Here is a 225,526-nt window from a genome sequence, read left to right on the forward strand (position 1 = left end):
GCACGGCTTCCGCTACCTGCACACCACCCACCCATTCGGCCGCAACGTGGTCGGCGGCGATCCGGAACGCATCTACCGCTTCGCGATCCGCAACCGCCCGGCGAGCTGGTTGCGCAAGCGCATCGCCCAGAGCTACACCCCCCTGATCGCGCCGCTGTTCAATGGCTTCAAGGCGCGGCAGAAGAAGATGGTGCCGGGGCCGTGAGCCTCGCGCAGCCCTGCCGCGTGAACGAAAAACGCCCCGGCATTGCGGGGCGTTTCTGTTTGGGCGAATGCGCAGCTGCCTCAGGCGGCGGCTTCACGGACCGCCGCGGACAGGCGGTCCAGCGTGTCCTGCATCAGCGTTGCATCATCGGCCTCGACCGTGACACGCACCACCGGCTCGGTACCGGACGGGCGCAGGAACGCACGGCCACGGCCGGCCACCGACTGCTGCGCGTCGGCCAGCGCGGCCTGCACACTGTCGGCCTGCACCGTTGCCTTGGCCGAGACATTGCCCAGCCGCACGTTGACCGTCTTCTGCGGCACCCGCACCAGTCCCTTCAATGCCTGGCGCAGGGTCTGCCCGCTGTTGCGCAACGCCACCAGCACCTGCAGCGCACTGACGATGCCGTCACCGGTGGTGGCCCGATCCAGGCACAGCAGGTGGCCGGAGGCTTCACCGCCGAGCACCCCACCGCCTTCGATCAGCGCCTGGTGCACATAGCGATCACCGACGTTGCTGCGCACGAACGGAATCTGCAGATCGGCGAAGGCCTTCTCCACGCCGTAGTTGCTCATCAGCGTGCCGACCACCGGGCCGCGCAGGCGGCCTTCGGCTTTCCATGCGCGGGCCAGGATATACAGCAGGTCATCGCCGTCGACCGGGTTGCCCTGGTCGTCGGCCATCAGCACGCGGTCGCCGTCGCCGTCGAAGGCAATGCCGAGATCAGCGCGGGTTTCGCGGACCTTGGCCGCGAGATTGTCGATATGGGTGGAGCCCACGCCGGCGTTGATGTTGACGCCGTTGGGCTCGGCGCCAATGCCGATCACCTCGGCACCCAGCTCGCGGAACAGCAGCGGTGCGATCTGGTAGGTGGCGCCGTGCGCGCAGTCCAGCACCAGGCGTACGCCACGCAGGTCGAACGCGCGCGGCACGCTGGCCTTGCAGAACTCGATGTAGCGGCCGACCGCCTCGCGGCCACGCGATGCCTTGCCCAGCTTCTCCGATTCGACGGTGGTGAACGGAACGTCCAGCGCCGCTTCGAGGGCAAGCTCGGTGGCATCGTCGAGCTTCTCGCCCTGGGCGGAGAAGAACTTGATGCCGTTGTCGTAGTGCGGGTTGTGCGAGGCGCTGATGACGATGCCGGCATCCACGCCCAGCGTACGGGTCAGGAACGCCACCGCCGGAGTCGGCATCGGCCCCAGCAGCTGCACGTCGGCACCGGCGGCCACCAGGCCGGCTTCCAGTGCCGCCTCGAACATGTAGCCGGAAATGCGGGTGTCCTTGCCGATCACCACAATCGGCCGGCGCCCGTCCTGGCCGCGCTGGGCGACCAGTACACGGCCCAGGGCGTTGCCCAGGCGCAGCACGAAGTCGGCCGAGATCACGCCCTGGCCGACCCGGCCACGGATGCCATCAGTACCGAAGTACTTGCGGCCTCCCATCATGCCACCTCCGGCGCCGGCTGACGGCCCAGCATCGCCAGCAGGTCGGACAGGCGGTCACGCAGCTCGCGGCGGTCGCAGATCTGGTCGATGGCACCGTGCTCCAGCAGGAACTCCGAGCGCTGGAAGCCTTCCGGCAGCTTCTCGCGCACGGTCTGCTCGATCACGCGCGGGCCGGCGAAGCCGATCAGCGCCTGCGGTTCGGCGATATTGATGTCGCCCAGCATCGCAAAGGAGGCCGAGACACCACCGGTGGTCGGATGGGTCAGCACCGAGATGTACGGCAGCCCGGCTTCACGCAGCTTGCCCAGCGCGGCCGAGGTCTTGGCCATCTGCATCAGCGAGAACAGGCCTTCCTGCATGCGTGCGCCACCGCTCTGCGAGAAGCACACGTAGGGCGCACCGATCTCGACCGCGGTTTCTGCGGCCAGTGCGAAACGCTCGCCGACCACCGAGCCCATCGAGCCGCCCATGAAGGCGAAGTCGAAGGACGATGCCACCAGCGCACGGCCCTTGAGCAGGCCGCGCATGGCGATCAGCGCGTCGTACTCGCCGGTGTTCTTCTGCGCGATCTTGATGCGCTCGCTGTACTTCTTCTGGTCCTTGAACTTGAGCAGGTCGGTCGGCCCCAGGCGCGCACCGATCTCGGTGGTGCTGTCGGCGTCGAACAGGGCGGCCAGGCGCGCGCGCGCGCGGATCGCCATGTGATGGCCGCACTTCGGGCAGACTTCCAGGTTCTCTTCCAGTTCCGGACGGTACAACGCGCTGCCGCAGTTGCTGCACTTTTCCCACAGGCCCTCGGGGACACTGCGCTTCTTGCTGGGGGTGTTGTCGGTGCGGATGCCGGACGGCATCAACTTGCTGAGCCAACTCATGCGGGAGGACACTTCCGTTCAGGGCGGCCCAGGGGCCGCAAAGGCGGACAGTCTAGCTCCGCTTTCCCCGCCCGTGCACCCCCTTTCCAGCCGCGGGGCAGCCGGAAAAAACCATGCTGGGACGTACGTTTAGGTGCTGGGCGGTACCCGCCGCTGGCCGGCAGCCCTTGCACGCGAGCCATCAGGAGGAGGCCGGCCAGCGGCCGGCAGTCCTGTTACGCGTCCAGCGCCTGCCGCAGCGGGGCGAGGAAGGCCCGGGCGCGCTGCACCGCGTCTTCCGCCGAACCCGCTTCTGCCAGCGCCGCCACCAGCGCGCTTCCGACCACCACGCCATCGGCCTGGCGGGCCATGGCCGCGGCACTGGCGGCATCCTTGATACCGAAGCCCGCCACCACCGGCACCGATGCGCGCGCGCGCAACGCCTGCAGTCGGGTACTGGCGGCATCGCTGTCCAGGCGCTCGGACGCGCCGGTGACACCGGCAAAGCTGACGTAGTAGAGATAGCCACGGGCCAGCGCCAGCAGCTTGTCGGCTCGCGCCTCGCTGGTGGTCGGCGACGCCAGCAGGACCAGCGCAAGGCCGGCTGCGTCGAACGCCTGCTGGGCGTCGCCCGCTTCTTCCGGCGGCAGATCGACCAGCAGCACGCCGTCCACGCCGGCGTCGACGGCGGCCTTGGCGAAGGCCGCGTAGCCATGGATCTCCACCGGGTTGAGGTAGCCCATCAGCACCACGGGGGTCTGCGCATCGCGTTCGCGGAACTGCGCCACGGCCTGCAGGACGTAGCGGCTGCCGGCGCCGCGCGCCAGCGCGCGCTCGGAGCTGCGCTGGATGGTCGGGCCATCGGCCATCGGGTCGGAAAACGGCACGCCCAGTTCGATCACGTCGGCGCCGGCCTCGACCAGTGCGTGCATGACCGGCACGGTCGCCTCCAGCGAGGGATCACCGGCGGTGACGAAGGGAATCAGCGCCTTGCGCTGCTGTTCGCGCAGACGCAGGAAACAGGCATCGAGTCGGGATACGGGCATTTCAGGCACATCCTTCAATCAGTTCAATCGCATCGCTGGTTCCCCAGTACATCCGGGTGACCTTCCCTTCAAACAGTTCCAGGCGGATGCCCAGGTCCGAACCCGGGTCCTGCCAGGTGAGGTACTCGCCCTGGTCACCGTCGTAGGCATGCGGGCTGGATACCGGCGGCTTCGGGAACTGTGCCATGGCCTGGGCACGGGTCATGCCGATGCGCAGGCCGAATGGACCGGGCTGTTCAACCGGCAGCTCCGGGTCGTCGCCCGGCTTCAGATCAAAACGGACCACGCGGTCGTCGTCGGTCATCATCGACACGCCCGGCGGCAACCCCCTGCCGTCGTAGTACTCGCAGTCGCCTTCGAAGAACTCTTTCGCGCCCTGTGCCTTCCAGGGCCCCAGTGACTTCAGGTCCCCCATGTGCTGGCCGACCAGCACTTCGCCGGCATGGTCCAGTGCCACCGAGGCGACGGCGGGGGCGTTGTCGCCGTTGCTCTCTTCCGCAGACGGCGGATCGACGATCGGCGTACGCGCCATCGGGTCGAGGTCATCGTTGGCGGCCGGCTGCTGTGCGGGCTGCGCGGTGGCTTTGGCAGCCGGCGCAAGCACTGGCGGTTCCGGCGGCTGGCACGCGGCCAGGCCCAGCACCAGCAGAAGCACCCCGCTGTTCCGCAGCAGCGCGCTCACAGCACCAGCCCTTCGCGCGCGGCGATGGTGTGCACGTCCTTGTCGCCACGGCCGGACAGGTTGCACAGCACGATCTGGTCACGCGGACGCTCACGCGCCAGCTTGATCGCCTGTGCCAGTGCGTGGCTGGACTCCAGTGCCGGCAGGATACCCTCGGTATGCGCCAGCAGGTGGAAGGCCTGCAGCGCTTCTTCATCGGTGATGCCGAGGTAGCGCGCACGGCCGGTATCGGCCAGGAAAGCATGCTCCGGGCCGACGCCCGGATAGTCCAGGCCGGCCGACACCGAGTGGGTCTCGATGATCTGGCCGTCGTCGTCGCACAGCACATAGGTGCGGTTGCCATGCAGCACGCCCGGCCGACCGGCGGCGATCGATGCGGCGTGGCGGCCGGTGCCGATGCCGTCGCCGGCGGCTTCGGCGCCGACGATCTCGACCTGGCGATCGTTGAGGAAGGCGTGGAACAGGCCGATGGCGTTGCTGCCGCCGCCGACGCAGGCGGTGATCGCATCGGGCAGGCGGCCATACTCGGCCAGCATCTGCTCGCGCGCCTCGCGGCCAACGATGGCGTTGAAGTCACGGACCATGCGCGGATACGGATCCGGGCCGGCCACGGTGCCGATGATGTAGAAGGTGTCCTGCACGTTGGTCACCCAGTCGCGCATCGCTTCGTTGAGCGCGTCCTTCAGGGTGGCCGAGCCGGAGGTGACCGGCACCACCGTCGCGCCCAGCAGCTTCATTCGGTAGACGTTGATCTTCTGCCGCTCGATGTCGGTGGCGCCCATGTACACCACGCATTCCAGGCCCAGGCGGGCGGCAACGGTGGCACTGGCAACACCGTGCTGGCCGGCACCGGTCTCGGCGATGATGCGCTTCTTGCCCATCCGCGCGGCCAGCAGCGCCTGGCCGATGGTGTTGTTGATCTTGTGCGCGCCGGTGTGGTTCAGGTCTTCACGCTTGAGCAGGATCTGCGCGCCGCCGACATGGTCGCTCAGGCGCTGGGCATGGTAGATCGGGCTCGGCCGGCCCACGTAATGGGCCAGGTCGCGGTCGTAGGCAGCCTGGAATGCCGGGTCCTGACGGGCCTGGTCATACGCCTGGGCCAGTTCCTGCAGCGGACCCACCAGGGTTTCGGCAACAAAGCTGCCGCCGTAGCGGCCGAAATGGCCCTGGGCATCCGGGAAGGCGTGGTAGTCGGCAATGGGGGAGGCAGACATGGAAGCGACCGCTGGTTCGAGACAGGTGGATACTCTAGCGCACGGGTCTTGACCGGAAAATGGATATTATCTGGCGCATATCGTCAGGAAATCTCACATGAGCCGTTCCCTGCTGCCGCCGCTCAATGCGCTGCGTGCGTTCGAGGCCACCGCCCGTCTCGGCGGCGTTGGCCGCGCCGCACACGACCTGCATGTCACCCACGGTGCGGTCAGCCGCCAGCTGAAGCTGCTGGAAGACCATCTCGGCCTGGCGCTGTTCCAGCGTGCCGGTCGCGGCCTGCGCCTGACCGCTGCGGGCACGCGGCTGCAGGCAGCGTGCAGCGAGGCCTTCGGCGGCATCGAAGACTGCGTGCGCGAACTGCGGCGGCCGGCGGCGGCCCCGGCGCTGGTACTGGGCTGTAGCGGCAGCGTGCTGGCGCGCTGGATGATCCCGCGCCTGCCTGCGCTGCAGGCCGCCCTGCCCGGCGTGCGCCTGCAATGGTCAGCGCTGGATGGCAGCTTCACCGAGGCACAGGCGGCACTGGATGCGGTATTGCTGCTGGCGCAGGGGCCGTGGCCCCGCGGCTGGCAGGTGCGTGAGCTGGCCCCGGAACGGGTCGGCGTGGTGGTGGCCCCCTCGCATCCGGCCGCGCAGCGACTGCGGCATGTACCGCCCTCGGCGCTGCTGCAGGAAACGCTGCTGCACACCAGCTCACGGCCGCAGGCGTGGCCGGCGTGGGCGCAGGCGCACGCTCTGGACCCCGCGAAGCTGCAGCTGGGTACGGCCTTCGAGCATCTGTACTACCTGCTGGAGGCAGCGGTGGCCGGGCTGGGCCCGGCGATCGCACCCGAGCCACTGGTGGCCGAGGACCTGGCCGCCGGGCGACTGGTCGCGCCGTGGGGGTTTGCCGCCACCGGTGGTTTCTGGGTGCTGGCGCGACCGGACGGACCACCTGATGCGCGCGTGGATGCGCTCGCCGACTGGCTGGGCCAGCAACTCCGCTGACAACAAAAAGGGGACGGAGGGAATTAAGTCGCAAGTGGCACAAACGACTTAATTCCCTCCGTCCCCTTTTTTCAGCTGGCGGTCGGTGTGGCCAGGCGCTGCTGCAGGTCTTCGCGCAGGCGCGACAGCTCGACTTCGGCCTGCTGCCGCTGCTGCATCCCTTCGCGATGGATGCTGCGCACTTCTTCCACCGTGGCGATCAGCTGGTCGTGCACATGGCGCAGCGTGGCCACGTCGATCACGCCGCGCTGGTTGCTGCGCGCGGTATCCACCGAGGCCTGGCGCAGCAGGTCGGCATTGCGGCGCATCAGTTCGTTGGTGGCGTCATCGATGGCCGTGGACAGTTCGACCGCAGCCTTCTGTTCGCCCAGCGAGAGCTGGATGGCGAACTGGCGCTTCCACGACGGAATGGTGATGTCGCGGACGGTGTTGAACTTCTCGATCAGCTGCAGAGCGTTGGCCTGGATCAGGCGGATCATCGGCAGCGACTGATCGGCGGCGTGCTGCATCAGCTGCAGGTCGGACACGCGCTTCTCGATCAACCGGATCGCATTGTCGATCTCGCCCTGGCGGATGCGCTGCTGGGGGTCCTCGCTGGCCTGCCCGGCCAGCTGTTCGGCCTGCAGTTCGGCCAGCCGCTGCTTGCCCGCTGCCGCATACAGGCCGAGCGCACGACGTTCTTCGCGGACGATATCGTGCATGCGGTCGAACTCGCCCACGCGCTTGCCCATCAACGCCTGCTGCACGCCGACGTCGGCCAGCAGCTGTTCGATCTGCGCGTTGGTGTCGCTGAACTTCTGCACCAGCTCGCCCTTGGAGGCGCGCATGCGGTCGATCAGGCCACCGATCACCGGCACCTTCGAACGCTGGGCGAAGCCATCCAGCTTCAGGCTGCGCGCGATGCGCACCACCTCGCCCAGCTTCTCGCCACTGGCATCCAGGTCACGATTGCGCACCTGGTCCAGCAACTGGCTGGAGAACGCGGCGGTGCGCGTGGCCGCCTCGCGGCCGAACACCTGCAGGTTGCCCGGGCGCAGATCGTCCAGTTCCAGACGGATCTCGGCGATGCGCGGTAGATCCTCGCGGACCAGCCCAAGCGCCTGCAGTGCACCTTCGTCGAGCGCAGTGGCGGTGGTCGTGCCGGGTACGAGGGCACCGGGGGTCTGGCTGTCCTGGGTCATCGGGCAGTCTCCTTGCAGTTGGGTAAGCGGCAGCGGCGGCCGGCTCAAGGCAGTCTAGCCTGAGCCGCGGCCACCTCGTCATCGATCTGTGCGTGCAACGTGGCAGCCTTGCCAGCCAACGCAGCGCCCGCAGCGGCCTGGCCCGCCACTGCAGCCTGCCGCCAGGCCGGCAGCAGCACGTCATGGATGCGCGCGAAGCGTTGCAGCAGCATGTTGTCCTGGTCCTGCAGCAGCTGCCATTGACCGGCTTCCAGGCGGCGCAGCGAGGCCAGCCGGCGAAGATGGTCCAGCCGATGCGACAGCGCGGCCTGACCGGCGCTATCCAGCGTCGTCAGCCGCGACGCAGCCAGTTCGGCCCAGCCGTCCAGCGCCGCGGCCGCCGCGGAATGCTCAACGATGGCCATGGCCCGCAGCTGCATGTGCTGCTGCAGGTGCTGGGCCTGCTCACGCGCCTGCAGGGCCAGTACGCCCAGCTGCGACTGCAGCGCGTGCCCTTCTGCTTCGCGAGCGACATCGCGCCCCAGCAGCCGTCCCCACCAGCCTTCCTGCTGCCGGATCTGCGCCGGGTTGCCGGCCTGCAGAGCCAGCGCGATGCGCGCAAGCGCAGCCACCAGGCGCTCGCCCGCATCCGGTGGCAACGGCGCTTCGCGCCGCGCCAGCGCCTGCAGCAACGGCGCACCATAGTCGGCCAGCGCAGCGACATCGACCGTATCCGGCAGCATCGGTGGCGGCAGTGGCACGCGCGTGGTCACGGCAGCGGCGGCGGCTTCGGCGTGGATGCCGGCATGCCATCGCCGTCTTCCGGTGGCAATGACTCGCCGTAGAAGTGGCGCATCAGCGCCTCATCCAGCGCCCGCTCCTCCGGCGTCGCGGCGCGGCGCACGCGCGCGCGCTGCGCCACCACAGCGCTCGGCGTGCCCCGCTCGACCTGCTGTCGCGCCCAGCCGGCGAACGCGGCCAGGGTCTGCGACACCTGCACCTGCTGCGCCTGCGATGCCGCCAGCAGCTCCACCAGCGGCGCCAGGCCCGCCTGCAGGTCTTCGGCCAGGGGCGTGGCCGGCACGCTGGGGGCTGCCACGACCGGCGCCGGCGCGGCGGCGGGACGCGCCTCTGAAAGGCGATGCAGGGCCTCCAGCAGCGCCGGCCACGGCGCCGGGGCCGCAACGGGGATCGCTTCTGGCGCGGGCGGTGGCAGCTGCAGCGCGGTGGCGATATCGGCCAGCTGCGCCACCACGCGCCCGCCGACATCGCTGTCGTCGGCACCCATGGCCTTGTTGCGCAGGAAGTCGCGCTTGATCTGCGCCCAGCGCTGCGCCTGCGTGTCATCCAGTACGCCGCGCAGTTCGGCCAGCTTCAACAGGTTCTCTTCGGCGCCGGTGGTCAGCAGCTGCGCCTCGCCCAGGTAGTGGTCGGAGATCAACTGCTGCAGTTCGTCCTCGTTCATCACCGGGGAGATCTTCTCGGCCAGCTTGTTCATGTTGCGGTAGCTGCCCTGCAGGCGGAACGGCGGCTCGGTGCGGTAGCGGTCGTCCTGTGCGGCGCTGGCGATGTACTGCTGGTTGACCCGGTAGACCACGTCGCGCACACGCAGCATGCGCTGCAGGGTGGCGGTGATCTCGTTGATCTCCGCGCTGCTGTAGGCGTGGCCGAGGCTGTTGGTCGAGACCTCCTTGCCCATCGCGCGGTCGACCAGCACATACAGGTCGGCCATGTCGCGCGTGGCCAGCGGCGCCAGCACCGGATTGGAGGTCAGGCTGTTCTCGATGTAGCTGAGGGTGAAGGCGGCCTCCATGCCACCGAGCACGTCACCGAGGTTGTAGATGTCGGCACGGTTGGCCAGCATGTCCGGAATCTTGAACACCTCGCCGGACTCGGTGTACGGGTTGCCGGCCATCACCACGCAGAACTTCTTGCCGCGCATGTCGTAGGTGCGTGTGCGACCGCGCCACACACCCTCGATACGGCGGGTGCCATCGCACAGCGAGATGAACTTCTGCAGGAACTCGGGATGGGTGTGCTGGATGTCGTCCACATACAGCATGGTGTTGTTGCCCATTTCCAGCGCCAGGTTGAGCTTCTCCAGCTCCTGCCGCGAGGTCGCGTCCGGTGCCTGGGCCGGGTCCAGCGAGCGCACCTCGTGGCCCAGCGCCGGGCCGTTGATCTTCATGAAGACCAGGCCCAGCCGGTGCGCCACGTATTCCATCAGCGTGGTCTTGCCATAGCCCGGGGGCGAAATCATCATCAGCAGGCCCATCAGATCGCTGCGCTTGTTCTCGCCGACCGTGCCCATCTGCTTGGCCAGGTTGTCACCGATCACGCCCAGGTAGACATCGTTGATCAACTTGTTGCGTACGAACGAGGACAGCGGCCGCGCCTTGAACTCGGAAAGCCGCAGGGTCTCGCGCTCGCGACCGATGATGCCCTGGCGCAGCGCCTGGTAGGCATGGAACGCTGGCACGAAATGACGCAGGTGCTGCTGCAGGCGCGCCAGGAAATCATCCAGCGATACCACCAGCGTGCCATTGCTGATGCGTGCGTGTTCACCCAGCAGGCCATTGACCTCCGCCTGCAGTGCGGCATCGCTGGTACGGGTGCGCAACTGGCGCTGCACCAGCAGCAACGCGGCGGCTTCGTCGACATAGCCGGCATGCTGGGCATGCGCCGGCATCCGCGCCACTGCGCGCAGCCACTGCCCAGCCAATGACCAACGCGTAGCCAGTGGATCCTGGCCGCGCTGCAGGGCACGCTCGACCGCCTCACGCTGCCGCGCCTGCTCCAGCTGCTGGGCCAATGCCTCCAGCAGCGCCACCGCGTGGCGGCTGCTGCTGAACACCGGATCGCCCGCCGCGAGTTCTTCGCCCAGATAGGCGGATGCAGCCTCCGCGGCATCGGCATCGAACGGCAACGCGTGGGACTGCGCATACGCCAGCAGCGTCTCGGCCATTTCTGTGCGCAACGCCAGACGCCCTTCGTCGGACCCCAGCAGGCGTGCCAGCGCCTCGGCGCCCACCTGCCGCGCCGGCCATTGCGCCACCGCTTCGCGCCGCTGCTCGGCGGCCCAGAACAGCAACGCCAGCGCACGCACCCGCGGTGCATGGCGCAGGCTGCCGGCCGCCTGCTGCAAAGGCAGTAGCGCACGCAGGATCAGTGCCGCATCGTGGTCATGGATGCCGCGCTCGTAGCCCTCGCGATAGCGTGGTGCGGCAAACGCACGCACGCGCTGATCCAGCGCTTCCGGGTTCGCGACGTCGTGCTGCAGCGCAGCCAGATCGAGGCCGTCGCGCCCCTCCTGCGCGGCCAGCAGCAGGCTGCCGGCCAGGTACTCGCCGCGATACAGCGTGGGCGATTCCGAGTCGAGGGTGACCGGCCAGAACGGCTTGAGTGCGTCCAGCTCCGGGTCGTGCAGGGTCTCCAGGAAGTCGGTGCCGGTCAGATGGATGGCCAACGTATCGCCACGCGGCAACAGGGTCAGGTCCAGTGCCTGCGTATTGACGCTGAAGCGATGGCGCGGGCCCAGCCGCACCACGTTGCCGCCGGCTTCGTACAGGTCACTGCGGTCGCGCAGCTGGCGCACCGCCTGGTCACGCACGCCCTTCAGCCGCGCCTCGATGTCGTCGGCCTTGACGTTGTCGTGCAGCGTGCGCAGGCGCTCGGCCAGCTCACGCAGCTTGAGGATCAGCGGATCGCCGGCAAAGAACGCGTTGAGCTCATCGGCGGTGGCGAAGCGCTCGGTGCGCCTGGCCAGGCCGTCGAGGATCCGATTGGCCGCATCCAGTACCGAACGCGCCTTGCGCTGGCGGTCATCCAGCAAGGCCTGCTTGTGCGTTTCGAAGGCCTCGACCAGCTCTTCGCGCTTGCTCAGGATGTCGCCGAGGAACTGCTCGTGTTCGCCGAACTGGCTCTCCAGTTCTTCCAGCTGGACCAGCAGGCGCGACAACTGCTCGTCGGCACGTTCGGGGTCGGTGGCCAGCGCCAGCGCGCTGGTGATCGACTGCGAGAACAGCGCGAACTGGGCGGCGAACTGCGCCACGGCCTCGGCCGAACCGAGTGACCTGCGGCGCTGGTCAGCACGCGCGCGCGCCTGGTTGAGGCGACCGTACAGCACCGAGATCGACTCGACCACGCGGGTGCGGGCAGTGGCATCGTCCACCTTCAGGCCGGCCATCAGCTCGGACAGCATGTCCAGGTCGGACGCCATGCCACGCAGGCCTTCCAACTGCTCGTCCAGCTGGCGCGCCGTCTGTGCTTGCTGCGCGGCATCGTCCAGCGCCTGCAGGCGCGTGGCCAGCGGCGCCAGCGCCTCCTCGCCGGCGAGGAAGTCACCGGTGGCGGCGCCAACACGGTCCTGTGCCTCCACCAGTTCGACGGTCATCGTCTCGATGCGCGCGGTGTCGATGTAGCGCAGCTCGCGGAGGGTCAGCAGCCGCCCGCGCAATGCGGTGATCGCGTTGAGGGCCTCGACGAAGGCCTGCACCTCGCTCCAGTTCTGCGGTTGCAGCCGGCCCAGCAGCGCCTTGTGCGCGGCCTCTGCCTCGACCATCGCCTGCGCTGACTGCTGGCGGATCGACTGCACCTTCTCGTACTCGTCCAGCACCGATTCGCCGGTGGCGCTGATCTGCCGCAGCAGCGCCTCGGCGCCATCGCAGGCCTCGTCGCCCAGCCAGTGGTGCGCATCGAACAGGCGCCGGGTATCGGCCACCAGTCGCTGGTAGCGCTGTACCGACACGTCCTGGCCTTCAATCTCGCGCGCCAGGTTGAACAGGTTGGAGATGCCGCGCACCAGCTCGGCGTTGCCGATGCGGCCCATGAAGGTGTTGCCGGGCGGTCGGCTGGCGGCAAACTCGTCACTGCTGAACGGCGTCTGCCAGACCTGCATCGGATGGATGCGGGTCGGTTCGCTGCCCTCGGCATGGAACAGCACCATGCGCCCGTCCTGCATCAAGGCGTAGCCATGGCCGAACACCGGGTTCTGCAGCACGCGCTGGATGGTGTTGTAGACGAACAGCGCCGAGCGCCCGCCTTCGCGCTCGTAGAAGATGTACAGCACGTCCTCGCCGTTTGGCGAACGGATGCTGCGCTTGAACTGCATGCCGGCCATCGAGGCATCAAATGCCTTGTGCTCGCCGCCCTGCAGGTAATAGCCACCCGGGAAGATCACGCCATGGTCTTCGGGCAGCTGCACGCAGGCCTGCACGATCGCATCATTGCGCACGATGCCGCCGGTCAGCGTGTTGTAGATCAGGCCGCGCCATTCGGTCTCGCGGTACGGCAGCACCTTCAGCAATACCAGCGAGCCGACCCGGGCGAACTCGAACTGGGCGTCGTCCAGCGACTGCGTGCTGTCCTCCACGGGTTCACTGTAGATGCCCTGTCCGGTTTCGGTGTTGTTTTCGACCTTGATGGTGAGGTCGCCACCGGTGGTCTCAACGAACAGGGTGTCGAGGATGTTCAGGTGCGAGTGGCGGCCGTTGACCGCGAGGTCGCGGGTCGCCCGGGTCCATTCGAAGTCGAACGGCGGCGGCAGTGCGATATCGCGCTCACCGCGCGCATCCAGGTAAGTCAGCTCGCCCTCGCGCGACAGCGCCCAGCGGAACACGCGCACGTCGCTGCTGCGCTCGCCGATCTGGAACGAGGCCAGCAGCTTGTCGCCGACCACGATCAGCTGCAGCAGGCGCGCGTGCTTGTAGTAGGCATACAGCTCGTTGAAATCGTGCACGAAGCCGGGCTGGTCGAGAAAGCTGCCCTTCAGCTCCAAGGCAGCGACGTCGTAGCCATCGCTGCCCTGCACCAGCCGGTACAGGCCGAACACATCCTCGATGCGGGTCTGGGTCTTCAACCCGATGAACACGTTGTAGCCGAACAGCAGGCGGTCCGGGCCCACCTGCACGATGTCACGGCCGACGCAGTTGTTGTCGCTGCGGATGCGGAAGCGCCCGACCACCTCCAGGCGGCTGTCGCCGAACTCGGCCAGGCGCTGGCGGTTGAGTGTTTCGGCCAGGCCCTGCAGGCGCTGGCCCTGCTCGGCCAGGCGGCGGCGCAGGACTTCGTAGGCGCCGCCCTGGGCGACAGCCTGGTCGACGGTGCTGCCGCCGGCCTCCGGCGCAGTGGATTCGGCGGACGGATGGGTTTCAGACATCAGCAGGTTTCCGGCTCACGGGCGGACGGCCGCGGTTGCGGCCGGCGCGGGCGGGCGATGGCGGCGGCCATCGCCCGATGCATCAACGGGCGCTGTCGACCACGGTAGCCGACACGGTCGGTACCGCTTCAGCATCCTCGGCGATCTGGCGCGGCGCCGGTTCGGCCACGGCCACGCCCAGGTAGCGCTGCATCAGCTCCTGCACGATCGGGCTCTTGCCGGCGAAGCCTTCGATCGACTTGCCCAGCGACACCGCCTTGACCAGGTTCTCGAACATGCCGCCGTCGCCGCCGACCAGGTCGATATCGGCGTTGCGCAACGCGCTGGCGATGACATTGGCGTTCTCGCGCGAGACTTCCTTGCCGGCTTCGATCGAGGCCAGCGCCTGCTTCAGGCTGTTGTCCAGCATCATGCGGAACTCTTCATGGCCACGTGCCTGGTCACTCAGCGAGGCGATGGCTTCGAACTTGCGCACCAGGCCCTCGGCCTCGGCCAGCAGCTTCTTCTGCACCACGCCGGCTTCGGCATTGCCCAGCGACTCGGTGGCGGTGGCACGGGCCAGGCCCATCTTTTCCTCACCCTGCGCCTGCGCCTGCAGGGTCTCGGCCAGAACGCGGGCTTCGTTGCTGCCCTGCTTCAGGCTGGCTTCGGCCTTGGCTTCGATCACGCGCGCTTCGGCAATGCCGACCTTCTCGATGGCCAGCGCCGAAGCTTCACGCACCTGCGCTTCGGCCAGGCCCGGCGCTGCCTGTTCGGCACGCAGAGCATCGGCCAACAGGCGCTTGGCTTCGGCCTGCTTGCCGGCCGCTTCATGCTCGGCCTGGGCCAGCGTGGTCAGTTCCACCGCGCGATGCTTTGAAGCGGTCTCGCGCGCCTGCGCTTCCTTGACTTCGCGCACCAGCGCTTCCTGCGCCTTGGCCTCGGCTTCCAGGATCAGCACCTGCTTCTGGCGGTCGGCCTCGGAGACTTCGCGCACTTCCTTGATGCGCTCCTCTTCCTGCGCCACGGTCTTGTCGATGGAGATGCGTTCACGGGTGATGTTGGCCACGTCCATCTTGCCCTGCTCGACCACCTTGTCACGCTCCACGCCCTGCAGCTGCACTTCACGATCGGTGGTGACCTGCTCCAGCTGGCGTGCGCGCTCCACGCGCTCGGCCTCGATGGCCACGGCACGCTGGCGGTTCTGCTCGGCCACTTCCACTTCGCGCAGGCGGTTCTGGTCGCGGATCTCGATCAGCTGCTGCGCTTCGATGCGGGCGTTCTCGGACAGCTGGCGCTGCTCCTCCTGCACCTTGGCGGTCTCGGCCTCCTCGCGTGCGCGGATGGTCTCGATCTCACGCTTCTGCCGCGCTTCGGCTTCGGCCTGCTGGCGTTCCAGGGCCAGCAGCGCTTCGCGCGCTTCCACGTTCTTCTTGGTGATGGCGAGCTTCTCGTTCTGCTCCAGCTCGTTGGTCACCACGTTCTGCGCGGCGGTCAATTCGGTGATCTTGCGGATGCCCTGCGCATCGAGAATGTTGAACTGGTCCAGCAGCGATTTCGGGGTCTGCTCCAGGTAGTCGATCGCCACGTCCTCAAGGACATAGCCGTTCAGATCATTGCCGATCACCGCGATGATCTCGTCGCGGAACTCCTGGCGCTTCTCGAACAGTTCGGTGAAGTCGAACTTCTTGCCGACCGTCTTCAGCGCTTCGGAGAACTTGGCGTTGAACAGCTCGTCGACGGCATGCTTGTCCGATGCACGGTCGGCACCGATGGCCTTGGCCACCCGCAGCACGTCGGCCTGGGTCTCGTTGACCCGCAGGTAGAACGCCACGGCGATATCGGCACGCATGTTGTCGCGGCAGATCAGGCCTTCCTTGCCGCGGCGGTCGATCTGCAGCGTGATCAGGCTGATCCGCATCAGCTCGGCGCGGTACAGCACCGGGATGATCAGCGCACCGGTGAAGTGCACCTTGGGCGTGGAGCTCATGTCGTTGACGATCAGGGCCACGCCCTGGTCGACCTTGCGGTAGAAGGCCTTGAACAGGCCGGCCAGGCCGAGCAGTGCGACCAGCAGCACGGCTACGCCGATCAGGAAGGGGGCCATGGTTGCCAACGTCATCAGTGATTCTCCTTGTTGCCCGGAAGCAGGTTGTCCTGGAAGTCGAGGGCGACCGCGTCGGCGCGGACCACCCGGTAATGGTGTTGATCAGCCACGTGTTCGACCAGCACGATGCGCTCGCCACGCTGCAGTTCGATCTCGCTGCGCACCTGCAGCACCAGTCCGGCGCCGCCATCGTCGAAGGTGGCGTGACCGCTGCGGGCATCCACCTTCGGCGAGGCAACCACGCCGGTACGCCCCAGCAGCGAGGCCTGCGCCACCGGGCGCAGGCGCAGCAGGAACCTGCGGACGGGGCGCAGCAGCAGCGCGGTGAACGGCACCGCCGGCAACGGCGCCAGAAGGGCCACGACCGCACCGATGGCCCAGCGCAGCAGGTCCGGCAGCGGCAACAGCACGAACAGATGGACGAAATGGGTGACGATCCAGGCGAAGAAACCCAGCAGCGTCACCACAAGCATGAGGGGAACCCCACCCAGGCCCCAGCGCGCCAGCAGCGCGGACAGTCCCTGCAGCTCATGTGGGTCGCCATGCAGTGCCCCATCGGCGCCGGCATCGCCAAACCCGTCGTCGACCAGGCCGAAGGCCGCCAGTGCCCAATACAGCACCGCCACCGCCAGCACGATGCTGTACGGCAGGGTCGGGAAACCGAACACGACGGTGAGGAACTCCTGCATCGCTTGCCTTCCTGGGCTGTGGGCGGCGGCCACCCGTTCGGGACGCGCCGGACGCGCCCCGTCGATCCCCGCGCCGGCCCTCATGGCAGGCGCGCTTGGGACCATCCTATGTGAAGAATGCGTGCAGGCTCAAATCCAGGTCCAGATCACGGCAAATAGTGACGACAATCACTCAAGAACCGTGCAATCGGCGCGGCGCACTTCCTCGACGAAGGTGCGCATCTTATCGCCGTCCTTGATGCCCGGCTCCAGTTCGATGCCACTGGAGACATCCACGCCCCACGGCAGGGTACCCAGCACCGCGTCGTAGACGTTTTCCGGGTTCAGGCCACCGGCCAGCAGGAACGGGCGATGCAGGCCGGTCGGAATGCGGCCCCAATCGAAGGCCACGCCGGTGCCGCCACCGCCGCCCGGCGCGTGGCTGTCGAACAGGAAGCCGGCGGCGCTGGGATAGCGCAGCTGCAGGGTGCGGGCGTTGATCTCTTCACGGCCGCCCATGGCGATCGCCTTCAGGTACGGCATGTTGAAGCTGCGGCAGAAGCTCTCGTCTTCCTCGCCGTGGAACTGCAGCAGGGTCGGTCGTACCGTGCGCAGCACCTCGCGCACTTCTTCCTTGCTGTTGTTGCGGAACAGCGCCACCACGTCGACCATGGGCGCGATCGCCTGGCGCATCGCGCGTGCCTCGGCCGGAGCGACCCGGCGGCTGCTTTCACGGGCAAAGATGAAACCCACCGCGTCCACGCCCAGCTCACCGGCCAGGCGGACGTCGCCGGCCCGGGTCATGCCACAGAACTTGATGCGTGTGCGGTAGTAGGAACGGCTCATAGCGTGACCTCGGCGGGCAGGTGCCAGTTGTCGGGGTACAGGGGCCCAAGGAACACCAGGCCCTGCGGCGGTGCGGTGGGACCGGCTACGGTGCGATCGCGCCCGGCCAGCAGTTCGGCGATCCATTCCACCGGCTTCTCGCCACTGCCCACCAGGATCAGCGATCCGACGATATTGCGGACCATGTGATGAAGGAATGCATTGCCCTGCACGGCGACCTCGATCACCTCGCCCTGGCGGCTGACCTGCAGTGACTGCAGCTCACGCCGGGCGTGCAGCGCCTGGCACTGCACCGAACGGAACGCGCTGAAGTCGTTCTCACCGAGCAGGGCCTGGCCGGCGGCGTGCATCAGGGTCTCGTCCAGCGCGCGGCGCTCCCAGCTCAAGGTCTGCCGGTCCAGCGCGGGCCGCACTTCGCGGTTGAGCAGGCGGTAGCGGTAGCGGCGTGCGCGCGCGGAGAAACGCGCGTGGAAATCCTCGGCCACCGGCACGCACCAGCGCACTGCGATCGAGCGCGGCAGGCGGGTGGTAGTGCCCAGCATCCACGCGCGCGGATCGCGCAGCACGTCGGTATCGAAATGCACGACCTGGCACTGGCCGTGCACGCCGGCATCGGTGCGGCCAGCACAGACCACCTGCAGCGGCGCATCGGCCACCGACGACAGGGCCTGCTCAAGGCTGGCCTGCACGCTCGGGCCACCCTCGCCCAGGTTCTGCCAGCCCCTGAAATCGCTGCCGTCGTACTCGACGCCAAGCGCGTAACGCATGTGCTACCTCAGATGTTGCGGGAGGGGCGGCGCTCAGGCCGGATCGCGTTCGGACCACACCGCCAGTTCGTTGCCACCAGGCTCGACGAACTGGAAACGGCTGCCGCCGGGGAAGGAAAACACCGGCCGCACGATCTCACCGCCAGCGTCAAGCACCGCCGCTTCGATCGGTGCCAGCTGGTCAGCGTACAGCACCAGCAGCGGGGCACCGGCATCGCTGGCACGCAGCGGCTGGCCGCGGAAGAAGCCGCCCTGCAGGCGGCCGTCGTCGAACGCGGTGTAGTCGCTGCCATAGTCTACGAACGACCAGCCGAACGCCTTCTCGAAGAAGGCGCGGCTGGCTGCAGGATCCGTGGAAGCGAATTCAACGTAGTCGATGCGGCGCTCGCGGCTCATGGCGCGGTCCTTGTCGGTAGGGTCGATCACGGCAGGCGGGCCAGCAGTTCGCGGGCCTGGGCCTGGCAGTGCAGGTCGCCGCCCTCGGCCACTTCCTGCAGCAACGTACGCGCGGTCTGGGCATCGCCCAGGTCGAGGTAGGCGATGGCCAGCTCAAGGCGTTCCTGCCCGGCGCGCAGCGCCCAGCCGGCATCGCCGGCCGGCGCCGCAGTACCGTCTTCATGCGGCGCAGCGGCCAGCGCGTCGTGCGGTGCTGCGCCTGAAGCCTCGCCGTCAGGGTGCTCTGCCGGCAGGTCGAACACGCCGCGGAACTGCGGCTGCTGTTCGGCATGCAGCGCGTAGTCCGGCACTGCCACCTCGCCGGGGGCCGCCTGCGCGAGCGGCTCATCCTGCGCGGCGGCGGCCGGCGCGGAATCCTCCTGCGTGGCCACCGGCTCGTCCCAGCGCGGCAGGTCGGTCACTGCCTCGGGCAGCTCCATCACTTCGTCATCGCGCAGCGTCTGCGCCTGCCAGTCAGCCTGGGCGGCGACGTCGGCGACCGGTTCGGCAGCCACGTCATCCTGCCCCCCGGTTTCGCTCGCCCAAGCCGGCATCGCCGGCTCCTGGCGGCCCGCTTCGGGCACCGCCGACGACCACGAGGACTGCTCGGCCAGCGTATCCAGCGCCGCGCCCGCCGGTACCGCAGCGGTCAGGCCGGCGGCATCGTCTTCGTCGCGCAGCGGCGGCAGCGGCGACGGCTTGCGACGACGCAGCAGCCAGGCTGCACCGGCCGCCAGCAGCAGCACCGGCAGCCCCAGCCAGTACCACGGCGTTGCCGCATCGCGGGTATCCGGTGCCTGCGCCAGTCGCTGCTGCGCGGCGGCCAGGTCGTTGTCCTTCATCGCGATCAGCGACTGCTGCTGTTCCTTGAGTTTTTCCAGGTCGGCGACGCGCTGCTTCAGCTCGCCAATCTCGGCATCGCGGGTCGCGATGTCCTCGCGTGCCTGGCGCAGTTGTTCGTTGCCCAGCATGTCACCCTCGCTGCCGGCTCCAGTGCCGGTGGTTGTGCCCGCGCGCGCGGCGTCGGAAGCCAGCGCCGGAGCGATTTCAAGTCGTGCCCCATTGGCCGCGGCCGGGGAAGAAGCTTTCGTGGTTGCCGCCGCGGCCATCGGGGCGACGGTACCCGCCGGTTGCGGCACGGTGCGCGCCTGCCGCCACTGCGCTGCATGCTCGCGCACCAGCGCTGCGGCCTCGGCGGCATCGACCGCCGCCAGTGCATCGCTGCCGGGCATGCGCAGTACGGCGCCTTGCTTGAGCAGGTTGACGTTGCCGCGGATGAAGGCCTCCGGGTTGGCCCGCAGCAGGGCGATCATCGCGCGGTCGCGGCTGACCTGGTTGCCGCGGGCCACCGCGCTGGCGATCTGCGACAGGGTCTGCCCACGCTGGACGATGACGCTGCCATCGGCTGCCTGCGCGGCAGCGGGTGCAGCCCCTGCACGCGGGCGAGCCGATGCAGGTGCCGGCGCTGCCGCAGTGGACGGCGCAGGTGCGCTTGCGCTCTCCGCAGCGGCCGGTGCCGGTGCAACGTCACGGACGATGGTGTTGGAGAGGGTACCGGCCGGCGCGACGATTTCCGGTTCGGCCACCGCCAGTGCGCTCGAGGGCGCATCAACCAGTGCCGAGTATTCGCGCACCAGGCGGCCCTGGCCCCAGTCGGCCTCGATCAGGAAGCTCAGCGACGGGGTTTCGACCGGCGTCTGCGAGGTCACCCGCACCACCGCCCTGCCCTGCGCATTGCGGGTCAGTTCGAACTGCAGCTCGCTGACCAGCCCGGCCGGCCGCTGCAGGCCGACGCGTTCGAAGGTGACCGCAGAGGCCAGCGCGACGCGCAGGTTCTCCAGTTCGGATGGATCGGCCGAGACTACCGGGATTTCGGCCAGCAGGGGCTGGCCCGGCTTGGACAGGACACGGATGTCACCCAAGCCCAGGGCAAGCGCCGAACTGCTGGCCAGGGCCAGCAGCGCGGTGGAAAGATAGAGGAGCGGGCGCTTCGCGCCCCTGGCCCGTTTATTCATGGGCGACACTATAAAGCGTGCGGACCGGGGTCCGCACCCACCGAGGGGACCTTCGGTAGCGCCGGCCGCTGGCCAGCAGACACGCACGTCCACACATCACGGCAATGCCGGCCAGCGGCCGGCACTACCGGTGAGGCAACCGCTGTGATCAGCGCTGCTCGGCGGCGACCAGCTCGGCCAGCTGCACGGCGTTCAGGGCAGCGCCCTTGCGCACGTTGTCCGACACGATCCACAGGTTCAGGCCACGCGGGTGCGACAGGTCCTCGCGGATGCGGCCGACGTACACCGCGTCCGTGCCCGAGGCGTGGGTGACCGGGGTTGGGTAACCACCGGCCTCGTGACGATCCACCACTTCGATGCCCGGCGACTGCTCCAGCAGCGCGCGCGCTTCAGCGACGGTGACCTTGTCGCGGGTCTCGATCGCCACCGACTCGGAGTGGCCGTAGAACACCGGCACGCGCACCGCGGTCGGGTTCACCAGGATGCTGTCGTCACCGAGGATCTTGCGGGTCTCCCAGATCAGCTTCATCTCTTCCTTGGTGAAGCCATTGTCCTGGAAGTCATCGATGTGCGGGATCAGGTTGAAGGCGATCTGCACCGGGAAGCGCTGCGGATCGATCTCCTGGAAGCTGAGCAGCTGGCCGGTCTGCTTCCCCAGTTCCTCCATCGCCGAGCGGCCACCGCCGGACACCGACTGGTAGGTGGACACATTGATGCGCTCGATGCCGTACTTGCGGTGCAGCGGCGCCAGCGCCACCAGCATCTGCATGGTCGAGCAGTTCGGGTTGGCGATGATGCCGCGCGGACGGTTGGCGACCTGTTCCGGGTTGACCTCGGACACCACCAGCGGCACGTCATCGTCGTAACGGAAGGCCGAGGAGTTGTCGATCACCACCGCACCGGCGGCGGCGAACTTCGGTGCGTATTCCTTGGACACGCTGCCGCCAGCCGAGAACAGCGCGATCTCGACACCGGTCGGATCGAAGGTGGCCAGGTCCTGGACCTTGACCTTCTGGCCGTTGAATTCGATCTCGCCACCGGCCGAACGCTCGGAGGCGAGGACGCTCAGGCTACCGACCGGGAAATCACGCTCGGCCAGGATCGACAACATGGTCTCGCCAACGGCGCCGGTGGCACCGACGACGGCGACGTGGAAACTGCGCTGTGCATTGCTCATGGGGAACTCTCACGAAAACGGGAATGGGGAAAAACACGCACGACAGCTGGGTTCGGGGAACCTCCTCAAGCGGAGCGCGCGGAGGTTCCCTATCGTTTCCCGGTTTTTTTGCCCAGCGTCACGCGCGCGGCCATCGCCGCGTCAGCGTTGATCGCGCTCGGCATGCGCGACGGGCCGCCGTCCAGGCCGAGCCCGGCAGCCAGATTATCCACAGCCAGCTGTACCATCGCCGTGCGCGTAGCCAGCGAAGCGCTGCCGATATGCGGAGTGAGCACCACGTTGCGCAGCGCCAGCAGCTCCGGGCGCACCTTCGGCTCGCCCTCGTACACATCCAGGCCGGCGGCAGCCAGGTGGCCGTTGGCCAGCGCTTCGGCCAGCGCCAGTTCGTCGACGATGCCGCCGCGGGCGATGTTCACCAGGGTTGCCGTCGGCTTCATCTTCCCCAGCGCAGCCGCATCGATGATGTGATGCGAGGCCGGCGTGTAGGGCAGCACCGTTACCAGATGGTCGGACTGTGCCAGCAGCGTATCCAGGTCCACGTAGGTCGCGCTGAGCGACGCCTCGGTATCGGCCGGCAACCGTGAACGGTTGTGGTACAGCACCTTCATGCCGAAACCGTGCGCGCCGCGGCGGGCGATGCCCTGGCCGATGCGGCCCATGCCAAGAATGCCCAGCGTGCTGCCATGGACATCCGCGCCCAGCATGGTCTGGAACGACCACTGCTGCCACTGCCCTTCACGCAGCCAGCGCTCGGACTCAGTGATCCGGCGCGCGGTTGCCATCAGCAGCGCGAAACCGAGATCGGCGGTGGTTTCGGTCAACACGTCCGGCGTGTTGCTGGCCAGGATGCCGGCCGCGCTGAGCGCGTCGACATCCAGGTTGTTGTAGCCGACGCCGACATTGGCGATCACCTTCAGCTGCGTGGCATCGGCTACCTGGGCCGCACCGATGCGCTCGTTGAGGGTGATGATCGCGCCGTCGGCGCTGGCCAGCTGTGCGGCGATCTGGTCCGGCGACCAGGCGGTGACGGTGTCGGTGCTGCGCAGCTGCACGCGATCGCGCAGCGGCGCGATGGCCGCCTCGATCAGCGGCTGGCTCACCCACACGGTCGGCCGCGTGTCAGCCATCGATCTGCCCGGGAATGCGCGGGGTGATCGTGCCGACATCGCCGCACTGCGCGCGATGACGCAGCGCCTGGTCCATCAGCACCAGCGCCACCATCGCCTCGGCGATGGGCGTGGCGCGGATGCCGACGCAGGGATCGTGGCGGCCGGTGGTGACCACCTCGACCACGTTGCCGGCCGTATCCAGCGACGGGCCCGGCAGGCGCAGGCTGGACGTCGGCTTCAGGGCGATCGACGCGACGACCGGCTGACCGGTGGAGATGCCACCGAGGATGCCGCCGGCATGGTTGCTGGCGAAGCCCTGCGGCGTCAGCAGGTCACGGTGCTCGGTGCCCTTCTGCGCGGCGCTGGCGAATCCGTCGCCGATCTCCACGCCCTTCACCGCATTGATGCTCATCAGCGCAGCGGCCAGTTCGCCGTCAAGCTTGCCGTAGATCGGCTCGCCCCAGCCCGGCGGCACGTTGTCGGCGACCACGTCCACGCGCGCACCGACCGAGTCGCCAGACTTGCGCAGCGCATCCATGTACGCCTCCAGCTCCGGCACCTGTGCGGCGTGCGGCCAGAAGAACGGATTGTCTTCCACCGCCGACCAGTCGAAACCGGCCGGGGTGATGTCGCCCAGCTGCGACAGGTAGCCACGCACGGTAACGCCGAAACGCTCGGCCAGCCACTTCTTGGCGACCACGCCGGCGGCCACGCGCATGGTGGTCTCGCGTGCCGAGGAACGGCCACCGCCACGCGGATCGCGGATGCCGTACTTGTGCCAGTAACTGTAGTCGGCATGGCCCGGGCGGAACTGCTGGCCGATATTGGCGTAATCCTTGCTGCGCTGGTCGGTGTTGCGGATCAGCAGCGCGATCGGGGTGCCGGTGGTCAGGCCCTCGTATACGCCGGACAGGATCTCGACCTCGTCGGCCTCGCGCCGCGCGGAAGTGTGCCGGCTCTTGCCAGTCGCACGGCGCTGCAGGTCGTGGGCGAATTCGGCCGCGTCCAGCGCCAGCCCCGGAGGGCAGCCATCAATCACGCAGCCTATGGCCGGCCCGTGCGACTCGCCGAACGTGGTGACGGTGAACAGCTTGCCGAACGAATTGGAGCTCACGGGCGCTGCGCCGCCAGTTCGGTGATGCGTGCGCTGTGGGCGATCAGCTCGCGGCATTCGACCGCGAAGATGCCCATCTGGCCGACCTTGAACTCGATCCAGGAAAAATCGACTTCCGGCAGCAGCTTGACCAGATGCTGTTCGGACTCACCCACTTCACAGATCAGCAGACCGTCTTCGCTCAGGTGCAGCGGGGCATCGCGCAGGATCTTCAGCACCAGGTCCAGGCCATCGTCACCGGCACGCAGGCCCATTTCCGGCTCGTAGGAATACTCCTGCGGGAGGGCATCAGTCTCGTCGTTGGTGACGTACGGCGGGTTGGTGACGATCAGGTCGTAGTGGCGGCCGGTCAGGCCATTGAACAGGTCCGACTTGATCAGGGTGACGTTGTGCGCCTGCAGGCGCTCCTTGTTCTCCTCGGCCAGCGACAGTGCGTCGTCACTCAGGTCGACGCCGTCCACTTCCCAGTTCGGGTAGTAGTGGCCCATGGCGATGGCGATGCAGCCCGAACCGGTGCAAAGATCCAGCGCGCGGCTGACATCGCGGCCGGCCAGCCACGGTTCGAAACCACATTCGATCAGTTCGGCGATCGGCGAGCGCGGCACCAGCGCGCGCGTGTCACTCTTGAAGCTCAGGCCGGCGAACCAGGCCTCACCGGTCAGGTAGGCAGCGGGGATGCGTTCGTCGATGCGACGCTGGAACAGTTCCAGCACGCGCAGCTTTTCGGCCCGCAGCAGGCGTGCCTGGCCGTAGGCCGGGCCGAGGTCGTGCGGCAGGTGCAGGCTGTGCAGCACCAGCTGGGTCGCCTCGTCCAGCGCATTGTCGTAGCTGTGCCCGAAGGTCAGCCCGGCTTCGTTGAAACGGCTGGTGCCGTAGCGGATCAGATCGATGATCGTGTGGAGTTCGGCGGCCGTTTCAGCGGTCATGGCGGTACTGCGCGCAAAGTGGCCCCCGATTATAGGGGCTGGCGCCCGCGGCAGCATCCGTTGCGGCGGAAACGATCGGGCCGCAGCCGGTATGATGGAGCCCATTTCGCGTGGGAGCCCCCATGTTCAATCGCAATGCCGGCATCATCCTGCTGATCGCCCTGGCGGCGGGGCTTGGCCTGCTCGCCGCCCAGCACGTGTTCGCGCCGAAGCCGCCGGCCAACGCCCCGGCCACCGAAGCGATCACCCTGTACCCGCAGCCGCGTGAACTGCCCGACTTCAACCTGGCCCAGTCCGACGGCACCCGCCTGATCCCGGGCGAACTGAAGGGCCACTGGACCCTGGTGTTCCTGGGCTTCACCTTCTGCCCGGACGTCTGCCCGACCACCCTGGCCGAGCTGGCCGGCGCGCAGAACCAGTGGGAGGCCCTGCCCGATGGCCTGCGCCCGCGCGTGCTGTTCATCTCGGTCGACCCGGACCGCGACAGCGCCACCCGCCTGGGCGAGTACGTGCACGGCTTCCACAAGGACACCCTGGCCGCCACCGCCGATATCCCCTCGCTGGAGCGCTTCGCCACCTCGCTGGGTTTCGTGTTCCAGAAAGTGCCGGGCAAGCATTTCGAAGAAAACCCCGAGGATTACACCGTCGAGCATTCGGCCAGCCTGGCCGTGCTCGACCCGCAGGGCCGCCTTGCCGGCCTGGTGCGCCCCCCGTTCAATGCGCCGGCGATCGCCCGCGACCTGCAGAAGCTGACCGAGAAAACCGCCCCATGAGCCTCACCACCGCCCTGACGTACGCCCTGCCCCATCGCCTGCTGTCCTCGATGGCACGCTCGCTGGCGTACTCGGACGATCCGCGCGTGTCGCGCTGGCTGATCGACACCGTCACCCGCAAGTTCAACGTCAACCTGGACGAAGCGGCCAACCCGGACCCGCGCAGCTATGCCACCTTCAACCAGTTCTTCACGCGTGCGCTGAAGCCGGGCGCGCGCGTGGCCGATGCCGATCCGCGCAGCCTGGTGATGCCGGCCGACGGCCGCATCAGCCAGCTGGGGAAGATCGAGGCCGGCCGCATCTTCCAGGCCAAGGGCCAGTCGTTCACCGCCGCCGAGCTGCTGGGCAGCGACGAGGATGCCAAGCCGTACAACGACGGTCTGTACGCCACCGTGTACCTGTCGCCGCGCGACTACCACCGCGTGCACATGCCGTGGACCGGCACCCTGCGTGAAACCGTGCACGTGCCAGGACGCCTGTTCAGTGTCGGTCCTGCGGCCGTCAACGGGGTGCCGCGCCTGTTCGCCCGCAACGAGCGCCTGGTCTGCCACTTCGACACCAGCTTCGGCCCGATGGTCAGCGTGATGGTCGGCGCGCTGCTGGTATCCGGCGTGGAAACCGTGTGGAGCGGCGAGGAGATCCCGGCCTACGGCGATCGCATCACCCGCAAGGACTACCGCGGCCAGGGCATCAAGCTGGAGCGGTTCGCCGAGATGGCACGCTTCAATTACGGCTCGACCGTGGTGGTGCTGCTGCCGCCGGGCGTAGCCGAATTCGCCCCGCAGCTGGGCGCCGAGAGCCCTGTGCAGCTGGGCCAGGCCCTGGCAAAGCTGCGCTGACAAAAAAGGGGACGGAGGGGATCAAGTCGTTCATGCATAAACGACTTGATCCCCTCCGTCCCCTTTTCCACAACGGGATGCCGGCCAGCGGCCGGCACTACCGGTACGCGCGTTACTGCAGGACCGGTGCTGGGCCGACGTCCATGCCGTCGTAGTCTTCCACGCCGTGCTCCGCCGCCAGCGCCGCGAATTCCTGGTTGCGGCGGTCCAGCGAGGCTTCGTCGTGGATTTCCACCCGCTCCACGTGCAGCACGTGGAACGAGGCGTCGCCCTCTTCCGGTTCCTGCTCGAACAGTTCCACGAACGTGTAGCCCTGCGCCTGCAGGTGCTGGGCCAGCGCCTGCAGCGGCTCGGCACTGGCGTGGACGAAGAAATACCCCCACAGCAACGGGCCGTTGATGTCCCAGTCGGTGTTCTCGCGGAGGTTGGCGAACAGGTTGCGGGTGGCTTCGAGGTCCATACGGATTCCAGTGGTCTTGGGAATTACTTGTCGCAGCCCTGCAGCTTCAGCGTCTGGCCGTGGCGCAGGCTGTAGGCCGGTGCCTTCAGGCCGTTGGCGCGGGCCAGGGTCGGCAGGTCGCACTGGAACTTCGCCGCGATGGCGCCCAGGGTCTCGCCCTTGCCCACCTTGTGGCTGCGCACCGGCTTCGGCCGGGCGGCCGGCGCCGGGCGCGGTGCCGCCACTGCAGCCACCGGTGCGGTCGGCACACTGGTGGATGCAGCCGCGTCGGCCACCGGCACCACACCACCCACCGCCACGCTGCCGGTATAGCTCGCCGCGGTCGGGCGCTTGATCGCCGCGTTGAGATCAGCGGTGATCAGCGTGCGGGCGAGGTCGGCACGCGGACCACTGACACAGTTGCGCTGGTACAGGCCGGCGATGCGGGTGGTGGCGTTGATCAGCGTACCGGCCGGAATCCAGCCATCGGCCTCATAGCGCGGGTTGAGGTTGCGCAGCGCACGCATGTAGCCATCGCGGGTACCGTGGCTGCCCAGGCAGATGGTCAATTCATAGATGGTGGTGGACTTGGCCAGCCGCAGCGTGGCCGGCTGCGCGCTGATCTTCGGGAACTCCACGCCGTACTGCTGCGGGTGCAGGAAGATCCAGGCCGCGGCAATCACCATCGGCACGTAGTCCTTGGTCTCGCCCGGGAACTGGTTGTAGACACTGTCGGTCCAGAAGCTCTGGCCGGCGCTCTGCTTGAACACGCGCGCGGCACGGCCTTCGCCACCGTTGTAGGCGGCCACCGACATTTCCACGTTGTTGTTCAGTTCGCGAAGGCGCTCGTTGAGGTAGCTGGCGCTGGCTTCAGCGGCGCTGCGCGCGTCGAAGCGGGTATCGAAGCCGGTGCCGTCCGGGCCCAGGCCGAAACGGCGGCCGGTGGCCGGCATGAACTGCATCAGGCCGGCGGCGCCGGCGCGCGAGGAAGCATGCACACGGCCGTTGGATTCCTTGGCCATGATCCCGAACAGCAGCGCCTCGGGCAGGCCGCGCTTTTCCCACTCCGGCCACATCACCGCGCGCAGGTTCTGGTAATTCTCGTAGCTGGTCAGCAGCGCCGGTCGCATGTCGGTCAGCCAGCGACGGATGCCGGCCTGCACCGCCGGGTTGTACTCGACCATGCTGTCGAAGGCGTGCCGTTTGTCGTTCAACAGCGCGGCAGCGCGCGCGGCCTCGGGCACGTCGGCGGTGAGCGGCCCGATGTGGTCCGGGTCGGCTTCCAGGCGATCACCGCCCTCGTCGGCCACGTCATCGCTGGCGGCGGCATCGGCGTCGTGCTTGAGCAGCCGCTTGTAGCTGGCCAGCAGGGTCCCCATCTGGCAGCCCTTCTGCTTCACGCAGTCGTTGAGGACATCTTCCATGTCCTCCAGCGCGGCATCGGCCTCGTTGCTGCCCTTGGGATCGGCATTGGCGACCAGCAGCAGGGCGTCGCCGTAGCGCTTCTCGGCGGCGGTCATGCGCTGCTGCAGCGCATCCACCTTCACCTTGTCCCGGGCCGAAACCCGCTGTGCGTGGGCGTCGGGCGCCAGGGAAACCAGGCCGGCCAGGGCCAGCAGCGGCCAACCGCGGGAAATCAGGACAGGAACGGGCATTGATGGCACTGTGTGCAAAACAGGCAGGCAGAGTAGCGGCGCCGCCAAGGTCCGGGCAAGCCGACCTTCGGACCGTCACTGCCGGCGGTTAACATTGGGCTATTCATCACAAGGGCTGGACAATGGATCCGATTCTGCTCGGCAAAGGTATTACCGACGATATTGCCGTCACCCTGCTGCCGAAACTCGGCAACCGCCACGGTCTGGTGGCCGGCGCCACCGGTACCGGCAAGACCGTGACCCTGATGACCCTGGCCGAGGGCTTCTCGCGACGGGGCGTGCCGGTGTTCCTGGCCGATGTGAAGGGCGATGTCTCCGGCCTGGCCGTGCCCGGCACCGGCGCAGAAAACCTGCTCCAGCGTGCCGCCGAGATCGGCGTGGCCGACTATGCGCCGGCCGCCAGCCCCACCATCTTCTGGGACCTGTACGGCAAACTGGGCCACCCGGTGCGCACCACGGTCAGCGAGATGGGCCCGACCCTGCTGTCGCGCATCCTCGAATTGAACGACACCCAGGCCGGGGTACTCGACATCGTATTCAAGCTGGCCGACGACCGCGGCCTGCTGCTGCTGGACATGGACGACCTGCGCGCCCTGCTCGGCCTGGTTGCCGAGGAGCGCAAGGACATTTCCACCGAGTACGGCCTGGTCAGTGCGCAGTCGATCGCGGCGATCCAGCGTTCGGTGCTGCGCCTGGCGCAGGACGGTGGCGAGAATTTCTTCGGCGAACCGGCACTTGAACTGGCCGACATCATGCGGGTCAACCACGACGGCCGCGGCATGATCGGCATCCTCGCCGCCGACCAGCTGGTGCTCAAGCCCAAGCTCTATTCCACCTTCCTGCTGTGGCTGCTGTCGGAACTGTTCGAGCAGCTGCCGGAAGTGGGCGACCTGGACAAGCCGAAGCTGGTCTTCATCTTCGACGAGGCGCACCTGCTGTTCGATGATGCACCGCCGTCGCTGGTGCAGCGCATCGAGCAGGTGGTGCGCCTGATCCGTTCCAAGGGCGTGGGCGTGTACTTCTGCTCGCAGTTCCCCGACGACGTGCCGGGCAATATTCTCGGCCAGCTGGGCAATCGCGTTCAGCACGCACTGCGTGCGTTCACCCCGCGCGACCAGAAGGCGGTGAAAACCGCGGCCGAGACGTTCGTGCCGAATCCGAAGCTGGACGTGGCCAAGGTGCTGAGCCAGCTCGGCACCGGTGAGGCACTGGTATCCACGCTGCAGGACAAGGGCGTGCCGATGCCCGTGCAGCAGACGTTGATCGCGCCGCCGCGCTGCCGGATGGGACCGATCACCGAGGCCGAGCGTGCACAGGTACGCGCCGGCAGCCCGGTCGGCAGCCGCTACGACACCGCGATCAACCGCGAATCGGCCGCCGAACTGCTGGCCCAGCGCGCGCAGAAGAGCATCGAGCAGGCACAGGCGCCGGCCGCGCGCAGCCGCGAGCAGGACGAAGCTCAGGAAGGTGGTTTCGGCCAGGCCATCAAGGATGCGATCTTCGGCACCAAGCGCCGCCAGGGCATGATCGAAACCATGGCCAAGCAGACCACGCGCACTGTCGGCACCAAGCTGGGCAACCAGATCGTGCGCGGCATCCTCGGTGGCATCTTCGGCGGCAAGCGCTAGATGCCCCTGCTGGGGTCAGAGCCCTTTCCGCTGGAAAGGGATCTGACCCTGCTCTCTCATTCGTCATCCAGAAAAGAAGTCGTATTGCATGTCCCGTTGGCGTCCCCCCGCAGAGAAAAGCACCGCCCTGATCACCGCTTCCGGGCATGCGCGACTGAAGGCCGAACTGGATGAGCTATGGCGCGTGCGCCGTCCGGAGGTGGTGAAAGCGCTCGCCGCCGCTGCCGCAGAAGGCGACCGTTCCGAGAACGCCGAGTACACCTACCGCAAGAAGCAACTGGGCGAGATCGACCGCCGCGTGCGCTACCTGACCAAGCGGCTGGAATCGCTGCGCGTGGTCGATACCACGCCGACCGATCCGCTGGCAGTGTTCTTCGGCGCGTGGGTGGAACTGGAGAACGTGGACAGCGGCGACACCAGCCGCTACCGCATTGTCGGCCCGGATGAGACCGATGCGGGCCTGGGCTGGATCAGCATCGATTCCCCCCTGGCGCGTGCGCTGCTGAAGAAGCGGCTGGATGATGAGTTCTCGGTGGAGCTGCCCGGCGGGCAGTTCACCTTTGCAGTGATCGGCGTGGAGTACGAGCCTGTGTAGCGTCGAGCCATGCCCGACCTCGCCGCCGTTGTAGAGCCGAGCCCATGCTCGGCTGATGGGCAACGCAGCCGAGCATGGGCTCGGCTCTACAACGGTGGCGGGTACGTGCGCCCTGCACGCAGCGGGCGGAAATAGTCGGCATTGCGGTAGAAGGCGGAATCCTGCACGTCGTGCCAGCCTGGGATTCCAGCCAACGGCAGCGGACGCAGCTGCAGCGGATCGGTCACTGCCCTGCCCTCGGCAATGGCCGCAGTCATCACGTCAACGCAGGCAGCATCGGCATCACCCTGCACCACCACGCACTTGCCGACCAGCAATCGCCCCGGCAGCAGGGCCTGTTCCATCAGCGCATGCCCGAATACCACAGTGATGGCGATGTCACCGCTCTGCCAGTTCACCGGGTCAAACAACGCGGGCCAGTCGTGTGCGTCCCAGGCAGCCAGCAGTGAGTCATCGCGCACACGCACGATCACGCCGGTTTCGTCGAACTGGGTCAAGGCGGCCTGCGCGCGGTTGCGCTGGCCGGGTGGCATCGCCTCGATATGCAGGCACTGCCGCACGTTGAGCGCTCGCTTCAGCTGCGGCTGTGAGGCCCACACCAGCGCATTGAACAGGTCGTGCCAGTTGCCGGCACGGGTGGCGATGCGTCCCTGCGCGATACGCACTTCGTAGTGCAGGCCATCGGCCAGCAGCGCGGCGTCCTGTTCAACCAGGCGCTTGCCAGGCACGGCCAGGCGTGCATCGAGCGCCGCGATGGACGGCCATGCGATGCCGTCCAGCAGGTCACGGAAGTCCTGAAGCCCGGCAAACAGCGGGTGCTCGAACCGCCGTGCAGCTACCGCCGCACGTGGCGGCGGTACGAAGCGCCGTGAACCACCGCCGTTGCCGGTGGCGGCCGTCGCTGCGATCACAGCACCTTGAGGTCGAACGCCGGACGGGGGGCGGCCGCCAGCGCGTCACCGTACAGGTCATGCTCGTCGCTCTCGGTGATCTCCACCTCGACGAATTCGCCCACGCGCAGCGGCACCTGGTCGGCATTCTGGATGTGCACCAGGCCGTCGATCTCCGGGGCATCGGCCTTGGAGCGGGCCACGGCGATGTCGCCTTCGATGGCGTCGACCAGGCACTGCTGCACGGTGCCGATCTTGGCTTCCAGGCGCGCGGCGGAAATCTGCGCCTGCTTCTCCATGAAACGGGCCAGGCGTTCCTGCTTCACCTCTTCCGGCACGGCGTCAGGCAGGTCGTTGGCGGTGGCACCCTCGACCGGCGAGTAGGCGAACGCACCGACGCGATCCAGCTGCGCTTCGTCAAGGAACGACAGCAGTTCCTCGAACTCGGCTTCGGTCTCGCCCGGGAAGCCGACGATGAAGGTCGAACGCACAGTGATGTCCGGCGCGATACGGCGCCAGTTCTGCACGCGCTCCAGTGTCTTCTCCACCGCGCCGGGGCGCTTCATCAGGCGCAGGATGCGCGGGCTGGCGTGCTGGAACGGGATATCCAGGTACGGCAGGATGCGGTTCTCGGCCATCAGCGGCACCACTTCGTCCACGTGCGGATACGGGTAGACGTAGTGCATGCGCACCCACGCATCCAGCTCCGACAGGCCTTCGCACAGCGCCTTCAAACGGGTCTGGTAGGCCTTGTCGCGCCACATCTTTTCGGCGTACTTCACGTCCACGCCGTAGGCCGAGGTGTCCTGCGAAACCACCAGCAGCTCGCGCACGCCGCCACGCACCAGGCGCTCGGCTTCACGCAGCACCTCGTCGACCGGGCGCGAAACCAGCTTGCCGCGCATCGACGGAATGATGCAGAAGCTGCATTTGTGGTTGCAGCCCTCGGAAATCTTCAGGTACGCGTAGTGCCGCGGGGTCAGCTTGATACCGTAGTCGGGCACCAGGTCCACGAACGGATCGTGCTTGGGCGGCAGTGCTTCATGCACCGCTTCCATCACGCTCTGGTAATCCTGCGGGCCGGACACCGCCAGCACGTTGGGGTACGCCTCGCGGATCTGCTCCGGGCGCTTGCCCAGGCAACCGGTGACGATCACCTTGCCGTTCTGGTTCATCGCCTCGCCGATCGCGTCCAGCGACTCGGTCACCGCAGAATCGATGAAGCCACAGGTGTTGACCACCACCACGTCGGCCGAATCGTAGGACGGGACGATGTCGTAGCCTTCCGAGCGGAGCTGGGTGAGGATGCGCTCGGAATCGACGAGGGCCTTCGGGCAGCCAAGGCTGACGAAGCCGACTTTGGGGTTCAGCTGGGACATGGAAATCGCGGGACTCTGGGGGCCTGGGCCCCTGCCGCCATGGCAGGGGTTCCTGGGGGCCGGGGCCTGAAAGGGCGCCAGTATACCGGGGTTGGCGGCCGCGCTCTGAATGCCCAGCCGACCGATACGGCACAGCCACTGACGCCGCGCTAACCGGCGCAGCACCGACAATGCAGTTCTCTTTCCAGCAACGAGGAAGATGACGATGGCCGAGTGGATCACCCTGGATACGCATCACGGCCCGGTACGGGCCTGGCAGGCCCTGCCGGAAGGCACCGCGCGCGGCGGCCTGGTGGTGGTGCAGGAAATCTTCGGCGCCAATCCGCATATCCGCAGCGTGGCCGAGCGCTTCGCGGCGGAAGGCTATGCGGTGCTGGCGCCCTCGTTCTTTGACCTGCTCGATGGCCCCGACGCCGATCCGGACGCGCTGCCCTACGACGCCGATGGCGTGAAGCAGGGCCTGGAACGGGTCGGCGCGCTGGGCATGGAGCGGGCACTGGAAGTGGTCCGCGCGGCGGCCACCCGGCTGGCCCCTTACGGCAAGGTGGGCACCGTCGGCTACTGCTGGGGCGGCACGGTGGCGATGCTGTCCGCAGTGCGCCTGGGGCTGCCGTCGGTCAGCTACTACGGCGCCCGCAACGTCCAGTTCCTCGATGAGACACCCAAGGCGCCGGTGATCTTCCATTTCGGCGCCCAGGACCGCAGCATCCCACCGGAAGCCGTGCAGGCCCACCGCGAGAAGCTGCCGCAGATGGCCACCTACGTCTATCCGGCCGATCATGCCTTCAACCGGGAGGTCGGACATGCGTATGATCCAGACAGCGCCGCCCTGGCGCTGCAACGCACCCTGGACTTCTTCTCGGAGCATCTTGGATGAGCGAATTCGAACTCGATTCACGCCTGGCCGCCGATAGCGTGCTGGTGGCGGAAGGACCGTTGTCGCAAGTGCGGCTGATGAACGACGAACGATTCCCCTGGCTGGTGCTGGTACCGCGCCTGGCCGGGGTCACCGAGTGGATCGAGCTGGACGGCGAGCAGCAGGACAAGCTCCGCACCGAGCTCAACCGCGCCTGCAAGGCCCTGAAGGGCTCCGACGGGGTGGAAAAGATCAACATCGGGGCGCTGGGCAATATCGTGCGCCAGCTGCATTTCCATGTGATCGGCCGCCACGACGGTGATCCGGCCTGGCCGGGCCCGGTCTGGGGCAGCGGCCCGGCGCACCGCTACGAGCCGGCGGCGCTGGACCAGCATGTCGCCTACTGGAAGGAACGGCTAGGATATCCGGCCCTGTCCTGAGCCTTCGCCGACCCGATGCGATTCAACCTCGTTGCCGCCGTCCTGCTGATCCTGATCGGCCTGTTCATGCTCGCCAGCAATCTCGGCTGGACGCACCTGAACCTGTCCAAGCTGCTGCTGACCTGGTGGCCGGTGGCCCTGGTGGGTGTCGGCATCGCGATGCTGTTCGGTCGCGGCAAATAAGGAAGGCGGCGCATTGCGCCGCCTTCCTTCATGTGGAGCCGGGCCATGCTCGGCTGCCCTGCATTGAAGCCGAGCATGGCTCGGCTCTACAGATCGCCTGCAATCTTCAGGTCCGCGGCAGGGTCACGCCGGTCTGGCCCTGGTACTTGCCGCCACGGTCGCGGTACGACGTCTCGCAGATGTCATCGGCGGCCGCCTGGAAGAACAGCATCTGCGCCACGCCTTCGTTGGCGTAGATGCGCGCCGGCAGCGGCGTGGTGTTGCTGAATTCCAGGGTGACGTGGCCTTCCCATTCCGGCTCCAGCGGCGTCACGTTGACGATGATGCCGCAGCGCGCGTAGGTGCTCTTGCCCAGGCACACCACCAGGGTATCGCGCGGAATGCGGAAGTATTCCACGGTACGCGCCAGCGCGAAGCTGTTCGGCGGGATGATGCACTCATCGCCGACGATATCCACGAAGCTGCCCGGATCGAAGTGCTTGGGATCGACGATCGTCGAGTTGATGTTGGTGAACACCTTGAACTCGCGCGAGCAGCGCACGTCATAGCCATAGCTGGACGTGCCGTAGCTGACGATGCGCTGGCCGTTGGCCTGCTTGACCTGCCCGGCCTCGAACGGCTCGATCATGCCGTGCTGCTCGGACATGCGGCGGATCCAACGGTCACTCTTGATACTCATGCTTTGTCCTGGGGGGTACGAGGGGGCGCGAGGATTCTAGCAGGGGGCCGGCCTGCGCCGGCGGCCCCTGCTCCGGCACTTACAGCAGCGAGGACAGGATCGGGATCGAGGCCCGCGGGCGCTTGCCGACTTCCTCGATCAGGCGCTGCGCGGCATGGCGGTAGGCCTGGGCCGGTGCCGAATCCGGCTGGGCCACGGTGATCGGCGTGCCTGCATCGCCCTGCTCGCGGATGCCGATCTGCAGCGGCAGCGACCCCAGCAGCGGCACGCCGTACTGCGCGGCCATGCGCTCGCCGCCACCCTCGCCGAACAGGTGCTCGATGTGCCCGCAGCTGCTGCACGTGTGCACGGCCATGTTCTCGACGATGCCCAGCACCGGCACCTCGACCTTCTCGAACATCTTCAGCGCCTTCTTCGCATCCAGCGTGGCGATGTCCTGCGGCGTGGTGACGATCACTGCACCGGCCAGCGGAATCTTCTGGGTCAGGGTCAGCTGGATGTCACCCGTGCCGGGCGGCAGGTCGATCAGCAGGAAATCCAGGTCGTCCCACAGGGTATCGTTGAACAGCTGGGTCATCGCCGAGGTGGCCATCGGGCCGCGCCAGATCATCGGGGTGTCTTCTTCGATCAGGTAGCCGATCGACATGGTGTCCACGCCGAACGCACGCAGAGGCTCGATGCTCTTGTTGTCCGGGCTTTCCGGGCGGCCGGACAGCCCCAGCATGGCCGGCACGCTGGGGCCGTAGATGTCGGCGTCGAGCACGCCCACCCGCGCACCGAGCTGCTGCAGCGCCACGGCCAGGTTCACCGAGGTGGTGGACTTGCCGACGCCGCCCTTGCCCGAACCGACCGCGATGACATTGCGGATGCGGGCATGCGGCGTAAGTCCCTTCTGGACCTGGCTGGCATGGGGACGGCGGGGAGAACTGTTCACAACGAGCACCGGCGGAGTCAGGGGGATAACCCGACATCATACAAGCTGGACGTAACCTGACTGAAATTCAGGATTGCGACGGATTCGTGCACAGATTGTTAAGTTCATGTTACGTTCGATCAGCACTGTTTTGAGCTGCGGAGCCCGTTGTTCCGGCCCGCGCGATGGCGCATGCGCAGTGCCGTTTTTGTTTTTTGCTCTCCATTGGAACTACATGAAACACGTCAGCAATACCGCACGTCGCAACACGCTCGCCGTCGCCCTGATTTCCGCTCTGATGGCCGCCTCCCCGGCAATGGCCCAGGACAAGGCGACCAACCTGGACAAGATCACCGTCACCGGTTCGCTGATCCCGCAGACCCAGGTCGAAACCCAGACCCCGGTGATGTCCATCACCGCCGAAGACATCCAGACCCGCGGCTTCAGCAGTGTTGCTGAAGTGCTGCAGCAGTCATCGCTGACCACCGGCGGCCTGCAGGGTGGCCAGACCTCGGGTGCGTTCACCCAGGGCGCCGAAGCCGCCGGCATGTTCGGCCTGAATCCGGGCTACACCAAGTACCTGATCAACGGCCGCCCGATGCTCTCGTATCCGGCGCTGTACAACGGCAGCGAGTCGTTCAACAACATCAGCGGCATTCCGATCGACATCGTCGAGCGCATCGAAGTCCTGCCGGGCGGCCAGTCGTCGCTGTATGGCTCGGACGCGATCGCCGGCGTGGTCAACATCATCCTGAAGGAACGCATGGACGGCGGCACGATGTCGATCCGTGGCGGCACCTACACCGAAGGTGGTGGCAGCAACATCCGCTTCAGCGCCGCCAAGGGCTTCAACGCGTTCGACGACCGCTTCCACGCCCTGGTCAACGTGCAGATCGAAAACGGCAGCCCGATCTGGGGCTACCAGCGTGACATCACCAAGCAGAACAACCCGGTCGGTTACACCGCGCAGCTGCCGTCGAACGACTTTGCTGTCATCGGCAACGCCGACAACAAGCTGTACATGATGGACCCGACCCGCTGCGCCAACGTGGCAGGCCTGTACGACGGCACCACCACCGTCGGCAAGCGTGCATCGGGCGAATCGTGCGGCTCGGTGTACAGCGCCGGCTACAAGACCCTGAAGAACGGCAAGAACAGCGGCCAGTTCTACTCGTCGATGACCTTCGACGTGAACGACAACTTCCAGCTGTTCGCCGACGTGCTGTACAGCAAGGAAAAGACCGAATTCACCTCCGGCTCCAGCGCCCTGTGGTGGGGCACCAAGTCGGTGATGGGCGGCTTCTACGACCAGGGCCTGGGCAAGGTCGTGAACCTGCAGCGCGCCTTCGCGCCGGAAGAAATCGGCCCGGGCCACTACAACAACATCCTGAACTCCGATGAGAGCCGTTCCTACCAGGTCACCCTGGGCGGCAAGGGCATGGTCGGCGACTGGGACTACAGCGCCAGCTTCACCCGCGGCGAATACCGTCTGGACCAGAACCGCTTCGCGCGCTGGAAGGACAAGATCGAAGGCTTCTTCGGCGACACCGTGCTGGGCCCGCGCCTGGGCACCACTGCTGATGGCTTCGGCATCTACAACCCGAACTACACCGCCTTCTACTCGCCGATCACCCCGGACCAGTTCGCCAGCTTCACCGGCTATGGCACCCACCGCAGCAAGACCTGGCAGAACCTGGGTCGCGTGCAGGTGACCAACGGTTCGCTGTTCTCCCTGCCGGGTGGCGACGCCGGCCTGGCCGTCGTGCTGGAAGGCGGCAGCGAGGGTTGGGATTACTCGCCCGACCAGGCCTTCGTCGATGGCAACGCGTGGGGCGCCAGCGCCGTGGCCGGTGCCGGCCACCGCAGCAACTACGCGGTGACCAGCGAACTGCGCATGCCGGTATTCGAGTCGCTGACCATCAGCGCCTCGGGCCGCTATGACGCCTTCAAGATCGCCGACAAGACCGTCGACAAGGCCACCTACAGCATCGGCCTGGAATACCGTCCGGTGGAAAGCCTGCTGCTGCGCGGCAAGTACGGCACGGCGTTCCGCGCGCCGACCCTGTCCGATGCCTTCCAGGGCATGAGCGGCTCGTTCGCCTCCGGCCAGAACGACTACTACCGCTGCAGCCAGATGGGTTACGCGCTGCGTGACGAAGCCTGCTCGTTCTACAAGACCACCTCGGTGTACAGCGAAAAGTCCGGCAACCCGGACCTGAAGCCGATCACCGCCGACGTGTGGAGCGCAGGCGTGGTGTGGGCCCCGGTGAGCAACTTCTCGCTGTCGGTCGACTACTACAACTGGAAGATCAAGAACGAGGTCAAGACCCTGAGCACCGACCAGCTGCTGCTGGCCGAGTACCAGTGCCACAACGGCCTGCCGAACAACACCTCGGCCAGCTGCCAGAACGTGACCGACTGGGTGACCCGCGACGCCGGTGGCAACCTGACCCGCGTTTACACCCCGAAGCTCAACGTGGCCAGCCAGAACCTGGAAGCGGTGACCGTCGGTGCCAAGTACCAGCAGGACCTGGGCCGCTTCGGTTCGCTGATGTTCTCCGGCAACTACACCAACATGCTCAAGCGTGAAGTGGTGGCCCTGCCGGGTGCGCAGAAGCTGGACCTGCTGAGCGATCCGTACAACATGTGGTACTACGACAACTTCGCCAAGGTACGCGGCGACGTGTCGGTGGGCTGGGCCATCTCCAAGTTCACCACCACCGTGTACGCCAACTACGTCGGCAGCACCCCGAACTACCTGGCCTACACCGGCCGCAGCTACGACTACGTCCACTCCTCCGGCGCCAAGGCCGGCAAGTGGGGCTCGTACACCACGTACAACATGAGCCTGAACTACCAGGCACAGGACGATCTGACCCTGTCGCTGATGGTCAACAACGTGTTCAACAAGCTGCCGGAAGGCCAGCGCTACAACTACCCGGGCAACGAATCGACCCCGTTCAACGACGGCTTCTACAGCGTCTACGGCCGTCAGATCTCGGCCCAGGTCAAGTACGACTTCTAATCCCGTCGTATTCCGGACCGCGTGTCTGGACCAGGCCCCGCTTCGGCGGGGCCTTTTTTTTGCACCACTGCGCCCCCCCTCCCGTCCGGCCTGTAGCAGAAAGTGTGATCCACAGCGCACAAACATCCAGGTTCCCGGCAGCGCTGATCCAAGGCAATGCATTGATCTACAAGGCATATCCGCAATGCTGACATGCTCCCTTGCACGCCGCCATCTTTTGAAACATGCCAAAACAAATCGCCTTATCCATTGATTCTGAAGCGTTTTTTCATCCCCCAACGGCACATTGATGTGACAGGCCTGTGTTGGCAGCGTTAACGACGTGTTACGGTCGACCTGAATGGAGTCACACTGAACGAATTGTTAATGCGCAGGGAATGCGCCGCCAAGACATTGCTCACTACGGGGATCCACCATGTCTCGCCAACGTTCCACGCTCTCGCGCCACCCTCTGACCCTCGCCCTGCTCGGCACCCTCCTGGCCTCCGGCACCGCCCTGGCCCAGGACGGCAATGCGCCGACCCAGCTTGATCGTGTGACCGTCACCGGGTCGCTGATTCCGCAGACCGAGATCGAGAACCACACGCCCGTCCTGACCGTCACCGCCGAGGATATCCAGACCCGCGGTTTCACCAGCGTCGCCGATGTCCTGCAGCAGTCCTCGCTGTCCACGGGCGGCCTGCAGGGTGGCCAGACCTCCGCATCCTTCACCCAGGGCGCCGAAGCGGCGGGCATGTTCGGCCTCAGCCCGGGCTATACCAAGTACCTGATCAACGGCCGCCCGATGCTCTCGTATCCGGCGCTGTACAACGGCGGCGATACCTTCAACAACATCAGCGGCATCCCGATCGACATCGTCGAGCGCATCGAGATCCTGCCGGGTGGCCAGTCGTCGCTGTACGGCTCGGACGCGATCGCCGGCGTGGTCAACATCATCCTCAAGGAGCGCATGGATGGCGGTGTGCTCAATGTGCGCGGCGGTGCCTACAGCGAAGGTGGCGGCAACAGCTTCCGCTTCAGCGGCGCACGCGGTTTCAACTCCAAGGATGACCGCTTCCATGCACTTGTCAACGTGCAGTACGAGAAGACCAGCCCGATCTGGGGTTACCAGCGCGACCTGACCAAGGTCAACAACCCCGACGGTTACAGCCCGCAGTACGTCTCCAACGATTTCCTGGTGCTGCTGCCGGCCGCCAACAACCGCTACGCGATGATGGACCCGAACCGGTGCGCCAACGTGGCGGGCCAGTTCGACGGCACCACCGTGCTCGGTACCCGTCCGACCGGCCAGGCCTGCGGCTCGGTCTACGGCACCGGGTACAAGACCATCAAGAACGGCAAGGAAAGCGGGCAGATCTACAGCTCGGCCACCTTCGACGTGAACGACAATTTCCAGCTGTTCGGCGACGCGCTGTACAGCCTGGAGGAGGTCAAGTACGCCACCGGCTCCGGCTACACCTGGTGGGGCACCTCCTCGGGCTGGGGCCGCTTCTACGACCAGGCCAGCGGCCAGTACATGAACCTGCAGCGCGTGTTCGCGCCGGAGGACATCGGCGGCGGCGGTTACCGCGACATCATGAACACCGACCGCAACAAGGCCTACCAGGTCACCCTCGGCGGCCGCGGCACCGCAGGCAACTGGGACTACAGCCTCAGCTTCACCCGTGGCGAGTACAAGCTGACCGAGCGCAATTTCGTGCGCTGGAACGACCCGATCAACGACTACTTCGAGCAGCGCGTGCTGGGCCCGGTGCTGGGTACCACCAGCACCGGCTACAACATCTACAGCCCGAACTGGGAAGCGTTCTACGCACCGCTGCCCGCCGGTGACTTCCAGAGCTTCACCGGCTACAGCTACAGCGAAAGCCGCACCTGGCAGAACCTGGCCCGCGCCCAGGTCACCAATGGCTCGCTGTTCAAGCTGCCGGGTGGCGATGCTGGCTTCGCCGTGGTCCTGGAAGGCGGCAGTGAAGGCTGGGATTACACGCCCGACCCGGGCCTGATGGACGGCAGCGTGTGGGGGACCACCGCCGTATCCGGTGCCGGCCATCGCAGCAACTACGCGGTGACCACCGAACTGCGCATGCCGCTGCTGGAAACGCTGACCGTCACCGGCTCCGGCCGCTATGACGCCTTCAAGATCGGCAGCAACACCGTGGACAAGGCCACCTACAGCGTCGGCATCGAGTTCCGCCCGATCGAAAGCCTGTTGTTCCGTGGCAAGTACGGTACGGCGTTCCGCGCACCGACCCTGTCCGATGCCTTCCAGGGTCGCAGCGGTTACTACGCCAACGGCTCCACCGACTACTACCGCTGCGGCCAGCTGGGCTACGACCCGGCCAACACCACCGGCTGCCCGTACGACAGCGTCTCGGTGTTCGGCACCCGCTCGGGCAACCCCGACTTGGAGCCGATCACCGCCGACGTCTGGAATGCAGGCGTCGTGTGGGCACCGATCAACAACCTGTCGCTGTCGGTCGACTACTACAACTGGAAGATCAAGAACGAGGTCGATACGCTCAGCTCCGACCAGCTGCTGCTGGCCGAGTACTACTGCCGCAACGGCCAGTCCAACAACACCTCGGCCAGCTGCCAGAACGTCGATGACTGGATCACCCGTGATGCATCGGGCGTGCTCGACGAGATCTACACGCCGAAGATGAACGTCGCCCGCCAGAACCTGGAAGCACTGACCGCCAGCTTCAAGTACGTGCAGGACATCGGTCGCTTCGGTTCGCTGCAGTTCTCGGCCAACTACACCGACATGCTCAAGCGCAAGCTGCAGCCGCAGCCGGGTGACGAGTTCCTGGACCTGCTGCACGACCCGTATGCGATGTGGGTGTATGACTCGTACGCCAAGGTACGCGCGGACGGCTCGATCGGCTGGGCCAAGGACAACTGGACCACCACCCTGTATGCCAACTACATCGGCAAGACGCCGAACTACATGGCTTACGTGGGCAACGGCTATGACTACGTCCACAGCTCCGGCTACAAGGCAGGCAAGTGGGGTTCCTACACCACCTACAACCTGAGCGTGAACTACCGCGCGATGGAAAACCTGACCCTGTCGCTGATGGTCAACAACGTGTTCAACAAGATGCCGGACAACCAGCGCTACAGCTTCGCCGGCACCAGCGGCCAGCCGTACAACAACTACCTGTACAACGCCTACGGGCGCGCGATCTACGTGCAGGCCAAGTACGCGTTCGGCGTGAAGTAATCCCGCAACCGCAGCAACGGAAAAGCCCCGCCATGGCGGGGCTTTTTCGTGTCCGGCCTGAGCGGATGGAAGAACAGGCCCTGGTGGAACAGGGCCTGCCGTCCGGTCCGCCCGCTCAGCGGAAGCTGTAGCGGAGGCTGGCCATGTAGCGGCGACCCAGCGCGTCCAGTACGTACGGGAACGGACCGATGTCGTCGGACAGGTTCAGCACCGACAGGTTCAGGCGCGCATTGTCGGTCAGGTGGTAGCTGACATTGGCATCCCAGGTCGTCCAGCTGTCGCGCTTGAAGTACTGCCGGCTTTCCGGAGTTGCGGTCAGGCTGAACTGCGAGCCGCTCGTGTAGTTGGACGTCACGCCATAGCTCCACTTGCCGATGGCATGCTGTGCCGTCCAGCGGAACTGGCGCTTGGGCTCATCGAACGTACCCACGCGCTCCACGAACGGCACATCCGCGTTGGCGGCCTGGCCACGGTTCTTCGGCATGTAGCCGTAGAAGCCCAGTGCCACCTGGCCGAACCGGCCCATGTCCCAGTTGTAGTCCACCTCGGCCGTCCAGCCGCGGAACATCAGCACCGGGCCATTGCCGTACTCGGTGCGGATATCGGTGGCCGCACCCGTCAACGGATTGCGCGTGACCAGGCTGCAGAAGCGGTTGGCGTTGGGCACGTCGGACGCATTGAAATCCGGGTTGTCGAAGCAGCCGGTGATGATGTCGGTCGGGCTCAGGCTGGTGATCACATCGGTGATCTTGATGTCATACCAATCGGCGGCGACGCGCAGGCCCTTCGCCCAGTCCGGTGCGAACACGATGCCTGCTGTCCAGGATTTGGCCTTCTCGTTCTTCAGGCCGGTATAGCCGTTGACCGAGCCGAGGGTGTTGGTCGGCGACGCCTGGAAGGTCGCCGGGTCCGCGCCCGGGTAGGCCTGGAAGAAGGCCTCGCAGTTGCGGCGGCGAATCGCGGGATTGGTGCCGCCGTTGATGGCCGACACCGAGCAGACTTCCGGGATGTTGTAGTACGCCGGCTGCAGCGAGGTATAGAGCTCGGCAATCGACGGGGCACGCAGCGACTGGGTCTTGCTGCCGCGCAGCTGGATTCCCGCGAACGGCTCGTACTGGATGCCATAGGTGTACGCGTTGAAGCCACCAGCCACCGAGTTGACCACGCGGCGGCCCTTCAGGGTCACGTCCAGGCGATGCAGGCCAGGCAGATCCCAGTCGGGGTTGAACAGCGGTGCCAGGAACTCGGCGAAGATTTCATTGGTGTGATAGTCGCCCTTGGCGCCCTGGATCGGCACCGAACGGCCCTGCCCCAGGCGCTGGTACTCGCTCGGGGTGAACGAGCCTTCTTCGCGGCGATGCTCCACGCCTGCGGCGAAGGAGAACTCGCCGCCCGGCAGGTCGAACAGGCCACCGGTCACCGACGCGTTGAACACGGTCTGGCGCGTCCGCGCCTTGGCCAGGGTCGGCGTCGACACATAGGCCAGTGCTTCAGGCGATGCCTGGTTCTCGCCGAACAGATTCAGTGGACGGCAGTTCGGATCCGCAGTGGTGCCGCGGGCGGATGCATCACAGACAATGTTGCCGCTGGCATCGCGCTTCACGTTGAGCGCATTGATGAAGTTCTGCTGGATCAGGCCGGTGCCCTTGTAGTCGAAGTCGCCTCGGCCGTGGGTCACACTGGTTTCCCAGTTGAAGCGGCGCTCGCCGATATCGAAGAAGCCGTCCAGGCCGAGCACGATGCGGCTGAGGCGCGTATCGGTACTGGCGTTGTTCATGCTCAGGTCGCGCGAAGAGCGCGACAGGCGGAACGAGGTGATGCCGTTCTCGGCCAGGATGCGACGGGACTCCGCGCTGAGGAACGGATTGTTCGCGCTGAACAGCATCGCGCCACTCTGGTCGCCACTGCCATCGGGGTTTGCGGCACCGAAACCGGCAGCGTTGTAGACGTTCTGGTCCAGCGTCTCGCGCGCGGTGGCGCTGTAGTGCGACAGTTCGAAGAAGCCGCGCACGTTGTCGTTGAAGTCGAAGCTGCCGGTCGAATAGACCGTACGGCGTTCGAGGTCGGCGATCAGTGGGACGGTCTCGTTGAGGTTGAGGCCATCGCCACCGGACGCGTTGCCGCTGGGATAGGAGATGCCCGGATCGTAGGCAACCAGATCGCCCTTGTCGTTGAAGTGCCAGAGCTTGTTGTTCGGACCAAAGCCGTTCAGTTCACCCGTGGCATTGCGCTGGTAGCTGCGCCGCACCTGGATGTCCGACGGCATGATCAGGCCACCGAAGGTCATGCTGGAGATGCGCCGGTTGCGGATCCAGACCTGGTCGGCGATGCCGTCGGCCGGCCCGGTGTTGAACGGGATGCTGGGGTCGATGCGACCGTCATTGCCCGGCGTGCGCCACGGTTGGAAGCGCGCCACGTTGGCTGCCGTCGGATTGGTCTGCAGGCTGTAGCCGTTGCGGTAGAAGTCGCGCTGGAGCGCGTTCACGCCTTCGCTGTTGTCCAGTTCGGCAGCAATGGTGAAGTGGCCACGTCCGTCGGCGAAACCGCTGCCGAAGATCGCAGACCAGGAGTAGCGGTCGTTGTCGTTCTTGGTGGTCCTGCCAAAACCCAGCTCGACCTCGGCACCCTCGAACTTGTCACGCAGGATGATGTTGTTCACGCCTGAGATGGCATCGGAACCATACGTGGGTGCACCACCGATGCTCAGGCTTTCCACGCGCTCGACCATCACGGTCGGAATCGCGTTCATGTCGACCTGGATGCCCGAGCCGCCGCCGGCGCCGAATACGGTTGGCGGAGCCGAGGTCACGAAGCGGCGACCGTTGACCAGGGTCAGCAGGCGGTTGCTGCCCAGGCCGAAGCGACTGGCGAAGTTCACGCCCGCACCGAAGCCGGCCTGGTCACCGCGTGAGGACACGCCGGCAGACACACCGGGAATCTTGGTCAACGCATCGATCAGGTTGGTGTGTCCGTACGCATCGATATCCTGGCGGGACACCACAGCGGCTGGTTCCAGGGTGTCATAGCCGGCGCGGTAGATGTGCGAGCCCGTTACCGTGATGCGGTCCAGCTGGGTGGCCGCGGCTTCATTGGAAGCCTTCTTCGCGCTCTCAGCGGTGTCCTTTGCAGTTTCTCCCTCCTGCGCGAAGGCAGGCAGGGCGACGGCAAGCAGAATGGCCGAGGTGAGCGCGAGACTCAACGGATTACGGGGTAGTGGGCGAGTCTTCTGCATGTCTCTCTCTCTGAAAAAGTGAGGGCACAAAAAGCTCTGCATCGGCAAGGCAGAGGAAATGTAGTCAGCAACTGTTCACGTGCCGATAACGGAATTCATACACATAAAGACACGAAACGGCAACATTCAGCAAAAGTTCAATTTGATCTGACACGTAGAGAAATGGAGCATGAGCGCGTAAACCTGCGCCGGCATTGTTCAAAGAATCATTTCAAATCAAAGGCTTGAGCCGACATTACGCCCCGTCTGTCGCGGCCATGGCGCTCGTGTCCAAGGCCCTGGACACGTCATGCCCCGGCAGGCGCGCAACCCGTACCTGCAGGCAACCGCGAGCACGCGTTCATCATAAATTCACCCGCAGGGCAGGCATACGGGCAGCCCTCGCTCGGCGCTGCGGCGACGCCCGATGTGCCTTCCTGGGACGCCTCCTGGCGCGTGCACGCCCCTTGCGCGGGGACATGACCTTCGACACCCTTGCAGGTCTGGCCGGCGGCGTATCGTTCGGCCCACGGTCGCACCCGCGGCCACTCCCTGACTCACTCGGCCCGGAGGCCATTCAAGTGACCCGTACTCCCAAGATCGTGCTGCTGACCCTGGCCGTTTCGGCCGCGCTGGTCGGCTGCGGCAAGACTGAAACCCCGGCCAACGACGCCGCCGCCTCCGCCCCGGCCACCGCCGAAGCCACCACCTATAAGCTGGACGAGAGCAAGCTGCCGGCCTACAACGCCTTCCAGCCGAGCGACCTGGACACCACCAAGGACGCCTGCACCGCCTTTGGCGACTACGTCAACAGCAAGTGGCTGGCCGCCAATGAAATCCCGGGCGACCGCACCAGCTGGGGCGCGTTCACCATCCTCGACGAGCGCTCGGTGGCCGTGCAGCACCAGCTGGCCGAACAGGTCGCGCAGGTCAAGAACCCGAACCACATCGAGAAGATCGTCGGCGACCTGTGGGCGACCGGCATGGACGAAGCGAAGATCAACGCGCAGGGCATCGAGCCGCTGAAGGCCGACTTGGCGGCGATCGACGGCCTGCAGGACAAGGCGGCGATCGCCAACTACCTGCGCACCAGCGCCGCCAAGGGTGACAACGTCCTGTTCGGCTTCGGCGCCGAAGCGGACTTCAAGAACTCGGCCATGAACATGGCCTACGCCAGCCAGGGCGGCCTGGGCCTGCCGGATACCACCTATTACACCGATGCCAAGAACGCCGACAAGCTGAAGGCCTACCAGGCGCACGTCGCCAAGGTGCTGGAGCTGTCCGGCGTCGCCGCGGCCGACGCGGCCAAGCAGGCCGAGGACGTGGTCAAGTTCGAAACCCGCCTGGCCAAGGCCTCCAAGTCGCGCGTCGAGCTGTCGCGCAACGTCGAGCTGTACTACAACCCGGTCACCCTGGCCGACGCCGACAAGCTGACCCCGAACTTCAGCTGGACCGAGTTCTTCAAGTCGCAGGGCGTGGCCGCACCGGAGAAGTTCTCGCTGGCCATGCCGGCTTTCCATGAGGAAGTGAGCAAGGCGCTGGGCGATACCGACCCGTCGGTGTGGCGCGCCTACCTGCGCTTCCACACCGTGGACAGTGCCTCGCCGTACCTGGCTGACGCCTTCGTGCAGGAGAACTACGAGTTCTACGGCAAGACCCTCAACGGCCAGAAGGAACAGAAGCCGCGCTGGAAGCGCGTGCTGGGCACCATCGAGAATGATGCCGGTGAAGCCTTCGGCCAGCTGTACGTGAAGGTTGCCTTCTCGCCGGAAGCCAAGGCGAAGATGGAAGAACTGGTGAAGAACCTGGCCGCCGCGCTGAAGGACCGCATCCAGGGCCTGAGCTGGATGAGCGAGGAAACCAAGGCCAAGGCCATCGCCAAGTGGGAGACCTTCACCCCGAAGATCGGTTACCCGGACAAGTGGCGCGACTGGTCGGGCCTGCAGACCCAGCGCGACAGCTTCCTGGGCAACGTGCGCGCGGCCAACGAGTTCAACTACAAGTTCAACCTGTCCAAGATCGGCAAGCCGGTGGACAAGACCGAGTGGGGCATGACCCCGCAGACCGTCAACGCCTACTACAACCCGCTGCAGAACGAGATCGTATTCCCGGCCGCCATCCTGCAGCCGCCGTTCTTCGATCCGAAGGCCGACGATGCGCTGAACTACGGCGGCATCGGTGCGGTGATCGGCCATGAAATGACCCACGGTTACGACGACCAGGGTGCACGCTTCGGGCCGACCGGCAACATGGAAGACTGGTGGACCCCGGCCGACAAGAAGAACTTCGAAGGCCTCACCGGCAAGCTGGTCAAGCAGTTCGACCAGTACAAGGTCGACGGCCAGGCGGTGAACGGCCACCTGACCCTGGGCGAGAACATCGCCGACCTGGGTGGCCTGGCCACCGCCTACGACGCCCTGCAGAAGGCCTCCGCCGGCAAGGAAGATGCAAAGGTCGATGGCTTTACCCGCGACCAGCGCTTCTTCTTCAACTGGGCCACCGTGTGGCGCACCAAGTACACCCCGGAAAACGCCAAGGTCCGCCTGGCCACCGACCCGCACGCCCCGGCGCAGTTCCGCGCCATGGGTGCGCCGTCGAACCTGCCGACCTTCGCCGCCGCGTTCCAGTGCAAGGCCGGTTCGCCGATGGCCCGCAGCGGCGAGCAGCAGGTGGTGATCTGGTAACCCACGGCTGACGTTGCGGCGTACCTGCAGAGGCCCGGGAATTCCCGGGCCTTTGTTGTTCACAGCGCCCGTCATCCACGCATGGCCCACGCCGTTGGTAGATGCCGACCTTGGTCGGCGCACGGCTCGGCGGAGCCACCGTGATGCGTGCATGCCGCGCCCATGCCCGGCTTGCTATAGTGCGCGCGCCCTCAATCCATCACGGATTCGTTCCACATGCCCAACTTCCGTCCGCTTGCCATCGCCCTGGGCATCAGCCTGGCGACTCTGGTCCCGACCCACGATGCGTTTGCCGCCGCCAAGAAGAAGGCCGCACGCGCCCCGGCCGTCAGCGCCCAGTGCAGCGACTTCTACGACGCCACCAATGCAGGCTGGCTGAAGGCCAACCCGGTGCCGCAGACCGGTGCCACTACCGCGCTCGGCCAGCTGGTCGACCGCAGCCGCCAGCAGCAGCGCGACCTGCTCGACGCCGCGATGAAGTCGCCGCAGGGCAATGTGCAGAAGCTGCTGGGTGACTTCTGGGCCAGTGGCCTTGACGAAGCCGCCGTGGAGGCGGACGGTTCCAATCCGATCGCCCCGCTGCTGACCCGCATCAACGCCATCAAGAAGGCCAAGGATGTGCCGGCGTCGATCGCCGCGCTGCACCAGGTGGGCATCCCGGTCGCCTTCAACTTCGGCCCCGACGTCGACCTGAAGGCACTGGACCGCCACATCGGTTACTTCATGCAGGGCGGCATGGGCCTGCCGGATCCTGCGTTCTATACCCGCACCGACGCCGACACCGTGGCGCTGATGGGCCGCTACCGCAACTACGTCAAGCAGATCCTGGCGCTGACCGGCACCCCGGCGGCCAAGCTGGATGCCGAATCACAGGCGGTGATCGCGCTGGAGACCGAGCTGGCGCGCAACGCGCAGTCGCTGGCCGGCATCAACAACCCGTTCAACAACTACGCGCCGATCTCCACCAAGGAGCTCAACAGCCGCTACCGCAATCTGCAGCTGGACGCTTTCCTGAAGGCACAGGGCGTGGATGACGACCTGGTCTCGCTGGCCGATCCGGGGCTGTTCAAGCAGCTCGATGGCATGGTCACCAAGCTCAAGCCGGACCAGTGGAAAGCCTACCTGCGCTGGCGCGTGGGCGATTCGATGGCGCCGTACCTGTCCAAGGCCTACCGCGACGCCGAGTTCGAATTCCGCGGCCGTGTGCTGCGTGGCCAGACCCTGCCGCCGCAGCGCTGGGAATCCGTGCTGGATGCAATCAATGTGGCCGCCGGCCCGATGGTCGGCCGCGAGTACGCCGCCCGCTACCTGTCGGCCGAAGATCGTCGCCAGGCCGCATGGATCGTCGACAAGGTGCGCGAAGTACAGATCGAGGCGGTAAAGAACAGCAGCTGGATGAGTGCCGAAGCCAAGACCGAAGCGCAGGCCAAGCTGGCTGCGCTGAAGATCGAGATCGGCACTCCACTGCGCGACCTGGACTACAGCGTGCAGCCGATGGGGCGCGGCTCGTTTGGTGGCAACATGCTGATTGCATCGACCTGGCGCCACCGCGAGGAAATGAAGCGCATCGGCAAGGGCAATGCCGACCGCCGCTGGGACGTGCTGCCGCAGCAGCCGTCGCTGGCCTACGACCTGGCGCAGAACCGCCTGATCGTCACCGCCGCGATCCTGCAGGGCCCGGTGTTCAACGCCAAGGCCGACGCCGCCGACAAGTTCGGCAGCTTCGGGGGCCTGGTCGGCCACGAGCTGACCCGTGCGATCGATGCCAAGGGCGCTCTGGTCGATGCCAAGGGTGAGCTGCGCAGCTGGTGGACCCCGGCCGACAAGACCGCCTGGACCCTGCTCGGCAATCGCGTGGCCGCGCAGTACAGCGCCTACGACTTCCCGGGCGTGAAGGGTGCCAAGGTCAACGGCACGCTCACCCAGGAAGAAAACCTGGCCGACATCGCCGGCCTGGAACTGGCATGGGCGGCGTATGCCGCGCAGGAGCCGAAGGCCAAGCAGGCACAGCAGCAGGGCTTCTTCCGCGCCTGGTCGACGCTGTGGGCACAGCAGCTGTCGCCGAACGAGGCCGCGCGCCGCCTGACTGCCGACATCCGCGCACCGGGCCTGTGGCGCAGCAACGGCACGCTGGCCAACCTGCCGGCGTTCGGTGCCACCTTCAGTTGCAAGGCCGGGCAGCCGATGCAGCGCAGCGAAGCCGACCAGATCAAGGTCTGGCGCTGAGCCCGCGGCCGCACTGTTAGTACAAAGGGCGCCTTCGGGCGCTCTTTTTTTGCGGGTGCAGCACGATCCCGGGTTAACACTGCGCGTGCTATCGCTGCGGCTTCGTCCAACGTGGAGCCGGACATGGCACACAAGAACACGATCTGTATCTGGTACGACAACGGCGCGCTCGAGGCCGCCACCTTCTATGCCAACACCTTTCCCGACAGCGCGGTGACCGCTGTCCACCACGCCCCGGGCGACTACCCGGACGGCAGGGAGGGCAACATACTGACCGTCGAATTCACGGTCTGCGGCATCCCCTGCGTCGGCCTCAACGGCGGCACCGCGTTCAAGCACAGCGAAGCCTTCTCCTTCCAGATCCAGACCGAGGACCAGGCCGAGACTGACCGCTTGTGGGACGCCATCGTCAGCAACGGCGGGCAGGAGAGCCAGTGCGGTTGGTGCAGGGACCGATGGGGCGTTTCCTGGCAGATCAGCCCACGCATGCTGATCGAAGCGGTGACCAGCCAGGACAAGGCACTGGCCAAGCGCGCCTTCAACGCGATGATGCCGATGAAGAAGATCGACATCGCCACCATCGAAGCGGCAATCAAAAAAGGGGACGGAGGGGATTAAGTCGTTTCTTCCCCCCTGTGCGCAGATGCGGATTGCGACTTAATTCCCTCCGTCCCCTTTTTCCGAGGTGCTGATGTCCTGGGATGCGATCATCATCGGTGGCGGCCACAACGGCCTGGTCTGCGCGGCCTATCTCGCACGCGCTGGCAAGAAGGTGCTGGTGCTGGAACGTCGTGGCGTTCTCGGCGGCGCGGCAGTCACCGAGGAATTCCACCCCGGGTTCCGCAACTCGGTGGCGTCCTACACGGTGTCATTGCTGCAGCCGAAGGTGATCGACGACCTGCAGCTGCATGCGCATGGGCTGCGCATCGTCAATCGCCCGGCCAACAACTTCCTGCCATTGCCGGACGGCCGCTACCTGCTGTCCGCACCGGGCCGCACCCAGGCCGAGGTCGCGAAGTTCTCCGAGCGGGATGCGCAGCGGCTACCCGAATACGAAGCGCGCCTGGAGATCTTCGCCGATGTGCTGCGCGCGTGGGCCCTGCGCACGCCACCGGATGCCGGCGTTGCGGGTGGTTGGCGCGCGTTGCCTGCGCTGTGGCAGATGGGTCGTCTTGGTCGTGAACTGGCCACGCTGGATGCCTCGCTGCGGCAGGAGCTGCTGGACCTGTTCACGCTGTCGGCAGCCGAGTATCTGGATCGCTGGTTCGAAAGCGAACCGATCAAGGCGCTGTTCGGCTTCGATGGCATCGTCGGCAACTACGCAAGCCCCTATACACCGGGCAGTGCCTACGTACTGCTGCACCACGTGTTCGGCCAGTGCAATGGCATGAAAGGTGCGTGGGGCCATGCGATCGGTGGCATGGGCGCGATCAGCCAGGCCATCGCCACTGCCGCGCGGGAGGCCGGGGCTGAGCTGCGCGTGGATGCCGGTGTGCAACGCCTGCTGATCGAGCAGGGTCGTGTCGTGGGCGTGGCGCTGGCCAACGGCGAAATCCTGCGCGCACGCGCGATGATCGCCAACGTCAATCCAAAGCTGCTGTACGAGCAGATGCTGGCACCGGAGCAGGTACCGGACGCAACGCGCGAACGCATGGCGAACTGGCGCTGCGGTTCGGGCACGTTCCGGATGAATGTCGCGCTGTCGCAGCTGCCGGACTTCCGCGCTCTGCCCGGTCCCGGCGATCACCTCAGCGCCGGGATCATCATGGCCCCCAGCCTGGATTACATGGACCGTGCCTGGCTGGATGCGCGTCGCAATGGCTGGTCACGCGAACCGATCGTGGAAATGCTCATTCCCAGCACGCTGGACGATTCGCTGGCGCCGCCCGGGCAGCATGTGGCCAGCCTGTTCTGCCAGCACGTGGCGCCCGTGCTGCCCGGTGGGCGTCACTGGGATGATCATCGTGAAACGGTGGCCGATCTGATGATCGCCACCGTTGAACGGTATGCGCCGGGTTTCGCTGGCAGCGTACTGGGCCGCCAGGTGCTGTCACCGCTGGATCTGGAGCGCACCTTCGGCTTGATCGGCGGCGACATCTTCCACGGAGCGCTCAGTGCCAACCAGTTGTTCTCGGCACGGCCGATGGTTGGCCAGGCTGGCTATCGTGGTGCCCTGCCCGGCCTGTATCTGTGCGGGTCGGGAACACATCCCGGGGGCGGCGTGACCGGCGCGCCAGGTCACAATGCGGCGCAGGTGGTGTTGCAGGATCTGTAGAGGCGTGCCGACCAATGGTCGGCGCCCACAGCGTCAAATGATCCCATGCAAAGCGTGCCAACCAAGGTTGGCACCTACCCGCGTGGGAGAAGGCGTGCCGACCAACGGTCGGCACCTACAGCGTCAAATGATCCTTTGGATCATTTGACGCTGCGCAGATGGTTCGGGCGCTTCGGTGGGCCGGGCGGTCGGCGCTTGTTGAACGGCGGCTGCCCTCGCCAGTAGCGGATCAGCAACCAGCCGAACAGCATGCCGCCGAGGTGCGCGAAGTGGGCCACGCCCGGCTGCCAGCCGGTCATGCCCAGCACCAGTTCGCCCACGCCGAACAGGATCACGAAGGTGCGCGCCTTCATCGGGATCGGTGGGAACAGCAGCATCACCCGCTGGTTCGGGAACAGCATGCCGTAGGCCAGCAGCAGGCCGAACACGCCGCCAGAGGCACCCAGCACCGTGGCCGGGTTCTCCAGCAGCGTACCCACCAGCAGCTGGCAGACACCGGCACCGGCCACGCAGACCAGGTAGTACAGCAGGAAGCGCTTCTCGCCCCAGGTCTGCTCCAGTGGCGCACCGAACATGAAGACCGCCAGCATGTTGAAGAACAGGTGGCCGAAGCTGCCATGCAGGAAGCCATAGGTCAGCAGCTGCCACGGCTGGAAGTTGCCGCCCGGCGAGAACGCATCGAAGCCTTGCTGCAGCGGTTGCAGCATGAACGGCTCGAAGGTCTGCATGCCAAGCAGGAACGGCTGCTGCAGCAGGAACAGGATCGCGTTGGCGATCAGCAGGGCCTTGGTGACGGTTGGCAGACGCGGGAACATGGGAGCACCGGCATGGAACGGCCTCCATCATAGCCGCAGCACCGCGCCTTGTTGGCGACCGGCAGGTCCGGCCTGTTCAGTCGCCAGCGATGCTCAGCCCGGGCCCCAAACGGCAGCATCCAGCACAACCGCCGGATCGGTCGTGGGCATCCGCACCCGGCCGTTCTCAACCACCACGCCCTCGGCACGCAGCCGCTGCGACTGCTCGCGACAGCCCGCCGACCCTTCTTCCATGGCGATGCGCCCATCCGAGCGCAGCACGCGGTGCCAGGGCAGGTCCGGGTCGTCGTTCTGGCCCAGGATGCGCGCGGTCAGGCGCGCACGCCCGGGCAGGCCCGCGCGCATCGCCACCTGGCCGTAGCCCATCACCTGCCCCGCCGGGATCGCGCGGATCACCGCCAGAATGCGCGCACGCGCCTGCTCCGGCGTCAGCGCCGCAGGCGGGTCACCAGCAGAACGCCGATCAGCACCAGCACGGTGCCGGCGATCTGTGCCGGCCCCATCGGTTCGTCGAGCAGCCATAGGCTCATCACGATGGTGGAAACAGGGCCCAGCATACCGACCTGCGCGGCCAGCGACGAACCCACGCGCTGCACCGCCAGCATGATCGCCAGCACCGGCAGCACCGTGCACACGGTGGCGTTGACCAGCGACAACCACTGTACCGGTGCCGGTGCCTGCCACAGCAGTGGCAGCGGATGGGTCACCGCGAAGTGCAGCAGCACCAGCACGCTGGCCACGCAGCTGGCGTAGGCGGTCAGCCGCACCGCGCCGATGCGTGCCACCACCTGCCCGCTGCCGAACAGGTACAGCGCGTAGCTGAGCGCACTGCCCAGCACCAGCAGGCTGCCGACGATGATCTGCCCACCTTCGCGCTGCAGATCGTGGCCAAAGGCCAGCAGCACGCCCAGATAGCTCAGCACCAGCGCGCCGATCTGCCAGCGGCCCGGCCGCTGCCGTGCCAGCAGCACGTTGATCAGCAGCACCAGGGTCGGGTTCAAGTAAAGAATCAGCCGCTCCAGGGTCACGCTGATGTACTGCAGGCCCTGGAAATCGAGCAGGCTGGACAGGTAGTAGCCGGTGAAGCCCAGCCACAGCACGCGGGCGCGGTCGGCCCAGGACAGCGGCTCTGCCCGGCGCGCAGCCCACAGTGCCATCAGCACGAACAGCGGCAGCGCCATCAGCATGCGCAGGGCGAGCAGCGAGGTGGCATCGACGCCATGACGCAGGCCGAGCTTGACAATGATGGCCTTGCCGGAGGCGGCGATGGCGCCGATCGCGGCCAGGCCGATACCCCCCAGCGCGATGCGCGGGGAAGCCGTAGCGATGCGGGAAGCGGGAGTGGACATCAGGACGACGGCGGGCCGCGCAGAGCGGCCCGGTAAGGCGTGGGGGCGACCATTGTCGCACGGGCGCCCCCGGTGCTCTGTAGAGCCGAGCCTGCGCTCGGCTTCGCCAAGCCTGGGCGAAAAGGAGCCGAGCGTGGGCTCGGCTCTACAACTGCGGGCTCAGCGCATCAGCACCACTTCCTCGGCCGAGGTCGGGTGGATCGCCACGGTGTCGTCGAACTGGGCCTTGGTCGCGCCCATCTTCACCGCCACCGCGAAGCCCTGCAGGATCTCGTCGGCCGCTTCGCCCAGCAGGTGGATACCCACCACGCGCTCCTCCGGGCCCGCGCACACCATCTTGAACAGGCTGCGCTGGGTGCCGTTGGCCAGCGCCTGCAGCATCGGGCGGAAACGGCTGTGGTAAACGCTCACCTGGTCAAAACGCGCGCGCGCTTCTTCTTCGCTCATGCCCACTGCACCCAGCGGCGGGTGCGAGAAGACCACGCTGGCCACGTTCTCGTAATCCATCTTCGATTGCGGACGTCCACCGAACAGGCGGTCCATCAGCCGCCGTGAAGCGGCCACCGCCACCGGCGTCAGGCCGACCTTGCCAGCGATGTCGCCCACCGCGTGCACGCTCGGCACAGAGGTGGTCTGCCATTCGTCCACCTCCACCTGCTGGTGCTCGCCGATGCCGATGCCCAGCTCTTCCAGGCCCAGGTCGCGACTGTTGCCACGGCGGCCGGTGGCGAAGAACACTGCATCGAACACGCTGTCGAGCGGGCCATCATGACCGAACGCACGGACGCGTTCGCCATCGCGCTGCAGTTCGCGCAGGCGATAGCCGAAATGGATGCGCACGCCCTGCTGCTTCAGGTTCTCGGCCAGCTGATCGGTCAGCTCGTAATCGAAGCGATCCAGCAGCCGCTGGCCGCGCACCAGCAGGCTGACCTTGCTGCCCAGTGCCTGCAGCAGGCCGGCCAGCTCCACCGCGATGTAACCGCCACCGATGATCGCCACCTCGGCCGGTGCCGCACGCAGATCGAAGAAGTCATCGGAAACCAGGCCCAGTTCAGCGCCGGGAATATCCGGGCGCAGCGGATGCGCGCCGGTGGCGATCAGGATGTGCTCGGCGCTGTAATGCACGCCGTCACTGCAGGCCACGGTATGCGCATCGAGCAGACGGCCGCGCGCAGGGATGCGCACCACGCCGGTTTCATCCAGGCGCTTGCGGTAGCTGGTGTGGATGTTGGTGATGTAGGCCTGGCGATGGATCACCAGCTCCTTCCACGACAGCGCCGGGCGTGCCTCGACATCGAAGCCCATCGCATTGGCCAGGCCGATGCGCTCGTGCAGGTCGGCCGCCAGCCACATCGCCTTCTTCGGCACGCAACCAACGTTGACACAGGTTCCGCCCAGTTCGCCCGGTTCCAGCATCGCCACGCGCTTGCCATGCTGTGCTGCGCGGATGGCGCCGGCCAGGCCGGCGGAGCCGCCGCCAAGGACGATCAGGTCGTAATCATAAGGTGCAGTGCTCATCGGAATCGCTCGGGTCGGTAAGGGGCAGGATCGATCGCTGGCGTGCGGCCGCAGACGAGATCGGCGATCAGCTGGCCGGTGCCGGCGCTCATGCTGATGCCGAGCATGCCATGCCCCGCTGCAAGCCAGACGTGAGGATGCGCGGGCGCACGGCCGATCGGCACAGCGCATACGTGCCCATCGCTCACCCCTGCTCCGTGCTGCGCCGCATCGATGGCCACTGCCGATAGGTCATCGCACGCCATATCCACTCGATCGGGCCGAAGCGGAAATGGCGCAGCCACAGGTGCGAGAAGACCACCTGCGCGGCAAACAGCAGCAGTGCGAACAACAGCTGCACGCTGCGCGGCATCGTCTCGAACCTGCCCAGGCCATACTGGTAGAAGGTCCAGGTACACAGCAGCGACTGGCCAAGATAGTGGGTCAGCGCCATGCGCCCGACCGGTGCCAGCCAGGCCAACCGCGCACGCCAATGCACGATCCACGCGAGGTAACCCAGGCACATCGGCAGGCCACCGATCGTCACCAGCGCCATCGCCGCCGTCGCCGGCAGGCCGTAGGCACCCGGCGCCAGATAGGGCTTCCAGGCAACACCCAGCAGCGTGACCACAAGGCCCAGCGGCAGTGCCCCCCAACGCAGCACCGCGTACAGCCGCGGAAAGCGCTCCGGCGTCGCCAACGCGCCGCTGCCGGCGAACCAGCTGCCGATCAGGAACATGCCCAGCACTTCCGGGCCGGTGATCAGCAGCGCGCCCATCGAGGTGCCGAACTCGCTCAGGCGCTGCACAGTGGCCTGCGCCCAGCTGCCCTGCCCGTACACCTGCCGCTGCAGGTCGATGCTCTGCTGCGCCTCGGCAAGCATGCCCCGCACCTCTTCGGTCGAAGCCATCGACACCATCGCGCCCACCAGCAGCATCAGCGCAACGCCGCCCAGATAGACGGTCACGCCCATCCACGGCAGCCAGCTGCGCGGCGCCTCCCGGCAGGCCAGCAACGGCAACGAGACCAACGCGTACATCACCAGGATGTCGCCGGACCAGACCAGCAGCGCGTGGCACAGGCCGATCAGCAGCAAGCCAGCGCTGCGGCGCAGATAGAACGGGGTGAAGTCGCGCCCGGCGGCCTCAGCGCGCTGCGCCATCACCGCGAAGCCGGCGCCGAACAGCAGCGAGAACAGGGTGAAGAACTTGCCCTGCACGAACACGTACACAAAGGCATCGGCCCAGTAGTCGATGCCCTGCCAATGCACGTCGATGCCGGTGAAGGCCAGGTCCAGCGGTCCGCTGAAGGCCTCGATGTTCATCAGCAGGATGCCCAGCAGCGCGGCACCGCGCAGCACGTCCAGCACGGCGATGCGTTCGCCGGAAGCGACCGGCTGCAGGGAAGGAGAAGCGGCGTTCACGGGGCGTCCGTCAGGCAGGTCCGCCATTATGCCGCCGGCCCGTACGCCATGGATGGCCGCGCCGTGTTCCAGAAGCGCAACGGCCCGCCGAAGCGGGCCGCTGCGTCCATCACGATCGCGCTGCGATCAGTGCTGGTGACCACCGTCGCCGTGGACGTGGCCGTGGTCGATCTCTTCCTTGCCGGCTTCGCGCACGTCGACGATCTCGACGTCGAAGTGCAGGTCCTTGCCGGCCATCGGGTGGTTCAGGTCGACGTCGACGACGCTCATGCCGACCTTCTGCACGGTCACCGCACGCGGGCCGAAGTTGGTCTGCAGCACGACCTGCTGGCCCGGGGCCAGCTTGGTGTTGCCGAAGTGCTTCTTCGGCACGCGCTGGGACAGGCCTTCACGACGCTCGCCGTAGGCATCGGCCGCCTTGACGTCGACGTTGAAGGTCGCGCCGGCTTCCTTGTCCATCATGGCGTTTTCCAGGCCCGGGATGATGTTGCCGTGGCCGATCAGGATCGCCAGCGGCTCGCCGCGGTCCTTGGACGACTCGATCGGCTCCTGGCCGACTTCGGAAACGGTGTAGTGGAAGCGGACAACGCGGTCTTTTTCGATCTTCATGCGCAACTCTGTCTGGATCTGCCGGAGGCAGGCGGGTTGGGGCGGGTTGTCGCCCGGCGGGGACGCCGCCATCATGACGGCCAATCCAAGGTGGCGCATTATCCGGAGATCATGCACATCACGCCAGTTTCGTCCGGCCCGCGCCGGTTTCTCGCCCCGGCCCTGCTGCTGGCCCTGCCCGTGTTGATGACCGCCTGTGGAGGCGGCAAGGCCACCCGCCCGGCGCCGCCGCCGCCGACGGCGAACTGGCCGAAGACCGTGCCGGACAACCCCGAGGCCGCCAACTCGGTGCTGATGCGGGCCATCAGCCTGGTCGGCACGCCCTACCGCTATGGCGGCAATACCCCGGATTCGGGCTTCGACTGCAGCGGCCTGGTCGCCTATGTCTATCGGGAAATGCTGGACCTGCGACTGCCGCGCACCTCGCGCGACCTGGCCGCGGTACAGGGCCCGAAGATCGATCCGCAGCGCCTGGCCACCGGCGATCTGGTGTTCTTCGGCAGCCGAGGCAGCGTCACCCATGTCGGCATCTATGTAGGTGAGGGGCGTTTCGTGCACGCGCCGAGTACCGGCGGAACGGTACGCCTCGACTCGCTCAGCGGCCCCTATTGGAAAGACCACTACACGGGGGCGAAACGCGTCCTTCGCTAAAATGAACAGGCGATATGTTCAAAACTGTGACGGAAATCACTACCGCAATAACGTTTTACTAACGGAATTTTTAACTTATCGGCGCTTTTACAGGGCATGATGCCCCATCGTTTTTTTCCTGTGACCGACGCGTGACGACTGACGACCTGAAAAGCGAAGGCCAGACTTCCGTATCTTCACGCAGTGCCCGCCCGTTGTTGCTTGGCCTGGCACTGTGCCTGACCAGCCTTCCGGCCTGGTCGCAGACCGCTCCGAACCGTTCCGATGTGCCCCCGGCCCCGGTGGCCGAGAGCGCCGCCCGACCGGCCGCCAAGGCCGAGGCTGCCGCTCCGCAGCGCAGCCGCGTCGATGCCGCCGCCAGCGCCACGCTGGCCGCCCTGCTGCCGCACCTGGCCGCCAACGACACCATTCCGCTGATGGACCGCTCGGCCGTGGTGGCCGGCGACCTCAGCCGCCTGCTCGCCAATTACGACACCAGCAGCGCCGCCAATGGCAGCGTTGTCGGTACCGCCGCCGACAACGGCAAGGTGCAGTCGCTGCTGCGCCGCGCGATGACCCTGCTGGGCACCCCGTACCGTTGGGGTGGCAGCAACCCGGACAGCGGTTTCGACTGCAGCGGCCTGGTCGGTTATGTGTTCCGTTCGGCCCTGGGCATCGAGCTGCCGCGCGTCTCGCGCGAGATGGCCCACGATGACAACGCCGAACTGATCAACGACCGCACCGCGCTGGCCGCAGGTGACCTGGTGTTCTTCGGCCGCAAGGGCCGCGTCGACCACGTCGGCATCTATGTCGGCGACGGCCGCTTCCTGCACGCACCGAGCTCCGGCAAGGACGTCCGCGTGGACACCCTGCTCAGTGGCTACTGGGGCAACAAGTTCATGCAGGCCCGCCGGGTCGACCTCTGACCCGCTGGCGCTACGGCGCCGCCTGAAAGACAAAAAGCCGCTGCCCCGCAGCGGCTTTTTTGTTTGCGCCCCCGGTAGGTGCCGACCTTGGTCGGCATCGCGCCGCCTGCCCTGGTGGGTGCCGACCGTTGGTCGGCACTGCCTCCATCCACGCATGGCGTGGATCTACCAGGACCCGCCTTGGCCGCCACCGCGCCAACCAGCTCCCAAACAAAAGGCCCGCCGGGTCAGGGCGGGCCTTTCATCTCCACGCAACCTTAGGCGCGTGGCGGTGTCGGGTCAGGATCGTCCACGCCCACATTGCTGGACGGATTGTCATACACCGCCTGGTCGAGCAACCCGGTCTCCTTGGCCACGAGCACCGGCACCAGCATCTGGCCGGTCACATTCGTCATCGTGCGCATCATGTCCAGGATGCGGTCGATGGCATACAGGTAGCCGATGGTCTCCAGCGGCAGATTGGCTGCGCTCAGCACCACCGTGGCCATGATCACCGCAGTACCCGGCACGCCGGCGGTGCCGAAGCTGCCCAGCACCGAGGCGATCAGCACCACCACGTACTGCTCCGGGGTCAGCGGCACGCCGCTGTACTGCGAAATGAACACCGCGCACAGCGCCGGATAGATCGCGCCGCAGCCGTCCATCTTGATGCTGGCGCCCAGCGGCACCGCGAACGAACCGTAGTCCTTGTTCACGCCCAGGTTGTGGGTGATCGAACGCAGCGCCACCGGCATCGCAGCGAAGCTGGACGAGCTGACGAACGCAACCTGCATGCCCGGTGCGGCGCCACGGAAGAACTTCAGCGGGTTCAGGCCGTGCGCCAGCAGCAGCGCGCTGTAGACCACCACGATGTGCAGCGCACAGGCCACGTACAACGCCAGCACGAAATGGCCCAGCGGCAGCAGCTTCTCGAACCCATAGCTGCCGACCAGGCCTGCGATCAGGCCGAAGGTGCCGATCGGGGTGACTTCCAGCACGAAGCGGGTCACCTGGATCATGATGTCGCTCATCTGGCCAACCAGCTTGCGCGCCTCGGTCACCTTCTCGCCCAGCTTGACGATGGCAAAGCCCACCAGGCCGGCGAAGAAGATCACCGGCAGGATCGAGCCGCGACCCGCAGCCAGCACGGTCTCACCGGCCGCGTTGACCTTGGTGCCGATGCCGGACAGCGCATAGAAGACATTGGCAGGCACCACGTCCAGCAGCACCTGCACCACGCTGGGCACTTCGCGCGGCACGTAGTTGCTGGCCATCGACAACTGCAGGCCACCCGCGCCGGGCTGCAGCACCGTACCCACGGCCAGGCCGACACACACTGCCAGCGCAGCGGTAATCACGAACCACAGGAAGGTGCGCCCACTGAGCGCGGCCACGGACTTCTGCCCGTGCAGCGACGAGATCGCGTTGATGACCGCGAAGAACACCAGTGGCACGGCGATCATCTTGATCAGGGTGACGTACAGCTCGCCGAGCGGGCCGAACCACGTTTCCGCGGCGGGGCCGAGCGCCCAGCCGGCCAGCGCGCCGAGCACGAAGCCACCGACCACGCGCTGCCAGAACGGAATCCGCAGCCAGGCAGAGACCAGCGTCATAGGCAATCCAGAGGGAAGGAAGGGATGCTGGCACGATAGCCCAAGGCAGCCCGCAGAACGACCGCCCGGCCGGCAAATCAGTGTGTCATCGGCGTGCCTTGCTGGGGCGGGCATAATGAATGTCCCGTTACAGTTTGTGAGATCCCAGCGTCCATGCGTCGTTCCGTCTCCCTGTTGGCCGCCTGCGCCACCACCCTTCTGCTGGGCGCCTGCGCCAGCTCCGCCCCCGCGTCCGCCCCGGCCGGCCTGAAGGTCACCGTCGATCCCGTCGCCCATCCGGCCGGCGAGACCCCGCAGTGGTGGTACCGCAGCGGGGCCGCCCAGGCTGCGGCCAATGGTGCGATGTCCGGCAAGGCCAAGAACGTCATCCTGTTCCTCGGTGACGGCATGAGCCTGACCACCGTGGCCGCCTCGCGCATCTACGAGGGCCAGCGCAAGGGCGGCTCCGGCGAGGAGAACCTGCTGTCCTGGGAACGCTTCCCGGCCACGGCGTTCAGCAAGACCTACAACACCGATTCGCAGACGCCTGATTCGGCCGGCACCATGACCGCCATCACCACCGGCGTGAAGACCCACATGGGCGCGATCGGCGTCAGTGCCGGAAGCCGCACCGACTGTGCCGACAGCCTGTCCAAGGGCCTGCTGACCTGGCTGCAGCTGGCCGACAGCGCCGGCCTGGCCACCGGCGTGGTCTCCACCGCACGCCTGACCCATGCCACCCCGGCTGCCACCTACGCGCACTCGCCCGAGCGCAACTGGGAAAACGACACCGACCTGACTGAAGCGGCCAAGGCGGCCGGCTGCAAGGACATCGCCCAGCAGCTGCTGTCGACCTCGCGCTATGGGCGCGGCCCGCTTGTCGCCCTTGGTGGCGGCCGTGGTGAGTTCACCACCGTGGAAGAGCGCGACCCGGAATACGACGACAAGGTCGGCCAGCGCCTGGACGGCCGCAGCCTGGTCCAGGAATGGCAGCAGGCGCATCCGCAGGGTGCCTATGTCTGGAACAGCAAGCAGCTGGCCGCGGCCGCCAATGCGCCGGCCATCCTTGGCCTGTTCGAACCGGACCACATGCGCTACGAGTACGAGCGCCCGCAGGATCCGGGCGGTGAGCCGAGCCTGGCCGAACTGACCGCAGCGGCGATCAAGAACCTTTCAAGGCACCCGGAAGGCTACGTACTGATGATCGAAGGCGCGCGCATCGACCACGCCAACCACAGCGGCAATGCCTACCGTGCACTGACCGAGACCGTGGCGCTGTCCGATGCGGTGCGCGTGGCCAACGAGCTGACCTCGGCCGACGACACCCTGATCATCGTCACCGCCGACCACTCGCACACGCTGAACTTCGTCGGCTACCCGGCACGCGGCAACCCGATCCTGGGCAAGGTGAAGGACAAGGGCGGTGAAGACGGCGCCGGCAAGCTGGACTACGCCCTGGACGGTACCGGCCAGCCGTACACCACGCTGAGCTACGCCAACGGCCCAGGCCACACCGGCAGCAGCAACCAGCAGCCGGCCGGGCCGAAGCGCTACCCGCACAACCCAAGCAGCTTCGAACCGGCCAACGGTCGCCCGAACCTGCGCGAGGTCGACACCGAGCATCCGGACTACATGCAGGAAGCGCTGGTGCCGATGAAGTCCGAATCGCATGGTGGTGAGGACGTCGGCATCTGGGCACGTGGCCCGGGCAGCAAGGCGATCCGCGGCACGCTGGAACAGAACGCGATCTACCACATGATCGTGCAGGCCACCCCAGCCCTGCGCGAGCGCCTGTGCCAGGCCGGCACCTGCGATGACAAGGGCGTCCCTGTGCAGTTGCCGGCACCGACGGCCTTCGAACGCAAGGCCGAGGCCAAGTGATCGCGCGGCAGGCCCGCCCTGCCCCTGCCAGCGGCCGCTTTGCGCGGTCGCTGGCAATGCTTGGCGTGCTGGTCAGTGCCAATGCACAGGCACAGGCACCGGCATGCAAGCTGCTGACCGACGAACACGGGTTGTGGCCGCTCCCCAACTGCGAGGTGGTCGATCACCGGCTGAAGATCAGCGCCGATACGCTGAAGGACCTGAACTACGACGACCACGGCCTGGCCGTGGTGTATGCCGACCAGGGCTTCCACTACGTCGACCGCACGGGCCACAGCCTGCCGGTGCTTACCTGGGACAACGGCCCGGAAACGCCGCAGGAAGGCCTGCTGCGCGGCCGCGTCGGCAATCGCGTGAGCTACTTCGATCTGGAATTCCGCCAGGTGGTGCCGGGCACCTTCGATTTCGCCTGGCCGTTCCAGGATGGCGTGGCCGAGGTCTGCAACGGGTGCCGGCGTGGCATGCCGGATGCCGATGGCCACACGCCGATGGAAGGCGGAGAGCGGTTCCGCATCGACCGCGCGGGCCGCCGGGTGAAGTAGGGTTTCGGCAGGGCTGCGCCCTGCACCTGCCGAAGCCGAAGCCCAAGCCCAAGCCGAAGCCAAATCAAGATCAAAAGCGGCTCTGGTTTTCTGTGAGTTGGGCGGGGCGGTGTGGCTGGTCAGGACACGCCGTAAACCCGTCCTTGGGGGCTCGATGGCGCCATCCATGGCGCCAACGGTCCTGCCCACCCACACCGCCCCACCCCCGACAGATTTCCGGTGACGGTTGGACCGTCCACGCCATGCATGGATCAGATCTGTCAGATATCGAATTGAATCCGGGGGTCAGATCCGACAGTTCGCAGGAAACTGTCGAAGGCGGGGTGGGTCCGGTTGCGGGGGCGTGAGCCGCATGGATGCGGCGACCGAGCTTACATGGACGTACTTGCAGCGTCCCCCGCAACCGGACCCACCCCGCCATCCCTCAGCAGACCAGCTGTTGCTGTTGCTGTTGCTGTTGCTGTTGCTGTTGCTGTTGCTGTTGCTCTGGCTCGTAGCAGGTGCAGGGCGCAGCCCTGCCAAGCAAACCCCACCCTATACTTGCCGCCGTGACTGCCTTCCCTGCCCTCGTTCCGCTGGATGCGCCGCTGCTGGTGGGTTACAGCGGCGGTGTCGACTCGACCGTGCTGCTGCACTGGCTGTGGCGCTGCGCACAGGCCTCCGGCACGGCGCTGCGTGCGGTGCACGTACACCATGGCCTGCAGGCCGATGCGGACGCCTGGGTGCTGCATTGCCAGCAGCAATGCGCGGCACTGGGCATTGAACTGGCCGTGCATCACGTGCAGGTCGACAAGCGCGCGGGCCTCGGCCTTGAAGGCGCGGCGCGGCAGGCACGACGTGCAGCGTTCGCCGCCGAACTGCGCGACGGCGAAACACTGGCACTGGCGCAGCACCAGGACGACCAGGCCGAGACCTTCCTGCTGCGGGCCCTGCGCGGATCCGGCGTCGATGGCCTTGCCGCGATGTCCGCACACAGCCGCCTTGGCGAACAGCCTCTATGGCGGCCGCTGCTGGCGGTGCCACGCAGCGCACTGCTCGACTACGCGCGGCAGCACGCGCTGCGCTGGATCGAAGACCCCAGCAATGGCCACGACCACGCCGATCGCAACTTCCTGCGCCTGCAGGTGCTGCCGTTGCTGCGCCAGCGCTGGCCGCATGCGGCTGCGGCATTGGCGGGCAGCGCAATGCACTGCGGGCAGACCCGTGCTCTGCTGGACGAGGAAGACGCCGAGCTGATCGCGCACCTGGAAGTGGCACCACGCGTGCTGTCGCTGCAGTTGCTGCGTCAGGTGTCACCGGGACGCGCCGCGCGCGTGCTGCGCGCCTGGGTGATCGGCCATGGTGCCGCCCCACTGCCGGCCACGGTACTGCAGCAGGGTCTGCACGAACTGCTGCCGGCCAGCAACGATCGCCAGGCGCGGCTGCGCTGGCACGAGCATGCCATCCAGCAATGGCGCGATCACGCCTATCTGCTGCCCGCGCAGCTGCCATCGCTGCCCTGCGGATGGCAGGCCGAATGGGATGGGCGTGCCCCCCTGCCGCTGCCCGATGGTGGCCAATTGCGCCTGCAGGGCGCCGTGGCCTTCGAACGCCCGCTTCAGGTCCGTGCACGCGTGGGTGGCGAGCGCATCGTGCTGCCCGGCCGCCCGCATTCGCATGCGCTGAAGGACTGCCTGCAACGCGAGCACTTGGCCCCCTGGCGGCGGGCCCAGCTGCCGCTGATCTTCGATGGGCCCCAGCTGCTTGCCGCCGCCGACGTGGTCATCGCAGCTCCCCTGCAGGCCTGGTTGCAGGCCCACGACGCGCAGCTGCAGTGGCGTCCCGGCGGCTGGTGAATTGACCCCCGCGCGCAGCCCGTCCACACTTGCCGCATGGCCAAGAAGTCCCCCGAAAACGCCTCCCCGGTCGCCCAGTTCGAGCAGTCGCTCGAATCGCTGGAACAGCTGGTGGAGCAGATGGAAACCGGCGAGCTGAGCCTGGAAGCCTCGCTCAGTGCTTACGAACGCGGCGTCGGTCTGTACCGCCAGTGCCAGCAGGCGCTGGAACAGGCCGAACTGCGCGTGCGCCTGCTCAGCGATCCGGCGCAGCCGGAAGCATCCGAACCTTTCGATCCGCCCAGCCATGACGGCTGAGGTTCTGTTCGCGCGCTGGCGCGACCGTATCGAAAGCCAGCTCGACGCTGCCCTGCCCTCGCCTGCCGAAGCACCGCAGCGCCTGCACCAGGCCATGCGCTATTCGGTGCTGGGCGGTGGCAAGCGCATGCGCCCGCTGCTGGTGTATGCCAGCGGGCACCTGTTCGGCGCGCAGCCTGAAAGCCTTGACGCAGCGGCGATGGCCGTCGAGCTCATCCACGCCTATTCGCTGGTGCACGACGACCTGCCGGCCATGGACGATGACGCGCTGCGCCGCGGCAAGCCGACCACCCACATCGCCTTCGACGAAGCCACCGCGATCCTGGCCGGCGACGCCCTGCAGACCCGTGCCTTCGGCCTGCTGGCCGATGCGCCACTGCCCGCCACGCTGCGCGTGGCCTGCCTGCAGACCCTGGCCCACGCCTCCGGTGCCTCCGGCATGTGCGGCGGCCAGGCGCTGGACATCGATGCCACCGGCCAGCAGCAGACGCTGGCGGCACTGACCCGCATGCACGCGCTGAAAACCGGCGCGCTGATCCGTGCAGCGGTGCGCATGGGAGCGCTGTGCGGCCAGGCCCACGAACCACAGCTGGCCCAGCTGGACGGCTTCGCCGACGCGCTCGGCCTGGCCTTCCAGGTCCGCGATGACATCCTCGATGTCGAAGCCAGTTCCGAACAGCTGGGCAAGACCGCCGGCAAGGACCAGGCGCAGGACAAGAGCACCTTCCCCGCGCTGCTCGGCATGGACGGTGCGAAGGCGCAGCTGCGCGAACTGGCCGCACGCATGCAGGCTACGTTGGCCGGCCATGGCGAAGAGGCCGACGCGCTGCGCGCGCTGGCCACGCTGGCGGTGGAACGCGATCACTGATCGCTGGCGTGATGCTGCCGCCAAACAGGAACGCCCGGCAATGCCGGGCGTTCCTGTTTGCGCGTGCGGCCGGAATTACTTGATCAGGCGCAGCGCGAACGGGTAGCGGTAGGCTTCGCCGTTGTTGGCCTTCACGGCGGCGATGATGCAGAACACCAGGTTCAGGATGCCGACGATCGGCGCCAGGATGCCGCCGATGATCACGATGGTCAGCACGATGCAGATCAGCATCGCGATGGTGATGGTGATCTGGAAGTTCAGCGCTTCCTTGGCCTGGTCTGTCACGAAGGACTTGCTGGCGTCATCCTTGTTGATCAGCCAGATGATCAGCGGGCCGATGAACCAGGTGAAGATGCCCAGCAGGTGCGCGGCCAGCGCCATGGTGCGCTGGTCGGCCGGGGCATTGGTGGTTGCCGGCGGCGGCGGGACGTTATCGAATTCACTCACGACAAAACTCCTTTTCATTGGGTGGTCTTGACCCACCAGCACCAAGCCGGTTGCGTCAGGCGGGCATAGCTTACGCCATCGACGCCATCAATCATTACCGGCAATGGTCATCCGCCCCAGCAGGATCGAGCCGGTCCGGATGTGCGAGCGCGGGTCGACGTCGCTGCCGACCGCCTCGATGCTGCTGAACATCTCGCGCAGGTTGCCGGCGATGGTGACGCCGTCCACCGGGTACTGGATCTCGCCGTTCTCGACACGGAAGCCGCCGGCGCCGCGCGAATAGTCGCCGGTCACCCCGTTCACACCCTGCCCCATCAGCTCGGTCACCAGCAGGCCGTCACCCATCTGTCGGGCGATCTCTTCGAGCGAGCCGGCATTGGCCGCCAGCTGCAGGTTGTGCACACCGCCAGCATTGGCGGTGGTCTGCAGGCCCAGCTTGCGCGCCGAATAGCTGCCCAGCACATAGCGCTGCAGCACGCCGTCACGGACCAGCGCCGAAGCACGGGTGGCCACGCCGTCGCCGTCGAAGGCGGCCGAGCGCAGGCCGCGGCGCAGGTGCGGCAGTTCGTCAATCTGCATCCACTCCGGGAACAGGCGCTGGCCGACGCTGTCCAGCAGGAAACTGGCCTGGCGGTACAACGCGCCGCCGGACACTGCCGACAGCAGGTGGCCGACCAGGCTGCGCGCCACTTCCGGGGCGAACAGCACCGGCATGCTGCCAGTGGCCAACGAACGCGGCTGCAGGCGGGCCACGGTGCGCTCGGCGGCGCGGCGGCCGACCAGACCCACGTCTTCCAGGTCCCCCTGTGCCAGCGCGCTGGTATACCAGCCATCGCGCTGCATGCCGTCGCCCTGCCCGGCGATCAGCGCGCAGCCGACCGAATGGTGGGTGCCTCGCTCACGACCGAAGAAGCCATGCGAATTGGCGTACACCGACAGGCTCTGCATGCTCGATACGGAAGCGCCATCGGAATTGCGGATCTGCGCATCGGCCTCGCGGCCAGCGGCCTCGCAGGCCAGGGCCAGGTCCACCGCCTCATCGGCCTGCAGCGCCCACGGGTGCCAGCCATCCAGGTCCGGGAAGTCGGTGGCCATCAGCGCGGCCTCGGCCAGGCCGGCGGCCGGGTCATCCTCGGTATGCCGGGCAATCGCGCAGGCCTGCTCGACCGTAGCGGCCAGGCTGGCCTCGTTCAGGTCGCCAGTGCTGGCACTGCCCTTGCGCTGCCCGAAATAGACGGTCACGGCGATGCCACGGTCACGGGTGGACTGCACAGTCTCGACCTCGCCGAGGCGGACATTGACCTCCAGGCCCCGATCCTCGCTGCAGCTGACCTCGGCCTGGCTGGCGCCCAGCGCGCGGGCGCGGTCGAGCAGCTGCTGGGAGAGGTCGGCCAGCCGTTCCAGCCGGGCCAGGCTGTCGTCGCCGACGGCCACTTCAGGGGCGATCACGTTCAATGCTTTATCCTGTACGGGTTGGGCCCGGCATCACGCCGGGCGACTTTTTTTGAAATCAGGTAGGGACGATGCGCGGACGCGACGAAGAAACCGGTGAATTCCACGACAAGAGCCGCAGCCAGAACCGGCGCGATGCACTCGACGTGCTGGCCCTGGGTGAGAAGCTGGTGTCGCTGACCCCGGCCCAGCTGGCGCGCCTGCCGATTCCGGAAGACCTGCTGCCGCACATTGCCGAGTGCAAGCGCATCACCGCCCACATCGCCCACAAGCGCCAACTGGCGTTCCTGGCCAAGCACATGCGCCGCGAAGAAGAGGCCACGCTGGATGCGATCCGCGATGCGCTGGACGCCAACAGCGAAACCGGCCGCCGCGAAGTGGCGATGATGCACCGCGTGGAAGACTGGCGCGACCGCCTGCTGGCCGAGGGTGACAAGGCACTGGCCGCTCTGCTCGATGACTATCCGCAGGCCGACCGCCAGCAGCTGCGCACGCTGGTACGCAACGCGCAGGCCGAGAAGGCCAGGAACAAGCCGCCGCGCGCTTACCGCGAGATCTTCCAGGTGCTGCGCGGCCTGATGCTGCCGGCCGCGCTGGGCCTGAAGGCCGGCGCCGAAGACACCGACCACATCGGGACCGGCGAAGCCGACGAGGACTGAGTCCGCGTCGGCCCGGGCGGTTGCTGTGGCCATCGCCACGCTCAGGCCTGGGTACCGCCGACGGTGATGCCCTCGATCAACAGCGAGGGCTGGCCGACCCCCACGGGCACGCTCTGCCCGTCCTTGCCGCAGATGCCCACGCCCTCGTCCAGGGCCAGGTCATTGCCGACCATGCGCACCTTCTGCATGGTTTCCGGGCCGTTGCCGATCAGGGTCGCGCCCTTAACCGGCGTGGTGATGCGGCCGTCCTCGATCAGGTAGGCCTCGGTGGCCGAGAACACGTACTTGCCACTGGTGATGTCGACCTGGCCACCGCCGAAGTTGACCGCGTACAGGCCCTTCTTCACCGAACGGATCATCTCCTGCGGATCGTGCTCGCCGGCGCGCATGTAGGTGTTGGTCATGCGTGGCATGGTCAGGTGCGCGAACGATTCGCGGCGCCCGTTGCCGGTCGGGGCCATGCCCATCAGCCGCGCATTGAGGCTGTCCTGCATGTAGCCGACCAGGATGCCGTCCTCGATCAGCGTGGTGCACTGGCTGGGGTGGCCTTCATCGTCGATGTTCAACGAACCGCGGCGGCCGTCGAGGGTGCCGTCGTCGACGATGGTCACCCCCGGTGCCGCCACACGCTCGCCGATGCGGCCGGCGTAGACGCTGGTGCCCTTGCGGTTGAAGTCGCCTTCCAGGCCGTGGCCGACCGCTTCGTGCAGCAGCACGCCCGGCCAACCCGGGCCGAGCACCACCGGCATCATGCCGGCCGGCGCCGGCACTGCTTCCAGGTTCACCAGCGCCTGGCGCAGCGCTTCCTGGGCGAGGGCTTCGGGGCGGCCGCTGGCAAACAGGTCTTCGTAGCCATAACGGCCACCGCCACCGGCATAGCCGGACTCGCGACGGCCGTTGTGCTCGACGATCACCTGCACATTCAGGCGTACCAGCGGACGCACATCGGCCGCCAGCACACCGTCGCTGCGGGCGATCAGCACCGTATCGACGCCGCCGGACAGGCTCACCATCACCTGCCTCACGCGCGGGTCGGCGGCACGCAGGTAACCATCCAGGCGCTTGAGCACCTCGACCTTGGCTTCGTTGCCGATACCATCGATCGGGTCCAGCGCCGGGTACAGTGCGCGCGCATTGCCGCGCAGCAGCGATCGCCCGGACTGCGCACCGCCCTCACGCGAGATCGCGCGCGCCGACTGCGCCGCCGCCAGCAGCGCGTCGGCATGGATGTCATCGGAGTACGCAAATCCGGTCTTCTCGCCGGAAATCGCACGTACGCCCACCCCCTGCTCGATGGAATGGGCACCGTCCTTGACGATGCCGTCTTCCACGCTCCAGCTCTCGCGGCGGGCGTGCTGGAAATAAAGGTCGCCGAAGTCGACACCGGGGCCGAGCAACTGGCCGAAGGTGCGCTCAAGGCCAGCGGTATCCAGGCCGCCGGGGCGAAGCAGGCGGTCTTGGGCAAGCGTCAGGGCGATATCAGTCATGGTTTCGATCTGGGGGTGCGGGGGCGCTCAGGCAAGCCCCGTGAACAGGGAACCGCGCTCAGCGCGAGCGCGGCAGGTCGGTGACGGTCGGCGGAATGGCCGGTGCAGACGCCGGCACGGGCGGTGATGGGGTCTTGTCGCGGCTGCGCTCGATCACTTCCACCTTCGGTTCCTTCCATGGACCGGTCACCTTGTAGGTTCGGGCGCCAATCTCGCCCAGCGGCTTGGACAATACCGCATTGGTGGCCGCGCCCAGCGCGGCCCCCACCGGGCCGCCGGCCACCGCACCGACCACGGTCAGCAGGTTGCCCGCGCGCGGGTTGACGTCGATGGTCTGGTCGAACCGCTGGTTGCGCAGGTCAGCCTGGCCACGGATGGTGATGTTGGCCGCCGGGCCTTCGATCAGCACCTTGTCGGTGCGCGCCATGCCCTGGCCGAACTGCATGCTGCCGTCGATCTGGTTGAACGCGAAGCCCTTGGAGAAAAAGTCGCGGAAGTCGAACATCAGGCGCCGCGGCAGCTGCGCGACGCTGAGCAGGCCCAGCACGCGGCCGGCGCCTGGCTCCAGCTCCAGCAGCTGGCCATTGCGCGCGTGCAGGTCGAGACTGCCCTGCAGGTTGCCCAGCTGGAAGTCCGACGGGCCTCCGCTCCACGAGGCCTGCAACTGCGCCTGGCCGGAACCGCCGCGCAACTGGCCGCCGTAATCAAGATTCTGCATCAACCCACCCAGATCCTCGCTGCGCACCTGTGCGGTCAACTCGGTTCGGGCACCACCGGTCCGGCCCAGCCAGCGACCGCTGATGTCGATCTCCTGGTCCGGCGCACGGAAACGCAGCGCATCCACGTTCAGGCCATTGGCCAACGGTCGCGTGCGCAGCACCGCCTGGCCCAGCACCACCTTGCCGAACTTCAGGTCGGCAATGTCCAGCGCGAACGGCGGCAGCTTGGCCGGGTCCATGTCGTTGGCACCGGCCTGTACCCGCGCCGGTGCAACCGGCGCGCCCGGTGCCGCCGGCAGTGACTGCCAGTGCACGCGGTCAAGCTGGCCACTGATCGTGCCACCGTCCGCATTGGGGACAGTCAGGCGTCCGGCCAGCGACGGGCCGTCCAGCCGCACATCCAGTGCCTGTGAGCCCGGGTGCAGCTGCAGCCGGGTCTGCTCGAACACGCCGCCGATCAGCTTCAACTGGCCAACCTGCACGTCCACCGCTCGCAGCGGCATCGCATCGTCGTCCCCGCCACCCCGCGCCAGGCCGATCCACTCCAGCGCATCCAGCGTCGCGCTGCGGCCATTGACCGTCAGCCCGCTCGGCGGCGGCTCACGATCAACATGATCACTGCCCAGCGTGACCTGCACGCCGGTCTGGTTGTTGTGGCTGCGTGCGGCCAGGGCCAGGCGCTGGCCGAAGGCCACATCGATGCGGCCGGCGCCCATCGGCAACTGCGCGGCCACCGTGGTCGCCAGCGCTTCGGCGGCCGGCTTGTCCAGCGGTGCCGGCAGGTCCAGCCGGGTGCCGACCAGGTCCGAACTCAACCGCAGTTCACTCGGCGGCGCGGGCGCCCCCGGGGCCACCTTGGGCAGGTTGACCGCGATGGTCCACGCTGAAGTGCCGGTGATGTAGGGCTTGAGCCAGGTCATTTCCGGTGCGCGGTCGATCAGTACGCCCGCATCAAGATGCGCCGTCAGCTGCGATTCGAAAGCCCGCGTGCTGTCGTGCACGTAGCCACCAGCGCGCAGGCTCAGGCGGCCATCCTGGCCGAGGTGGCGCACCGCCAGTTCCTCAGCGCCGAAGCCGCCATTGCTGTAGCGCGCCTGCCCTCGCATGTTGTCGAAGGCCAGCTGGAAGCGCTTGTCGACCAGCTTCACGCCGGTCAGGTCGACCGTCCCCTGCAGATGACCACCGCCTTCATCGTGGTGCAGCGGCTGCAGCAGATCGAAAGTCACATGCGCCGGACCACTGGCGACCAGGTTGTCCAGCGTATCGCCGTAATCCTTGTGCAACGGGCTCTGGCGCAGCATCGCCAGCAGCTTGCCGGCCTCGCTCGGCGCGTCGGCACGTACGTACAACGGCTGGTGCCCGAAGTCCGGAATGCCCGCTTCGAATTTCTGTACCGCCACGCCGGCAAGATCACCCCGTCCACGCATGTCGAAGCCAGGGCCGATGAAGGCGATGTCGGCGTCGACCTGGCTCATCAGCGGCCAGTCGTGCTGGAAGCGGATGTCGCCATTGGTGATGTGGCCGGTGGCCTCGAAGCGGCCATCATTGTTGTCGAACGGCCAGTCGTCCAGGTCACCGGTGACCAGGCCGACACCCCCACGCACCTGGCCGCCGGCCAGTGCCATGTCCAGCCAGTCGGTGGCGCCCTTGCTCATCTTGGAGTGGATCCAGAAGCGCTTGGCCGCCGTCATCGGCACGTCGTCCAGCTTCGCGGCCAGCTGCAGCCACGGCCGCGTACCGTCGCCCTGGAACCAGACGCCGCCGCGCACGTCGGCCGCGTAGTCGGTGCCTTCCACGCGCATGGCCGGCGTTCCGATCCGCCAACCGCCGCCCTCGTCGCGCCACCCCACGACCTGTCCGGCCAGATGCAGGTCATGCCGCACGCCAAAGCCGGTCGGCCAATCGAACTGCAGCTGCCGTTGCGGCTGCAGCTGCAGGCTGAAGCCATCGGCGTCGCCTTCAAAGCGCCCGCCCAGGCCGCGCAGGCCGGGCGAGTTGCCCACGCTGGCGAAACCCAGCGACTGCAGTTCACCCTGCGCCCACAGGGGGCCATCGTGTTCGCCCGACAGCTGCAACGCGCGCACGTCCAGCTGCGGCCTGGACAGGAACAGCCAGCGACGCAGGCCCGGCTCAAGGCGATCACTCAGAGCCAGCGCACGCAGTGCGATGCCGGCCTGCACCGCACCGGCGTTCACCCGCAGCTGCTTGCCGATCTGCAGCTGCAGGCCATCGAGCTGCTGTGCGCCATCTTCGGTCTTCAGGCGCAGGCGCGGCACCTGCAACGCCCAGCCATCGGCCTGGCGCTGCCAGCGCAGGCGGGCCTGCAGCCGCTGCAGCTGCAGCTGCGGCGCTGCCACGCCGGGCATCGGTGCACCGTCGACGCGCACGTCCCGCAGGTCCGAATCGGTGGTCAGCGCGACCGGCGCGAAATCACGCAGGGTCAGCCACAGGTTCAGCTCGCCCTTGCCCTCGCGCAGGCGCACGCCGCCGGCCGCCAGCAAGGGCGACCAGGCATGGAAATCGACCGGGTCGGCGCCGAGCCAGGCCTGGCCGTTGCCACGCGCACGGTCCACGTCCAGTACCGCGGTCAGCGGCAGCGCTTGTGCATCGGCCCAGGCGCGTACACCCACGCGCAGGCGATCACCATTGACCCGCATGCGCAGGTCGATGCGCGGCAGCGTGGTGTCGATGCCGATCCCCGGCGCGTGCACGCCCAGGCGGCCGCCGATCACCTGCAGCTCGCCGAGCCGGCGCAACGCATCCAGCGGATCCCCCCCGTTGTCGGATTGCGGCAACCCGCGCACCGACCAGCGTCCGTCTTCGCCCTGCTGCAGGTCCAGGGCCAGGCCACGCAGGCGCAATTCGGTCAGCGAGCGCCCGGGCAGCAGCCCGCTGTACATCGATACCAGCACCTCGGCCTCGCCGATCGCCAGGCCCTGCCCGGCACCGATGCGCAGGCCCTTCAGCTGCAGCAGCGGGCCACGACGGGTCCAGGTCGTCTGCAGCTGGTCAAAACGCACCGGCTGGCCAGCCCGCTCGCTCAGCCAGGCGGCGATCCTGTCGGGATGACGCTCGGCCAGCGGCAGCAGTTGGCTGAAGGTGCCCACCAGCAGTGCAAGCCCGACCAGGCCCACCGCACAGGCGGCAATGAAATGACGGCGGATCCTTCGCAGTCGCAGGCGCGGCGGCGCGCTCATCGGCCACCGCCGGCCTGCAGCCGGCGAGGATCAGAGCAGAACGACATCGAATTGCTCCTGCAGGTACTGCTCGTCCGCCTGGAAGCGGATGCTCTTGCCGAGGAACTCTTCCAGCTCGGCCACCGCCGAGGATTCCTCATCGGTGATGCGCGCGACCACCTTGGTCGATGCGATCACCAGCAGGCGCGCGGCATCGAACTGGCGCACGGCACGGGTGATCTCGCGGAAGATCTCGTAGGTCACCGTCTCGGTGGTCTTGATGCTGCCGCGGCCGCTGCACTGCGGGCAGGTTTCCGACAGCTGGCGCTCCAGGCTTTCGACCGTGCGCTTGCGGGTCATCTCCACCAGGCCCAGCGGCGAGAAGTCGTACACCGTGGTCTTGGCATGGTCGCGGGCCAGCGCCTTTTCCAGCGTGCGCAGCACCTGACGGCGATGCTCTGCATCATCCATATCGATGAAGTCGATAATGATGATGCCGCCCAGGTTGCGCAGCCGCAGCTGACGCGCCACTGCCTGCGCCGCTTCCAGGTTGGTGCGGAACACCGTCTCTTCCAGGTTGCGCTGGCCGAGGAACGAGCCGGTATTGACGTCGATGGTGGTCATCGCCTCGGTCTGGTCGATCACCAGGTAGCCACCGGATTTGAGCGGCACCTGCTTGTCCAGCGCGCGGCCGATCTCGTCTTCCACGCCGAACATGTCGAAGATCGGGCGGTCGCCGGAATACAGCTCCAGCTTTTCGGCCAGCACCGGCATGTACTTGGCGACGAAGGCCTGCAGCTGGCCGAAGGTCTCCTTCGAGTCCACCTTCACCTTGTCCACGTCCTTGCGGATCAGGTCGCGCACGGACCGCAGCGGCAGGCTCAGGTCTTCATAGATGATGCTGCACGACGGTGCTTCGCGGCCGCGGCGCTCGACCACGTTCCACACGCGCGACAGGTAGGCGATGTCCTCGGCGATGGCCTCGGCCGGCTGCCCTTCGGCGTTGGTCCGCACGATGTAACCGTAGCCACCATGCTGTGCCGACAGTTCGGTCACCAGCGCCTTCAGGCGGGCGCGCTCGGTTTCGTCCTCGATGCGCGCCGACACGCCCACTACCTTGGACTGCGGCAGCAGCACCATGTAGCGCGAGGGAATGCTGATCTGCGTGGTCAGGCGGGCGCCCTTGGTGCCGATCGGGTCCTTCACCACCTGCACCACGATGTCCTGGCCGTCACGCAGCAGCTCGACGATCGGCACGCTGGCCGGCGGCGGCAGGGTGGTGTTCTCGGTGTCGGCGCTGGCCACCGGTGCCGGGCGCACCACGTCGTTGGCGTGCAGGAACGCGGCGCGCTCCAGGCCGACTTCGACGAAGGCGGCCTGCATGCCGGGCATGACCCGCTGCACCTTGCCCTTGTAGATGTTGCCGACCACGCCACGGCGCCAACCGCGCTCGATGTGCAGTTCCTGCAGCATGCCGTTTTCGATCACCGCGACCCGGGTCTCGCGCGGGGTCACATTGACCAGGATTTCCTCAGACATCGGCAGCCTCCCTGGCGGCATCGGCAGTGGGGACCGGCACGCCACAGCGCGCCAGCAGACGATCGGTATGCAGCAGCGGCAGCCCCATCACGCCGGAGTAGCTGCCGGAAAGATGTTCGATCCAGCGTTCGGCCCCGCCCTGGATGGCGTAGGCACCGGCCTTGTCCAGCGGCTCGCCGGTGGCGACATAGGCGGCGATGTCGGCGGCGTCGATCGGGGCGAAGGTCACCTCGGAAATGACCAGCTCGCTGTCCAGGCCGCCCGCACCGACCACCACCACGGCGGTCATCACCTGGTGGGTGCGCCCGGCCAGCCGCGCCAGCATCGCCCGCGCGTCAGCGGCATCGACCGGCTTGCCGAAGACCTCGCCATCCAGCACGACCTCGGTATCCGAACCAAGCACCCGCGCCTGCGGGTCGTCGGCCAGCACCCGGGCCAACCCGGCGCGCGCCTTGTCGGCGGCGACCCGGCATACATACTGTTCGGCGCTTTCAGTGGCCGCGCGCTGCTCGACGACCTCCAGTTCAAGGGCCTGGAAGGGGCGTCCGAGTCGGGCCAGCAGCTGGTTGCGTCGGGGGGAGCGGGAAGCAAGATAGAGCATCGGCACAGCATAACCTGAGGCCGCCACCTGAATCGTCGGCAACCCGTTACGGAACGCGTACAACCCCGATCAGGCTCACAGCGCGTTCATCGCTACGACACCACCCTCACCGGCACAACAAGGAGATCCCATGCGCCTGACCGCCACCCCGCTGCTGCTTGCCCTGTCCCTCGCCCTTGGAACCTCGATGACTGCTCATGCCGCTCCGTCGTCGCCGTCGATCGCCGCCGCGGCCGAAGGCACCCTGCTGAACATCTCGGCCAATGCCGAGGCCACCCGCGTGCCGGACGTCGCCACCCTGTCGGCCGGTGTGGTCACCCAGGCAGCCGACGGCAACAGCGCCATGCGCCAGAACGCCCAGCAGATGGACAAGGTGCTGGCCGCGATCAAGGCCGCCGGCATCGCCGAGCGCGACGTGCAGACCAGCGGCGTCAGCCTCAACCCGCAGTACCGCTATGCCGACAATGAGGCACCGAAGATCACCGGCTACCAGGCCAGCAACACGGTCAGCCTGAAGGTCCGCGACATCGCCAAGCTCGGCAAGGTGCTCGACGCGCTGGCCGCGCAGGGTGCCAACCAGATCAACGGTCCGCAGTTTGAGATCGACCAGCCCGAACCGGTCTATGACGAAGCCCGCCTGGCCGCCCTGAAGAAGGCCCAGGCCCGCGCCCAGACCTATGCCAGGTCGCTGGGCCTGCAGGTGCGCCGCATCGTCAGCATTTCCGAGAACAGCAACGGCGGTTTCCGCCCGATGCCGATGATGCGCACCATGGCCGCCGGCGCGGCGATGGACAAGGCCACCCCGGTCGCACCGGGTGAATCGACCGTCTCGGTCAACCTGGACGTGGTGTTCGAACTGGGCCGCTGATCGCGCCCGGCACGGCCGACCCAGGCGGGTCCCGCAGGGGCCCGCCTTTTTCGTCTATTCCGGCGGCGTTGGCTGAAGGCCAGCCCAACGCGCATGCCCCTGCCTCTAGGCAGTGGCCGCCATGCCGCGCTACTGATGAACTGCCAGCCGCGTGCGGCAACCCCGCCACGGACCCTGGTGCGTTGAGGACTTCGTCACTGGCATGGAGGTGGATCATGGTTCGTACCTATCCCGTTGCATCCCCGCACTTCGACCCCGCCCGCGTCGCCGCCTGGAGTGCAGCGATCGCCCTGCACCTGCTGGCCTTCCTGTTGCTGCTCATCCCTGCGACCTACCAGGCCGTGCAGGCCCCGCGTGAAAAGACTCCGGTGCGGCTGATCGAGAAGATCCCGCCACCGCCGACGCCGCCGGCTCCGGTCCCGCCAAAAGAGATCGTCCAGGTGGTACCGAAGCCCCGGACGCAGCCGGTGGTACCGCCACTGCCCGCACCCACCGCGACCGTGGAAGAGACCCAGGGCATCGCATTGCCGGCCGCCGAACCGGCTCCGCCGCAGCTGGCGCCCAGCATCGACACTTCCACCCCGTTGGCCGGCGCCCAGCTGCAGTACCGCAGCGCTCCGCCGCCGACCTATCCGATCCAGTCCCTGCGCAACCACGAACAGGGCACGGTGCTGTTGCGGGTGGAAGTGGACACCCGTGGCCAGCCGGTCGCGGTCAGCGTCGAGCGCAGCAGCGGCTCGCGCAACCTGGACCAGGCCGCCCGCCAGCAGGTGCTCAAGCACTGGCGCTTCGAGCCTGCCCAGCGTGACGGCGTGGCGGTTCCGGCCATCGGCATGGTGCCGGTGCAGTTCTCGCTGCCGGACTGAGCGTCCCACCGGCCCGGCCTTGCGCCGGGCCGGCCACTGCCCGGCAAATGCGGACATGCCAGGGGCAAGCGTTACTGATTAAGCAAAAATTCACGACTTCGTCACCTGCTGGAAACCTAGATTGGCGCGTCCCGGTATCGATCCGGCGACAGCCCTCAACGCTACGGTTTTCCAGTTAGGAGAGAAGCTGTGAAACACCCGATCCAACGGCCCGCCAGCCGCCGCCGCACCACCCTGGCATCGTCCATCACCCACATCCTCACCGGCGGCGCCCTGCTGCTGGCCGGCGCCGTCGCTTCCTCCTCCGCCTTCGCGCAGGAAAAAGCCACCAACCTCGACCGCATCACGGTCACCGGCTCCAACATCCCCCGCACCAACACCGAGACGCCGTCCCCGGTGCAGGTGGTGAGCCGCCAGGAGATCGACCGCAGTGGCAAGGCCACGCTGGCCGAGTACCTGCAGACGATCACCGCCGATGGCGCCGGCTCCATTCCCAAGACCTTCGGCAACGGCTTCGCCGGTGGCGGCGCCGGCATCTCGCTGCGCGGCCTCGGTGCGGGCTCGACGCTGGTGCTGTTGAATGGCCGCCGCATGGCGACCTACGGCCTGGCCGACGACGGCCAGAAGGTGTTCACCGACCTCAGCACCATTCCGCTCGATGCCGTCGAGCGCGTGGAAGTGCTCAAGGACGGCGCATCGGCGATCTACGGCTCCGATGCCATCGCCGGCGTGGTGAACATCATTCTGCGCAGCGACTTCGAAGGTGCGATCCTGCGTGCGTCCTACGGCCTGTCCGGTGACAGCGACGGCGATACCAAGAAGGCCACCCTGACCGCCGGTACCGGCGACCTGTCCAAGGATGGCTGGAACGCATTCTTCAGCCTGGATGTCGGCAAGTCCGACGCGATCAAGATCAGCGACCGCAAGAACCGCAAGTGGATCGGTACCGGCGACACACGCCAGTGGGGCTATGACGCTACCGACGCACAGTTCCTCGGCGGCGCCTACCTCAGCGGCCGTACCAACGGCGGCGTCGGCCCGAACGGCTCGGTGTTCAACAATGATGCGCCGTCGCCGCATCTGGTCGCCCTGCCGGGCTGCGCCAACCTGAGCTCCATTCCGGGCCAGACCGAGGCCTCTTCGGCGGCCCAGGGCTGCCTGTGGGATCCGGCCCAGCAGTTCCGTGACCTGACCCCCGAAGAGAAGTACATCAACGTATTCGGCCGTGCGACCTTCGCCTTCGGTGAAGGCGGCGAGGTCTACACCGAGATCGGCTACTCGAAGAAGGAAACCATCTTCAGCAATACCCCGTCGGGTGTTTCCGGCGGCTGGGGCTTCCCCGGCGGCCCGAAGAACGCCAGCAGCGGTGACGGCGCGACGATGCTCTATGCCGGCCATCCGGACAACCCGCTGCCGTATGCGGCGCGCCTGCGCTACAGCGCGTGGGACGTCGGCCCGCGCGTGACCAACAATACCAACGAGTTCAACCGCTTCCTGGTCGGCGTCAAGGGCAACTGGGGCGACTGGAGCTATGACACCGCCTACCTGCATTCGGGCACCGACCTGGTCAACAAGCGCACCGGCTTCCTGCGTTACAGCTCGGTGCTGTGCGCGCTGGGCAATCCGAACTGCGCCGGTGGTACCTGGCGCATCGGCGACAACGCCAACCTGAACTCGCAGGCACTGTACGACTACATCTCGCCGACCATCAGCGCGCGTGCCAAGTCGAGCCTGGACATGTTCGACTTCACCGTGTCGCGCAGCCTGGCCGACCTCAAGGGGGGGCCGCTGGGCCTGGCGATCGGTACCGAGTGGCGCAAGACCAGCAACAGCCTGACCCCGCAGACCTACACCGACCAGGGTGACATCATCGGCCTGGGCTATTCGGCCTACGACGGCACCCAGAACGTGTACGCCGGCTACGTCGAACTGTCGGCACCAGTGCTGGAACAGCTGGAACTGTCCGGCGCCGTGCGTTACGACAAGTACGAAAGCGGTGAAGGCAAGGCCACGCCGAAGCTGGGCGTGAAGTGGACCCCGGCCGACTGGATCGCACTGCGCGCCAGCTACGCCGAAGGCTTCCGTGCGCCGAACCCGGCCGAGAACGGTGACGGTGGCCTGGCCGCTTTCTCCAACGCACGTGATCCGGTGCGTTGCGCCATCGATGCCGACGAGTGCACACCGCGCTCGATCGCGATCATCACCCGCCCGAACAAGGACCTGAAGCCGGAAGAGTCCAAGAGCTACTCGGTGGGCCTGGTGCTGCAGCCGACCTCGACCACCTCGATGACCGTCGATGCCTGGCAGATCAAGCGCACCAACGAGATCGTGCAGGGCAACACCGCAGCGGCCATTCTGGCCGGCAACGTGCTGCGTGACTCCAACAACATCGGTGGCGTGCCCAACTCGGGCAGCATCCTGGCCGTCAACACCGGCTACGTGAACGCCAGTTCGTCGCGAGTCCGCGGTATCGACACCGATATCCGCCAGACCTTCGATATCGGCCCGGGCCAGCTCGAACTGGACCTGCAGTGGAGCCACATCCTGAAGTTCGAGCGCACCGAAGGCGATGAGACCGTCGACTATGCCGGCACGCACGGCAACTGCGACGTGACCAACTGCATCGGTACGCCGAAGGACAAGATCAACTTCGGCACCACCTGGAAGCAGGGTGCGTGGAGCGTGAGCGGTGTTGCCAACTACATCAGCAAGATGGACAACACCGACAAGCGTGGCGGCGACTACCAGGCGTTCTACGAGGATGGCACGCCGGTGACGAAGATCTCTTCGTTCACCACCTTCGACCTGTCCGGCCGCTGGAACATCACCGACGCCTTCGAGCTCAATGCCTCGGTGGCCAACGTGTTCGACCGCATCGCACCGCTCGATCCGACCACCTACGGCGGCGTGAACTACAACCCGATGCACTTCTCCGGTGCACTGGGCCGTTACTTCACCGTGGGCGCCAAGTACACGTTCAAGTAATCCTGCAGCAGCGTCACCTGCAAAGGCCCGGGCCAACACCCGGGCTTTTGCTTTTTCAATGCCACCCGGCACTGTGGAGCCAGCGTCAGCCGAACAACCATAGCCAGACCATCAAGCAGATCAGCAGAACCGCGGCGGCGGTGAGGCCCCAGAAGCAACATTGGTACAGACGCCGTTCGGCGACCTCCGAATTGAGATCATCACGAGCGGACTGCAGCCCCTTCTGCAACGTCACCTTCTCCTTCCTCAGATCAGCAGCGACCCTCTGTACGCCGGCAAGCAGCTCCTCGCTCTGCTTCAGCTGGGCAGCTAGCCTGCCGTGGCTCTCTTCCAGTGCAAGACTGCGTGCACTCGCCCCTGCCACCTCGGACTGCAGCAGGGCTTCCCGCTCGCTCAACACCTGCAGTTCCTCTTGCTGGCTGCGCACCAGCGCCTCCAGATAATCGTTGCTGCTGGGATTGCTGAGGACCATCGCCTGCAGGAATCCACGCTCGCTTTCCAGCAAGCGCTTGATCCTGTCGAGGTATCGAGCTTCCTCCACATCACTGGTTTCGTCCTCGGGAATGGTGTAGCCGTAGATCGGCACCCTGCCGATATCCACTTCGATCACTGCAATGCCCAGTTGCCGGAGGCCATCCTGTTTTGCAGCATCCACAGCATGTGATCGCCTGACCTCAAGCAGGAACTTCCCGTCCCACTTGGAACCCAGATCATCTTCGCTGGTGAACTCGACATACAGATCTGCCCGATAATCCCCCCTTCCCGGCACCTGCCACTCCTGCTCCACCCGGGAGATCGAGATTCTCGATTCACGCCAGCGACGAGGCCCTTTTCCGGTAGGAAGCGAAAGAACCAGCTGCACATGGTCCAGCCGACTGAAAGCCTCCTTGAACAACAGATGCTGCAGCGATTCGCCTCCCGCTGCCGCTCCGCCCTTCACGCCGTCGATATATGCGAAGTACCACGACCGCCCCTTCATCACGTGCTTCACTGGGCGACGATGACCTGCACGATGCGTTGAGAAATAGCGATCTCCCGTGGGTTCTCCACCATAATCCCTGTTGCGACGGTGGCCCACGGCCTGCGCCGTAACGTACTCGGTTCCATCGGGAGTGAGAAAGGCCCGCGATTTGGTCATGGGGTGCGCGCTCATAAAGGGAAGCCCACTATGCCAACCTTCCATCGCACTCGATGAGATGGATAAGATCGATGACGCGAATGCAACTGCTGCCCCCCCGGCCGAAAGGCCGATGGGATGACCGCAAGGGAACCAAAGCATGCCCTCGTCCAACCAACGTCTCGGCCTGCCCGCGTTGACTGCACTGGTAGTCGGCTCGATGGTCGGCGCCGGCATCTTCTCATTGCCGCAGAACGTTGCCCGCAGTGCCGGCCCGGCCGCCGCGATGATCGGCTGGGCGCTGAGCGGTGCGGGCATGCTGATGCTGGCCTTCGTGTTCCAGGCCCTGGCCAACCGCCGTCCGGACCTGGACACCGGCATCTACGCATATGCACGCGAAGGCTTCGGCAACTACATCGGCTTCTCCGCGGCGTGGGGCTACTGGGTCGCTTCGGTACTGGGCAATGCCAGCTTCTTCGTGCTGATCTTCAGCGGCCTGGGCCATTTCATGCCGGTGTTCGGCGAAGGCAACACGCCAGCCGCCGTGGCCGCTTCGTCCGTACTGTTGTGGACCGTCCACCTGCTGGTGCTGCGCGGCCTGCGCACGGCAGCCATCGTCAACGGCCTGGTGACGGTGGCCAAGCTGCTGCCCATCGCACTGTTCCTGGTGCTGGCCGCCGGCGCGTTCCGCATGGAGGTGTTCCGCGCCGACTTCTTCGGCACGCCTGCGCTCGGCGACCTCGGCCAGCAACTGCGCGGCATGATGCTGGTCACCGTGTGGGTGTTCATCGGCATCGAAGGCGCCAGCATCTATTCGCGGCGTGCCGCGCGCCGTGCCGACGTCGGCCGTGCCACGGTGATAGGTTTCCTGGGGGTCTGGCTGCTGCTGGTCCTGGTCAGCCTGCTGTCGATGGGCGTGCTGTCGCAGGCCGAACTGGCCGGGCTGCCCAACCCGTCGATGGCCTACGTGCTGCGCGCCATCGTCGGCGAATGGGGCGCGACGGTGATCATCGCCGGTTCGATCATTTCGGTGCTGGGCGCGCTGCTGGCCTGGGTGCTGCTGTGTGCCGAAGTGCTGTATGCCGCCGCTGGCGACGGCACGATGCCCGCCTTCCTGGGACGCGAGAATGCGCGTGGCGTGCCGGCCAATGCGTTGTGGTTGAGCAACGGGCTGATCCAGCTGTTCCTGCTGCTGGTGCTGTTCAATGCGGGCAGCTACACCGGCCTGGTGCTGCTGGCCGCATCGATGAGCCTGGTGCCCTACTTCCTGTCCACCGCGTTCGGCGTGCAACTGGCCTGGCGCGGGCAGTCCTACGCGGGTGAGCCACGCGTGCGCTGGCGCGATTTCGTGGTCGCGCTGCTGGCCAGCGCCTACGCGCTGTGGCTGGTGTATGCCGGCGGCCTGAACAACCTGCTGCTGTCGGTGCTGCTGTACGTGCCCGGCGTTGTTCTGTTTGCGCAGACCCGGCGCCAGCGCGGCGAGCCGGTTTTCACGCACTGGGAGTGGGCGCTGTTCGGCGCGATCCTGGCAGTAGCAATCGCCACGCTGGCAGCGTTCTGGAAGGGCCGGATCACGCTGTAGCGGCGAGCGCGTGCCCGGCTTGGAGGATGCAGCCGAGCATGGGTTCGCCGCCACAACACGGCAAAAAAAAACCTGCATCTCGCGATGCAGGTTTCTCAAGGTGGCGCCCGAAGTTGGACTCGAACCAACGACCCCCTGATTAACAGTCAAGTGCTCTAACCGGCTGAGCTATTCGGGCAGACGACTAGTATAACCACTCTTCACGCGCGATGGTAGGGGTGATTGGCAATCATTGCGGCAGCCCGATACAGCTGCTCGGCCACCACCAGACGCACCAGCATGTGCGGCAGCGTCAGCGGTCCGATCGACCACTTTTCGTCGGCCAGCGCAGAGACCTCTGGCGAATGCCCTTCCGGGCCACCGATCAGGAACGCCAGGTCCCGGCCCTGCCCGCGCCAATGCTCCAGGCGTTGCGCCAGCTGCTCGGAACTCAACTGCCGCCCCGGCACGTCCAGTGCCACCACGTAAGCGTTCTTCGGTAGAGCGGCGATGACCCGCTTGCCTTCATCCTCGGTGGCACGGCGCGGATCGCGCCCCTTGCCGCGCAGGCCGGGTTCGATTTCCACCAGCTCGAACGGCAGCCAATGCGACAGCCGCTTCTGGTATTCGGCGAACCCCTGCGCGACCCAGCTGGGCGCGCGTTCACCGGTGGCGATCAGGCGGGCTTTCATCAATGGTCCTCCAAAACGTCGACGGCGCCATCGGCGCCGTCGAAGGGATGCATCAACGTGCGGCTCAGGCCACTTCGTCGTCGCTGGACGGCGGCTGGTCGCCGACGGTCCACAGGCGCTCGAGCGCGTAGAACTCACGCACGCGCGGCAGCATCACGTGGACGATCACGTCGCCCAGATCGACCAGCACCCATTCGGCTTCGCGCTCGCCTTCAACGCCCAGCGGCATCACGTCGATGTTCTTGGCGAAGCGCACGACTTCATCGGCAATCGACTTGACGTGGCGGGTCGAGGTGCCCGAAACGACGATCATGTAGTCGGCAACGCTGGACCGGCCGCGCACGTCGATCTCGACCAGGTCCTTGGCCTTCAGGTCTTCGGTGGCTTGGCGGACGCTGGCCAGCAGTTCCGGCACGGACGGCGGCGGGCTGGGCAGATCGACCTTGATGGTCTGGGGCTGGGTCTGGTTGCTCAAAGTGGATCGACTCGATAAACGTGGGGGCGATTATACGGGGATGGCGCGGCCGCGCCATTCACGCCGTGGCCGGGCGGTACAGCCCGTGTGCAGCGACATAGTCGGCCACGGCCGGGGGCAGCAGTGCGCGCCAGGGACCGCCAGCGGCAATCTGCGAGCGCACGGCGCTGGCAGATTCCCCGCGTAGTGGGTGGTGCAGGCGCAGGATGCGCCCGGCCGGGCTGGCGAACAGGGCCTGCTCATTGTCGGCCCAGCGCCCTTGCAGGGCACGCCCCAGCTCGCCATCGATCGACGCCTGCAACGGACTGCCCGGCCGTTCGGCCACCACGAAGTGGGCCAGATCGAACAGGGCCTCCCATTCGTGCCATCCGGACAGCCCCAGCAGGCTGTCGGCGCCCACCAGCCAGGCCAGCGGCCGGCTCGGGCCCAGCTCGCCACGCAGCTCGCGCAGGGTGTCGACGGTGTACGACGGGCGACCGGGGCAGCGGGTGGCACGATCCAGTTCGCGACGGTCCAGCAGCAGCCCCGGCTCGTCGCCGATGGCCAGCGACAACATCGTGCAGCGCTGCTCAGCGGTGGCGCCGGGCACCGCGCGGTGCGGCGGATCGGCGGCCGGCAGCATGCGCACGGCGACCTGCAGTTCATCACGGGCCGCACGCGCGATCGCCAGGTGCCCGAGGTGCACCGGATCGAAGGTGCCCCCGTAGTAGATCCGCAGGCTCATCACTCAGGCCCGCGCCAGCAGGCGCACGGCACGCGGTTCGGCCACGGCCACCAGCAGGCGTTCCAGCGCCAGCCAGGCGTCGCCGTCAGCGCGCCCCTTGGCAATGCGGTCGACCAGCCCCGCCTCGGCCACAAAGCGCTCCCAGCGCTTGCCTTCCGGGTGCCGCTGCAGCGCGCGCTTGTAAGGCGCCTGCCGCGATTCCCAGATGCCGCGCGATTTCATTTCAGCGGCCAGGTTGCCACCACGCGCCTGCACGCGGGCCAGGCCTGCGCCCGCCAGCAGTTCGCGGATCACGATCGGCATCAATGCGGCCACCGCCTCCCCTTCACCGCGCAGGCCGGCCAGCATGCGCAGCACCGCCGGCGGCTGGCCGGAGAACGTCGCCTCCACCAACCGGAACACGTCGTAGCGGGCAGCGTCAGCCACCAGCGACTCCATCCGTTCCACATCCAACGGCTGGCCGTCGGCCAATAGCGCCAGCTTGTCGATTTCCTGGGCGGCGGCCAGCAGATTGCCCTCCATCCGCTCAGCCAGGCGCTGCACGGCAGCCGGGTCGGCACGCAGGCCCTTGCCGCGCAGGCGGCGCTCGATCCAGTCCGGCAGTTCGTGCGGCTTGATCGCCCATGCCACCGACAGCACGCCGATGCGGCTGACCGCCTCGGCCCACTTGCCCTGGTGGGCCTTGCTCCATTCATTGGCGGTGATCATCAACACCACGTCCGGCGCCGGGTTGGCGCAGAACTGGCTGATGACCTCGGCGCCCTCCTTGCCCGGCTTGCCGCTGGGCAGGCGCACCTCGACCAGGCGGCGGGCGCTGAACAGGCTTGGCGCATTGAAGCTGGCGTCAAGCTGGTTCCAGTCGAAATCACGCCCGTCGGCATCGAACACTTCGCGTTCGCCGATGCCCGAGGCGCGCGCACGCGCGCGGATGGCATCTGCGGCCTCCAGTACGCGCAGTGTTTCCGGGCCTGCGATCAGGTACACCGGCGCCAACGCGGTGTCAGCGCCCTGGCTGGCCAGCTGCTCCGGACGCAGTTCCATCGTCGCTGCCGCTCAGTGCTTGACGGCGGCGGCAGGCTCTGCCGGCACCGCGCCCTCGATCGGCTTGGCCTTCGGCGCGGACAGGCTGCCCCCCTTCTCGATCTCGGCGCGGACCACGCTGTCGATACGGCGGATGATCGAGGCGGACATTTCCCGGCGCAGCTCCGTGGCCAGGATTTCGCGTTCGGTGGTGGTACCGGTGGCGTCGGTCGGCGGCGACACGTAGTCGCGCGACAGTTCGATCACCTGCTGCGGCACCAGTTCGCTGCCATCCTCGCGGCGGAAGATGAAGATCACCGCATAGCGCAGGCTGTACTCCTGCGCACGACCCTGCGAGTCGATGGCGATCGGGAGGTCACCCCAGCGCTCGGACAACACCTGCAGCTGGGTACTGGGTTCCTTGCTGTCCTCATCGGCCAGCCTGGCACCAGAGGCCAGCAGGCTGCGATTGAGCAGCTTGACCAGTTCACTGTACGGGGCGGTGGATACCACCTTCACCGGGGCGGTGTCGGTCGGCAGCATCAGCTTGTTGCGCAGATGGAAGCCGCAGCCGGCGAGGCCGAGGACAAGAACGAGGGCAAGCAGGATTCGGGTCATGGAGACAGTCTGGCGGAGCCGGGCGATCACGGCAACACACAGCGTGCCCGAAGCCGCGTGAATGCAGGGCCATCAAGCACCCGGCCCTGCTTCTGGAAAGGCATCGGCCACCGCGCGGGTGGCCGGTGCGAGGTACATCAGGCGGCGACGATGTTCACGATCTTGCCCGGGACGATGATGATCTTGCGCACCGTCAGGCCTTCCATGAACCTGGCCGCGTTGGGCTCGGCCAGCGCCAGCGCCTCGACCTGCTCGCGCGCGGCATCGGCCGCCACCTCGATGGTGCCGCGCAGCTTGCCGTTGACCTGCACCGCCAGGGTCAGGGCATCGCGTACCAGCGCACTGCTGTCGGCCTGCGGGAACGGCTGGTCTTCCAGCAGCGTCTCGCCATGGCCCAGCACCTGCCAGAGGGCGTGGCTGGCATGCGGCGTGATCGGGTTCAGCAGCAGCACGACGGCCTGCAGCGCTTCCTGGCGCACCGCGCGGCCCTGCTCGCTGTCGTCCTCGAACCTGGCCAGCGCGTTCATCAGCTCCATCACCGCTGCGATGGCGGTATTGAAGCTGTGGCGGCGACCGTAGTCGTCACCGACCTTGCCGATGGTTTCATGGGTCTTGCGGCGCAGCGCCTTCTGGTTGGCATCCAGTGCTGCAACGTCCAGCGCCGGGGCGGCACCGTCGGCAGCATGCTTCTGCACCTGGGCCCACAGGCGGCGCAGGAAGCGCGCCATGCCGTCCACGCCGGCCTCGTTCCACTCCAGCGACTGCTCCGGCGGCGCGGCGAACATCGAGAACAGGCGCACGGTGTCGGCGCCGTACTTGCCGACCATCGCCTGCGGGTCCACGCCGTTGTTCTTCGACTTGGACATCTTCTCGGTGCCACCGACCACCACCGGCTGGCCGTCGGCAATCAGGGTGGCGCCGGTGATGCGGCCGCGCTCGTCACGCTGCACTTCCACATCGGCCGGGTTGATCCAGTCCTTCGAACCGTCCGGATTCGGGCGGTAGTAGGTCTCGGCGATCACCATGCCCTGGCACAGCAGGTTGCGCGCCGGCTCGTTGCTGTCCACCATCCGCGCGTCGCGCAGCAGCTTGTGGTAGAAGCGGAAATACATCAGGTGCAGGATCGCGTGCTCGATGCCACCGATGTACTGATCGACCGGCAGCCAGTAGTTGCCGCGCTTGTCGACAGCGTCACGGGCACCCGGCGAGGTGTAGCGGGCGTAGTACCAGCTCGACTCCATGAAGGTGTCGAAGGTGTCGGTCTCGCGCTCGGCGGCGCCACCGCATTCCGGGCAGGTGGTCTTGCGCCATTCCGGGTCGGTCTTGATCGGCGAACCGGTCCCGGAGAACGCCACGTCCTCCGGCAGTACCACCGGCAGCTGCTCCTCCGGCACCGGCACCGCACCGCACTTGTCGCAGTAGATCACCGGAATCGGGCAGCCCCAGTAGCGCTGGCGGCTCACGCCCCAGTCGCGCAGGCGGTAGTTGACGCGGCGCTGGCCCTGGGCCTTGCGCTCGAAACGTTCGGCCAGGGCTTCGAAGGCCCCCTGGAAATCCAGGCCGTCGAACTCGGCCGAGTTCACCAGCTCGAACGCACGGCTCTTGTCGCTGTACCAGTCCTGCCAGCGGCTACCGTCCCAGTTGCGCTCTTCGTCGGTGCGCGCATCCTTCAGCGCGATCACCTGCTTGATCGGCAGGCCGTACTTGTTGGCCACTTCGTTGTCGCGCTGGTCATGGCCCGGAACGGCCATCACCGCGCCGGTGCCGTAGCCCATCAGCACGAAGTTGGCGACCCACACCGGCACCGGCTCGCCGGTGACAGGATGCAGCGCGCGCAGGCCGGTATCCATGCCGCGCTTTTCCTGGGTTTCCAGTTCAGCCTCGGATACACCGCCCTGCTTCAGGTCGGCCAGCATCGCGGCCAGTTCCGGGTTGTTCTTCGCTGCGTGCAGCGCCAGCGGGTGTTCGGCGGCGATCGACACGAAGGTCACGCCCATCACCGTGTCCGGGCGGGTGGTGAACACGCGCAGCGGATCCAGCACGCCACCATCGACGTCGCGCACGTCGAACTGGATTTCCAGGCCCTCCGAGCGGCCGATCCAGTTGCGTTGCATGGTCTTGACCGATTCCGGCCAGCCATCCAGCTCGTCCAGGCCATCCAGCAGTTCCTGGGCGTAGTCGGTGATGCGCAGGAACCACTGCGGGATCTCACGCTTCTCCACCAGCGCACCGGAGCGCCAGCCGCGGCCGTCGATGACCTGCTCGTTGGCCAGCACGGTCTGGTCGACCGGGTCCCAGTTCACCACCGCGTTGCGGCGATAGGCCAGGCCCTTGCGCATCAGGCGGGTGAACATGCGCTGCTCGTGGACGTAATAGTCCGGACGGCAGGTGGCGAACTCGCGCGACCAGTCGATGGCATAGCCCAGCGATTTCAGCTGGCTGCGCATGTGGTCGATGTTCTTGTAGGTCCACGCTGCCGGCGCGGTCTTGTTCTTGATCGCGGCGTTTTCCGCCGGCAGGCCGAACGCGTCCCAGCCCATCGGCTGCAGCACGTTGTGGCCGGTCATGCGCTTGTAGCGGCTGATCACGTCGCCAATCGTGTAATTGCGCACGTGGCCCATATGCAGCGCACCGGACGGGTACGGAAGCATCGACAGGCAGTAGTACTTCGGCTTGTCCGAGGTCTCGTCGACCTCGAAGGCACGGGTGGCGTCCCAGTACTGCTGGGCGGCGGATTCAACCTGCTGCGGGTCGTAGGCGTTGGTTTCAGCGCTGGTCATGGAACACGCGGATGCGGCGGCAAAGCGGTACAGCGTACCGCAGTGCGGCAAACGTCTCCAATCCTGCCTGCTTGGGGGTGGGCGCCGCGATGCCCCGGGAGCCGTCTCAGCGTTGGCGCGACAGCGGCAGTGCGGCGGCCAGCCAGGCCACCCAGCAGGCGAACGCCAGCCGTTGTGCCAGCGGCGCCGGCAGGACGCCCTGCAGGGCAAACGCGGCCACCGCAGCCAGCACGCCGCAGCCCAGGGCCAAGGCGCCCAGGGCGCGGCCATGCGCCTGACGCAGCTGTGTCGTGCCCAGCAACAGGGTTCCGGCGACGAAGCCCAGCACCCAGATCATCCAGGCACTGGCATGCAGCTGGCTGGCGGGCCCATGCAGATCGTCCACGTCCAGCGGCAGCAAGCCCATCGCGGCAAAGCCCAGGCCAGCCAGCAGCAGCATCTGGCTGCCGACCCTCGGTGCCCAGCCGGCAGTGGCGGGCAGGCTGCGGCGCAGGCGCTCAGCCACCACCGCAGCGAGCACGCCGGGCAGCACGAAGCCAAGCAGATTGAACGCCAGCGCATGCGGTACGCCCCGCGCCCCCAGCAGCGCCACCGGGTGGCGGGCCTGTGCATAGCCCTCCAGGCCGGCACCGAAGCCAGACACAGCCAGGACGAACACGACTGCAGCAAGCAGTCCCAACCAACGATCAAGCCGGACCATGGACATTGCGCGCAGTCACCCGGAAAAGAATGGATCAGCGCATTGTCGCGGCAGTGACGCAGTGCGCCAAGCGCGCGGCCGAGGCCGGGTGCTTCCGGCGCACCTCGGCCAGCACGCCGGTCAGCTCCGGAAAGCGGGTGATCCACGGGCTGTGCTGCGTGCCACGCCCCCGAGGCCGTCGCGCGCGATGTGACGGCAGGGTTGAGACGGACATCGATCGTCACCATAGAATCGGTCTCCAGATGCCAAGCGATGCTTTCCCCATGACCGAGACGACCTACGTATTCGACGCCACCACTGCGACCTTCGAGGCCGAAGTCCTGCAGAAGTCGCTGCAGACGCCGGTGCTGGTTGACTTCTGGGCCACCTGGTGCGGGCCGTGCAAGACCCTGGGCCCGATGCTGGAAAAGCTGGCTGCCGAGTACAACGGTGCGTTCGAGCTGGCCAAGGTCGATGTCGACAAGGAACAGCAGATCGCTGCGGCCTTCCAGATCCGCTCGGTGCCGACCGTGTTCCTGGTCAAGGGCGGCCAGCTGGTGGACGGCTTCCCCGGCGCCATTCCGGAAGGCCAGCTGCGTGAGTTCCTGGCCCAGCACGGCATCGTACCGGCCGATGTGGGCGATGCTGCCCCCGAAGATGACGCCCCGCTGGATCCGCAGGCGCAGGTCGATGTGCTGCGTGCGCAGATCGCCGCCGAGCCGGACAAGGATGAACTGAAGCTCGACCTGGCCCTGGCCCTGCTGCAGATCGGTGGCGTGGACGAGGCACGCACCCTGATCGACGGCTTGCCCGCCAATCTGGCTACCGACGACCGCGCCGTGCGTGCCCGCGCCCGCCTGGCCTTCGCCGCCGCGCTGAAAGATGCCCCGGCCGCCGAGGTGCTGGAGGCACGCATCGCCGCTGACGGCAAGGACCTCAAGGCCCGCCACCTGCGTGGCGTGCAACTGCTGCTCGGCGGTCATGACGAGGCCGCGCTGGCCCAGTTCCTGGAAATGCTGCGGATCGACCGCGGATTCGAGGAAGGCCTGCCGCGCAAGGCCCTGATCGACGCCTTCAATGTGATCTCCGACGAGGACCTGGTCGGCCAGTACCGCCGCAGGATGGCGTCGCTGCTGTTCTGAACGGGAACCCGCTCCGTTCAGAATTCCTGCACTGAACGCGGGCAATAATGCCCGCGCTGGTGGCCACGCGGTCGCCACGATCCGTTCGGGGGGATGAGGTCGGGGCCATGGGGTCTTGCAGCTGCACCCCCGCATTGCCGGGATTGCAAACTGTGACCGTCGTCCGCTCTCTGTCGTTCGCCATGCATTTAACGGGCGCTCTGCTCTGCGCCCTCTTCCTGATGCCCGCCCTTGCCGGCGCCCAGGACTGGAACTATCGGGTCCGGCCCGGCGATACCCTGTGGGATCTGGGCGGGCTCTACCTGAAGCCCTCGGTACGCTGGCAGCAGCTGCAGCAGCACAACCGCATCGACAACCCTTACCAGTTGCCGCCGGGCCAGCTGCTGCGCTTCCCGATCAGCTGGCTGCGCACCGAACCGGCGCCGGCCCGGGTGCTGTCCGTGCGCGGCAAGGTCGCGCTGGCAGGCGCCGATGGCACGGCGACCCGCGCGCTCCAGGCCGGCGAACAGCTGCATATCGGTGACACCGTGGAGACCGAAGGCGACTCCAGCATCACCCTGGAATTCGCCGATGCCTCGCGCCTGCAGCTGCGCGAGTACTCGCGCCTGCGCCTGGATCAGCTGAGCCGTTACGGCCACACCGGCATGGTCGACACCCGACTGCGCCTGCAGCAGGGGCGAGCCAGCAACCGGGTGACGCCGGCGCGCGGTCCCGCCTCGCGTTACATCATCGATGCGCCCACCGCGACCAGCAGCGTGCGCGGCACGGTGTTCCGGGTCAGCGCCGGGGATGACGGGCACGTCGGTGCCACCGAGGTCCTGCAGGGCAAGGTGCAGGTCGGCAACTCCCATGGCCAGCGCCTGGTCCGGCCGGGCCAGGCCACCCGCAGCAGCAGTGCCGATGCGGCGCCCGCTGCGGTCTCTGCACTGCTGCCGGCGCCGGCGCTGCGCAATGACGCGCTGCGCCTGGCGCCGCTGCCGACCCTGCTTGCCTGGGAACCGGTCAATGGCGCCGATCATTACCGGGTGGAAGTGGTGCAGGCGGCAACGCCGGAGATCCTCCTGTTCGCCGCCACCACCGCCGACACCCGGCTGGCGATCGGCGACCTGCAGCCTGGCCAGCTGCGCATCCTGTTGCGCGCGGTCGACGCCCAGGGGGTCGAAGGCCTGGACGCCAGCGCCGATTTCGAGCTCGGTGACCAGCCACCACCGCCACTGACCGTATCGCCGCTGCATGGGCAGACGATCAACAGCGACCGCCCGCGTTTCCGCTGGAGCCAGGCCCCCGGTGCGCGCAGCAGCGTCCTGCAGATCGCCACCGAGCCCAGCTTCCTGCAGCCCCTGCAGGAGCAGGCCACCCATGCGACCGACCTGCGCCTGACGCGACCGCTGCCGCCCGGCCAGTACTACTGGCGCGTGGCTTCGCGCGATGGCGAAGGCCGACAGGGCCGCTATGGCCAGGCGTTGCCGCTGCAGCTGAGCAATGAACCAGTGGACCCGGCACTGCAACCGCCCGAGGCCGCACACGGCGAGCTGACGCTGCGCTGGCAGGCCGGCAGCGAAGGCCAACGCTACCGGGTGCAGGTGGATCGCCGCGGCGACTTCAAGGCACCGCTGGTCGACGAAACCGTGGATCAGCCGCAGGTGAGCTTCAAGCGCCCGTGGAGCGGCACCCTGCATGTACGCGTGCAGTACATCGACGATGACGGCCACGCCAGCGCGTTCTCGCCTGCCCAGCAGGTCCCGCTGCCGTGCCGCCTGTGCTACGGCGCGGGTGGCGGCGCCCTGCTGCTCTGGTTGTTGTTGTGAGGCGCTCGCCGCTGCCGTGGTCGAAGCGGATCCTGCTGGCCCTGCTGGCCGGCGGGCTGACCATCGTGGCCAGCCAGGGACAATGGCTGTGGCGGCAGGACGAGGCGGCCTATGATGCGCTGGTCGGCAACTGGGAGTACCGCCCCGATCCCAGCGTGCTGATCGTCGCCATCGACGAAGGCAGCCTGCAGCGCATCGGCCAGTGGCCCTGGCCACGCTCGGTGCATGCACGCCTGCTTGACCGCCTGACCGATGCCGGCGCCGAACGCGTCGCGCTGGACCTGATGCTGTCCGAACCGGATCGCCGTGACAGCCGACAGGATGATCAACTGGCGGCCGCCATCCGACGCAATGGCCGGGTGGTGCTGCCGGTGCTGGCCGCACCGGCGGCCGGCGACCGCATGGCCGAGGAAATGCTGCCGATCCCACAGATCGCTGCCAGTGCTGCCGCCATTGGCCACACCGATGTCGAGGTGGATGGCGACGGCGTCGCCCGTGGCGTCTATCTGCACGCAGGTATCGGCCAGCCGCACTGGCCGGCACTGGGCCTGGCACTGGCCGACCTGCCTGCCGGTGCCGTACGCGGCCTGCCCGATCCCGACCCGGAACTGGGCTCGCCCTATCAATGGCGTCGCGACGATTACGTTCGCGTGCGCTACGCCGGCCCCCCCGAGCGGCTGCCACAGGTGTCCTATGCGGACGTTCTCGATGGCCACGTGGACATGGCGATGCTGCATGGCCGCCGCATCGTAGTTGGCATGACGGCCAGCGGCATCGCGCCCCGCCTGCTGACCCCGACCACCCGCGAGTTCTGGATGAGCGGCAGCGAGTACCAGGCCAACATCACCTCGATGCTGCTGCAGCACAAGCAGATCGATGTTCTACCGCATGCCTGGCAGCACGCCATCAGCGGTGTGCTGGTGGCGCTGTGCGTGATCCTGCTCGGCCTGCGCCTGCCCTGGCTGGTCGCGCTGTGTTCGTTGCCGATGCCTGCCCTGCTGAGCTGGCTGCTGCTGCGCACGAGCGACCTGTGGTGGGCGCCGGCCAGCGCGATGCTGGGCGTGACGCTGGCACTGCTGGTCTGGGCGGTGTGGCGGATCTCGGCCTGGCACCGCCAGGCCAACCGCGACGCCCTTACCGGCCTGGGCAACCGCCTCCGCTTCGAGCAGTCGCTGCAGCAGGAATGCGATGCAGCACGGCGCAGCGGCAAGCCATTGAGCCTGGCGTTGATCGACGTCGACCACTTCAAGCGCCATAACGATCGCCACGGGCACCAGGTGGGCGACCGCGTGCTGCGTGATGTCGCCCGCCTGATCGGCGCCCATGCGCGCCGCCCGCGCGACATGGCGGCACGCTACGGTGGCGACGAATTCGCGCTGGTGCTGCCGGATACACCGGCCGAAGGCGCACGCCAGGTGATTGAGGACCTGATTGCCTGCGTGCGCGCATTGCCGGCGCCGGGCGATGGCAGCGACGATACCGTCACGCTCACCATCGGCGTATTCACCCGCGTGCCCGACGGCGAACTGCAGCCCCACCATTTCGTGGAAGGCGCCGACACCGCCCTTTATCAGGCCAAGGCCAACGGCCGCGACGGGTACATGATCGACGGCCCATGAGGCAGGACATGCACGCCGCCGTTGGACACACGCCCGGGGTGCAACATACGCATGCGAATGGCTAGACTGGGCACCTCGCCTCGCGCCCCGGACCCGCATGAACGCCCGCCTGTTCCGCTTCGGCATCAACCTGTGGCCACCGTTCCTGTTCACCGGCATCCATGTCACCCGCATCACGCCCGATTACCGGCAGATCGACGTCGAGCTGCGGCTGCGGCCGTGGAACAGCAACTACGTCGGCACGCATTTCGGCGGCAGCCTGTTCGCGATGACCGACCCGTTCTGGATGCTGGGCCTGCTGCACATCCTCGGCCGTGACTACTACGTGTGGGACCGGGCCGGTGCGATCGATTTCCTCAAGCCTGGCCGGGGCACGGTGCGCACCTCGTTCCGCATCGACGATGCGCTGCTGTCCGAACTGCGTGCCGAAGCGGCGGGCGGCGAGAAGGTGCTGCGCTGGTTCAGCAACGACGTCGTCGACGAAAGCGGCGAGGTGGTCGCCCAGGTGCGCAAGCAGGTCTATCTGCGGTTGAAGCCACACGCGCGCTGATCCGGCGCGGGCGCTGTCCTCTGCTGCCCTGGCAGGGAGGCTCCGATGCGCGCGTATGCGCGTGCACCTGCGGTGCGACGCGGAGCGAAGGCAGCCGCGAGGATGACGAGGACAGCGCGCACTGGCCGCCGCTGCTCAGTCGCGCGCGGCGGCGGCCGGGGCGTCCCCTGCCACCAGCGATACCGACAACCATGGGCTCTCGTCGGTGCTGCGCGGCGCTGAGCGCCGCGGTACCTGCAGGCGGCGGCCATCGGCCGACAACTGCGGTGCCCGCACCTGCGAGCGGAACTGGGCAGGCAAGCGCTTCAGCGCATCCACAGGGTCCTCGGCCTGCTGTCGCAGCCAGCGTTGCGCACCGATCAGCCGCACCATCGCGGCGGCATCCTGGGGCCGTGACGAATACGCGGGATAGGCCGGGCCCGCGATATCGGCCAGCACGCACCCCATGACGTTCGACAGGCAGCCGAAGTCATGCTGCGGCGGTGCCGGCACCGGCAGCGGGCGATCCGCCTCCAGCGCGGTCATCGCCGCCGCGCCACAGGCCCAGCCCAGGTTGCCCGCCACTCGCGCCAGGGTGCTGCTGCGATCGAGTACCAGCACGCCACCGAACTCCTGCGCCGAGGTTTCGATCGCAGCCCTGCTCATCGCATACTCGCCCTGCATCGCACGGCACAGGCTCTGTTCGGCGGCCCGCATCGGCTTCATCGCCTGCTCGCATTCCGCTGGCAGCGGTTGGTCGGCCGGCAGTTCGACCAGCATGTCGGCCAGCAGCTGGGCATTGGCCTGCACCAGGCTGGCACCGATGATGCTCTCCACCAGGTAGCTGCCGCCCGTCACCAGCCGGCGGCCCAGCTGCAGCCCCCGGCAACTGCCACGCAGCGCACCGTCGATATCACCCTGCACATACGCCAGCGCGCGTGCGCTGGTGGCGTCGATCACCAAACCATAGGCCGGCATCGGCACCAGGATGCCTTCCCCTTTTGGCCGGAACGGCGACACGAAGTGATCCGCATCGGCCAGCTGGTCCAGGCGCGCATGCAGCTGCTGGTGGCCAGCGTGGGCATCGACGAAGCGCTGCGGGTCCGCACGCACCTGGCCGAGGCAGTCACTGGCGGTCGGTCCGCAGCTGGCCGAAGGCCGTGAATGCAGCTCGACGTGGTCTTCTGCCAGCTGCGGACGGGCGCCGCCATTGCCGCGCGGATCCGCCTCCCAGCGCTGTACATCCCGGGCCAACGCCTGATCGCGCTGGTCCGGGTCGAGATCGTCGAACGCGAGTGTCCACAGCAGCGCAAAGCCGTTGCGGCCATCAGCGGGCAGGCGGGCCTGCAACCGCTGCTGGGCCTGCAGCCGTGATTCCGGCACCGGCCACATGCGCGAGGCGCACCACACCACGATGGCCAGCACCAGCAGTCCTGCCAGGGCCCAGCCCAGTCCGCGCAGAATCTTCAACACAGCTTCCCTTCCATGCATCGTTGCCGCAGTCGATCCCCCAGCGTAATCGACCGGCCGTGGCCGCTACAATGCGCGCATGTCGCTCGAAGCCCCCGCCCTGGTCCCCCGCCCCTCCCTGCAGCGCCTGTTCCTGACCGGCCTGCTGACCCTGCTGCCGATCTGGCTGACCTGGGTCGTGGTCAAGTTCGTGTTCGTGCTGCTTTCGGGCATTTCCAGCCCATTGGTGGTGCCGCTTTCCGAGCAGATCGCGACAAGCTTCCCGCATTACCTCGGTTGGGTCCGTGCCGAGTGGATCCAGAACACCATCGCCCTGCTGGCCACCCTGCTGGTGATCCTGGCGGTGGGCGTGGCCAGCCGCCGCGTGCTCGGCCAGCGCCTGCTGCGCTGGGTCGGCGCGGTGATCAAGCGCATTCCGTTGGCCAGCATCATCTACGACAGCGCCAAGAAGCTGCTGGACATGTTGCAGACCGAACCGGGCAGCACCCAGCGCGTGGTGCTGATCGACTTTCCGCACCGCGACATGAAGTCGGTCGGGCTGGTCACCCGCGTGATCAAGGAGCACGGCACCGACCGTGAACTGGCCGCGGTGTACGTGCCAACCACACCGAACCCGACCTCGGGTTACCTGGAGATCGTGCCGGTGGAGCTGCTGACCCCGACCGACTGGACCGTCGACCAGGCCATGAGCTTCATCATTTCCGGCGGTGCCGTCGCACCGTCCAGCGTTCCGTTCACGCGCGCAGGCGAACGCAGCGAATGACAACCGCGGCGCCGATCGAGCGCCCGCTGCAGGACCGCGCGGTCCTGCTGTTCATCGTGCTGGCCGCGTTCTTCTGCGGCAACGCCGTGCTGGCCGAACTGATCGGGGTGAAGATCTTCGCGCTGGAAGACACCCTCGGCATCGAACCGCTGAACTGGAACCTGTTTGGCCAGACCGGCTCGCTCAGCTTCACCGCCGGTACCCTGCTGTGGCCGGTGGTGTTCATCATGACCGACACGATCAACGAGTTTTTCGGCAAGCGCGGCGTGCGCTTCATCTCGTGGTTGGCCGTGGTGCTGATCGCCTATGGCTTCCTGTTCGCCTTCGCAGCGATCTCGCTGGCGCCGGCCAGCTGGTGGGTCACCTCGATGGACGGCCACGGCGTGCCGGACTACCAGGCGGCATTCGCCGCGGTGTTCGGCCAGGGCATGTGGACCATCGCCGGTTCGCTGGTGGCCTTCCTGCTCGGCCAGCTGATCGACGTGGCCGTGTTCCATCGCATCCGCCAGGCCACCGGCGAGCGCCACGTGTGGCTGCGTGCGACCGGATCCACCGCGATCTCCCAGGTGGTGGACAGCTTCGTGGTGATCTGGATCGCCTTCGTGCTCGGCCCGCAGCACTGGCCGACCTCGCTGTTCCTGGCCGTCAGCAGCGTCAACTACATCTACAAGATGGGCTTTGCGATTGCCTTGATTCCACTGCTGTACCTGATGCGGCGTGCGATCACCCGCTACCTGGGTGCCGATAGGGCCGCCGCCCTGCGCGCCGCGGCCGCGGCTGACTGAAGCCCCAGCGGCAAAAAGCTGACTGCGCCTTCACGCTGGCCGTACGCGGCCGGATCGTGCAAGCTCCACGGTCTGTGTTCCACGGAAGCTCCTGATGCCGCATCCCACCCGCGCCCTGGCCGCCGCCATTGCCGCCTTGTTCCTGTTCAGTGCCATGCCGTCGGCCGAAGCAGCGAAGAAAAAGGCCAGCCGCCCTGCCGCTGCGCAGACCCGCCAGGCTGCCAAGCCCAAGGCCAGGCCCGCCCGCGCCACCGCGCCGGCGCGTGGCAGCTCGGCGCGCCGCGCCGCGCCCCGCCCGGTCGCCCCGGCCCGGGCCGTACCCAAGCAGGTGCAGCTGGAGCGCCTGTACGACGAATACTGGGATGCCTCGATGCGGTTGAATCCACTGCAGGCGACCTTCCAGGGCGAGGCCCGCTACAACGACCAGCTGCCCAACATCCTGTCCGCCGCCTGGCGCCAACAGTCGCACGACTTCACCACGCAATGGCTGGGCAAGGTCGAGAAGCTCGGCAGTGACGGCCTGCAGGGCCAGGACCTGCTCAGCTACGAGATCTTCGTGCGCGACGCGCGCGCATCGCTGGCCGCCGAGCGCTACCCGAGCTGGATGATGCCGATCAGCCAGTACTACAACATCGGCAGCATCATGGCGATCCTCGGCTCCGGTGCGGGCGCGCAGCCATTCAACACCGTCCAGGACTACGACACCTGGTCACGCCGTTCGCTGGGCATTCCCGAGCTGTTCGACCAGGCCATCGACAACATGCGCCAGGGCATGAAGGCCGGCGTGGTGCAACCACGCGACCTGATGGAAAAAGTGCTGCCGCAGCTGGATGCGGTGATCAAGCCGACCGCCGAGGAGAGCATTTTCTGGTCGCCGATCCGCACCATGCCGAACACCATCCCGGCTGAGGACAAGGCGCGCATCAGCGCCGAATACAAGCGCATGATCGAGCTGCGCATCATGCCGGCCTACCGCGCCCTGCGCGGCTTCATCGCCACCGAATACCTGCCGGCCACACGCACCAGCAGCGGCCTGGGCGCATTGCCCGATGGCCAGGCCTGGTACGCCAACCTGATCGTGCAGACCACCGCCAGCGACCAGACCGCCGCACAACTGCATGCGCTGGGCGAACAGCGCGTGCAGGAACTGCAGGCGCAGATCGCCACGGTAATGAAGGACGCCAAGCTGCGCGGTTCTCCCACCAAGCTGCTGCGCAGCATGCGCAACGACCGCCAGTTCCAATACGGCGATGCCAACGCGCTGATCAACCGCTACCGCCAGGTGCAGCAGCAGGTCAGCCTACGCCTGCCGCAGGTGCTGGATACCTTGCCGAAGGCACCGCTGGAGGTCCGTGCGGTGGAGCCGGAGCGCGCACTGACCGCCGCCGCTGCCGCCTATCAGCCGTCGGCGGCCGGGCAACCGGGCGTGCTGTACATCAACACCCGCGACCTGCCCAGCCGCAAGCGCTGGAACGTGCCGGTGCAGTACCTGCATGAAGGGATCCCGGGCCACCACGTCCAGCTGGGCCTGCAGCAGGAGCTGGCCAAGCTGCCACGCTTCCGCCGCCTCGGTGGCGATCTCGCCTTCGTCGAAGGCTGGGGCCTGTACGCCGAAACGCTGGGCGAGGACCTGGGCATCTACACCGATCCCTACGACCGCATCGGCTACCTGTACTCGCGCCTGCTGCGCGCCGCCCGCGTGGTAGCCGATACCGGCGTGAACGCCCAGGGCTGGAGCAAGCAGCAGGCCGTCAGCTACCTGCAGAAGACCGTGGACATGAGCAGTGACGACGCCAACGCCGAGGTGGAGCGGATCATGGCCCAGCCCGGCCAGGCACTATCGAACGTCGCCGGCCTGACCACCATCGTTGCCCTGCGCGACAAGGCCAAGGCGCGCCAGGGCGCCGCCTTCGACCTGCGCCGCTTCCACGCCGAACTGCTGAAGGACGGCTCGATGCCGCTGGACGTGCTTGACCGTAAGATGGAACGCTGGATGGTGCAGCCGGCCAGCACTACGCCCACGCCTTCACCTTGACCCCTCCGGAGCCGTCATGCGCCCTGCCGTCGCCCTGTTCGCCGTCGTGCTGGGCCTGCTGCCTTCAACGGGTATCGCCGCACCGGTGCTGAAACCACCGGATGCGGGCATCGACGGCCTGATGCAGGCCTACGACGGCCAGGTACCCGGCGCTGCAGTCCTGGTGCTGCACGACGGGCAAGCGGTGTTCCGCCGTGGCTACGGCCTGGCGGTGGTGGAGGACGGCACCTCCGTCACCCCGGCCAGCAACTTCCGGCTGGCCTCGGTCAGCAAGCAGTTCACCGCTGCGGCGGTGCTGCTGCTGGTGGAGGATGGCCGGCTTGGGCTGGATCAACCTGCCCGGCAGTGGCTGCCCGAACTGCCCCCGGCTGCCGCGGCCATCACGATCCGCCAGCTGCTATCGCACACCGGCGGCCTGCTCGACTACGAAGACCTGATGGATCCGGCTGACACTCGGCAGGTGCATGACGCCGATGTGCTGACCCTGCTGTCGCGCCAGGACCGGCTGAACTTTGCGCCGGGCACGCAGTACCACTACAGCAACAGCGGCTATGCGCTGCTGGCACTGATCGTCGGCCGCGCCTCCGGCCTGGATTTCGCAGCCTTCCTGCAACAGCGCATCTTCCGCCCGCTAGGCATGGCCCACACCGTGGCCCATCAGGACGGCATCGATACCATCGCCGCACGCGCCTATGGCTACAGCTGGATCGATGGCCGCTGGCAGCGCACCGACCAGAGCGCCACCAGTGCCGTGCTCGGCGATGGCGGGATCTACTCCTCGCTGGACGACCTCGCCCGCTGGGATGCGGCGCTGTACGACGACCGCCTGCTGTCGAAGGCCTCGCGCCGCGCGATGTTCAGCCCGGCCACATCGACATCCGAACCGGATGTGCCGCACTACGGCTTCGGATGGCGCCTGAACGGCCCGGTGCAATGGCACAGCGGCGAAAGCATCGGCTTCCGAAATGTGATCGTTCGATACCCGGAAAAGCACTTGACCGTGATCGTGCTGACCAATCGCAACGATCCCGAACCGTACCCGCTGGCGCAGAAGATCGCCCAGCGCTGGCTGGACACCCTGCAATGAACACCGGTTCCGACGCCCTGCTGGGCATCCACCACGCGGCACTGATCTGCAGCGATTATGCGTATTCAAAAGACTTCTACGTCCGTATCCTCGGCCTGCGCGTACTGGCCGAGAACCACCGCGCCGCGCGAGACTCCTGGAAGCTGGATCTGGCCCTGCCCGACGGCAGCCAGCTGGAACTGTTCTCGTTCCCCTCGCCACCGCCCCGCCCCAGCCGCCCGGAGGCCCAGGGCCTGCGCCACCTCGCGTTCCGGGTCGCTGCGCTGGAGCCGTTCATCGAACGCCTGGCCAGCCACGGCGTGGACTGCGAACCGATCCGCGTGGACGAATACACCGGCCGCCGCTTCACCTTCTTCGCCGACCCGGATGGCCTGCCGCTGGAGCTGTACGAAGTCGGTTGAGGCCCCGGGGGTCAGATCTCTTTTCCGACGGAAAAGGGATCTGACCCCATCGCCGACCCCATCGCCGCCACCGGAAACATCATCCACGCATGGCGTGGATCTACCGTGTCGACCAAGGTCGACGCCTACCAACAGCCGAAGGAATTTGTCAGAGGTGGGGCGGTGTGGGTGGGCAGGACCGTTGGCGCCATGGATGGCGCCATCGAGCCCCCAAGGGTGAGGGCGCTTTGCTTGCGAAGCACTGCTTCGCAAGCGCCCGAACGCCCAGCCGCCAGCGGCTGGGCCGGACCGCGGAGCGGAGTTTACGGCGTGTCCTGCCCACCCACACCGCCCCGCCATCCCACGGAATCCCGCCGTTGAGGTTGCCGGCCAGCGGCCGGCACTACCGCGGGTGCAGGGCGCAACCCTGCAACGCCCCCCTTCCCCATACTCCGCCGAATGGGTATACAGTCGACCCATGCCGGCACCGTGCCGGAATGAACCCTGGGAGGGGACCATGCGCAAGACCTTCAAGACCCTGCTGCTGGCATTGCCGATGTGCCTGGCCGCACTCTCGGCGCAGGCCGCCGACGGCGCCGCCGGCCGCTGGAAGACCATCGACGACAAGACCGGCAAGGTGAAGTCGATCGTCGAGATCACCCAGGCCCCCAACGGCACGCTGACCGGCAAGGTGGTCGACATCCTGCACTCGGACAAGGGCCCGAACCCGGTCTGTGACGGCTGTGAAGGCGCCAACAGGAACAAGCCGGTGAAGGGCATGACCATCCTCTGGAACCTGAAGGCCGACGGCGCCAACAAGTGGTCCGGCGGCACCATCCTCGACCCGGCCAACGGCAAGACCTACAAGTCGAAGATGGAACTGCAGCCCGGCGGCACCCGGCTGGACGTGTCCGGCTGCATCGCCTTCATCTGCCGCGCGCAGACCTGGCAGCGCGAATAAGCGCCCCGCACCTCCGTCAACCCGTGACCCGGCCCCGGCCGGGTCACGTCGTTGCGGGCATGCGATAATCTGCGGTTCCCCTCGGATCCACCCGCGACCATGACCCGTACCGCGCTCGTCACCACCGCCCTGCCCTACGCCAACGGCCCGCTGCACCTGGGCCACCTGGTCGGCTACATCCAGGCTGACATCTGGGTACGTGCGCGGCGAATGAGCGGCGGCAGGACCTGGTTCGTCTGCGCCGATGACACCCACGGCACACCGATCATGCTGGCCGCGGAAAAGGCCGGGGTCACCCCGGAAACCTTCATCGCCAACATCCAGGCCAGCCACGAACGTGACTTCGCCGCCTTCGGCGTGGCCTTCGACCACTACGACTCGACCAATTCGGCGGCCAACAAGGCGTTGACCGAGCAGTTCTACCTGAAGCTGGAAGCGGCCGGCCACATCAGCCGCCGTTCGGTCGCGCAGTTCTACGACCCGGCCAAGGGCATGTTCCTGCCCGACCGCTACGTCAAGGGCATCTGTCCGAACTGCGGCAGTCCCGACCAGTACGGCGACAACTGCGAAGTCTGCGGCGCGACCTACGCACCGACCGACCTGAAGGAACCGCGTTCGGTCATCTCCGGTGCCACGCCGGAAATGCGCGATTCGGAGCACTTCTTCTTCGAGGTGGGTCACTTCGATGCGTTCCTGCGCGAATGGCTGGCCGGCGATGTCGCCCTGCCGGGCGTGAAGGCCAAGCTGGGCGAGTGGCTCAATGCCGAGGGTGGCCTGCGCGCGTGGGACATCTCGCGCGATGCGCCGTACTTCGGCTTCCAGATTCCCGGCCAGCCGGGCAAGTACTTCTATGTCTGGCTGGATGCACCGATCGGCTACCTGTCCAGCTTCCAGACCCTGTGCGGCAGGATCGGTGAGGACTTCGAAGCGCACCTGCGTGCCGGCACCGCCACCGAACTGCACCACTTCATCGGCAAGGACATCGTCAACTTCCATGGCCTGTTCTGGCCGGCGGTACTGCACGGAACCGGCCACCGCGCGCCGACCCGCCTGCACGTCAACGGCTACCTGACCGTGGACGGCGCCAAGATGAGCAAGTCGCGCGGCACCTTCGTGATGGCCCGTACCTTCCTCGATGCCGGCCTGGAGCCGGAAGCGCTGCGCTACTACTACGCCGCCAAGTCCGGCGGTGGCGTCGACGATCTCGACCTGAACCTGGGCGACTTCATCGCCCGCGTCAACGCCGACCTGGTCGGCAAGTTCGTCAACCTGGCCAGCCGCTGCGCCGGCTTCATCAGCAAGCGCTTCGACGGCCAGCTGGCCGCGCAGCTGCCCGACGCGGCGCAGTACCAGCGCTTCGTCGATGGGCTGGCGCCGATCCGTGAAGCCTACGAGCGCAACGACCCGGCTGCGGCGATCCGCTTGACCATGACCCTGGCCGACGAAGCCAACCGCTACATCGACGACGTCAAGCCGTGGGTCATCGCCAAGCAGGAAGGCGCCGATGCGCAGCTGCAGGCCGTGTGCAGCCAGGGCCTGAACCTGTTCCGCGTGCTGGTCACCGCCCTGAAGCCGGTGCTGCCGGCCACCGCCGCGCAGGCCGAGGCCTTCCTGGCCGCGCCGGTGAACGACTGGACCGAGCTGGCGCAACCGCTGCTGGGACACCGCATCACCGAGTACACCCCGCTGTTCACCCGTATTGACCCGAAGAAGATTGACGCCATGATCGACGCCTCCAAGGACACCCTGCAGCCGGCGGCTGCCGCTGCCCCCGCTGCCAAGCCGGCCGCCCCGGCCCCGGCCCCGGCCAAGGACGAAGCAAAGAGCGCCGACGCGCCGGCCTACATCGGCATCGACGATTTCGCCAAGCTCGACCTGCGCATCGGCAAGGTGCTGGTCTGCGAGTTCGTGGAAGGTTCGGACAAGCTGCTGCGCTTCGAACTGGACGCCGGCGAGCTGGGCAAGCGCCAGATCTTCTCCGGCATCCGTGGCAGCTACGGCGAACCGGAGAAGCTGGTGGGCCGCAGCGTGGTGTTCATCGCCAACCTGGCCCCGCGCAAGATGCGCTTCGGCCTGAGCGAAGGCATGATCCTGTCGGCCGGCTTCGACGGTGGCGCACTGGCGCTGCTGGACGCCGACAGCGGCGCGCAGCCGGGCATGCCGGTTCGCTGATGCCTGCAGCGGGCGTGGTTACGGCCGCGCCCGCCGGCAGCTCCGGCCCCGGGAGGCAACGCGATGGGAAGCAACGCAATGGAACTGGCGCTGTTCGACTTCGACCACACCGTGACCACCTGCGATACCTATGGCCGCTTCCTGCGCCGCGTGGCCACCGCCGAACAGCTGGCACAGGCATGGTGGAAAGTCGGGCCGTGGCTGGCCGCGTACAGGTTGAAGCTGATCTCGGCCGAACGCATCCGTGCACGCGTCACCCGCCTGACCTTCAGTGACCGCCACAGCGATGACATCGCCACGCTGGCCGCAGGCTTCTCGCGCGAGTTCCTGCCCGACGTGGTGCGCCCGGAAATGCTGGAGCAGATCCGTTGGCACAAGGAACAGCAGCACACCGTCGTGATCGTGTCCGGCTCGCTGGACCTGTACCTGCGGCCGTGGTGCGAGGAGCTGGGCCTGCAGCTGATCTGCAACCGGCTGGAAAGCCAGGACGGCCGCCTGACCGGCCGTTACGCTGGTGGCGACTGCGGCCCGCGCAAGGTCGAGCACATCCGCCGCCAGTTCGATCTGTCGCGCTACGTGCGCATCCATGCCTACGGTGACAGTTCCGAAGACAAGCCGATGCTGGCGCTGGCCCACGAGCGCTGGTTCCGCGGCAAGCCCCTGAAATAACCCAACGCGCAGCCTTCGCCACGCATGAGCCTGATCCCGCCCCTGACCGAACGCCTCGACCGCCTGCTGCCGCAGACCCAATGCGGGCAATGCGGCTATGACGGCTGCCGCCCGTATGCGCAGGCAATGGCACGTGGCGAGGCCGGTGTGGACCGCTGCCCGCCGGGTGGCGACGCCGGTGCACGGGCGTTGGCGCAGGTGCTGGGTGTACCGGCGATTCCGTTCGATCGTTCGCGCGGCGAGCACAAGGCGGCCCAGGTGGCGTTGATCGTCGAAGCCGACTGCATCGGCTGCACCAAGTGCATCCAGGCCTGCCCGGTGGACGCCATCGTCGGCGGCGCCAAGTACATGCACACGGTCATTGCCGACCTGTGCACCGGCTGCGAGCTGTGCATCCCGCCGTGCCCGGTGGACTGCATCGAGCTGGTGCGCCTGTAACAGGGGTCAGATCCCTTTCCGCAGGAAAGGGATCTGACCCCATCCCGCAGTTACGGCACCGCTGCCGTCACCACGATCTCGACCTTCCACTCGGCGTGGGCGAGCTTGGCTTCGAAGGTTGCGCGGGCCGGAGTCGCGCCCTCGACCACCCACTCGTCCCACGCCTTGTTCATGCCGTCGAAGTCGGCGATGTCGGCCAGGAACACTTCCGCACGCAGCACGTGCTGGCGATCACTGGCGACCAGCGCCAGCAGCTTGTCGATCTCCGCCAGCACCTGCCGGGTCTGGCCGGTGATGTCCTGGCTGGTGTCTTCCGGAATCTGGCCGGAGAGGTAGGCGACCTTGTTGTACACGGTCATTTCGGACATGCGCGGTCCGACGTCGTAACGCTCCATCATGGGCGTGGCTCCTGCGGGTGATCAGGCCCGCATTGTCCTCCAATCCGGTCAACGGTGGGTGCACGGGTCCCCCGCGCGACGCGTCACTACCGGGCTCCGACACATCTGCTGGTCAAATGGCGGCGACAGGCGCACGATGCGCCACGCCCCGCGTTGACACCGCACTCGCCCCTCCTGACGCACCCTTGCGCCGATGACCGCAGCCACCAACCCCGCCGCCGCTTCCTCCACCCCGGCATGGAAGCGGGTCCTCACCATTGTCGTTCCACTGCTGATCCTCTCGCTGGCCCTGCATGGCCTGGCCAGTGAATTCGATGAGCACGGCTACCGCGCCATCCGCCAGGCGTTCCGCCAGCTCAGTGGCCTGCAGATCACGCTCACCGTGATGCTCGGCCTGGCCAGCTACGCCTGCCTGATCGGCTTCGATGCCATCGGCCTGCGCCGCAGCGGCATCCGCGTGCATCCGGCACGCATCGGCATTACCGCCTTCCTTGCGCATACGCTGGGCCAGACGGTGGGCTTTGCCGCGTTGACCGGTGGCGCAGTGCGCCTGCGTGGCTACCGCAGCGCCGGCCTGGACCTGGCGCAGATCGGCCAGGTGGTGCTGATGAGCACGCTCGGTTTCGTGTTCGGTGCGTGGCTGTTGATCAGCGTGGCGCTCTGCATGGAACCGGCGGCAGCGGCGTTGGCATTGCCACTGAATCCCGATGCCGTGCGCATCGTCGGCATCGTCGCCCTGCTCGCCTATCTGGGTACCGTGCTGCTGGTCGGTCGCGATGGACGGCAGTTCAGCGTGTTCGGCCATACGTTGTGGCTACCCGACCGCCGCACCATGCTCGGCGTCACCGTGCTCAGCGTGATCGAGCTGGTGCTGGCCAGCGCCGCGTTCTATGTGCTGCTGCCGGACTCGACGCCCACCGGCCTGCCCGGCTTCGTCGGCCTGTACCTCGTCGCGGTACTGGCCGGCCTGGTCTCGACCGTGCCGGCCGGCCTGGGCGTGTTCGAATGGAGCCTGTTGAAGCTGTTGCCGCAGGTGGCACCGGCGGCGGTGCTGGCGGCCGCGTTGATCTACCGCGTGACCTATTACGTACTACCGCTGGTGCTGGCCACGTTGCTCGCCCTTGCGCCCGCGCTGCGCCAGCCGCTGCAGGCCAGTGCCGGGGCAACCCGCGCCGGCTGGAACGCACTGCGCCCATGGTTGCCGCAGATCATCGCGCTGGCGGTGTTCAGCATCGGCGCCGCGCTGGTCATCGATGGCACGCTGCCCACGCCACGCCGGCACCTGGTGAATGCCTCGCTGCCGATCCTGGAAACCTCGCACCTGATCGGCAGCCTCAGTGGTGTCGCGCTGCTGCTGATCGGGCAGGGCCTGGCCCGGCGCAGCCACGCGGCGTGGATGCTGGCGATGGCGGTGTGCGTGGCCACCCCGCTGCCGCTGTGGCTGCGCGGTGGCCAACCGTTGATTGCCGTCTCGGCGGTGCTGGTGGCGATGGCGCTGTGGGCCGCGCGCCGCGAGTTCTACCGCCAGGGTGCGCTGCTGGATGAAGCCTGGTCGTGGCCGTGGCTGCGCAACCTGGGCCTGGTGCTGGTGGCAGTGACCTGGCTGCTGTTCTTCACCTACAGCCATGTCGAATACCAGAACGAGCTGTGGTGGCAGTTCGCGGTCTCCGGCAACGCACCGCGCGCGTTGCGCGCGTTGCTGGTGGTGGCCATCGCGCTGGTGATGTTCGGCCTGGCGCGGCTGCTGCACAGCACACGCAGCCCGCTGCCCGCCGCCGATGAAGCGACGCTGCAATCGCTGGCGCCAGTCCTGGCCGGTGCCACCGACACCCAGGCCTGCCTGGTGCTGACCGCTGACAAGGCAGTGCTGCGCGATGAAGCGAAACTGGGCTTCGTGATGATGCAGCGCTATGGAGGTTCGCTGATCGCGATGGGCGACCCGGTCGGCCCGCCGGACGTCGCCCGCGCATTGATCTGGCGCTTCCGCGAGGAAGCCGACCGCCTCGGCCTGCGCCCCGTCTTCTACCAGGTCGGCGAGTCCTACTGGCAGACCTACCTTGACCTCGGCCTGGGGCTGGTCAAGCTGGGCGAAGAAGCGATGGTGCCGCTGCATGATTTCGGCCTGGAAGGGCGCGAGCGCGCCGACCTGCGCCAGGCCTGGAACCGGGGCAAGCGGGGTGGCCTGTCCTTCCGCGTGGCGCCCGTGGAGGAAGTTCCCAGCCTGCTGCCGCGCCTGCACGCGATCTCCAACGCATGGCTGGAAGACAAGGCCGGCGACGAAAAGGGCTTCTCGCTCGGCAGCTACGACCCGGATTACCTGGTGCGCTTCCCGGTGGCGCTGGTCGAGGCCGAAGGCCAGATCGTGGCCTTCGCCAACCTGTGGCAGGCACCGGCAGGCGCCGAGCTGTCGGTGGACCTGATGCGCCACGTCAGCGAAGCACCGAAGGGCACGATGGACTTCCTCTTCATCGAGCTGTTCCTGTGGGGCCGCGCACAGGGCTATGCACGTTTCTCGCTGGGCATGGCGCCGCTTTCCGGGCTGGCACAGCATCGTCTGGCTGGCCGCTGGAACCGGCTGGCCGGCCTGCTGGCGCGGCATGGCGAACGTTTCTACGGGTTCAGTGGCCTGCGCCGCTTCAAGTCGAAGTTCGATCCGCAATGGCGGCCGCGCTATCTCGCCGCGCCCGGCGGCATGCACCTGCCGGCGGCGCTGCTGGACGCCACGCGCCTGATCTCTCTGGACCCGCGGCGCAACTGACGACCCGCACCACCCGGCAGGTGTCGACCTTGGTCGACACGCCAGCGCCAACACGCTGACGGGCGTGGCCCGGCGTTACCGCGGCTCGTTCTGGTGGGTGCGAACCGTTGGTTCGCACGCTCTCCGCTTCACGCCCCGCCCTTGAGGATCACTTCGGCCAAGCGATCGTAGTCCCCCCCGAAATGGTGATCGCCCGGCAACTTCACCTTCCTCACGCCGTCATTGTCCGGCAGGTCCGGGCACAGTGCGTCCTCGTCCTTGTCGCCGTACACGCACAACGTTTTTTCCGCCGGCAGCCTGGCCACTTCCGGAGCGATCGGCAGGCCATCGCCGCCGCCGCCCAGCCAGTTGCTGACATGGAATTCGAAGTCGGCCTTCCTGCCTACCGACAGCAGCACGATGCGGTCCAGCGCCTCTCGGGTACCCGCGTCGAGCTGGTTGATGGTGGCCGGCAGCACGTCGGCACCCTGCGAAAAACCGATCAGCATCACCTTGTCGCGGTGCCACTGCTGGCGGTAGTGGTCGATGATCTTCTGCAGGTCAGCGGCGAAGCCCTTCGGCGTGCGCTCGCTCCAGAAGTACCGCAACGAGTCGATGCCGACCACGGCCACGCCGTGCTCGTTGAGCGACGACGCCACGTCCTTGTCCAGGCCGGCCCAGCCACCATCGCCGGAAACGAATACCGCCAGCGTATCGCCGCTACCGGTCGCCGGTACTTCCACCACCGGCAGGCCTTTCAGCGCGGCCGGCGGCGGTGCCAGACTGACCCCGGCCTGCGCGCCGATCACCCGCGCCGCGGCCACCAGACCGGGTGAGGCATCACCGCGCGCGGTTCGCTTGAATTCGCGTGCCATGGCGACCTGCTGAACGAACCGACTGGCCTCGCCCACCTTGCAGCCGTGATCGCCAGCGGCACTCAACCACGGAAAATTCAGTTCGGCGGGCTGCAGCGTGTTGTGCTTCACACCATCGCCGCAGACCATGCGCTCATGGTTGTGGTCCGGGCAGAAGCCGGTGGTCAGCAGGCCGGCAAACACCTGGGTGTCGGCCTGCGCCGCGAGCGAATAGGCCATCTCGGCACCCTCGCCGTCACCGCCGACCAGCGGCAGGTGGTAGCCGGGCAGATGCAGGGACGCCTGCAGCCAGCGCGAGAAGTTCTCGACGTCACCGGCGCCGAACGAGCAGGTCGGATCACCCTCGCGCTTGAGCACCCCGCGCAGGTGCGCGATGTCCACAGCGGCAACGATGGCGCCGTCGGCACGCAGGGCTTCGATCGGCAGGCGGCTGGTGTCACCCCCTGGGGTGGGCTCGTGGAACCAGATCACCACCCGCTGCGGCGTGCCTGCCGGCATGTGCACCGGAATCTGCTCGAACCGCCCGTGGCTGAACTGCTGCACGTTGGCCGCCGCCATTGCCGGCAGCGCCGCCAGCGCCAGAACCACACCCATTGCCCTGCCCAGCCCTGCACGCTTCATATCGCATCCCCGATGGAATGCGCACACGATACGCCGCCACCGCGTGCACGGCACGTACCGGTGCAGGCCGTTGGCGATTCAGTCGGCCGTGGTACGCCGACTGCGCCGGTACAGTGCCAGCGCCAGGTACAGCAGCCAGCCTACGATCACCACGATCACGACCTTCTGGCCCAGCCCGCGCGGCGGACCGGCGCGCCACAACACATGCAGCCACAACAGTACGAACGCCAGCCAGGCCCAGCCCCAGAGCAGGCTCGCGGCGGACTGCCAACCCGGTTCGCGGCGCAGGTACCAGGCCTGCAGCAGCATGCCGACGCTGGCACACAGGAACGCCGTGTTGGCCGCCAGCCCGTGGATGAACGGTGCCAGCAGCGGCGTCGCTTCCGGCAGCCAGCTGTCACCGATGGCGACCGTGGCCAGGCCCAGTGCCGAGACAGTGAACAGCAGCGGCGCCGCCGCGCTGCGCCGCGGGCCGACGCTGCCCCGGTAGAGGCTGATGCCGAGCAGGGCGATCGCCAATGCCAGCAGGCAGTAGGCCGCGCGCAATGCCAGCCCCCACGGCCCGTGCAGATAGAGGCTGAGCGTGGCCCGCACCCAGTCCAGATCGGTGCGTGCGAACTGGGTCCACAGCGCGGTGGCCACGAACAGCAGCAGCGCCGCCAGCGCCAGCAGTGCCGCTGGGCGCGCGCGGCTCATGTGGACGCCTCCGGGTGCCGCGCCAGCCATTCGGCCAACGCCTTGCGATAGCGCTGCAGCTCGTCGGCATACAGGTCCAGCACACATAGCGGGCAACCGCTGCCGCAACATTCGTTCGGACCGGGCTCTTCCGGCGGCAGCGGACGGGGATCGGGATCAGGGACGGACACGGTTGGAAGCGGCAATCGGTGGAAACGGGCCCCAGTGTACCGGGCTGGTTCAGCGGCCCAGCTGCCGGCGCAGGTTGTCGCGCGCGGCAGAGTCGAGGCGCTGGTGGAAGAATTCGCTGAGGAAGATGCGCGGTGCACGCAGCAGGCCCTGCAGGAAACGGCGGCGGCCGGCGCGATACAGGAAGCCTGGCACCACGCCCTTGTACTCTTCGGCCACGCCGCGGTCATAGGCGCTGAACACCGGCTCCGGCGCTGCCAGGATCGCCATGTCGCAGTCCAGGAACAACGCGGCCTCGGCATCGACATCGTCCGGGGCGAGCTCGCCATGGCGGGCAGTCAGCAGGATCAGCTGCTCGACCCGGGCCGCGTCGACCGTGGCAAGTTCCGGCGCCTGTGCGATCGCCTGCAGGGCCAGCTGCGCCGAACGCGCTTCGTTGTCCTTTCGCCCCGCCACATAGATCGCATCGTGGTAGAGCGCGGCCAGGTAGACTTCGGCCGGCTGCTGCCAGCCTGGACCGTCGGCAACCTCCTGGCAGTGCTGCAGCACCGCACGCACGTGGCCGAAGTGATGGTAGGCACGTGGTGGCGTTGCATAGCTGTCCTGCAGCGCCTGCCACTGCGCCGGAGCGAGCGTCAGCGGGGAGAAGTCCATGACCGGATCATCCCGCCTGCGCCGGTAGCGGGCAAGCCGGCCATTTTTTCACCACACCCTCACAACGCTCTCCGCACGGGGCCCCAACGCGGTTGTCCACAGCTTTGTCGAGCGCTGGTCCACACCGGCTGTGGATGAACGCGCGGACCGACCAGCGGTCACTGCAGGGGTGCGCGCACAGGTCTACACTCGCCTCAGGCGGGAGCGCCCGCCGCTGCCGGGAGCCGTCATGTACCGTCCTGCCGCCCGATCCGTTCTGCTCGCATTGGCCGCATTGGCGGCACCCTCCGCGATCGCACTGAACCCTGACGCGAGCGAAGCCCCTGCGGTCGCTGCCAGCACCACCGCGCCGACGATTCCAACACCGCAGCAGGTGTTCGCGATTCCACCGGCCATGCTCGATATGCTGCACACCCAGGTGACCCGTCGCAGCTATTCGCGCGAGCAGCGCCTGCAGGCGCTGGTGGAGATGATCTTCGACCGCCATGGCATGGACCTGCAGTACGACGCCGACGCGACCCTTACTGTCAGCGAAATCTGGCAGCAGCGACGCGCCAACTGCCTGGCCTTCACCCTGATGTTCGTCGCACTGGCACGCGAAGCCGGCATCCAGGCGCGCGTGCAGGAAGTTGGCCAGGTGGTGTCGTGGTACCAGGACCAGGCCCAGGGCCTGGTCTACAGCGTAGGCCACGTCAATGCCGGGGTCGGCTTTGCCGGCCGCTTCGCCACCGTCGATCTGGATCGCAATGTGCTGTACGACCGCCGCGGGCCGCTGCCGATCAGCCAGGCGCGGGCGTTGGCGCACTTCTACAACAATCGCGGTGCCGAACGCATGGCCAGCGGCGACCTGGCAGGCGCACGTACCTTCTTCGATACCGCGCTGGCGCAGGACGGCAGCTTCGCTGCCACCTGGAACAACCTGGGCGTGCTGGAAAACCGCACGGGCGATACCGCCGCTGCACGCCGGGCTCTGGAAAGGGCGCTGCGACTGGACGGCCGCCAGGATGCTGCACTCACCAACGCCAGCGCCCTCTACCGCAAGCTCGGCATGATTGCGCAGGCCCAGGCGCTGGAGCAGCGGTTGCAATCGGTGCAGCGCGAAGACCCATTCGCGCAGTACATGCTCGGTGCCGAGGCCGAACGCGCCGGGCAACTGCAGCAGGCGATCCGCTATTACCGGCAGGCCGTGCGCCTGTACGACACCGCGCACCAGTTCCACTTCGGTCTGGCGCGGGTCTATTTCCTGGCGGGCCAGCTCAAGCACGCCGATCGTGAGCTGCTGCGTGCACAGGAACTGGGCGGGGCGCCGCAGCAGGCGCGCTACCAGGCCAAGCTGGACAGCCTGGCCCGCTGGCGCGCACAGCAGCAGGCCCGGCGCTGAAGGCCGGTCAGGCCTTCTTGAGGAAGCAGGTCTTCAGGACCAGGCCCTTGATCTTGTCCGAATTGCCTTCGATGTGCTCGGCATCGTCCTCCACCAAACGGATGTTGCGGATCACGGTGCCCTGCTTGAGCGGGATCGAGGAGCCCTTCACCTTCAGGTCCTTGATCACGGTGACGGTGTCACCGGCCTGCAGGGTATTGCCGTTGCTGTCACGCACGACCAGGGTCGAACCGGCACTTTCCTCGGCGGTCCATTCGAAGCCGCAGTCGGCGCAGATCCACAGCGCGCCATCGGCGTAGGTGTTTTCCAGGGTGCACTGCGGGCAGGCAGGGGCAGAAGACATCAGCAAGTACCTCAAAGTGAATCAACAGCTGCCATTGTAACCGCCCGGCTCCCCCGGCATTTTCCGGGCAGTACGCCGCGACCTCCTTGACCCGGCCCGGAACAGGAAACCGCGGGACCTTGCAGTCAGCGGCGAACTGCAGCAGAGTGCGCGGCCCCTGATCGCCCCCGGAACTCCCCATGCGCCTCGGCATCGACTTCGGTACCAGCAACTCCGCCGCCGCCATCGTGCATGAAGGAAAACTGCTGCCGATCCGCTTCGGCGACGCCGAGCAGTTCCGTACCAGCGTGTACTTCCCCGGCGTGGTGCCCGACCCGGATGACTTTCAGCTCGATGACGGCCAGGAGCACCAGCTGCAGCAGATGATCGACAGCGCTGCGCGTGCGGCCCGCGCTGCCGGCCAGGAACGCACGCCGCAGGCGCTGCGCCGCGAAGCCCTGCGCGCGCTGCGCCGGGAATGGATGGAAGCCCGTGCCGGCAAGGAACGCAGTGCCAGCGACCTGCTGCAGAATGCGGTCTACGGTGACGAAGCGCTGGAAGCCTATTTCGAGGAACACGAAGGCAACCTGGTGCAGAGCCCGAAATCGATGCTCGGCTACAACCTGCACCCACGCGCCAAGCAGACCATCACCGGCATCGCCGCGCACATCCTCGAACACATCCGCCTGACCGCCAGCGCCCAGCTCGGCCAGCCGCTGCGAGCGGCCCTGCTTGGGCGTCCGGTGCAGTTCCGCAGCTCGATCGGTGCGGCCGGCAATGACCAGGCGCTGGACATCCTGCGCGAAGCCGCCAGCCAGGCCGGTTTCGACCAGATCGATTTCCTCGAGGAACCGGCCGCGGCGGCCATGCACTATCACGCAGAAAGCCGCGAACGGCACCAGGCCGTGATCGTCGACATCGGCGGCGGTACCACCGATATCGCCCACGCCGAAGTCGGCGGCGACGACGCCCCGCGCATCCACCGCGCCTGGGGCATCGCCCGCGGCGGTACCGACATCGACCTGGCGCTGAGCCTGTCCAGCTACATGCCGCTGTTCGGCCGCGGCATCACCCGCGTGCCCGCCCACCACTATGTGGAAGCGGCCACCGTGCAGGACATGACCCGCCAGCGCGACTTCCGCCAGCACAAGTATGACCATGTCGACAATCCGTGGGGCGCGCGCCTGCAGGCCCTGCAGGACACCGGCAATACCGCCCGCCTGTACCGCGACGTCGAGCGCGCCAAGATCGCCCTCAGCGCCGCCAGCGAACATCGCAGCACGCTGGACTACATCGCCCGCGACCTGCATGCCGACAGCAGCGCCGACGGCCTGGCCGCAGCCGCGCATGGTTATCTGGAGCAGCTCCGGGAGCTGCTGGCCCAGGTCCGCAGCGACATCGGCGGCGACCCGGACGCGGTGTTCCTGACCGGCGGCATGTCCCGCGCCGGGTATCTGCGCCAGGCCGTTGCGGAGGCCTTCCCGGGCGCCCGCATGGTCCACGGCGAGCCCTCGCTGGGCGTGGTCCAGGGCCTTGCTTTGGCGGCAGCAAGCCAGGATTAACAAAACGTTACGCGATCTAAGTTACTCTTGGTCGGCTAGAACCCTGCTGCACCTTCCACCGGCCACGCCGGTGTGTGTCCACGGTGCAGCCTGGCCCGCCCTGCGGGCCTAGCGGCCATGCCTTCCTGGCTCGTTCATGGTCCGCGTACCACCGGAGCCGCCATCGAGACCCGCTTTGGGCACCCGCCAGGCCCCTGAGGCCTTACAACCTGACGCAGCACATGCACCCATCGACTGCCGCCGTTGTGACGCGGTCTGTTGCCGGCTGCCCGTGTTGCTGCAGCCCGGCGACCACGTGCCCGGCCAGTTCCTGTCACGCGACACCCACGGCCGTGCCGTGATGGCGCGCAACGAGGAAGGCTGGTGTGCGGCGATCGATCCCTATCACCTGCGCTGCACGATCTATTCGCAGCGCCCGGCGATCTGCCGCCAGTTCTCGATGGGCGGCAGTGACTGCCGCCGTGAGCGGCAGGACTACCTGCGCCAGGCCGACGCCTGGGCGCTTTCCTCCCCTTCCACCTGACAGGAGCAACCATGCCCCGCAAGGCAAAGACCCCCGCGAAGGCCAGCAACAGCATCCGCAGCGAACGCAAGGGCGCGGCCGCCAGCACCGTGGTCAGCAGCGATTCGATCGCTTCGGACCTGGCAGCGTTCCGCAAGGCCGGTGGCAAGATCGAAGTCCTCGGCACCACCTGGGCGCTGAAGAAAGCCAGCTGACCCAGTACCGACCGCGGCGGCGCTGCCGCCGCGGCCTGCCGGATCGCGCTCAGCGATCCAGGCTTACCCGAACACTGCCCGAATGCGACTGGATGCGGATATCACCGTCGCCGCTGCCCAGCCGCGTATCAAGATGGCTGCCGGGGCCGTAGCGCGGCCGCTCCACCTGCCCGGCATCGCTGTTGATCGACCCGCTGAAGCTGTTCACCGACAGCTGCGCCGAAACCGAGCGTGGCAGGCGCAGGTTGACCGACGCACTCACCGATTCGACATTGATCCGGCCCCCCGGCGCCAGCCCGGCCGCCGACAGATCGATGCTGCCCGATACGGTTTCCACCGCCAACCGCTGCACCCGCCCGGCATCGACCTCGACCCGGCCGGATACCGTCTGTGCACCGATGTCACCGGACACGCCGCCACCGGCTTCGATCCGGCCGCTGACCGTGTTCACATCCAGCTTCGGAGTCTGCAGGCGCGCGCTGACACCGCCACTGACCGTATTGAGCTTGCTGTCGCCGCTGCGACCGGAGGCGCTCAGGCTGCCGCTGACCGTGTCGGCCTGCAGGCGACGCACATCGATGCCGCTGATGTCCTGGTTGGCACTGACCGTGCTCAGCAGCAGTTCCACCGAACGCGGCACGTTCAGCACCAGCGTTGCGCCACCGTTGTTGTTGCGACGCGGATACTCGATTTCCCAGCGTACGCGGTTGGCACTCTTCTCCTGGCGCAGCTGGAGGCCATCGCTGAGCGTACCGGTGAGCTGCACGTCGTTGCGGTCCCAGCCACGCACGGTCACTTTGCCGGCCACGTTGCTCAGTTCGATGCGGCCGCCGGCGGCCAGGTTGTGGCGCTCGTCGATCCGGGTGTCAGCCAGGGCCACTGCGGGCAGCAGCAGCAGCGCGCCGCAGCAGGTCATCAGGGTTCGTGTCATCGGGGGTCTCCTCAGGTCGTCAGGCCGGACTCGGCGGCATAGGCCGCCTGCCGGGTCAGTTCCAGCCGCAGCGCATAGGTGCGCTTGAGCTGGCCAAGCAGGTGAGGCGCACGTGGATCCTGCGCCAGCGCGGCCTGGATCTGTGCCGCGCTTTCATCCAGTTCGTGCAGGGCCGGCTGCCATTCCGGTGCCCGGCCTGAGGGCAGCGAGGCCACCGCCTGCCGGTACTGCTCGGTCATCGCCGCAGCCTGCAACTGCAGGGTAGACGGCACCGGCGCATCCGGCTGCACGTGGCGCCATGGCGCCACCGCGTACAGCGCCAGGCTGGCCGCCAGGGCAGCGCCGGCCGGCAACCACCAGCGGCGCCGCGAACGCGCTGGCAGCGCCACCACGTTGTCGGCCGGCACAGGCGCCGCCTGCGGCTCGCGCGGCGGCAGCTGCGCCGACAGGCGCGCCCAGCCATCGGCGGGAACATCTCGCTCGCTGGGCAACGCGCGCAGCCGGGCCAGCAGATCGTGATCGGAATCGTGTTCGTGTGTACTCATGTCATGTCTCCCAGCCGTGCGCGCAACAGGCCGCGCGCACGATGCAGCTGTGCCTTTGAACTGCCGACGGCCATCTGCAGCTGCTCGGCGATTTCCTGGTGCTTCCAGCCTTCGATGTCGTGCAGTACCAGTACCGCACGCGCCCTCGGAGGCAGCGTCGCGAGTGCGCGCTCCAGGTCGCGCTCGGTACCGGCACAACGGTCGTGCACCGCCAGCTCCTGCAGGCCGCCGTCGACCTCCTCCAGACTGTCGTGGTCCTGCCCGGCGGCGCGCCCGCGCAGTTCCATCAGTGCAGCGTTGACGCCCAACCGGTGCAACCAGGTCGACAGGCTGCTTTCGAACCGGAACCCCGGCAGCGCCTTCCATGCCTGCAGGAACGCTTCCTGCAGGGCATCCTCGGCACGCGCCTGCTGGCCCCCGCACAGGCGCCACAGTACGGCGAACACGCGCGGCGCATGGCGCCGGTACAGCAGTTCGTAGGCCGCAGTGTCACCGGCGGCGGCCGCCCGCACCAGGGCGGGTTCGTCGACAGGGGCGTGGGCGGCAGGCGGCGCTGGCATGGTGGTGTCGAGCATATCGCTTGGATGCGGCGACCCGGAAAAAGGTTTAGAGCCGATCGCCGATCAAGGCCATGCAACCTTTTCGACAATGGCTGCATCCATGGAAGGTCATTCGAGAAAACACCTCCAGGGAGTTCCGCCATGTCCAGCTCGTCCTGCGCCGCCCTGCTGGTAATCGTCGCTTGCGTCGTGCTGCAGGCATCGGGCCTGTCCTTGCGGTTGTGCCCCGACAACGGCCGCGCCTGCCTGCAGCAGCATCGACAGGAGCTGGTCTGCCTGGCGTGGTCGCCGATGGTCGAAACCCCGGCACGCGCCGGGTAACATCGAGGCCGTTCCCACCACCTGTTTTCGCCCCCATGATGTTGTCGCTGAAGGATCACCTGCCGGCCTGGAGCCACCCATGGCTGAACTACGCGGGCGTGGCCCTGCAGATCGTGCTGGTGCTGCTGGTCGCCTGGCTGCTTCGGGTACTGGCCCGTCGCCTGATCCGGCGCTTTGCCGAGCACTACACGCTGCCACCTGAAATGGTGATGGGCGCGCGCCGGATCACCAGTTTCGTGGTCTATTTCAGCGCCCTGCTGTATATCCTCAGCCTGCTCGGCGCGAAGCCTTCAGTGCTGTGGACCGCGTTCACCGGCTTCGCGGCCGTGGGCGCAGTGGCCTTCTTCGCGGCCTGGAGCGTGCTCTCCAACATCTTCTGCACGCTGCTGATCTTCACCACTCGCCCGTTCCGCCTGCATGACTACATCGAAGTGCTGGAGAACGGCGAGAAGCCGGGCCTGAAGGGGCGGGTGATCGACGTGAACCTGATCTACACCACGCTGCAGGAAACCGGCGACGGCCATGAGGGTACGGTGCTGCAGCTGCCGAACAACCTGTTCTTCCAGCGCACGGTGCGCCGCTGGCGCGACCCGGCGCAGGCCCCCGGCGGCATCCAGGGCGACGGCTGAGGGTGGGGTTTTCGGCAGGGCTGCGCCCTGCACCTGCAGAGGCCGAAGCCGAAGCAAGATCAAGAGCGGCATTCCGTGGGATGGCGGGGTGGTGTGGGTGGTCAGGACACGCCGTAAACCCATCCATGGGGGCTCGATGGCGCCATCCATGGCGCCAACGGTCCTGCCCACCCACACCGCCCCACCTCTGACAGATTCCGCGCGCTGTTGGTGGGTGCCGACCGTTGGTCGGCACCCACCGGGTTTCAGGGGCCGCGGTGCAGACCGCGGCCTTTCTGTTTGTCGACCGTGTCCACTGGGTTCGCATTCCGGTAGTGCCGGCCGCTGGCCGGCAAACCCATGAATCTCCGAAGACATGAACCCATTGCCGGCCAGCGGCCGGCACTACCATGGCGTTGCGCAGCACCCCGTATAGTCGGCCCATGACGACCACCGCCCCAGCCGACCTTCCCGCCCTCCTGCACACCCTGCGCAGTACCTGGCAGGCCCAGCGCCCTTCGCTGGACCAGCGTGAAGCCGACCTGCGCCGCCTCCGCGAAGCGCTGAAGCCACGCCTGGACGAAATGGCCACGGCCATCGCCGAGGACTTCGGCCACCGCGTCCACGTCGAATCGAAGCTGGCCGATGGCATGAGTGTGCTGTCGGCCATCGACCACCTGCGCCGCCACCTGCGGCGCTGGTCGAAGCCGCAGCGCGTACGGGCCGGCTGGAAGCTGTGGCCGGCGCGCGCGCAGCTGCGGCCGACGCCACTGGGTGTGGTCGGGGTGATCTCACCGTGGAATTACCCGGTCACGCTGGCACTCGTGCCGCTGGCCACCGCCATCGCCGCTGGCAACCACGTGCTGTTGAAGCCCTCCGAACACACGCCGCGCACCAGTGCGTTCCTGGCTGATCTGCTGGCCAGCGTGTTCCCGCCCGATCGGGTGGCGGTGGTGCAGGGCGGGGCGGATGTGGCCGCGGCGGTGTCCTCGCTGCCGCTGGACCATCTGCTGTTCACCGGCTCGACGGCCGTTGGCCGCAAGGTGATGGCCGCCGCCGCCGAGCATCTGGTGCCGGTCACGCTGGAACTGGGCGGCAAGTCGCCGGCCATCGTCTGCCGCGATTTTCCGCTGGGCAAAGCCGCCGCGCGGCTGGCCACCGGCAAGTGGTTCAACGCGGGCCAGACCTGCATCGCGCCGGATTATGTGCTGATCGATACGGTCCGCCAGCGCGAGTTCGTACAGGCGCTGCAGCAGCAGGTGCGCGAACGCTATGGCGACTTCAGCAATGCCGACGACTACACGCGCATCATCAACGAGGGCCAGTACCAGCGCCTGCAGGGCTATCTGGTGCAGGCGCGCGAACGTGGCGTGCCGGTGATTCCGTTGGCGCAGGTGGATGAGGCGCGCGCCGACCGCGAGCGCCTGCTGGTGCCGACCGTGGTGCTGGACCCGCCCGACGATCTGGACCTGATGCGCGAGGAAATCTTCGGGCCGATCCTGCCCGTGCGGGCCTACCCGGATCTGGAGGCGGCGCTGGCGGACGTGCTGTCCCGCGAACGGCCGCTGGCGCTGTATCCCTTCAGCCATGACACGGCCACGGTGGAGCGCATCCTCGGCCAGGTGGTGGCCGGTGGCGTGACGGTAAATGACACGCTGCTGCACTTCGCCGCCGATGGCCTGCCGTTTGGCGGGGTAGGGGCCAGCGGCATGGGCGCGTACCACGGGCGGGCCGGGTTCGATGCGATGAGCAAGCGGCTGCCGGTGCTGTGGCAGTCGCGCTGGGCGGCCAGCGACCGGCTGCGGCCGCCGTATTCGAAGATTGCGGGTTTGTTGAAGCTGCTGCTGCGGTAGTGCCGGCCGCTGGCCGCCAACTGCGGGGTCCTGCCGACGGTTCATGGGGTTGCCGGCCAGTGGCCGGCACTACCGGTGGGTGCAAACCTTGGTTGGCACGGGGGCGGCCATGCGCCAACCCAGGTTGGCGTCTACCAAAGCCCACCCGGGTAGAATGCCCGCATGAAAATCGCCTCGTGGAACGTCAATTCGCTCAATGTCCGCCTGCCGCACCTGGAACAGTGGCTCAAGGCGTTCGGCCCGGACATCGTCGGTATCCAGGAAACCAAGCTGGAGGACCACAAGTTCCCCGACTCTGCGCTGATCGCTGCCGGCTACCGCAGCGTGTTCGCCGGCCAGAAGACCTACAACGGCGTTGCGCTGCTGTCGCGTGAGCCTGCACAGGACGTGCAGATCGGCATTCCCGGCTTCGAGGACGAGCAGAAGCGCGTCATCGCCGGTACCTTCGGCGACCTGCGGGTAATCAACCTGTACGTGGTCAATGGCCAGGACATCGGTACCGACAAGTACGAGTACAAGTTACGCTGGCTTGAGGCGGTGCATGCCTGGATCGCCGAAGAACTGCAGCGCCACCCGAAGCTGATCGTGATGGGGGACTTCAACATTGCCCCGGACGCACGCGACGTGCACGACCCGGAGGTGTGGAACGACAACCACATCCTGACCTCCACCGCCGAGCGCGGCGCATTGAACAAGCTGCTGCAGCTGGGCCTGCACGATGGCTTCCGCCTGCACAACGACGAGGCGGGCACCTTCAGCTGGTGGGATTACCGCGCCGCCGGCTTCCGTCGCAACCTGGGCCTGCGCATCGACCTGACCCTGGTCTCCGATGCGCTGAAGAGCGGTGCGGTGGCTTCGGGCATCGACCGCGAGCCGCGCACCTGGGAACGTCCGAGCGACCATGCGCCGGCGTGGGTACAGATCGGTTGAACGAACGGGGCCCGGCATCGCCGGGCCCGTTCTGAAAGGCCCGCCGGCCAGCGGCCGGCGCTACCGCCGTGTCAGCGTATGCTCTTGCGGGTGAACAGATTGACGATCGCCAGCAGGATCACTGCACCGATCAGCGAGAACAGGAAGGTTCGAATGGTGATCGCTTCGTTGATGCCGCCGCCGAACAGCCAGCCGGAAATCAGCGCGCCGACGATGCCGACCACGATGTTGAGGATGATGCCCTGCTGGGCATCGCGCTTCATGATGATGCTGGCCAGCCAGCCTACGATGCCGCCGACGATCAGCCAGATGATGATGCCCATGATCGAACCTCCGGTGGGGAACGGTGACCAGTTGACGCGCACGGCCGTGAACCCGTCGTGCAATCGTGTGACGGGCGCGTGCGCATGAGCCTGCCAGCCACCCTCGACGGCCCGTGGCGCTTTGGTCCGGTGACGGTCTGGCGGCGCCCGCACGTGCCCGGCCAGCGCGGCGAACCGCAGGCACGGCAGGTGCTGGCGCAGGCCCTCGGGGCCGATCCGGAGACGCTGCCGCTGGTCCGCGATGACAAGGGCCGGCCGGAGCTGAGCGGCGCATTGGCCCACTACGGCACCGGCTGGAGCCACAGCGGCGAGGTGCTGCTGGTGGCGCTGGGCGAAGGCGTGCGGCTGGGCGTGGACCTGGAACTGCTGCGGCCGCGCGCCCGACTGCTGGAGATCGTGCAGCGCTTCTTCCACCCGGAGGAGGTGGCGTGGCTGGAAAGCCTGGACCAGGCCGACCGCGAACACTGGTTCTTCCGCGTGTGGTGCGCCAAGGAATCGATGCTGAAGGCGCACGGCCAGGGTATCTCGTTCGGCCTGCACCGCCTGCAGCTGGCGCCGGGGGCCGATGGCGCCCTGCACCTGCGCTGGTGCGACCCGGAACTGGGCGAGGCCGCGCGCTGGCACCTGCACGAATGGCAGGCCACCGGTCAGTTCCGGGCGGCGTTGGCCTGGTATCCGCACTGAGGCGGGGAATCAGCGCGCAAAACCGGCGATAATGCCGGCATGAGCGAACACCCACTTCCCGCCAGCGTAGCTGCCACGCTGGAACAGGGCCTGGCCAGCATGGGCCTGGATGCCGCGCTGGCGCCGCCGCTGCTGCGCTACCTGGCCCTGCTGCACCGCTGGAACGGCACCTACAACCTCACCGCCATCCGCGACCCGCAGGAGATGGTCACCCGCCACCTGCTCGACTCGCTGGCGATGCAGCCGTTCGTGGCCGATGGCAGCCTGGCCGACCTCGGCACCGGCCCCGGGCTGCCGGGCATCCCGCTGGCCATCGCCTGCCCGGGCCTGCAGGTGACCCTGGTCGAGAGCAATGGCAAGAAGGCGCGCTTCATGCGCGAGGCCGTGCGCCAACTCGGCCTGGGCAATGCCCGCGTGGCCGAATCGCGCGCCGAGGCGCTGGACGAGGCCGGTCGTTACGACCAGTTGACCGCCCGTGCCATGGATACCCTGGCCGGCATCGTCCGTGTCGGTGGCCACCTGCTGCGGCCGGGGGGCGTGCTGCTGGCCATGAAGGGCGTCTACCCGCATGAGGAGATCGCGGACCTGCCGGCTGGCTGGCAGGTGCGCGAGGTGACCCCGCTGAGCGTGCCCGGCCTGGCCGGCGAACGCCACCTGGTTACTGTTACAGGCCCTTGATTCCCGCCGCCAGCCCCTTGTGCAACAACGGGTTGGCGATCCACGATTTCCGCAAGGGGCCGGTTGTACGCATAATGACCGGTCCCAGCACACGTCGACGAGGCACACCCGCATGGCCCGCATCATCGCCATCGCCAACCAGAAGGGTGGCGTCGGCAAGACCACGACCGCCGTCAACCTGGCCGCTTCCCTGGCCAACGCACCCAAGCGCGTGCTGCTGGTCGACCTCGATTCGCAGGGCAACGCGACCATGGGCAGTGGCGTGGACAAGCGTGAGCTGGCCGCCTCCACCTACGATCTGCTGCTGGGCGAGTCCAGCGCCGCCGATGTACGCGTGCAGACCGCCGAAGGCTACGACCTGCTTCCCGGCAACATCGACCTGACCGCCGCCGAGATCCAGCTGATGGCGCAGAGCGAGCGCGAGCAGCGGCTGAAGCGCGCGCTGGCACCGATCCGCGACGAGTACGACTACATCCTGGTCGACTGCCCGCCGGCGCTGTCGCTGCTGACGCTCAATGCGCTGGCCGCTGCCGATTCGGTGATCGTGCCGATGCAGTGCGAGTACTACGCCCTGGAAGGCCTGAGCGCGCTGGTGGAAACCATCGAAGCGCTGCGTGCCAACCTCAATCCGGCGCTGGAGATCGAAGGCGTGCTGCGCACCATGTTCGACGTGCGCAACAACCTGGCGAACGCGGTCTCGGCCGAGCTCACCGAGCACTTCGGCGATCGCGTGTTCCGCACCATCGTGCCGCGCAACGTTCGCCTGGCCGAGGCACCCAGCCATGGCCAGAGCATCGTCGGCTACGACCGCGCCTCGCGCGGTGGCGTGGCCTACCTGGGCCTGGCTGGCGAGATCATCCGCCGCAACAACGAACGCAACAAGGCCACCAAGGCCGTGGAGACCGTCTGATGACCAGCAGCAAGCCGGCAGCCAAGAAGCGAGGCCTCGGCCGTGGCCTGGACGCGCTGCTGGGCCCGAAGGGCGCGGTCAGCCAGGTGCAGGCCACCACGGCGGTGATCGAGCCGCTGCCGGGGGAAGTGCTGCGCAAGTTGCCGGTCGGCCAGCTGCAGCCGGGCAAGTACCAGCCGCGCCGCGAGATGGACGAGGGCAAGCTGTCCGAGCTGGCCGACTCGATCAAGTCGCAGGGCGTGATCCAGCCGATCCTGGTGCGCCAGCTGCCGGCGGGCAACTACGAAATCGTCGCCGGTGAACGCCGCTGGCGCGCATCGCAGCTGGCCGGGCTGGACGAAGTGCCGGTGGTGGTGCGCGAGCTGGAAGACCGCACCGTCATCGCGATGGCGCTGATCGAGAACATCCAGCGTGAAGACCTCAACCCGCTGGAGGAAGCCGAAGCGCTGCAGCGCCTGATCAGCGAGTTCACCCTCACCCATGCCGAGGCCGCCGAGGCCGTCGGCCGCTCGCGCGCGGCGGTGTCCAACCTGCTGCGCCTGCTGGAACTACCAGTGGCGATCCGCCTGCTGCTGGAAACCCGCCGCCTGGAAATGGGGCATGCCCGTGCGCTGCTGACCCTGGCCCCCGAACTGGCCGGCAAGCTGGCCCAGGAAGCGGCCGACGAAGGCTGGTCGGTGCGCGAGGTCGAGCGGCGCGCGCAGGCTTTCGCCGCCGGCAAGGTGCCGAGCAGCCGTCCGGTGGCCACGCCGAAGGTGCAGCAGGCCGACATCGCCTCGCTGGAAACCGAGCTGTCCGAAGCGCTCGGCGCCAAGGTGGCGATCAGCCACGGCCGTGGCGGCAAGGGCAAGCTGATCATCCACTACACCGACCTGGACACCCTGGACGGCGTGCTGGAAAAACTGCGCGCGCGCCAGGGCTGAGCCCGGCGCCGCGTCGGGGAGGCGGCCTGTTCCTGCCGCGCCCGGCGAATGACAGGGAACGCACTGCCACGCGCACCGCGGAATGCACTGTCTTCCGGCCCGTGGCCTCATCCAGGGAGCAGGACATGAGCAACGACTACGAAGACGTCAGCCCGGACGGCACCCAGATACTGGTACATCGCCGTGAGAAGGACTTTGTGCTCGCCATCGGCGAAGAACGGCACATCGAGGCGATCAGTGCCCACATCGAACACCACCTGGGACCGGTGTCCGGTGTCTTCCATGAAATCATCTCCGACCTGGTGCACATCGACGTGCACGTGGTGCCGGCCAATGACCACTGCCCGTACCTGCGCCTGGTCACCTCCGGCATGAGCGACCTGCCGATGACCGTGCCCGCCGAGGCGGATGCGGACGTGCCGCGCTACATGGAACTGATGGTGACCCTGCCGGCCGACTGGCCGATCACGCAGGACGCCTTCGAGGATGAGCGCAACTACTGGCCGGTGCGCCTGCTGAAGGGCATGGCGCGGTTACCGCACGAGTACGACACGTGGCTGGGCTTCGGCCACACCATTCCCAACGGCCATCCCAGCGAGCCCTATGCGCCGGACGTGGGTTTCGACGGTGCCATCGTGCTGCCGCCGGTGACCGCCCCGGAGGACTTCGCCACGCTGGAGCTGGAGGATGGCAATACCATCAGCTTCATGAGCCTGGTTCCGCTGTACCCCGAAGAGATGGACCTGAAGCTGAAGAAGGGCGCCGACGCCCTGCTCGACCGCTTCGATGCGAAACAGATCAACGATGTGATCGAGCCCGGCCGCACCAACGTGGCGAAGAAGCGTTTCGGTTTGTTCTGAGACCGGTAACATCAGGGGCCTGAACTTCGTTCCCAGGCCCCTGCCATGACCATCCTGCTCACCGGCGCTGCCGGCTTCATCGGTGCCTACACCGCCCGCGCGCTGCTGGAGGCCGGCCAGGCCGTGGTCGGCCTGGACAACTTCAACGATTACTACGACCCGCAGATCAAGCGTGACCGCGTGGCCGCGCTGTGTCCGGCGCTGGACCTGCGCACCCTGGACCTGACCGACCAGCAGGGCCTGGCCGCACTGTTCGACGAGGTGCGGCCGACCGCGGTGATCCACCTGGCCGCGCAGGCCGGCGTGCGCTATTCGCTGGAAAACCCGCATGCCTACGTCGACAGCAACCTGGTCGGCTTCGTCAACATGCTCGAGTTGTGCCGCCACCGTGGCGTGCAGCACCTGGTGTATGCCTCCAGCAGTTCGGTCTACGGCGATTCGGCCACGCCGCCGTTCTCCGAAGACCAGCGCGTGGACCAGCCACGCTCGCTGTACGCGGCGACCAAGGCGGCCAACGAGCTGATGGCCTACACCTACGCGCAGCTGTACGGCCTGCATGCCACCGGGCTGCGATTCTTCACCGTGTATGGCCCGTGGGGCCGGCCGGACATGGCACCGCTGCTGTTCTCGCGCGCGGTGCTGGCCGGTCGGCCGATCGACGTGTTCAACGAAGGCCGCATGCAGCGCGATTTCACACATGTCTCCGACATCGTATCCGGTATCCTCGGCGCCCTCGCGCATCCGGCCGACGGTCCGGTGCCGCACCGGGTGTTCAACCTCGGCAACCATACACCGGTCGAGCTGGAGCGCTTCATCAGCGTGATCGAGCAGGCCGCCGGCCGCCCTGCGCAGAAGGTCTACAAGCCCATGCAGCCCGGCGACATGGTGCGCACGATGGCCGATACCCGGCGCGCACATGACGCTTTCGGCTTCGATGCGGTGACCCCGATCGAACAAGGCCTGCCGCCTGTGGTGCAGTGGTGCCGCGAGTATTTTGGCGATCGCGCCTGAGGACGGATCCTCACGCCGCCGGGTTCATCTTCGGATAACCTCGGTTTCGGAGAATGCGCGGTCTTTGTCCCCCCTTTGGCCGAGTGCCTTATGAGCCAACCCGAGCTTTCCGTTGTCGTCCCGGTGTTCAACGAGCGCGACAATGTTGCCCCGCTGGTCGCCGAAATCACCGCTGCGCTGCGTGGCCGGCTGCCGTTCGAGATCGTCTACATCGACGACCACTCGCGTGATGACACCCTGGCGGTGCTGCAGGGATTGAAGGCAACCACCCCGGAACTGCGCGTGCTGCACCATGTGAACCAGAGCGGGCAGAGCACGGCGGTGCGCACCGGCGTCAAGCACGCGCGCGCGCCGTGGATCGCCACCCTGGATGGCGATGGCCAGAACGATCCGGCCGATATTCCCAAGCTGCTTGCCGCACGCGACGCCGCCGAGGCGCAGGTGAAGCTGTTCGCCGGCTGGCGCGTCAACCGCCAGGACAGCGGCAGCAAGCGCTGGGCCAGCAAATGGGCCAACGCCATCCGTGCGCGCATGCTGCGCGACGACACGCCCGACACCGGTTGCGGCATCAAGCTGTTCGAACGCAGCGCGTTCCTCGACCTGCCGTACTTCGACCACATGCACCGTTACCTGCCAGCGCTGATGCAGCGTGCCGGCTGGAAGACCACCAGCGTGCCGGTCAACCACCGCCACCGTACCGCCGGCGTGTCCAAGTACAACAACCTCGGCCGCGCGCTGGTCGGCATCCGCGACCTGCGTGGCGTGGCCTGGCTGATCACCCGAAGCAAGCGCACCGCGGTGGAGGAGCGCTGATGGATCTGGAGCTGCACTGGCTGGATCAGCCCCTCACCTGGCTGTACTGGACCGGCCTGCATGTGACCGGCTGGAAGCTGATCGGCTACACCGGCGCACTGATGTTCGGCGGCCGCTGGCTGGTCCAGTTCATCGCCTCCAAGCGCGCCGGCAAACCCGTCATCCCGCGCCTGTTCTGGTACATGAGCGTGCTCGGCAGCCTGATGACCCTGAGCTACTTCCTGTTCTCGGCCAAGCAGGACTCGGTGGGTGTACTGCAGAACCTGTTCCCGGCGTTCACCGCGCTGTACAGCCTGCACCTGGACATCAAGCACCGCGGCTGGAAGCGGGACAAGGCCAGTCACTGAGGCTGCGGGGTCGGATCCCTTTCCACTGGAAAGGGCTCTGACCCCTGTCAGGATCCCGGCGCATCCTCGCATGGCGTGGATCTACTGCATGTTCAGCGGCGGTGCCCTGTCGGCGCTGGGTTTCCCCGTGTGCCAACCAAGGTTGGCATCTACCAGAGCGGCCGGTTCCCGGTCCTGCCTGCGCTGCAGGCAGGACCTTCGTCCCATGCCATGGGCCGTGGGCGGTGCCATGATCGGGGTCTGCCTTCCCGGGAACCTGTGCTCGTGAAAACCCGTCTTGCCGTTGCCCTGTTGATCGCCCTGTCCGCCCCCACCGTGGCCCTGGCCGCTGCGCCCGCCGCCGCCGCCGCCGCCGCGCCCGCCAGCGTGGCCACCGAATCGCCCGCGGATGCCGCCTTCCGCGCGCTGTACGAGAAGGAATGGAAGTGGCGCCAGCAGGGAGGTGGTGAAGCCAGCGAGGACGAAGACGCCCCGGCCAACGCCACCCGCATGCCTGACGTCGGCCCGGCCGCGCAGCAGGCGCGTCTGAAGGTGTGGGACGAGACCCTGGCCGCACTGAAGAAGATCGACCCGAAGACCCTGTCGCCGGACAACCAGGTCAACTACGCGATCTATCGCGACCAGGTGTTCAACCTGGCCGAAGAGACGCGCCTGCGCGGCTACGAAATGCCGTTCAACGCCGATTCCTCGTTCTGGTCCAACCTGTCCTTCATGGCCCGGCGCGAGATGAAGACCGTGCAGGACTACCAGAACTACATCGCACGGCTGAACGATGTGCCGCGTTACTTCGGCCAGCAGACCGAGAACATGCGCGCCGGCCTGAAGCGCGGCTTCAGCGTGCCGCGCGCGGTGCTGGATGGCCGCGAAGTGTCCATCGCCACCGTTGCCGAGCTGAAGGACCCGACCGAATCGCCGCTGTACGCGCCGTTCAAGAAGCTGCCCAACAGCATCCCGGCCGCCGAACAGGCCAGGCTGCAGGCGCAGGCGCGTGAAGCGATCAGCGGCAAGGTGGTGCCGGCGTTCCAGCAGCTGCGCACCTTCTTCGTCAACGAGTACGTGCCGCAGGCGCGCACCACCCTGGCCGCCGAAGCGATGCCCGATGGCAAGGCCTACTACAGGCAGCAGATCCACGAGTACACCACGCTGGACCTGTCGCCGGACGAGATCCACCGCATCGGCCTGGAGGAAGTCGCACGCATCCAGGGCGAGATGAACGACATCATCAAGCAGGTGAAGTTCAAGGGCAGCTTCGCCGAGTTCCTGACCTTCCTGCGTACCGATCCGCAGTTCTATGCGAAGACGCCGGAAGAGCTGCTTTCGCGCGCCGCGTGGATTTCCAAGCGGGCGGACGGCCAGCTCGGCAAGTACATGACGTTGCCGCGCGCGCGCTTCACCATCGTGCCGGTGCCACCGGACATTGCACCGTTCTGGACGGCCGGCCGCGGTGGCATGGGTACCTACTGGCTCAACACCTACAACCTGCCCTCGCGCCCGCTGTACAACCTGCCGGCACTGACCCTGCATGAATCCGATCCGGGCCATTCGCTGCAGGGCGCGATCGCCGCCGAGCAGAAGAACCTGCCCGAGTTCCGCCGCAACGCCTACATCTCCGCCTATGGCGAAGGCTGGGCGCTGTACTGCGAGAAGCTGGGCGTGGAGATGGGCATCTACGAAACCCCGTACGAGGATTTCGGCCGCCTGACCTACGAGATGTGGCGCGCCGCGCGCCTGGTGATCGACACCGGCGTGCACAGCAAGGGCTGGACCCGCGAGCAGGCGCTGGCCTACCTGCGTGACCACACCGCGCTGAGCGAGCATGAAGTGACCACCGAAGTGGACCGCTACATTTCCTGGCCGGGCCAGGCGCTGAGCTACAAGCTGGGCGAGATCGCCATCGTGCGCCTGCGTGCGCAGGCCGAGAAGGAGCTGGGCGACAAGTTCGACATCAAGGGCTTCCACGACACCCTGCTCAAGCAGGGCTCGGTGCCGCTGCCGGTGCTGGAACAGCAGATCCAGGCCTACATCGCCGAGCGCAAGAAGGCCTGACCGGTACCGGGTAGTGCCGGCCGCTGGCCGGCAATCCGACCCGGTCACGGGGTCGGATCCCTTTCCCGTGGAAAGGGCTCCGACCCCCCTCTCACCTCACCCCACCGCCCGCGGCTTGGCCACGCGTGCCGCAAACGTCGGCAGCACCAGCAGGGTCAGCACGGTGGCGGTGATCAGGCCACCGATCACCACCGTCGCCAGCGGTTTCTGCACTTCCGCGCCGGAACCGCTGGCGATCGCCATCGGAATGAAGCCGACGATCGCCACAAGCGCCGTGGTCAGCACCGCGCGGATGCGGCTGGAGGCACCGTTGATCGCCGCCTGCAGCGGCAGGTCGCCGGCATCCAGGCGTTCGCGGATCGCCTGCATCAGCACCAGGCCATTCAAGGTCGCCACGCCGGACACGGCGATGAAGCCGACCGCTGCCGATACCGAGAACGGCATGCCCCGCAGCAGCAGCGCGAGGATGCCGCCGACCAACGCCAACGGCACGCAGCTGAACACCAGAATGGCTTCCTTGCCGCTGCGCAGGGCCATGAACAGCAGGCTGCCGATCAGCAGGAACACTACCGGTACCACCGTCGCCAGCCGCTTTTCCGCGCGCTGCAGGTTCTCGAACTGGCCACCCCAGGTCAGGTAGGCACCCGGCGGCAGTGCCACGTCGGCTACCGCGGCCTGCGCTTCGCCGACGAAGCCGCCCAGGTCGCGGCCACGCACGTTGGCCTGCACCACCACGCGGCGGCTGCCGTTGTTGCGGCTGATCTGGTTCGGCCCTTCGCTGACCGTGATGCGCGCAACCGACGACAGCGGAATCACCAACCCCGACGGCGTGGCGATCGGCAGCGAGGCCAGCTGGTCCGGAGCGTTGCGCGCGGCATCGTCCAGGCGCACCACCACGTTGAAGCGGCGGTCGCCTTCGAAGATCTTGCCCGCCGCAGTACCGCCGATGCCGGTGGACAGTGCATCACTCACATCCGCCGCAGTCAGCCCATACTGCGCCGCCGCCACATGATCGATCGCCACGTTCAGCGTGGGCAGGCCGGAGATCTGTTCCACCCGCACGTCGGCCGCGCCATCCACCGCACGCAGCTTCAGCGCCACCTGGTCGGCCACCTTCTGCAGCTGGCCGAAGTCATCGCCAAAGATCATTACGGCCAGGTCGGTACGCACGCCGGAAATCAGCTCGTTGAAGCGCAGCTCGATCGGCTGGCTGAACTCGAAACTGTTGCCCAGCTGCTGCCCGGCCAGCTTTTCGAAACGGGCCACCAGCGCGTCCTTGGCCAACTTCGGATCGGGCCAGTCCTTGCGTGGCTTCAGCACGATCACGCTGTCGGAGATGTTGGTCGGCATCGGATCGATCGCCGCCTCGGCGGTACCGGTACGCGAGAACACGGTCTCCACTTCCGGCTGCTTGGCAATCACCTTTTCCAACGCCAGTTGCATGGCCAGTGACTGCTCCAGCGACGTCGACGGCACGCGCAACGCCTGCATCGCCACGTTGCCTTCGTCCAGCGTCGGCATGAACTCGCGGCCCAGCATCGAGAACGAGCCGATGCCCACCACCACCATCATCACCGCACTGGCCACTACCGTGCGCGGATGCGCCACGGCCTTGCGGATCACCGGCTCGATGCGCGCGCGCAGCACGCGTATCAGCCTGGTCTCGTGCTCGCCGTCGTCCGCATGTGCATCGGCGTCCTTCAGCTTCGGCTCGCGCACCAGCAGCGCCGTCATCGCCGGCACGAAGGTGAAGGAGAACAGGAAGGCACCGACCAGGGCCAGCATGAAGGTCGCCGCCATCGGGTGGAAGGTCTTGCCCTCCACACCTTCCAGGGTGAGGATCGGCGCGAACACCAGCAGGATGATCAGCTGGCCGAACGCCGCCGGGCGCGCCATCTTCAGCGCGGAATCGGCGGCCACGCGCAGCCGTTCCATCGCGGTCAGCGCCCGGCCCAGTTCGGCGCGGCGCTGGCCCAGCATCAGCAGCGTCGACTCGACCACGATCACCGCACCGTCCACCAGGATGCCGAAGTCCAGTGCACCCAGGCTCATCAGGTTGCCGCTGATGCCGAAGCGGTTCATGCCGATCACCGCGAACAGGAACGACAGCGGAATCACCAGCGCGGTGATGGTGGCCGCGCGCAGGTTGCCCAGCAGCAGGAACAGCACCACCACCACCAGCAGCGCGCCCTCGGTGAGGTTCCGGGCCACGGTCTTGATGGTGGAATTGACCAGCACACTGCGGTCCAGCACCGGTGCGGCCACGATGTCGGCCGGCAGCGACGTGTTCACCTGTTCCAGACGTGCGGCTGCGGCCTGCGCCACGGTGCGGCTGTTGCCACCGGCAATCATCAGCGCGGTGCCCAGCACGGCCTCGTGGCCGTTGCGGCTGGCTGCACCCAGGCGCGGCGCGCGGCTCAGTTCCACGGTGGCTACATCGGCCACGCGCACCACCACGCCATTGCGGGTGGCCACCGGCGCCTGTGCAAGATCCTCGGTGGTCAGCGCCAGGCCATCGGCACGCACCACCAGGCCTTCACCGGCCCGCTGCACGAAGCCGGCGCCGGCCTGCACGTTGGAGCGCTGCAGCGCGGTAACCAGGTCGGCCAGGCCGAGGCCATGCGCGGCCAGTTTGGCGCTGTCCGGATGCACGCCGTATTCCTTGACGTAGCCGCCGACCGTATCGACACCGGCCAGCCCCGGGCTGGAGCGCATCTGCGGCGCGATGATCCAGTCCTGCACGGTGCGCAGGTAGGTCGCGCGCTCTTCCGGCGTGCGCAGCAGGTTGCCTTCCGGCGTGCGGTAGACCTCGCCGGCCTGCCAGCCGGCTTCACCGGGCTTGGCCAGCCTGGTCGGATCGAACGCGGTGAAGTCCACCGTCCACATCAGCACCTCGCCGAGGCCGGTGGTGACCGGCGACAGCATCGGCGACGCACCATCGGGCAGGTCTTCCGATGCCTCGCGCATGCGTTCGGCCACCTGTTGGCGGGCGAAGTAGATGTCGGTGGCATCGGTGAAGATCGCGGTGACCTGCGAGAAGCCATTGCGCGAAAGCGAACGCGTGGTGGTCAGGCCGGGAATGCCGGCCAGCGCGGTTTCCAGCGGATAGGTCACCTGCCGTTCGATCTGCTCCGGGGTCAGCGCCGGGGCCACCGTGTTGATCTGCACCTGGCGGTTGGTGATGTCCGGCACGGCGTCGATCGGCAGCTTGCCCAGCTGGAACAGGCCCACGGCGGCGATCAGCGCCGCCATGAACACCACCAGCCAGCGGTGGCGCACCGCTGTTTCAATGATCAGCTTGAACATGATCGCCTCCTCAGTGGCCGTGCTCGGCTTCGCCCTTGGCCAGCTCGGCCTTGAGCAGGAAGGCGTTGGCACCGACGATGCGCTCGTTGCCACTCAGGCCACCGAGGATCTCGATGCGGTCACCGGCACGGCGCCCGGCCAGCACTGGCTGCGCCTTGAAGCCACCTTCGACGGCGACGAACACCGCGCTGCTTCCATCGACGTTCTGCACCGCATCGGCGGGCACGCTGAGCGAGCCGTCCTGGCCTTCGGTGACCACCACGGCCGATACCGGCGAACCGGCCGGCGGCAGCGATGCATCCACCGGCGTGGCGCGGATCACTGCGACGCCGCCCTGCTGCCGTACATCGGCGGCCGAACCGGTGACGGTAGCGGTGAAGCTGCCACCCGGCACGCTCACTTCCAGCGTCATGCCGGGCATGACCTGTGCAGCCAGCGCTGGCGGTGCGGTGAACACCAGCTCGTTCATCGACGGGTCGGCGACGTCGGCCACCGCACTGCCGGCGGCGACCACACCGCCCGGCGTGACCTGCACGTTGCCGACGATGCCGGCCACCGGGCTGGTGATGCGCACGCGTCCACTGGCATCGGGCGCACCATTGGCGGCGGCCTGTGCCTGTGCGGCAGCGGCCTGGGCCTGTGCCGCCAGCGAACGCGCACGCGAGGCTTCCAGCTCCTGGCGGGCGACCACGCCCTGGTCGACCAGGGCCTTGTCGCGGCCATAGGCCAGGCGTGCGGCCTCGGCTTCGGCGGATGCGGCCAGCGCATTGGCGCGGAACACCGCTGCCTCGCCACTGACCACGATGGCCAGCGCCTGGTTCTGTTTCACCGCCGTGCCCGGCGCGACCAGTACGCGCTCGACGCGGCCGGTCACGGTCGAGGCCACCGAGGCACGGGCACCGACCGAGGGTTCCACCCGACCGGCGAGGCGGGTGGAACCGCCACCGCCGTGACCGACGGCAACCACTTCGATACCGGACGCCTTGATCTGCTCAGGGGTCAGCGGTACCACGCCTTCATCGGTGTCTGCCGGCGTCTTCGCGGATTCGGCCTTGGCTTCCTTGCTGCCGGGCGCGTGGCCATGGCTGTCGTCGGTGCCGGCCTTGGTCGCAGCGGGGTCTTCATTGGCAGGTGTCTGCGCGTTGCCAGCGCAGCCGGCCAGCAGCACAGTCAGCAGCATGCCGCCGATCAGCGGAAAAGTTCGGGAGAGAGTCATGGGGCCTCCACAAAGGGTGCGCGCCCTTCAAGGCGGGCAAGATCGATTTCCGCGCCGACGCGCGACAGGCGCGCATCCACGGCGGCGGCACGGGCGGCGATAAGAGCGCTGCGCGTGCTGCGCAGTTCCAGCTGCGAGATGCGTCCGGCGTCGAAGCCGATGCGGGCCAGGCGATACGCCTCTTCGGCGGCGACCACGCTTTCATCGGCGGCGCGGGTTCGGCTGCCGGCGGCCTTCAAACCGGCCACGGCGGAGAGGCGTGCCGCCTCGCTGTCGCGGCGCTGCTGGTCCAGGCGCGCTTCGGCCGCGCGCTGGTCGGCATTGGCGGCGCGGATGCCACCGCGGTTGCGGTCAAACAGCGGGATGCTGAGGCTGAGCCCGAGGTTGTAGGCACGCTCGCCGCCCTCGCGGAAGCGGGTCTGCGCGGCGGTGACGCTGAGGTCGGGCAGGGCGCGCTTGCGCTCCACCTCGACCAGTTTGCCCGCCGCATCGGCTTCGGCTTCAGCGATGCGCACTGCCAGTGCGGTATCGGTGGCACCGCGTGGCAGCGGCGGCGCACGGTCGAGCAGGCTGTCGCCGATCGACTGCACCGGCGCATCCAGCAGTGCAGCACCGGCCAGGCGGGCCAGCGCGGCATCGCGGAAGGCCTGCGCTTCATCCAGCGCGGCGTTGGCGTTGGCCACTTCGCTCTGCGCCTGCACCGCGCGCAGTTGCGGTTCGCGGCCCTGCTTGACCATCGCGTTGACGGCGTTGGCGTCATCGCGGGTGAGGCTCAGTGCCTCTTCGGCCAGGGTGTAGCGGCGCAGTGCACTTTCCGCCTGTGCGTAGACCACCGCCAGCTGGCTGGCCACATCGCTGCGGCTCTGCGTGCCACGCAGGTTGGCCGCCTGTGCCTCGGCGCGGGCCGCACGGACGCGCGCGCCGCGCTGGCCCCAGACCTCCAATGGCTGGGACAGGGTAAGCACGCTGTCGGCCTTGCCCATGCCGCCATAGGAACCGGTGCCCCAGGCGTTCTCGGCCGACCAGGACAGGGAAGGGTTGGGCAGTGCGCGGGCCTGGTCGGCGCGCGCGTCGGCGGCCTCGGCCAGCGCCGCACCGACGCGGGTACCGGGCAGCTGGTCCAGGCGTTCAAGCAGGGTGTCGTAGGAAGGGGCGGCTTGCGCCATCACCGATGCCGCCGGGGCCAGGCCCAGCAACACGGCGACGACCCGCCCGGCCGCACGCAGCGACCGAGGTGTCAGGATCGACATAGGGGGATTCCGGTTGTGAGTGAAACGGGAGCCCGCAATCGCGGGACGCGCTCAACTCACGCCCGGGGGGGACGCGTCAATTCATCCTGGGCGACCGCATAGGTCGCCGCGTCGCCGGCATTCATCCAGCGCGCCGGCAGCGGCGCACCGAAGGCGGCGAGGGTGCTGGCCGGCAGGCTCAGGTTGGAGTGGTGGCAGTGGTTGTGGCTGCAGGCACCGGCGTGCTTGCTGTCACTGTCACCCTCGGCATCGTTGGCGTTGCTTTCCACGTGCACCGCAGTGGTGTCGTGCGGTTCGACCGCGCAGGCCAGCACGTCGGCCACCGGCACGACCACGAACGCCGCCATCAGCAGCATCATCAGGTACGTACGCAGTTGGCGGGTGATCCGGCGCATGGAAGGGAGGCTAGCAAGCGATTTTCGCCGGATACAATATCAATGGCCGCCTCGGGAATTCGTCGGAATCTCCCGTTCAGGTGGAGGGCCTGGGGGCATCCTGCCCTGGTGGGTGCGGACCTCCTGCCTTGGTGGGTGTCGACCTTGGTCGACACGCCTTTCGACCCCACCGCGTTGCCAGCCAGCGGCCGGCACTACCCGTATCACGGCAGCTTCGCGATCACCTTGATCTCGAACTGGAACCCATACAGCCAGGTCACACCGATACCGGTCAGGGTCGGGTGCGGCGCCTCGCCCCAGTACTCGGGCACGATCGCCCAGGCCTTTTCGAAGTTCTTCTCCGGGTCGACCAGGAACACGGTCACGTCGATCACGTCATCGAACGTGCAGCCTGCGGCAGCCAACACCGCATTGAGATTCTCGAAGGCGCGGCGCACCTGCGCCTCGAAATCCGGCTCGGGCGAGCCGTCTTCGCGGCTGCCGACCTGGCCGGAGACGAACAGGAAGCCATTGGATCGGATCGCCGGCGAGTAGCGGTTGCGCTCGTACAGGGCCTGGCGGCCGGTGGGGAAAACGACATCACGCTGTGACATGGGAAGGAATCCGTGGGAGAGAACGCCATCCTCCGCGCCAGTGCTGTCTGGATAAACCGCGATGATCAGCCTAGATTGATTGCCAATCCCAAACAATCATGGCCCGCCATGGACCGTTTCGAGGCGATGCGGGCCTTTGCCCGGGTTGTGGAAACCGGCAGCTTCACCCGCGCCGCGCAGACCCTGCAGATCAGCCGCACCACGGTCACCCAGCTGGTGCAGCAGCTGGAGGCACACCTGCGGCTGCGCCTGCTCAACCGCACCACGCGCCGGGTCAGCGTCACCGCCGACGGTGCGGCCTACTACCCGCGCATCGCCCGCCTGCTGGCCGAGCTGGAAGAGGTGGAGGGCGGGCTGGGTGACGCAGCCAGCCAGCCGCGCGGCCGCCTGCGGGTGGATGTGCCCGGACCCTACGCGCGGTTGCGGCTGGTGCCGGCACTGCCGGATTTCCAGGCGCGCTACCCGGAGATCCAGCTGGACATCGGCGTCAGCGACCGCGAGGTTGACGTCATCGCCGACAACGTCGACTGCGTGATCCGCGGCGGCACCCCGGCCGACCCGGCGCTGGTGGCGCGGCCGCTGGCGGCGCTGCCGATCGGTTTCCACGCCAGCCCCGGCTATGTGCAGCGTTTCGGCTTGCCGACCGATCCGCGCGCGCTGGAAGGGCCGGACCACCACACGGTCGGCTTCCTCAGCCCGCGCAGTGGCCGGGCGAGAGTATTCAGCGCACAGCGCGGCGATGAGCGCGTAGAAGTGCAGGGCCGCTACACGGTCGGTTTCGACGACGGCAACGCCTATCTGGCGGCGGCGCTGGCGGGGCTGGGCGTGGTCGCGCTGCCCAGCTACATGGCCGCGCCGCACGTGGCGCGCGGCGAATTGCTGCCGCTGCTGCAGGACTGGCGGCTTCCACCCATGCCGATGCATGTGATGTTCCCGCCGAACCGGCACATGAGCCAGCGGCTGCGGGTGTTCATCGATTGGGTGGTGGAAGCGTTGGGGTGATGCACACGCACCTGTAGAGCCGAGCCCACGCTCGGCTGCTTCTGGCATCACCAAGCCCGCGCTACGCGCGCCAGCCGAGCGTGGGCCCGGCTCTACCGGCATGCGAAAATCACCACAGCACGTAACAGGAAACATCGCCACGCATGAGTCGCATCGTCGCACTGGATACCGAAACCACCGGCATCTCCCACCGCCTGGGGCACCGGGTGATCGAAATCGGTGCCGTCGAACTGATCGACGGCCAGCTCAGCGGCCGCCAGTTCCACACCTACCTGCAGCCGCAGCGCAAGGTGGACTGGGGCGCACAGCGCGTGCATGGCATCAGCGATGCGATGCTGGTGGGCAAGCCGCTGTTCTCCAGCAAGGCCGCCGAACTGCTGGACTTCCTGCGCGGCAGCGAGATGGTCGCGCACAACGCCACCTTCGACGTGGGTTTCCTGGACAACGAGCTGCGCCTGGCCGGCATTCCCGGCACGCTGGCCCAGCACTGCCGCATCACCTGCAGCCTGAAGCTGGCGCGCGGGCGCTGGCCCGGCCAGGGCAACAAGTTGGACGATGTGCTGCAGCGCCTGCGCATCCCCGGCAACCGGGGCCTGCACGGTGCGCTCAAGGATGCCCATCTGCTGGCCCAGGTGATTCCGCACCTGCGCTGAGGCTTGCCCGCTGTTACATCGGACGTAACCAGCGCTCGATCATCGCCACGCCACAGGCCACCCCGTCTTCATCGCTCATCGCCACGCCCAGGGCCGCCGCGCGCGCGCGTACTGCGTCGGCTTCTGCGAAGGTGATGGCTGCTGCCAGCGTTGCTGCATCCAGTCGCTTCGGTGACAACGGTGCCGGTGCCACGCCCAACCGACACAGGCGATCGGCCCAGAAGAACTGATCCGCAGCGAACGGCATCACCAGCGAGGGAATGCCGGCCCGGCAGGCCGAATGCGTGGTGCCGCTGCCACCGTGGTGGATGGCGAGTGCGCAACGCGGGAACAGCGCTTCGTGTGGGGTCGGCCCCAGTACGAAGACCGAATCGGGCAAGCGCATCGCAGGCAGTCCCACCCAGCCAGGAAACAGCAGTACCCGGCGTGGCGCCAGCGCCTGCAGCAAGGCCGGCAGCACGCGTTCGCGATCAAAGCCGGTCATGCTGCCGAAGCCAAGGTAGACCGGCGGCGGGCCGGCATCAAGGAAGGCCCGCAGATCGGCCGGGGGCGCCCAGGGCGCATCAGGAAGCCGCCATTGGCCACAGACGATGTGGTCGGCCGGCCAGTCCGCCGGTGGCGGCAGCAGCTGCGGTGAGATGCCATAGAGCATCGGCAGGCCGGACCACAGCGCGCGGCGCGGCGATTGCCCCAACTGCTGGCGTGCCGCGTTGATCGGCCGGCGGAACTGGCGCCAGATCAGGCCGTTGACCCACCCGTAGCTGGCCCGGTTCAACCAGCCCGGCGAGCGTCCGGGCGGCAGGAACGGGGAGCGGAAGGCGCGCGTCGGGGTCAGCGGAATCATGCCGCTGCCGATGACGGGAATCCTGCGGCGTTCGCCCACGCTCATGCCGACGAAGGCCGCCAGGCCACCGGTCAGAATCGCATCGCAGCCTTCGGCGGCGGCATCGGCCTGGCGCATCCAGCCGCTGACATGCTGCAGCGCCATCCGTGCCAGGCCGGTACTGGCGGCGGCAACGCCGTTGCCACGCGAGACCAGTGCGACCACGTCGTCATGGATGTCACCTTCAAGGGCCGCGTGGGGCACATCCAGTGCCTGCGCGCTGCCCAGGGTGCCGCCATCGGCCAGCAGTGTCACCGCGTGGCCTGCGCCGATCAGCCCATGGCAGAGTATGGCCAGGGGACGTGTGTCGCCTTCGGTTCCGTAGGTCAGGGCCAGCAGCCGCATGGCAAGCTCCGCAGTGGTCCGGGCCAGTATGCCGGTTGGCGGAGTGCCCCCGGTCCTGCCGGTCAGTCCCCGCCTGTGGGTAACTTGCGCAAGTGCTTGAACCGGTGCATAATGCGCGGCTCGCTGTGTCCGGTTTTCTACCGGGCGGCGTCCCCGGGAGCACGTCCCCGGCCGCCCAACGCCAGCGTAACCCTTTGATTCTCTTGACGTGTGGTGGGCAACCATCGAGGCCGCCGTCTCCCGGGCTACGGGCTGACAACTACTACTATCGAGGTGCGCAATGTCCCGCGTATGCCAGGTTTCCGGCAAGCGAGTGCAGACGGGTAACAACGTCTCGCACGCCAACAACAAGACCCGTCGTCGTTTCCTGCCGAATCTGCACGAGCGCCGTTTCTGGGTGGCCAGCGAGAACCGCTGGGTCAAGCTTCGTGTTTCCGCGCATGCACTGCGCACCATCGACAAGAACGGCATTGATTCCGTTCTGGCTGAGCTGCGTGCGCGCGGCGAAAAGGTCTGAGGAGTAAAGCATCATGGCAGGCAAGCGCGATAAGGTCCGTATGATTTCCTCGGCCGGTACCGGCCACTTCTACACCACGGACAAGAACAAGAAGAACACCCCGGGGAAGATGGAATTCCTGAAGTACGATCCGGTCGTGCGCAAGCACGTCCTGTACAAGGAAGGCAAGATCAAGTAATCCGCACGGATTGCTGATCCCCGCGAAGAAACCCGCCCTTGTGGCGGGTTTTTTCATGTCTGGCACTTCCCCCTGGTGGGTGCCGACCCTGGTCGGCACTGCCGCACTCCCTGCGCACGCTGTCGCCAATGACGCCCTGCGCGGAATGATGGGCCGAATGCGATAAGTGATTGTGTCTACCGGTTCCGGCTCTTCGCGCGCTCCAAATCAATTGGAACGACGGGCCCTGCCGTGCCCATGATGGCAAGCCGCTGCGGTTGCAGTGGCCGGGCTTGCAATCCCGTGAAGTCAATCAATCAGTAGACTCGCCAGCCGTCGCCGGAGATCCCTCCGGCGACGGTTGGTGACCTATCCGCCTCTATGGCGGACGGTGCGAGGGGGCCTTGCGCCCGCCGGTTCGTTTGCTGATTGATTGCTTCCCGGTATTGCAACCACGCATCGTCCGCCACCTTCACGGTGGCCAGATCCGTTGAAGGAGGTTGCATGAACACTCCGTCACACCGGCAGGACCTGGAACTGGGCTGGCTGCGCCTGCAGCGCATGCTGCAAGGCATCGAGGGCATGGCGCTGCTGCTGTGCGACCACCATCTGGCACTGGCCAACGGTGCGCCGTCGCCGCTGCCGGAGGCGCAGCTGGAGCGGGCCGCACAGGCCATTGCCTGCATGGCGCTCAACGGCCGCCGCCATGCCGATTCGGTACGCCAGCTGTGCGAGGTGCCGGTGCGGCACTGAGCCATTCTGTAGAGCCGAGCCCACGCTCGGCTGCTCTGCGGTCGGAACGAAAGGCAGTCGAGCATGGCTCGACTCTACAAATCCCGCTGGGCAGAATGGCCCATCACCTCCCGACGGGCGACACGATGCTGTTCGAGTGGTTGCTGGGTTCGTACCTGCTGCTGATCGACTGGCTGATCCGGCTGGTCGCGCTGTGCTGGATTCCCACCCGCACCACGCCGGGGGCGGCGCGCAGCTGGCTGCTGCTGGTCGGCTTCGTGCCGCTGCTGGGCCTGCCGCTGTACCTGCTGTTCGGCCACCCGTGGCTGTCGCGCGAGCGCATCCGGCGTCAGGCCGAGGCCTCGCAGGTCATCCGCGAGGAACAGGCGCTGCAGCATCGCCTGCGCTGGACACCGCAGCCGGACACCGCCAGCGCCGAAATCGTGCCGCTGGTGCAGCGCCAGGGCGATTTCATGCCGGTGCACGGCAACGCCGTCGACCTGCTGACCGACTACGACGAATCGCTGCACACGCTGATTGCCGACATCGACCAGGCCGAAGACCGCGTGCACCTGCTGTACTACCTGATGTTCGATGACGCGGTGGGCGAGGCGATCGTCGAGGCCCTGCAGCGTGCGGCTGCACGCGGCGTGCAGTGCCGCGTGCTGCTCGACGCGGTGGGCGCCAAGCGCGGCCTGCGCGCCTATCGCAAGCGCCTGCAGGCGCGCGACATCGAGGTACGCGCGATGCTGCCCGGCGGCCTGCGCTGGCGCCGCAGCGGGCGCATGGACCTGCGCAACCATCGCAAGATCGCGGTGATCGACAACGAAGTGGCCTATGTCGGTTCGCAGAACCTGGCCGGCCCGCAGTTCGTGCCCGGCCACCCGAACCGCGAGCTGGTGGCGCGCGTGCGTGGCCCGGCAGTGGCGCACCTGGAAGCGGTGTTCGCCAGCGACTGGTACATGGAAACCGGCCAGCGCCTGGACGTGATCGCCGATGTGCCCGAGTGCAGTGACGACATCGCCACCCAGCTGCTGCCAAGCGGCCCGGCCTATCCGTACAGCAATGCGCGCGATGCGGTGGCGGCGCTGATCCACCTGGCACGGCGACGGCTGGTGATGGTCACGCCGTATTTCGTGCCTGACGAAGCTACGCTCAGCGCGTTGCGCATTGCGGCCTTGTCCGGTGTGCAGGTGCAGCTGATCCTCTCGGCCAGCAACAACCAGCGGCTGACCTCGTGGGCGCAGGAGGCGTACTACGACGAGCTGCTGCGCTGTGGCGTGCGCATCGCGCTGTACGAGCCGCAGTTCCTGCACGCCAAGCACATGAGCGTGGACGAGGACATCGCCGTGCTCGGCTCGATCAACATGGACATCCGCTCATTCGCGCTGAATGCCGAGATCGGCCTGGTCTGCTACGACCGCGCGCTGGTGCAGCAGCTGTGTGCGATCGAGGATGGCTACCTGCGCGAGTCGCGGCAGCTGGACCTGCAGCAGTGGCGCAGCCGCCCCACGTGGCGGCGCAGCCGCGAAGGCATCGCACGGCTGGCCGATGCGTTGATGTGAGGCGGCGGCAATCGCCCGCTTCGGCAACCCGGCCCGTCATCGCCGATGGCCTACAATCGGCGCATGACTGATTCACCGCGTAATGGCGAACTGGACCTGGCAATCATCGGTGGTGGTGCGGCCGGGGTGCTGGTGGCGATCCAGGTGCTGCGCCAAGCCAAGGCGCCGCTGGCGATTGCCGTCTTTGAACCCGCCTCGCAGCTGGCCCAGGGCATCGCCTATGCCACGCCGTGGCCGGAGCACCTGCTGAACGTGCCGGCGGCGAAGATGAGTGCGTTTGCCGACCAGCCCGGCGATTTCCTCGACTACCTGATGGCCGCCAACGCCTACCCGGGCCAGGCGCGAGAGGTGCTGGGCGAGCGTTACGTATGCCGCCACTACTTTGCGGCCTACCTGCAGCAGCGCCTGCAGGAGGCCGCTGCGGCCAGCCCGGCGCAGCTGCAGGTGATCGCGCAGCCGGTGCTGGGCCTGCAGCCGGATGACCATGGCTACCGGCTGACACTTGGCGATGCCCAGACGCTGCACGCCGTGCAGGCGGTGCTCGCCACCGGCAACAGCATGCGGCCGCTGCCGGTGGCCGGTGCCGAGGCACTGCCCGCCGATGATGTGATCGAGGCCTGGGACTACGACGGCGTGCGTACCCTGGCCGGTGAGCAGGCCGTGGCCATCGTCGGCTCCGGCCTGAGCATGGCCGACACCGTGCTGGCGCTGGTTGCCGCCGGCCACACCGGCCCGCTGCACGTGATCTCGCGCCATGGCCTGCTGCCGCTTCCGCATGCGCATGGCGGCCTGCCCACGTTCGACCCGGCCACGCTGCTGCCGATGCGCCTGCGCCAGCGCCTGCGCGCATTGCGCGGGTTCGCTCGCCAGGCGCAGGCCGACGGGCTGCCGTGGCAGGGCGTGATGGACCGCATCCGTCCGCATGGACAGGCGCTGTGGTGCAGCCTCGACGCGGCCGACCAGCGCCGCTTCCTGCGCCATGTGGTGCGCTACTGGGACGTGCATCGCCACCGCATCGCCGAAGAGGTCGACGCACAGCTGCAGGCGCTGATCGAAAGCGGCCAACTGCGCATTCACCGGTCCCGCCTGCAACGCGTCGGCCGCGAAGGCGATGCCCTGCGGCTGTCGGGTCGCGATGCCAACGGCAATGAACAGCACTGGACGATCGGCGGCGTGGTCAACGCCACCGGCGTGGAAACCCGCGCCAGTGCGCTGCGCAATCCGTTGCTGCAGCAGCTGCAGGCCGAGGGCCTGGCACGCCCCGGCCCGCATGGGCTGGGCCTGGACAGCACGGTGCCGGGCGACCGCCTGCGTGCTGCCGGTGGCCAGCCGCAGGCACGGCTGGGCGTGCTCGGCAGCCTGCGCATCGGCAGCCTGTGGGAAAGCCTGGCGGTGCCTGAACTGCGTCAGCAGGCGCAGGCGCTGGCCAGCCAGGTGGTCGCAGGAGCCGCGACGGCGATGCCGTAAAATGGAGGCATGGATGTCTCCCACCTGCTTGATGGCCTGAACCCGGCCCAGCGCGAAGCCGTCTCCGCTCCCCCCGGCCACCACCTGGTGCTGGCCGGTGCCGGTTCCGGCAAGACCCGCGTACTCACCCACCGCATCGCCTGGCTGCATGAAGTCGATGGCGTGCCGACCCACGGCATTTTCGCGGTGACCTTCACCAACAAGGCGGCCGGCGAAATGCGCCACCGCATCGACGCCCAGCTGCCTCATGGCAGCCGTGGCATGTGGATCGGTACCTTCCACGGCCTGGCCAACCGCCTGCTGCGCCTGCACTGGCAGGACGCCAAGCTGCCAGAAGGCTTCCAGGTGATGGACTCGGACGACCAGCTGCGGCTGGTCAAGCGCGTGGTGCAGGCGCTGGAGCTGGACGACGGCAAGTACCCGCCCAAGCAGATCGCGTGGTGGATCAACGCGCAGAAGGACGAGGGCCGCCGCCCGCAGCACATCCAGCCCGAACCGCACGACGCGTGGCTGGAAACCATGCGCCAGGCCTACATCGAATACCAGGCGCGCTGCGACCGCGCCGGCCTGGTCGACTTCGCCGAGCTGCTGCTGCGCGCGCATGAACTGCTGCGCGACAACCCGGCCCTGCTGGCGCATTACCGCGCCCGCTTCCGCGAAATCCTGGTGGACGAGTTCCAGGACACCAACGCCATCCAGTACGCCTTCGTGCGCGTGCTGGCCGGCGATTCCGGCCACGTGTTCGTGGTCGGCGACGATGACCAGGCCATCTACGGCTGGCGCGGTGCCAAGGTCGAGAACGTGCAGGGCTTCCTGCGCGACTTCCCGGGTGCGCAGACCATCCGCCTGGAGCAGAACTACCGCTCCACCGCCAACATCCTCGGCGCCGCCAACGCGGTGATCGCGCACAACCCGGATCGCATCGGCAAGCAGCTGTGGACCGACAGCGGCGACGGCGAGCCGATCGACCTGTATGCGGCGTACAACGAGATGGACGAGGCGCGCTACATCGTCGAGCGCGCCCGCCAGTGGGTGCGCGACGGTGGCAGTTACACCGAAGTGGCCGTGCTCTATCGCAGCAACGCGCAGTCGCGCGCGCTGGAAGAAGCGCTGCTGAGCGAGCAGGTGCCGTACCGCGTGTATGGCGGCATGCGCTTCTTCGAGCGTGCCGAAATCAAGGACGCGCTGGCCTACCTGCGCCTGCTGTCCAACCGCAATGATGACGCCGCTTTCGAGCGCGCGGTCAACACGCCCACCCGGGGCATCGGCGACCGCACGCTGGACGAAGTGCGCCGCGAGGCGCGCGCGCAGGGCATTTCGTTGTGGGAAGCGACGATGCTGGTCACCCAGGGCAGCGCGCTGGCCGCACGTGCGCGCAATGCACTGGCCGGCTTCCTGGGGCTGGTCAACGAGCTGCAGGCCCAGACCGTGCACATGACCCTGGCCGAGCGCGTGGACCACGTGCTGGCCCGCTCGCAGCTGCGCGAGCACTGGAGCAAGGAAAGCCGCAATTCGCTGGATTCGGAATCGCGTACCGACAACCTCGACGAACTGGTCTCGGTGGCGTCGCGCTTCGTGCGCCGCGCCGACGACATCGAGGAAGTGGGCGAGGACATGGACGAGCTGGTCGCGTTCCTGGCCTATGCCGCGCTGGAGGCCGGTGAAGGCCAGGCGCAGGCGGGCGAGGATGGCGTGCAGCTGATGACCCTGCACTCGGCCAAGGGCCTGGAATTCCCGCTGGTGTTCCTGGCAGGCATGGAAGACGGCCTGTTCCCGAGTGCACGTTCGCTGGAGGAAAGCGGGCGGCTGGAGGAAGAGCGTCGGCTGGCCTACGTCGGCATCACCCGCGCGCGCCAGAAGCTGGTGCTGAGCTACGCCGAATCTCGCCGCATCCATGGCCAGGACAACTACAGCCTGCCGTCGCGCTTCCTGCGCGAGATTCCGCGCGAGCTGCTGCACGAAGTGCGCCCGAAGGTGCAGGTCTCGCGACCGGCCTCGATGGGCGCCAGCCGGGTGATGGGCCATGCCTCGATCGAGGCACCGCCGGTCAAGCTTGGCGCACTGGTCACCCATCCCAAGTTCGGCGAAGGCATGGTGACCGACTACGAAGGCAACGGCGCCCACGCCCGCGTGCAGGTCGAGTTTGCCGACGCGGGGAGCAAGTGGCTGGTGATGGCCTACGCCAACCTGACGGTGATCTGATCACCGTCGGGGGGGCAGGAATTCCTGTAGAGCCGAGCCCATGCTCGGCTGCCTCTGGCGGGAAAGAGCAGCCGAGCATGGCTATGCCGGTCGTCCTGACCGGCACCCTTCGGGCCGTCGCAAGCGACGTTGGCAGCGGCTCCTGCCGCTACCTTCGGCTCTACAACAGCGGTCGGCTATCAGCCGATGGTGAATGTCTCCACGGCTGCCACCAACCCGGCGCGGTCCATTGCTTCTTCATCCTGGCGGTTGCGGATCAATACGTAGTGGCCCTCCTCCGGCGACAACACCTCGATCACCTCATTGCGATAGTTGGTGATCTCGATGAAGCCGCTGCTCACTCCGTTGAGGTTGTCGATCTCGGCCATTAACGTCTCCAGGCTCACGATGGCGCCGTCCTTGTCCGTTCCGCCGCCAGTGCGGGGATTGTCGAAGTACACGCTTATCTTCGGCTGCCTGGTCCTATGCCAGTTGTTGACGTCAACGATGTGATGTGTGGACCACCTGAAATCCTCTGCTGATTCGTTGCCGTTGAACTCACACCGGAAGATCGGCAGGCATAGGAACAGCCCCGTGCGCTTCTCGATCCGATTCAGAAGCCCGTGATAGGTGCTGGGAACCGCCATCGCATGAGTGAACCCATAGGCGTTGGACGGAATCTCGAAGATCGTTGGCCCATCATGTGAAAGATGGTGCGGTGCGTTCAGCACAACGCTGGTGGCGAATTCCGGATCATCGACATTCTTGGACGCGATCGCGAGGTCATGTCTCTTGGCATTCCTCACGCAGCAGTAGAGTACGTACGTCGCGACTACGTACTTGCTGAAGTAGCAGCCGTGGACTTCGGCCACCTCTCCGAACGACGTTAACAGGTCATCCTTGGTGATCATGGACATCTGGACGGTGGCAAAAGCACATGGTGGCCCCTTGAACGGTCATCCGACCATGCAATTTGTCTGAAAGCAGCCTGTTGGTGTCAGAGCCCTTTTCCGTTGGAAAAGGGATTCGACCCCGATTAGGCTGCGCTCATGACCCGCAACGTGCTCTTCCTCTGCAGCCAGAACCGCCTGCGCAGCCCGACGGCCGAGCAGGTATTCGCCGATTGGCCGGGCATCGAGACCGCCTCGGCCGGGCTGCTGGCCGACGCCGAGGAAGTGCTCGGCCCCGAGCTGCTGCAGTGGGCCGACCTGGTGTTCGTGATGGAGAAGGCGCACCGCAACCGGCTGTCCAGCCGCTACAAGCCGTGGCTGAAGGAGAAGCGAGTGATCTGCCTGGATATCCCGGATGACTACGAGTACATGGTGCTGGTGGAGCTGCTCAAGCGCAAGGTGACCCCGTTCCTGCGCTGACGGGCTGTTGTAGAGCCGAGCCCATGCTCGGCTGCTTCTGGCGGGAAAAGCAGCCGAGCATGGGCTATGCCGGTCGTCCTGACCGGCACCCTTCGGGCCGTCGCAAGCGACGTTGGCAGCGGCTCCTGCCGCTACCTTCGGCTCTACAATAGGCGGCACTTCTTCCAGGAACGCCCCCATGACCGAACCCGCGCTGCACGTCACCGTGACCTTGAATGCCCGGCTGCAGCCCGAACATCGCCACGAGCTGTTCGAAGATCCGCTCGATGCGCTGCTGCAGGCGGCCAATGTCGGCGAGATCACCGGTGGCGGCACCGCGATGTCCGACGACGGCGAGGTCGAATACGGCGATATCGAAGTGGCACTGGTCGACGTGGCCGGGGTGCCCAAGCTGATCGACCTGCTGGAGCAGCTGGGTGCGCCGAAGGGGTCGAAGATCCAGGGGGCAGGCGAAGCTGATCGCAGCTTCGGCGTGACCGAGGGCCTGGGCATCTACCTGGATGGCCTGAACCTGCCGGACGAGGTCTACGAACAGTGCGATTCCAACCACGTATTCGAGCAGCTGTCCGGGAACATCGATGGCCTGGGCGAGATCTGCAGTTGGTGGCAGGGCCCGACCGAAACCGCACTGTACATGTACGGCGAATCGTTCGAGGCGATGCGTGATGCGATTGCCGAATTCGTGTCCAGTTATCCGCTGTGCCAGAACGCACGCGTGGTGCAGATCGCCTGAGCGACATTGTTGTGGAGCCGAGCATGGGCTCGGCTCTACAGAAGGGGGCCGGCCGAGCGCGTCCCTCGGACCACGCGACGGTGCGCACGGGCCCCTGCACAGCGCCGGATTGATCCTGCTCAAGGCGCCGCCTCCACATCCGGTGTGCAATGGTGGCGTTCCCATCTGGCAGACCGCCACGGAGCCCCACCATGTACAAGCGCATCCTGATTGCCACCGACGGGTCCGAGCTGGCCGACAAGGGCCTGGCCAAGGGCCTGGAGCTGGCCAAGGACCTCAACGCCGAGGTCGATATCGTGACTGTCTCCGAGCCGTGGGCCGTCGGCATGTACGACGCCATGGGCTGGAGCGTGGGCTACATGAACAGCCCGGAATACAAGGCTGACCGCGAGGAAGGCGCGCAGAAGGTGCTGCAGCCGGCGCTGGCCAAGGCCGCCGAGCAGGGCATCACCGCCAACCCGGTGCACGTGCTGGACCGCTACGCGGCCGACGGCATCATCGAGACGGCGGCCGAGCGCAACAGCGACCTGATCGTGATGACCTCGCACGGCCGCCGTGGCGTGACCCGCGTGCTGCTGGGCAGCCAGACTGCCGAGGTGCTGGCACGCAGCACGCTGCCGGTACTGGTCATCCGCTGATCCATACCCGCAGATTCAAGCGTTCCCGGGGAGGGACCCGACGCCGGTGCGCAGGATGCGTGCCGGCGTTGTTTTTTTGTGGGGGGATCGGCGGCCGTGCCGATGGCTTCGAGGGGGTCAGAGCCCTTTCCTGTGGAAAGGGATCCGACCCCGGTCACAACCCCGGTCACCTCACCAGCTGTACAGCTTCCAGTAGACCGGCGAGACACCGTCCTTGTCGTTGTCCATGCGGCCGTCGCCGTTCTTGTCATACATGTAGAACGGAGCACCGCGCGACGGGGTCACCTTGACCATGCGCAGCTGGCCGGACACACGGTATTCCTCGATGACATCGCCGTTGTCCATGGTACGCCTGGACACATCCGCGCCCTTGACGTCCACCGGGGGAGCACCCGCGCCACCCATGCTGGCGCAGCCAGCGAGCAGGAGCAGGGAAGCCAGCATCAGGGTCTTCATCGGCGGGGGCCTTTGCCTGGAAAGAGCCCTGATTATGCCCCATCGCGGTGTGCGCGCCGTGTCGCCGCGGTGCAGGCACGGGCGCGTAGAATCGGCGCATGAGCAGATTAGTCCTGATCGACGGGTCCAGTTACCTGTACCGCGCGTTCCACGCGCTGCCGCCCCTGTCCAATGCACAGGGTGAACCCACCGGCGCGCTGTTCGGCGTGGTCAACATGCTGCGTTCGACGCTGAAGGAGCGCCCGGCCTACGTCGCGTTCGTGGTCGATGCGCCCGGCAAGACCTTCCGTGATGACCTGTACGACCAGTACAAGGCCAACCGCCCGCCGATGCCCGATGAACTGCGCAGCCAGGTCGAGCCGATGTGCCGCATCGTCGAAGCGCTGGGCATCAGCATCCTGCGCATCCCCGGCGTGGAAGCCGACGATGTGATCGGCACGCTTGCGCTGCAGGGCCTGGCGCAGGATCTGAAGGTGACCATTTCCACCGGTGACAAGGACTTTGCCCAGCTGGTGCGGCCGGGCATCGAACTGGTCAACACCATGACCGGCAGCCGCATGGATTCCGACGCGGCGGTGATGGACAAGTTCGGCGTGCGCGCCGATCAGATCATCGACCTGCTGGCGCTGATGGGCGACGCGGTCGACAACGTGCCGGGCGTGGAGAAGTGCGGGCCGAAGACCGCTGCCAAGTGGCTGGCCGAGTACCAGCACCTGGACGGGGTGATGGCGGCCGCGCCGACCATGAAGGGCAAGATCGGCGAGAACCTGCGCGCTGCGCTGGAACGCCTGCCGCTGAACCGCGAATTGGTGACGATCCGCACCGATGTGGAACTGGAGGCCAGCCCGACCACGCTGGCGCTGCGCGAGCAGGATGTTCCGGCGCTGACCGAGCTGTATACGCGCTATGGTTTCACCCAGGCGCTGAAGGAGCTGGGCGCGCCTGTGCCGGCACCGGTGGCCGCCAGCGAGGCGACCCCGAGCCTGCGCGGCACTGCGGCCGGCTTCGCGCGTGGCAGCGTCGAGGCGCCCGCCGCCGGCACGCTGGATCCGGCACTGTCCGCGCCGGGTGAATACGAGACCGTGCTGACCAGCGGGCAGCTGCAGGCCTGGGTCGAGCGCCTGCAGCAGGCCGAGCTGATCAGCTTCGATACTGAAACCGATGCGCTGGACGCGATGCGCGCGCGCCTGGTCGGCGTCAGCCTGGCTGTCGAGCCGGGCAGGGCGGCCTACATTCCGGTCGGCCACGATTACCCGGGTGCGCCGGCCCAGCTGCCGATGCAGCAGGTGCTGGATGCGCTGCGGCCGGTGCTGCAGGACCCGGCGAAGAAGAAGCTGGGCCAGCACGGCAAGTACGACCTGCATGTGCTGCGCCGCCACGGCGTGGAGGTGCAGGGCTACCACGACGACACCATGCTCGAGAGCTTCGTGCTCAACTCCACCGCCACCCGCCACGACATGGATTCGCTGGCCCTGCGTTACCTGGGCTACACCACCCTCAAGTTCGAGGACGTGGCCGGCAAGGGCGCCAAGCAGATTCCGTTCTCGCAGGTGGGCATCGACGAAGCCAGCCGCTATGCGGCCGAGGACGCCGACATTACCCTGCGCCTCCATCGCGCGCTGCAGCCGCAGCTGCTGGCCGAGCCGGCGCTGGACAGCGTGTACCGCGACATCGAGATGCCGCTGGTGCCGGTGCTGACCAGCATTGAAGCCAACGGCGTGCGGATCGACACCGACGAACTGCGCCGGCAGAGCCAGGACCTGTCCTCGCGCATGCTGGCCGCGCAGCAGAAGGCCACCGAGCTGGCCGGCCGCAGCTTCAACCTGGATTCGCCCAAGCAGCTGCAGGCGGTGCTGTTCGACGAGCTGAAGCTGCCGGCGGTGGTGAAGACCCCGAAGGGCCAGCCCAGCACCAATGAAGAGGCACTGGAGGCAATTGCCGACCAGCACGAGCTGCCACGGGTGATCCTCGACTACCGCGGGTTGGCCAAGCTGCGCAGCACCTATACCGACAAGCTGCCGGAGATGGTCAACCCGGACACCGGCCGGGTGCATACCAGTTACCACCAGTCTGGTGCCGCCACCGGCCGCCTGTCCTCATCGGACCCGAACCTGCAGAACATCCCGATCCGCACCGAGGACGGCCGCCGCATCCGCCGCGCGTTCGTGGCGCCGGAGGGCTTCCAGCTGCTGGCCGCCGACTATTCGCAGATCGAGCTGCGGATCATGGCCCACCTGTCCGAGGATCCGGGCCTGGTGCGCGCCTTCGAGCAGGGCGCCGACGTGCACCGCGCCACCGCCGCCGAGGTGTTCGGGCGCACGCTGGAGGAAGTGACCCCGAACGAGCGCCGCGCCGCCAAGGCGATCAACTTCGGCCTGATGTACGGCATGAGCGCCTTCGGCCTGGCCCGCAATCTGGGCATCGACCGTGGCCAGGCACAGGACTACGTGGCGCTGTACTTCAGCCGCTATCCGGGCGTGCGTGACTTCATGGAGCGGATGCGCCAGCAGGCCCGTGACCAGGGCTACGTGGAAACCCTGTTCGGCCGCCGCCTGTACCTGAACGACATCCACGCCCGCAACCAGGGCCTGCGTGCCGGTGCCGAGCGCGCCGCGATCAACGCGCCGATGCAGGGCACCGCCGCCGACATCATCAAGCGCGCGATGGTGGATGTGGACCAGTGGCTGCGCGACAGCGGGGCACCAGCGCGGATGATCCTGCAGGTACACGATGAACTGGTCTTCGAAACCGAAAGCAGTTTCGTTGAAGACCTGCGTTTGCAGGTGGTGGAGCGCATGTCGCAAGCGGCCAAACTGCGAGTGCCGCTGGTGGTCGATACCGGCGTCGGCAGCAACTGGGATGAGGCGCACTGACGGAATTCAGGCCGAAAACGACGTGAATGTGTTCATGAGTCGGGGGTTTCTGACTCGACCATGAATGTTGCCCCGATTGAAATTCATTAAATGGGGCCCCTTCACGAACCGTTAGTGTTCGGAGTGCTTCTATAACTCCCGACAGGCGCAATGCCTGTTGTGGATCTCTCCCATCCCCTGGAGCAGATCTCGGAACGGGGACTCCTCCCCAAGTGCCCGTTCCCCGGCCCCGTTGACCTCCCCCTGGTCAGCGGGGCTTTTTATTTGCGCCAACGGAACCTCGGATGGGGTCAGATCCCTTTGCCCGTCGGGCAAAGGGATCTGACCCCAGGTGCTAGGCTGGGCCACCGTTCCGCAGGGGAAGACCATGCCCGACCTGTTCGCCCTGGCCATGCCGTGGTGGGAATTCATCCTGCGCGCGGTGGTGGTGTATGTCGTGGTGCTGGGCATGGTCCGGCTGGGCGGCAAGCGGGCCCTGGGGCAGATCACGCCCTTCGACGTGCTGCTGATCGTGCTGCTGGGCAACGCGGTGCAGAACGCGCTGCTGGGCGCTGACACCTCGCTGGGCGGCGGCCTGCTGCTGGCGGCGACCCTGATCCTGCTGAACTACGGGGTGGGCTGGCTGACCACCCGGAACCGGCGGATGGAGCGGTTGATCGAAGGAGAACCCACCGTAATCGCGCGCGATGGTCGCCTGTTCGAGGCGGTACTTCGCCGCGAGCTGATCAGCCGCGCCGACTTCGATGCCGCGCTGCGCCAGCAGGGCGGGCTGCAGATTGAAGACGTGCAGATTGCCCTGCTGGAGACCACCGGGCACATCACCATCATCGCGCGGAAGGGCAGCTGACCAGCGCCGAGCCCACGCCCCGCGCGACGGCACCCCTCAGAGCCAGTCGCGCGGCACCAGATAGTCTGCCAGGCGCGATTCGGGGCTGCCCGGTTCGGGCGAGAAGCCGTATTCCCAGCGCACCCGCGGTGGCAGGCTCATCAGGATGCTTTCGCTGCGGCCACCGCTCTGCAGCCCGAACAGGGTACCGCGGTCGTAGACCAGGTTGAATTCCACGTAGCGGCCGCGGCGGTACAGCTGGAACTCGCGTTCGCGCTCGCCGTAAAGGGCGTCCTTGCGCTGCTGCACGATCGGCAGGTACGCATCGAGGAAGCCATCGCCGACCGCACGCAGATAAGCGAAATCGCGCTCGAAGTCGCCGTGCAGGTCATCGAAGAACAGGCCGCCGACGCCGCGCGTTTCATTGCGGTGGCGCAGGAAGAAGTATTCGTCGCACCAGCGCTTGTGCGCGGCATAGCGTTCTTCGCCGAACGGCGTGCACAGGTCGCGTGCGACCCGGTGCCAATGCTGCACGTCCTCGTCGAACGGGTAGAACGGGGTCAGGTCGAAGCCGCCGCCGAACCAGCTGGCCACCACTTCGCCGTCGCGCTGCGCCTGGAAGAAGCGCACGTTGGCATGGGTGGTCGGCACGTACGGGTTGAGCGGGTGGAACACCAGCGACACGCCGGTGGCGCGCCAGGAGGCGCCCGCCAGTTCCGGGCGGTTGGCCGAGGCTGACGGTGGCAGGCGGCTGCCAGCCACGTCGGAGAAGCCGATGCCGGCCTGCTCGAACACCGCACCGTCGCGCAGCACGCGGGTACGCCCGCCACCGCCCTCGGCACGCTGCCACAGGTCTTCCTGGAAGCGGGCCCGGCCATCGACGGCCTCGATCGCCGCACAGATGCGGTCCTGCAGCTCGGTGAGGTAGGCGCGAACGCGCTCGAATTCGTTCATGGCGCGTACTTTACCGCAGGGCCCGGCCAACGCCGCGGACAGGCCCTGGCAGGCTCAGCGCTTGCGGTTGGTAGTGCGCGGCGCCGGAGCGTCGTCCAGGGCCGCTTCATCAACCGCCTTCTGCAGGGCACCGCCCAGCGTGATCAGCTCCCAGTTCTGGGTTCCGAGCACATCGCAGGCCACATGCAGGCCGCTGCGGTCGGCCTCGCACAGTTGCCCCAGGATGGCGCGTGCATCCACGTCCGCCCCATTGCCCTGCGCGGTGACCAGGTTCTCGCACCCTTCGCGGACGCCGGCGCGGCAGACCGTGGTGTAGTGCTCTGCGGCCTGCAGCCAGTGCCCGGACAGCGCCAGCCGGTTGCCGAGTATGTTGCAGCCCTGCAGCTTGCCCTGCGCACAGCAGGCGTCGGCGCCGTCCTCGTTGGCCAGCGCCAGTGGGCAGTCCTGCGGCAGCGGCAGCACCGTGTAGTGTTTCGGCGGGCTGCAGGTGCTCGCGCCCTCGCCGGTCGGCACGAACACCTGGAAGCGTGTCCACGTGTCCAGGCCCAGCAGCTGGCCCCCGGGCAACGGCCGCAGCACGAAGTCGCCGCCCTTGTCGTGGCGGATGCGGATGTCGCCCTCTTCGACACGGGCACGCAGCTGGCTGTCCCAGCCGATGCCGACCCGTCCCGCATCGCCGAAGTCCAGCGTATCCATCAGGCCACCTGCGGCGCGGAAGGTACCGCAGGGCAGCGCCGTAGCCGGCTGCGGCCGCAACGAGGCGCCCAGCGCCCGCAACGCAGGCAGGCGCTCACAGGCGGCGCTGTCCTTGCCGGGCGCGCACGCTGTGGCCAGTGCCTGCACCGCCTGCAAGGGGTCGCCGGATTCCCACGAGAGCTCGGCCACGCGGCTGCAGAAGCCGCCATGGCCGACCTGCTGGCACAACTGCAACAGCTGCTGGCGCTGCGCGGCCGGCACCACCACCGGCGTGGAGGGTGACAGCACGGAGCTCACCGCTTCAACCATCGCCGCACCCATCGCGGCCTTGACGATCTGCTCCTGCAGCGCCGGATCCGCTTCCAGCGCCGCTGCACAGGCCGGTGTCTCGTTGCTGAAGCCGCCATTCCGGCACGGCACAGGCAGTTCGATGCCGGCCAGTGCGGTATCGAGGATGGCCTGTTGCTGCGCCTCATCCGGCGTGGCCGGCGCCCTGGCCTCGTCATGCCAGCGATCGGCCAACTGCAGGCACATGCCGGGCACGCCCTCCCGGCAAGCCGCTGCCAGCACGGTCGGGGTCGCTTCGCGACGGGTGTCCAGGCACGCCGCCGCATCGGCCAGGCAGCTGCCTTCAGCCGGGGTGGCGGCTGCGGCGCATTGTGCGGGGGCCTGCAGGGTGTAGACCGTGCCATCCACCTCGACCGTGCGGCCCCGATCGCGCACTTGCAGCACGCTGGGCAGGCCGTACTCCAGGTTCACCAGCTGCAGCTTTCCGTCGATCTGCTGGAACGCGACCGGCGTCGGTGCGCTGCCGAAGTGCTTCTGCTCGCCGCGGTTGGATGAGCTGACACGCAGCGTGCTGCTGCCTTCGTCGGCCTCGAACAGGCCGCATTGCGGTGACTGTGCCGCGGCCACCGGCGTGGCCAGCAGCAACGCCCAGGCCAGCCAGTGGCGGTACGGTGCGCGTGAGAGCATGTCGTCTCCTTGACGATCAAAGGCAAACGCCGGGTGCTGCCGGAGGCCCTGGCCCACGCCCGGCAGAACTCAGTGGAAGCGCGCGCGCACGTCGGGGCGCAGCAGTCGCCAGGCCAGCCAGCCCTGCAGGCCGAGAAGCACGAACGACATGCCGACCACGGTCAGCGTGATCAGCCAGCGTTTCAGCTGCAGCTCCTGCAGCAGGGCCGGGTCATCGGCCAGCAGCGGAATGAAGTCGCCCATGAACAGGTCCAGCCACCAGGCGGCTGCGAAGTTGGTCAGGGCACTCAGCAGCAGCAGTACCACGAAGCTCCACAGGCCCCAGCGACGTTCACGCAGCAGGCCCCAGCTGGACACGGTCGAGGCCAGGCACAACAGCGCGACGACCATTGACGCGGCCACCGGGTGCGCCAGCAGCCAGACCAGGCTGTGCAGCTGCTGTTGCTGCACTTCGCTTTCCACCAGGCGCCACAGCCTGAGGTTCTGCAGCGGCCACAGCACCAGTCCCTGCAGCACGAAGTAGATCGTCAGCAGCAGTGACAGCCAGAACGAAGCCTGTGCGACCGGGCGCACCCAGGCGTGATAGGCCGGGGAAAGCGGCGAGGGGATCGACGGGATCGACATTGACATCCGATGTCCTTGCAGTCGGCGCCCGCCTGCTCAGCGGGCCGTCGCCCGGGTGGCGACGGCCGGCAGGATATGGTGTTCGCTCAAGGGTGCCAAGGGCAGGCCATGCGGCGGTTGCAGCGGCACCCAGGCCAGTTCGGCAATTTCGGCGCGCGCCTGCGGCGCACCGTCCACCTGCACCCACCACGCCTGTGCCTGCACGCGGTGGCCGGGCTCGTTCACAGCCCAGTCCTCGAACGTGCCCAGCGCGATGGCGGCATCGGCGCGCAGCTGCACGCCCAGTTCCTCGTCCAGCTCGCGGGCCAGCGCCTGCAGGGGCGCCTCGCCGGGTTCGGGCTTGCCACCGGGCTGGATGAAGCGGCGCGCACCCTGCTTGCGCACCACCAGCGCCCGGCCGCGGTCATCCAGGATGACCGCAGCCACGATCCGGATCGTGGCTGCGGCATTGCTCACTTCAGGTTCTGCTCGAACAGCTTGAGGATGCGCTTGTACTGGTCCAGCCAGGAATCGGCACGCACATAGCCGTGGCGTTCCAGCGGGTAGGGGGCGATCGACCAGTTGTCCTTGTGCAGTTCGATCAGGCGCTGGGTGAGGTTCACCGAGTCCTGGAAGAACACGTTGTCATCCATCATGCCGTGGGCGATCAGCAGGTTGTCCTGCAGGTTCTGTGCGTACTCGATCGGCGAGGACACGCGGTACGCCTCCGGGTCGATGTCCGGGGTGTTGAGGATGTTGCTGGTGTAGCCGTGGTTGTAGTTGTGCCAGTCCACCACCGGGCGCAGCGCGGCGCCGGCCTTGAAGGTGCCCGGCGCACGGAACAGCGCCATGAAGGTCATGAAGCCGCCATAGGAACCGCCGTAGATGCCGGCGTGGTCGCGGTCACCCTGCTGGGTGTCGACCAGCCAGTCCAGGCCGTCCTTGTAGTCTTCCAGTTCCGGGTGGCCCATGTTGCGGTAGATCGCCGTGCGCCAGTCGCGGCCGTAGCCCTCGCTGCCGCGGTAGTCCATGTCCAGCACGATATAGCCCTTCTGCACCAGCAGGTTGTGGAACATCTGCTCGCGGAAATAGGCCGGGTAGCGCTGGTGCACGTTCTGCAGGTAGCCGGCGCCGTGCACGAACATCACGATCGGGTACTTGCGGCCCGGTTCCTTGTTCTCCGGTTCGTAGTACTTGGCCCAGACCACGCCGGCACCATGCTTGGACGGCACTGCCACCAGCTTCGGCTGGATCCACTGGCGTGCCTTGTAGTCGGCGGTGCGGGTGTCGGTCAGCACGCGCGCCTGGCCACCGGCACTGGGCAGCACCGCCAACTGCGGCGGCAGGTAGGCGCCGGAGTAGCGCACCAGCAGCTGCTGGCCGTCCGGCGACAGCGAGAAGTCTTCCACGCCGTTGAGGCTGGTCAGCTCGCGCACCTGGCGGTTGCCGGTGTCGACCGCGCAGACTTCGTAATCATGCGGCGCCTGCTGGTTGCACAGGAAGTAGAAGCCCTTGCCATCGGCCGACGGCACCGGTGCCGAGGTTTCCCACTTGCCGCTGGTCAGCGCCTGCGGCTTGGCGGTGCCGGCCTGGGTGTACAGGTGCGAGAAGCCCGATTCCTCGGACAACAGCCACAGCGTGCGGCCATCGGCCATCCAGCCGAAATCGTTGAAGCCCCAGTTGATCCAGGCGTTGTCGGTCAGGCGGTGGCGGTTCTGAACGCGGCCGTCGGCGGCGTTGACGCTGATGATCCAGCGGTCCTTGTTGTCGTTGGCACGCAGCATCACCGCGGCCTGCTGGCCGTCGGCGCTCCAGCGGATGCCGCCGCCCATGAAGTCGCTCATCACCTGCACGCTGCGCTCGCCCTTCAGCGCATCCTTGCCGGCCTTGCGGCGCAGTTCGGCCAGCGGGTCGGTGCTGATGCCCGGCAGGCCGGACAGCGAGACTTTCTCGGCCTTGCCGGTGCGCACGTCCACGTACCACAGGGTGTGTGGCTCGAAGCCGTTGCGGCCGACGCGGGTGCGGGTGTCCTCGGTTTCCTCGTAGCCCGACTCGGTCACGTACAGCGGCATCTTGCTGGTGCGGCCGTCGTCGAAGTCCTTCGGCTTGGTCACCACGATCAGGTGGGTCAGGTCCGGCGACAGCACGCTGTCACCGATCTCGACGTCGGCGCCCAGGTAGACCGGGCCCGGTGCGCGGGTCGGATCCGCCTGGCGCCAGCGCTGGTCCTGGTCCTTCAATGCCTCGCGCTGCTCGCGGTCGCGGCGCAGGGTTTCCAGCGTGCGCAGCTGCTGGTCGCGGAGCACGTCGGCCTTCGGCGGCGTGCGCGGGTCCTTCTCGGCCTTCAGGCTGGCCACCTCCTGCACGCCGCTGGCGGCGGTCCAGTGGAACCAGTTCTGGCCGACGCGCCAGATCACGCCGTTGTCGGCCGCGAAGTTCACATTGCCCGCGCGCTCGTTGCTGCGGGTCAGCTGGGTCAGCGCGCCACTGCGCAGGTCGCGCACGAACACATCGCCATTGCGCACGAAGGCGCTGCGGCTGCGGCTGCGGTCGTAGACCGGATCGGCGACGTCCAGGGTACCGCGCTGGTCATCGGCCACCTGCGCGGCCACGCCGCCGGCCACCGGCTGGCGGAAGGTGTCGCGCACCGGGCTGCCGTTGCGCTTGAGCTGGTATTCCACCTGCTGGCTGTTCCAAGACCACCAGGCCTTCTCGACCGGCGGACCGATCCAGTCCGGGTCGGCCATGGCCTGTTCGATGGTGATCGGCGTCGGCGCGGCATGCGCGGCCGGTGCGGCCAGCACGGCCGACAGCAGGATGGACAGGGGCAGCACTCGGGACATGGGCGGACGGCACCAGAAGAGGAAACCGGGCAAGGGTAGCAGCCGTCCGGGCCGGGGGCAGGGGCCACAGGTCATGGCAGCGGAATCGGCAAAAAGGCACCGCCCGGGTCGCTGCGACGGCGTGTGCGGCATGATGGTCATTCCGTTCGGATGGAACCGATATGTACTGCTACGACTACAGGATCTCTCTGGGCGTGCAGCACCCGACAGAGGCCGGCGCCGGAATTGCCGCCCGGCTGGATCTGGAACCGGCGTTTTCCCGTGATGTCGGGACCGGATATCGGGATCGCGACGGTACCTTGATCCGGGTTCATGCGGCGACCCGCGTGGTGTTCGTACTGCAGAGGGGAAAGGACGGTTGGCTGATGGATGCCTGGCCGGCGTTGATCGATCTCCTGCGGGCACGCGCCGACGTGATCAGGGAACTGCTGCAGGAGGGGGCCGGGATCGGCCTGCGTGTTGGCATCTTTGGAAAGACGGCATGGGCGGGTTTCGAGCTGGATCCGCAGTTGCTGCGGCTGATGACGGACCTGCAGCTGGATTTTCAGGTGGAGACCTATTTCCCCGACCCGGCGGACACGACCGGCGCCAGCGAAACGTCGGCGGACAGCTAGTGCAACCGGTTGCCGTGGTCGCGCATCCATTCTCCTGAACCCGCATCATCCACCGAACAGGAGCCCGACCATGCAGGAACTGATCCCGATCACCCTATTCATCTGCATCGCCTACGCGATCCATGCCATTGCCGATGCGCGCGCGCGCAGCAAGCTGGTGGCCCCGCACGTACCGGAGGAAGTGATCCGCTCGCTGGCCGTGCTGGAAGAAGAGCGCCGCCGCCAGGGTGCGTTGCGCTGGGGCATCAGCCTGGTCTGCCTGGCCCTGGCCATGGCCCTGCTGGAAGCCATCGGGGCCCGCGACCTGACCTTTGGTGCCGCTGCCGCGCTGGTCGGCAGTGCCGGCCTCGGCCAGCTGCTGGCCTGGCACTTCACCCGGCCTGCCGCGCGCAAGGGCTGAGGCAGGCATGCCACGGGCACAGGGGGCGCCCCGCGCATGAGCCTGCTGGGCGGAGCATTGGCTGCATGGCGGGGACGCCGCCGCGATGTCCGCGTTGAGCCCTCGCTGGACGCGGGCGACGACCGCGCCCTGGTCATCGCCATCATCGACGGCTCGCAACCGGCGTTCGCGCAGCTGGTGCAGGCCCATCAACGTACCTGCGCGCATCTGATCGGGCGGATGGTCGGCGACCGCGACCAGGTGGCCGACCTGCTGCAGGAAACCTTCCTGGCGGTATTCCGCCAGCTGCACCGGTTCCGCTTTGAATCCTCGCTGCGCACCTGGGTCTCAAGGGTGGCCTACACCACGGCGTTGCAGCACCTGCGCCGGCGGCGACTGGAGGCGCAGTGGATGGTGGCGGTGGAGGCGCCGGAGGAACTGGGCATCGGCGATGAAGGCCCCGGGCCCGCCGAGTTGAGCGAGGCGCTACAGGCCGGGCGCCAGCTCGGCGCGGCACTGGAACGGCTGAGTCCGCCGCAGCACCTGATCGTCGGCCTGCATTACCTGGAGGATTTCGATCTGGCCGAGATCGAACAGGTGACCGGGCTGGCGCGCGGTACCATCAAGAGCCATCTGCACCGCGCGCGCCAGATCCTGAAGCAGGAACTGACGCGGCATGCCACCGCCGGAGAGCTGCTGTGAATCCACCGACCGACCCTCGCGATGCGGAAGCGCGCGCGCTGGCAAAGGCGTTGCGTGAGCAGGCACAGCAGGAAGAAACGCCGGATGTGAGCGAGGCGCTGCAGAAGCGCATTGCCGCTGAGTCGCGCGACGGTGGCGTGGGTTATGTGGTGGTGCAGGTGCTGTTGTTTGGCGCCCTGCTGGCTGCGGCGGCCTGGTATTTCTGGCACTGAGGCACCCGCCGGGCAAGGGGCCGCTCCAATCGCGGTGGGTAGAGGCCAACCTGGGTCGGCGTTTGGGCGTGTGTGCCAACCAAGGTTGGCAGCTACCAGAACGGTTGACCCCTGCGACAAAGTGAAGCAGCGCGTCACCCGGTCGCATCCCGTCTTAACGAAATCCTCCTAAAGTGGTCCGGTATCCCACCGGTCGCAGGCAGGAGGCGTCCCTTGGACGCGTTGTTGTTGTCCCGGATCCAGTTCGGATTCGTCATCAGTTTCCACGTGCTGTTCCCCGCCTTCACCATCGGTACGGCCAGCTGGCTGGCCTTCATCGAGTGGCGCTGGCTGCGCACGAGGCTGCCCGTGTGGCGCGAGCTGTATTTCTTCTGGCAGAAGATCTTCGCGGTGTCGTTCGGCATGGGCGTGGTCAGCGGCATCGTCATGGCCTTCCAGTTCGGCACCAACTGGCCGCGGCTGAGCGAGGTGGCCGGCACGGTCATCGGCCCGCTGCTGACCTACGAGGTGCTGACCGCGTTCTTCCTGGAAGCCAGCTTCCTCGGCGTGATGATGTTCGGCTGGGGCCGGGTCTCGCCGCGCCTGCATTTCCTGTCCACCTGCATGGTGGCGCTGGGCACGCTGTTCTCCACGTTCTGGATCCTGTCGTCCAACAGCTGGCTGCACACGCCGGCCGGCTACGAGATGGTCAACGGCATCGTGCATCCGGTGGACTGGTGGCAGGTGGTGTTCAACCCTTCGTTCCCCTACCGCCTCGCGCACATGGCGCTGGGCTCGTTCATCACCACCTGCTTCGTGATCGGTGGCGTGGGTGCGTGGTACCTGCGCAAGGGCACGCACGTGGAAGCGGGCCGGCGCATGCTGATCGCCGCCGTGGCATTCGCCGCGCTGACCGTGCCGGTGCAGATCTTCGTCGGCGACATGCATGGCCTGAACACGCTCAAGCACCAGCCGATGAAGATCGCGGCAGTGGAAGCGCATTGGCATGAGACCCGGGAAGGCGAGGGCGTACCGCTGGTGGTGTTCGCGCTGCCCAACGAGAAGGAGGAGCGCAACGATTTCGAAGTGGCCATCCCGAAGCTGGGCAGCGTGATCCTGACCCACAGCCTGGACGGCACCTTCGACCCGCTGACCTCGGTACCTGCCAGTGAGCGGCCGCCGGTGACGCCGGTGTTCTTTGCCTTCCGCATCATGGTCGGGCTGGGCACGCTGATGCTGCTGCTGGCCTGGGTGTCGGCCTTCCAGCTGTGGCGCAACAAGCTGCTCGATTCGCCATGGCTGCTGCGCGGCTGGAACTGGATGCTGCCCAGCGGTTTCATCGCGCTGCTGTCGGGGTGGTTCGTCACCGAGATGGGGCGCCAGCCATGGGTGGTGTATGGCCTGCTGCGCACCGCCGATGCGGTCGGCCCGCAGAGCGCGTGGATGACCGCGCTGTCGCTGGGTGTCTACGTGGTTGGCTATGCCTTCGTGTTCGGCTGGGGCATCTGGTACCTGGTGAAGATCCTGCGCCACGGACCGCAGCCCTACGCCGAAGGGCCGTCGCTGGACCACGGCAGCCACACCCCGGCGCGCCCGCTGTCGGCAGCCGACGAACCGCTGGAGGAGCGCTGACGTGGACCTGATGACCTGGCTGCCGGTGGCGTGGTTCGCGGTGATCGGCTTCGGCGTGCTGATGTACGTGGTGCTGGACGGCTTCGTGCTTGGCATCGGCATCCTCGCCCCCTTCGCCGAGGACGAGGAGCAGCTGGACCTGATGATGAACACCGCCGCGCCGATCTGGGACGGCAACGAGACCTGGCTGGTGCTGGGTGGTGCCGGCCTGCTGGCGGCCTTCCCCAGGGCCTATGCGGTGCTGTTGTCGGCGCTGTACCTGCCGGTGCTGGTGCTGGTGGTGGCGCTGGTGTTCCGTGGCGTGGCCTTTGAATTCCGCTTCAAGGCACATCGGTCACGCCGGCTGTGGAGCGTGGCCTTCGGCCTCGGTTCGCTGCTGGCGACGTTCGCCCAGGGCGTGATCCTGGGCACCCTGGTGCAGGGCATCCCGCTGGTGGACGGTGTCTATCAGGGCGGGCCGTTCGCCTGGTTCAGCCCGTTCGCGATGCTGACCGGTGCCGCGCTGGTGGCCGGCTATGCGCTGCTGGGCAGCACCTGGCTGATTCTGAAGACCGAAGGGCGCGTGCAGGCGCTGGCGCGGCAGATGACCCGGCCGCTGGTGGTGGCGGTGATCGCGGCGATGGGCCTGGTCAGCAGCTGGCTGCCGTTCCTCGATTCGCGGTTGATGGCGCGCTGGTTCAGCGACGGCAACTTCTGGTGGCTGTCGCCGGTGCCGCTGCTGACCCTGGCGGTAGCCGCTGCGCTGTGGCGCAGTGCCACCCACACGCGCCGTGACCTGCCGCCGTTCCTGCTCAGCCTGGCCCTGTTCGTACTTGGCTTCCTCGGCCTGGTGCTGGGGATGTGGCCCTACCTGCTGCCACCGTCGATGACCCTGTGGCAGGCCGCCGCGCCGGCCTCCTCGCTGGGCTTCACCCTGGTCGGGCTGGTCATTCTGCTGCCGGTCATCCTCGGCTACACGGCGTGGTCGTACCGGGTGTTCCGCGGCAAGGTGCACGCCGATACCGGTTACCACTGATCGATTGAAGCGGGGGCCGCCGGTGCCGGCTCCCGTGTTGGGGAATGTGAAACCTGCACACCCCGTGCAGGACGTGCTAGCGTGCGCTCCTTTCCGGCAGCCAGGGGGGCAGCCGGCGACGTCCTGGACGGACGCACGGCTGCAGGACTGGGGGGCCGCCGCGCGTCGCCGTAATGGCTCGTGCCTATCGTTCTCCCGTTGAAGCACCTTCGCTAAATGATCGAATTCTCCATCGTCGACTGGGCTGCCTGGGCGCCCGGCCTGAGCGAACGTAGCCAGTGGCTGGGCTGGGCCGATGCGCCGTATCCGCCGGTTGGCGAAGACACGCCGGCGCTGGCCGAGATCCCGGCAATGCAGCGCCGCCGCATCGAGCGGCTGGGCCGGATGGCGATCCAGGCCGCCTGCTGGTGCGAGGAGGGGCAGGGGGCGGACAGCCAGGTCCCGCTGGTGTTCGCCAGCCGCCACGGCGACGTGGCCCGTTCGATGGAGCTGCTGGGGGCGCTGTCCAATGATCAGCCCTTGTCACCAACGGGGTTCGGCCTGTCGGTGCACAACGCGATCGCTGCGTTGTACTCGATCGCGCGCGGCCACCGTGGCAACTACCTGGCGCTGGCCGCCGGCCAGGCCACGGTCGAAACCGCCTGCCTGGAAGCGGCCGGTCTGCTCGCCGATGGCGCCCGCGAAGTTCGGGTCGTGGTGTATGAGTCGCGCCTTCCCGAGATTTACGCGACGTTCGCCGACGAACCCGACCCGTTCTTTGCCTGGTGTTGGCGTTTGACGGCGCCGATGCCGGGCCAGCCGACCCTCTCCCTGCAGTGGGAGGCGGCGCCGGAGGCCCCTGCCACCGCCCCGGGCGCGCTGCCGCACGCGCTGGACCTGCACCGCTTCCTGCTGTCCGGTGCGCCGGCGCTGGAGCACGTGGCCCAGGGCCAGCGCTGGCACTGGGCGCGCCGTGGCTGAGGCGCTGCGCCGCCTCGATCATGCCTGGCGGGTGCTCGGCACCGGCCTGAGCTTTGCCGCATTCGGCATGGGTGGCCTGCTGCTGGGCGTGCTGGTGATGCCGGTGCTGCTGCTGATGCGCGACCCGGCGGTCCGTCGCCGCCGGGCGCGCCGGGTGGTTCAGGTTGCCTTTGCCAGCCATCTGCGCCTGATGCGCGCGCTGGGGGTGATGACCTACCAGATCGAGGGCGGTGAACGCCTGCAGCGTGACGGTTTGCTGGTGCTGGCCAATCACCCGACCCTGATCGACGTGGTCTGCCTGATCTCGCTGCTGCCCAACGCCGATTGCGTGGTGAAACGGGCCGTGGCCTGCAACCCGTTCATGCGCGGTCCGGTGCGGGCGGCCGGCTACATCTCCAATGACGATGGCGCTGGCCTGGTCGATGACTGCGTGGCGGCGGTGCACGCCGGCGGCACCCTGGTGATCTTCCCCGAAGGCACCCGCAGCGTGCCGGGCCAGCCGCCGCGGCTGCAGCGCGGGGCCGCCAACATCGCCGTCCGTGGCCGGCTGGACATCACCCCGGTGCGGATCACCTGCACCCCGCCCACGTTGACCAAGGGACAGAAGTGGTATCGTGTCCCCTCACGTCGCTTTCACGTTCGGCTGCAGATCGGCGAAGATATCCCGATCGCGCCCTTCCTGGCCGATGACGACTCGCCAAGGGGGGATGCCTTGGCAGCCCGCCGCGTCACCGAGCACCTTTCTCGTTATTTCGACCTGTCTGGAGATCCGCCCCGTGCAAGCACTTGAGCACGAGATCAAGGAATTGATCATTTCCTCCCTTTCGCTGGAGGACATCACGCCGGAGGACATCGATCCGACCGCGCCGCTGTTCGTCGAGGGCCTCGGCCTGGATTCGATCGACGCGCTGGAGCTGGGCCTGGCGCTGCAGAAGAAGTACGGTGTCAGCCTCTCGGCCGATTCGGAAGAAACCCGTCGCCATTTCTCCAGCGTGCGCGCGCTCGGCGAGTTCGTCGCCGCCCGCCAGTCGTAACGGCGCCAGGAATAGCCATGACCAAGAATGAACTGTTCGAACGCATCGTCAGCATCCTGACCGACAGCTTCGAGATTGAAACCGCCCGGATCACCCCCGAGGCCCGGCTCTACGACGACCTGGACATCGACAGCATCGATGCGGTCGACCTGATCGTGCAGCTCAAGCCACTGCTCGGCCGCAACCTGCAGCCGGAAGCGTTCAAGGCCGTGCGCACCGTGCAGGACATCGTTGATGTCGTGTATGGACTGCTGCCGGACCAGGCAGCCGCCTGACCGCAGCGCCGGCGGCTTCGCCATGGCTCGCGCACGTACCGTCGTGGTGGCAGCGATTTCGCTTGCCTACCCGCTGCTGGTGTACCTGGCGATGGGCCGCTTCGAGCCGCGCTGGCTGTCGCTGCTGCTGTTCACCCTGGCCCTGCTGCGTGCGCTGAGCACGCGCCAGCCGTTGTGGTGGGCCGCCGCCGCCGGCACCGGCCTGCTGGCGGTGCTGGCCACCGTGCTCAACCAGGCCCTGCCGCTGAAGCTGTACCCGGCGCTGGTCAATGCGGTGATGCTGGCGGTGTTCGGCACCAGCCTGCGCTTCGGGCCGCCGTTGGTGGAGCGCCTGGCACGGCTGCAGGAACCGGACCTGCCCCCGTTCGCGGTGGCCTATACCCGCCGCGTCACCCAGGTGTGGTGTGGCTTCTTCGTTCTCAACGGCAGCCTGGCCCTGCTGACCGCGCTGTACGCGTCGGACCGGGTCTGGATGCTCTACAACGGATTGTTGGCGTACGTGATGATGGGCGTGTTGTTCGCAGGTGAGTGGCTGATGCGGCGGCGGGTGAAGGCGGCGCACGCGCATGGCTGAGTGGATTGCCCTGGACCGGCTGCTGCTGGAGGCGCGGCCGCAGCGCAGCGTCGGCCTGTGCGACGGAGACATGGTTGACCACGCCTGCTTCCGCCAGCGCGTACGGGGCTGGCGCGCCGCCTTTGCGGCGGCTGAAGGCCGCGACTGGGCCCTGTATTTCGATGACGCCGTGGCCTTCGCTGCGGCGCTGTTCGGCGCCTGGCATGCCGGCAAGCGGGTGTTCCTGGCCGCTGACAACCTGCCGGCCACGCTGCAGGCGCTGCAGCCGCAGGTGAGCGGTTTCGCGGGCGACGTACCGGCCGACTACCGCCCGCTGGCGGCGCCGGACGCCACACTGGACGACGAACTGCAGGCGCTGGACGAGCGCGCCTGCGAGCTGTGCGTGTTCACCTCCGGCAGCACCGGCCAGCCCAGTGCGATCGGCAAGCGCCTGGACCAGCTGGCGCGCGAGGTGGAAGCGCTGCAGGCCGCGTTCGGTGCGCAGCTGGATGGCGCGCAGGTGCACGGCACGGTGTCCCACCAGCACATCTACGGGCTGCTGTTCCGCGTGCTGTGGCCGCTGGCCGCCGGCCGCCTGATCCATCCGCGTCGGTTCTTCCACGAAGACCTGGTGGGTGCGCTGGCCGGTACCGACACGGTGCTGGTGGCGACGCCGGCCCATCTCAAGCGCCTGCCCGAGCAGCTCGACTGGGCCAGCCTGCATGGCCGCCTGCGCGCGGTGTTCTCCTCCGGTGGCCCGCTGCCGGAGGACGCGGCGCGACACGTGCGGCAGTGGTTGGGCGTGGCCCCGACCGAGGTCTATGGCAGCAGCGAGACCGGCGGTATCGCCTGGCGCCGCTGGGACACCGACCTGCCGCCGTGGCAGCCGCTGCCGGGTGTGCAGTGGCGGATCGACGACGGCTGCCTGGCGGTGGCCTCGGCGCATCTGGAAACCCCCGGCTGGTGGCGCACCCAGGACCGCGTGGAAGCCCTGGCCGATGGCCGTTTCCGGCTGCTGGGCCGCGCCGACCGCATCGTCAAGATCGAAGAGCGCCGCGTCTCGCTGGATGCGCTGGAACGCGCGCTGCGCGAAGACGCCGAAGTGGATGACGTGCGCGTGCTGGTGCTGCCCGGGCAGCGCGAGCAGCTGGCCGCCGTGGTGGTTCCGGCCGATCCGGCGCTGCTGGAGGGCGGCGACGCCGCGCGCCGTGCACTGGGCCAACGCCTGGGCGCGCGTCTGGCGCATGCGCATGACGCGGTGACCCGGCCGCGCCGTTGGCGCCTGGTGCAGGCGTTGCCGATCAACGCGCAGGGCAAGGTGACCCAGGCGGCATTGGCGGCGCTGTTCCAGCCACTGATGCCGGTGCCGGTCTGGGACCGCCGCGACGCCGCCAGCGCCACGCTGCGCATGACCCTCGACCCGGCGCTGCGGCCGTTCCAGGGCCACTTCCCGCAGGCGGCGATCCTGCCCGGTGTTGCGCAGTTGGACTGGGCGATGCGTTTCGGCCGCCAGGCATTTGCGATGCCGCGCGCGTTCCTGCGCATGGACGCGGTGAAGTTCCAGCACGTGGCCCGCCCCGGCGATGAGTTGACCCTGCAGCTGGACTGGGATGCCGCACGCAACGTGTTGGCCTTCCGCTATACCTCCAGCCACGGTGTGCATGCCAGCGGCAAGGTGGTCTTCGCCGATGCGGACTGACCCGGCCGTTGCCGGTGCCGCGTTCGCGCCACTGGTGGTGATTCCCGTCTACGACCACGAGCACGCCATCGTGGCGGTGGTCGACGGTGTGCAGGCCGCTGGCCTGCCTTGCCTGTTGGTCGACGATGGTTCGCATGAGGCGTGCGCGGCGGTGCTGCGCACGCTGGCACAGCGCCAGGGCGTTGACCTGCTGCGCCTGGACGCCAACCAGGGCAAGGGTGGGGCGATGCTGGCCGGTTTTGCTGAAGCCGGCGCGCGTGGCTACAGCCACGTGCTGCAGATCGACGCAGACGGCCAGCACGATACCGCTGACCTGCCACGCTTCATCGAGGCCGCGCGTGTGCATCCCGACGCGGTGATCTGCGGCATTCCGGCCTACGACGCCAGTGTTCCCAAGGCACGCCTGTATGGCCGCTACGCCACCCACGTCTGGGTCTGGATCAACACGCTGTCGCTGCACCTGCGCGACACCATGTGCGGCTTCCGGGTGTATCCACTGCCACCGGTGCTGCGCCTGATCGGTGAAGAGACCATCGGCCGGCGCATGGATTTCGATACTGAAGTGATGGTGCGCCTGTACTGGCGCCAGCTGCCGGTCGAGCACCTGGCCACGCGCGTGACCTATCCCGCCGATGGCGTGTCGCACTTCGATGTGTGGCGCGACAACGTGCGCATCAGCCGCATGCACACCCGCCTGTTCTTCGGCATGCTCTGGCGCGCACCGCGGCTGCTGTGGCGCCGCCTGCAGGGGCAGCGCTGAGATGGCGACCGCGCAGGATGCCCCGCACTGGGCCGATATCGGCGAATCGACGTCGGTGGCCGGCGTGCTGTTCCTGTGCTGGGTGCACCGCTGGTTCGGGCGCTGGCCATTCCGCCTGTGCGCGTGGCCGGTGGTGGCCTGCCATTGGCTGGGCAACCGTGTGGGGCGACAGGCCTCGATGCAGTACCTGCAGCGGCTGCAGGCATACAGCGGTGTGCTCGGCCGCGCGCCGACCCGGCGCGACAGCCTGTGCCACTTCTTCGCCTTCGCCGACACGATGCTGGACAAGATCCTCGGCCTGGGCGGGCGCTACCCGGCCAACCGTATTCACCTGCACCGCGACCTGGTGCTGCAGAAGATCGCGCGCCGCGAAGGCGGTCTGATCCTCACCGCGCACATCGGCTGCCTGGAACTGTGCCAGGTGCTGGCCGAACAGGTGCCGGGGTTCCGCATCACCGTGCTGGTGCATACGGCGCATGCGCAGCGCTTCAATCGCCTGCTGCAGCGGCTGGACCCGCTGGCGGCGGTGGAGCTGGTGCAGGTGACCGAAATGGGGCCGGCCACCGCGGTGATGCTGGCCGAGCGCGTGGCGGCCGGTGGCTTCGTCGCCATCGTCGGCGACCGCACGCCGGTGCAGGGCGGCCGCAGCGTCACCGCCGATTTCCTCGGCCATCGCGCGCCATTCCCGATCGGCGCCTATGTGCTGGCCGCGGCGCTGGGCTGCCCGGTCTACACCATGGCCTGCCTGCACCAGGGCGAGGGCTATCGCGTGGCATTTGAACAATTCGCCGAACGCATCGTGCTGCCGCGCGGCTCGCGCGACGCGGCACTTGCCGAACAGGCACAGCGCTTCGCGCGCTGGCTGGAACTCCAGGTCATCCAGTCCCCGTTGGACTGGTTCAATTTCTTCCCCTTCTGGGATCAGGCTCCGCATGACGACTGACGCCGTACCCGTGTGCCGCTTTGGCGATGCACCGTTGACCATCGAAGACGTGGTTGCCCTGGCCCAGCGCCAGTGCGAGGGCGCACTGAGCGACGCGCCGGCGTTCCGCGCACACATCCAGCGCGGTGCCGACTTCCTTGACCGCCTGCTGCGCGAGGATGGCGTGATCTACGGTGTGACCACCGGCTATGGCGATTCGTGCACGGTGAACATCCCGCCGGCACTGGTGGCTGAACTGCCGCACCACCTGTACACCTACCATGGCTGCGGCCTGGGCCGCTACCTGGACCCGGTCGAGACCCGTGCGGTGCTGGCCGCGCGCCTGGCATCGCTGGTGCGCGGCATGTCCGGTGTCAGCGTGCCGCTGCTGGAAGGCCTGGCCACGCTGCTGCAGCACGATGTGCTGCCGATGATCCCGGCCGAAGGCTCGGTCGGTGCCAGCGGCGACCTGACCCCGCTGTCGTACGTGGCTGCGGTGCTGTGTGGCGAGCGCGAGGTGCTGCACGATGGCCGCGTGCAGCCGGCGGCCGAGGTGCTGGCGAAGATCGGCATGACCCCGCTGAAGCTGCGGCCGAAGGAAGGCCTGGCGATCATGAACGGCACAGCGGTGATGACCGGCCTGGCCTGCCTGGCCTGGCAGCGCGCCGACTACCTGGCGCGCATGGCCACGCGCCTGACCGCGTTCAACGTGCTGGCCAGCGACGGCAACGCGCACCACTTCGACGAAACCCTGTTCGCGGCCAAGCCGCATCCGGGCCAGGGCCGCATCGCCGCGCGTCTGCGCAGCGACCTGCACAGCGAGCGTCCGCCGCGCAATGAACAGCGCCTGCAGGACCGCTACTCGCTGCGCTGCGCGCCGCACGTGATCGGCGTGCTGGAGGACAGCCTGCCGTTCCTGCGCCAGCTGATCGAAACCGAACTGAACAGCGCCAACGACAATCCGCTGATCGATGCCGATGGCGAGCGCATCCTGCATGGCGGCCACTTCTACGGCGGCCACATCGCGCTGGCGATGGACACCCTGAAGAACACCGTAGCCAACGTGGCCGATCTGCTCGACCGCCAGTTGGCGCTGGTGGTCGATGCCCGCTACAACCATGGCCTGCCGGCCAACCTGTCGGCGGCCACGGGCCCGCGCGCGGCCATCAACCACGGCCTGAAGGCGCTGCAGATCAGCGTGTCGGCCTGGACGGCCGAAGCGCTGAAGCAGACCCTGCCGGCCAGCGTGTTTTCGCGCTCCACCGAGTGCCACAACCAGGACAAGGTCAGCATGGGCACCATCGCCGCGCGCGACTGCCTGCGCGTGATCGAGCTGACCGAGCAAGTGGTGGCCGCGATGCTGATCGCCGCCCGCCAGGGCCTGGCGCTGCGCGAACGGGTTGGCCTGAACGCGCAGCTGCATGGCAGTCTGGCCGACATGTACGCCGACCTGGGGCAGCGCATCGCCCTGGTTGAAGAAGACCGCGCGCTGGATCGCGAACTGCGGGAACTGCTGGTGGAGATCCGCGCGCAACGTTGGGAGCTGTATGCCGGTGAATGAGGCCATCGAACGGGTCGGCGAGGTTGCGCTGACCCCCGCCTTCCATGACTGCGATCCGATGAACGTGGTCTGGCATGGCAACTACTTCAAGTACTTCGAGATCGCGCGCTGCGCGCTGCTCGGGCGCTATGACTACGACTACCCGCAGATGCTCGAATCGGGCTACCTGTGGCCGGTGGTCGATGCCCGGGTGAAGTACGTGCGCCCGCTGCTGTTCAACCAGGCGCTGCGCGTGGTTGCGCGCATCGTGGAATGGGAGAACCGGCTGAAGATCGAGTACGAGATCCTTGATGCGGAAAGCGGCCAGGTGCTGACCCGCGCGATGACCATCCAGGTCGCGGTGGACGCGGCCAGCAAGGAAATGCTGTACCAGTGCCCGCCGGTACTGTGGGAACGCCTGGGAGTGCCTGCGCCGTGAACATGCTTGCCCGTCTTTCCAGCGTGCTGCTGTGCGCGCTGATGTTCATTGCCGCACCGCAGGTGCAGGCCGCCGACCCCGCCATCGATGCGATCACCCAGGCGGTGGCGCGGCCGGACGTGCTGCGTGGCCAGTTCAGCCAGGAAAAGCAGGTCAGCGGCTTCAAGAACCCGCTGCGCTCGCAGGGCCAGTTCGTGGTCGCGCGCCAGCATGGCGTGATCTGGACCACGCTCAAGCCGTTCCCCTCCGAAGTGGTGGTCACCGCCGACCGCATCCTCAGCCGCCAGCGCGATGGCAGCACCCGTGTCGAGCTCGATGCGCGGCAGCAGCCGGCGATGCGTTCGGTGAACGCGATCATGTTCGCGCTGATGAGTGGCGACGTGCAGGCGCTGTCCGGCCAGTTCAACGTGGCGGCCAGCCGTGAAGGGCAGGGCTGGCGGCTGCGACTGACGCCGAAGTCGGCGATGCTGGCCAAGGCGTTCCAGTCGCTGACCCTGCAAGGTGACCGCTACGTGCGCCAGGTCGAGATCGTCGAGGCCAACAAGGACCGCACGCAGATCCAGTTCAGTGCACTGAGCGAAGCGCCGGCCACGCTCACCGCCGACGAGGCACGCCGCTTTGAGTGAGGGGGCAGCATCGAACGGGCCGGACCGGTTGCGGCGCTGGTGGCACTGGCTGGGCATCGCCTGGCTGGTGCTCCTGCTGGTGTTGGGTGCGCAGCAATGGCGCCTGTGGAGCCAGCAGTCGCGGATCGACACCGACATCCTCGCCCTGCTGCCGCAGGACGCGCATGACCGCCTGTTGAGTGACGTCACCCGGCGCATCGCCGACGGCAGCTCGCGCCAGGTGGTGGTGCTGCTGGGCAGCAAGGATGGCGCCGCCGCCAAGCGCGCACAGGCGGCGTTCGCTGCGGCGATGGCGGCGGATGCCGACAGCGCGTTGCTGGTGCCCAGTGGTTCGATCGAAGGCTGGTTCGACGAGGCGCGCGCGTTCTACGCGCCGTACCGCGACCGCCTGCTGACCCCGGCCCAGCGCGAGCAGCTGCAGGGCAGCGAGCCGGGCGCGTTGGCCGAGCAGGCGTTGGCTGCGCTGTACGGTCCGATGGGCGCACCGCGCCTGACCGATTGGCGGCAAGACCCGCTCTCGCTGTGGCCGCAATGGTGGCAGCAGCAGGCGCAGGGGTCGGGGTTGCGGCTGGGCGATGATGGCCTGCTCGAAGCCGAGGGCAGGCATTGGGCCGTACTGCAGTTCGATACGCCGGGGTCGGCGTTCCAGCTTGACGGCGAGCGCCATCTCGACGGCCTGCTGGAACGTGCCGGGCTGGCCGCCAGGGCGGCGGTGCCCGAGCTGGAAATCCTGCATGCGGGTGTGCCGCTGCACGCCGAAGCGGCGGCGGTGCAGGCCAACCAGGAGATCAACACGATCGGCTGGGGCTCGCTGGCCGCAGTGCTGCTGCTTGTGTGGCTGGCGTTCCGTTCGCTGCGGCCGATCCTGCTGGTCGCCGCGTCGTTGCTGATCGGCTGCGGCGTGGCGCTGGCGGTGACCGTACTGGTGTTCGGAAAGGTGCACGTGCTCACCCTGGTGTTCGGCGCGTCGCTGGTGGGCGTGGCCGAGGACTACGGCATCCATTGGTTCGCTTCGCGCCAGGCCGAACCGGCTGATCGTCGCTGGAAGCTGCTGCGGCACCTGCTGCCCGGCCTGTGGCTGGCCCTGCTGACCAGCGCGCTGGCCTACCTGGCACTGGGCCTGGCCCCGTTCCCGGGCCTGCGCCAGATGGCATTGTTCTCGGTGGTCGGCCTGGCCGCCGCCTTCCTTACGGTGATTTTCTGGTTCCCGTGGCTGGATGGCGGTGAGATCCGCCAGACCCGTTTCTCGCAGTGGCTGGGCAACACGCTGGAGCGCTTCCCGCGGTTGCATGGCCGCCGGCCGGTGACGGTGTTCGTGGGGATCACGCTGGCGCTGTCTGCCATCGGCATTGCCCGCCTGAACAGCAACGACGACCTGCGCAGCCTGCAGTCCTCGCCGCCGGCGTTGATGGCCCAGCAGATCCGCCTGAGCCAGCTGCTGGGCATGCCCAGCCCGGCGCAGTTCTACCTGGTGCAGGGCAGTGACGCCGCACAGCTGCTGCAGCGCGAAGAAGCGCTGACCGAACGCCTGCGTGTACTGGCCAACGACAAGCGCATTGGTGGCTACCGTGCGATCAGCGACTGGCTGCCGTCGCCAGCGCGCCAGCAGGCCGATGCCGCGCTGACCGCCAAGGTGGAACCGGGCGTGCTGGACGCGGTGTCCGAGGCGGTCGGCGAACCGCTGCCGCGCCCGGATTTCGCCGCTACGCCGCTGACCGCGGAGGCGTTCCTGGCCTCGCCGGCCTCGCAGCCGTTCCGCCACCTGTGGGTGGGCGAGGTCGGCGGGCAGATGATCAGCGTGGTGATGGTCGATGACCTGTCGCGCGCCGATGCGCTGGCCACCCTGCGCGGGGCGGCCGAAGGCCTGCCGGGTGTGCGCTGGGTGGACCGCACCGCCGACTTCTCGCAGCTGCTGGGCCACTACCGCAAGCTGATGGGCGGGCTGCTGCTGGTCGGCATCGTGCTGGTGTTCGGCGCGCTGTGGCTGCGCTATCGCCGCCAGGCCTGGCGCGTGTTCGCGCCGACCCTGATTGCCGGTGCGCTGACCCTGGGCCTGCTGGGCCTGTTCGGCCAGCCACTGCAGCTGTTCAACGTGCTGGCACTGATGCTGTTGCTGGGCATGGGCATCGACTACGGCATTTTCCTGATCGAGCACCGCGGCGACGCCAGTGCCTGGCTGGCCGTGTGCGTGGGCGCGGCCAGCACCTGGCTGTCGTTCGGCTTGCTGGGCCTGTCGCAGACCCCAGCGTTGCGCGCGTTCGGCCTGACCCTGCTGTTCGGCATCGGCCTGGTCTGGCTGATCTCGCCGCTATTCCGTCCGCCGCCGCACGATCTGCCGCCGGCCTGAACCTGTTTCCGACTTCCTTCTTTCCACTTGATCGAGCAACAAGGACGCACCGATGAACACTGCTGTGGATGCTGTCGAACGTACTGAAATCCTGATCATCGGCGCGGGCCCGGCCGGTTCGGTGGCTGCGGCGATGCTGCGCCAGCAGGGCCGCCAGGTGCTGATGCTGGAACGCCAGCAGTTTCCACGCTTCTCCATCGGCGAAAGCCTGCTGCCGCAGAGCATGGAGTACATCGAGGCGGCCGGCCTGCTGCAGGATGTGGTCGAGGCGGGCTTCCAGTACAAGAACGGTGCCGCCTTCGTGCACGGCGAAGCGCGCACTGCATTCGACTTCAGGAAGAAGTTCTCGCCGGGTTGGGGCACCACCTACCAGGTGCAGCGCGCCGACTTCGACAACGTGCTGGCACGCGGTGCCGAGCGCATGGGCACCACGCTGCGCTTCGGCGACGAAGTGCTTGCGGTCGAGCCGGGCGAGCAACCGGCGGTGACGGTACGTCGCCCGGACGGCAGCGAGTACCGCATCGAGGCCGATTTCATCCTCGACGCCTCAGGCTTCGCGCGCCTGCTGCCGCGCCTGCTGCAGCTGGAGTCGCCGTCCAACTTCCCGGTGCGCGGCGCGATCTTCTGCCACGTGCGCGACAACATTCCGGCCGAAGCGGACTTCGACCGCAACAAGATCCTGATCACCACCCACCCCGAGCACATCGACGTCTGGTACTGGACGATTCCGTTCTCCAACGGCTGCTGTTCGCTGGGCGTGGTCGCCGAGCCGTCGTTCTTCGAGCGCTACGAGGGTGACGACCTGCAGAAGCTGCAGGCCATCGTCGGCGAGGACCCCAACCTGACCCGCCTGCTGGCCAACGCCGAATGGGCGGTGCTGCCGGTGCGCCGGATCACCGGCTATTCGGCCAATGTCAGTTCGCTGTGGGGGCCCGGCTACGCGTTGCTGGGCAACGCCGGCGAGTTCCTCGATCCGGTGTTCTCCTCCGGCGTGACCATTGCCTTCAAGTCCGCGCAGCTCGCCAGTGAATGCCTCAAGCGCCGCTATGCCGGCCAGGCCGTGGACTGGGAGGCCGAGTTCTCGATCCCGCTGCGCGCGGGCGTGAAGACCTTCCGCCGCTTCGTCGAAAGCTGGTACCAGGGCGGCTTCCAGAAGATCATCTACCACCCGCAGCAGCAGCCCGAAGTGCGCGACATGATCAGCTCCATCCTGGCCGGTTACGCCTGGGACACCAAGAATCCGTATGTGGCCGATGAAAGTGGTCGCCGCATGCGCGTGCTGGAGGAATTGTGCAGCGCCTGATCTTCCGTACTGCAGCCCTGCTGCTGTGCCTGCTGCTGGCCGCCTGTGCCGGCCGCATGCCGAAACCGCAGGTGGAACTGCCGCCGCTGCGCCTGGCGCCAGCCAGCCTGCCGGCGCCGCTGGCGCTGCAGCAGCAGCTGCATTTCCGCTTCGGCACGCATGAGCGCGTTCTCGACGCGCTGCTGGAAGCCGACGCCCAGCAGGTGCAGCTGGCCGTGCAGGCGATGGGCCAGACCGGCGTGCGCCTGCAATGGGACGGCCAGCAGCTGACCCAGCAGCGCGCGCCATGGCTGCCACCGCAGGTGCGCGCCGAGCGCGTGCTGGATGACCTGCAGTTCGCGCTGTGGCCGACCGCGGCCATTGCCGCCGTGCTGCCGGCGGGCTGGCAGGTCAGTGATGATGGCCATCAGCGCAGCCTGTCGCGTGAGGGCACCGTGTGGCTGCACCTGCAGCGGCTGGACGATGGCAGCGTGCAGCTGGACAACCGCGCCGAAGGCTATGCGCTGCGCATCGAATCGATCGACATGGCCGGGCCGGACCGATGAGCGCACCGATCTACCTGAACGAGCTGGGTGTGGTCTGTGCACTCGGCGCTGGCCGCGCCGCCGTGACGTCGGCACTGTTCGCCGACGCGCCGGGCGGGCTCAGCGACAACGAGAGCCTGTTGCCGGGGCGCACCCTGGCGCTGGGGGAAGTACGCACGCCGCTGCCGGCGCTGGATGACCTGCCGGTGGCGCTGCGCGGGCGCAACAATGCCCTGCTGGACGTGGCATTGGCTCAGATCGCGCCGGCAGTGGCTGCGGCGATCGCCCGCCATGGCGCCGAGCGCGTAGCGGTGGTGCTGGGCACCAGCACCTCGGGCATTGGTGAATCCGAGCAGGCATTGCGCAGCCATGCCGAACAGGGCCAGTGGCCGCAGGGCTTTGATTACGCCCAGCAGGAAATGGGCACCGCCGCGCAGTTCGTGCGCCAGCGCAGTGGCGCACAGGGGCCGGCATGGACCCTGTCCACTGCCTGCTCGTCCAGTGCCAAGGCGCTGATGTCGGCCGCACGCATGCTGCGCGCCGGCATCGTCGATGCGGTGATCGCCGGTGGCGCCGATTCGCTGTGCCGCTTCACCGTAGCCGGCTTCAGCGCGCTGGAATCGGTCTCGGCCCAACGTTGCAATCCGTTCTCGCAGCATCGTACTGGTATCAACATCGGCGAAGGCGCCGCGCTGTTCCTGCTCACCCGCGAACCCGGCCCGGTATGCCTGGCGGGGTGGGGCGAGTCGGCCGACGCCCACCACATGTCCGCCCCGGACCCGCAGGGCCTGGGCGCCATCGACGCCCTGCAGCAGGCGCTGCAGCGTGCTGGCTGGGCCGCCGGCGAAGTGGACTATGTGAACCTGCATGGGACCGCGACCGGCCACAACGATGCGATGGAAAGCCTGGCCGTGTCGCAGGTGCTCGGCAGCCACGTGCCGGCCAGTTCGACCAAGCCGTTGACCGGCCATACGCTGGGTGCCTCGGGTGCCATCGAGGCGGCGCTGTGCTGGATCGTGCTGGCCGAGAACCCGCAGCAGCTGCTGCCGCCGCACTGGTGGGACGGCGTGGCCGACCCGGCACTGCCGGTGCTGCCGCTGGTCGCACCGGGCACGCGCCTTGCGCAGCCGCCACGGCGGGTGCTGAGCAATTCGTTCGCCTTCGGCGGCAGCAATGCCGTGCTGGCACTGGAGCGTCGATGAACACGCTGTACGCGATCGAAGACGTGGTGCCGCACCGCCAGGACATGTGCCTGCTGGAGCGCATCACGCAGTGGGACCAGGACGCCATCGAGGCCGAACTGGTGGTGCCCGAGGCCGGCCTGTTCGTCGAGGATGACCAGGTGCCGGCATGGGTCGGCATCGAGTACATGGCGCAGGCCATCGCGGCCTGGGCCGGTTGCCGAGCGCGTGCGACCGGCAGGCCACCGCAGCTGGGCTTCCTGCTCGGCAGCCGCCGCTACAGCAGCGCGCGCAGCAGCTTCCCCAGCGGTTCGCGGCTGCGCGTACAGGCGCGCTGCGAGCTGTTGGGTGACAATGGATTGGGGATGTTCGCCTGCCGCATCCTGGCAGGCGAGGAAGAATGGGCGACAGCCAACGTGTCGGTGTTCGAACCGGCCGACGCGATGGCCTATCTGGAGAGTGGACAGGCATGACAGGGAATCGAAGCGTGCTGGTGACCGGCGCCAGCCGGGGCATCGGCCGGGCCATCGCGCTGCGCATCGCGCGCGATGGCTTCGACGTGGTGGTGCATTGCCGCAGCCGCGTGGATGAAGCACAGGCGGTGGTCGCCGAGATCCAGGCACTGGGCCAGCAGGCCCGCGTGCTGGTGTTCGACGTGGCCGACCGCGCGTCTGCGCGGGCCGCTCTGGAGGCCGATGTCGAAGCGCACGGCGCTTACTACGGCGTGGTCTGCAATGCCGGCATCGCCCGCGATGGCGCCTTCCCGGCGCTGTCAGCGGACGATTGGGACCAGGTCATCCACACCAACCTGGATGGCTTCTACAACGTGCTGCATCCGCTGATCATGCCGATGGTGCGGCGGCGCAAGCCGGGCCGCATCGTCACCCTGTCGTCGGTCTCCGGACTGGCCGGCAACCGCGGGCAGGTCAACTACAGTGCCGCCAAGGCCGGCATCATCGGCGCCACCAAGGCTCTGGCGCTGGAACTGGCCAGCCGCCAGATCACCGTCAACTGCGTGGCCCCGGGCCTGATCGAGACCGAAATGCTCAACGACGAAGTGGTTGAACACGCGCTCAAGCTGATTCCCGCCGGCCGCGTTGGCCGCCCGGACGAAGTGGCGGCTACCGTGGCGTTCCTGCTGTCCGAACCGGCCGGCTACATCACCCGCCAGGTGATCTCGGTGAACGGAGGCATGCTCTGATGGCCGCCGATCGTCGCGTGGTGGTTACCGGCGCCGCTGCCATCAGTCCACTCGGCCACGACTGGCCGACCATCGAAGCGCACCTGCGCAGCTGCCGCAACGCGGTGCGTGCGATGCCCGAGTGGGATGTCTATGCCGGGCTGAACACCAAGCTGGCCGCGCCGGCGCAGGACTTCGAGCTGCCGCCGAACTACAACCGCAAGACCACCCGCTCGATGGGCAAGGTCGCGATCATGTCGGTGCGCGCCACCGAGGTGGCGCTGCGCGAGGCCGGCCTGAATGAGCATCCGGTGCTGCGCAGTGGCCGTACCGGCGTGGCCTATGGCTCCTCGTCCGGCAGCCACGAGGCCACCGGCGAATTCGGGCGCATGCTCAACGAATTCACCACCGATGGCATCAGCGCCACGACCTATCTGAAGATGATGAGCCACACCGCGCCGGTCAACATCGGCGTGTTCTTCGGCCTGTCCGGGCGCGTGTACACCACCTCCAGCGCCTGCACGTCGGGCAGCCAGGGTGTGGGCGCGGCCTATGAAGCCATCCGCAGCGGCAAGCAGACGGTGATGGTGGCCGGCGGTGCCGAGCAGCTCGATGCCACCGCTGCAGCGGTGTTCGACACGCTGTTCGCCACCAGCGTGCGCAACGACGCGCCGCAGACCACGCCTCGCCCGTTCGATGCCGGCCGCGATGGCCTGGTGCTGGGCGAGGGCGCCTGCACGCTGATCCTGGAAGACCTGGAACACGCGCAGGCGCGCGGCGCCACCATCCTTGCCGAGGTGGTCGGCTACGGCACCAACAGCGATGGCCAGCACGTCACCCAGCCCAGTGCCGACACCATGGCCCAGGCCATGCGCCTGGCATTGGAGGACGCGGGCCTGGACGCGGCGCAGATCGACTACGTCAACGCCCATGGCACCGCCACCGACCACGGCGACATCGCCGAGACCCAGGCCACCGCACAGGTGTTCGGCAGCCGCGTGCCGATCAGCTCGCTGAAGAGCTACGTCGGCCACATGCTGGGTGCCTGTGGCGCGTTCGAGGCCTGGGTGAGCATCCAGATGATGCGTGCCGGCTGGTTCGCGCCCACCCTGAACCTGGCCGCGGTCGACCCGCGCTGTGGCCAGCTCGACTTCATCACCGGGCAGGGCCGCGAACTGCAGGCCGAGTACGTGATGAGCAACAACTTCGCCTTCGGCGGCATCAACACCTCGCTGGTGTTCCGCCGCTGGAGCGAGTGATCCACTGCGCCAACACACCGTTCCCGTTACCTCCGCACCCTCGACAAGGAGATGTTCCGATGCGCCGCACTCTCATGATCGCCACGGCTACCGCGCTGCTGGCCCTGACTTCCACCGCTTCCGCCCGCGACACGCGTGTCGAACAGTCCCTGCAGGAACTGGTCAATTCGCAGGCCGCCAAGGACGCCGGCATCGACGGCAGCGTGCGTTTCTATCTGGCCGGCCAGCCGGTCAGCGTGCAGCAGCGCCTGGGCGAAGACGTGACCAACAAGAAGACCAACGCCGCCAACAAGAGCGATGCCGAGGCCTGCCGCTGGGTTGCGCTGTCGGCACTGCGCGCGCTGCAGGACGGTGCCAAGTCGCGCGGCGCCAACGCCGTGGTCGACATCGTCAGCTATTACAAGAAGAACGAGTTCAAGAGCAGCACCAACTACGAGTGCTACGCCGGTGCCATCCTCGCGGGTGTCGCGCTGAAGGGCACCTACGCCAAGGTCAAGTAAGCGCCCGTGTGGCGGCGGCGCAGCCTGAACGTCGCCGCCACATTGCTGAACCCCGCAGGCGAAACACCGCCGATCGCGCCGCCATCGTCGGCTGACGGCTTTCCCCGGTGTCGGCTTTCCGACACAATCATGGCTCTTCCCGGGTTATCGTCCCGCGGACATGCACGCCTACGTCTATAAAAGCCAACTCAAGCCGGACACCTACGTCTACGTTCCCCGACGCGATGATTTCAGCGCGCTGCCCGCGCCGCTGCTCACCTCGCTGGGGACGCTCGCCTTCGTGCTGGAGGTGGTCCTGGATGCCCAGCGCCGCCTGGCGCAGGCTGACCCGGAAAAGGTCCGCAGCGAAATGAGCGAGCGCGGGTTCTACCTGCAGGTGCCGCCGTCGGTGGCCAGCCTGATGCCGCGCCACTATGACTGACGCCTCCCGTCCGCGCATTCTGTCAATTGCCTTCGCCGCGGGCGCGGTGCTGGCGCTGGGCGCCGCCGTGGGCGGCGTTCCGGGTGCGGTCCTTGCCGCACTGGCGCAGCCCGCGTTCGCGTTGGCGATATCGTGGTGGCGCCGCAGCCGCGCGCTGCTGCCGCTGAAGGTGGTCGCACGCCAGGACCTGCCGGCGCTGCTGGCATTGTGGGCAGCCGCCCCGCTGTTGCTGGCGCTGCTGCTGGCCTGGCCGCTCGCAGCGCTGCGTGACAGCGGCAGCCTGGCGGCAGTGCTTGGCCTGAGCGTACTGGTCAGTGCCGGCCTGCTGGCGGCCTGGCGCACCTGGCCATTGTGGAACGATGTCGAACGCCTGGATGGCAGCCTGGCCCAGCACTGGCAGGCGCTGGCGGGGCGCGACCTGACTGCTTGGCGTGGCCTCGGCGTGGCCGCGCTGGTCATTGCGCTGGCCGCGCTGGTGGTGCTGCCGGCCTGGCCGGGCCTGTTGCCGGAAAGCGCGCGCTGGCCCGCCGCGCTGGCGGTCGTACTGCTGTCGCCGGTGCTGCACCTGCTGCTGCAGCGGGTCGCGCCTGCGCCGCTGGTGTCGTTGCGCTCCAGCCCGTTGGTGGCGTCCAGCGCTGAACCCGAACCGATGTTCGCAGCGGCGGCCGACGCCCTGCCGCTGGAGGCGATGGCGCCGCAGGAACTGACACCGGCGCTGTATGAAGCCGCCCGCCAGGGCCGCATCGACCGGGGCCTGCAGCTGCTGCAGGCCGGTGCCGATCCGTATGCGCTGCCGGACCCGAACTGGCGTGACCAGCGCAGCCTGGCGGTGCTGGCCGCGGTGCTGCCGGACCTGCGCCTGCTGCGCGAACTGATTGCCCGCGGCGTCGATGTGAATGCGCCGCACCGGGGCATGACCCCGCTGCTGGCGGCGACCCGCGACAGCTGGCATGGCCGCCCCGAAGCGGTGATGACCCTGCTCGCCAACGGCGCCGACTCGCGTGCCACCGACAGTGATGGCAACACCCCGCTGCACCATGCCGCACGCAGTTCCGACCCGGGGGTGGCCGCGCTGCTGCGCGATGCCGCTGCCGAAGTCGATGCGCTGAACCGTGATGGCTGGTCGCCGCTGGCGGTGGCCTGCCAGGTGGGCAACTGGCGTCTGGCCCGCTTCCTGCTCGAACGCGGTGCACGCTGCGAACCGGCCGATGGCACCCCGGTGCTGCTGGCCGCCGCCGCCACCGAGGATGACGATCCGGCGGGCGTGCAGCTGCTGCTCAAGCACAAGGCACGGGCCGACGCCCGCGATCGCCAGCGCCGCAGTGCGTTGCATGAGGCGGCCCTGGCCGGCCATGTCGAGATCATCGGCGTGCTGCTCGGCGCGGGCGCCAATCTGGAGGCGCGCGATGCACTGGGGCGTACGCCGTGGCTGGAAGCGGCCCGTGCCGGTCGCGCCGCCGTGATCGAGCACCTGCTGCCGCACAAGCCGGACCTGGTCGCGGTGGACGGCGAAGGCCGCAATGCGGTGCAGCTGGCGGCGATGGCCGAGGATGTCTCGCCGCTGCTGATCAAGCGCCTGGTCGAACTGGGCATCGCGGCCGATGCCACCGATCCGGTCGGCCGCCGTGCGGTGGACTACGCCGCCGAGGCCGGCCGCTGGGCGATCGTAGCCCTGCTGGACCCGTCCTATCCGTTGCCGGCCGCGGTCAGTGATGGCCTGGCTGATCGTGGCGAAGCAGCCAGTGCCAGCGGCCTGCTGCCGGACCGTCCGCCGCTGACCCTGCTGCGCGAGGCCCTGGGCTTCGGCAACACCGACGGCATGGCGGCACTGGCCAGGCTGTGCCAGCCGGAGGAACTGGGCGGGCTGCTGCTCGATCCGGAGTTGGCGCTGGAACCGCGTGCGGTGGACTGGCTGCTGGGCCACGGCGCCGATCCCTATGTGCGTGATGCCTGCTCCGATACGCCGATGTTCGCGCTGTTGTCGCGCGGCATCGATGCGGTGCCGGCGTTGCAGGTGATGCTGCAGCGTGGCCTGTCGCCGGCCGGCCGCGGCGGCCTGGCGCGCTTCCTTGCTGCCTGCGCACAGCACGACCAGGCCGCGCGTGGCCTGGAACAGCTGGCACTGGAACTGCTTGAGCGTGGCGCCGATCCGTTCGCCGCCTCGCCGGCGGGCGATCCGCCGCTGTCGCTGGCGGTGCGCCTGGGGTGGCTGCGGCTGCAGCAGGCCCTGCTCAAGGCCGGCGTTGATCGCGAAGCACGCGACAGCCACGGCATGACCGCACTGCACCTGGCCACCGCATTGGCCCGCGAAGGCGCGCTTAAGCTGCTGGTGCAGCATGGTGCCTCGCCGGAAGCACGTGCCGCCGACGGCCAGACACCGCTGGGCGTGGCGCTGTCGATCGGTCGCCGCGATCTGGCCGACTGGCTCGATTGGCGGGTGTGGCCGTTGCCGCGCCGCACCCTGCGCGAGGCCGATCTGCCGGCCGCCGCAATGGCCGGTGACGTCGATGCAGTGCGCCGCCTGATCGATCTGGGCTTCGCCGTCGACGCCGTCGACGCACAGGGCTGCACCGCGCTGCTGCGTGCTGCCGGTGGCGGCCACCTGGCGGTAACCGACCTGCTGCTGGCGCGCGGCGCCGATCCGCAGCACGCGGCGGCCAGTGGCGCGACGCCGCTGTCGGCGGCGGTCAGCATGCGCCAGGTGGACATCGTTTCGGCCCTGCTCGACGCTGGCGCCAAGCTGGAACACCGCCTGCCGGGTGGCGTGACGGTGCTGATGCTGGCCTCCGCGCTGGGCCTTCCGGACATCGTCGCGCGCCTGCTCACGGCGGGTGCCAACGTGCATGCCGGTGACGCGCAGCAGCTGGGTCCGCTGCACTGTGCCGCGCTGTACGGTTTCAGTGCCCGCGACCGCTCGCGCCTGCTGGCGCTGCTCGACACCCTGCTGCTGGCCGGTGCTGAACCGGACCAGGCCGCCGCTGGTTCTGTCACGCCGCTGCTGCTGCTGCTGGGCGCGCGCGCCGAGCCGGGTACCGCCTGCGACGAGCAGGTGGTGATGGCCGCAGTGGAGCGCCTGCTGGACGAGGACGTAAGCCTGGACGTACGCGACCCGCGTGGCTTCGGCCCGCTGCATCTGGCCGCGCTGCATGGCCTGCCGCTGCTGGTGCAGCGCCTGCTGCGCGCCGGTGCCGATCCTGAAGCGCGCGACAGCCTCAACCGCAGCCCGCGCGAGATCGCGGTGATGCGTGGCTTCATCGACGTGGCCGGCGAGTTCGAGCCGCGCGTGCCGGGCGTTTCCTCGATGGCGCGGTTCCTGCGCGACAACGGCTGATCGGGACCCGGTAGATCCACGCCATGCGTGGATGATCGTGCCCGGAAGCCAAAGCATCCACGCATGGCGTGGATCTACTGCCGGAATCCGCAACCTCAATCTGTGGTGGGTGCCGACCGTTGGTCGGCACGCCTATTTGTCGTCCCTTTCCGCGTCGGCCTCGAACAGGTGCATCAGGTCGTTGCGCGCATCACGCGAGGTCTGGATCACCGCGGCCTCGTCGTCGTACACCAGGTACTGGTCACGCAGCAGCTGCTCATCATGCTCACGGAAGCGCTGCACATGGCGTTCGGCCACGTCTGGGGCCACGCCCAGCGCCGTCAGCACGCGCCCGCTCATCTCCAGGCTGGTGCCGAACACTTCGCGGAACGGCTCGGCCGACATGTCCATCAGGCGCCACGCATGCTGGCGGTTGCGCGCTCGCGCCAGCACCTTCGCGTCCGGGTACAGCCGGCGCACCATGCGCACCGCGCGCAGGTTGGTCTCCGGGTCGTCCACGGTGATGACGAACACATCGATGTGCTCGCCACCCGCTGCACGCAGCATCTCCGGGCGGGTCGGGTCGCCGTAGTACAGCTGGTTGCCGAAGCGGCGCAGGTCGGCCACCGTGTCCGGGTTCGCCTCCAGCGCCACGAACGGCACCTTCTGTGCGGTCAGCAGGCGTGCGATCACCTGGCCGAAGCGGCCCATGCCGGCGATCAGCACCTTGGGCCGGTTGTCCGGTGCCACCTTGTCGGCCTCGGCGGTCCCGCGCGGTGGAGCCTTCTCCTGGCCGAGCAGCTTGAGCAGCGCGATCATCAGCAGTGGCGTGATCGCCATCGACAGGCCGACGATCGCCACCAGCCGATCGTGATTGGCGTTGCCCAGCAGGTGCGCGCGCTGCGCTTCGTTGAACACCACGAAGGCGAACTCGCCCCCCAGCCACAGCACGCTGCCCAGCAGCAGCGACTGCCGCGGACTGAGCTTTGCAATACGGCCAATCACATACAGCAGGCTGAACTTGACCACCAGCAGGATCGCCACGCCGGCTGCGATCAGCCACGGCTCTGCGGCGATGCGGTCGAGATCGATGCCCATGCCCACCGCGATGAAGAACAGCCCCAGCAGCAGGCCCTTGAACGGCTCGATCTGCGCTTCCAGTTCGTGCCGGAACTCCGAATCGGACAGCAGCACCCCGGCCAGGAACGCGCCCAGGCTGGGGCTGAGGCCCGCTTCCTGCATGAACCAGGCAGTGCCCAGCACCACCAGCAGGGCGGTGGCGGTGAACACTTCCGGGCTGCGGGTGCGCGCGATGATGCTGAACACCTTGCGCAGCACCGGTCGCCCGCACAGGATCACCACGGCCAGCGCGCCGAGGGCCACGGCGGCGTCTTCCCAGCGCAGGGTCTCGTTCTTCGCCCCGCCCAGCAGCGGGATGGCCGCCAGCAGCGGGATCGCGATCAGGTCCTGGAACAGCAGGATGGCAAAACCCAGCCGGCCATGGTCGCTGTTGATCGCCTTGTGCTCGGACAGCAGCTGCAGGCCTACCGCGGTGGATGACAGCGCCAGCGCAACACCGACCACCAGCGCGCTCTTCCACTGGAAGTGGTCGAGCAGCAGCAGGCCGCCCAGCACCAGCCCGGACATCGCCACCTGCGCCGCGCCCGCGCCGAACACCGAGCGCCGCATCACCTTCAGGCGTGCCGGCGACAGCTCCAGGCCGATCACGAACAGCAGCATCACCACGCCGATCTCGGCCGCGCCGAGGATGCGGTCGGCGTCCTGCACGAAGCCCAGCCCGTCCGGGCCCAGCACCACGCCGGCCGCCAGGTAGCCCAGCACCGCGCCGAAGCCGAACTTCTTGAACACCGGCACGGCAATGACCGCCGCCAGCAGCAGCACCAGGGCCAGTTCCAGACCGCCGCTATGCATGGGAATACCTGGTCATCGGGGAAGCCCGCAGTGCGTCCGTTCGGGGGGGGAAAGCGTGGCGAGCGCCACCCGGCCATTATGCGCGCCGGTTGGTGTATGCACGAGAACAACCGGCCGGCAGGCGCCCGGCGCAGGGATGCCGGGTTGACCTGCATGGCCCGCGGGTCCAGACTGCCCGCCGCTGGCGGCGCACCGCCGGCACGCGCATTCCGGAGTCCCCAACCCATGTCCAGCGACAGTAGAAGTCGACCTCGTTCGACGCCAGCGATGGCCACCGCCTGACATCGGGACGGTTTGCCTGCGTTGGCGTTGCGCGAGGTCGCACCCCCACAAGGCAAAACCGATGAACCAGAAGCAATTGCTGCGCCCGGTGGCCGATGCCGCCGCATTGGCCGCACCGCTGGCGAACTACAACACCGCCGATGCGGTGGAATTCCTCAACACATTGGAACTGGCCCGCGCCGCGGAAACGCTGGCCGCGCTGCCGTTGCCGCGTGCAGTGAAGATGCTGGAAGCGCCGGAGCTGCACCGCAGCGGTGAGCTGGTGGCCGCGCTGCCGCCGGCACGCGCCGCTGCCCTGCTCGGGCTGATGGCTGACGACCGCGCCACCGACATCGTCCACGAGCTGGATGAGGAAGAACGCGCGCGGCTGATCCCGCTGCTGGGCACCGACGCCCGCCAGGTCATCCAGAAGCTGCTGAGCTACCCGCCGAACACCGCCGGCGCGCTGATGACCACCGAATACGTGGCGGTGCCCGCCAGCTGGACCGTGGCGCAGACCCTGCAGCACATCCGCCAGGTCGAGCGCACGCGTGAAACGGTGTACGCGATCTACGTGCTGGACCCGGCCAGCCAGCAGCTGCAGCAGGTGGTGACCATGCGCCGGCTGATCACCGGCCTGCCCGAGGAATCGATCCTGGACGTGGCCCAGGTCAATCCGCCGGTGACGGTGGACGCGCTGATGGACCAGGAAGAAGTGGCGCGGCTGATCCGCCGTCACGACCTGCTGGCGATCCCGGTGGTCGACGCGCAGCAGCAGATGCTCGGCATCGTCACCGTGGACGACGTGCTCGATGCGCTGATCGAGGAATCCACCGAGGACGCGCACAAGTTCGGCGGCATGGAAGCGCTGGACAAGCCGTACATGCAGATCGGCTTCTTCGAGATGCTGCGCAAGCGCGCCGGCTGGCTGAGCGTGCTGTTCCTGGGCGAGATGCTGACGGCCAGTGCGATGCAGCACTACGAGGACGAACTGGCGCGCGCGGTGGTGCTGACCCTGTTCATCCCGTTGATCATGAGTTCGGGCGGAAATTCCGGCTCGCAGGCCACCTCGCTGTTGATCCGCAGCCTGGCGCTGCGCGAACTGCGCCTGCGCGACTGGTGGAAGGTGGCCATCCGCGAGATCCCGACCGGCATGGTGCTGGGTGCCATCCTCGGCTGCCTGGCGATCGTGCGCATCGTGATCTGGCAGCTGGGTGGCCTGCATGACTACGGCGAGCACTGGATCCTGCTGGCGATCACCATCGGCGCCGCGCTGGTCGGCATCGTCACCTTTGGTTCGCTGTCCGGCTCGATGCTGCCCTTCGTCCTGAAGCGCCTCGGCTTCGACCCGGCCAGCGCCTCGGCCCCGTTCGTGGCCACCCTGGTGGATGTGACCGGCCTGGTGATCTATTTCAGCATCGCCGCGCTGATCCTGCACGGCACGCTGCTGTAACAAAACGTGCACGCCGGGGTCGGATCCCTTTCCTGCGAAAAGGGATCCGACCCTTCCTCCGACCCCATCGCCACGGAATTTGGGTACCGTAGGCGCATGAGTACCTACCACCTGCAGTCCGTATTCCGTCCGCAGTCGGTCGCGGTGATCGGCGGCAGCCCGCGTGAGCGTTCGGCCGGCCGCGCAGTGATGCGCAACCTGCGCGGCACCGGCTTCCCCGGCAAGGTGGCGTGGATCAACCCGCGGCACGCCGAGATCGATGGCATCCGCACGGTCAAGCGCTTGAAGGACCTGGACTGGGTGCCCGACCTGGTGGTGATCACCGCGCCGGCGGCGATCGTGCCGCAAGTGGTGCGTACAGCTGCAGAGCGTGGCGTGCAGGCGGCGATCATCCTCACCGCGCACCTGGGCGAAGGCCCGGGTTCGTTGTCCGCACAGGTAGAGGCGGTGGCGCGCAAGCATGGCCTGCGCATCCTCGGGCCGCATTGCCTGGGCGTCATCGCGCCGCACGCGCGACTCAATGCCAGCATCGCCGCGCACTTCCCGCAGGCCGGCGACCTCGCGCTGATCTCCGAATCCTCGGCCATTGCCGCCGCGCTGGTGGAGTGGGGCGTGGCGCGCTCGGTGGGCTTCTCCGCCGTGGTTTCGCTGGGCGACACGATGGACGTCGACTTCGGCGACCTGCTCGACTACTTCGCCACGGACTACCGCACCCGCGCCATCCTGCTGTATGTCGAGCAGATCAAGGACGCGCGCAAGTTCATGTCGGCCGCGCGTGCCGCCGCCCGCGCCAAGCCGGTGGTGGTGGTGAAGTCCGGTCGCGCCGAGCGCGTGCAGCCGGGCAGCCGCGATACCCATGTGCAGGCCCTGGCGCGTGCCGATGATGTGTATGGTGCGGCCTTCAATCGTGCCGGCCTGCTGCGCGTGGGTGCGCTGGACGAACTGTTCACTGCTGCCGAATCGCTGGGGCGGCTGGGAACCTTTCCCGGTCGCCGCCTGGCCATTCTCAGCAATGGCGGCGGTGTCGGCCGCCTGGCCGTGGACCAACTGATCGCGCTGCGTGGCACGCTGGCCACCCTTTCCGTCAGCACGGTGGAGAAGCTCGATGCGGTGCTGCCGCAGGGCTGGTCGCGCAGCAATCCGGTGGACATCGTGGTCGACGCCGATGGTGACCGCTATGCGTCGGCCATCGAAGCACTGCTGGCCGACAACGAGAACGATGCGGTGATGGTGGTCAACGTGCCAACCGCGTTTACCTCGTCCGCCGACGCGGCGCAGGCCCTCACCCGCACGCTCGGCCTGCGCCCGCGCCATCATCGCGACAAGCCGGTGTTCGCGGTGTGGCTGGGCAACGACGACCAGGCCACCGCCACGCTCAACGCAGCACGAGTGCCGACCTATCCGACCGAGGCCGAAGCAGTACGGGGCTTCCAGCACCTGGTGCGCTACCGCGAGGCACAGAACGCGTTGATGGAAACGCCGCCCAGCCTGCCGCAGGACTTCAGCGTCGACACAGCCACCGCGCGCGCACTGGTCGATGCCGCGCTGGCCAACGGCCAGCAGTGGCTGGACCCGCTGGCCACGCACGAGCTGCTCAAGGCCTACGGCATCCCGTCGGCGCCGGTGATGCATGCGCGCGATGCGCATGAGGCGATGGACCTGGCGCAGCCACTGCTGGAACGCGGTGCGTCCGTAGCGCTGAAGATCCTGTCGCCGGACATTCCGCACAAGTCCGAAGTGGACGGCGTGCGCCTGAATCTGTCCACGCTGCCGGCGGTGCAGAGCGCGGCCAACGCGATCCTGTCGCGTGCGCGCCAGCTGCGGCCGGATGCGCGCATCGATGGCCTGCTGGTACAGCCGACCATCGTCCGCCCGAAGGCGCGCGAACTGATTGTCGGCATCGCCGATGACGCGACGTTCGGCCCGGTGATCGTGGTCGGACGCGGCGGAACCGCCGTCGAAGTGATCAACGACAAGGCGCTGGCCCTGCCGCCGCTGGACCTGCGCCTGGCCCACGAGCTGATCGGCCAGACCCGCGCTTCGCGCATCCTCAAGGCCTACGGCGATGTGCCCGCCGCCGACGAGCGCGCACTGGCGCTGGCACTGGTCAAGCTGGCACAGCTGGCCGCCGACATTCCCGAAGTGCGTACGCTGGACATCAACCCGCTGCTGGTCGACGGCAAGGGCATCCTCGCCCTCGACGCGCGCGTGGCAGTGGCACCGTCGCGCATCCTGCACAAGGGCCGCGGGCATCCGCGCTTCTCGGTGTTCCCGTACCCGAAGGAGTGGGAGCGCACCATCGAACTGTCCGATGGCGGCCGCGCGTTCGTCCGCCCGGTGCGGCCGGAAGACGATGCGCTGTTCCGCGCGTTCTTCGCCCGCGTCAGCGACGAAGACCTGCGCCTGCGCTTCTTCCAGTCGGTGAAGCACTTCAGCCACGAATTCATCGCGCGCCTGACCCAGCTCGACTACGCGCGCTCGATCGCGCTGGTAGCGATCGAACCGCGCAGCGGCGAGATGCTGGGCGCAGTGCGCCTGCACGCCGATGCCGATTACCACCGTGGCGAGTACGGCATCCTGATCCGCTCGGACCTGAAGGGCCACGGCATCGGCTGGCGGCTGATGGCGATCATGATCGAGTACGCGAAGTGGCTGGGCCTGGACGTGGTCGAAGGCCAGGTGCTGCGCGAAAACAGCACCATGCTGGCGATGTGCCAGAGCCTGGGATTCAAGACCAGGCTGGACCCGGACGACCCGACGGTGATGATGGTGACCTTGCCGGTGCAGCAGGTCGAGGTGCCCGACGTGCCGCCGGTGGCGTAATTCCTGTAGAGCCGAGCCTACGCTCGGCTGCTTTTGCGTACGCTTGGCGGCTGCATCACCGCACCGGCTCTACCACCACCGCCGTGCCATAGCACAGCACTTCGGTCAGCCCGGTCATCACATCAGTGGCGTCGTAGCGCATGCCGATGATCGCGTTGGCACCCAGCTGCCGCGCGTGCTTGACCATGTCGCGGTAGGTTTCCTCGCGAGCCTGTTCGCACAGCTCGGTGTAGATGGTGATGTTGCCACCGAAGAGCGTCTGGATACCGCCCAGGAAGTTGCCGACGATCGAACGCGAGCGCACGGTGATACCGCGCACCACGCCGAGGTTGCGCACGACGCGATGGCCGGGCAGCTCGAAGGCGGTGGTGACCAGCGCATCGTCGAAGCGCAGTGCCGGCGGGGAAGGGGTGCCGCTGTTGTAGGGGTCTGCCATGGTCGCGTCCGTGTCGCTGCCTTCTGTAGAGTCGAGCCATGCTCGACGGGCTGTGCTGCAGTCGAGCATGGCGCGACTCTACAACGCAATCGCCCGTTGCGGCATGGTTCCGTCACCGTGCTGGCGCGACAATATCCCCATGACCGACCGTATCCCCCTGTTGCTGCTGCCCGGCCTGCTCAACGATGCTGAGCTGTGGCGCGCGCAGCTGGCCGACCTGGCCGATATCGCCGACTGCACCGTGGGCGACCAGACCGGTGGCGAGACCCTGCAGGCGGTGGCCGAGGACGTGCTGGCGCAGGCGCCGGAACGCTTTGCGTTGGCTGGATTCTCGCTGGGCGGTTTCGTCGCCCAGCAGATCCTGCGCATCGCGCCGGAGCGGGTCCTGCAGCTGGCGCTGATTGATACCTCGATCCACGCCGACTCACCCGAGCGGGCCGAGCAGCGCCGCAGCCAACGTGCCAGCGTGCGCCTACCCGGCAAGTTCCATGGTTTCGGTGATGTGCTGATGCGCAGCTACATCGATGCCTCGCGGCTGGATGATTACGTGCTGGTGCAACGTGTGCGTGACATGACCGCCCGCCTGGGCGCGGAAGTGTTCCTGCGCCAGAGCGCACTGGAACGCCGCGATGGCCATGATGTGCTGGCCGGTTACCGTGATCCGCTGTTGATCGTGTGTGGCGCCAATGACCGCATTACGCCACTCGCGGTGAGCGAGGAAATGCACGCGATGGTGCCGCACTCGCAGCTGGTGGTGGTGCCCGATTGCGGGCACCTGGCGCCGATGGAGAAACCGGACGAGGTCAGTGCGGCAATGCGTGGGTGGTTGTTGCAGGGCAGGGGATGATCCCCGCGTTCTGGTAGGTGCCGACCTTGGTCGGCACGGTGTTTCATCGATCGGTCAGACGTCTGCGCCGACCAGGGTCGGCGTCTACCAGAGCAGTTGCGCGCCGTCGTTGGAATCAATCCCAGGCTGGGGCGATGCCTTCCGGGTTGGCAAGGCGATGGCCGCGGTCGAGCTTGGCGATCTGTGCCATGTCTTCGTCGGTCAGGCGGATCGCTGCTGCCTCCAGGTTGCTGGCCAGGTTCTCGCGCTTGGTCGAGGACGGAATGACCGAGAAGCCCTGCTGCAGCGCCCAGGCCAGCGCGACCTGCGCCGGCGTGGCCTGGTGGCGGCCGGCGATGGCCTGGATCACCGGGTCCTTGATTACCTCACCATAGGCCAGGCTCATGTAGGCGGTGATGTGGATGCCGTTGTCCTGCAGGAATTTCACCAGCAGGCGGTTCTGCAGGTACGGGTGGATCTCGATCTGGTTGGTGGCGATGGCGCCGGCACCCAGGATGCCGATCGCCTTGCGGGTCTGCGCGATGGTGAAGTTGGAGATGCCGATCTCCTTCGTCAGGCCCTGTGCCTTGGCCTCGGCCAGTGCGGTCAGGTACTCCTCCATCGGCACGTCGACCTTGTCGTTCGGCGACGGCCAGTGGATCAGCGTTAGGTCGACATGATCGGTGCGCAGCTTTTCCAGGCTGGTACGCAGGCTGGCCAGCAGCGCTTCGCGCTTGAACGCGGTGATCCAGACCTTGGTGGTCAGGTAGATCTCATCGCGCGGCACGCCGGAATCGGCGATGGCCTGGCCGACTTCGGCTTCGTTGCCGTAGATCTGCGCGGTGTCGATGGCGCGGTAGCCGACCTCCAGCGCGTTGCGCACGGAATCGATCACGGTCTGGTCTTTGAGGCGGAAAGTGCCGAGACCGAAGGCGGGGACTGTCATGAGGGGCTCCAGCAGTGGGGGAGGGAGACGGGACTATCCACGAAAGGGTAGGTCAGCGGCCGTGTGCATGCCGGCAACGGTGCCTTGCACTGCCGTGTACGACCACAGGCCGTAATGAGTGCGGAACGTTGGTCCGCACTGTTCATGCCGCCACCCATGTAGCGTTGGACGCTGCCGGCCAGCGGCCGGCACTACCCCCGTCCGCGCTCCACGGTGGTGCCGGCCGCTGGCCGGCAACCGGATCACTCAGGCTGCGCGCGCCAACGCGTCCTTCGCTGTCGCCGTGGCCGACAGGTCGAACACATCCACCGCATCGATCAACCGGTTCGCCTGCTGTTCCAGGCTGCGCGCCGCGGCGCTGGCTTCTTCCACCAGCGCGGCGTTCTGCTGGGTGGTGCCGTCCATCTGGATCACCGTCTGGCTGACCTGTTCGATGCCTGCGCTCTGCTCCTGCGACGCCGCGGAGATCTCGGCCATGATGTCGGTCACGCGCTGCACCGAGGCGACGATCTCGGCCATGGTGTCACCGGCCTCGCGCACGCGCTGCGCACCCTCACCGACCTGTTCCACCGACGCCTCGATCAGCGATTTGATCTCCTTTGCCGCCGCCGCAGAGCGCTGCGCCAGGGTGCGCACTTCGCTGGCGACAACCGCGAATCCGCGGCCCTGCTCACCGGCGCGTGCCGCTTCCACCGCAGCGTTCAGCGCCAGGATGTTGGTCTGGAACGCGATGCCATCGATCACGCTGATGATCTCGGCGATCTGCCGCGACGACGTTTCGATCGCACCCATGGTCGCCACCACCTGCCCGACCACGCTGCCACCGTGTGAGGCGACACTCTGTGCACCGATCGCCAGTTGGTTGGCCTGGCGCGCGTGCTCGGCATTCTGGCGCACGGTGGAGGTCAGCTCTTCCATGGATGCCGCGGTCTCTTCCAGATTGGCGGCCTGCTGTTCGGTGCGGCGCGACAGGTCATTGTTGCCGGCGGCAATCTCTGCGGCAGCGGTATGGATGTTGCCGGAGGCATGCTTGATGTCGCTGACGATGGTTGCCAGCTGCGCGGCAGTGGTGTTGGCATCGCCGGCGATGCGCGCGAACACGCCCTGGAAATCGCCGTGCATGCGCGCGCCGAGGCGGCCGCCGGCGATGGCACGCAGCATGCTGGAGACCTCGCCCAGGTTCAGCTCGGTAGTCTGCATCAGGCGGTTGAGGCCCTCGACCATCGCATGGAAATCATGCTCGAAGCGCGCACTGTCGCCGCGCTGGCTGAAGTCACCGGCGGCCGCCGCTTCGGCCAGGCGGCGGATTTCGCCGTTGATCGCACCGAGGTTGTGCTTGACCGCATCCAGCGCTTCGGTGATCACTGCCTTCTCGCCGGGCAGGCGTTCCATGTCCTGGCTGAGGTCGCCGACGGCGTAGCGGCCCATGATCGAGATCGCGCGCATCTTCACCCGGATGTGTGCGTCGACCAGCGTGTTGCAGTCGGCCACCATGGTGCCGAACGCGCCGGGGAAGGCAGCGGCGTCCATGCGATGGCTGATCGTGCCGGCCTCGTGCGCCTGGGCCATCGCGGCCTGTGCATCCAGCACGCCGCGCAGCGTGGACTGCAACGCCTGCATCGCCTGGGCGAGGCGTCCGATCTCGTCGCGGCTGCGCACCTGCACCACGTGCTGCAGGTCGCCGGCAGCCACTGCGCGTGCAGCGGCTTCCACCGCCAGTACCGGCAGCACCACCGCGCGCCGCAGCCACCAGGCCAAGCCGATCAGCAACAGCACGGCGGCCAGCACCGTCAGTGACGCGCACAGCAGCAGGGTCTGCCGCGCCTGCTGCGAACGTGCCGCCAGCGCCGCTTCGGCCACCTGCGTGGCATGCGTACTCAATGCATCCAGAGCGGTCGCCACCGCGCGATCCTTGCCGCGCACCAGGTTGTCGCCGGCGGCCGGATCGTAGCCGGCCGCGGCAAATGCCTGCAGCGCCGCGTGATAGTCCTGCTGCAGCTGCGCGTGCAGGCCAACGAACGCCTGCGCCAGTTCACGCATGCGCGCGTCCGGGCTGGTCACCAGGCCCTTGGCCAGCCGTTCGACCAGGCGGCCTTCGTTGTCGAAAGCGTCCAGGTGGCGCTGACGCAACGCGTCGTCGTGGCCGCGGAGCAGCACGTTCTTCCATTCCTGCACCTGGCCGCGGAACTCACGCTGCAGGCGTTCGGCGTCGCGGCTGTGCGTGACTTCGGGCGGAACCTCGGTGGACAACTTGAACCAGGCGGAGGCCAGGCCAGCCAGCGCGCACAGCAGGACCACGGCCAAGCCAACAGACACCGCGCCGAGCAGCTTGGACTGCAGGCGCGGAGCACGGACAGACGCATTCATGGGGAAGCACTCTCGGGAAGGGGCATTGCGGTATCGACCCGCCAAGCTCCCGCTGAAGTGCGACGGAAATCACATTAGCGTTTCGTTTAGTGATGTGAAGGAACTGTTTCATAGGACAAATGTGTCCGTATGGAACGAATGTGGACCCTGGACAGGGGATATAAATGTAACTATCGTAGTTACATGAAGACCGCGAACCCGCTCTCCGACGCCCTGCACGTGATGGCGCATCTGGTCGGCCAGGACGGCCCGCGCACCTCCGAGCAGCTGGCGTCCTGCCTGCCGACCCATCCGGTGGTGATCCGCCGTCTGCTGGCGCAGCTGCACAGGGCGGGCCTGGTTCGCAGCGCCCGTGGCCATGGCGGTGGCAGCCACCTGGCCCGTGATGCTGCAACGATCACCCTGCATGACATCTATCTGGCTGTGGGCGCACCACCGCTGGTGCAGGTCGGCGCCCGCGATTCCGGCGGCGGCTGCCCGATCCAGCAGCTGGTCAACAGCGCTTTGCTGGAGGGTGCACGCGAAGCACAGCGCCTGCTCGAACAGCGCCTGCGGGCGACCACACTGGACAAGCTCGGCGCCGACTTCGCCCGCCACCTCGCCCATCACCGCCCCCTGGAAGGTCACCATGAATCCTGATGTGCTCATCGTCGGCGGCAGTTATGCCGGCATTGCTGCGGGCCTGATCCTGGCCCGTGCCCGCCGCCCGGTCACCGTCATCGACGCCGGTTTGCCGCGCAATCGTTTCGCCAGCCATTCGCACGGGGTGCTGGGGCTGGATGGCATCAGCGGTGCCGAGCTGCTGAAGGCCGCGCGCCAGCAGCTGCTGGACTACCCCAGCGTGCGCTGGGTGCATGCCGAGGCCGTGCAGGCCACCGCCGGCGCAGAGGGTGTGGAAGTGCGAACCGCCGATGGGCAGGTGCTCGCCGCGCGCAAGCTGCTGCTGGCAAGCGGTATCGCCGACCAGCTGCCGGAGCTGCCCGGGCTGGCCGAGCGCTGGGGCAGCACCGTGCTCCACTGCCCCTATTGCCACGGTTACGAAGTGGGCGGTGGCGCCATCGGGCTGCTTGGTGGGCATCCGATGTCCGCCGGCAAGGCGCCGCTGTTTGCCGACTGGGGCAATGTCACCTTCTTCAGCCAGGGCCTGCCGATCACCGATGAGGAACGGGCTGCCATGCAGCAGCGTGGCGTGCGGATCGAGACGTCGCCGGTGCTGGGCGTGCAGGGCGACCAGCCGACCTGGCTGGAAGTGGAGCTGGCCGATGGCCGCCGCATCGCCCAGCGTGCGCTGTTCGTGCCGGCCACCCAGGCGATGGCCACGCCGCTGGTGCAGCAGCTCGGCTGCGTGCTGGCCGAGAGCCCGTTGGGCGTGCTGATCGAGGTCGATGCGATGAAGCAGACCTCGGTGCCGAACGTGTATGCCGCAGGCGATGCGACCACGGTCGGCAACATCACGTTGGCCGCTGCCGAGGGCGTGCGGGCAGGTATCGGCGTGCACCACGCGCTGGTGGCCGAGGACAGCAGCGCGCGCTGAACGTTGCACAGGTAGAGGCCGACCTTGGTCGGCGCCGTTCCATCCACGCATGGCGTGGATCTACTGCAATTGGGTGCGGTGGGTGCCGGCCTTGGCCGGCACCGCTCCATTACCCCTTCACGCACAACACCTGGCGCAGCGTGTGCACCACGTCGACCAGGTCCAGCTGCGCGGCCATCACATCGTCGATCGACTTGTACGCGGCCGGTGACTCGTCCAGCACGCCGCTGTCCTTGCGGCATTCCACATGCGCGGTGGCCTCGCGATGCTGGGCCAGCGTGATCTGCTGGCGCGCGGCGCCACGGCTCATCACCCGGCCGGCACCGTGGCTGCAGCTGTGGAAGCTGTCCGCGTTGCCCTTGCCACGCACGATGTAACTGCGCGTGCCCATGCTGCCGGGAATGATGCCCAGCTCACCCTCGCGGGCACTGACGGCCCCCTTGCGCGTCACCAGCAGCTCCTGTCCGTGGTGCGTTTCCTTCTGCACGTAGTTGTGGTGGCAGTTCACTGCCATCGCCGCCAGCTGGAACTTCGGCAGCCGGTGGCGCATCTCGGCCAGCACGCGCGACATCATCGCCTCGCGGTTCTGCCGGGCGTAGTCCTGTGCCCACGACACGGCTTCGACGTAGTCATCGAACAGCGGCTCGCCTTCCATGAAGAACGCCAGGTCCTTGTCCGGCAGGTGGAAGCCCAGCACGCGCCGGGCCAGTTCCTCGCGCGCCTTCTCGATGAAGTAGGTACCGATCAGGTTGCCGGTACCGCGCGACCCGCTGTGCAGCATCACCCACACCGTATCCGTCTCGTCCAGGCACAGTTCGATGAAGTGGTTGCCGCCACCCAGCGTACCGAGCTGGCGGTCGAGCTTGTCGGTGCGGATCCTGCGGTGCCTGTCCTTGATCTTCTCCAGGCCGACGGCCAGCCCGGACTGCACCAGCCGGGTGTGGATGCTGTCGGGCATGCGCTGATGCTCGCCGCCGCGCCCGTTGCCGACCGGGATGCTGCGCTCGATGCTGTTGCGCAGCTGCCGCAGGTCATCGGGCAGGTCGTTGGCGCGCAGCGTGGTGCGCACGGCCGCCATGCCGCAGCCGATGTCGACGCCGACCGCCGCCGGGATGATTGCACCGCGGGTCGGGATCACCGAGCCGACGGTCGCGCCCTTGCCCAGGTGCACGTCCGGCATCACCGCCACCCACGGCCCGACGAACGGGATCGCGGCGATGTTGCGCAGCTGCTCATGCGCCTGCGCCTCCAGTGGCACGCCGTTGACCCAGCCTTTGATCGGCGTGCTGCCCTCGGCATGCAGCCATTGATAATTGTATTGAGTGTCCATGTCTTCGTGTATGTCCTTGATGGGCCGGCGGCGCGTCCCTGCGCCACCGCGAGCCCCTACCTGATCGTCACCAGCTGCTTCAGCACGCCGTCCAGGCCGCCGAACACGGTGAGCGTGTCGATCTTCTCGGTGACCTTCTCCAGCGCCTCCAGCTCCTTCAGGCGCATCAACACCGGGTTGTCCTCGATCAGCTTTGCGGTGTTGAGCTGCGAACGGGTGGCATTGGCCTCCTCGCGGCGGCGGATCACGCTGGCCTGGGCCTGCTTCTCGGCCAGCACCACGCCGTTGAGAATCTCCTTCATCTCGCCCGGCAGGATCACGTCCTTGATGCCCACGCCAAGCAGACGTACACCGTGGCCCTCGATCGCGGCCTGCACATGGGCGGCGATCTCACCGTCCAGTGCCGCCTTGTCACCCAGCAGCTCGTCCAGGCTGCGCGCGGCAATCGCCTGGCGCAGGCCGAACTGCAGCTGACGATAGATGAACTCATCAGCATTGCTGAGCGAGCGGTGTGCGCGCACCGGGTCGACCACCTGCACGGTCGCGGCCAGGTTCACCCGCAGGGTCACCTTGTCGCGGCTGAGCAGCTCCTGGCCGGACACGTCCAGCGACCGCGCACGCAGCTCCACACGCTCCACCGACACGTTGCCGTTGAAGTTCCAGAACGCGTGCAGGCCGGCGTCCAGCGTCTGCCGCAGCGTGCCATCGATGAACAGCAGGCCCACCGACTCGCTCGGCACGGTGCTGATCACCGCCACACGCGGCAGCACGCCCAGCTGGCCCAGCCGCTGCTGCACGTCCGCCGGGACGCGCGGCTCGTCACCCAGTGCCATCACGCGCACCTGGGTGTCGACAGAACCGCGCCAGTACAGGCGGCGGCTGCCCGGCGGAAGCACTTCATCGATGCGGCCATTGCGCAGCAACAGGCCAACTTCGCTGGCGCCGACGTTGGCCAGCACGAAGTGCGTGTCCAACCGCGCGCCCAGTGCCTCGATCAGGCTGTCCTGGTCGCTGCCGGTGTAGGCCGCGCCCTTCGATGCGGTGTGGATGTCCACCTGCGGGCGGCCGCCGAACAGCGACAGGCGGTGCACGCCCGGCAGCAGGATCTGCTGGAAACGACGGTTGCGATACACCAGGCCGCGCTCGCCGTCGCCGATCACGACCTTGATGGTCCAGAACATGGGAGTCTCTCCTTGTATGGCTTTGGTGGTTCGACCCGTTGCGGATGAATCGCCATGACCCGGGTCGATCGGGTCGTGGCGGGGCCGCCTGCACACCACGTGCAGGCAGCGGAAGAGGGCGGCCATCGGCGGACGGTCCGCGCGCGGAGCCTTCGGTGCACCGGCAGTGCTGCCATCGTCGTTCCCGGCAGGCAGCACCGGGGCGGAACGTGGCTGGCAGTGACAGCGGGCCGAGGCCCGGCGTGCGGTCCGTTGCCTTCCACGCCCCCGCCCGAAGGCAGTGACCGTGGACGGCGACGATGGCCGCTGGGGCTTGCGCCCCAGGTGTTGCTTCAAGTCATGACGTGACAGGTCATGTGGTTGGAGTGGGAGTCGAACCCACGACAGACGGAATCAGGATCCGTTGCTCTACCCGACTGAGCTATCCAGTGGTGAACCGCGCGGAATCGAACCGCGTACCGGCGAACCGGCGCCTGCCTCCAGCAGGCGATCCAGGCGATGGCATGTCCGCGACCTCCGGCATACGCCACGGCAACGCCGCGCGCACCAGCCCGTGGTTGAAACGGGACCGTTGGTAGTCGAGGGTGCAGGCCACCGACATTATCGGCGAGCGATAATGTTTGGGTGCGATGCAGATAATGTCCAGGCGTTGCCGTGCACGCGGAGAAAATCCTCCGGCGCGGCAGAAAAACCTGGATCAGTGAGCGGCGGGTCGCCGCGCGGGGTGCAGTTCTGGCATCGCGGGTCCTTGTGCCGACGCAAACGAAAACGCCCCCGGGACTTGCGTTCCGAGGGCGTCGTCAGGCCTCGGAGATCGGGGTGGCCGATCTCCGCAGGGCGGGCATCAGGCCGTTGTCAGCTGGTCTTCCTTGCCGAACGCGCGCGCCGGCCGGTCCATGCGCAGGCATGGCAGCAGTTTGGCGATGGCGACGGAATGCGCGTTCAAGGGAAGTTTCCAGTGGGTGTTGAAACGAGGTGCGCACGATAAACCACGATTTAGTCGCGCGCAACCATTTTGTTCAATTATTTCCTTCTTTACCGCGCGATGCCGGCCAGCGATCGGCACTACCTGACTGTGTCATGCCGGCCAGCGGCCGGCACAACCGGGTCTCATGATTCGGCGCTGGCGGCATCCAGCTGCGCGACATCCTGCACGCTCAGCGATACGTTGGCTGCGGCCAGCAGGTCGTGCAGCTGTTCGACGCTGGTGGCGCTGACGATCGGCGCGGTGATCGACGGCCGCGCGATCTGCCAGGCCAGTGCGATCTGCGCAGCGCTGGCGCTGTGCTTGCTGGCTACGTCATCCAGCGCCTGCAGGATGCGCAGGCCGCGCGGGTTCAGATAGCGCTTCACCACCGTCTCGCCACGCGCCGGGCTCTTGGCGGCATCGGCCGGCGTGCGGTACTTGCCGCTGAGGAAGCCACTGGCCAGCGCGTAGTAGCCGATCACACCGATCTGCTCGCGCTGCACCAGCGGTTCCAGTTCCTTTTCGTAGCCGGCGCGGTCGTACAGGTTGTACTCCGGCTGCAGGGTTTCGTAACGCGGCAACTTGTAGTCGGTGGACACCTTCAGCGCATCGGCCAGGCGCGTGGCGCTGTAGTTGGAAGCACCGATCGCACGCACCTTGCCGGCCTCGATCAGGCGGCCGAACGCGGCCAGCGTGGCTTCCAGCGGCGTCGACTCGTCATCCTCGTGGGCCTGGTACAGATCGATCACGTCGGTCTGCAGCCGGCGCAGCGAATCCTCGACCGCCGCATTGATGTTGTCCGGGGTCAGGCCGGGGCGTTCGGCCCACTTGGCCACCTTGGTTGCCAGCACCACCTTGTCGCGCTTGCCGCTGCGGGCAAACCACTTGCCGATCAGCGTCTCCGATTCGCCGCCGACATTGCCCGGCACCCAGGCCGAGTAAACGTCGGCGGTGTCGACCAGGTTGAAGCCGGCATCGACGAAGGCATCGAGCAGGGCGAAGCTGGCCTTCTCATCGGCGCTCCAGCCGAACACGTTGCCACCGAAGGCGAGCGGACGTACATGCAGGCCGGAACGGCCCAGTTCGCGGGTTGCCGTCATGGGCACGGACTCCTTGGGGGAAGTGTTCCAGAATAGAACGCGATGTGTGACCGTGCTGCGGCGACGACCACAAAACAGTGTTCCGCGACGCGCTCGCCGCTAACGTTTTGTGAACACCTGGGACGCTGCGACTGCTAGTCTCGCCGCATCTTCCGCTGGAGTCGTCCCGATGATGCCTGCTTCGTCCCTGCGTGGTTGCCGCCTGCTGCTCGCTTCGGCCCTGCTTGCTGCTGTTCCCGCGTTCGCCGCACCGGCCACGGTGGCACCGGCGAAGATCGAGGTCTTGCCGGCCATCGACGCGGCGGTGAAGGCGCCCACCCGCGATGCCAACAACGTCAAGCGCGATGGCTTCCGCCATCCGGCGCAGACGCTGTCGTTCTTCAAGGTGGCACCGGAAAAGACCGTCATCGAGATCACCCCCGGCAACGGCTGGTACTCGGAGATCCTGGCGCCGCTGCTGAATGACAAGGGCCACTATGTGGCTGCCGTGGTCGATCCGATGGCGGTGCCCGAGGGTCGCGGCCGCGACTACCAGCAGCGCAGCCGCGACAGCCTGGAAAAGAAGTACGCCGGTGCACCCGCGCAGTTCGGCAGGACCGCCGTCGTCGCCTACGATCCGGCCAAGCCGGTGTTCGGCCCGGCCAATTCAGCCGACGTGGTGCTGACCTTCCGCAACGTGCACAACTGGCGCAAGGCCGGCCAGGCGCAGGGCATGTTCCAGGGCTTCTTCAACGTGCTCAAGCCGGGTGGCGTGCTGGGTGTGGTCGAGCATCGCGCCAAGGCCGACGTGGCCGACGACGATGACACCGGCTATGTCGGCCAGCAGCAGGTGATCGCAATGGCCGAGGCCGCCGGCTTCAGGCTGGACGCGCGCAGCGAGGTCAACGCCAACCCGCGCGACACCAAGGACCACCCCAATGGCGTGTGGACGCTGCCGCCGACCAACCAGCACGACAAGGCCGATGATGCGAAGTACCAGGCGATCGGTGAAAGCGACCGCATGACCCTGCGCTTCATCAAGCCGTAAGCCGGGGCGCCGTATTGCCAGCGCGGATTGCCCTGTAGAGCCGAGCCGATGCTCGGCTCATCGCGCGCAGCGCGACGGAGCACAACAGCAGCCGAGCGTGGGCAATGCCGGCCGTCCTGACCGGCACCCTTCGGATCGTCGCATGCGACGTTGGCAGCGGCTCCTGCCGCTGCCTCCGGTTCTACAGTCGCCTGGCGCGAGGCGTGGGACAATGCCTTACCCGCCGCCCGCCGTGCCTGCAATGCTGATCGCCTTCAACAAGCCCTTCAACGTGCTCTGCCAGTTCACCGACCGCAGCGTGCCGCCGCGGCCGACCCTGGCCGGGTTCGGCCTGCCGCCGCGCGTGTATGCCGCCGGCCGCCTGGACCATGACAGCGAGGGCCTGCTGCTGCTGACCGACAACGGCACGCTGGCGCACAAGCTCACCGACCCCAGGCACAAGGCCGACAAGACCTACTGGGTGCAGGTGGAAGGCACGCCCGGTGACGAGCAGCTGCAACAGCTGCGCGATGGCGTTGTGCTCAACGATGGACCGACCCTGCCGGCGAAGATCGAGCGCCTCGACCCGGCGCCGACGCTGTGGACGCGCGATCCGCCGGTACGTTTCCGCAAGACCGTGCCGGACAGCTGGCTGGCGATCACGGTTCGCGAGGGCCGCAACCGCCAGGTGCGGCGGATGACTGCAGCGGTGAACCTGCCGACGTTGCGACTGGTGCGGGTGTCGATGGGACCGTACCGGCTGGAGGACCTGCAGCCCGGGCAGTGGCGGCAGATTGGTTGACACAGAAAGGGCCGGAGGCCTTGCGGCGTCCGGCCCTCATGCAGTGCCTTGCGGTCAGAGCCCTTCCCGCGGAAGGGGTCCGACCCTGGCAAATTCACGCGTCGCTGCCGATATCGCTGTGCTCGTCCACGACGGTGTCGTTGCGGCGGTCACGCGCGCTGATGCGCTGCGCCTGCCCATTCACCACGTGGCCATTGGCGGCCTTCTTCTTCTGCTGCTTGCGGTACAGCGCATAGCCGAGCAGGCCAACACCCACCGCAGCAGCGGCCACGGCCACAGCCGGATTGCGGCGCACGAACTTGGTCGCGGCCTTGCCGCCGGTCTTCACTGCGCCGATGGCGGCGCCGGTCTTGATCCAGTCCGCATTGCGCAGGCTGCCACCGGCGCTCTTCAGGCCATCGCCGGCGGTGTGGGCCAGCTCCAGGGCGCGCTCCAGGGCGCGGTCGGTGATTACGGTCAGCTTGCTCATGCGGGGGTCCTTTGCCTCGGGTCGAAGTCCAGTGTCGCGCGTTGCCCGTAAACGGTATGTCAGCCGGTGACGCACGTGGTGTGACTCTACCGCAGCCATTCAGGATCAGGCAGGGTGGGGCGGATCCCTTTCTTTGGGAAAGGGCTCTGACCCCGGCGCGGTGTATGGGGTCAGAGCCCATTGCGATGCAATGGATCCGACCCCGCCCTCAGGTTCCGCGCGGCTTTGCCCGGTGCGTGGCCGTGGCTGTCCACGGATCATCCGGCCATGGATGGCGCGGGTAACGGCCCTTCATTTCCTTTTTCACTTCGGCGTAGGTGTTTTCCCAGAAGCTGCGCAGGTCCTGGGTGACCTGAAGCGGGCGGCCGCCGGGGGAGAGCAGGTGCAGGGTCAGCGGCACGCGGCCATCGGCGATGCGCGGCGTGTCGGCCAGGCCGAACAGTTCCTGCAGTTTCACCGCCAGCACCGGCTGCAGCGGATCACCACTCTCGCTGTCCAACGCGTAGGTGATCGGCCGCTCCAGCCCGGACGGCACGGTGATGCGGGTCGGCGCATTACGCTCGACCAGCTGCCGTTGTGACCATTCCAGCGGCGACTTCAGTGCCTCGCCGAAACTGGCCTCATCCAGCGCGTCCAGGCGGCTCTTGCCGGCGAACGCGGGTTGCAGCCACTGCGTGAGGTTGGCCAGCAGGGCCGCGTCGCTGCAGTCGGGCAGGTCCAGCTCCGGCATCCAGCGCCGCAGTGACTCGACGCGCGCCTGCCACTGGCGCAGGCCCTCGGTCCACGGCAGCGCCTGCAGACCGAGTTCGGCTACCGCGCCGGTCAGTGCCTGCGCGGCGTGCTGCGGATCGACTCGGCCGGCCGAGCGGCTGTCCAGCACGATGCGGTCGAAACGCGTCTCGCGCAGTGCCACCAGGGCGCGTCGCTCGCTGTCCCAGCGCACTACGTCTTCGGTGACGAAGCGATCCGGCCACGCCTTGCGCAGCCGATCCTCGTCCACCGGTGCGGCACGCAGCAGCAGTGCATCGCGCGCCTCGAAGCGCAGTTCGCTGGCCACCAGCCACGGCTCACCGCGCAGGTCGCTCAGCTCGTGCAGGCGCGCGCTGCGGCCATTGGCCAGCAGGTAGCGCAGAGGATCGCTGGGATGCTGGAAGCCAATTCGATCGGGAAAGGCATGAGCGAGCAGGTCGCCCAGCTCATGGGCCTCGATGCTGGCCGGCGGCGTGGCTTCGCAGCGCAGGCGGCGACGCCACTGCTTGGCGGCGGCATCGATCGCGGCCAGCCCGCTGCGGTTGGCATCGCCCGGTGTGCGGCCATTGCGGAACGCGGCCAGTGCGCGCCAGCGGGCCGCCAGCGCGTCGCCGCCCTGGCGCAACGGGTCGCGCGCCTCCAGCAGCGCGGCCAGGTCGGCAGCCAGCGCCTGGGCGCGGGCATCGGGCGCTGCCAGCAGCATCGCCGCCATCCGTGGATGCGTGCCCAGCGCCAGCACACGCCGGCCCAGTTCGGTGATCGCGCCACTGCTGGACAGGGCGCCGAGCCGCTGCAGCAGTTCGCGCGCCGCACCCATCGGACCCGCCGGGGGCGGATCGAGGAAGCGCAGATCGCTGCTGCCCCAGGCCGCCAGTTCCAGTGCCAGTCCGGCCAGTTCCACCTGGTCGATCTCGGCGCGGCGCTGCGGTTCCAGCCGCTGCGACTGTGGCCACAGCCGCCAGGCCACGCCTTCGGCGACGCGCCCGGCACGGCCCGCGCGCTGGTCGGCCGATGCCTGCGCGATGGCCACCACGTCCAGCCGGGTGAAGCCACTGTTGGGGTCGTAGCGCGGTTCGCGTGCCTGGCCGCTGTCGATCACCACGCGCACGCCGGGCAACGTCACCGACGACTCGGCGACGTTGGTCGCCAGCACCACGCGCCGGCGGCCATCGCTGGCCACCTGAAGTACGCGCGCCTGTTGTTCCACGGGCAGTTCACCGTGCAGCGCCAGGACCTCGACATCGCCATTGAGCGATTCCTGCAGGCCCGCCTGCACCCGCGCGATCTCGCGCTGGCCGGGCAGGAACACCAGCAGGTCACCGGGGTGCTCGGCCAGGGCCTGCTGCACCGCGCGGCGCACCTGCAGTTCCAGCGCCTCATCGCGGCGCGCCGGGAAATGGCTGATCGCCACCGGGTAGCTGCGGCCCTCGCTGCTCAGCCGCGGCGCATCGAGAAAGCGTGCCAGCCGCTCGCCGTCCAGCGTGGCCGACATCACCACCAGGCGCAGGTCATCGCGCAGCTGCGCCTGCACATCCAGCGCCAGCGCCAGGCCGAGGTCGCCGCTGAGATGGCGCTCGTGGAATTCGTCGAACAGGATCGCACCGACCTCTTCCAGCATCGGGTCGTCCTGCAGCATGCGGGTCAGGATGCCTTCGGTGACGACCTCGATGCGCGTGCGCGCCGAAACCTTGTTTTCGAAGCGGATGCGGTAGCCGACCGTGCCACCGACCTCCTCGCCCAGCTGCCGCGCCATGAACAGCGCGGCGCTGCGGGCGGCGACCCGCCGTGGTTCCAGCAGGATGATCTTGCGGCCCTGCAGCCACGGTGCGTCGAGCAGTGCCAGTGGCACCTGGGTGGTCTTGCCGGCACCGGGCGGGGCCTCCAGCACCAGTCGCTGCTGCGCGGCCAGGTGTTGCTGGATCTGCGGCAGCAGCGGGGAAATCGGGAAGAGCGGGGCGGTCATGTGCAAAGGATAAGGGGGCACGGCGGGCGCAGGTACAATGCGCGGGCACTTTTCCCCCGCGATGACCATGCACCTGATCGATATCGGCGCCAACCTGACCCACGACTCCTTCGACCGCGACCGCGATGCCGTGCTGGACCGCGCGCGCCAGGCCGGCGTGGTGCAGATGGTCATCACCGGTGCCAGCCGCGAGCACTCGCCACTGGCCCTGCAGTTGGCCCAGCAGCACCCCGGCTTCCTGTACGCCACCGCCGGCGTGCACCCGCACCACGCGGTGGAATACACCGAGGAATGCGATGCCGAGATGCGCGCGCTGCACGCGCATCCGGAAGTGGTGGCGGTGGGGGAGTGCGGGCTGGACTACTTCCGTGACTTCTCGCCGCGCCCGGCGCAGCACCGTGCGTTCGAGCGCCAGCTGCAGCTGGCCGCGGACAACGGCAAGCCGCTGTTCCTGCACCAGCGCGACGCGCACGCCGATTTCATGGCACAGATGAAGAACTTCGAAGGCCGCATCGGCCCGGCGGTGGTGCATTGCTTCACCGGCGAACGCGATGAGCTGTTCGATTACCTGGACCAGGACTGGTACATCGGCATCACCGGTTGGCTGTGCGACGAACGCCGTGGCGCGCACCTGCGCGAACTGGTGAAGAACATCCCGGCCAACCGCCTGATGATCGAGACCGACGCGCCGTACCTGCTGCCGCGCACGCTGAAGCCGATGCCGAAGGACCGGCGCAACGAGCCGATGTTCCTGTCGCACATCGTGGAAGAGCTGGCACGTGACCGTGGCGAGGACGTTGCGGTGACCGCGGCCAATGCCACGGCCGCCGCCCGCGCGTTCTTCCGCCTGCCCGACGCGGGTTGATGGTAGTGCCGGCCGCTGGCCGGCAGCACATCTTGATTGCCGGCCGGCGGCCGGCACTACCGGAGCAGGTCGCGCAGGCCCTCACGGTAGCTGGGGAACCTCGGCTCCCAGCCCAATGCTTCACGCGTGCCCCGGCTGTCGATGCGCTTGTTGCTTTCGTAGAAGCGCCGCAGCGTCGGGCTCAGTGCCGGGTCATCCCAGGCCACGGCGGGCGGCAGCGCAAACCCGCCCAGCTTCGCGGCGAAGGCCAGCACATCCTGCGGCGGTGCAGGCTCGTCGTCGCTGGGCAGGTAGAGACCCTGCCGGGCCGGTCGCCGCATTGCGGCGATGATGACGGTTGCCAGGTCATCCACGTGCAGTCGGTTGAACACCTGGCCCGGGCGAACCACGTGGCGCGCACGCCCCTGCGCCAACTGCACCAGCGCATTGCGACCCGGCCCGTACAGGCCGGGCAGGCGGAACACCGCCGAGGCGATGCTGCGTTGTCCGGCCAGTGCACGCCACTGTGCTTCCGCGAGCAGGCGCTGCACACCAGCCGCTTCAGTGGCGTCGGCCGCGCTGCGCTCGTCGATCCAACCGCCGGCGCGGTCGGCATACACCGAGGTCGACGACAGATAGCCGACCCAGCGCAATGCCGGGCTGGCCTGCAGCGCGGGCAGCAGCAGGCGCAGTGCCGGGTCGCCCTCCGCGTCGGGCGGCACGCTGCACAGCACGGCATCGGCCTGCGCGATCTCTTCGAGCAGGGCAGGTGACGGTGCGGTGTCAGCTCGAAGCGGGTGTCGCAGCAGGCCATCGTGCGGTGCCGCAGACGGGTCGCGCACCGTGCCGGCCACGCCTACGCCGTGCGCCTGCAGCTGCGCGGCCAGCACGCGTCCGCTCCAGCCCAGCCCGAGAATCAGTACCCGCGCGGGCAATGGGCTGGCCTGCAAGGCGGGACTCACGCGACCCGCAGTGCCTGGTAGGCCTGCAGGCTGCTGTAGGCAACCTGCAGCAGCAGGGCTTCCTGATCAGCCCTGCGCGCACGCACCAGCATGTCGCCAACAATCTGTTCGGCCTCCACCTGCTGGCCGGCCTCCAGATCACGCAGCATCGAGGCCTTCAACGCCGAGCCGGCCTGGGTCAGCGTGCCGCGCGCAGTGTCCTTCGCTGCCTCCGGAACCGGTTCACCGGCGGCTTCGGCGACGGCCAGGCACTCGTCGTAAAGGCCACGTACGATCGCCTCGCCATCATCGGTGGCGACGATGGTGCCGATATCCGCACGCAGCAGGCAGGTGGCTGCGGCCAGCGCGGTCAGGAAGGTGTACTTGATCCACTGTTCCTGGCCGATGCGCTCGCTGGCCAGGTGATCAAGGTTGGCCTTCGCGCAGACCGTAGCGAAGGCGCGCACGCGCGCGGAGATCGCGCCGCCGTCGCGCTCGCCGAAGGTGAGCTTGGCCGGCTTGCCCAGATGCAGCACCGCGCCATCGGGCGCCTTGGTGGCGCTGATGAAGCACAGGCCGCCGAGCACCGCGTCGCGGCCAAAGCGCAGGTCCAGTGCGTTGTAGTGGTGCAGGCCGTTGAGGATCGGCAGCACGGTGGTGTTCGCGCCGACTGCCGGGGCGATGGCATCGATCGAACTGTCCAGGTCGTAGGCCTTGCAGCTGAGGATGACCAGGTCGAAGGGCTTCTGCGCGGCCAGTGCGGGCAGTGCATCAGCCGTGACGTGCTGAACCGGGAAACGCGCATCACCCAGTGGGCTGCGGATGACCAGGCCATCATGGTCCAGCTGCGCGGCGCGCGCGGGGCGCACGAGGAAGGTCACGTCCACGCCGGCCTGGGCCAGGCGGCCACCGAAGTAACCGCCGGTACCGCCGGCGCCGAGGATCAGGATGCGCATTGCACGTTCACCGTTTTCTGGGGGGAATCAGAACTGCGATTGTGCCGGAGATTGCAGGCAAAAAAGAGCCGAGCATAGGCTCGGCTCTACAGACTGCTGCATCCACGCATGGCGTGGATCTGGTGTTGCCGGCCAGCGGCCGGCACTACCACGCAGGTCTCAGCTGCGCATACCCACGCCACGGCGCAGCAGCCACAGGGCCAGCGCCGTCAGCACCACCACGAAACCGATCATCAGGCCGTAGGCCACCGGCAGCGGCACATCGCTGCTGCCCAGCAGGCCATAGCGGAACGCGTTGACCATGTAGAAGATCGGGTTCGCGTGCGTGGCCGCTTCGGCCCAGCCCGGCAGCAGCTTCACCGAATAGAACACGCCACCCAGGTAGGTCAGCGGGGTCAGGATGAAGGTCGGCACGATCGCCACGTCATCGAACTTCTTCGCATACACCGCATTGATGAATCCGGCCAGCGAGAAGATCGTCGCGCCGAGGATCACCGTGGTCAGCATCACGATCGGATGCGGGATTCGCACCGGGGTGAAGAACATCGCGATGATCAGCACGATCACGCCGACCATCAGGCCGCGCAGCACGGCACCGGCCACGTAGCCCCACAGGATCACCCAGTTCGGCATCGGGCTGACCAGCAGTTCTTCGACGTGGCGGCCGAACTTGGCACCGAAGAACGAGGAACTGATGTTGCCGTAGCTGTTCTGGATCACGCTCATCATCACCAGGCCCGGCACGATGAACTGCATGTAGGTGTAGCCGCCCATGTCACCCACGCGCGACCCGATCAGGTTGCCGAAGATGAGGAAGTACAGGGTCATGGTGATCGCCGGCGGCACCAGGGTCTGGCCCCAGATGCGCATGATGCGGGCGACTTCGCGGCGCACGATGGTCATCAGCGCGATGCGGTTGCGCTGGCCGTCGGTCAGCTCGGTGGTGCTCATGCAGGCTTCTCCATGTTGCCGGTGAGGCGCACGAACAGCTCCTCCAGGCGGTTGCTCTTGGTACGCATCGAACGCACGCGGATGCCGGACTCGTTCAGCGTAGCGAACACGCGGTTGAGGTCCATCGCGCGTGGCATGTCGATGTCCAGCGTGTGCGGGTCCGGCGCGGTCAGCGTCGCGCCCTCGATCACCGGCAGCTGCGCCGGCAGGTCACCGTCGATGTCCAGCAGGAAGCCTTCCACGTCCAGCTTGGCCAGCAGGGTGCGCATCGGCCCCTGCTCGACGATCTGGCCATGGTTGATGATCGCCAGGTGGCGGCACAGGTACTCGGCTTCTTCCAGGTAGTGCGTGGTGAGGATGATCGTGGTGCCGGCAGCGTTGATCTCCTTCAGCACGCGCCACATGTCGCGGCGGATCTCGATGTCCACGCCGGCGGTCGGCTCATCCAGGATCAGCAGGCGCGGGCGGGTCATCATCGCGCGAGCGATCATCAGCCGGCGCTTCATGCCGCCGGACAGCGTGCGGCTCATCACCTGCGCCTTTTCCCACAGGTGCGCGCGCTTCAGCTCTTCCTCGGCGCGCTGCTCGGCTTCCTCGCGCGGCACGCCGTAGAACCCGGCGTAGTTCACCAGGATGTCGAAGGGCTTTTCGAACAGGTTGAAATTGATCTCCTGCGGCACCAGCCCGATCAGGCGCATGGTGGCGCTGCGGTTGCGCACCAGGTCGCTGCCGAACACCTCCACCTGGCCCTCGCTGAGGTTGACCAGGGAGCTGATGATGCCGATCAGGGTCGACTTGCCCGCCCCGTTGGGGCCGAGCAGGGCGAAGAAGTCGCCCGGGGCCACTTCCAGGGAAACGCCCTTCAGGGCCTGGGTGCCGTTGTCATAAGTCTTGCGCAGGTCGCGCACGCGCAGGGCGGGCGCCGTATCGTTCTGGGATGCCAAGCTCGAAGCCTTCGCGCCCATGGGCTGGCGCTGGAGAGGGGCGGGGAGGGGCTATTATAGAAGACCCCGAGGGCTTGCCCCGGCTACACACTGTCCCGAAAAGTCGTGCCTGTTCAATTCCCCCTCAAGCTGGTCGGCTGCCGCATGCTGGCCCCGACCGTCGGCCACTACCAGTTCGTGCGTGACGATGGGCAGCCGCTGGATTTCCAGCCCGGCCAGTTCATCCAGGTCCATTTCAGCTACGCCGACGCCACCGAAACCAAGCGCAGCTACTCGCTGGCGACCATCCACGACCATGCGCTGGGCCCGGGCGAGGCGGTGGACATCGCGGTCAGTTTCGTGCCCGGTGGCGCCGCCACGGCCCTGTTCGAGGCGCTGGAGCAGGGCAGCCAGATCAGTGCGTCCGGCCCCTATGGCCGGTTCTGCCTGAATCCCGGTGACCACAACGCCCGTTACCTGCTGATCGCCACCGGTACCGGCGTTACCCCCTACCGCTCGATGCTGCCGCTGCTGGAGAAGGCCATAGCCGAACGCGGCGTGCAGATCGTGCTGCTGCAGGGCGCGCGCAGTCCGGGCGAGCTGCTGTACAGCGAAGATTTCTACAGCTTCGCCGAAAAGCACGCGAACTTCCGCTATGTTCCGTGCCTGTCGCGCGAACTGCCGGCCGAACCGCACCCGGATGTACAGCACGGCTACGTGCAGCAGGCGCTGGCCGGTTTCACGCCGGACCCGGCCACCGACATCGCCTACCTGTGCGGCAACCCGGACATGGTCGATGCCTGCGCCGAGCTGCTGAAGGCGGCCGGCCTGGGCAACCCGCAGATCCGCCGCGAGAAGTACGTCAGCAGCAAGTAGGCCCGGGTGGTGCCGGCCGTTGGCCGGCACCCCCCCGCAAACCGGAGGCGGCACCACGCCGCCCCCGGTGCCCGGCCTCAGTACGCGATCCAGGCATCACGCCAGGCAAAGCCGGTGCCCGGGCGATAGGCATCGGCGTTGATGTTGCACCACGCACCTTCCGGGAACGGACGGCAGGCGTACAGCTTGCCGTCGGTGCCCTTCACCACGGTCTCGCCAGGCTTGTAGCTGCCGAGGCCGGCCGGATACACGAAGTCGAAATCGCCACCCGGCGGATCGACCGGATCAACCGGGCCCGGAATCTGGGTTTCCAGTTCAAAGCGGTTGCCTGGCTTCAGGTAGACGCGGTTCTCGGTGGCGGACGCCACCGGCGTGATCACGCCGTTCTTCATCACGCCGACGCGGGCGTGCTGGGCACTGCCGTTGACCTTGCGGGCCAGCGCCATCGGCCACTGTGCCGGAGCGGTCTGGCCAGCAGCCAGGGTGATTTCCGGGCGCTCCAGATCGTTGCCGTTGGCATTGAACACGCGCAGGGTCAGCGTGGTGCCTGCCTCCAGCGCACCGCGGGCGGTGACCGGGCCGGCATCCTGCCACTGCGGCGGCGGAATCACGCCATTGCCGCCTTCGAATCGCACGTCCATGCAGGTGTAGAACGCTTCACCCGAATCCGAACGCTGCCAGGTGTTGTAGATGATGTGCTGGCCACTGCGCTTGGGCAGCGGGCAATCCAGCTTGTAGGTCTTGCCATCCACCGGCACGTTGCCCAGGGTGCAGAACTCCTGCAGGTCGGCCCAGCGCAGCGGGCTGCCCGGCTGCCAGCCCTCACGGGTGACATAGAACTTCCACTCGCGGGTGGCATGCGGGGCCGGGGCATAGAATTCGAAGGTGTAGCGGCCACGCGCGTCGGCGCGGATCGGCGTGGTCGGCCAGTCCGTGCGGTTCAGGTCGAGCCCGCGGTACTTGGGAATGCTGGCACTGCACAGCTCGCCGTCGCGCACCAGTTCACGATGGTTGCCATTGGCATTGCCGTGCGCAATCGCGCTCCAGTCGTAGAACGGCTGCGCGCCGCCAATGGCCTTGGCGGCGGCGCAGGCCGGGTTGGTCGGGTTTTCCGGATTGCCCTCGTGGCACTGCTTCACGCGGCTGAGCGGCTTGGTCATGGTGCCGTGGGCGAAGGCGCTGCCAGACAGGGCGAGGCCGGCAACGACGGACAGTGCGAGGACTGCCCGGTGGGACAGGTGCATGCAGAGACTCCTTTGCGAGGTGTGGGAAACCTCATGGAGTCTTCACATGCAGACGCGCCGTCAACATCGGACAAGTTTGAATTTGATGGCTGTCGTGCCTGATCTGCAGCGCCCTGCTCAAAACACTGCGGCCCAGGCAGAAGGCGGCGCGATGCGCACCGCCTTCTACAACGGGTCAGTAGGGCACCCAAGCATCGCGCCATGCACTGCCCACACCGGGGCGATATGCCTCGGCATTGACGTTGCACCACGCCCCTTCCGGGAACGGGCGGCAGGCGTACAGCTTGCCGTCGGGGCCCTTTACCACGGTCTGGCCCGGGACGTAACTGCCAATGCCTGCGGGGTACACGTGGTCGAAATCACCGCCCGGCGACGGCGTGCCCGCGTCGGGCACCCGGGTGTCGAGCTGGAAGCGGTTGCCGTCCTTCAGGTACACACGGTTGTCGGTGGCCGAGGCCGCCGGTGTGATCACGCCGTTGCTGAGCACGCCCACGCGTGCGTGCTGCGCACTGGCATTGACCGTGCGTGCCAGCACCAGCGGCCACTGTGCGGCGGCAGTCTGGCCGCTGGCCAGCGTGGCTTCCACGCGTTCGACATCATTGCCGTTGGCATTGAACACGCGCAGCGCCAACGTGGTGCCGACCGGCAGCTCGCCGCGCGCGGTGACCGGGCCGGCATCCTGCCACTGCGTTGCCGGTGCCGTTCCGCCGCCGCCCTGGAAACGCACATCCATGCAGGTATAGAACGCCTCGGTCGAATCCGAGCGCTGCCAAGTGTTGTAGATCACATGCTGGCCGGTGCGCTGCGGCAACGTGCATTGCAGCTTGTAGGTGCCATCGGCCGACAGCGGTGTATTGCCCAGGGTGCAGAACTCCTGCAGGTCGGCCCAGCGCAGCGGGCTGCCCGGCTGCCAGCCTTCGCGGGTGACGAAGAAGCGCCAGTCACGGGTGGCGTGCGGCGCGGTCGCCTTGAACACGAAGGTGAACCTGCCATTGGCATCGGGCTGGATCGGCGTGGTCTGCCAGTCACTGCGGTTCACGTCCAGGCCGCGGAAGGTCGGGTTGTTGCCGCTGCACAGCTTGCCGTCGGGCACCACGGCCTGGTGGTTGCCGTTGGCATTGGCCTGGTTGATGCCGTTCCAGTCGTAGAACGCCTGCGAACCGCCGATGGCCTTGGCGGCGGCACAGGCCGGGTTGGTCGGGTTCTCGGGGTTGCCCTGGAAACAGGCGTAGACGCGGCTGACCGGCGTGGTCATGGTGCCGTGGGCGAACGCGTTGCCGGCCAGGGACAGGCCCGCAGCCACGAACGAGGTAGCCAGCAGCAGCGGTGTGGATCGGAATGACATGGCGCATCCTTGTGGTCGTCGAAAGGGAACGGTGACCGCAGGCGCTGCGCTGCGCAGTGGACTTCCGGCGGCACCACGGCGAGTATCGAGTCGCGATGCAGGCGACGGAACCATCGCAGTGTCGATCCGTGACTGCGCATGTGAAGCCCTTCCCGCAGGCTTCACGCAGGGCTGAACGGATGCGCTGGACGTCACGTGACCGGCGTGGCATCGATCACGTCATGGGGATCACGCTACGCAGTCACGGTACCCACCCGATCTGCCTGGCACGAGAAACAGCCATGCGCCGCGTTGTGCAGCTGGACGAACGCCACCGACGGGTCGGCAAACAGTGCATCCAGGTGGTCGGCCACCTCGGTGCCCGCACAGACCTGGGCACCGCACATCAGCGCGGCGTGGTCATAGGCACGCATCGATATCATCCGGCGCTGCACATACGGGGGCACCTCGCCTGGCGGCAGGACGCAACGGGTCACGCCGCGCTGCACGAAGATCGGGCCGGCGGCGCGATACGGTGAATGCAGCGGCAGGTGGACGTGGGACAGCAGGAGCAGCTCGCTGCCAGGCGCGGGATCGCTCAGGCTGATCCGGCAGGGATGGCCGCCGTTGGCGCCGGCCCAGCGACGCTGGATGCCGAGCGCGGCGAGCGCGCTGTCACTCATCTCGAACAGGTGCAGGAAGGGGCGATGGTCGATGCCACCGAGGTACCACGTGTGCATGAGCGTCTCCTGGGTCTGCGGCGGATTCTGCGCGTGCGCCGGCGGCCGTGCTCGCCGTTTTCAGACCCCGCATCGCCGCCGGGCCGGTGCACTGGCCCACGGGGCGCTGCGGGCCGCCGCCGATGCCGCCCTGTGCCGGCCAAGGCCGAGAGGCGGGACCGCCTGGTCTGCGCGCCGTTGGCTGCGGATTCGTCATTGCCCATCGCCGTCGGCGCGCTGCCCGTGTAAGTTGGGTCACATCTTCCGCGGCAGCCCGTCGTGGTCGACAGGAACGTCCTCCAGGGGAAACGAGCACGATGCAAAGACACCACCTCGCGCTGGCCGGGATGCTGGCCAGCCTGATGCTTGCCGGGTGCAGCCAGCCGCCGCCGGCCGACGCCGGAAGCGCCAGCGATGCACCCAGCCGCCGCTTCGGCACGATCGACTTCCAGCCCTGCACACTGTCCACCGAAGGTGCCAGCGCCAACGTGGAGGCGCAGTGCGCCACCCTGCAGGTGCCGGAGGACCGGGCCCAGCCTGACGGTCGCTGGATCGGCCTGCGTGTCGCCTGGCTGGAATCGGGCAGCAGCGGCGCCAGCCAGCCCGACCCGGTGTTCTTCCTGGCCGGCGGCCCTGGCCAAGCGGCCAGCGAGGTGGCGGTCATCGTCGATACTGCACTGCGCCAGGTGCGCAAGCAGCGCGACGTGTTCCTGATCGACCAGCGCGGCACCGGCGGCTCCAACCCGCTCAGCTGCCTGGGCGCGGACGGCAAGCCGCTGCAGGTGGACGAGGATGCCGCGCCTTCCGAGGCATCGCTGCGCGATTACGCCCAGCGCTGCGCCGCATCGCTGCAGGGGCGTGCCGATGCGCGCTTCTACACCACCACCGAGGCGATCGCCGATCTGGATGCGGTGCGTGCGGCGCTCGGTGTGGACCAGCTCAACCTGGTTGGCGGCTCCTACGGTACCCGCGTGGCCCAGCGCTATGCCGGGGCCTATCGGCAGCACACCCGCAGCATCGTCATCGATGGCGTGGTACCGAACGAGCTGGTGGTCGGTGGCGACTTCGCGACCACCTTCGAGGATGCGATCGCCCTGCAGTCGGCGCAGTGCCGCAAGGATGCTGCGTGCAGCAAGCGTTTCCCGACCGATACCCGCGCGCAGCTGCGCAGCGTGGTCGACACCCTGCGCCGTGCACCGGTCTCGGTCGAGTATCGCGACCCGGGTACCAACGCACCCCGGCAGGATGTCCTGACCCCGGACAGCGTGGTCGGCCTTGCCTTCGCCTTCTCCTACGTGCCGCAGTATTCCTCGCTGCTGCCACTGGTGCTGGATGAAGCCGCACACGGGCGCTATGCCCCGTTGGCATCGCTGGCGCGCGGCGCGAACCGCAGCATGGATTTCCAGATCAACCGCGGCATGCAGTGGTCGGTGATCTGCAGCGAGGATGCGCCGCGCTACCACGCGCCGGCCGAGGATCCCGAGCGGCTGTTCGGCAACGAAGTGGCCAGTGCGTTCTTCGCGGCCTGCCCGGTGTGGCCGCACCGTCCGGCGCCGGCAACCGATGCCGTGCCGCTGCGCAGCGACGTGCCGGCACTGCTGCTGTCTGGTGAGCTGGACCCGGTGACGCCGCCGCGTTACGCCGCACAGGTGCTCAAGGGCCTGCCCAACGGCCGTGCGCTGGTCGCCCGTGGCCAGGGCCATGGCACGTTGACCGCCGGCTGCATGCCGCGGCTGCTCGGCCAGTTCATCGACAAGACCGATGCCAAGGCGCTGGATGCCGGCTGCCTGGATACGCTGAGCTACGTGCCGGCGTTCACCTCGTTCAACGGATGGGAACCATGATCGTCGCCGACAACCTGCACAAGGCCTTCGATACCCGCACGGGCCGCATCCAGGCGGTCGCCAACGTCGGCTTCCGCGCCGGGGATGGGCAGATCACCGGCCTGCTCGGCCCCAATGGTGCCGGCAAGACCACCACCATGCGCATGCTGTACACACTGATGACGCCCGACCAGGGCAGCATCACTGTCGACGGCATCGATGCGGCGCGCAATCCGGTGGAGGTACGTCGCCACCTCGGCGTGCTGCCCGATGCGCGTGGCGTCTACAAGCGCCTGACCGCGCGCGAGAACATCGCCTACTTCGGCGAACTGCATGGCCTGTCTGCCGAGCGCATCCGCGAACGCATCGAGGTGCTGTCGCACGCGCTGGACATGGGGGACATCCTCGACCGGCAGACCGATGGTTTCTCGCAGGGCCAGCGCACCAAGACCGCGATTGCCCGCGCGCTGGTGCACGACCCGCGCAACGTCATCCTCGACGAACCGACCAACGGCCTGGATGTGATGACCACGCGCGCGCTGCGCCGCTTCCTGCTGGGCCTGCGCGAAGAGGGGCGCTGCGTGATCCTGTCCAGCCACATCATGCAGGAGGTGGGCGCGTTGTGTGACCACATCGTGATCATCGCCAAGGGCACGGTGATGGCTGCCGGCAGCGCCGACGAGCTGCGTGCGCAGGCCGGCGAAGCCAATCTTGAGGACGCGTTCGTGAAACTGATCGGCAGCGAAGAGGGCCTGCACGCATGAGCATGATGTCGACCCTGATGACGGTGATGCGCAAGGAACTGCGCGACCTGTCGCGTGACCGCCGCACGCTGCTGCTGACCCTGCTGTTCGGGCCGCTGCTGTACCCGGTGCTGCTGCTGGGCATGGGCAAGCTGGCCGAGAGCCGGGTACGCACCCAGATCGAAGAGCCGTTGCAGATCCCGACCATCGGCGCCGGGAACGCGCCGAACCTGGTGCGCTTCCTCGCCGCACAGGGCCTCAATGCCGCACCGGCACCGAAGGACCTGGCCGAGGCCATCCGCACCCAGGACATCGATGTGGCGCTGCGCATCAGCGATGATTTCGGCAAGGACTGGGCCGAGGGCAAGCCGGCGCTGGTGGAGGTGATCAAGGACAGCACGCGGCGCGCGGCTGAAGTACCCAGTGCGCGCCTGGAGGCGGCGCTGGCCACCTACAACGGCCAGGTCGGTGCACTGCGCCTGATGGCGCGCGGCATCGATGCACAGGTGGCCCGCCCGCTGGACGTGGCACGCCAGGACCTGGCCAGTGCCGAGGCCAAGCGCGGCATGATCCTGTCGATGCTGCTGCCGGTACTGCTGACGCTGACCTCGTTCATCGGTGGCGCCTACCTGGTGATGGACGCCACCGCCGGCGAGCGCGAGCGGCAGTCGCTGGAGCCGCTGCTGGCCACGCCGGGCTCGCGCAGCGCGATCGTCAGCGGCAAGATCGCCGCCGCCTGCGTGGTCGGTTTCGTGTCGCTGCTGCTGACCCTGGTCGCGTTCAAGGTGAGCGCGCAGATCGCACCCGGCAACATTGGCCGCCAGTTCAACATGAACGTCGGCTCGATGCTGCAGATGCTGCTGGTGATGTTGCCGATGCTGCTGATCGGCACCTCGCTGCTGACCTTCCTGTCGGCCGCAGCCAAGAGCATGAAGGAAGCGCAAAGCCACATGACCTGGCTGATGCTGCTGCCGATGCTGCCTGGCTATGCACTGGTAGCCTATCCACTGAAGAGCGAGCTGTGGCAGTACGCCGTGCCGTTCCTGTCGCAGAACCAGATGCTGCTGAAGGTGATCCGCCACGAGATCATCACCCCGGCGGTCTGGGCGATCTACCTCGGCGCCAGCCTCGGCCTCGCCGCCGTGCTGTGGTTCGCCGCCGTGCGCCGCTACCACAACGAGCGCCTGGCGATCTCTGGCTGACCAAAAAGGGGACGGAGGGGATTAAGTCGTTTCTGCCTCTCCCGTCCCCTCCTAGCGCGGACGTCCTCGTCCGCGCATCTCCACCGGGCACCCCAGCGTCTGCTCCACCATCCGCAGGAACGCATCGTTCCCCATCGGGCGTTGTCTGGCGCTGTGGTTGCGGATCGCGGGTACGTCGGCGGACGCATTCACATCGCGCAGGAATTCGGCATACAACGTCGCCCTTCCCAGAGCGGTCGCTGCCAGCGCCTCGAACGCGGGATGTTGCGTCAACATCGGATCATCGCGTCGTTGAAGGTTGCCATGCACGCTGGACCACGGGTGATCTTCAGCACTGACAGCAATTCCTGCACGAACGGGATTGCGTTCGATATAGCGGTATACGCTGAGAAGATACGCATCGCTGTCGATCATTGAGGAATGGAAGCGGCCCTGCCACAGAGGTCCACTGCGCCCGTGCCGCTGGTTGAAGGCCTGTACGTAGTTGTTGCCCTGCATGCGCATTGCACCAGCCAGACCCGGCTGTGTGGAGGGCGTAGCCAACAGGTGAACGTGGTTTCCCATCAGGACATAGGCATGCAGCGCGACGTGGTGCTTGAGGAATGCGCTGTGCAACAGATGCAGGACCAGTTGGCGGTCGATGTCGTCGACGAAGATCGCGCCCTTGTTCACACCGCGCTGGATCACGTGATAGGCCTGGCCTGCCAGCATCAGGCGCGCTTGTCGGGGCATCGGATCTGGAGACTGGACGGGGTTTCAGCCTGTCATTGCGGCCGCGAAGCCGGACATCAGGCAACGCCGCGATGCCGTGTCGGAAGAGTCAAAAGCGACTTAATTCCCTCCGTCCCCTTTTGCGTACTGCGCAGGCGTCACCCCCATCTCGCGCTTGAACACGGTGATGAACGCGCTTGGGGTGTCGTATCCCATCGACAGCGCAACGCTGATCACCGGCTCGCCCGCCAGCAGGCGTGGCAGCGACAGCAGCACGCGCAGGCGCTGCCGCCACTGGCCCAGGGTCATGCCTGTTTCGGCCTGCCAATGGCGGGCGAGGCTGCGGCTGGACAGTCCGCTGGTGGCTGCCCACGCTTCGACGCTGCGAAGGTCGTCCGGCGACCGTGCCAGCGCCGCCGCGATCCGCCGCAACCGTCGATCCTGCGGTTGTGGCAGGGCAAGTGGCAAGGGAGTGCTGGCACGGATCTCGTCGGCGATGACGCCGGCCAAGCGTGCCTGCGCAGCGTCCAGTGCCTGATGCGGCCAGCGCAGTGCCCGCGTCACCGCCGCCTGCAACAGCACATCGGGTTGGAAAATGCGGGGCAGCGGCGGCAGATCCAGGCCGGCATCGGCGCGGACGTACAGGCTCCAGCCATCGAATGCGTCTGCCCCTACCAGGGCGTGGGGCAGCAAGGGCGGTATCCAGGCAACATGCCCCGCCGGCAGCAGCCAGTGCAGGTCGCCGGCCTCGATCCGCAGCAGGCCGTGGTGGGCACCCAGCAACTGGCCGCGCACGTGCTGGTGGCGCGCGGTGCGCCGCCTTCCGGGCACGCGCAGCTGGCCGGCCAGCACGATGGGGCCGTCGTCGGCGTCCGCCAATGCCGGATCAATCAAGCCGGTCGGTGTCTGATCTGCCATATCCATTGGCAGTTATACGGCAGAAGTGCCAATGGCTGGGTGGCACACTGGGCTCCCGATCCCACAGGAGCATCACCCATGCAGCCGCAGGACATCCTTCCCGACCATCAGAACGAGGTGCAGGTGAACGGCCTCACCGTGCGCAAGGGCAGCGTCGGCGCCTTCCTCGCCAGCGTCCGTGACTGGCAGGACTCCGCCGGCGATGACGCCACCCGCGCCACCGCCGAAGCCGACCTGCGTGCGCTGCTGCCGGGCCTGCATGCGCTGGGCCTGTTCCAGGTGCTGGACGCGCGCGATCCGGCACTGCAGCGCCTGATCGACAGCCTCGCCTGAAACGAACACGGCCCGGACATGCCGGGCCGTGTGGTCATTGCGGGTCGGAAACGACTTAATCCCCTCCGTCCCCTTTTCGTGGTCAGCTGCCGCCCGGGGCGAACACCAGGGTGCGGCGGGTGGTGACCGGTGCGCTGACCGGCTCGAAGCGCCAACGCTTGACCGCGTTCATGGCCTCGCGATCGAAGACGCGCGATGGCGTTGCGCGCAGCACACGGGCGTTGGTCACCGAACCGTCGGTGCCGACGGTGATTTCCACCAGCACTTCGCCGGAGGTGCCTGCGCGCAGCGCCTCGGACGGATAGCGCGGCGCCGGGGTGCTGACCGGGCGCAGGTTCGGCGCCGCAGCGGCCGCCGGAGCTGCAGCCTGGCGTGCGGCGCTGGCCTGCTGGGCGGCAGCCTGCTGCTGCTTCTGCTCGGCTTCGCGGCGGGCCGCAGCCTGGCGCTCGGCTTCCTGGCGCTCATTGTCGCGGCGGGCGGCGTCCTGCTGGGCAGCGATCTGCTTGGCCGCGTCGGCTTCCCTGGCACGCTGCTCGGCCAGGCGCTGCTGTTCGGTCTGCTGCTTGCTGCGGTCCTCGGCGTCCTTCTTCGCCTTCTCGGCTTCGGCCTCGGTGCGCTTGGCCGCGTTCTGCACGCCCTTGGCCAGGCCGTCCTTCAGGCGTGGCAGGGCCGGCGCGGACGCATCCACCTTCTCGATCAGCGCCACCAGACGCTGCGCTTCGGTGTAGTCCTCGCGGCCCAGGTGCTGTTCGGCGGCGATCAGGGTGTAGGGCAGAAGGTCGGTCAGCGCGCTCTTCACCGAGGCGTCGTCCGGCGTCTTGTCGCGCAGGGCGAGGTAGTACTCGATGGCGTTGTCGCCGGCCGGCGCGTACATGCGGTTCTCGCGCAGGGCCTGGCTGGCCGACTCACGCAGCTGCTCGGTGCCCATCGACTGCACCTTGGCGGCGACCACCGGTGCGGCCGGTGCAGCGGCGGTGGGTGCGGCGGCCGGGGCCGGTGCGGCGGTTTCCTCCTTGCCCGAGCAGGCAGCCAGTGCCAGTGCCAGGGCAACCGGCAGCCACCGGCGCGCGGCGGTGATCGTTGAGACGTGCGACATCCTGCTCCCCTCTAGAAGACGACGTGACGTAAATCATTGATATGCATGGCCGGGACCTGCGGTCCGGGCGCGGCAGGGTGACGTTTCCCGACGCCACCGCCGGCAACGGCGAGGGTGCAATCTAGCATCCCGGCCGCCGCCGCGTACAAGAGCAGTGGCCGGGATGGGCAACGGCGGCCGTGCCGTTGCCGGCGCCGACCTCAGTGGTCGTGCGCCTTGTCGTGCGACTTGCTGTGGCCGTTGGACATCAGCTTGTCGGTCCAGGCGATGCCGATCGCCGACAGGATGAACACGCAGTGGATGATGGTCTGCCACAGCACGCCTTCCTGAGTCAGCATCGAGCAGCGGGCGACACCGATGTTGGCGGCGGCCACGCTCATCTGCTCCGGCGTGCACAGCGGGATGCCATTCAGTGCGCCACTGGCGATGAAGGTCTTCAGCAGGTGGATCGAGGAGATGCCGATGATCGCCATCGCCAGCTTCACCTTCAGCACGCTGGCATTGACGTGGCTCAGCCATTCCGGCTGGTCCGGGTGGCCTTCCAGGCGCAGGCGCGAGACGAAGGTCTCATAGCCGCCGACGATCACCATCACCAGCAGGTTGGAGATCATCACCACGTCGATCAGGCCCAGCACGATCAGCATGATCTGCTGCTCGCCCATCGACACCGAATGCGAGATCAGGTGCCACAGTTCCTTGCCGAACAGGAACACGTAGACGCACTGCGCCACGATCAGGCCCAGGTACAGCGGCAGCTGCAGCCAGCGCGAGGCGAAGATCAGCGTGGACAACGGGGAGAGCGGCGGGCGGTTTGCACTCATGCGGGGGATGCTGCGTTTCGGGGGAGAGGCGAGGTTACCGGCCCGCCATGACGGTGCCAACCCAACTCACGCACTAGACTTCAGGTTCCTTTCCGCACCCCGAGCCGACGCCATGATCGACCTGTATTACTGGCCCACCCCGAACGGCCATAAAGTGACCCTGCTGCTGGAGGAAGCCGGCCTGGAGTACCGCATCCACCCGGTCAACATCGGCTCGGGTGACCAGTTCAAGCCAGAGTTCCTGGCCATTTCGCCCAACAACAAGATGCCGGCCATCGTCGACCACGCCCCGGTCGATGGCGGCGCCCCGCAGAGCGTGTTCGAGTCCGGCGCGATCCTGCTGTACCTGGCCGAGAAGACCGGCCGCTTCCTGCCCAGCGACCCGCGCGGCCGCATCACCACCCTGGAGTGGCTGTTCTGGCAGATGGCGGGCCTGGGTCCGATGAGTGGCCAGATGGGGCATTTCAATGTGTATGCCCCGGAAAAGATCCCGTATGCGATCGAGCGCTATGACAACGA

General features: G+C 67.6%; 203 protein-coding genes, 2 tRNA genes and 1 pseudogene (2 of these 206 only partly in view). 112 read left to right on the forward strand and 94 right to left on the reverse strand.

The genetic code is table 11. The features are described from left to right. Positions 1–205, forward strand: the end of a protein-coding gene (locus ACM0PB_RS02235; protein WP_065179155.1) for a polysaccharide deacetylase family protein. Its footprint begins 653 nt before the window's first position; the window shows 205 of its 858 coding nt (coding positions 654–858); the start codon falls outside the window, past its left edge; its stop codon occupies positions 203–205. 80 nt (positions 206–285) lie between these two features. On the opposite strand, the gene glmM is transcribed toward ACM0PB_RS02235, so the two are convergent. The 5 genes from glmM to trpB form a co-directional block, all read right to left on the reverse strand. Beyond that, positions 286–1,647, reverse strand: coding sequence for a phosphoglucosamine mutase (glmM, locus tag ACM0PB_RS02240; RefSeq protein ID WP_065196991.1), 1,362 nt, complete (start codon positions 1,645–1,647; stop codon positions 286–288). Then, positions 1,647–2,522 (reverse strand): acetyl-CoA carboxylase, carboxyltransferase subunit beta, encoded by an 876-nt coding sequence (gene accD / locus ACM0PB_RS02245; protein WP_005417947.1) that lies wholly within the window; start codon positions 2,520–2,522, stop codon positions 1,647–1,649. The genes glmM and accD overlap by 1 nt, the downstream gene beginning before the upstream one ends. A 215-nt stretch (positions 2,523–2,737) precedes the next feature. Continuing rightward, positions 2,738–3,547 (reverse strand): tryptophan synthase subunit alpha, encoded by an 810-nt coding sequence (gene trpA / locus ACM0PB_RS02250; protein WP_005417949.1) that lies wholly within the window; start codon positions 3,545–3,547, stop codon positions 2,738–2,740. A 1-nt stretch (position 3,548) separates the two neighbouring features. Beyond that, positions 3,549–4,229 carry a hypothetical protein gene (locus ACM0PB_RS02255; protein ID WP_005417951.1) on the reverse strand — a complete coding sequence of 227 codons (681 nt, stop codon included), beginning with the start codon at positions 4,227–4,229 and terminating at the stop codon, positions 3,549–3,551. Next, a complete protein-coding gene (gene trpB, locus ACM0PB_RS02260) occupies positions 4,226–5,443 on the reverse strand; it encodes a tryptophan synthase subunit beta (RefSeq protein ID WP_005417953.1) in 1,218 nt (405 codons plus the stop codon). Before trpB ends, ACM0PB_RS02255 begins: the two co-directional genes overlap by 4 nt. A 97-nt stretch (positions 5,444–5,540) precedes the next feature. Here trpB and ACM0PB_RS02265 point away from each other — a divergent pair, with 97 nt between their 5' ends. Then, complete coding sequence (locus tag ACM0PB_RS02265) at positions 5,541–6,428, forward strand: LysR family transcriptional regulator (RefSeq protein WP_005417955.1); 888 nt, start codon at positions 5,541–5,543, stop codon at positions 6,426–6,428. Between the two features lie 71 nt (positions 6,429–6,499). Here the strand turns inward: ACM0PB_RS02265 and ACM0PB_RS02270 are convergent, their stop codons facing one another. From ACM0PB_RS02270 to prmB, 13 genes are all read right to left on the reverse strand, one after another. Further along, a complete protein-coding gene (locus tag ACM0PB_RS02270) occupies positions 6,500–7,609 on the reverse strand; it encodes a toxic anion resistance protein (RefSeq protein ID WP_065179156.1) in 1,110 nt (369 codons plus the stop codon). 44 nt (positions 7,610–7,653) lie between these two features. Then, entirely contained in the window at positions 7,654–8,361 is a 708-nt protein-coding gene (locus ACM0PB_RS02275; RefSeq protein ID WP_065179157.1) for a cell division protein FtsY, read from the reverse strand. After that, on the reverse strand, positions 8,358–13,745 hold the full coding sequence (locus ACM0PB_RS02280; RefSeq protein ID WP_414604495.1) for a DNA repair ATPase: 5,388 nt from the start codon (positions 13,743–13,745) through the stop codon (positions 8,358–8,360). The genes ACM0PB_RS02275 and ACM0PB_RS02280 overlap by 4 nt, the downstream gene beginning before the upstream one ends. Before the next feature lie 82 nt (positions 13,746–13,827). Next, the gene (locus ACM0PB_RS02285) at positions 13,828–15,846 is read right to left on the reverse strand and encodes a hypothetical protein (protein ID WP_005417967.1); all 2,019 of its coding nucleotides are present in this window, start codon (positions 15,844–15,846) and stop codon (positions 13,828–13,830) included. Beyond that, positions 15,846–16,520, reverse strand: a complete 675-nt coding sequence (locus ACM0PB_RS02290) for a hypothetical protein (RefSeq protein ID WP_414604496.1) — start codon at positions 16,518–16,520, stop codon at positions 15,846–15,848. The genes ACM0PB_RS02285 and ACM0PB_RS02290 overlap by 1 nt, the downstream gene beginning before the upstream one ends. 168 nt (positions 16,521–16,688) lie before the next feature. Beyond that, a complete protein-coding gene (locus ACM0PB_RS02295) occupies positions 16,689–17,345 on the reverse strand; it encodes a phosphoribosylanthranilate isomerase (RefSeq protein WP_065179160.1) in 657 nt (218 codons plus the stop codon). Further along, positions 17,342–18,112, reverse strand: coding sequence for a tRNA pseudouridine(38-40) synthase TruA (truA, locus tag ACM0PB_RS02300; RefSeq protein WP_065179161.1), 771 nt, complete (start codon positions 18,110–18,112; stop codon positions 17,342–17,344). Before truA ends, ACM0PB_RS02295 begins: the two co-directional genes overlap by 4 nt. A gap of 33 nt (positions 18,113–18,145) precedes the next feature. Next, the gene (locus tag ACM0PB_RS02305) at positions 18,146–18,508 is read right to left on the reverse strand and encodes a VOC family protein (RefSeq protein ID WP_049414720.1); all 363 of its coding nucleotides are present in this window, start codon (positions 18,506–18,508) and stop codon (positions 18,146–18,148) included. Between the two features lie 26 nt (positions 18,509–18,534). Continuing rightward, complete coding sequence (locus tag ACM0PB_RS02310) at positions 18,535–20,562, reverse strand: FimV/HubP family polar landmark protein (RefSeq protein WP_414604497.1); 2,028 nt, start codon at positions 20,560–20,562, stop codon at positions 18,535–18,537. A gap of 148 nt (positions 20,563–20,710) precedes the next feature. Continuing rightward, a complete protein-coding gene (locus ACM0PB_RS02315; protein WP_065179163.1) occupies positions 20,711–21,739 on the reverse strand; it encodes an aspartate-semialdehyde dehydrogenase in 1,029 nt (342 codons plus the stop codon). An 89-nt stretch (positions 21,740–21,828) separates the two neighbouring features. Continuing rightward, positions 21,829–22,866, reverse strand: coding sequence for a 2-hydroxyacid dehydrogenase (locus ACM0PB_RS02320; RefSeq protein WP_065196982.1), 1,038 nt, complete (start codon positions 22,864–22,866; stop codon positions 21,829–21,831). Further along, the gene (aroC, locus tag ACM0PB_RS02325; protein ID WP_053500252.1) at positions 22,859–23,962 is read right to left on the reverse strand and encodes a chorismate synthase; all 1,104 of its coding nucleotides are present in this window, start codon (positions 23,960–23,962) and stop codon (positions 22,859–22,861) included. Before aroC ends, ACM0PB_RS02320 begins: the two co-directional genes overlap by 8 nt. Further along, a complete protein-coding gene (gene prmB, locus ACM0PB_RS02330; RefSeq protein ID WP_053500256.1) occupies positions 23,959–24,888 on the reverse strand; it encodes a 50S ribosomal protein L3 N(5)-glutamine methyltransferase in 930 nt (309 codons plus the stop codon). Before prmB ends, aroC begins: the two co-directional genes overlap by 4 nt. Before the next feature lie 122 nt (positions 24,889–25,010). On the opposite strand from prmB, the gene ACM0PB_RS02335 reads away from it, so the two are divergent. Together ACM0PB_RS02335 and asd are read left to right on the forward strand one after the other, a co-directional pair. Beyond that, a complete protein-coding gene (locus ACM0PB_RS02335; RefSeq protein WP_414604498.1) occupies positions 25,011–25,661 on the forward strand; it encodes an SCO family protein in 651 nt (216 codons plus the stop codon). After that, positions 25,658–26,500 (forward strand): archaetidylserine decarboxylase, encoded by an 843-nt coding sequence (gene asd, locus ACM0PB_RS02340; protein ID WP_053501139.1) that lies wholly within the window; start codon positions 25,658–25,660, stop codon positions 26,498–26,500. Before ACM0PB_RS02335 ends, asd begins: the two co-directional genes overlap by 4 nt. A 112-nt stretch (positions 26,501–26,612) precedes the next feature. Here asd and ACM0PB_RS02345 read toward each other — a convergent pair whose 3' ends face one another. Together ACM0PB_RS02345 and ACM0PB_RS02350 are read right to left on the reverse strand one after the other, a co-directional pair. After that, a complete protein-coding gene (locus ACM0PB_RS02345) occupies positions 26,613–26,960 on the reverse strand; it encodes a ribonuclease E inhibitor RraB (RefSeq protein ID WP_065185508.1) in 348 nt (115 codons plus the stop codon). A 23-nt stretch (positions 26,961–26,983) separates the two neighbouring features. After that, positions 26,984–28,594 (reverse strand): transglycosylase SLT domain-containing protein, encoded by a 1,611-nt coding sequence (locus ACM0PB_RS02350; protein WP_065185507.1) that lies wholly within the window; start codon positions 28,592–28,594, stop codon positions 26,984–26,986. Between the two features lie 122 nt (positions 28,595–28,716). Here ACM0PB_RS02350 and ACM0PB_RS02355 point away from each other — a divergent pair, with 122 nt between their 5' ends. Continuing rightward, the gene (locus ACM0PB_RS02355; protein WP_065185506.1) at positions 28,717–30,222 is read left to right on the forward strand and encodes a helicase HerA-like domain-containing protein; all 1,506 of its coding nucleotides are present in this window, start codon (positions 28,717–28,719) and stop codon (positions 30,220–30,222) included. An 88-nt stretch (positions 30,223–30,310) separates the two neighbouring features. Beyond that, positions 30,311–30,817 (forward strand): transcription elongation factor GreB, encoded by a 507-nt coding sequence (gene greB / locus ACM0PB_RS02360; protein ID WP_005418006.1) that lies wholly within the window; start codon positions 30,311–30,313, stop codon positions 30,815–30,817. An 86-nt stretch (positions 30,818–30,903) separates the two neighbouring features. Here greB and ACM0PB_RS02365 read toward each other — a convergent pair whose 3' ends face one another. Both ACM0PB_RS02365 and rimO read right to left on the reverse strand, forming a co-directional pair. Continuing rightward, positions 30,904–31,728, reverse strand: a complete 825-nt coding sequence (locus tag ACM0PB_RS02365; protein ID WP_065179168.1) for a DUF3025 domain-containing protein — start codon at positions 31,726–31,728, stop codon at positions 30,904–30,906. After that, positions 31,725–33,086, reverse strand: coding sequence for a 30S ribosomal protein S12 methylthiotransferase RimO (gene rimO / locus ACM0PB_RS02370; RefSeq protein ID WP_065179169.1), 1,362 nt, complete (start codon positions 33,084–33,086; stop codon positions 31,725–31,727). The genes ACM0PB_RS02365 and rimO overlap by 4 nt, the downstream gene beginning before the upstream one ends. 205 nt (positions 33,087–33,291) lie before the next feature. Here rimO and ACM0PB_RS02375 point away from each other — a divergent pair, with 205 nt between their 5' ends. Genes ACM0PB_RS02375 through ACM0PB_RS02385 form a run of 3 tightly spaced genes read left to right on the forward strand, consistent with a single transcriptional unit; the run spans position 33,292 to position 34,565 of the window. Continuing rightward, on the forward strand, positions 33,292–33,963 hold the full coding sequence (locus ACM0PB_RS02375; RefSeq protein WP_065179170.1) for a dienelactone hydrolase family protein: 672 nt from the start codon (positions 33,292–33,294) through the stop codon (positions 33,961–33,963). After that, positions 33,960–34,382 carry an HIT domain-containing protein gene (locus tag ACM0PB_RS02380; protein ID WP_005418010.1) on the forward strand — a complete coding sequence of 141 codons (423 nt, stop codon included), beginning with the start codon at positions 33,960–33,962 and terminating at the stop codon, positions 34,380–34,382. The genes ACM0PB_RS02375 and ACM0PB_RS02380 overlap by 4 nt, the downstream gene beginning before the upstream one ends. A 15-nt stretch (positions 34,383–34,397) precedes the next feature. After that, entirely contained in the window at positions 34,398–34,565 is a 168-nt protein-coding gene (locus tag ACM0PB_RS02385; RefSeq protein ID WP_005418011.1) for a LiaI-LiaF-like domain-containing protein, read from the forward strand. 106 nt (positions 34,566–34,671) lie between these two features. On the opposite strand, the gene dcd is transcribed toward ACM0PB_RS02385, so the two are convergent. Beyond that, positions 34,672–35,244, reverse strand: a complete 573-nt coding sequence (gene dcd / locus ACM0PB_RS02390; RefSeq protein WP_005418012.1) for a dCTP deaminase — start codon at positions 35,242–35,244, stop codon at positions 34,672–34,674. 79 nt (positions 35,245–35,323) lie between these two features. Continuing rightward, positions 35,324–36,178 carry an iron-sulfur cluster carrier protein ApbC gene (gene apbC / locus ACM0PB_RS02395; protein WP_005418013.1) on the reverse strand — a complete coding sequence of 285 codons (855 nt, stop codon included), beginning with the start codon at positions 36,176–36,178 and terminating at the stop codon, positions 35,324–35,326. Between the two features lie 214 nt (positions 36,179–36,392). Between apbC and ACM0PB_RS02400 the strand changes: the two genes are divergently transcribed. Together ACM0PB_RS02400 and ACM0PB_RS02405 are read left to right on the forward strand one after the other, a co-directional pair. Next, positions 36,393–39,182, forward strand: coding sequence for a TonB-dependent receptor plug domain-containing protein (locus ACM0PB_RS02400; protein WP_065185504.1), 2,790 nt, complete (start codon positions 36,393–36,395; stop codon positions 39,180–39,182). A 415-nt stretch (positions 39,183–39,597) separates the two neighbouring features. Beyond that, positions 39,598–42,405, forward strand: coding sequence for a TonB-dependent receptor domain-containing protein (locus tag ACM0PB_RS02405; protein WP_065179173.1), 2,808 nt, complete (start codon positions 39,598–39,600; stop codon positions 42,403–42,405). Between the two features lie 115 nt (positions 42,406–42,520). On the opposite strand, the gene ACM0PB_RS02410 is transcribed toward ACM0PB_RS02405, so the two are convergent. Continuing rightward, positions 42,521–45,637, reverse strand: coding sequence for a TonB-dependent receptor domain-containing protein (locus ACM0PB_RS02410; RefSeq protein ID WP_065185503.1), 3,117 nt, complete (start codon positions 45,635–45,637; stop codon positions 42,521–42,523). Between the two features lie 560 nt (positions 45,638–46,197). On the opposite strand from ACM0PB_RS02410, the gene ACM0PB_RS02415 reads away from it, so the two are divergent. The 4 genes from ACM0PB_RS02415 (at position 46,198) to ACM0PB_RS02430 (ending at position 52,801) form a co-directional block, all read left to right on the forward strand. Next, on the forward strand, positions 46,198–48,300 hold the full coding sequence (locus ACM0PB_RS02415) for a M13 family metallopeptidase (RefSeq protein ID WP_262220159.1): 2,103 nt from the start codon (positions 46,198–46,200) through the stop codon (positions 48,298–48,300). Positions 48,301–48,516: 216 nt separating this feature from the next. Further along, complete coding sequence (locus ACM0PB_RS02420; protein ID WP_065185501.1) at positions 48,517–50,526, forward strand: M13 family metallopeptidase; 2,010 nt, start codon at positions 48,517–48,519, stop codon at positions 50,524–50,526. Between the two features lie 123 nt (positions 50,527–50,649). Beyond that, positions 50,650–51,144 (forward strand): VOC family protein, encoded by a 495-nt coding sequence (locus tag ACM0PB_RS02425; RefSeq protein ID WP_139727437.1) that lies wholly within the window; start codon positions 50,650–50,652, stop codon positions 51,142–51,144. A 73-nt stretch (positions 51,145–51,217) separates the two neighbouring features. Beyond that, entirely contained in the window at positions 51,218–52,801 is a 1,584-nt protein-coding gene (locus ACM0PB_RS02430) for a phytoene desaturase family protein (protein WP_134955457.1), read from the forward strand. Positions 52,802–52,941: 140 nt separating this feature from the next. On the opposite strand, the gene ACM0PB_RS02435 is transcribed toward ACM0PB_RS02430, so the two are convergent. The 7 genes and pseudogenes from ACM0PB_RS02435 to ACM0PB_RS02465 all read right to left on the reverse strand — a co-directional run bounded on the left by ACM0PB_RS02435 (position 52,942) and on the right by ACM0PB_RS02465 (position 58,494). After that, positions 52,942–53,616, reverse strand: coding sequence for a rhomboid family intramembrane serine protease (locus tag ACM0PB_RS02435; RefSeq protein ID WP_005410509.1), 675 nt, complete (start codon positions 53,614–53,616; stop codon positions 52,942–52,944). 93 nt (positions 53,617–53,709) lie between these two features. Continuing rightward, positions 53,710–54,138, reverse strand: a complete 429-nt coding sequence (locus tag ACM0PB_RS02440; RefSeq protein ID WP_414604499.1) for an MGMT family protein — start codon at positions 54,136–54,138, stop codon at positions 53,710–53,712. After that, a complete protein-coding gene (locus ACM0PB_RS02445) occupies positions 54,045–54,965 on the reverse strand; it encodes a DMT family transporter (RefSeq protein ID WP_005418025.1) in 921 nt (306 codons plus the stop codon). The genes ACM0PB_RS02440 and ACM0PB_RS02445 overlap by 94 nt, the downstream gene beginning before the upstream one ends. 159 nt (positions 54,966–55,124) lie before the next feature. Beyond that, positions 55,125–56,483, reverse strand: coding sequence for a glutathione-disulfide reductase (gene gorA / locus ACM0PB_RS02450; RefSeq protein ID WP_065185499.1), 1,359 nt, complete (start codon positions 56,481–56,483; stop codon positions 55,125–55,127). Further along, positions 56,480–56,641, reverse strand: a pseudogene (locus ACM0PB_RS02455) (amino acid dehydrogenase); the annotation flags it as partial. The pseudogene ACM0PB_RS02455 and the gene gorA, both read right to left, overlap by 4 nt. A gap of 26 nt (positions 56,642–56,667) precedes the next feature. Next, positions 56,668–57,912 carry a DUF418 domain-containing protein gene (locus tag ACM0PB_RS02460; protein WP_164092911.1) on the reverse strand — a complete coding sequence of 415 codons (1,245 nt, stop codon included), beginning with the start codon at positions 57,910–57,912 and terminating at the stop codon, positions 56,668–56,670. Positions 57,913–58,011: 99 nt separating this feature from the next. Next, positions 58,012–58,494 carry an FKBP-type peptidyl-prolyl cis-trans isomerase gene (locus ACM0PB_RS02465; protein ID WP_005418041.1) on the reverse strand — a complete coding sequence of 161 codons (483 nt, stop codon included), beginning with the start codon at positions 58,492–58,494 and terminating at the stop codon, positions 58,012–58,014. A 111-nt stretch (positions 58,495–58,605) separates the two neighbouring features. Between ACM0PB_RS02465 and ACM0PB_RS02470 the strand changes: the two genes are divergently transcribed. Both ACM0PB_RS02470 and ACM0PB_RS02475 read left to right on the forward strand, forming a co-directional pair. Next, a complete protein-coding gene (locus ACM0PB_RS02470; protein WP_005418044.1) occupies positions 58,606–59,145 on the forward strand; it encodes a C40 family peptidase in 540 nt (179 codons plus the stop codon). Between the two features lie 131 nt (positions 59,146–59,276). Beyond that, the gene (locus tag ACM0PB_RS02475; protein ID WP_053497133.1) at positions 59,277–60,050 is read left to right on the forward strand and encodes a C40 family peptidase; all 774 of its coding nucleotides are present in this window, start codon (positions 59,277–59,279) and stop codon (positions 60,048–60,050) included. Between the two features lie 257 nt (positions 60,051–60,307). Here the strand turns inward: ACM0PB_RS02475 and ACM0PB_RS02480 are convergent, their stop codons facing one another. After that, a complete protein-coding gene (locus ACM0PB_RS02480; RefSeq protein ID WP_065185497.1) occupies positions 60,308–61,642 on the reverse strand; it encodes a dicarboxylate/amino acid:cation symporter in 1,335 nt (444 codons plus the stop codon). Positions 61,643–61,795: 153 nt separating this feature from the next. Here ACM0PB_RS02480 and ACM0PB_RS02485 point away from each other — a divergent pair, with 153 nt between their 5' ends. The 5 genes from ACM0PB_RS02485 to ACM0PB_RS02505 all read left to right on the forward strand — a co-directional run bounded on the left by ACM0PB_RS02485 (position 61,796) and on the right by ACM0PB_RS02505 (position 67,044). After that, the gene (locus ACM0PB_RS02485; protein ID WP_065185496.1) at positions 61,796–63,502 is read left to right on the forward strand and encodes an alkaline phosphatase; all 1,707 of its coding nucleotides are present in this window, start codon (positions 61,796–61,798) and stop codon (positions 63,500–63,502) included. Then, positions 63,499–64,044, forward strand: coding sequence for a WG repeat-containing protein (locus ACM0PB_RS02490; protein ID WP_065185495.1), 546 nt, complete (start codon positions 63,499–63,501; stop codon positions 64,042–64,044). The genes ACM0PB_RS02485 and ACM0PB_RS02490 overlap by 4 nt, the downstream gene beginning before the upstream one ends. Before the next feature lie 548 nt (positions 64,045–64,592). Continuing rightward, complete coding sequence (gene tilS, locus ACM0PB_RS02495; protein WP_196768684.1) at positions 64,593–65,879, forward strand: tRNA lysidine(34) synthetase TilS; 1,287 nt, start codon at positions 64,593–64,595, stop codon at positions 65,877–65,879. 36 nt (positions 65,880–65,915) lie between these two features. Further along, a complete protein-coding gene (locus ACM0PB_RS02500) occupies positions 65,916–66,176 on the forward strand; it encodes an exodeoxyribonuclease VII small subunit (RefSeq protein WP_005410522.1) in 261 nt (86 codons plus the stop codon). Further along, positions 66,166–67,044 carry a polyprenyl synthetase family protein gene (locus ACM0PB_RS02505; protein WP_053498934.1) on the forward strand — a complete coding sequence of 293 codons (879 nt, stop codon included), beginning with the start codon at positions 66,166–66,168 and terminating at the stop codon, positions 67,042–67,044. The genes ACM0PB_RS02500 and ACM0PB_RS02505 overlap by 11 nt, the downstream gene beginning before the upstream one ends. Before the next feature lie 75 nt (positions 67,045–67,119). Here the strand turns inward: ACM0PB_RS02505 and ACM0PB_RS02510 are convergent, their stop codons facing one another. After that, positions 67,120–67,491 (reverse strand): DUF4870 domain-containing protein, encoded by a 372-nt coding sequence (locus tag ACM0PB_RS02510; protein WP_065179227.1) that lies wholly within the window; start codon positions 67,489–67,491, stop codon positions 67,120–67,122. Positions 67,492–67,578: 87 nt separating this feature from the next. Next, positions 67,579–68,946: a metalloprotease PmbA gene (pmbA, locus tag ACM0PB_RS02515; protein ID WP_070488917.1), complete on the reverse strand. Its 1,368-nt coding sequence runs from the start codon at positions 68,944–68,946 to the stop codon at positions 67,579–67,581. A 68-nt stretch (positions 68,947–69,014) separates the two neighbouring features. Between pmbA and yjgA the strand changes: the two genes are divergently transcribed. Further along, positions 69,015–69,602, forward strand: a complete 588-nt coding sequence (yjgA, locus tag ACM0PB_RS02520; protein ID WP_005418075.1) for a ribosome biogenesis factor YjgA — start codon at positions 69,015–69,017, stop codon at positions 69,600–69,602. 41 nt (positions 69,603–69,643) lie between these two features. On the opposite strand, the gene tldD is transcribed toward yjgA, so the two are convergent. The 4 genes from tldD to ACM0PB_RS02540 are packed head-to-tail and all read right to left on the reverse strand — an operon-like array spanning position 69,644 to position 77,124. Continuing rightward, entirely contained in the window at positions 69,644–71,089 is a 1,446-nt protein-coding gene (tldD, locus tag ACM0PB_RS02525; protein ID WP_005418077.1) for a metalloprotease TldD, read from the reverse strand. A gap of 58 nt (positions 71,090–71,147) precedes the next feature. Beyond that, positions 71,148–75,005, reverse strand: a complete 3,858-nt coding sequence (locus ACM0PB_RS02530; protein WP_065185492.1) for a YhdP family protein — start codon at positions 75,003–75,005, stop codon at positions 71,148–71,150. Positions 75,006–75,035: 30 nt separating this feature from the next. Further along, positions 75,036–76,523, reverse strand: coding sequence for a ribonuclease G (gene rng / locus ACM0PB_RS02535; protein WP_005418079.1), 1,488 nt, complete (start codon positions 76,521–76,523; stop codon positions 75,036–75,038). Continuing rightward, the gene (locus ACM0PB_RS02540; RefSeq protein WP_065185491.1) at positions 76,516–77,124 is read right to left on the reverse strand and encodes a Maf family nucleotide pyrophosphatase; all 609 of its coding nucleotides are present in this window, start codon (positions 77,122–77,124) and stop codon (positions 76,516–76,518) included. Before ACM0PB_RS02540 ends, rng begins: the two co-directional genes overlap by 8 nt. Positions 77,125–77,254: 130 nt before the next feature. On the opposite strand from ACM0PB_RS02540, the gene ACM0PB_RS02545 reads away from it, so the two are divergent. From ACM0PB_RS02545 to ACM0PB_RS02555, 3 genes are all read left to right on the forward strand, one after another. Next, positions 77,255–77,992: an SIMPL domain-containing protein gene (locus ACM0PB_RS02545; protein ID WP_005418081.1), complete on the forward strand. Its 738-nt coding sequence runs from the start codon at positions 77,255–77,257 to the stop codon at positions 77,990–77,992. A 215-nt stretch (positions 77,993–78,207) separates the two neighbouring features. Next, positions 78,208–78,858, forward strand: coding sequence for an energy transducer TonB (locus tag ACM0PB_RS02550; RefSeq protein ID WP_005418094.1), 651 nt, complete (start codon positions 78,208–78,210; stop codon positions 78,856–78,858). Positions 78,859–79,047: 189 nt separating this feature from the next. Then, complete coding sequence (locus tag ACM0PB_RS02555; RefSeq protein ID WP_065185490.1) at positions 79,048–81,843, forward strand: TonB-dependent receptor; 2,796 nt, start codon at positions 79,048–79,050, stop codon at positions 81,841–81,843. 85 nt (positions 81,844–81,928) lie between these two features. Here ACM0PB_RS02555 and ACM0PB_RS02560 read toward each other — a convergent pair whose 3' ends face one another. Further along, positions 81,929–82,981 carry a hypothetical protein gene (locus tag ACM0PB_RS02560; RefSeq protein ID WP_155760304.1) on the reverse strand — a complete coding sequence of 351 codons (1,053 nt, stop codon included), beginning with the start codon at positions 82,979–82,981 and terminating at the stop codon, positions 81,929–81,931. A gap of 139 nt (positions 82,982–83,120) precedes the next feature. Between ACM0PB_RS02560 and ACM0PB_RS02565 the strand changes: the two genes are divergently transcribed. Further along, complete coding sequence (locus ACM0PB_RS02565) at positions 83,121–84,542, forward strand: basic amino acid/polyamine antiporter (RefSeq protein WP_171955658.1); 1,422 nt, start codon at positions 83,121–83,123, stop codon at positions 84,540–84,542. Positions 84,543–84,643: 101 nt separating this feature from the next. Here the strand turns inward: ACM0PB_RS02565 and ACM0PB_RS02570 are convergent. The 9 genes from ACM0PB_RS02570 to ACM0PB_RS02610 all read right to left on the reverse strand — a co-directional run bounded on the left by ACM0PB_RS02570 (position 84,644) and on the right by ACM0PB_RS02610 (position 91,744). Beyond that, positions 84,644–84,720, reverse strand: a tRNA-Asn gene (locus ACM0PB_RS02570). A 22-nt stretch (positions 84,721–84,742) separates the two neighbouring features. Next, complete coding sequence (gene rlmH, locus ACM0PB_RS02575; protein ID WP_005418108.1) at positions 84,743–85,213, reverse strand: 23S rRNA (pseudouridine(1915)-N(3))-methyltransferase RlmH; 471 nt, start codon at positions 85,211–85,213, stop codon at positions 84,743–84,745. Between the two features lie 64 nt (positions 85,214–85,277). Beyond that, a complete protein-coding gene (gene rsfS, locus ACM0PB_RS02580; RefSeq protein WP_005418109.1) occupies positions 85,278–85,688 on the reverse strand; it encodes a ribosome silencing factor in 411 nt (136 codons plus the stop codon). 58 nt (positions 85,689–85,746) lie between these two features. Then, a complete protein-coding gene (gene nadD / locus ACM0PB_RS02585) occupies positions 85,747–86,412 on the reverse strand; it encodes a nicotinate-nucleotide adenylyltransferase (protein ID WP_005418110.1) in 666 nt (221 codons plus the stop codon). A gap of 3 nt (positions 86,413–86,415) precedes the next feature. Beyond that, positions 86,416–87,453, reverse strand: coding sequence for a DNA polymerase III subunit delta (holA, locus tag ACM0PB_RS02590; RefSeq protein WP_065185487.1), 1,038 nt, complete (start codon positions 87,451–87,453; stop codon positions 86,416–86,418). 12 nt (positions 87,454–87,465) lie between these two features. Then, on the reverse strand, positions 87,466–88,050 hold the full coding sequence (locus ACM0PB_RS02595; RefSeq protein ID WP_005418114.1) for an LPS-assembly lipoprotein LptE: 585 nt from the start codon (positions 88,048–88,050) through the stop codon (positions 87,466–87,468). Positions 88,051–88,187: 137 nt separating this feature from the next. Then, positions 88,188–90,830 carry a leucine--tRNA ligase gene (leuS, locus tag ACM0PB_RS02600; RefSeq protein WP_005418117.1) on the reverse strand — a complete coding sequence of 881 codons (2,643 nt, stop codon included), beginning with the start codon at positions 90,828–90,830 and terminating at the stop codon, positions 88,188–88,190. A gap of 106 nt (positions 90,831–90,936) precedes the next feature. Further along, a complete protein-coding gene (locus ACM0PB_RS02605) occupies positions 90,937–91,536 on the reverse strand; it encodes a DUF998 domain-containing protein (protein WP_049459673.1) in 600 nt (199 codons plus the stop codon). 28 nt (positions 91,537–91,564) lie between these two features. Further along, positions 91,565–91,744, reverse strand: coding sequence for a hypothetical protein (locus tag ACM0PB_RS02610; RefSeq protein ID WP_134956368.1), 180 nt, complete (start codon positions 91,742–91,744; stop codon positions 91,565–91,567). A 49-nt stretch (positions 91,745–91,793) separates the two neighbouring features. Here ACM0PB_RS02610 and trxA point away from each other — a divergent pair, with 49 nt between their 5' ends. From trxA to ACM0PB_RS02630, 4 genes are all read left to right on the forward strand, one after another. Beyond that, on the forward strand, positions 91,794–92,651 hold the full coding sequence (gene trxA / locus ACM0PB_RS02615) for a thioredoxin (RefSeq protein WP_095377650.1): 858 nt from the start codon (positions 91,794–91,796) through the stop codon (positions 92,649–92,651). Positions 92,652–92,758: 107 nt separating this feature from the next. Then, entirely contained in the window at positions 92,759–94,459 is a 1,701-nt protein-coding gene (locus ACM0PB_RS02620; RefSeq protein ID WP_414604500.1) for a FecR family protein, read from the forward strand. After that, positions 94,456–96,078 carry a CHASE2 domain-containing protein gene (locus ACM0PB_RS02625; protein ID WP_005418127.1) on the forward strand — a complete coding sequence of 541 codons (1,623 nt, stop codon included), beginning with the start codon at positions 94,456–94,458 and terminating at the stop codon, positions 96,076–96,078. Before ACM0PB_RS02620 ends, ACM0PB_RS02625 begins: the two co-directional genes overlap by 4 nt. A gap of 97 nt (positions 96,079–96,175) precedes the next feature. After that, the gene (locus ACM0PB_RS02630) at positions 96,176–96,628 is read left to right on the forward strand and encodes a DUF4442 domain-containing protein (RefSeq protein ID WP_414604501.1); all 453 of its coding nucleotides are present in this window, start codon (positions 96,176–96,178) and stop codon (positions 96,626–96,628) included. A gap of 135 nt (positions 96,629–96,763) precedes the next feature. Here ACM0PB_RS02630 and ACM0PB_RS02635 read toward each other — a convergent pair whose 3' ends face one another. After that, positions 96,764–98,080 carry a hypothetical protein gene (locus ACM0PB_RS02635; protein ID WP_065179243.1) on the reverse strand — a complete coding sequence of 439 codons (1,317 nt, stop codon included), beginning with the start codon at positions 98,078–98,080 and terminating at the stop codon, positions 96,764–96,766. Between the two features lie 76 nt (positions 98,081–98,156). On the opposite strand from ACM0PB_RS02635, the gene ACM0PB_RS02640 reads away from it, so the two are divergent. The 9 genes from ACM0PB_RS02640 (at position 98,157) to rnfB (ending at position 107,367) form a co-directional block, all read left to right on the forward strand. After that, complete coding sequence (locus ACM0PB_RS02640; protein WP_005418129.1) at positions 98,157–98,840, forward strand: DUF502 domain-containing protein; 684 nt, start codon at positions 98,157–98,159, stop codon at positions 98,838–98,840. Next, on the forward strand, positions 98,837–99,625 hold the full coding sequence (locus ACM0PB_RS02645; protein WP_005418131.1) for a queuosine precursor transporter: 789 nt from the start codon (positions 98,837–98,839) through the stop codon (positions 99,623–99,625). Before ACM0PB_RS02640 ends, ACM0PB_RS02645 begins: the two co-directional genes overlap by 4 nt. Before the next feature lie 94 nt (positions 99,626–99,719). Further along, positions 99,720–101,660: a DUF885 domain-containing protein gene (locus tag ACM0PB_RS02650; RefSeq protein ID WP_111201789.1), complete on the forward strand. Its 1,941-nt coding sequence runs from the start codon at positions 99,720–99,722 to the stop codon at positions 101,658–101,660. Between the two features lie 16 nt (positions 101,661–101,676). Then, complete coding sequence (locus ACM0PB_RS02655; protein ID WP_414604502.1) at positions 101,677–102,747, forward strand: serine hydrolase domain-containing protein; 1,071 nt, start codon at positions 101,677–101,679, stop codon at positions 102,745–102,747. Continuing rightward, positions 102,744–103,148: an SMU1112c/YaeR family gloxylase I-like metalloprotein gene (gene gloA2 / locus ACM0PB_RS02660; RefSeq protein WP_065185483.1), complete on the forward strand. Its 405-nt coding sequence runs from the start codon at positions 102,744–102,746 to the stop codon at positions 103,146–103,148. The genes ACM0PB_RS02655 and gloA2 overlap by 4 nt, the downstream gene beginning before the upstream one ends. Before the next feature lie 496 nt (positions 103,149–103,644). Further along, positions 103,645–104,088 carry a DUF2147 domain-containing protein gene (locus ACM0PB_RS02665; protein ID WP_065179246.1) on the forward strand — a complete coding sequence of 148 codons (444 nt, stop codon included), beginning with the start codon at positions 103,645–103,647 and terminating at the stop codon, positions 104,086–104,088. Between the two features lie 99 nt (positions 104,089–104,187). Then, the gene (gene metG, locus ACM0PB_RS02670) at positions 104,188–106,260 is read left to right on the forward strand and encodes a methionine--tRNA ligase (protein ID WP_065179247.1); all 2,073 of its coding nucleotides are present in this window, start codon (positions 104,188–104,190) and stop codon (positions 106,258–106,260) included. Between the two features lie 78 nt (positions 106,261–106,338). Beyond that, positions 106,339–106,929 carry an HAD family hydrolase gene (locus ACM0PB_RS02675; protein WP_065185481.1) on the forward strand — a complete coding sequence of 197 codons (591 nt, stop codon included), beginning with the start codon at positions 106,339–106,341 and terminating at the stop codon, positions 106,927–106,929. A 24-nt stretch (positions 106,930–106,953) separates the two neighbouring features. Further along, on the forward strand, positions 106,954–107,367 hold the full coding sequence (gene rnfB, locus ACM0PB_RS02680; RefSeq protein ID WP_005418154.1) for an Rnf electron transport complex subunit RnfB: 414 nt from the start codon (positions 106,954–106,956) through the stop codon (positions 107,365–107,367). 50 nt (positions 107,368–107,417) lie between these two features. Here the strand turns inward: rnfB and ACM0PB_RS02685 are convergent, their stop codons facing one another. After that, the gene (locus ACM0PB_RS02685; RefSeq protein WP_005418155.1) at positions 107,418–107,765 is read right to left on the reverse strand and encodes a RidA family protein; all 348 of its coding nucleotides are present in this window, start codon (positions 107,763–107,765) and stop codon (positions 107,418–107,420) included. 193 nt (positions 107,766–107,958) lie between these two features. Between ACM0PB_RS02685 and mprF the strand changes: the two genes are divergently transcribed. Next, positions 107,959–110,523, forward strand: a complete 2,565-nt coding sequence (gene mprF / locus ACM0PB_RS02690) for a bifunctional lysylphosphatidylglycerol flippase/synthetase MprF (protein WP_164230342.1) — start codon at positions 107,959–107,961, stop codon at positions 110,521–110,523. Positions 110,524–110,651: 128 nt separating this feature from the next. Here mprF and ACM0PB_RS02695 read toward each other — a convergent pair whose 3' ends face one another. The 4 genes from ACM0PB_RS02695 to ACM0PB_RS02710 form a co-directional block, all read right to left on the reverse strand. Further along, complete coding sequence (locus ACM0PB_RS02695) at positions 110,652–111,998, reverse strand: virulence factor family protein (protein ID WP_204324513.1); 1,347 nt, start codon at positions 111,996–111,998, stop codon at positions 110,652–110,654. Between the two features lie 78 nt (positions 111,999–112,076). After that, the gene (locus ACM0PB_RS02700; RefSeq protein ID WP_005418159.1) at positions 112,077–112,694 is read right to left on the reverse strand and encodes a DUF998 domain-containing protein; all 618 of its coding nucleotides are present in this window, start codon (positions 112,692–112,694) and stop codon (positions 112,077–112,079) included. After that, on the reverse strand, positions 112,691–112,864 hold the full coding sequence (locus ACM0PB_RS02705) for an oxidoreductase-like domain-containing protein (protein WP_049415754.1): 174 nt from the start codon (positions 112,862–112,864) through the stop codon (positions 112,691–112,693). The genes ACM0PB_RS02700 and ACM0PB_RS02705 overlap by 4 nt, the downstream gene beginning before the upstream one ends. Before the next feature lie 49 nt (positions 112,865–112,913). Beyond that, positions 112,914–113,516 (reverse strand): HD domain-containing protein, encoded by a 603-nt coding sequence (locus tag ACM0PB_RS02710; protein WP_065179250.1) that lies wholly within the window; start codon positions 113,514–113,516, stop codon positions 112,914–112,916. A gap of 229 nt (positions 113,517–113,745) precedes the next feature. Here ACM0PB_RS02710 and ACM0PB_RS02715 point away from each other — a divergent pair, with 229 nt between their 5' ends. Then, positions 113,746–114,897: a transglutaminase-like domain-containing protein gene (locus ACM0PB_RS02715; protein WP_065179251.1), complete on the forward strand. Its 1,152-nt coding sequence runs from the start codon at positions 113,746–113,748 to the stop codon at positions 114,895–114,897. 7 nt (positions 114,898–114,904) lie between these two features. Here ACM0PB_RS02715 and ACM0PB_RS02720 read toward each other — a convergent pair whose 3' ends face one another. Next, positions 114,905–115,240 carry a zinc ribbon domain-containing protein YjdM gene (locus ACM0PB_RS02720; RefSeq protein ID WP_010482882.1) on the reverse strand — a complete coding sequence of 112 codons (336 nt, stop codon included), beginning with the start codon at positions 115,238–115,240 and terminating at the stop codon, positions 114,905–114,907. 179 nt (positions 115,241–115,419) lie between these two features. On the opposite strand from ACM0PB_RS02720, the gene ACM0PB_RS02725 reads away from it, so the two are divergent. From ACM0PB_RS02725 to ACM0PB_RS02735, 3 genes are all read left to right on the forward strand, one after another. After that, a complete protein-coding gene (locus ACM0PB_RS02725; protein WP_061480625.1) occupies positions 115,420–116,781 on the forward strand; it encodes an Hsp70 family protein in 1,362 nt (453 codons plus the stop codon). Between the two features lie 229 nt (positions 116,782–117,010). Continuing rightward, a complete protein-coding gene (locus ACM0PB_RS02730) occupies positions 117,011–117,304 on the forward strand; it encodes a YkgJ family cysteine cluster protein (protein ID WP_080104338.1) in 294 nt (97 codons plus the stop codon). A gap of 11 nt (positions 117,305–117,315) precedes the next feature. Then, complete coding sequence (locus ACM0PB_RS02735; protein WP_005410566.1) at positions 117,316–117,498, forward strand: hypothetical protein; 183 nt, start codon at positions 117,316–117,318, stop codon at positions 117,496–117,498. Positions 117,499–117,547: 49 nt separating this feature from the next. On the opposite strand, the gene ACM0PB_RS02740 is transcribed toward ACM0PB_RS02735, so the two are convergent. The 3 genes from ACM0PB_RS02740 to ACM0PB_RS02750 are packed head-to-tail and all read right to left on the reverse strand — an operon-like array spanning position 117,548 to position 119,549. After that, positions 117,548–118,429, reverse strand: a complete 882-nt coding sequence (locus ACM0PB_RS02740) for a DUF4097 family beta strand repeat-containing protein (RefSeq protein ID WP_111178667.1) — start codon at positions 118,427–118,429, stop codon at positions 117,548–117,550. A gap of 11 nt (positions 118,430–118,440) precedes the next feature. Further along, positions 118,441–118,974: a hypothetical protein gene (locus ACM0PB_RS02745; protein ID WP_065185474.1), complete on the reverse strand. Its 534-nt coding sequence runs from the start codon at positions 118,972–118,974 to the stop codon at positions 118,441–118,443. Further along, positions 118,971–119,549 (reverse strand): RNA polymerase sigma factor, encoded by a 579-nt coding sequence (locus ACM0PB_RS02750; protein ID WP_005418173.1) that lies wholly within the window; start codon positions 119,547–119,549, stop codon positions 118,971–118,973. The genes ACM0PB_RS02745 and ACM0PB_RS02750 overlap by 4 nt, the downstream gene beginning before the upstream one ends. Positions 119,550–119,675: 126 nt before the next feature. Between ACM0PB_RS02750 and ACM0PB_RS02755 the strand changes: the two genes are divergently transcribed. From ACM0PB_RS02755 to xth, 4 genes are all read left to right on the forward strand, one after another. Further along, positions 119,676–119,855: a hypothetical protein gene (locus tag ACM0PB_RS02755; protein WP_005418175.1), complete on the forward strand. Its 180-nt coding sequence runs from the start codon at positions 119,676–119,678 to the stop codon at positions 119,853–119,855. Between the two features lie 35 nt (positions 119,856–119,890). Then, the gene (locus ACM0PB_RS02760; RefSeq protein ID WP_005418176.1) at positions 119,891–120,484 is read left to right on the forward strand and encodes a mechanosensitive ion channel family protein; all 594 of its coding nucleotides are present in this window, start codon (positions 119,891–119,893) and stop codon (positions 120,482–120,484) included. Between the two features lie 422 nt (positions 120,485–120,906). Further along, positions 120,907–122,316 (forward strand): coniferyl aldehyde dehydrogenase, encoded by a 1,410-nt coding sequence (locus ACM0PB_RS02765; RefSeq protein WP_164229340.1) that lies wholly within the window; start codon positions 120,907–120,909, stop codon positions 122,314–122,316. Between the two features lie 162 nt (positions 122,317–122,478). Next, positions 122,479–123,246, forward strand: coding sequence for an exodeoxyribonuclease III (xth, locus tag ACM0PB_RS02770; protein WP_005420392.1), 768 nt, complete (start codon positions 122,479–122,481; stop codon positions 123,244–123,246). A gap of 71 nt (positions 123,247–123,317) precedes the next feature. Here the strand turns inward: xth and ACM0PB_RS02775 are convergent, their stop codons facing one another. Further along, positions 123,318–123,569 carry a GlsB/YeaQ/YmgE family stress response membrane protein gene (locus ACM0PB_RS02775; RefSeq protein ID WP_005411656.1) on the reverse strand — a complete coding sequence of 84 codons (252 nt, stop codon included), beginning with the start codon at positions 123,567–123,569 and terminating at the stop codon, positions 123,318–123,320. Between the two features lie 84 nt (positions 123,570–123,653). Here ACM0PB_RS02775 and ACM0PB_RS02780 point away from each other — a divergent pair, with 84 nt between their 5' ends. From ACM0PB_RS02780 to ACM0PB_RS02820, 9 genes are all read left to right on the forward strand, one after another. Then, positions 123,654–124,253 carry a 4'-phosphopantetheinyl transferase family protein gene (locus ACM0PB_RS02780; protein WP_065177813.1) on the forward strand — a complete coding sequence of 200 codons (600 nt, stop codon included), beginning with the start codon at positions 123,654–123,656 and terminating at the stop codon, positions 124,251–124,253. 39 nt (positions 124,254–124,292) lie between these two features. Next, positions 124,293–124,931, forward strand: coding sequence for a 16S rRNA (guanine(527)-N(7))-methyltransferase RsmG (rsmG, locus tag ACM0PB_RS02785; RefSeq protein WP_005420388.1), 639 nt, complete (start codon positions 124,293–124,295; stop codon positions 124,929–124,931). Positions 124,932–125,043: 112 nt separating this feature from the next. Next, positions 125,044–125,841: a ParA family protein gene (locus ACM0PB_RS02790; protein ID WP_414604844.1), complete on the forward strand. Its 798-nt coding sequence runs from the start codon at positions 125,044–125,046 to the stop codon at positions 125,839–125,841. Further along, positions 125,841–126,764 (forward strand): ParB/RepB/Spo0J family partition protein, encoded by a 924-nt coding sequence (locus ACM0PB_RS02795; protein WP_005420385.1) that lies wholly within the window; start codon positions 125,841–125,843, stop codon positions 126,762–126,764. The genes ACM0PB_RS02790 and ACM0PB_RS02795 overlap by 1 nt, the downstream gene beginning before the upstream one ends. A 125-nt stretch (positions 126,765–126,889) precedes the next feature. Next, on the forward strand, positions 126,890–127,624 hold the full coding sequence (locus tag ACM0PB_RS02800; RefSeq protein WP_065185923.1) for a suppressor of fused domain protein: 735 nt from the start codon (positions 126,890–126,892) through the stop codon (positions 127,622–127,624). A 45-nt stretch (positions 127,625–127,669) separates the two neighbouring features. Continuing rightward, entirely contained in the window at positions 127,670–128,635 is a 966-nt protein-coding gene (locus ACM0PB_RS02805) for an NAD-dependent epimerase/dehydratase family protein (protein ID WP_005420382.1), read from the forward strand. 90 nt (positions 128,636–128,725) lie between these two features. Then, complete coding sequence (locus ACM0PB_RS02810; protein WP_005420380.1) at positions 128,726–129,448, forward strand: glycosyltransferase family 2 protein; 723 nt, start codon at positions 128,726–128,728, stop codon at positions 129,446–129,448. Next, on the forward strand, positions 129,448–129,795 hold the full coding sequence (locus ACM0PB_RS02815; protein WP_019661748.1) for a lipid-A-disaccharide synthase N-terminal domain-containing protein: 348 nt from the start codon (positions 129,448–129,450) through the stop codon (positions 129,793–129,795). The genes ACM0PB_RS02810 and ACM0PB_RS02815 overlap by 1 nt, the downstream gene beginning before the upstream one ends. Positions 129,796–130,059: 264 nt before the next feature. Continuing rightward, a complete protein-coding gene (locus ACM0PB_RS02820; RefSeq protein WP_235649983.1) occupies positions 130,060–131,841 on the forward strand; it encodes a DUF885 domain-containing protein in 1,782 nt (593 codons plus the stop codon). Between the two features lie 96 nt (positions 131,842–131,937). On the opposite strand, the gene ACM0PB_RS02825 is transcribed toward ACM0PB_RS02820, so the two are convergent. From ACM0PB_RS02825 to ACM0PB_RS02845, 5 genes are all read right to left on the reverse strand, one after another. Next, positions 131,938–135,147, reverse strand: a complete 3,210-nt coding sequence (locus ACM0PB_RS02825; RefSeq protein ID WP_414604843.1) for an efflux RND transporter permease subunit — start codon at positions 135,145–135,147, stop codon at positions 131,938–131,940. A 10-nt stretch (positions 135,148–135,157) separates the two neighbouring features. Then, on the reverse strand, positions 135,158–136,363 hold the full coding sequence (locus ACM0PB_RS02830) for an efflux RND transporter periplasmic adaptor subunit (protein WP_065185919.1): 1,206 nt from the start codon (positions 136,361–136,363) through the stop codon (positions 135,158–135,160). Further along, entirely contained in the window at positions 136,360–137,613 is a 1,254-nt protein-coding gene (locus ACM0PB_RS02835; RefSeq protein WP_065185918.1) for a TolC family protein, read from the reverse strand. Before ACM0PB_RS02835 ends, ACM0PB_RS02830 begins: the two co-directional genes overlap by 4 nt. 56 nt (positions 137,614–137,669) lie before the next feature. Further along, positions 137,670–138,008, reverse strand: coding sequence for a hypothetical protein (locus ACM0PB_RS02840; RefSeq protein WP_053498807.1), 339 nt, complete (start codon positions 138,006–138,008; stop codon positions 137,670–137,672). Between the two features lie 203 nt (positions 138,009–138,211). After that, positions 138,212–138,601 carry a RidA family protein gene (locus tag ACM0PB_RS02845; RefSeq protein ID WP_065177819.1) on the reverse strand — a complete coding sequence of 130 codons (390 nt, stop codon included), beginning with the start codon at positions 138,599–138,601 and terminating at the stop codon, positions 138,212–138,214. A 108-nt stretch (positions 138,602–138,709) separates the two neighbouring features. On the opposite strand from ACM0PB_RS02845, the gene ACM0PB_RS02850 reads away from it, so the two are divergent. Both ACM0PB_RS02850 and dnaQ read left to right on the forward strand, forming a co-directional pair. After that, positions 138,710–139,603 (forward strand): LysR family transcriptional regulator, encoded by an 894-nt coding sequence (locus ACM0PB_RS02850; RefSeq protein WP_065177820.1) that lies wholly within the window; start codon positions 138,710–138,712, stop codon positions 139,601–139,603. 143 nt (positions 139,604–139,746) lie between these two features. Next, positions 139,747–140,256: a DNA polymerase III subunit epsilon gene (gene dnaQ / locus ACM0PB_RS02855; RefSeq protein ID WP_065177821.1), complete on the forward strand. Its 510-nt coding sequence runs from the start codon at positions 139,747–139,749 to the stop codon at positions 140,254–140,256. Positions 140,257–140,269: 13 nt separating this feature from the next. Here dnaQ and ACM0PB_RS02860 read toward each other — a convergent pair whose 3' ends face one another. Next, positions 140,270–141,484, reverse strand: a complete 1,215-nt coding sequence (locus ACM0PB_RS02860) for a nucleotide disphospho-sugar-binding domain-containing protein (RefSeq protein WP_065185916.1) — start codon at positions 141,482–141,484, stop codon at positions 140,270–140,272. Between the two features lie 280 nt (positions 141,485–141,764). On the opposite strand from ACM0PB_RS02860, the gene rpmB reads away from it, so the two are divergent. The 6 genes from rpmB to uvrD all read left to right on the forward strand — a co-directional run bounded on the left by rpmB (position 141,765) and on the right by uvrD (position 148,124). Continuing rightward, entirely contained in the window at positions 141,765–142,001 is a 237-nt protein-coding gene (rpmB, locus tag ACM0PB_RS02865) for a 50S ribosomal protein L28 (protein ID WP_005411638.1), read from the forward strand. A 10-nt stretch (positions 142,002–142,011) separates the two neighbouring features. Further along, on the forward strand, positions 142,012–142,179 hold the full coding sequence (rpmG, locus tag ACM0PB_RS02870; RefSeq protein ID WP_169411268.1) for a 50S ribosomal protein L33: 168 nt from the start codon (positions 142,012–142,014) through the stop codon (positions 142,177–142,179). A gap of 483 nt (positions 142,180–142,662) precedes the next feature. Beyond that, entirely contained in the window at positions 142,663–142,911 is a 249-nt protein-coding gene (locus tag ACM0PB_RS02875) for a hypothetical protein (protein ID WP_005420350.1), read from the forward strand. A 125-nt stretch (positions 142,912–143,036) separates the two neighbouring features. Beyond that, a complete protein-coding gene (gene cls, locus ACM0PB_RS02880; protein WP_014648869.1) occupies positions 143,037–144,455 on the forward strand; it encodes a cardiolipin synthase in 1,419 nt (472 codons plus the stop codon). A gap of 45 nt (positions 144,456–144,500) precedes the next feature. Beyond that, positions 144,501–145,922, forward strand: coding sequence for an FAD/NAD(P)-binding protein (locus ACM0PB_RS02885; protein ID WP_065185915.1), 1,422 nt, complete (start codon positions 144,501–144,503; stop codon positions 145,920–145,922). Between the two features lie 9 nt (positions 145,923–145,931). Continuing rightward, entirely contained in the window at positions 145,932–148,124 is a 2,193-nt protein-coding gene (uvrD, locus tag ACM0PB_RS02890; protein ID WP_065185914.1) for a DNA helicase II, read from the forward strand. Between the two features lie 179 nt (positions 148,125–148,303). On the opposite strand, the gene ACM0PB_RS02895 is transcribed toward uvrD, so the two are convergent. Then, on the reverse strand, positions 148,304–149,014 hold the full coding sequence (locus tag ACM0PB_RS02895) for a hypothetical protein (protein WP_253901046.1): 711 nt from the start codon (positions 149,012–149,014) through the stop codon (positions 148,304–148,306). A gap of 138 nt (positions 149,015–149,152) precedes the next feature. On the opposite strand from ACM0PB_RS02895, the gene ACM0PB_RS02900 reads away from it, so the two are divergent. The 3 genes from ACM0PB_RS02900 (at position 149,153) to ACM0PB_RS02910 (ending at position 150,844) form a co-directional block, all read left to right on the forward strand. After that, a complete protein-coding gene (locus ACM0PB_RS02900; RefSeq protein WP_171956225.1) occupies positions 149,153–149,473 on the forward strand; it encodes a low molecular weight protein tyrosine phosphatase family protein in 321 nt (106 codons plus the stop codon). Between the two features lie 178 nt (positions 149,474–149,651). Further along, positions 149,652–150,206, forward strand: a complete 555-nt coding sequence (locus ACM0PB_RS02905) for a hypothetical protein (RefSeq protein WP_053498326.1) — start codon at positions 149,652–149,654, stop codon at positions 150,204–150,206. 191 nt (positions 150,207–150,397) lie between these two features. Further along, complete coding sequence (locus ACM0PB_RS02910; RefSeq protein ID WP_005420335.1) at positions 150,398–150,844, forward strand: universal stress protein; 447 nt, start codon at positions 150,398–150,400, stop codon at positions 150,842–150,844. Between the two features lie 171 nt (positions 150,845–151,015). On the opposite strand, the gene ACM0PB_RS02915 is transcribed toward ACM0PB_RS02910, so the two are convergent. After that, the gene (locus ACM0PB_RS02915; RefSeq protein WP_065185913.1) at positions 151,016–151,300 is read right to left on the reverse strand and encodes a DUF2782 domain-containing protein; all 285 of its coding nucleotides are present in this window, start codon (positions 151,298–151,300) and stop codon (positions 151,016–151,018) included. Positions 151,301–151,398: 98 nt separating this feature from the next. On the opposite strand from ACM0PB_RS02915, the gene polA reads away from it, so the two are divergent. Beyond that, positions 151,399–154,173: a DNA polymerase I gene (polA, locus tag ACM0PB_RS02920; protein WP_053498328.1), complete on the forward strand. Its 2,775-nt coding sequence runs from the start codon at positions 151,399–151,401 to the stop codon at positions 154,171–154,173. Positions 154,174–154,540: 367 nt separating this feature from the next. After that, positions 154,541–155,020 (forward strand): DUF421 domain-containing protein, encoded by a 480-nt coding sequence (locus ACM0PB_RS02925; protein WP_053498330.1) that lies wholly within the window; start codon positions 154,541–154,543, stop codon positions 155,018–155,020. Between the two features lie 36 nt (positions 155,021–155,056). Here the strand turns inward: ACM0PB_RS02925 and hemF are convergent, their stop codons facing one another. From hemF to ACM0PB_RS02950, 5 genes are all read right to left on the reverse strand, one after another. Then, positions 155,057–155,953 carry an oxygen-dependent coproporphyrinogen oxidase gene (gene hemF, locus ACM0PB_RS02930; protein ID WP_069138869.1) on the reverse strand — a complete coding sequence of 299 codons (897 nt, stop codon included), beginning with the start codon at positions 155,951–155,953 and terminating at the stop codon, positions 155,057–155,059. 54 nt (positions 155,954–156,007) lie between these two features. Then, entirely contained in the window at positions 156,008–157,624 is a 1,617-nt protein-coding gene (locus ACM0PB_RS02935; RefSeq protein ID WP_164092785.1) for a hypothetical protein, read from the reverse strand. A gap of 69 nt (positions 157,625–157,693) precedes the next feature. Then, positions 157,694–158,254, reverse strand: a complete 561-nt coding sequence (locus ACM0PB_RS02940; RefSeq protein WP_032954647.1) for a hypothetical protein — start codon at positions 158,252–158,254, stop codon at positions 157,694–157,696. Positions 158,255–158,284: 30 nt separating this feature from the next. Further along, complete coding sequence (locus ACM0PB_RS02945; RefSeq protein WP_005420325.1) at positions 158,285–158,704, reverse strand: NUDIX hydrolase; 420 nt, start codon at positions 158,702–158,704, stop codon at positions 158,285–158,287. Then, entirely contained in the window at positions 158,701–161,070 is a 2,370-nt protein-coding gene (locus tag ACM0PB_RS02950) for a S9 family peptidase (protein WP_414604791.1), read from the reverse strand. Before ACM0PB_RS02950 ends, ACM0PB_RS02945 begins: the two co-directional genes overlap by 4 nt. Before the next feature lie 161 nt (positions 161,071–161,231). Here ACM0PB_RS02950 and ACM0PB_RS02955 point away from each other — a divergent pair, with 161 nt between their 5' ends. The 27 genes from ACM0PB_RS02955 to ACM0PB_RS03085 all read left to right on the forward strand — a co-directional run bounded on the left by ACM0PB_RS02955 (position 161,232) and on the right by ACM0PB_RS03085 (position 186,457). After that, positions 161,232–161,684, forward strand: coding sequence for a hypothetical protein (locus tag ACM0PB_RS02955; RefSeq protein WP_005420323.1), 453 nt, complete (start codon positions 161,232–161,234; stop codon positions 161,682–161,684). Between the two features lie 70 nt (positions 161,685–161,754). Then, on the forward strand, positions 161,755–162,084 hold the full coding sequence (locus ACM0PB_RS02960; protein ID WP_005414880.1) for a hypothetical protein: 330 nt from the start codon (positions 161,755–161,757) through the stop codon (positions 162,082–162,084). A 36-nt stretch (positions 162,085–162,120) separates the two neighbouring features. Next, positions 162,121–162,765: an RNA polymerase sigma factor gene (locus tag ACM0PB_RS02965; protein ID WP_414604790.1), complete on the forward strand. Its 645-nt coding sequence runs from the start codon at positions 162,121–162,123 to the stop codon at positions 162,763–162,765. After that, positions 162,762–162,977 carry a hypothetical protein gene (locus ACM0PB_RS02970; protein WP_414604789.1) on the forward strand — a complete coding sequence of 72 codons (216 nt, stop codon included), beginning with the start codon at positions 162,762–162,764 and terminating at the stop codon, positions 162,975–162,977. The genes ACM0PB_RS02965 and ACM0PB_RS02970 overlap by 4 nt, the downstream gene beginning before the upstream one ends. Positions 162,978–163,190: 213 nt before the next feature. Further along, entirely contained in the window at positions 163,191–164,588 is a 1,398-nt protein-coding gene (locus ACM0PB_RS02975) for a cytochrome ubiquinol oxidase subunit I (protein ID WP_111201091.1), read from the forward strand. 1 nt (position 164,589) lies between these two features. Beyond that, positions 164,590–165,603 carry a cytochrome d ubiquinol oxidase subunit II gene (gene cydB, locus ACM0PB_RS02980; protein WP_414604788.1) on the forward strand — a complete coding sequence of 338 codons (1,014 nt, stop codon included), beginning with the start codon at positions 164,590–164,592 and terminating at the stop codon, positions 165,601–165,603. Positions 165,604–165,819: 216 nt separating this feature from the next. Beyond that, entirely contained in the window at positions 165,820–166,563 is a 744-nt protein-coding gene (locus tag ACM0PB_RS02985; protein ID WP_180883659.1) for a beta-ketoacyl synthase chain length factor, read from the forward strand. Next, on the forward strand, positions 166,556–167,353 hold the full coding sequence (locus ACM0PB_RS02990; protein ID WP_134972853.1) for a lysophospholipid acyltransferase family protein: 798 nt from the start codon (positions 166,556–166,558) through the stop codon (positions 167,351–167,353). Before ACM0PB_RS02985 ends, ACM0PB_RS02990 begins: the two co-directional genes overlap by 8 nt. Further along, positions 167,340–167,597, forward strand: a complete 258-nt coding sequence (locus tag ACM0PB_RS02995; RefSeq protein WP_005411610.1) for a phosphopantetheine-binding protein — start codon at positions 167,340–167,342, stop codon at positions 167,595–167,597. Before ACM0PB_RS02990 ends, ACM0PB_RS02995 begins: the two co-directional genes overlap by 14 nt. A 17-nt stretch (positions 167,598–167,614) precedes the next feature. Continuing rightward, positions 167,615–167,872 carry an acyl carrier protein gene (locus ACM0PB_RS03000; RefSeq protein ID WP_005420312.1) on the forward strand — a complete coding sequence of 86 codons (258 nt, stop codon included), beginning with the start codon at positions 167,615–167,617 and terminating at the stop codon, positions 167,870–167,872. 22 nt (positions 167,873–167,894) lie between these two features. Next, a complete protein-coding gene (locus tag ACM0PB_RS03005; protein ID WP_414604787.1) occupies positions 167,895–168,446 on the forward strand; it encodes a COG4648 family protein in 552 nt (183 codons plus the stop codon). Next, positions 168,439–170,124: an ApeI family dehydratase gene (locus tag ACM0PB_RS03010; RefSeq protein ID WP_414604786.1), complete on the forward strand. Its 1,686-nt coding sequence runs from the start codon at positions 168,439–168,441 to the stop codon at positions 170,122–170,124. The genes ACM0PB_RS03005 and ACM0PB_RS03010 overlap by 8 nt, the downstream gene beginning before the upstream one ends. Next, positions 170,114–170,884, forward strand: a complete 771-nt coding sequence (locus tag ACM0PB_RS03015; RefSeq protein WP_065196793.1) for a glycosyltransferase family 2 protein — start codon at positions 170,114–170,116, stop codon at positions 170,882–170,884. The genes ACM0PB_RS03010 and ACM0PB_RS03015 overlap by 11 nt, the downstream gene beginning before the upstream one ends. Position 170,885: 1 nt before the next feature. Beyond that, positions 170,886–171,827 carry a lysophospholipid acyltransferase family protein gene (locus tag ACM0PB_RS03020; RefSeq protein WP_065177839.1) on the forward strand — a complete coding sequence of 314 codons (942 nt, stop codon included), beginning with the start codon at positions 170,886–170,888 and terminating at the stop codon, positions 171,825–171,827. Beyond that, positions 171,817–173,367, forward strand: a complete 1,551-nt coding sequence (locus ACM0PB_RS03025) for an HAL/PAL/TAL family ammonia-lyase (RefSeq protein ID WP_139727997.1) — start codon at positions 171,817–171,819, stop codon at positions 173,365–173,367. Before ACM0PB_RS03020 ends, ACM0PB_RS03025 begins: the two co-directional genes overlap by 11 nt. After that, positions 173,354–173,785 carry an acyl-CoA thioesterase gene (locus tag ACM0PB_RS03030; RefSeq protein WP_065196795.1) on the forward strand — a complete coding sequence of 144 codons (432 nt, stop codon included), beginning with the start codon at positions 173,354–173,356 and terminating at the stop codon, positions 173,783–173,785. Before ACM0PB_RS03025 ends, ACM0PB_RS03030 begins: the two co-directional genes overlap by 14 nt. Before the next feature lie 2 nt (positions 173,786–173,787). After that, positions 173,788–174,411, forward strand: coding sequence for a LolA family protein (locus ACM0PB_RS03035; RefSeq protein WP_170944939.1), 624 nt, complete (start codon positions 173,788–173,790; stop codon positions 174,409–174,411). Next, entirely contained in the window at positions 174,404–176,758 is a 2,355-nt protein-coding gene (locus ACM0PB_RS03040; protein ID WP_164229333.1) for an MMPL family transporter, read from the forward strand. Before ACM0PB_RS03035 ends, ACM0PB_RS03040 begins: the two co-directional genes overlap by 8 nt. Before the next feature lie 52 nt (positions 176,759–176,810). Beyond that, entirely contained in the window at positions 176,811–178,061 is a 1,251-nt protein-coding gene (locus ACM0PB_RS03045; RefSeq protein ID WP_065177843.1) for an NAD(P)/FAD-dependent oxidoreductase, read from the forward strand. Further along, positions 178,049–178,606: a DUF3261 domain-containing protein gene (locus ACM0PB_RS03050; RefSeq protein ID WP_065185903.1), complete on the forward strand. Its 558-nt coding sequence runs from the start codon at positions 178,049–178,051 to the stop codon at positions 178,604–178,606. Before ACM0PB_RS03045 ends, ACM0PB_RS03050 begins: the two co-directional genes overlap by 13 nt. Continuing rightward, positions 178,603–179,787, forward strand: a complete 1,185-nt coding sequence (locus ACM0PB_RS03055) for a beta-ketoacyl-ACP synthase (protein ID WP_414604785.1) — start codon at positions 178,603–178,605, stop codon at positions 179,785–179,787. The genes ACM0PB_RS03050 and ACM0PB_RS03055 overlap by 4 nt, the downstream gene beginning before the upstream one ends. Next, entirely contained in the window at positions 179,784–180,239 is a 456-nt protein-coding gene (locus tag ACM0PB_RS03060; RefSeq protein ID WP_065185901.1) for a hotdog family protein, read from the forward strand. Before ACM0PB_RS03055 ends, ACM0PB_RS03060 begins: the two co-directional genes overlap by 4 nt. Then, positions 180,236–180,967, forward strand: coding sequence for a 3-ketoacyl-ACP reductase FabG2 (locus ACM0PB_RS03065; protein ID WP_049416034.1), 732 nt, complete (start codon positions 180,236–180,238; stop codon positions 180,965–180,967). The genes ACM0PB_RS03060 and ACM0PB_RS03065 overlap by 4 nt, the downstream gene beginning before the upstream one ends. After that, a complete protein-coding gene (locus ACM0PB_RS03070; protein ID WP_005420285.1) occupies positions 180,967–182,205 on the forward strand; it encodes a beta-ketoacyl-ACP synthase in 1,239 nt (412 codons plus the stop codon). Before ACM0PB_RS03065 ends, ACM0PB_RS03070 begins: the two co-directional genes overlap by 1 nt. 59 nt (positions 182,206–182,264) lie before the next feature. Further along, on the forward strand, positions 182,265–182,705 hold the full coding sequence (locus ACM0PB_RS03075) for a hypothetical protein (RefSeq protein WP_005420284.1): 441 nt from the start codon (positions 182,265–182,267) through the stop codon (positions 182,703–182,705). 160 nt (positions 182,706–182,865) lie between these two features. After that, a complete protein-coding gene (locus ACM0PB_RS03080; RefSeq protein ID WP_065177845.1) occupies positions 182,866–183,126 on the forward strand; it encodes a YcgL domain-containing protein in 261 nt (86 codons plus the stop codon). Beyond that, a complete protein-coding gene (locus tag ACM0PB_RS03085) occupies positions 183,119–186,457 on the forward strand; it encodes an ankyrin repeat domain-containing protein (protein ID WP_164229329.1) in 3,339 nt (1,112 codons plus the stop codon). The genes ACM0PB_RS03080 and ACM0PB_RS03085 overlap by 8 nt, the downstream gene beginning before the upstream one ends. Positions 186,458–186,589: 132 nt before the next feature. Here the strand turns inward: ACM0PB_RS03085 and ACM0PB_RS03090 are convergent, their stop codons facing one another. Continuing rightward, entirely contained in the window at positions 186,590–188,368 is a 1,779-nt protein-coding gene (locus tag ACM0PB_RS03090) for a monovalent cation:proton antiporter-2 (CPA2) family protein (RefSeq protein WP_065177846.1), read from the reverse strand. A 343-nt stretch (positions 188,369–188,711) separates the two neighbouring features. Here ACM0PB_RS03090 and mgtE point away from each other — a divergent pair, with 343 nt between their 5' ends. Beyond that, on the forward strand, positions 188,712–190,082 hold the full coding sequence (gene mgtE / locus ACM0PB_RS03095) for a magnesium transporter (RefSeq protein WP_005420274.1): 1,371 nt from the start codon (positions 188,712–188,714) through the stop codon (positions 190,080–190,082). A gap of 96 nt (positions 190,083–190,178) precedes the next feature. Then, complete coding sequence (locus ACM0PB_RS03100) at positions 190,179–192,905, forward strand: bifunctional acetate--CoA ligase family protein/GNAT family N-acetyltransferase (protein ID WP_164229327.1); 2,727 nt, start codon at positions 190,179–190,181, stop codon at positions 192,903–192,905. A 55-nt stretch (positions 192,906–192,960) separates the two neighbouring features. On the opposite strand, the gene ACM0PB_RS03105 is transcribed toward ACM0PB_RS03100, so the two are convergent. After that, a complete protein-coding gene (locus ACM0PB_RS03105; RefSeq protein WP_065185897.1) occupies positions 192,961–193,341 on the reverse strand; it encodes a YbjQ family protein in 381 nt (126 codons plus the stop codon). A gap of 139 nt (positions 193,342–193,480) precedes the next feature. On the opposite strand from ACM0PB_RS03105, the gene ACM0PB_RS03110 reads away from it, so the two are divergent. Continuing rightward, positions 193,481–194,188, forward strand: a complete 708-nt coding sequence (locus tag ACM0PB_RS03110; RefSeq protein ID WP_164229326.1) for an alpha/beta fold hydrolase — start codon at positions 193,481–193,483, stop codon at positions 194,186–194,188. Positions 194,189–194,303: 115 nt separating this feature from the next. On the opposite strand, the gene dkgB is transcribed toward ACM0PB_RS03110, so the two are convergent. Next, a complete protein-coding gene (gene dkgB / locus ACM0PB_RS03115; protein WP_065196801.1) occupies positions 194,304–195,113 on the reverse strand; it encodes a 2,5-didehydrogluconate reductase DkgB in 810 nt (269 codons plus the stop codon). A gap of 246 nt (positions 195,114–195,359) precedes the next feature. After that, on the reverse strand, positions 195,360–197,480 hold the full coding sequence (locus tag ACM0PB_RS03120) for a methyl-accepting chemotaxis protein (RefSeq protein ID WP_164229324.1): 2,121 nt from the start codon (positions 197,478–197,480) through the stop codon (positions 195,360–195,362). 183 nt (positions 197,481–197,663) lie between these two features. On the opposite strand from ACM0PB_RS03120, the gene ACM0PB_RS03125 reads away from it, so the two are divergent. Further along, positions 197,664–198,119 carry an Rrf2 family transcriptional regulator gene (locus tag ACM0PB_RS03125; protein WP_164229322.1) on the forward strand — a complete coding sequence of 152 codons (456 nt, stop codon included), beginning with the start codon at positions 197,664–197,666 and terminating at the stop codon, positions 198,117–198,119. Further along, positions 198,109–199,014 carry an NAD(P)/FAD-dependent oxidoreductase gene (locus tag ACM0PB_RS03130; RefSeq protein WP_065177852.1) on the forward strand — a complete coding sequence of 302 codons (906 nt, stop codon included), beginning with the start codon at positions 198,109–198,111 and terminating at the stop codon, positions 199,012–199,014. Before ACM0PB_RS03125 ends, ACM0PB_RS03130 begins: the two co-directional genes overlap by 11 nt. A 109-nt stretch (positions 199,015–199,123) precedes the next feature. Here ACM0PB_RS03130 and ACM0PB_RS03135 read toward each other — a convergent pair whose 3' ends face one another. The 4 genes from ACM0PB_RS03135 to ACM0PB_RS03150 form a co-directional block, all read right to left on the reverse strand. Then, positions 199,124–200,344 carry an RtcB family protein gene (locus ACM0PB_RS03135; RefSeq protein ID WP_139727983.1) on the reverse strand — a complete coding sequence of 407 codons (1,221 nt, stop codon included), beginning with the start codon at positions 200,342–200,344 and terminating at the stop codon, positions 199,124–199,126. Positions 200,345–200,400: 56 nt separating this feature from the next. Then, positions 200,401–201,525, reverse strand: coding sequence for a slipin family protein (locus tag ACM0PB_RS03140; protein WP_164229320.1), 1,125 nt, complete (start codon positions 201,523–201,525; stop codon positions 200,401–200,403). A gap of 357 nt (positions 201,526–201,882) precedes the next feature. After that, positions 201,883–201,953 (reverse strand) — tRNA-Gln (locus tag ACM0PB_RS03145). A gap of 682 nt (positions 201,954–202,635) precedes the next feature. Next, on the reverse strand, positions 202,636–203,592 hold the full coding sequence (locus ACM0PB_RS03150) for an aldo/keto reductase (RefSeq protein WP_065185891.1): 957 nt from the start codon (positions 203,590–203,592) through the stop codon (positions 202,636–202,638). Between the two features lie 169 nt (positions 203,593–203,761). Between ACM0PB_RS03150 and ACM0PB_RS03155 the strand changes: the two genes are divergently transcribed. Together ACM0PB_RS03155 and ACM0PB_RS03160 are read left to right on the forward strand one after the other, a co-directional pair. Beyond that, positions 203,762–204,619, forward strand: coding sequence for a class I SAM-dependent methyltransferase (locus ACM0PB_RS03155; RefSeq protein ID WP_414604310.1), 858 nt, complete (start codon positions 203,762–203,764; stop codon positions 204,617–204,619). A 241-nt stretch (positions 204,620–204,860) separates the two neighbouring features. Beyond that, positions 204,861–205,400 carry a pseudouridine synthase gene (locus ACM0PB_RS03160; protein WP_065177857.1) on the forward strand — a complete coding sequence of 180 codons (540 nt, stop codon included), beginning with the start codon at positions 204,861–204,863 and terminating at the stop codon, positions 205,398–205,400. 94 nt (positions 205,401–205,494) lie between these two features. Here the strand turns inward: ACM0PB_RS03160 and ACM0PB_RS03165 are convergent, their stop codons facing one another. After that, positions 205,495–205,869 carry a hypothetical protein gene (locus tag ACM0PB_RS03165; protein ID WP_005420251.1) on the reverse strand — a complete coding sequence of 125 codons (375 nt, stop codon included), beginning with the start codon at positions 205,867–205,869 and terminating at the stop codon, positions 205,495–205,497. Between the two features lie 208 nt (positions 205,870–206,077). After that, positions 206,078–208,582 (reverse strand): ATP-dependent helicase HrpB, encoded by a 2,505-nt coding sequence (hrpB, locus tag ACM0PB_RS03170; RefSeq protein ID WP_065185889.1) that lies wholly within the window; start codon positions 208,580–208,582, stop codon positions 206,078–206,080. Between the two features lie 67 nt (positions 208,583–208,649). Between hrpB and ACM0PB_RS03175 the strand changes: the two genes are divergently transcribed. Continuing rightward, positions 208,650–209,447 carry a TatD family hydrolase gene (locus tag ACM0PB_RS03175; RefSeq protein WP_005420232.1) on the forward strand — a complete coding sequence of 266 codons (798 nt, stop codon included), beginning with the start codon at positions 208,650–208,652 and terminating at the stop codon, positions 209,445–209,447. A 56-nt stretch (positions 209,448–209,503) separates the two neighbouring features. Here ACM0PB_RS03175 and ACM0PB_RS03180 read toward each other — a convergent pair whose 3' ends face one another. The 4 genes from ACM0PB_RS03180 to ACM0PB_RS03195 all read right to left on the reverse strand — a co-directional run bounded on the left by ACM0PB_RS03180 (position 209,504) and on the right by ACM0PB_RS03195 (position 213,239). Next, entirely contained in the window at positions 209,504–210,388 is an 885-nt protein-coding gene (locus ACM0PB_RS03180; protein ID WP_065177860.1) for an NAD-dependent epimerase/dehydratase family protein, read from the reverse strand. After that, positions 210,385–211,323 (reverse strand): 2-dehydropantoate 2-reductase, encoded by a 939-nt coding sequence (panE, locus tag ACM0PB_RS03185; protein WP_065177861.1) that lies wholly within the window; start codon positions 211,321–211,323, stop codon positions 210,385–210,387. The genes ACM0PB_RS03180 and panE overlap by 4 nt, the downstream gene beginning before the upstream one ends. Positions 211,324–211,482: 159 nt before the next feature. Continuing rightward, positions 211,483–212,274, reverse strand: coding sequence for an ABC transporter permease (locus tag ACM0PB_RS03190; protein WP_005420226.1), 792 nt, complete (start codon positions 212,272–212,274; stop codon positions 211,483–211,485). Then, entirely contained in the window at positions 212,271–213,239 is a 969-nt protein-coding gene (locus ACM0PB_RS03195) for an ABC transporter ATP-binding protein (protein ID WP_005420224.1), read from the reverse strand. The genes ACM0PB_RS03190 and ACM0PB_RS03195 overlap by 4 nt, the downstream gene beginning before the upstream one ends. Positions 213,240–213,323: 84 nt before the next feature. On the opposite strand from ACM0PB_RS03195, the gene ACM0PB_RS03200 reads away from it, so the two are divergent. After that, positions 213,324–214,073: a ferredoxin--NADP reductase gene (locus tag ACM0PB_RS03200; protein ID WP_414604312.1), complete on the forward strand. Its 750-nt coding sequence runs from the start codon at positions 213,324–213,326 to the stop codon at positions 214,071–214,073. Positions 214,074–214,150: 77 nt separating this feature from the next. Here the strand turns inward: ACM0PB_RS03200 and ACM0PB_RS03205 are convergent, their stop codons facing one another. From ACM0PB_RS03205 to ACM0PB_RS03215, 3 genes are all read right to left on the reverse strand, one after another. Further along, positions 214,151–215,317, reverse strand: a complete 1,167-nt coding sequence (locus ACM0PB_RS03205) for a lytic polysaccharide monooxygenase (RefSeq protein ID WP_065177863.1) — start codon at positions 215,315–215,317, stop codon at positions 214,151–214,153. A gap of 175 nt (positions 215,318–215,492) precedes the next feature. After that, entirely contained in the window at positions 215,493–216,662 is a 1,170-nt protein-coding gene (locus ACM0PB_RS03210) for a lytic polysaccharide monooxygenase (protein WP_065185885.1), read from the reverse strand. A 233-nt stretch (positions 216,663–216,895) separates the two neighbouring features. Continuing rightward, entirely contained in the window at positions 216,896–217,381 is a 486-nt protein-coding gene (locus ACM0PB_RS03215; RefSeq protein ID WP_005420217.1) for a DUF1203 domain-containing protein, read from the reverse strand. A gap of 296 nt (positions 217,382–217,677) precedes the next feature. Between ACM0PB_RS03215 and ACM0PB_RS03220 the strand changes: the two genes are divergently transcribed. The 3 genes from ACM0PB_RS03220 to ACM0PB_RS03230 are packed head-to-tail and all read left to right on the forward strand — an operon-like array spanning position 217,678 to position 221,128. Beyond that, the gene (locus tag ACM0PB_RS03220; protein WP_164229314.1) at positions 217,678–219,204 is read left to right on the forward strand and encodes an alpha/beta hydrolase; all 1,527 of its coding nucleotides are present in this window, start codon (positions 217,678–217,680) and stop codon (positions 219,202–219,204) included. Continuing rightward, positions 219,201–219,947, forward strand: a complete 747-nt coding sequence (locus ACM0PB_RS03225; RefSeq protein WP_053496785.1) for an ABC transporter ATP-binding protein — start codon at positions 219,201–219,203, stop codon at positions 219,945–219,947. The genes ACM0PB_RS03220 and ACM0PB_RS03225 overlap by 4 nt, the downstream gene beginning before the upstream one ends. After that, complete coding sequence (locus ACM0PB_RS03230) at positions 219,944–221,128, forward strand: ABC transporter permease (RefSeq protein ID WP_069138817.1); 1,185 nt, start codon at positions 219,944–219,946, stop codon at positions 221,126–221,128. The genes ACM0PB_RS03225 and ACM0PB_RS03230 overlap by 4 nt, the downstream gene beginning before the upstream one ends. 51 nt (positions 221,129–221,179) lie before the next feature. On the opposite strand, the gene ACM0PB_RS03235 is transcribed toward ACM0PB_RS03230, so the two are convergent. Then, entirely contained in the window at positions 221,180–221,860 is a 681-nt protein-coding gene (locus tag ACM0PB_RS03235) for a transposase (RefSeq protein ID WP_164229312.1), read from the reverse strand. A 99-nt stretch (positions 221,861–221,959) separates the two neighbouring features. Further along, entirely contained in the window at positions 221,960–222,757 is a 798-nt protein-coding gene (locus ACM0PB_RS03240; RefSeq protein WP_065177868.1) for a helix-turn-helix domain-containing protein, read from the reverse strand. Between the two features lie 78 nt (positions 222,758–222,835). On the opposite strand from ACM0PB_RS03240, the gene ACM0PB_RS03245 reads away from it, so the two are divergent. After that, positions 222,836–223,090, forward strand: coding sequence for a hypothetical protein (locus ACM0PB_RS03245; RefSeq protein WP_065177869.1), 255 nt, complete (start codon positions 222,836–222,838; stop codon positions 223,088–223,090). Positions 223,091–223,172: 82 nt separating this feature from the next. Here ACM0PB_RS03245 and ACM0PB_RS03250 read toward each other — a convergent pair whose 3' ends face one another. Together ACM0PB_RS03250 and ACM0PB_RS03255 are read right to left on the reverse strand one after the other, a co-directional pair. Next, entirely contained in the window at positions 223,173–224,186 is a 1,014-nt protein-coding gene (locus ACM0PB_RS03250; RefSeq protein ID WP_065177870.1) for an energy transducer TonB, read from the reverse strand. A gap of 200 nt (positions 224,187–224,386) precedes the next feature. After that, positions 224,387–225,007 (reverse strand): TIGR00645 family protein, encoded by a 621-nt coding sequence (locus ACM0PB_RS03255; protein WP_065177871.1) that lies wholly within the window; start codon positions 225,005–225,007, stop codon positions 224,387–224,389. 112 nt (positions 225,008–225,119) lie between these two features. Between ACM0PB_RS03255 and ACM0PB_RS03260 the strand changes: the two genes are divergently transcribed. After that, positions 225,120–225,526 carry the 5' portion of a glutathione binding-like protein gene (locus ACM0PB_RS03260; RefSeq protein WP_053496792.1) on the forward strand. 283 nt of this gene lie beyond the right edge of the window, so the window shows 407 of its 690 coding nt (coding positions 1–407); the start codon lies at positions 225,120–225,122; its stop codon lies beyond the right edge, outside the window.

It is taken from the genome of Stenotrophomonas sp. AR029 (assembly GCF_047520695.2).
Classification (GTDB): Bacteria; Pseudomonadota; Gammaproteobacteria; order Xanthomonadales; family Xanthomonadaceae; genus Stenotrophomonas; species Stenotrophomonas sepilia.

What these genes read in the sequence shown, in the direction of transcription:
- hrpB (WP_065185889.1), bottom strand. Translation starts at nt 208,582, where the DNA reads ATGACCGCCCCGCTCTTCCCGATTTCCCCGCTGCTGCCGCAGATCCAG.
- ACM0PB_RS02960 (WP_005414880.1), top strand. Translation starts at nt 161,755, where the DNA reads ATGCAGGAACTGATCCCGATCACCCTATTCATCTGCATCGCCTACGCG.
- accD (WP_005417947.1), bottom strand. Translation starts at nt 2,522, where the DNA reads ATGAGTTGGCTCAGCAAGTTGATGCCGTCCGGCATCCGCACCGACAAC.
- dkgB (WP_065196801.1), bottom strand. Translation starts at nt 195,113, where the DNA reads ATGACAGTCCCCGCCTTCGGTCTCGGCACTTTCCGCCTCAAAGACCAG.
- ACM0PB_RS02695 (WP_204324513.1), bottom strand. Translation starts at nt 111,998, where the DNA reads ATGAAGCGTGCAGGGCTGGGCAGGGCAATGGGTGTGGTTCTGGCGCTG.
- prmB (WP_053500256.1), bottom strand. Translation starts at nt 24,888, where the DNA reads ATGACCGCTGAAACGGCCGCCGAACTCCACACGATCATCGATCTGATC.
- ACM0PB_RS02750 (WP_005418173.1), bottom strand. Translation starts at nt 119,549, where the DNA reads ATGCTCGACACCACCATGCCAGCGCCGCCTGCCGCCCACGCCCCTGTC.
- ACM0PB_RS02765 (WP_164229340.1), top strand. Translation starts at nt 120,907, where the DNA reads ATGACGACCACCGCCCCAGCCGACCTTCCCGCCCTCCTGCACACCCTG.
- rimO (WP_065179169.1), bottom strand. Translation starts at nt 33,086, where the DNA reads ATGTCCCAGCTGAACCCCAAAGTCGGCTTCGTCAGCCTTGGCTGCCCG.
- ACM0PB_RS02755 (WP_005418175.1), top strand. Translation starts at nt 119,676, where the DNA reads ATGTCCAGCTCGTCCTGCGCCGCCCTGCTGGTAATCGTCGCTTGCGTC.
- ACM0PB_RS02830 (WP_065185919.1), bottom strand. Translation starts at nt 136,363, where the DNA reads ATGACTCTCTCCCGAACTTTTCCGCTGATCGGCGGCATGCTGCTGACT.
- ACM0PB_RS03155 (WP_414604310.1), top strand. Translation starts at nt 203,762, where the DNA reads ATGATGCCTGCTTCGTCCCTGCGTGGTTGCCGCCTGCTGCTCGCTTCG.
- ACM0PB_RS02810 (WP_005420380.1), top strand. Translation starts at nt 128,726, where the DNA reads ATGAGCCAACCCGAGCTTTCCGTTGTCGTCCCGGTGTTCAACGAGCGC.
- ACM0PB_RS02825 (WP_414604843.1), bottom strand. Translation starts at nt 135,147, where the DNA reads ATGTTCAAGCTGATCATTGAAACAGCGGTGCGCCACCGCTGGCTGGTG.
- dnaQ (WP_065177821.1), top strand. Translation starts at nt 139,747, where the DNA reads ATGAGTCGCATCGTCGCACTGGATACCGAAACCACCGGCATCTCCCAC.
- glmM (WP_065196991.1), bottom strand. Translation starts at nt 1,647, where the DNA reads ATGGGAGGCCGCAAGTACTTCGGTACTGATGGCATCCGTGGCCGGGTC.
- ACM0PB_RS02350 (WP_065185507.1), bottom strand. Translation starts at nt 28,594, where the DNA reads ATGCCCGTTCCTGTCCTGATTTCCCGCGGTTGGCCGCTGCTGGCCCTG.
- ACM0PB_RS02380 (WP_005418010.1), top strand. Translation starts at nt 33,960, where the DNA reads ATGAGCGAATTCGAACTCGATTCACGCCTGGCCGCCGATAGCGTGCTG.
- xth (WP_005420392.1), top strand. Translation starts at nt 122,479, where the DNA reads ATGAAAATCGCCTCGTGGAACGTCAATTCGCTCAATGTCCGCCTGCCG.
- ACM0PB_RS03235 (WP_164229312.1), bottom strand. Translation starts at nt 221,860, where the DNA reads ATGCCCCGACAAGCGCGCCTGATGCTGGCAGGCCAGGCCTATCACGTG.
- ACM0PB_RS02305 (WP_049414720.1), bottom strand. Translation starts at nt 18,508, where the DNA reads ATGAGCCGCGAGCGCCGCATCGACTACGTTGAATTCGCTTCCACGGAT.
- ACM0PB_RS03240 (WP_065177868.1), bottom strand. Translation starts at nt 222,757, where the DNA reads ATGGCAGATCAGACACCGACCGGCTTGATTGATCCGGCATTGGCGGAC.
- ACM0PB_RS03225 (WP_053496785.1), top strand. Translation starts at nt 219,201, where the DNA reads ATGATCGTCGCCGACAACCTGCACAAGGCCTTCGATACCCGCACGGGC.
- ACM0PB_RS03215 (WP_005420217.1), bottom strand. Translation starts at nt 217,381, where the DNA reads ATGCACACGTGGTACCTCGGTGGCATCGACCATCGCCCCTTCCTGCAC.
- ACM0PB_RS02965 (WP_414604790.1), top strand. Translation starts at nt 162,121, where the DNA reads ATGAGCCTGCTGGGCGGAGCATTGGCTGCATGGCGGGGACGCCGCCGC.
- ACM0PB_RS02875 (WP_005420350.1), top strand. Translation starts at nt 142,663, where the DNA reads ATGAACACTCCGTCACACCGGCAGGACCTGGAACTGGGCTGGCTGCGC.
- tldD (WP_005418077.1), bottom strand. Translation starts at nt 71,089, where the DNA reads ATGACTGATATCGCCCTGACGCTTGCCCAAGACCGCCTGCTTCGCCCC.
- ACM0PB_RS02955 (WP_005420323.1), top strand. Translation starts at nt 161,232, where the DNA reads ATGTACTGCTACGACTACAGGATCTCTCTGGGCGTGCAGCACCCGACA.
- ACM0PB_RS02290 (WP_414604496.1), bottom strand. Translation starts at nt 16,520, where the DNA reads ATGCAGGAGTTCCTCACCGTCGTGTTCGGTTTCCCGACCCTGCCGTAC.
- ACM0PB_RS02800 (WP_065185923.1), top strand. Translation starts at nt 126,890, where the DNA reads ATGAGCAACGACTACGAAGACGTCAGCCCGGACGGCACCCAGATACTG.
- ACM0PB_RS02805 (WP_005420382.1), top strand. Translation starts at nt 127,670, where the DNA reads ATGACCATCCTGCTCACCGGCGCTGCCGGCTTCATCGGTGCCTACACC.
- ACM0PB_RS02790 (WP_414604844.1), top strand. Translation starts at nt 125,044, where the DNA reads ATGGCCCGCATCATCGCCATCGCCAACCAGAAGGGTGGCGTCGGCAAG.
- ACM0PB_RS03140 (WP_164229320.1), bottom strand. Translation starts at nt 201,525, where the DNA reads ATGTTCTGGACCATCAAGGTCGTGATCGGCGACGGCGAGCGCGGCCTG.
- ACM0PB_RS03110 (WP_164229326.1), top strand. Translation starts at nt 193,481, where the DNA reads ATGACCGACCGTATCCCCCTGTTGCTGCTGCCCGGCCTGCTCAACGAT.
- ACM0PB_RS03055 (WP_414604785.1), top strand. Translation starts at nt 178,603, where the DNA reads ATGAGCGCACCGATCTACCTGAACGAGCTGGGTGTGGTCTGTGCACTC.
- panE (WP_065177861.1), bottom strand. Translation starts at nt 211,323, where the DNA reads ATGCGCATCCTGATCCTCGGCGCCGGCGGTACCGGCGGTTACTTCGGT.
- ACM0PB_RS02265 (WP_005417955.1), top strand. Translation starts at nt 5,541, where the DNA reads ATGAGCCGTTCCCTGCTGCCGCCGCTCAATGCGCTGCGTGCGTTCGAG.
- ACM0PB_RS02840 (WP_053498807.1), bottom strand. Translation starts at nt 138,008, where the DNA reads ATGCGCCGGATCACCCGCCAACTGCGTACGTACCTGATGATGCTGCTG.
- ACM0PB_RS02560 (WP_155760304.1), bottom strand. Translation starts at nt 82,981, where the DNA reads ATGACCAAATCGCGGGCCTTTCTCACTCCCGATGGAACCGAGTACGTT.
- ACM0PB_RS02435 (WP_005410509.1), bottom strand. Translation starts at nt 53,616, where the DNA reads ATGTTCCCGCGTCTGCCAACCGTCACCAAGGCCCTGCTGATCGCCAAC.
- ACM0PB_RS03105 (WP_065185897.1), bottom strand. Translation starts at nt 193,341, where the DNA reads ATGGCAGACCCCTACAACAGCGGCACCCCTTCCCCGCCGGCACTGCGC.
- ACM0PB_RS02650 (WP_111201789.1), top strand. Translation starts at nt 99,720, where the DNA reads ATGCCGCATCCCACCCGCGCCCTGGCCGCCGCCATTGCCGCCTTGTTC.
- ACM0PB_RS02900 (WP_171956225.1), top strand. Translation starts at nt 149,153, where the DNA reads ATGACCCGCAACGTGCTCTTCCTCTGCAGCCAGAACCGCCTGCGCAGC.
- ACM0PB_RS02915 (WP_065185913.1), bottom strand. Translation starts at nt 151,300, where the DNA reads ATGAAGACCCTGATGCTGGCTTCCCTGCTCCTGCTCGCTGGCTGCGCC.
- ACM0PB_RS02665 (WP_065179246.1), top strand. Translation starts at nt 103,645, where the DNA reads ATGCGCAAGACCTTCAAGACCCTGCTGCTGGCATTGCCGATGTGCCTG.
- ACM0PB_RS03195 (WP_005420224.1), bottom strand. Translation starts at nt 213,239, where the DNA reads ATGGGCGCGAAGGCTTCGAGCTTGGCATCCCAGAACGATACGGCGCCC.
- ACM0PB_RS03120 (WP_164229324.1), bottom strand. Translation starts at nt 197,480, where the DNA reads ATGAATGCGTCTGTCCGTGCTCCGCGCCTGCAGTCCAAGCTGCTCGGC.
- ACM0PB_RS02605 (WP_049459673.1), bottom strand. Translation starts at nt 91,536, where the DNA reads ATGTCCATGGTCCGGCTTGATCGTTGGTTGGGACTGCTTGCTGCAGTC.
- ACM0PB_RS02775 (WP_005411656.1), bottom strand. Translation starts at nt 123,569, where the DNA reads ATGGGCATCATCATCTGGCTGATCGTCGGCGGCATCGTAGGCTGGCTG.
- ACM0PB_RS02285 (WP_005417967.1), bottom strand. Translation starts at nt 15,846, where the DNA reads ATGACGTTGGCAACCATGGCCCCCTTCCTGATCGGCGTAGCCGTGCTG.
- ACM0PB_RS02685 (WP_005418155.1), bottom strand. Translation starts at nt 107,765, where the DNA reads ATGATGGAGCGTTACGACGTCGGACCGCGCATGTCCGAAATGACCGTG.
- polA (WP_053498328.1), top strand. Translation starts at nt 151,399, where the DNA reads ATGAGCAGATTAGTCCTGATCGACGGGTCCAGTTACCTGTACCGCGCG.
- ACM0PB_RS02985 (WP_180883659.1), top strand. Translation starts at nt 165,820, where the DNA reads ATGATCGAATTCTCCATCGTCGACTGGGCTGCCTGGGCGCCCGGCCTG.
- dcd (WP_005418012.1), bottom strand. Translation starts at nt 35,244, where the DNA reads ATGAGTATCAAGAGTGACCGTTGGATCCGCCGCATGTCCGAGCAGCAC.
- trpB (WP_005417953.1), bottom strand. Translation starts at nt 5,443, where the DNA reads ATGTCTGCCTCCCCCATTGCCGACTACCACGCCTTCCCGGATGCCCAG.
- ACM0PB_RS03025 (WP_139727997.1), top strand. Translation starts at nt 171,817, where the DNA reads ATGACGACTGACGCCGTACCCGTGTGCCGCTTTGGCGATGCACCGTTG.
- ACM0PB_RS02905 (WP_053498326.1), top strand. Translation starts at nt 149,652, where the DNA reads ATGACCGAACCCGCGCTGCACGTCACCGTGACCTTGAATGCCCGGCTG.
- ACM0PB_RS02725 (WP_061480625.1), top strand. Translation starts at nt 115,420, where the DNA reads ATGCGCCTCGGCATCGACTTCGGTACCAGCAACTCCGCCGCCGCCATC.
- ACM0PB_RS02315 (WP_065179163.1), bottom strand. Translation starts at nt 21,739, where the DNA reads ATGAGCAATGCACAGCGCAGTTTCCACGTCGCCGTCGTCGGTGCCACC.
- gorA (WP_065185499.1), bottom strand. Translation starts at nt 56,483, where the DNA reads ATGAGCACTGCACCTTATGATTACGACCTGATCGTCCTTGGCGGCGGC.
- ACM0PB_RS02745 (WP_065185474.1), bottom strand. Translation starts at nt 118,974, where the DNA reads ATGAGTACACACGAACACGATTCCGATCACGATCTGCTGGCCCGGCTG.
- ACM0PB_RS02385 (WP_005418011.1), top strand. Translation starts at nt 34,398, where the DNA reads ATGCGATTCAACCTCGTTGCCGCCGTCCTGCTGATCCTGATCGGCCTG.
- ACM0PB_RS03205 (WP_065177863.1), bottom strand. Translation starts at nt 215,317, where the DNA reads ATGCACCTGTCCCACCGGGCAGTCCTCGCACTGTCCGTCGTTGCCGGC.
- ACM0PB_RS03085 (WP_164229329.1), top strand. Translation starts at nt 183,119, where the DNA reads ATGACTGACGCCTCCCGTCCGCGCATTCTGTCAATTGCCTTCGCCGCG.
- ACM0PB_RS02885 (WP_065185915.1), top strand. Translation starts at nt 144,501, where the DNA reads ATGGCCTACAATCGGCGCATGACTGATTCACCGCGTAATGGCGAACTG.
- ACM0PB_RS03165 (WP_005420251.1), bottom strand. Translation starts at nt 205,869, where the DNA reads ATGAGCAAGCTGACCGTAATCACCGACCGCGCCCTGGAGCGCGCCCTG.
- ACM0PB_RS02910 (WP_005420335.1), top strand. Translation starts at nt 150,398, where the DNA reads ATGTACAAGCGCATCCTGATTGCCACCGACGGGTCCGAGCTGGCCGAC.
- ACM0PB_RS02410 (WP_065185503.1), bottom strand. Translation starts at nt 45,637, where the DNA reads ATGCAGAAGACTCGCCCACTACCCCGTAATCCGTTGAGTCTCGCGCTC.
- ACM0PB_RS02500 (WP_005410522.1), top strand. Translation starts at nt 65,916, where the DNA reads ATGGCCAAGAAGTCCCCCGAAAACGCCTCCCCGGTCGCCCAGTTCGAG.
- ACM0PB_RS03075 (WP_005420284.1), top strand. Translation starts at nt 182,265, where the DNA reads ATGCGCCGCACTCTCATGATCGCCACGGCTACCGCGCTGCTGGCCCTG.
- truA (WP_065179161.1), bottom strand. Translation starts at nt 18,112, where the DNA reads ATGCGTTACGCGCTTGGCGTCGAGTACGACGGCAGCGATTTCAGGGGC.
- ACM0PB_RS03160 (WP_065177857.1), top strand. Translation starts at nt 204,861, where the DNA reads ATGCTGATCGCCTTCAACAAGCCCTTCAACGTGCTCTGCCAGTTCACC.
- ACM0PB_RS02760 (WP_005418176.1), top strand. Translation starts at nt 119,891, where the DNA reads ATGATGTTGTCGCTGAAGGATCACCTGCCGGCCTGGAGCCACCCATGG.
- ACM0PB_RS03100 (WP_164229327.1), top strand. Translation starts at nt 190,179, where the DNA reads ATGAGTACCTACCACCTGCAGTCCGTATTCCGTCCGCAGTCGGTCGCG.
- ACM0PB_RS02700 (WP_005418159.1), bottom strand. Translation starts at nt 112,694, where the DNA reads ATGAGCCGCGCGCGCCCAGCGGCACTGCTGGCGCTGGCGGCGCTGCTG.
- ACM0PB_RS02630 (WP_414604501.1), top strand. Translation starts at nt 96,176, where the DNA reads ATGAACGCCCGCCTGTTCCGCTTCGGCATCAACCTGTGGCCACCGTTC.
- ACM0PB_RS02425 (WP_139727437.1), top strand. Translation starts at nt 50,650, where the DNA reads ATGGCACACAAGAACACGATCTGTATCTGGTACGACAACGGCGCGCTC.
- ACM0PB_RS02710 (WP_065179250.1), bottom strand. Translation starts at nt 113,516, where the DNA reads ATGGACTTCTCCCCGCTGACGCTCGCTCCGGCGCAGTGGCAGGCGCTG.
- ACM0PB_RS03175 (WP_005420232.1), top strand. Translation starts at nt 208,650, where the DNA reads ATGCACCTGATCGATATCGGCGCCAACCTGACCCACGACTCCTTCGAC.
- ACM0PB_RS02335 (WP_414604498.1), top strand. Translation starts at nt 25,011, where the DNA reads ATGTTCAATCGCAATGCCGGCATCATCCTGCTGATCGCCCTGGCGGCG.
- ACM0PB_RS02405 (WP_065179173.1), top strand. Translation starts at nt 39,598, where the DNA reads ATGTCTCGCCAACGTTCCACGCTCTCGCGCCACCCTCTGACCCTCGCC.
- ACM0PB_RS02940 (WP_032954647.1), bottom strand. Translation starts at nt 158,254, where the DNA reads ATGTCAATGTCGATCCCGTCGATCCCCTCGCCGCTTTCCCCGGCCTAT.
- ACM0PB_RS02595 (WP_005418114.1), bottom strand. Translation starts at nt 88,050, where the DNA reads ATGACCCGAATCCTGCTTGCCCTCGTTCTTGTCCTCGGCCTCGCCGGC.
- ACM0PB_RS02345 (WP_065185508.1), bottom strand. Translation starts at nt 26,960, where the DNA reads ATGGACCTCGAAGCCACCCGCAACCTGTTCGCCAACCTCCGCGAGAAC.
- ACM0PB_RS03010 (WP_414604786.1), top strand. Translation starts at nt 168,439, where the DNA reads ATGGCTGAGTGGATTGCCCTGGACCGGCTGCTGCTGGAGGCGCGGCCG.
- ACM0PB_RS03060 (WP_065185901.1), top strand. Translation starts at nt 179,784, where the DNA reads ATGAACACGCTGTACGCGATCGAAGACGTGGTGCCGCACCGCCAGGAC.
- mprF (WP_164230342.1), top strand. Translation starts at nt 107,959, where the DNA reads ATGACCGCAGCCACCAACCCCGCCGCCGCTTCCTCCACCCCGGCATGG.
- asd (WP_053501139.1), top strand. Translation starts at nt 25,658, where the DNA reads ATGAGCCTCACCACCGCCCTGACGTACGCCCTGCCCCATCGCCTGCTG.
- ACM0PB_RS02655 (WP_414604502.1), top strand. Translation starts at nt 101,677, where the DNA reads ATGCGCCCTGCCGTCGCCCTGTTCGCCGTCGTGCTGGGCCTGCTGCCT.
- ACM0PB_RS03065 (WP_049416034.1), top strand. Translation starts at nt 180,236, where the DNA reads ATGACAGGGAATCGAAGCGTGCTGGTGACCGGCGCCAGCCGGGGCATC.
- mgtE (WP_005420274.1), top strand. Translation starts at nt 188,712, where the DNA reads ATGAACCAGAAGCAATTGCTGCGCCCGGTGGCCGATGCCGCCGCATTG.
- ACM0PB_RS02480 (WP_065185497.1), bottom strand. Translation starts at nt 61,642, where the DNA reads ATGACGCTGGTCTCTGCCTGGCTGCGGATTCCGTTCTGGCAGCGCGTG.
- ACM0PB_RS02715 (WP_065179251.1), top strand. Translation starts at nt 113,746, where the DNA reads ATGTACCGTCCTGCCGCCCGATCCGTTCTGCTCGCATTGGCCGCATTG.
- ACM0PB_RS02950 (WP_414604791.1), bottom strand. Translation starts at nt 161,070, where the DNA reads ATGTCCCGAGTGCTGCCCCTGTCCATCCTGCTGTCGGCCGTGCTGGCC.
- gloA2 (WP_065185483.1), top strand. Translation starts at nt 102,744, where the DNA reads ATGAACACCGGTTCCGACGCCCTGCTGGGCATCCACCACGCGGCACTG.
- ACM0PB_RS03220 (WP_164229314.1), top strand. Translation starts at nt 217,678, where the DNA reads ATGCAAAGACACCACCTCGCGCTGGCCGGGATGCTGGCCAGCCTGATG.
- ACM0PB_RS03250 (WP_065177870.1), bottom strand. Translation starts at nt 224,186, where the DNA reads ATGTCGCACGTCTCAACGATCACCGCCGCGCGCCGGTGGCTGCCGGTT.
- hemF (WP_069138869.1), bottom strand. Translation starts at nt 155,953, where the DNA reads ATGAACGAATTCGAGCGCGTTCGCGCCTACCTCACCGAGCTGCAGGAC.
- ACM0PB_RS02430 (WP_134955457.1), top strand. Translation starts at nt 51,218, where the DNA reads ATGTCCTGGGATGCGATCATCATCGGTGGCGGCCACAACGGCCTGGTC.
- rnfB (WP_005418154.1), top strand. Translation starts at nt 106,954, where the DNA reads ATGAGCCTGATCCCGCCCCTGACCGAACGCCTCGACCGCCTGCTGCCG.
- ACM0PB_RS02795 (WP_005420385.1), top strand. Translation starts at nt 125,841, where the DNA reads ATGACCAGCAGCAAGCCGGCAGCCAAGAAGCGAGGCCTCGGCCGTGGC.
- ACM0PB_RS02895 (WP_253901046.1), bottom strand. Translation starts at nt 149,014, where the DNA reads ATGATCACCAAGGATGACCTGTTAACGTCGTTCGGAGAGGTGGCCGAA.
- ACM0PB_RS03210 (WP_065185885.1), bottom strand. Translation starts at nt 216,662, where the DNA reads ATGTCATTCCGATCCACACCGCTGCTGCTGGCTACCTCGTTCGTGGCT.
- ACM0PB_RS02860 (WP_065185916.1), bottom strand. Translation starts at nt 141,484, where the DNA reads ATGCGGCTGCTGGCCCTGACCTACGGAACCGAAGGCGACACACGTCCC.
- ACM0PB_RS02935 (WP_164092785.1), bottom strand. Translation starts at nt 157,624, where the DNA reads ATGCTCTCACGCGCACCGTACCGCCACTGGCTGGCCTGGGCGTTGCTG.
- rsmG (WP_005420388.1), top strand. Translation starts at nt 124,293, where the DNA reads ATGAGCGAACACCCACTTCCCGCCAGCGTAGCTGCCACGCTGGAACAG.
- ACM0PB_RS03005 (WP_414604787.1), top strand. Translation starts at nt 167,895, where the DNA reads ATGGCTCGCGCACGTACCGTCGTGGTGGCAGCGATTTCGCTTGCCTAC.
- ACM0PB_RS03015 (WP_065196793.1), top strand. Translation starts at nt 170,114, where the DNA reads ATGCGGACTGACCCGGCCGTTGCCGGTGCCGCGTTCGCGCCACTGGTG.
- ACM0PB_RS03035 (WP_170944939.1), top strand. Translation starts at nt 173,788, where the DNA reads ATGCTTGCCCGTCTTTCCAGCGTGCTGCTGTGCGCGCTGATGTTCATT.
- ACM0PB_RS02565 (WP_171955658.1), top strand. Translation starts at nt 83,121, where the DNA reads ATGCCCTCGTCCAACCAACGTCTCGGCCTGCCCGCGTTGACTGCACTG.
- ACM0PB_RS02640 (WP_005418129.1), top strand. Translation starts at nt 98,157, where the DNA reads ATGTCGCTCGAAGCCCCCGCCCTGGTCCCCCGCCCCTCCCTGCAGCGC.
- ACM0PB_RS02530 (WP_065185492.1), bottom strand. Translation starts at nt 75,005, where the DNA reads ATGAGCGCGCCGCCGCGCCTGCGACTGCGAAGGATCCGCCGTCATTTC.
- ACM0PB_RS02850 (WP_065177820.1), top strand. Translation starts at nt 138,710, where the DNA reads ATGGACCGTTTCGAGGCGATGCGGGCCTTTGCCCGGGTTGTGGAAACC.
- ACM0PB_RS03020 (WP_065177839.1), top strand. Translation starts at nt 170,886, where the DNA reads ATGGCGACCGCGCAGGATGCCCCGCACTGGGCCGATATCGGCGAATCG.
- ACM0PB_RS03045 (WP_065177843.1), top strand. Translation starts at nt 176,811, where the DNA reads ATGAACACTGCTGTGGATGCTGTCGAACGTACTGAAATCCTGATCATC.
- ACM0PB_RS03000 (WP_005420312.1), top strand. Translation starts at nt 167,615, where the DNA reads ATGACCAAGAATGAACTGTTCGAACGCATCGTCAGCATCCTGACCGAC.
- rpmB (WP_005411638.1), top strand. Translation starts at nt 141,765, where the DNA reads ATGTCCCGCGTATGCCAGGTTTCCGGCAAGCGAGTGCAGACGGGTAAC.
- ACM0PB_RS02320 (WP_065196982.1), bottom strand. Translation starts at nt 22,866, where the DNA reads ATGGCTGACACGCGGCCGACCGTGTGGGTGAGCCAGCCGCTGATCGAG.
- ACM0PB_RS02420 (WP_065185501.1), top strand. Translation starts at nt 48,517, where the DNA reads ATGCCCAACTTCCGTCCGCTTGCCATCGCCCTGGGCATCAGCCTGGCG.
- ACM0PB_RS02740 (WP_111178667.1), bottom strand. Translation starts at nt 118,429, where the DNA reads ATGACACGAACCCTGATGACCTGCTGCGGCGCGCTGCTGCTGCTGCCC.
- ACM0PB_RS02845 (WP_065177819.1), bottom strand. Translation starts at nt 138,601, where the DNA reads ATGTCACAGCGTGATGTCGTTTTCCCCACCGGCCGCCAGGCCCTGTAC.
- leuS (WP_005418117.1), bottom strand. Translation starts at nt 90,830, where the DNA reads ATGACCAGCGCTGAAACCAACGCCTACGACCCGCAGCAGGTTGAATCC.
- greB (WP_005418006.1), top strand. Translation starts at nt 30,311, where the DNA reads ATGTCCCGTTGGCGTCCCCCCGCAGAGAAAAGCACCGCCCTGATCACC.
- nadD (WP_005418110.1), bottom strand. Translation starts at nt 86,412, where the DNA reads ATGAGCCTGCGGATCTACTACGGGGGCACCTTCGATCCGGTGCACCTC.
- ACM0PB_RS02355 (WP_065185506.1), top strand. Translation starts at nt 28,717, where the DNA reads ATGGATCCGATTCTGCTCGGCAAAGGTATTACCGACGATATTGCCGTC.
- ACM0PB_RS02375 (WP_065179170.1), top strand. Translation starts at nt 33,292, where the DNA reads ATGGCCGAGTGGATCACCCTGGATACGCATCACGGCCCGGTACGGGCC.
- ACM0PB_RS02925 (WP_053498330.1), top strand. Translation starts at nt 154,541, where the DNA reads ATGCCCGACCTGTTCGCCCTGGCCATGCCGTGGTGGGAATTCATCCTG.
- ACM0PB_RS03030 (WP_065196795.1), top strand. Translation starts at nt 173,354, where the DNA reads ATGCCGGTGAATGAGGCCATCGAACGGGTCGGCGAGGTTGCGCTGACC.
- ACM0PB_RS02835 (WP_065185918.1), bottom strand. Translation starts at nt 137,613, where the DNA reads ATGTCGATCCTGACACCTCGGTCGCTGCGTGCGGCCGGGCGGGTCGTC.
- holA (WP_065185487.1), bottom strand. Translation starts at nt 87,453, where the DNA reads ATGGAACTGCGTCCGGAGCAGCTGGCCAGCCAGGGCGCTGACACCGCG.
- yjgA (WP_005418075.1), top strand. Translation starts at nt 69,015, where the DNA reads ATGCGCGGACGCGACGAAGAAACCGGTGAATTCCACGACAAGAGCCGC.
- ACM0PB_RS03150 (WP_065185891.1), bottom strand. Translation starts at nt 203,592, where the DNA reads ATGACGGCAACCCGCGAACTGGGCCGTTCCGGCCTGCATGTACGTCCG.
- ACM0PB_RS02485 (WP_065185496.1), top strand. Translation starts at nt 61,796, where the DNA reads ATGCGTCGTTCCGTCTCCCTGTTGGCCGCCTGCGCCACCACCCTTCTG.
- ACM0PB_RS02445 (WP_005418025.1), bottom strand. Translation starts at nt 54,965, where the DNA reads ATGTCCACTCCCGCTTCCCGCATCGCTACGGCTTCCCCGCGCATCGCG.
- ACM0PB_RS03255 (WP_065177871.1), bottom strand. Translation starts at nt 225,007, where the DNA reads ATGAGTGCAAACCGCCCGCCGCTCTCCCCGTTGTCCACGCTGATCTTC.
- ACM0PB_RS02815 (WP_019661748.1), top strand. Translation starts at nt 129,448, where the DNA reads ATGGATCTGGAGCTGCACTGGCTGGATCAGCCCCTCACCTGGCTGTAC.
- ACM0PB_RS03230 (WP_069138817.1), top strand. Translation starts at nt 219,944, where the DNA reads ATGAGCATGATGTCGACCCTGATGACGGTGATGCGCAAGGAACTGCGC.
- ACM0PB_RS02465 (WP_005418041.1), bottom strand. Translation starts at nt 58,494, where the DNA reads ATGAAGATCGAAAAAGACCGCGTTGTCCGCTTCCACTACACCGTTTCC.
- ACM0PB_RS03190 (WP_005420226.1), bottom strand. Translation starts at nt 212,274, where the DNA reads ATGAGCACCACCGAGCTGACCGACGGCCAGCGCAACCGCATCGCGCTG.
- ACM0PB_RS02735 (WP_005410566.1), top strand. Translation starts at nt 117,316, where the DNA reads ATGCCCCGCAAGGCAAAGACCCCCGCGAAGGCCAGCAACAGCATCCGC.
- ACM0PB_RS02545 (WP_005418081.1), top strand. Translation starts at nt 77,255, where the DNA reads ATGCGCCTGACCGCCACCCCGCTGCTGCTTGCCCTGTCCCTCGCCCTT.
- rlmH (WP_005418108.1), bottom strand. Translation starts at nt 85,213, where the DNA reads ATGAAAGCCCGCCTGATCGCCACCGGTGAACGCGCGCCCAGCTGGGTC.
- uvrD (WP_065185914.1), top strand. Translation starts at nt 145,932, where the DNA reads ATGGATGTCTCCCACCTGCTTGATGGCCTGAACCCGGCCCAGCGCGAA.
- ACM0PB_RS02310 (WP_414604497.1), bottom strand. Translation starts at nt 20,562, where the DNA reads ATGAATAAACGGGCCAGGGGCGCGAAGCGCCCGCTCCTCTATCTTTCC.
- ACM0PB_RS02720 (WP_010482882.1), bottom strand. Translation starts at nt 115,240, where the DNA reads ATGTCTTCTGCCCCTGCCTGCCCGCAGTGCACCCTGGAAAACACCTAC.
- ACM0PB_RS02295 (WP_065179160.1), bottom strand. Translation starts at nt 17,345, where the DNA reads ATGAGCCGTTCCTACTACCGCACACGCATCAAGTTCTGTGGCATGACC.
- ACM0PB_RS02470 (WP_005418044.1), top strand. Translation starts at nt 58,606, where the DNA reads ATGCACATCACGCCAGTTTCGTCCGGCCCGCGCCGGTTTCTCGCCCCG.
- ACM0PB_RS03245 (WP_065177869.1), top strand. Translation starts at nt 222,836, where the DNA reads ATGCAGCCGCAGGACATCCTTCCCGACCATCAGAACGAGGTGCAGGTG.
- trxA (WP_095377650.1), top strand. Translation starts at nt 91,794, where the DNA reads ATGACCGAGACGACCTACGTATTCGACGCCACCACTGCGACCTTCGAG.
- ACM0PB_RS02620 (WP_414604500.1), top strand. Translation starts at nt 92,759, where the DNA reads ATGGGGTCTTGCAGCTGCACCCCCGCATTGCCGGGATTGCAAACTGTG.
- ACM0PB_RS02540 (WP_065185491.1), bottom strand. Translation starts at nt 77,124, where the DNA reads ATGCTCTATCTTGCTTCCCGCTCCCCCCGACGCAACCAGCTGCTGGCC.
- ACM0PB_RS02645 (WP_005418131.1), top strand. Translation starts at nt 98,837, where the DNA reads ATGACAACCGCGGCGCCGATCGAGCGCCCGCTGCAGGACCGCGCGGTC.
- ACM0PB_RS02550 (WP_005418094.1), top strand. Translation starts at nt 78,208, where the DNA reads ATGGTTCGTACCTATCCCGTTGCATCCCCGCACTTCGACCCCGCCCGC.
- ACM0PB_RS02280 (WP_414604495.1), bottom strand. Translation starts at nt 13,745, where the DNA reads ATGTCTGAAACCCATCCGTCCGCCGAATCCACTGCGCCGGAGGCCGGC.
- ACM0PB_RS02505 (WP_053498934.1), top strand. Translation starts at nt 66,166, where the DNA reads ATGACGGCTGAGGTTCTGTTCGCGCGCTGGCGCGACCGTATCGAAAGC.
- ACM0PB_RS02780 (WP_065177813.1), top strand. Translation starts at nt 123,654, where the DNA reads ATGAGCCTGCCAGCCACCCTCGACGGCCCGTGGCGCTTTGGTCCGGTG.
- metG (WP_065179247.1), top strand. Translation starts at nt 104,188, where the DNA reads ATGACCCGTACCGCGCTCGTCACCACCGCCCTGCCCTACGCCAACGGC.
- ACM0PB_RS03090 (WP_065177846.1), bottom strand. Translation starts at nt 188,368, where the DNA reads ATGCATAGCGGCGGTCTGGAACTGGCCCTGGTGCTGCTGCTGGCGGCG.
- ACM0PB_RS02440 (WP_414604499.1), bottom strand. Translation starts at nt 54,138, where the DNA reads ATGGCTGCTCGACGAACCGATGGGGCCGGCACAGATCGCCGGCACCGT.
- rng (WP_005418079.1), bottom strand. Translation starts at nt 76,523, where the DNA reads ATGTCTGAGGAAATCCTGGTCAATGTGACCCCGCGCGAGACCCGGGTC.
- ACM0PB_RS02270 (WP_065179156.1), bottom strand. Translation starts at nt 7,609, where the DNA reads ATGACCCAGGACAGCCAGACCCCCGGTGCCCTCGTACCCGGCACGACC.
- ACM0PB_RS03130 (WP_065177852.1), top strand. Translation starts at nt 198,109, where the DNA reads ATGAATCCTGATGTGCTCATCGTCGGCGGCAGTTATGCCGGCATTGCT.
- ACM0PB_RS03135 (WP_139727983.1), bottom strand. Translation starts at nt 200,344, where the DNA reads ATGGACACTCAATACAATTATCAATGGCTGCATGCCGAGGGCAGCACG.
- ACM0PB_RS02400 (WP_065185504.1), top strand. Translation starts at nt 36,393, where the DNA reads ATGAAACACGTCAGCAATACCGCACGTCGCAACACGCTCGCCGTCGCC.
- ACM0PB_RS02460 (WP_164092911.1), bottom strand. Translation starts at nt 57,912, where the DNA reads ATGGCGGACCTGCCTGACGGACGCCCCGTGAACGCCGCTTCTCCTTCC.
- ACM0PB_RS02675 (WP_065185481.1), top strand. Translation starts at nt 106,339, where the DNA reads ATGGAACTGGCGCTGTTCGACTTCGACCACACCGTGACCACCTGCGAT.
- ACM0PB_RS03125 (WP_164229322.1), top strand. Translation starts at nt 197,664, where the DNA reads ATGAAGACCGCGAACCCGCTCTCCGACGCCCTGCACGTGATGGCGCAT.
- trpA (WP_005417949.1), bottom strand. Translation starts at nt 3,547, where the DNA reads ATGCCCGTATCCCGACTCGATGCCTGTTTCCTGCGTCTGCGCGAACAG.
- cls (WP_014648869.1), top strand. Translation starts at nt 143,037, where the DNA reads ATGCTGTTCGAGTGGTTGCTGGGTTCGTACCTGCTGCTGATCGACTGG.
- ACM0PB_RS03070 (WP_005420285.1), top strand. Translation starts at nt 180,967, where the DNA reads ATGGCCGCCGATCGTCGCGTGGTGGTTACCGGCGCCGCTGCCATCAGT.
- ACM0PB_RS02610 (WP_134956368.1), bottom strand. Translation starts at nt 91,744, where the DNA reads ATGTCCGTCTCAACCCTGCCGTCACATCGCGCGCGACGGCCTCGGGGG.
- ACM0PB_RS03080 (WP_065177845.1), top strand. Translation starts at nt 182,866, where the DNA reads ATGCACGCCTACGTCTATAAAAGCCAACTCAAGCCGGACACCTACGTC.